219 protein-coding genes, 2 tRNA genes, 2 rRNA genes and 7 pseudogenes (2 of these 230 running past the window's edge) are annotated in these 221903 nt (G+C 64.8%); 125 read left to right on the top strand and 105 right to left on the bottom strand.

Features of this window, described 5'->3' with window-relative positions:
* The 3 genes in view from pcaH to CX676_RS15695 are tightly spaced (at most 10 nt apart) and all read left to right on the top strand, a layout consistent with a single transcriptional unit that may run on beyond the window.
* A protein-coding gene (gene pcaH, locus CX676_RS15705) for a protocatechuate 3,4-dioxygenase subunit beta (protein ID WP_101753453.1) crosses the window boundary here: on the top strand, positions 1 to 137 show its final stretch. Its footprint begins 580 nt before the window's first position; the window shows 137 of its 717 coding nt (coding positions 581–717); its start codon lies off the left edge, out of view; it ends in the stop codon at positions 135 to 137.
* A 2-nt stretch (positions 138 to 139) separates the two neighbouring features.
* On the top strand, positions 140 to 760 hold the full coding sequence (pcaG, locus tag CX676_RS15700; RefSeq protein WP_101753452.1) for a protocatechuate 3,4-dioxygenase subunit alpha: 621 nt from the start codon (positions 140 to 142) through the stop codon (positions 758 to 760).
* A gap of 10 nt (positions 761 to 770) precedes the next feature.
* A complete protein-coding gene (locus tag CX676_RS15695) occupies positions 771 to 1607 on the top strand; it encodes a BKACE family enzyme (protein WP_101753451.1) in 837 nt (278 codons plus the stop codon).
* A gap of 101 nt (positions 1608 to 1708) precedes the next feature.
* Here CX676_RS15695 and CX676_RS15690 read toward each other — a convergent pair whose 3' ends face one another.
* Positions 1709 to 2149 carry a hypothetical protein gene (locus CX676_RS15690; protein ID WP_101753450.1) on the bottom strand — a complete coding sequence of 147 codons (441 nt, stop codon included), beginning with the start codon at positions 2147 to 2149 and terminating at the stop codon, positions 1709 to 1711.
* Between the two features lie 158 nt (positions 2150 to 2307).
* Positions 2308 to 3984: a formate--tetrahydrofolate ligase gene (locus CX676_RS15685; protein ID WP_101753449.1), complete on the bottom strand. Its 1677-nt coding sequence runs from the start codon at positions 3982 to 3984 to the stop codon at positions 2308 to 2310.
* Between the two features lie 212 nt (positions 3985 to 4196).
* Here CX676_RS15685 and CX676_RS15680 point away from each other — a divergent pair, with 212 nt between their 5' ends.
* Entirely contained in the window at positions 4197 to 5096 is a 900-nt protein-coding gene (locus tag CX676_RS15680; protein WP_101753448.1) for a DUF726 domain-containing protein, read from the top strand.
* Between the two features lie 7 nt (positions 5097 to 5103).
* Here CX676_RS15680 and CX676_RS15675 read toward each other — a convergent pair whose 3' ends face one another.
* Genes CX676_RS15675 through CX676_RS15660 form a run of 4 tightly spaced genes read right to left on the bottom strand, consistent with a single transcriptional unit; the run spans position 5104 to position 8539 of the window.
* Complete coding sequence (locus CX676_RS15675; protein ID WP_198590214.1) at positions 5104 to 5964, bottom strand: glycosyltransferase family 25 protein; 861 nt, start codon at positions 5962 to 5964, stop codon at positions 5104 to 5106.
* On the bottom strand, positions 5948 to 6544 hold the full coding sequence (locus tag CX676_RS15670) for an inner membrane-spanning protein YciB (protein ID WP_101754382.1): 597 nt from the start codon (positions 6542 to 6544) through the stop codon (positions 5948 to 5950). The genes CX676_RS15675 and CX676_RS15670 overlap by 17 nt, the downstream gene beginning before the upstream one ends.
* 13 nt (positions 6545 to 6557) lie before the next feature.
* Positions 6558 to 7457, bottom strand: coding sequence for a DMT family transporter (locus CX676_RS15665; RefSeq protein WP_101753446.1), 900 nt, complete (start codon positions 7455 to 7457; stop codon positions 6558 to 6560).
* Between the two features lie 59 nt (positions 7458 to 7516).
* Positions 7517 to 8539, bottom strand: a complete 1023-nt coding sequence (locus CX676_RS15660) for a DUF1223 domain-containing protein (RefSeq protein WP_101753445.1) — start codon at positions 8537 to 8539, stop codon at positions 7517 to 7519.
* A gap of 240 nt (positions 8540 to 8779) precedes the next feature.
* On the opposite strand from CX676_RS15660, the gene acnA (CX676_RS15655) reads away from it, so the two are divergent.
* Complete coding sequence (acnA, locus tag CX676_RS15655; RefSeq protein WP_101753444.1) at positions 8780 to 11548, top strand: aconitate hydratase AcnA; 2769 nt, start codon at positions 8780 to 8782, stop codon at positions 11546 to 11548.
* Between the two features lie 380 nt (positions 11549 to 11928).
* Positions 11929 to 12939: a TIR domain-containing protein gene (locus tag CX676_RS22605; protein WP_157935967.1), complete on the top strand. Its 1011-nt coding sequence runs from the start codon at positions 11929 to 11931 to the stop codon at positions 12937 to 12939.
* A gap of 377 nt (positions 12940 to 13316) precedes the next feature.
* On the opposite strand, the gene CX676_RS15650 is transcribed toward CX676_RS22605, so the two are convergent.
* From CX676_RS15650 to CX676_RS15590, 13 genes and pseudogenes are all read right to left on the bottom strand, one after another.
* Positions 13317 to 14408, bottom strand: coding sequence for a TRAP transporter substrate-binding protein (locus CX676_RS15650; protein ID WP_101753443.1), 1092 nt, complete (start codon positions 14406 to 14408; stop codon positions 13317 to 13319).
* A 27-nt stretch (positions 14409 to 14435) separates the two neighbouring features.
* Complete coding sequence (locus CX676_RS15645) at positions 14436 to 14954, bottom strand: AAA family ATPase (protein ID WP_269801965.1); 519 nt, start codon at positions 14952 to 14954, stop codon at positions 14436 to 14438.
* Positions 14955 to 14969: 15 nt separating this feature from the next.
* Positions 14970 to 16748, bottom strand: a pseudogene (gene ggt / locus CX676_RS15640) (gamma-glutamyltransferase).
* A gap of 146 nt (positions 16749 to 16894) precedes the next feature.
* Positions 16895 to 17434 (bottom strand): DsbE family thiol:disulfide interchange protein, encoded by a 540-nt coding sequence (locus tag CX676_RS15635; RefSeq protein ID WP_232816482.1) that lies wholly within the window; start codon positions 17432 to 17434, stop codon positions 16895 to 16897.
* A complete protein-coding gene (gene ccmD / locus CX676_RS15630) occupies positions 17427 to 17570 on the bottom strand; it encodes a heme exporter protein CcmD (protein ID WP_101753442.1) in 144 nt (47 codons plus the stop codon). The genes CX676_RS15635 and ccmD overlap by 8 nt, the downstream gene beginning before the upstream one ends.
* Positions 17567 to 18292, bottom strand: coding sequence for a heme ABC transporter permease (locus tag CX676_RS15625; RefSeq protein ID WP_101753441.1), 726 nt, complete (start codon positions 18290 to 18292; stop codon positions 17567 to 17569). The genes ccmD and CX676_RS15625 overlap by 4 nt, the downstream gene beginning before the upstream one ends.
* Positions 18293 to 18333: 41 nt before the next feature.
* Entirely contained in the window at positions 18334 to 18990 is a 657-nt protein-coding gene (gene ccmB / locus CX676_RS15620) for a heme exporter protein CcmB (RefSeq protein WP_101753440.1), read from the bottom strand.
* The gene (gene ccmA / locus CX676_RS15615; protein ID WP_101753439.1) at positions 18987 to 19616 is read right to left on the bottom strand and encodes a heme ABC exporter ATP-binding protein CcmA; all 630 of its coding nucleotides are present in this window, start codon (positions 19614 to 19616) and stop codon (positions 18987 to 18989) included. Before ccmA ends, ccmB begins: the two co-directional genes overlap by 4 nt.
* A complete protein-coding gene (locus tag CX676_RS15610; protein ID WP_101753438.1) occupies positions 19613 to 19966 on the bottom strand; it encodes an Mth938-like domain-containing protein in 354 nt (117 codons plus the stop codon). Before CX676_RS15610 ends, ccmA begins: the two co-directional genes overlap by 4 nt.
* Positions 19966 to 20949 (bottom strand): protein translocase subunit SecF, encoded by a 984-nt coding sequence (gene secF / locus CX676_RS15605; protein ID WP_101753437.1) that lies wholly within the window; start codon positions 20947 to 20949, stop codon positions 19966 to 19968. The genes CX676_RS15610 and secF overlap by 1 nt, the downstream gene beginning before the upstream one ends.
* 12 nt (positions 20950 to 20961) lie before the next feature.
* On the bottom strand, positions 20962 to 22629 hold the full coding sequence (secD, locus tag CX676_RS15600; protein ID WP_101753436.1) for a protein translocase subunit SecD: 1668 nt from the start codon (positions 22627 to 22629) through the stop codon (positions 20962 to 20964).
* Positions 22630 to 22658: 29 nt separating this feature from the next.
* Positions 22659 to 22991 carry a preprotein translocase subunit YajC gene (gene yajC, locus CX676_RS15595; protein WP_101753435.1) on the bottom strand — a complete coding sequence of 111 codons (333 nt, stop codon included), beginning with the start codon at positions 22989 to 22991 and terminating at the stop codon, positions 22659 to 22661.
* Positions 22992 to 23151: 160 nt separating this feature from the next.
* The gene (locus tag CX676_RS15590; protein WP_101753434.1) at positions 23152 to 24327 is read right to left on the bottom strand and encodes a M20 aminoacylase family protein; all 1176 of its coding nucleotides are present in this window, start codon (positions 24325 to 24327) and stop codon (positions 23152 to 23154) included.
* Between the two features lie 64 nt (positions 24328 to 24391).
* Between CX676_RS15590 and mazG the strand changes: the two genes are divergently transcribed.
* On the top strand, positions 24392 to 25204 hold the full coding sequence (mazG, locus tag CX676_RS15585; protein WP_101753433.1) for a nucleoside triphosphate pyrophosphohydrolase: 813 nt from the start codon (positions 24392 to 24394) through the stop codon (positions 25202 to 25204).
* 3 nt (positions 25205 to 25207) lie between these two features.
* Here the strand turns inward: mazG and CX676_RS15580 are convergent, their stop codons facing one another.
* Together CX676_RS15580 and dgcA are read right to left on the bottom strand one after the other, a co-directional pair.
* Positions 25208 to 26068, bottom strand: a complete 861-nt coding sequence (locus CX676_RS15580) for a D-amino-acid transaminase (RefSeq protein WP_101754379.1) — start codon at positions 26066 to 26068, stop codon at positions 25208 to 25210.
* A gap of 70 nt (positions 26069 to 26138) precedes the next feature.
* Complete coding sequence (dgcA, locus tag CX676_RS15575) at positions 26139 to 27122, bottom strand: N-acetyl-D-Glu racemase DgcA (protein WP_101753432.1); 984 nt, start codon at positions 27120 to 27122, stop codon at positions 26139 to 26141.
* A gap of 102 nt (positions 27123 to 27224) precedes the next feature.
* Between dgcA and CX676_RS15570 the strand changes: the two genes are divergently transcribed.
* A complete protein-coding gene (locus CX676_RS15570) occupies positions 27225 to 28187 on the top strand; it encodes an L-malyl-CoA/beta-methylmalyl-CoA lyase (protein WP_101753431.1) in 963 nt (320 codons plus the stop codon).
* Positions 28188 to 28283: 96 nt separating this feature from the next.
* Here the strand turns inward: CX676_RS15570 and CX676_RS15565 are convergent, their stop codons facing one another.
* Both CX676_RS15565 and CX676_RS15560 read right to left on the bottom strand, forming a co-directional pair.
* Positions 28284 to 29225 carry a TIGR02186 family protein gene (locus tag CX676_RS15565; RefSeq protein ID WP_232816481.1) on the bottom strand — a complete coding sequence of 314 codons (942 nt, stop codon included), beginning with the start codon at positions 29223 to 29225 and terminating at the stop codon, positions 28284 to 28286.
* Complete coding sequence (locus tag CX676_RS15560; protein WP_101753430.1) at positions 29225 to 30142, bottom strand: sulfite exporter TauE/SafE family protein; 918 nt, start codon at positions 30140 to 30142, stop codon at positions 29225 to 29227. Before CX676_RS15560 ends, CX676_RS15565 begins: the two co-directional genes overlap by 1 nt.
* A gap of 145 nt (positions 30143 to 30287) precedes the next feature.
* Between CX676_RS15560 and surE the strand changes: the two genes are divergently transcribed.
* Genes surE through CX676_RS15545 form a run of 3 tightly spaced genes read left to right on the top strand, consistent with a single transcriptional unit; the run spans position 30288 to position 32938 of the window.
* Positions 30288 to 31082: a 5'/3'-nucleotidase SurE gene (gene surE, locus CX676_RS15555; protein ID WP_101753429.1), complete on the top strand. Its 795-nt coding sequence runs from the start codon at positions 30288 to 30290 to the stop codon at positions 31080 to 31082.
* The gene (locus tag CX676_RS15550; protein ID WP_101753428.1) at positions 31079 to 31732 is read left to right on the top strand and encodes a protein-L-isoaspartate(D-aspartate) O-methyltransferase; all 654 of its coding nucleotides are present in this window, start codon (positions 31079 to 31081) and stop codon (positions 31730 to 31732) included. Before surE ends, CX676_RS15550 begins: the two co-directional genes overlap by 4 nt.
* Before the next feature lie 42 nt (positions 31733 to 31774).
* Complete coding sequence (locus CX676_RS15545; RefSeq protein WP_101753427.1) at positions 31775 to 32938, top strand: LysM peptidoglycan-binding domain-containing protein; 1164 nt, start codon at positions 31775 to 31777, stop codon at positions 32936 to 32938.
* 93 nt (positions 32939 to 33031) lie between these two features.
* On the opposite strand, the gene CX676_RS15540 is transcribed toward CX676_RS15545, so the two are convergent.
* The 3 genes from CX676_RS15540 to CX676_RS15530 are packed head-to-tail and all read right to left on the bottom strand — an operon-like array spanning position 33032 to position 36333.
* Complete coding sequence (locus CX676_RS15540; RefSeq protein WP_157935966.1) at positions 33032 to 34276, bottom strand: hypothetical protein; 1245 nt, start codon at positions 34274 to 34276, stop codon at positions 33032 to 33034.
* A gap of 24 nt (positions 34277 to 34300) precedes the next feature.
* Complete coding sequence (locus tag CX676_RS15535; RefSeq protein WP_232816480.1) at positions 34301 to 35680, bottom strand: TolC family outer membrane protein; 1380 nt, start codon at positions 35678 to 35680, stop codon at positions 34301 to 34303.
* Positions 35677 to 36333 carry a protein-L-isoaspartate O-methyltransferase family protein gene (locus tag CX676_RS15530; protein WP_101753424.1) on the bottom strand — a complete coding sequence of 219 codons (657 nt, stop codon included), beginning with the start codon at positions 36331 to 36333 and terminating at the stop codon, positions 35677 to 35679. The genes CX676_RS15535 and CX676_RS15530 overlap by 4 nt, the downstream gene beginning before the upstream one ends.
* 127 nt (positions 36334 to 36460) lie before the next feature.
* Here CX676_RS15530 and CX676_RS15525 point away from each other — a divergent pair.
* The 7 genes from CX676_RS15525 to CX676_RS15495 all read left to right on the top strand — a co-directional run bounded on the left by CX676_RS15525 (position 36461) and on the right by CX676_RS15495 (position 43907).
* Positions 36461 to 36534, top strand: a tRNA-Cys gene (locus CX676_RS15525).
* Positions 36535 to 36608: 74 nt separating this feature from the next.
* Positions 36609 to 37826: a 3-deoxy-D-manno-octulosonic acid transferase gene (locus CX676_RS15520; RefSeq protein ID WP_101753423.1), complete on the top strand. Its 1218-nt coding sequence runs from the start codon at positions 36609 to 36611 to the stop codon at positions 37824 to 37826.
* A gap of 11 nt (positions 37827 to 37837) precedes the next feature.
* Complete coding sequence (locus tag CX676_RS15515; RefSeq protein ID WP_101753422.1) at positions 37838 to 38266, top strand: DUF1178 family protein; 429 nt, start codon at positions 37838 to 37840, stop codon at positions 38264 to 38266.
* Positions 38267 to 38899, top strand: a complete 633-nt coding sequence (locus CX676_RS15510; protein ID WP_101753421.1) for an SDR family oxidoreductase — start codon at positions 38267 to 38269, stop codon at positions 38897 to 38899.
* Positions 38900 to 39015: 116 nt separating this feature from the next.
* Complete coding sequence (locus tag CX676_RS15505; protein WP_101753420.1) at positions 39016 to 40272, top strand: aspartate kinase; 1257 nt, start codon at positions 39016 to 39018, stop codon at positions 40270 to 40272.
* A gap of 65 nt (positions 40273 to 40337) precedes the next feature.
* Positions 40338 to 42584: a phosphoenolpyruvate--protein phosphotransferase gene (gene ptsP / locus CX676_RS15500; RefSeq protein WP_101754377.1), complete on the top strand. Its 2247-nt coding sequence runs from the start codon at positions 40338 to 40340 to the stop codon at positions 42582 to 42584.
* 81 nt (positions 42585 to 42665) lie between these two features.
* Positions 42666 to 43907, top strand: coding sequence for an AGE family epimerase/isomerase (locus CX676_RS15495; RefSeq protein ID WP_101753419.1), 1242 nt, complete (start codon positions 42666 to 42668; stop codon positions 43905 to 43907).
* A 3-nt stretch (positions 43908 to 43910) separates the two neighbouring features.
* Here the strand turns inward: CX676_RS15495 and CX676_RS15490 are convergent, their stop codons facing one another.
* Genes CX676_RS15490 through CX676_RS15475 form a run of 4 tightly spaced genes read right to left on the bottom strand, consistent with a single transcriptional unit; the run spans position 43911 to position 47518 of the window.
* On the bottom strand, positions 43911 to 45416 hold the full coding sequence (locus CX676_RS15490) for a tripartite tricarboxylate transporter permease (protein WP_101753418.1): 1506 nt from the start codon (positions 45414 to 45416) through the stop codon (positions 43911 to 43913).
* A gap of 1 nt (position 45417) precedes the next feature.
* Positions 45418 to 45849, bottom strand: a complete 432-nt coding sequence (locus CX676_RS15485; RefSeq protein ID WP_157935965.1) for a tripartite tricarboxylate transporter TctB family protein — start codon at positions 45847 to 45849, stop codon at positions 45418 to 45420.
* Entirely contained in the window at positions 45846 to 46811 is a 966-nt protein-coding gene (locus CX676_RS15480; protein WP_101753416.1) for a Bug family tripartite tricarboxylate transporter substrate binding protein, read from the bottom strand. Before CX676_RS15480 ends, CX676_RS15485 begins: the two co-directional genes overlap by 4 nt.
* A gap of 32 nt (positions 46812 to 46843) precedes the next feature.
* Complete coding sequence (locus CX676_RS15475; RefSeq protein WP_101753415.1) at positions 46844 to 47518, bottom strand: GntR family transcriptional regulator; 675 nt, start codon at positions 47516 to 47518, stop codon at positions 46844 to 46846.
* Between the two features lie 81 nt (positions 47519 to 47599).
* Between CX676_RS15475 and CX676_RS15470 the strand changes: the two genes are divergently transcribed.
* From CX676_RS15470 to CX676_RS15460, 3 genes are all read left to right on the top strand, one after another.
* Positions 47600 to 48553, top strand: a complete 954-nt coding sequence (locus CX676_RS15470; RefSeq protein ID WP_101753414.1) for a hydroxymethylglutaryl-CoA lyase — start codon at positions 47600 to 47602, stop codon at positions 48551 to 48553.
* Positions 48546 to 49724 (top strand): CaiB/BaiF CoA transferase family protein, encoded by a 1179-nt coding sequence (locus CX676_RS15465; RefSeq protein WP_101753413.1) that lies wholly within the window; start codon positions 48546 to 48548, stop codon positions 49722 to 49724. Before CX676_RS15470 ends, CX676_RS15465 begins: the two co-directional genes overlap by 8 nt.
* 99 nt (positions 49725 to 49823) lie before the next feature.
* Positions 49824 to 50870, top strand: coding sequence for an AbrB family transcriptional regulator (locus CX676_RS15460; protein WP_101753412.1), 1047 nt, complete (start codon positions 49824 to 49826; stop codon positions 50868 to 50870).
* 17 nt (positions 50871 to 50887) lie between these two features.
* Here the strand turns inward: CX676_RS15460 and CX676_RS15455 are convergent, their stop codons facing one another.
* The 4 genes from CX676_RS15455 to CX676_RS15440 all read right to left on the bottom strand — a co-directional run bounded on the left by CX676_RS15455 (position 50888) and on the right by CX676_RS15440 (position 58539).
* Entirely contained in the window at positions 50888 to 52219 is a 1332-nt protein-coding gene (locus tag CX676_RS15455; RefSeq protein ID WP_101753411.1) for an HlyD family type I secretion periplasmic adaptor subunit, read from the bottom strand.
* Entirely contained in the window at positions 52216 to 54156 is a 1941-nt protein-coding gene (locus CX676_RS15450; protein ID WP_101753410.1) for a type I secretion system permease/ATPase, read from the bottom strand. Before CX676_RS15450 ends, CX676_RS15455 begins: the two co-directional genes overlap by 4 nt.
* Entirely contained in the window at positions 54153 to 56201 is a 2049-nt protein-coding gene (locus CX676_RS15445) for a hypothetical protein (RefSeq protein WP_101753409.1), read from the bottom strand. Before CX676_RS15445 ends, CX676_RS15450 begins: the two co-directional genes overlap by 4 nt.
* 112 nt (positions 56202 to 56313) lie before the next feature.
* Positions 56314 to 58539 (bottom strand): hypothetical protein, encoded by a 2226-nt coding sequence (locus tag CX676_RS15440; protein ID WP_157935964.1) that lies wholly within the window; start codon positions 58537 to 58539, stop codon positions 56314 to 56316.
* A 570-nt stretch (positions 58540 to 59109) separates the two neighbouring features.
* On the opposite strand from CX676_RS15440, the gene CX676_RS15435 reads away from it, so the two are divergent.
* The 7 genes from CX676_RS15435 (at position 59110) to acnA (CX676_RS15405) (ending at position 67230) form a co-directional block, all read left to right on the top strand.
* Positions 59110 to 59802 carry a response regulator transcription factor gene (locus tag CX676_RS15435; protein ID WP_157935963.1) on the top strand — a complete coding sequence of 231 codons (693 nt, stop codon included), beginning with the start codon at positions 59110 to 59112 and terminating at the stop codon, positions 59800 to 59802.
* A gap of 65 nt (positions 59803 to 59867) precedes the next feature.
* A complete protein-coding gene (locus CX676_RS15430; RefSeq protein WP_232816479.1) occupies positions 59868 to 60320 on the top strand; it encodes a hypothetical protein in 453 nt (150 codons plus the stop codon).
* A 455-nt stretch (positions 60321 to 60775) separates the two neighbouring features.
* Positions 60776 to 61741: a Bug family tripartite tricarboxylate transporter substrate binding protein gene (locus tag CX676_RS15425; protein WP_101753406.1), complete on the top strand. Its 966-nt coding sequence runs from the start codon at positions 60776 to 60778 to the stop codon at positions 61739 to 61741.
* Between the two features lie 58 nt (positions 61742 to 61799).
* Complete coding sequence (locus CX676_RS15420; protein ID WP_198590213.1) at positions 61800 to 62270, top strand: tripartite tricarboxylate transporter TctB family protein; 471 nt, start codon at positions 61800 to 61802, stop codon at positions 62268 to 62270.
* Positions 62271 to 62277: 7 nt separating this feature from the next.
* Positions 62278 to 63777: a tripartite tricarboxylate transporter permease gene (locus CX676_RS15415; protein WP_101753405.1), complete on the top strand. Its 1500-nt coding sequence runs from the start codon at positions 62278 to 62280 to the stop codon at positions 63775 to 63777.
* Between the two features lie 11 nt (positions 63778 to 63788).
* Positions 63789 to 64664: a GntR family transcriptional regulator gene (locus CX676_RS15410; protein ID WP_101753404.1), complete on the top strand. Its 876-nt coding sequence runs from the start codon at positions 63789 to 63791 to the stop codon at positions 64662 to 64664.
* 1 nt (position 64665) lies between these two features.
* Positions 64666 to 67230, top strand: a complete 2565-nt coding sequence (gene acnA / locus CX676_RS15405; RefSeq protein WP_101753403.1) for an aconitate hydratase AcnA — start codon at positions 64666 to 64668, stop codon at positions 67228 to 67230.
* A 57-nt stretch (positions 67231 to 67287) separates the two neighbouring features.
* Here the strand turns inward: acnA (CX676_RS15405) and CX676_RS15400 are convergent, their stop codons facing one another.
* The 4 genes from CX676_RS15400 to CX676_RS15385 all read right to left on the bottom strand — a co-directional run bounded on the left by CX676_RS15400 (position 67288) and on the right by CX676_RS15385 (position 71822).
* Positions 67288 to 68367: a DUF475 domain-containing protein gene (locus CX676_RS15400; protein ID WP_101753402.1), complete on the bottom strand. Its 1080-nt coding sequence runs from the start codon at positions 68365 to 68367 to the stop codon at positions 67288 to 67290.
* A 205-nt stretch (positions 68368 to 68572) separates the two neighbouring features.
* Positions 68573 to 69394, bottom strand: a complete 822-nt coding sequence (locus CX676_RS15395) for a universal stress protein (RefSeq protein WP_101753401.1) — start codon at positions 69392 to 69394, stop codon at positions 68573 to 68575.
* A gap of 114 nt (positions 69395 to 69508) precedes the next feature.
* Positions 69509 to 70483, bottom strand: a complete 975-nt coding sequence (locus CX676_RS15390; RefSeq protein ID WP_101753400.1) for a glutathione S-transferase family protein — start codon at positions 70481 to 70483, stop codon at positions 69509 to 69511.
* 16 nt (positions 70484 to 70499) lie between these two features.
* Positions 70500 to 71822, bottom strand: a complete 1323-nt coding sequence (locus tag CX676_RS15385; RefSeq protein WP_101754374.1) for an MFS transporter — start codon at positions 71820 to 71822, stop codon at positions 70500 to 70502.
* A 133-nt stretch (positions 71823 to 71955) separates the two neighbouring features.
* On the opposite strand from CX676_RS15385, the gene CX676_RS15380 reads away from it, so the two are divergent.
* The 12 genes from CX676_RS15380 (at position 71956) to CX676_RS15325 (ending at position 81550) form a co-directional block, all read left to right on the top strand.
* Positions 71956 to 72741: an exodeoxyribonuclease III gene (locus tag CX676_RS15380; RefSeq protein WP_101754373.1), complete on the top strand. Its 786-nt coding sequence runs from the start codon at positions 71956 to 71958 to the stop codon at positions 72739 to 72741.
* A gap of 2 nt (positions 72742 to 72743) precedes the next feature.
* Positions 72744 to 74225 (top strand): FAD-binding protein, encoded by a 1482-nt coding sequence (locus tag CX676_RS15375; protein WP_101753399.1) that lies wholly within the window; start codon positions 72744 to 72746, stop codon positions 74223 to 74225.
* On the top strand, positions 74222 to 74614 hold the full coding sequence (locus tag CX676_RS15370; protein ID WP_101753398.1) for a hypothetical protein: 393 nt from the start codon (positions 74222 to 74224) through the stop codon (positions 74612 to 74614). Before CX676_RS15375 ends, CX676_RS15370 begins: the two co-directional genes overlap by 4 nt.
* Entirely contained in the window at positions 74611 to 75657 is a 1047-nt protein-coding gene (locus CX676_RS15365) for a hypothetical protein (protein WP_101753397.1), read from the top strand. The genes CX676_RS15370 and CX676_RS15365 overlap by 4 nt, the downstream gene beginning before the upstream one ends.
* An 8-nt stretch (positions 75658 to 75665) precedes the next feature.
* Entirely contained in the window at positions 75666 to 75935 is a 270-nt protein-coding gene (locus tag CX676_RS15360; RefSeq protein ID WP_157935962.1) for a hypothetical protein, read from the top strand.
* Between the two features lie 61 nt (positions 75936 to 75996).
* Positions 75997 to 76911 carry a thioredoxin family protein gene (locus CX676_RS15355; protein WP_101753395.1) on the top strand — a complete coding sequence of 305 codons (915 nt, stop codon included), beginning with the start codon at positions 75997 to 75999 and terminating at the stop codon, positions 76909 to 76911.
* Positions 76911 to 77537 (top strand): LON peptidase substrate-binding domain-containing protein, encoded by a 627-nt coding sequence (locus CX676_RS15350; protein ID WP_101753394.1) that lies wholly within the window; start codon positions 76911 to 76913, stop codon positions 77535 to 77537. The genes CX676_RS15355 and CX676_RS15350 overlap by 1 nt, the downstream gene beginning before the upstream one ends.
* Entirely contained in the window at positions 77534 to 77755 is a 222-nt protein-coding gene (locus CX676_RS15345; RefSeq protein WP_101753393.1) for a Trm112 family protein, read from the top strand. Before CX676_RS15350 ends, CX676_RS15345 begins: the two co-directional genes overlap by 4 nt.
* Positions 77733 to 78410: a rhomboid family intramembrane serine protease gene (locus CX676_RS15340; protein ID WP_101753392.1), complete on the top strand. Its 678-nt coding sequence runs from the start codon at positions 77733 to 77735 to the stop codon at positions 78408 to 78410. Before CX676_RS15345 ends, CX676_RS15340 begins: the two co-directional genes overlap by 23 nt.
* Positions 78411 to 78444: 34 nt before the next feature.
* Positions 78445 to 79767 carry a histidine kinase gene (locus tag CX676_RS15335; protein ID WP_198590211.1) on the top strand — a complete coding sequence of 441 codons (1323 nt, stop codon included), beginning with the start codon at positions 78445 to 78447 and terminating at the stop codon, positions 79765 to 79767.
* Positions 79764 to 80384 carry a response regulator transcription factor gene (locus CX676_RS15330; protein WP_101753390.1) on the top strand — a complete coding sequence of 207 codons (621 nt, stop codon included), beginning with the start codon at positions 79764 to 79766 and terminating at the stop codon, positions 80382 to 80384. The genes CX676_RS15335 and CX676_RS15330 overlap by 4 nt, the downstream gene beginning before the upstream one ends.
* Complete coding sequence (locus CX676_RS15325; protein ID WP_101753389.1) at positions 80384 to 81550, top strand: glycosyltransferase family 61 protein; 1167 nt, start codon at positions 80384 to 80386, stop codon at positions 81548 to 81550. Before CX676_RS15330 ends, CX676_RS15325 begins: the two co-directional genes overlap by 1 nt.
* Before the next feature lie 5 nt (positions 81551 to 81555).
* Here the strand turns inward: CX676_RS15325 and CX676_RS15320 are convergent, their stop codons facing one another.
* Both CX676_RS15320 and CX676_RS15315 read right to left on the bottom strand, forming a co-directional pair.
* Positions 81556 to 82824: a hypothetical protein gene (locus CX676_RS15320; protein WP_101753388.1), complete on the bottom strand. Its 1269-nt coding sequence runs from the start codon at positions 82822 to 82824 to the stop codon at positions 81556 to 81558.
* Entirely contained in the window at positions 82821 to 85025 is a 2205-nt protein-coding gene (locus tag CX676_RS15315) for a hypothetical protein (RefSeq protein WP_101753387.1), read from the bottom strand. Before CX676_RS15315 ends, CX676_RS15320 begins: the two co-directional genes overlap by 4 nt.
* Before the next feature lie 130 nt (positions 85026 to 85155).
* Here CX676_RS15315 and CX676_RS15310 point away from each other — a divergent pair, with 130 nt between their 5' ends.
* From CX676_RS15310 to CX676_RS15285, 6 genes are all read left to right on the top strand, one after another.
* A complete protein-coding gene (locus CX676_RS15310; protein ID WP_101753386.1) occupies positions 85156 to 85674 on the top strand; it encodes a DUF2478 domain-containing protein in 519 nt (172 codons plus the stop codon).
* Entirely contained in the window at positions 85671 to 85934 is a 264-nt protein-coding gene (locus tag CX676_RS15305) for a sulfurtransferase TusA family protein (RefSeq protein ID WP_101753385.1), read from the top strand. The genes CX676_RS15310 and CX676_RS15305 overlap by 4 nt, the downstream gene beginning before the upstream one ends.
* 38 nt (positions 85935 to 85972) lie before the next feature.
* Positions 85973 to 86953 (top strand): iron exporter MbfA, encoded by a 981-nt coding sequence (mbfA, locus tag CX676_RS15300; protein WP_101753384.1) that lies wholly within the window; start codon positions 85973 to 85975, stop codon positions 86951 to 86953.
* Between the two features lie 20 nt (positions 86954 to 86973).
* Entirely contained in the window at positions 86974 to 87645 is a 672-nt protein-coding gene (locus CX676_RS15295) for a nitroreductase family protein (RefSeq protein WP_101753383.1), read from the top strand.
* The gene (locus tag CX676_RS15290) at positions 87645 to 88571 is read left to right on the top strand and encodes an AEC family transporter (RefSeq protein WP_101753382.1); all 927 of its coding nucleotides are present in this window, start codon (positions 87645 to 87647) and stop codon (positions 88569 to 88571) included. Before CX676_RS15295 ends, CX676_RS15290 begins: the two co-directional genes overlap by 1 nt.
* A 64-nt stretch (positions 88572 to 88635) precedes the next feature.
* On the top strand, positions 88636 to 89436 hold the full coding sequence (locus tag CX676_RS15285) for a crotonase/enoyl-CoA hydratase family protein (protein ID WP_101753381.1): 801 nt from the start codon (positions 88636 to 88638) through the stop codon (positions 89434 to 89436).
* 162 nt (positions 89437 to 89598) lie between these two features.
* Here CX676_RS15285 and CX676_RS15280 read toward each other — a convergent pair whose 3' ends face one another.
* Both CX676_RS15280 and dapD read right to left on the bottom strand, forming a co-directional pair.
* A complete protein-coding gene (locus CX676_RS15280; protein WP_101753380.1) occupies positions 89599 to 90054 on the bottom strand; it encodes a YaiI/YqxD family protein in 456 nt (151 codons plus the stop codon).
* On the bottom strand, positions 90055 to 90876 hold the full coding sequence (gene dapD, locus CX676_RS15275; protein WP_101753379.1) for a 2,3,4,5-tetrahydropyridine-2,6-dicarboxylate N-succinyltransferase: 822 nt from the start codon (positions 90874 to 90876) through the stop codon (positions 90055 to 90057).
* A gap of 104 nt (positions 90877 to 90980) precedes the next feature.
* Between dapD and CX676_RS15270 the strand changes: the two genes are divergently transcribed.
* Together CX676_RS15270 and CX676_RS15265 are read left to right on the top strand one after the other, a co-directional pair.
* Complete coding sequence (locus CX676_RS15270; protein ID WP_101754372.1) at positions 90981 to 91808, top strand: LOG family protein; 828 nt, start codon at positions 90981 to 90983, stop codon at positions 91806 to 91808.
* A gap of 398 nt (positions 91809 to 92206) precedes the next feature.
* Positions 92207 to 93139 carry a phosphatidylglycerol lysyltransferase domain-containing protein gene (locus CX676_RS15265; protein WP_157935961.1) on the top strand — a complete coding sequence of 311 codons (933 nt, stop codon included), beginning with the start codon at positions 92207 to 92209 and terminating at the stop codon, positions 93137 to 93139.
* A 37-nt stretch (positions 93140 to 93176) separates the two neighbouring features.
* Here the strand turns inward: CX676_RS15265 and CX676_RS15260 are convergent, their stop codons facing one another.
* The gene (locus CX676_RS15260; RefSeq protein WP_101753377.1) at positions 93177 to 94121 is read right to left on the bottom strand and encodes a hypothetical protein; all 945 of its coding nucleotides are present in this window, start codon (positions 94119 to 94121) and stop codon (positions 93177 to 93179) included.
* A gap of 60 nt (positions 94122 to 94181) precedes the next feature.
* Between CX676_RS15260 and CX676_RS15255 the strand changes: the two genes are divergently transcribed.
* The gene (locus tag CX676_RS15255) at positions 94182 to 94685 is read left to right on the top strand and encodes a MarR family winged helix-turn-helix transcriptional regulator (RefSeq protein ID WP_101753376.1); all 504 of its coding nucleotides are present in this window, start codon (positions 94182 to 94184) and stop codon (positions 94683 to 94685) included.
* On the opposite strand, the gene rlmN is transcribed toward CX676_RS15255, so the two are convergent.
* Together rlmN and CX676_RS15245 are read right to left on the bottom strand one after the other, a co-directional pair.
* Complete coding sequence (gene rlmN / locus CX676_RS15250; protein ID WP_101753375.1) at positions 94682 to 95854, bottom strand: 23S rRNA (adenine(2503)-C(2))-methyltransferase RlmN; 1173 nt, start codon at positions 95852 to 95854, stop codon at positions 94682 to 94684. The genes CX676_RS15255 and rlmN overlap by 4 nt on opposite strands.
* A 134-nt stretch (positions 95855 to 95988) precedes the next feature.
* Entirely contained in the window at positions 95989 to 96486 is a 498-nt protein-coding gene (locus tag CX676_RS15245) for an invasion associated locus B family protein (RefSeq protein WP_101753374.1), read from the bottom strand.
* Positions 96487 to 96660: 174 nt separating this feature from the next.
* On the opposite strand from CX676_RS15245, the gene CX676_RS15240 reads away from it, so the two are divergent.
* Entirely contained in the window at positions 96661 to 97647 is a 987-nt protein-coding gene (locus tag CX676_RS15240) for an asparaginase (RefSeq protein WP_101753373.1), read from the top strand.
* A gap of 69 nt (positions 97648 to 97716) precedes the next feature.
* Here CX676_RS15240 and CX676_RS15235 read toward each other — a convergent pair whose 3' ends face one another.
* On the bottom strand, positions 97717 to 97962 hold the full coding sequence (locus CX676_RS15235) for a hypothetical protein (protein ID WP_232816478.1): 246 nt from the start codon (positions 97960 to 97962) through the stop codon (positions 97717 to 97719).
* 332 nt (positions 97963 to 98294) lie between these two features.
* Complete coding sequence (locus CX676_RS15230; protein ID WP_232816477.1) at positions 98295 to 99089, bottom strand: ABC transporter permease; 795 nt, start codon at positions 99087 to 99089, stop codon at positions 98295 to 98297.
* Positions 99090 to 99250: 161 nt separating this feature from the next.
* Here CX676_RS15230 and cysQ point away from each other — a divergent pair, with 161 nt between their 5' ends.
* The 8 genes from cysQ to CX676_RS15190 all read left to right on the top strand — a co-directional run bounded on the left by cysQ (position 99251) and on the right by CX676_RS15190 (position 108126).
* Positions 99251 to 100048, top strand: a complete 798-nt coding sequence (gene cysQ / locus CX676_RS15225) for a 3'(2'),5'-bisphosphate nucleotidase CysQ (RefSeq protein WP_101753370.1) — start codon at positions 99251 to 99253, stop codon at positions 100046 to 100048.
* A gap of 3 nt (positions 100049 to 100051) precedes the next feature.
* Positions 100052 to 100852 (top strand): 3-deoxy-manno-octulosonate cytidylyltransferase, encoded by an 801-nt coding sequence (locus CX676_RS15220; RefSeq protein ID WP_101753369.1) that lies wholly within the window; start codon positions 100052 to 100054, stop codon positions 100850 to 100852.
* Positions 100853 to 101011: 159 nt separating this feature from the next.
* Positions 101012 to 101908, top strand: a complete 897-nt coding sequence (locus CX676_RS15215) for a UTP--glucose-1-phosphate uridylyltransferase (protein WP_101753368.1) — start codon at positions 101012 to 101014, stop codon at positions 101906 to 101908.
* A gap of 3 nt (positions 101909 to 101911) precedes the next feature.
* Positions 101912 to 102898 carry a UDP-glucose 4-epimerase GalE gene (gene galE, locus CX676_RS15210; RefSeq protein ID WP_101753367.1) on the top strand — a complete coding sequence of 329 codons (987 nt, stop codon included), beginning with the start codon at positions 101912 to 101914 and terminating at the stop codon, positions 102896 to 102898.
* Entirely contained in the window at positions 102895 to 103959 is a 1065-nt protein-coding gene (locus CX676_RS15205; protein WP_101753366.1) for a glycosyltransferase family 2 protein, read from the top strand. Before galE ends, CX676_RS15205 begins: the two co-directional genes overlap by 4 nt.
* 128 nt (positions 103960 to 104087) lie before the next feature.
* On the top strand, positions 104088 to 105047 hold the full coding sequence (locus CX676_RS15200) for a glycosyltransferase family 2 protein (protein WP_232816663.1): 960 nt from the start codon (positions 104088 to 104090) through the stop codon (positions 105045 to 105047).
* Positions 105044 to 106732 carry a beta-1,6-N-acetylglucosaminyltransferase gene (locus CX676_RS15195; protein ID WP_232816476.1) on the top strand — a complete coding sequence of 563 codons (1689 nt, stop codon included), beginning with the start codon at positions 105044 to 105046 and terminating at the stop codon, positions 106730 to 106732. The genes CX676_RS15200 and CX676_RS15195 overlap by 4 nt, the downstream gene beginning before the upstream one ends.
* Positions 106729 to 108126, top strand: a complete 1398-nt coding sequence (locus CX676_RS15190) for a hypothetical protein (RefSeq protein WP_101753365.1) — start codon at positions 106729 to 106731, stop codon at positions 108124 to 108126. The genes CX676_RS15195 and CX676_RS15190 overlap by 4 nt, the downstream gene beginning before the upstream one ends.
* Here the strand turns inward: CX676_RS15190 and CX676_RS15185 are convergent.
* Complete coding sequence (locus CX676_RS15185; protein WP_101753364.1) at positions 108093 to 109508, bottom strand: phosphohexomutase domain-containing protein; 1416 nt, start codon at positions 109506 to 109508, stop codon at positions 108093 to 108095. The two genes, CX676_RS15190 and CX676_RS15185, sit on opposite strands and share 34 nt — an antisense overlap.
* Positions 109509 to 109589: 81 nt before the next feature.
* Complete coding sequence (locus CX676_RS15180) at positions 109590 to 111680, bottom strand: ATP-binding protein (protein ID WP_101753363.1); 2091 nt, start codon at positions 111678 to 111680, stop codon at positions 109590 to 109592.
* Between the two features lie 145 nt (positions 111681 to 111825).
* On the opposite strand from CX676_RS15180, the gene CX676_RS15175 reads away from it, so the two are divergent.
* The 6 genes from CX676_RS15175 to CX676_RS15150 all read left to right on the top strand — a co-directional run bounded on the left by CX676_RS15175 (position 111826) and on the right by CX676_RS15150 (position 116069).
* On the top strand, positions 111826 to 112227 hold the full coding sequence (locus tag CX676_RS15175; protein ID WP_101753362.1) for a ketosteroid isomerase-related protein: 402 nt from the start codon (positions 111826 to 111828) through the stop codon (positions 112225 to 112227).
* The gene (locus CX676_RS15170; protein WP_101753361.1) at positions 112224 to 112808 is read left to right on the top strand and encodes a GNAT family N-acetyltransferase; all 585 of its coding nucleotides are present in this window, start codon (positions 112224 to 112226) and stop codon (positions 112806 to 112808) included. The genes CX676_RS15175 and CX676_RS15170 overlap by 4 nt, the downstream gene beginning before the upstream one ends.
* A complete protein-coding gene (locus tag CX676_RS15165; protein ID WP_101753360.1) occupies positions 112805 to 113644 on the top strand; it encodes a carbon-nitrogen hydrolase family protein in 840 nt (279 codons plus the stop codon). The genes CX676_RS15170 and CX676_RS15165 overlap by 4 nt, the downstream gene beginning before the upstream one ends.
* Positions 113645 to 113725: 81 nt before the next feature.
* Positions 113726 to 114148: an alternative ribosome rescue aminoacyl-tRNA hydrolase ArfB gene (arfB, locus tag CX676_RS15160; protein ID WP_101753359.1), complete on the top strand. Its 423-nt coding sequence runs from the start codon at positions 113726 to 113728 to the stop codon at positions 114146 to 114148.
* Positions 114145 to 114594, top strand: a complete 450-nt coding sequence (locus CX676_RS15155; protein WP_101753358.1) for an NUDIX hydrolase — start codon at positions 114145 to 114147, stop codon at positions 114592 to 114594. Before arfB ends, CX676_RS15155 begins: the two co-directional genes overlap by 4 nt.
* A gap of 29 nt (positions 114595 to 114623) precedes the next feature.
* Positions 114624 to 116069 carry an inorganic phosphate transporter gene (locus tag CX676_RS15150; RefSeq protein ID WP_101753357.1) on the top strand — a complete coding sequence of 482 codons (1446 nt, stop codon included), beginning with the start codon at positions 114624 to 114626 and terminating at the stop codon, positions 116067 to 116069.
* On the opposite strand, the gene pncB is transcribed toward CX676_RS15150, so the two are convergent.
* Positions 116066 to 117358, bottom strand: coding sequence for a nicotinate phosphoribosyltransferase (pncB, locus tag CX676_RS15145; RefSeq protein WP_101754369.1), 1293 nt, complete (start codon positions 117356 to 117358; stop codon positions 116066 to 116068). The two genes, CX676_RS15150 and pncB, sit on opposite strands and share 4 nt — an antisense overlap.
* A gap of 11 nt (positions 117359 to 117369) precedes the next feature.
* Positions 117370 to 117966, bottom strand: coding sequence for a bifunctional nicotinamidase/pyrazinamidase (gene pncA, locus CX676_RS15140; RefSeq protein WP_101753356.1), 597 nt, complete (start codon positions 117964 to 117966; stop codon positions 117370 to 117372).
* A gap of 181 nt (positions 117967 to 118147) precedes the next feature.
* Between pncA and CX676_RS15135 the strand changes: the two genes are divergently transcribed.
* Genes CX676_RS15135 through CX676_RS15125 form a run of 3 tightly spaced genes read left to right on the top strand, consistent with a single transcriptional unit; the run spans position 118148 to position 121507 of the window.
* Positions 118148 to 119737: an SLC13 family permease gene (locus CX676_RS15135; protein WP_101753355.1), complete on the top strand. Its 1590-nt coding sequence runs from the start codon at positions 118148 to 118150 to the stop codon at positions 119735 to 119737.
* 43 nt (positions 119738 to 119780) lie between these two features.
* Entirely contained in the window at positions 119781 to 120683 is a 903-nt protein-coding gene (gene trhO / locus CX676_RS15130) for an oxygen-dependent tRNA uridine(34) hydroxylase TrhO (protein WP_101754368.1), read from the top strand.
* Positions 120680 to 121507 (top strand): hypothetical protein, encoded by an 828-nt coding sequence (locus CX676_RS15125; protein WP_101753354.1) that lies wholly within the window; start codon positions 120680 to 120682, stop codon positions 121505 to 121507. The genes trhO and CX676_RS15125 overlap by 4 nt, the downstream gene beginning before the upstream one ends.
* 6 nt (positions 121508 to 121513) lie before the next feature.
* Here the strand turns inward: CX676_RS15125 and CX676_RS15120 are convergent, their stop codons facing one another.
* Together CX676_RS15120 and CX676_RS15115 are read right to left on the bottom strand one after the other, a co-directional pair.
* Positions 121514 to 123793, bottom strand: coding sequence for an NADP-dependent malic enzyme (locus CX676_RS15120; protein WP_101753353.1), 2280 nt, complete (start codon positions 123791 to 123793; stop codon positions 121514 to 121516).
* Positions 123794 to 123821: 28 nt separating this feature from the next.
* Complete coding sequence (locus CX676_RS15115; protein WP_101753352.1) at positions 123822 to 125108, bottom strand: MFS transporter; 1287 nt, start codon at positions 125106 to 125108, stop codon at positions 123822 to 123824.
* Positions 125109 to 125208: 100 nt separating this feature from the next.
* On the opposite strand from CX676_RS15115, the gene CX676_RS15110 reads away from it, so the two are divergent.
* Positions 125209 to 126201, top strand: coding sequence for a purine-nucleoside phosphorylase (locus tag CX676_RS15110; protein WP_198590209.1), 993 nt, complete (start codon positions 125209 to 125211; stop codon positions 126199 to 126201).
* Between the two features lie 34 nt (positions 126202 to 126235).
* On the opposite strand, the gene CX676_RS15105 is transcribed toward CX676_RS15110, so the two are convergent.
* Together CX676_RS15105 and speB are read right to left on the bottom strand one after the other, a co-directional pair.
* Positions 126236 to 126964, bottom strand: a complete 729-nt coding sequence (locus CX676_RS15105; RefSeq protein ID WP_101753351.1) for a peptidase — start codon at positions 126962 to 126964, stop codon at positions 126236 to 126238.
* 107 nt (positions 126965 to 127071) lie between these two features.
* Positions 127072 to 128106 carry an agmatinase gene (speB, locus tag CX676_RS15100; protein WP_198590208.1) on the bottom strand — a complete coding sequence of 345 codons (1035 nt, stop codon included), beginning with the start codon at positions 128104 to 128106 and terminating at the stop codon, positions 127072 to 127074.
* A 47-nt stretch (positions 128107 to 128153) separates the two neighbouring features.
* Here speB and CX676_RS15095 point away from each other — a divergent pair, with 47 nt between their 5' ends.
* The gene (locus CX676_RS15095; RefSeq protein ID WP_101754366.1) at positions 128154 to 130121 is read left to right on the top strand and encodes a bifunctional 2',3'-cyclic-nucleotide 2'-phosphodiesterase/3'-nucleotidase; all 1968 of its coding nucleotides are present in this window, start codon (positions 128154 to 128156) and stop codon (positions 130119 to 130121) included.
* A gap of 9 nt (positions 130122 to 130130) precedes the next feature.
* Here CX676_RS15095 and CX676_RS15090 read toward each other — a convergent pair whose 3' ends face one another.
* From CX676_RS15090 to CX676_RS15070, 5 genes are all read right to left on the bottom strand, one after another.
* Complete coding sequence (locus CX676_RS15090) at positions 130131 to 130613, bottom strand: GNAT family N-acetyltransferase (protein WP_101754365.1); 483 nt, start codon at positions 130611 to 130613, stop codon at positions 130131 to 130133.
* A gap of 5 nt (positions 130614 to 130618) precedes the next feature.
* A complete protein-coding gene (locus tag CX676_RS15085) occupies positions 130619 to 131881 on the bottom strand; it encodes a SulP family inorganic anion transporter (RefSeq protein ID WP_101753349.1) in 1263 nt (420 codons plus the stop codon).
* Positions 131882 to 131965: 84 nt separating this feature from the next.
* Positions 131966 to 132775 (bottom strand): transglutaminase family protein, encoded by an 810-nt coding sequence (locus CX676_RS15080; protein WP_101753348.1) that lies wholly within the window; start codon positions 132773 to 132775, stop codon positions 131966 to 131968.
* 3 nt (positions 132776 to 132778) lie between these two features.
* Positions 132779 to 133735: an alpha-E domain-containing protein gene (locus tag CX676_RS15075; RefSeq protein ID WP_101753347.1), complete on the bottom strand. Its 957-nt coding sequence runs from the start codon at positions 133733 to 133735 to the stop codon at positions 132779 to 132781.
* Between the two features lie 14 nt (positions 133736 to 133749).
* The gene (locus CX676_RS15070) at positions 133750 to 135159 is read right to left on the bottom strand and encodes a circularly permuted type 2 ATP-grasp protein (protein ID WP_101753346.1); all 1410 of its coding nucleotides are present in this window, start codon (positions 135157 to 135159) and stop codon (positions 133750 to 133752) included.
* 310 nt (positions 135160 to 135469) lie between these two features.
* On the opposite strand from CX676_RS15070, the gene CX676_RS15065 reads away from it, so the two are divergent.
* Positions 135470 to 135802 carry an STAS domain-containing protein gene (locus CX676_RS15065; RefSeq protein WP_101753345.1) on the top strand — a complete coding sequence of 111 codons (333 nt, stop codon included), beginning with the start codon at positions 135470 to 135472 and terminating at the stop codon, positions 135800 to 135802.
* Complete coding sequence (locus CX676_RS15060; RefSeq protein WP_101753344.1) at positions 135802 to 136365, top strand: ATP-binding protein; 564 nt, start codon at positions 135802 to 135804, stop codon at positions 136363 to 136365. Before CX676_RS15065 ends, CX676_RS15060 begins: the two co-directional genes overlap by 1 nt.
* Here the strand turns inward: CX676_RS15060 and hspQ are convergent.
* The 6 genes from hspQ to CX676_RS15030 all read right to left on the bottom strand — a co-directional run bounded on the left by hspQ (position 136347) and on the right by CX676_RS15030 (position 141539).
* Complete coding sequence (hspQ, locus tag CX676_RS15055; protein WP_101753343.1) at positions 136347 to 136679, bottom strand: heat shock protein HspQ; 333 nt, start codon at positions 136677 to 136679, stop codon at positions 136347 to 136349. The two genes, CX676_RS15060 and hspQ, sit on opposite strands and share 19 nt — an antisense overlap.
* 165 nt (positions 136680 to 136844) lie before the next feature.
* Positions 136845 to 137312: a CreA family protein gene (locus CX676_RS15050; protein WP_101753342.1), complete on the bottom strand. Its 468-nt coding sequence runs from the start codon at positions 137310 to 137312 to the stop codon at positions 136845 to 136847.
* Positions 137313 to 137333: 21 nt separating this feature from the next.
* Complete coding sequence (locus tag CX676_RS15045) at positions 137334 to 137891, bottom strand: DUF2585 domain-containing protein (RefSeq protein WP_101753341.1); 558 nt, start codon at positions 137889 to 137891, stop codon at positions 137334 to 137336.
* Complete coding sequence (locus CX676_RS15040) at positions 137891 to 138622, bottom strand: metallophosphoesterase (RefSeq protein ID WP_101753340.1); 732 nt, start codon at positions 138620 to 138622, stop codon at positions 137891 to 137893. Before CX676_RS15040 ends, CX676_RS15045 begins: the two co-directional genes overlap by 1 nt.
* A 72-nt stretch (positions 138623 to 138694) precedes the next feature.
* A complete protein-coding gene (serA, locus tag CX676_RS15035; RefSeq protein WP_101753339.1) occupies positions 138695 to 140284 on the bottom strand; it encodes a phosphoglycerate dehydrogenase in 1590 nt (529 codons plus the stop codon).
* A 109-nt stretch (positions 140285 to 140393) separates the two neighbouring features.
* Positions 140394 to 141539 carry a phosphoserine transaminase gene (locus CX676_RS15030; protein ID WP_101753338.1) on the bottom strand — a complete coding sequence of 382 codons (1146 nt, stop codon included), beginning with the start codon at positions 141537 to 141539 and terminating at the stop codon, positions 140394 to 140396.
* A gap of 38 nt (positions 141540 to 141577) precedes the next feature.
* On the opposite strand from CX676_RS15030, the gene CX676_RS15025 reads away from it, so the two are divergent.
* From CX676_RS15025 to CX676_RS14995, 8 genes and pseudogenes are all read left to right on the top strand, one after another.
* Entirely contained in the window at positions 141578 to 142093 is a 516-nt protein-coding gene (locus CX676_RS15025; protein ID WP_101753337.1) for a hypothetical protein, read from the top strand.
* The gene (locus tag CX676_RS15020; protein WP_101753336.1) at positions 142090 to 142359 is read left to right on the top strand and encodes a hypothetical protein; all 270 of its coding nucleotides are present in this window, start codon (positions 142090 to 142092) and stop codon (positions 142357 to 142359) included. The genes CX676_RS15025 and CX676_RS15020 overlap by 4 nt, the downstream gene beginning before the upstream one ends.
* Positions 142360 to 142403: 44 nt before the next feature.
* Positions 142404 to 142654: pseudogene (locus CX676_RS15015) on the top strand (IS3 family transposase); the annotation flags it as partial.
* A gap of 158 nt (positions 142655 to 142812) precedes the next feature.
* Positions 142813 to 143094 carry a metal-sensitive transcriptional regulator gene (locus tag CX676_RS15010; protein WP_101753335.1) on the top strand — a complete coding sequence of 94 codons (282 nt, stop codon included), beginning with the start codon at positions 142813 to 142815 and terminating at the stop codon, positions 143092 to 143094.
* On the top strand, positions 143094 to 143417 hold the full coding sequence (locus tag CX676_RS22600; RefSeq protein WP_157935960.1) for a hypothetical protein: 324 nt from the start codon (positions 143094 to 143096) through the stop codon (positions 143415 to 143417). The genes CX676_RS15010 and CX676_RS22600 overlap by 1 nt, the downstream gene beginning before the upstream one ends.
* A gap of 93 nt (positions 143418 to 143510) precedes the next feature.
* On the top strand, positions 143511 to 143990 hold the full coding sequence (locus CX676_RS15005) for a DUF411 domain-containing protein (protein WP_101753334.1): 480 nt from the start codon (positions 143511 to 143513) through the stop codon (positions 143988 to 143990).
* Between the two features lie 3 nt (positions 143991 to 143993).
* Positions 143994 to 144449, top strand: a complete 456-nt coding sequence (locus CX676_RS15000) for a c-type cytochrome (protein ID WP_101753333.1) — start codon at positions 143994 to 143996, stop codon at positions 144447 to 144449.
* Between the two features lie 48 nt (positions 144450 to 144497).
* A complete protein-coding gene (locus CX676_RS14995; RefSeq protein ID WP_101753332.1) occupies positions 144498 to 144770 on the top strand; it encodes a hypothetical protein in 273 nt (90 codons plus the stop codon).
* A gap of 28 nt (positions 144771 to 144798) precedes the next feature.
* On the opposite strand, the gene CX676_RS14990 is transcribed toward CX676_RS14995, so the two are convergent.
* The 5 genes from CX676_RS14990 to CX676_RS14970 all read right to left on the bottom strand — a co-directional run bounded on the left by CX676_RS14990 (position 144799) and on the right by CX676_RS14970 (position 147688).
* Positions 144799 to 145449, bottom strand: coding sequence for a L,D-transpeptidase (locus CX676_RS14990; RefSeq protein ID WP_101753331.1), 651 nt, complete (start codon positions 145447 to 145449; stop codon positions 144799 to 144801).
* Between the two features lie 190 nt (positions 145450 to 145639).
* Entirely contained in the window at positions 145640 to 145987 is a 348-nt protein-coding gene (locus CX676_RS14985) for a hypothetical protein (protein WP_101753330.1), read from the bottom strand.
* Between the two features lie 83 nt (positions 145988 to 146070).
* Positions 146071 to 146664 (bottom strand): SCO family protein, encoded by a 594-nt coding sequence (locus CX676_RS14980; RefSeq protein WP_101753329.1) that lies wholly within the window; start codon positions 146662 to 146664, stop codon positions 146071 to 146073.
* Positions 146646 to 147119: a copper chaperone PCu(A)C gene (locus tag CX676_RS14975; RefSeq protein ID WP_101753328.1), complete on the bottom strand. Its 474-nt coding sequence runs from the start codon at positions 147117 to 147119 to the stop codon at positions 146646 to 146648. The genes CX676_RS14980 and CX676_RS14975 overlap by 19 nt, the downstream gene beginning before the upstream one ends.
* Positions 147119 to 147688: an SCO family protein gene (locus tag CX676_RS14970; RefSeq protein WP_232816475.1), complete on the bottom strand. Its 570-nt coding sequence runs from the start codon at positions 147686 to 147688 to the stop codon at positions 147119 to 147121. The genes CX676_RS14975 and CX676_RS14970 overlap by 1 nt, the downstream gene beginning before the upstream one ends.
* 886 nt (positions 147689 to 148574) lie before the next feature.
* Between CX676_RS14970 and CX676_RS23320 the strand changes: the two genes are divergently transcribed.
* Positions 148575 to 148712, top strand: coding sequence for an integrase core domain-containing protein (locus CX676_RS23320; protein WP_101753326.1), 138 nt, complete (start codon positions 148575 to 148577; stop codon positions 148710 to 148712).
* A gap of 354 nt (positions 148713 to 149066) precedes the next feature.
* Here the strand turns inward: CX676_RS23320 and CX676_RS14960 are convergent, their stop codons facing one another.
* From CX676_RS14960 to CX676_RS14950, 3 genes are read right to left on the bottom strand one after another with little or no spacing between them, the layout of a single operon-like run.
* A complete protein-coding gene (locus tag CX676_RS14960; RefSeq protein WP_101753325.1) occupies positions 149067 to 151013 on the bottom strand; it encodes a tripartite tricarboxylate transporter permease in 1947 nt (648 codons plus the stop codon).
* A gap of 52 nt (positions 151014 to 151065) precedes the next feature.
* Positions 151066 to 152154 carry a Bug family tripartite tricarboxylate transporter substrate binding protein gene (locus tag CX676_RS14955; protein ID WP_101753324.1) on the bottom strand — a complete coding sequence of 363 codons (1089 nt, stop codon included), beginning with the start codon at positions 152152 to 152154 and terminating at the stop codon, positions 151066 to 151068.
* A gap of 27 nt (positions 152155 to 152181) precedes the next feature.
* Complete coding sequence (locus tag CX676_RS14950; protein ID WP_101754364.1) at positions 152182 to 153261, bottom strand: 4-oxalomesaconate tautomerase; 1080 nt, start codon at positions 153259 to 153261, stop codon at positions 152182 to 152184.
* Positions 153262 to 153366: 105 nt separating this feature from the next.
* Between CX676_RS14950 and CX676_RS14945 the strand changes: the two genes are divergently transcribed.
* Entirely contained in the window at positions 153367 to 154281 is a 915-nt protein-coding gene (locus CX676_RS14945; protein ID WP_232816474.1) for a LysR family transcriptional regulator, read from the top strand.
* A gap of 232 nt (positions 154282 to 154513) precedes the next feature.
* On the opposite strand, the gene CX676_RS14940 is transcribed toward CX676_RS14945, so the two are convergent.
* Entirely contained in the window at positions 154514 to 155311 is a 798-nt protein-coding gene (locus CX676_RS14940) for an SDR family NAD(P)-dependent oxidoreductase (protein WP_101753322.1), read from the bottom strand.
* A gap of 133 nt (positions 155312 to 155444) precedes the next feature.
* Here CX676_RS14940 and CX676_RS14935 point away from each other — a divergent pair, with 133 nt between their 5' ends.
* From CX676_RS14935 to CX676_RS14900, 8 genes are all read left to right on the top strand, one after another.
* A complete protein-coding gene (locus tag CX676_RS14935; RefSeq protein WP_101753321.1) occupies positions 155445 to 156425 on the top strand; it encodes a TRAP transporter substrate-binding protein in 981 nt (326 codons plus the stop codon).
* Positions 156426 to 156496: 71 nt separating this feature from the next.
* Positions 156497 to 157018 carry a TRAP transporter small permease gene (locus CX676_RS14930; protein WP_101753320.1) on the top strand — a complete coding sequence of 174 codons (522 nt, stop codon included), beginning with the start codon at positions 156497 to 156499 and terminating at the stop codon, positions 157016 to 157018.
* A 10-nt stretch (positions 157019 to 157028) separates the two neighbouring features.
* Complete coding sequence (locus tag CX676_RS14925; protein ID WP_101753319.1) at positions 157029 to 158315, top strand: TRAP transporter large permease; 1287 nt, start codon at positions 157029 to 157031, stop codon at positions 158313 to 158315.
* A gap of 12 nt (positions 158316 to 158327) precedes the next feature.
* Positions 158328 to 159572: a ribulose-bisphosphate carboxylase large subunit family protein gene (locus tag CX676_RS14920; protein WP_101753318.1), complete on the top strand. Its 1245-nt coding sequence runs from the start codon at positions 158328 to 158330 to the stop codon at positions 159570 to 159572.
* Positions 159572 to 160909: a four-carbon acid sugar kinase family protein gene (locus tag CX676_RS14915; protein WP_101753317.1), complete on the top strand. Its 1338-nt coding sequence runs from the start codon at positions 159572 to 159574 to the stop codon at positions 160907 to 160909. The genes CX676_RS14920 and CX676_RS14915 overlap by 1 nt, the downstream gene beginning before the upstream one ends.
* Positions 160910 to 161001: 92 nt before the next feature.
* Positions 161002 to 161712 (top strand): GntR family transcriptional regulator, encoded by a 711-nt coding sequence (locus CX676_RS14910; protein ID WP_198590206.1) that lies wholly within the window; start codon positions 161002 to 161004, stop codon positions 161710 to 161712.
* A gap of 178 nt (positions 161713 to 161890) precedes the next feature.
* The gene (locus CX676_RS14905; protein WP_101753315.1) at positions 161891 to 162289 is read left to right on the top strand and encodes a DUF2177 family protein; all 399 of its coding nucleotides are present in this window, start codon (positions 161891 to 161893) and stop codon (positions 162287 to 162289) included.
* Positions 162286 to 162948 (top strand): SDR family NAD(P)-dependent oxidoreductase, encoded by a 663-nt coding sequence (locus tag CX676_RS14900; RefSeq protein ID WP_101753314.1) that lies wholly within the window; start codon positions 162286 to 162288, stop codon positions 162946 to 162948. Before CX676_RS14905 ends, CX676_RS14900 begins: the two co-directional genes overlap by 4 nt.
* A 10-nt stretch (positions 162949 to 162958) precedes the next feature.
* Here CX676_RS14900 and CX676_RS14895 read toward each other — a convergent pair whose 3' ends face one another.
* The 5 genes from CX676_RS14895 to CX676_RS14875 are packed head-to-tail and all read right to left on the bottom strand — an operon-like array spanning position 162959 to position 167628.
* Positions 162959 to 163666: a tryptophan-rich sensory protein gene (locus CX676_RS14895; protein WP_101753313.1), complete on the bottom strand. Its 708-nt coding sequence runs from the start codon at positions 163664 to 163666 to the stop codon at positions 162959 to 162961.
* Positions 163663 to 164394: an SDR family NAD(P)-dependent oxidoreductase gene (locus CX676_RS14890; RefSeq protein ID WP_101753312.1), complete on the bottom strand. Its 732-nt coding sequence runs from the start codon at positions 164392 to 164394 to the stop codon at positions 163663 to 163665. The genes CX676_RS14895 and CX676_RS14890 overlap by 4 nt, the downstream gene beginning before the upstream one ends.
* A gap of 9 nt (positions 164395 to 164403) precedes the next feature.
* Positions 164404 to 165567, bottom strand: coding sequence for a class I SAM-dependent methyltransferase (locus CX676_RS14885; protein ID WP_408634464.1), 1164 nt, complete (start codon positions 165565 to 165567; stop codon positions 164404 to 164406).
* Complete coding sequence (locus tag CX676_RS14880; protein ID WP_101753311.1) at positions 165554 to 166345, bottom strand: DUF1365 domain-containing protein; 792 nt, start codon at positions 166343 to 166345, stop codon at positions 165554 to 165556. Before CX676_RS14880 ends, CX676_RS14885 begins: the two co-directional genes overlap by 14 nt.
* The gene (locus CX676_RS14875) at positions 166342 to 167628 is read right to left on the bottom strand and encodes an NAD(P)/FAD-dependent oxidoreductase (protein ID WP_232816473.1); all 1287 of its coding nucleotides are present in this window, start codon (positions 167626 to 167628) and stop codon (positions 166342 to 166344) included. The genes CX676_RS14880 and CX676_RS14875 overlap by 4 nt, the downstream gene beginning before the upstream one ends.
* Positions 167629 to 167845: 217 nt before the next feature.
* Here CX676_RS14875 and CX676_RS14870 point away from each other — a divergent pair, with 217 nt between their 5' ends.
* Together CX676_RS14870 and CX676_RS14865 are read left to right on the top strand one after the other, a co-directional pair.
* Positions 167846 to 168391: a sigma-70 family RNA polymerase sigma factor gene (locus tag CX676_RS14870; protein WP_101753310.1), complete on the top strand. Its 546-nt coding sequence runs from the start codon at positions 167846 to 167848 to the stop codon at positions 168389 to 168391.
* The gene (locus tag CX676_RS14865) at positions 168388 to 169095 is read left to right on the top strand and encodes an anti-sigma factor (protein ID WP_101753309.1); all 708 of its coding nucleotides are present in this window, start codon (positions 168388 to 168390) and stop codon (positions 169093 to 169095) included. Before CX676_RS14870 ends, CX676_RS14865 begins: the two co-directional genes overlap by 4 nt.
* A gap of 389 nt (positions 169096 to 169484) precedes the next feature.
* On the opposite strand, the gene CX676_RS14860 is transcribed toward CX676_RS14865, so the two are convergent.
* Genes CX676_RS14860 through CX676_RS14850 form a run of 3 tightly spaced genes read right to left on the bottom strand, consistent with a single transcriptional unit; the run spans position 169485 to position 172079 of the window.
* Entirely contained in the window at positions 169485 to 170165 is a 681-nt protein-coding gene (locus tag CX676_RS14860; RefSeq protein WP_101753308.1) for a cupin domain-containing protein, read from the bottom strand.
* A complete protein-coding gene (locus CX676_RS14855) occupies positions 170156 to 171259 on the bottom strand; it encodes a flavin monoamine oxidase family protein (protein ID WP_101753307.1) in 1104 nt (367 codons plus the stop codon). The genes CX676_RS14860 and CX676_RS14855 overlap by 10 nt, the downstream gene beginning before the upstream one ends.
* A gap of 52 nt (positions 171260 to 171311) precedes the next feature.
* Positions 171312 to 172079, bottom strand: coding sequence for an SDR family NAD(P)-dependent oxidoreductase (locus CX676_RS14850; RefSeq protein ID WP_101753306.1), 768 nt, complete (start codon positions 172077 to 172079; stop codon positions 171312 to 171314).
* Between the two features lie 99 nt (positions 172080 to 172178).
* On the opposite strand from CX676_RS14850, the gene CX676_RS14845 reads away from it, so the two are divergent.
* Positions 172179 to 172736 (top strand): TetR/AcrR family transcriptional regulator, encoded by a 558-nt coding sequence (locus CX676_RS14845; RefSeq protein ID WP_101753305.1) that lies wholly within the window; start codon positions 172179 to 172181, stop codon positions 172734 to 172736.
* Between the two features lie 170 nt (positions 172737 to 172906).
* Here CX676_RS14845 and CX676_RS23010 read toward each other — a convergent pair.
* A pseudogene (locus tag CX676_RS23010) lies at positions 172907 to 173385 on the bottom strand (transposase); the annotation flags it as partial.
* Positions 173386 to 173562: 177 nt separating this feature from the next.
* On the opposite strand from CX676_RS23010, the gene CX676_RS14830 reads away from it, so the two are divergent.
* Genes CX676_RS14830 through CX676_RS14800 form a run of 7 tightly spaced genes read left to right on the top strand, consistent with a single transcriptional unit; the run spans position 173563 to position 179821 of the window.
* Positions 173563 to 175626 carry a type VI secretion system Vgr family protein gene (locus CX676_RS14830; RefSeq protein ID WP_101753302.1) on the top strand — a complete coding sequence of 688 codons (2064 nt, stop codon included), beginning with the start codon at positions 173563 to 173565 and terminating at the stop codon, positions 175624 to 175626.
* Positions 175623 to 176591: a hypothetical protein gene (locus CX676_RS14825; protein ID WP_157935957.1), complete on the top strand. Its 969-nt coding sequence runs from the start codon at positions 175623 to 175625 to the stop codon at positions 176589 to 176591. The genes CX676_RS14830 and CX676_RS14825 overlap by 4 nt, the downstream gene beginning before the upstream one ends.
* Positions 176591 to 177280, top strand: coding sequence for a hypothetical protein (locus CX676_RS14820; RefSeq protein ID WP_101753300.1), 690 nt, complete (start codon positions 176591 to 176593; stop codon positions 177278 to 177280). Before CX676_RS14825 ends, CX676_RS14820 begins: the two co-directional genes overlap by 1 nt.
* Before the next feature lie 47 nt (positions 177281 to 177327).
* Positions 177328 to 177723, top strand: a complete 396-nt coding sequence (locus tag CX676_RS14815) for a PAAR domain-containing protein (RefSeq protein ID WP_101753299.1) — start codon at positions 177328 to 177330, stop codon at positions 177721 to 177723.
* The gene (locus CX676_RS14810; protein WP_198590204.1) at positions 177675 to 178874 is read left to right on the top strand and encodes a hypothetical protein; all 1200 of its coding nucleotides are present in this window, start codon (positions 177675 to 177677) and stop codon (positions 178872 to 178874) included. The genes CX676_RS14815 and CX676_RS14810 overlap by 49 nt, the downstream gene beginning before the upstream one ends.
* Positions 178875 to 178876: 2 nt before the next feature.
* Positions 178877 to 179305, top strand: a complete 429-nt coding sequence (locus CX676_RS22595) for a hypothetical protein (protein WP_157935956.1) — start codon at positions 178877 to 178879, stop codon at positions 179303 to 179305.
* 45 nt (positions 179306 to 179350) lie between these two features.
* Positions 179351 to 179821 (top strand): hypothetical protein, encoded by a 471-nt coding sequence (locus CX676_RS14800; protein ID WP_101753296.1) that lies wholly within the window; start codon positions 179351 to 179353, stop codon positions 179819 to 179821.
* Between the two features lie 376 nt (positions 179822 to 180197).
* Here CX676_RS14800 and CX676_RS14795 read toward each other — a convergent pair.
* Positions 180198 to 180507 (bottom strand): annotated as a pseudogene (locus tag CX676_RS14795) (integrase core domain-containing protein); the annotation flags it as partial.
* A gap of 140 nt (positions 180508 to 180647) precedes the next feature.
* Here CX676_RS14795 and dgoD point away from each other — a divergent pair.
* From dgoD to CX676_RS14770, 5 genes are all read left to right on the top strand, one after another.
* Positions 180648 to 181778 (top strand): galactonate dehydratase, encoded by a 1131-nt coding sequence (gene dgoD / locus CX676_RS14790; RefSeq protein WP_232816472.1) that lies wholly within the window; start codon positions 180648 to 180650, stop codon positions 181776 to 181778.
* A 3-nt stretch (positions 181779 to 181781) separates the two neighbouring features.
* Positions 181782 to 182543 (top strand): SDR family oxidoreductase, encoded by a 762-nt coding sequence (locus CX676_RS14785; RefSeq protein ID WP_101753294.1) that lies wholly within the window; start codon positions 181782 to 181784, stop codon positions 182541 to 182543.
* Between the two features lie 110 nt (positions 182544 to 182653).
* Positions 182654 to 183385 (top strand): FadR/GntR family transcriptional regulator, encoded by a 732-nt coding sequence (locus tag CX676_RS14780; RefSeq protein ID WP_101753293.1) that lies wholly within the window; start codon positions 182654 to 182656, stop codon positions 183383 to 183385.
* Positions 183382 to 184251, top strand: coding sequence for an SMP-30/gluconolactonase/LRE family protein (locus tag CX676_RS14775; protein ID WP_101753292.1), 870 nt, complete (start codon positions 183382 to 183384; stop codon positions 184249 to 184251). Before CX676_RS14780 ends, CX676_RS14775 begins: the two co-directional genes overlap by 4 nt.
* Positions 184248 to 185102: an aldose epimerase family protein gene (locus CX676_RS14770; RefSeq protein ID WP_101753291.1), complete on the top strand. Its 855-nt coding sequence runs from the start codon at positions 184248 to 184250 to the stop codon at positions 185100 to 185102. The genes CX676_RS14775 and CX676_RS14770 overlap by 4 nt, the downstream gene beginning before the upstream one ends.
* A gap of 852 nt (positions 185103 to 185954) precedes the next feature.
* On the opposite strand, the gene CX676_RS14765 is transcribed toward CX676_RS14770, so the two are convergent.
* From CX676_RS14765 to CX676_RS14730, 8 genes are read right to left on the bottom strand one after another with little or no spacing between them, the layout of a single operon-like run.
* The gene (locus tag CX676_RS14765; RefSeq protein WP_101753290.1) at positions 185955 to 187244 is read right to left on the bottom strand and encodes a TRAP transporter large permease; all 1290 of its coding nucleotides are present in this window, start codon (positions 187242 to 187244) and stop codon (positions 185955 to 185957) included.
* A gap of 3 nt (positions 187245 to 187247) precedes the next feature.
* A complete protein-coding gene (locus CX676_RS14760; RefSeq protein ID WP_157935955.1) occupies positions 187248 to 187772 on the bottom strand; it encodes a TRAP transporter small permease in 525 nt (174 codons plus the stop codon).
* A gap of 59 nt (positions 187773 to 187831) precedes the next feature.
* Entirely contained in the window at positions 187832 to 188806 is a 975-nt protein-coding gene (locus CX676_RS14755; protein ID WP_157935954.1) for a TRAP transporter substrate-binding protein, read from the bottom strand.
* Positions 188807 to 188834: 28 nt separating this feature from the next.
* A complete protein-coding gene (locus CX676_RS14750) occupies positions 188835 to 189596 on the bottom strand; it encodes a maleate cis-trans isomerase family protein (protein ID WP_101753287.1) in 762 nt (253 codons plus the stop codon).
* On the bottom strand, positions 189596 to 190099 hold the full coding sequence (locus CX676_RS14745) for an acyl-CoA thioesterase (RefSeq protein WP_101753286.1): 504 nt from the start codon (positions 190097 to 190099) through the stop codon (positions 189596 to 189598). Before CX676_RS14745 ends, CX676_RS14750 begins: the two co-directional genes overlap by 1 nt.
* Positions 190099 to 191241: an FAD-dependent monooxygenase gene (locus tag CX676_RS14740; RefSeq protein WP_101753285.1), complete on the bottom strand. Its 1143-nt coding sequence runs from the start codon at positions 191239 to 191241 to the stop codon at positions 190099 to 190101. Before CX676_RS14740 ends, CX676_RS14745 begins: the two co-directional genes overlap by 1 nt.
* Positions 191242 to 191269: 28 nt before the next feature.
* Positions 191270 to 192943, bottom strand: a complete 1674-nt coding sequence (locus tag CX676_RS14735) for an AMP-binding protein (RefSeq protein WP_101753284.1) — start codon at positions 192941 to 192943, stop codon at positions 191270 to 191272.
* 20 nt (positions 192944 to 192963) lie between these two features.
* Complete coding sequence (locus CX676_RS14730; protein ID WP_198590203.1) at positions 192964 to 194208, bottom strand: alpha/beta fold hydrolase; 1245 nt, start codon at positions 194206 to 194208, stop codon at positions 192964 to 192966.
* Between the two features lie 348 nt (positions 194209 to 194556).
* Here CX676_RS14730 and CX676_RS14725 point away from each other — a divergent pair, with 348 nt between their 5' ends.
* Entirely contained in the window at positions 194557 to 195408 is an 852-nt protein-coding gene (locus tag CX676_RS14725) for an alpha/beta hydrolase (protein ID WP_157935953.1), read from the top strand.
* Between the two features lie 5 nt (positions 195409 to 195413).
* Here the strand turns inward: CX676_RS14725 and CX676_RS14720 are convergent, their stop codons facing one another.
* Positions 195414 to 196148, bottom strand: a complete 735-nt coding sequence (locus CX676_RS14720) for a TetR/AcrR family transcriptional regulator (protein WP_101753282.1) — start codon at positions 196146 to 196148, stop codon at positions 195414 to 195416.
* A 114-nt stretch (positions 196149 to 196262) separates the two neighbouring features.
* Here CX676_RS14720 and CX676_RS14715 point away from each other — a divergent pair, with 114 nt between their 5' ends.
* The 10 genes from CX676_RS14715 (at position 196263) to CX676_RS14680 (ending at position 206801) form a co-directional block, all read left to right on the top strand.
* The gene (locus CX676_RS14715) at positions 196263 to 196964 is read left to right on the top strand and encodes a VOC family protein (protein ID WP_198590202.1); all 702 of its coding nucleotides are present in this window, start codon (positions 196263 to 196265) and stop codon (positions 196962 to 196964) included.
* A complete protein-coding gene (locus CX676_RS22795; protein WP_198590201.1) occupies positions 196964 to 197224 on the top strand; it encodes a hypothetical protein in 261 nt (86 codons plus the stop codon). Before CX676_RS14715 ends, CX676_RS22795 begins: the two co-directional genes overlap by 1 nt.
* A gap of 24 nt (positions 197225 to 197248) precedes the next feature.
* Entirely contained in the window at positions 197249 to 197485 is a 237-nt protein-coding gene (locus CX676_RS22590) for a DUF6455 family protein (RefSeq protein ID WP_157935952.1), read from the top strand.
* 549 nt (positions 197486 to 198034) lie between these two features.
* The gene (locus CX676_RS14710; protein ID WP_101754360.1) at positions 198035 to 200110 is read left to right on the top strand and encodes a type VI secretion system Vgr family protein; all 2076 of its coding nucleotides are present in this window, start codon (positions 198035 to 198037) and stop codon (positions 200108 to 200110) included.
* Entirely contained in the window at positions 200085 to 200843 is a 759-nt protein-coding gene (locus CX676_RS14705) for a hypothetical protein (protein ID WP_157935951.1), read from the top strand. The genes CX676_RS14710 and CX676_RS14705 overlap by 26 nt, the downstream gene beginning before the upstream one ends.
* The gene (locus CX676_RS14700; protein ID WP_101753280.1) at positions 200836 to 202374 is read left to right on the top strand and encodes a hypothetical protein; all 1539 of its coding nucleotides are present in this window, start codon (positions 200836 to 200838) and stop codon (positions 202372 to 202374) included. The genes CX676_RS14705 and CX676_RS14700 overlap by 8 nt, the downstream gene beginning before the upstream one ends.
* Positions 202367 to 203377: a hypothetical protein gene (locus tag CX676_RS14695; protein ID WP_101753279.1), complete on the top strand. Its 1011-nt coding sequence runs from the start codon at positions 202367 to 202369 to the stop codon at positions 203375 to 203377. Before CX676_RS14700 ends, CX676_RS14695 begins: the two co-directional genes overlap by 8 nt.
* A gap of 46 nt (positions 203378 to 203423) precedes the next feature.
* Positions 203424 to 204428 carry a hypothetical protein gene (locus CX676_RS14690; RefSeq protein WP_101753278.1) on the top strand — a complete coding sequence of 335 codons (1005 nt, stop codon included), beginning with the start codon at positions 203424 to 203426 and terminating at the stop codon, positions 204426 to 204428.
* Between the two features lie 106 nt (positions 204429 to 204534).
* A complete protein-coding gene (locus CX676_RS14685) occupies positions 204535 to 205515 on the top strand; it encodes a hypothetical protein (protein ID WP_101753277.1) in 981 nt (326 codons plus the stop codon).
* 41 nt (positions 205516 to 205556) lie between these two features.
* Positions 205557 to 206801, top strand: coding sequence for a hypothetical protein (locus CX676_RS14680; RefSeq protein ID WP_101753276.1), 1245 nt, complete (start codon positions 205557 to 205559; stop codon positions 206799 to 206801).
* Between the two features lie 33 nt (positions 206802 to 206834).
* Here CX676_RS14680 and CX676_RS14675 read toward each other — a convergent pair whose 3' ends face one another.
* The 3 genes from CX676_RS14675 to CX676_RS23230 form a co-directional block, all read right to left on the bottom strand.
* Positions 206835 to 207236, bottom strand: a complete 402-nt coding sequence (locus tag CX676_RS14675; protein ID WP_101753275.1) for a DUF4150 domain-containing protein — start codon at positions 207234 to 207236, stop codon at positions 206835 to 206837.
* A gap of 1 nt (position 207237) precedes the next feature.
* Positions 207238 to 208245 (bottom strand): DUF2169 family type VI secretion system accessory protein, encoded by a 1008-nt coding sequence (locus CX676_RS14670; RefSeq protein ID WP_157935950.1) that lies wholly within the window; start codon positions 208243 to 208245, stop codon positions 207238 to 207240.
* A gap of 179 nt (positions 208246 to 208424) precedes the next feature.
* Positions 208425 to 208556: a hypothetical protein gene (locus CX676_RS23230; RefSeq protein WP_269801960.1), complete on the bottom strand. Its 132-nt coding sequence runs from the start codon at positions 208554 to 208556 to the stop codon at positions 208425 to 208427.
* A 412-nt stretch (positions 208557 to 208968) separates the two neighbouring features.
* Here CX676_RS23230 and CX676_RS14660 point away from each other — a divergent pair.
* The 3 genes and pseudogenes from CX676_RS14660 to CX676_RS14650 all read left to right on the top strand — a co-directional run.
* Positions 208969 to 209630, top strand: a pseudogene (locus CX676_RS14660) (hypothetical protein).
* 120 nt (positions 209631 to 209750) lie between these two features.
* Positions 209751 to 209924, top strand: coding sequence for a helix-turn-helix transcriptional regulator (locus tag CX676_RS14655; protein WP_232816471.1), 174 nt, complete (start codon positions 209751 to 209753; stop codon positions 209922 to 209924).
* A 26-nt stretch (positions 209925 to 209950) separates the two neighbouring features.
* A pseudogene (locus CX676_RS14650) lies at positions 209951 to 210321 on the top strand (BPTD_3080 family restriction endonuclease); the annotation flags it as partial.
* Between the two features lie 112 nt (positions 210322 to 210433).
* Here the strand turns inward: CX676_RS14650 and CX676_RS14645 are convergent.
* The 3 genes from CX676_RS14645 to istA all read right to left on the bottom strand — a co-directional run bounded on the left by CX676_RS14645 (position 210434) and on the right by istA (position 213177).
* The gene (locus CX676_RS14645; RefSeq protein ID WP_232816660.1) at positions 210434 to 210763 is read right to left on the bottom strand and encodes an ATP-binding protein; all 330 of its coding nucleotides are present in this window, start codon (positions 210761 to 210763) and stop codon (positions 210434 to 210436) included.
* A 100-nt stretch (positions 210764 to 210863) separates the two neighbouring features.
* A complete protein-coding gene (gene istB / locus CX676_RS14640) occupies positions 210864 to 211658 on the bottom strand; it encodes an IS21-like element helper ATPase IstB (RefSeq protein WP_101751536.1) in 795 nt (264 codons plus the stop codon).
* Positions 211648 to 213177 (bottom strand): IS21 family transposase, encoded by a 1530-nt coding sequence (gene istA / locus CX676_RS14635; protein ID WP_101752186.1) that lies wholly within the window; start codon positions 213175 to 213177, stop codon positions 211648 to 211650. Before istA ends, istB begins: the two co-directional genes overlap by 11 nt.
* 50 nt (positions 213178 to 213227) lie before the next feature.
* Here istA and CX676_RS14630 point away from each other — a divergent pair, with 50 nt between their 5' ends.
* The 7 genes and pseudogenes from CX676_RS14630 (at position 213228) to CX676_RS14610 (ending at position 218618) form a co-directional block, all read left to right on the top strand.
* Positions 213228 to 213896 carry a restriction endonuclease subunit S gene (locus CX676_RS14630; RefSeq protein WP_101753272.1) on the top strand — a complete coding sequence of 223 codons (669 nt, stop codon included), beginning with the start codon at positions 213228 to 213230 and terminating at the stop codon, positions 213894 to 213896.
* Between the two features lie 68 nt (positions 213897 to 213964).
* Complete coding sequence (locus CX676_RS14625) at positions 213965 to 215374, top strand: phage portal protein (RefSeq protein ID WP_101753271.1); 1410 nt, start codon at positions 213965 to 213967, stop codon at positions 215372 to 215374.
* A complete protein-coding gene (locus CX676_RS23005; protein ID WP_232816470.1) occupies positions 215367 to 216194 on the top strand; it encodes an HK97 family phage prohead protease in 828 nt (275 codons plus the stop codon). Before CX676_RS14625 ends, CX676_RS23005 begins: the two co-directional genes overlap by 8 nt.
* Positions 216089 to 216925: pseudogene (locus CX676_RS23365) on the top strand (phage major capsid protein). Before CX676_RS23005 ends, CX676_RS23365 begins: the two are co-directional and overlap by 106 nt.
* A complete protein-coding gene (locus tag CX676_RS22990; RefSeq protein ID WP_232816467.1) occupies positions 216910 to 217125 on the top strand; it encodes a phage major capsid protein in 216 nt (71 codons plus the stop codon). Before CX676_RS23365 ends, CX676_RS22990 begins: the two are co-directional and overlap by 16 nt.
* A complete protein-coding gene (locus CX676_RS14615) occupies positions 217125 to 217334 on the top strand; it encodes a phage head-tail joining protein (protein ID WP_101753270.1) in 210 nt (69 codons plus the stop codon). Before CX676_RS22990 ends, CX676_RS14615 begins: the two co-directional genes overlap by 1 nt.
* A 453-nt stretch (positions 217335 to 217787) precedes the next feature.
* The gene (locus tag CX676_RS14610; protein WP_101753269.1) at positions 217788 to 218618 is read left to right on the top strand and encodes a hypothetical protein; all 831 of its coding nucleotides are present in this window, start codon (positions 217788 to 217790) and stop codon (positions 218616 to 218618) included.
* 20 nt (positions 218619 to 218638) lie between these two features.
* Here the strand turns inward: CX676_RS14610 and CX676_RS14605 are convergent, their stop codons facing one another.
* The 5 genes from CX676_RS14605 to CX676_RS14585 form a co-directional block, all read right to left on the bottom strand.
* The gene (locus tag CX676_RS14605) at positions 218639 to 218860 is read right to left on the bottom strand and encodes a hypothetical protein (RefSeq protein ID WP_101753268.1); all 222 of its coding nucleotides are present in this window, start codon (positions 218858 to 218860) and stop codon (positions 218639 to 218641) included.
* Positions 218861 to 218931: 71 nt separating this feature from the next.
* Entirely contained in the window at positions 218932 to 219996 is a 1065-nt protein-coding gene (locus CX676_RS14600; RefSeq protein WP_101754359.1) for a PDDEXK family nuclease, read from the bottom strand.
* 252 nt (positions 219997 to 220248) lie between these two features.
* Positions 220249 to 220325 (bottom strand) — tRNA-Met (locus CX676_RS14595).
* A gap of 59 nt (positions 220326 to 220384) precedes the next feature.
* Positions 220385 to 220499 (bottom strand): 5S ribosomal RNA (rrf, locus tag CX676_RS14590).
* A 107-nt stretch (positions 220500 to 220606) separates the two neighbouring features.
* A 23S ribosomal RNA gene (locus tag CX676_RS14585) occupies positions 220607 to 221903 on the bottom strand; it runs 1535 nt beyond the window's last position.

The following is a 221903-nucleotide window of genomic DNA, read 5'->3' as shown; positions in this document are numbered from 1 at the left end:
AGGACGCCATCGAGCAACTGACCGCGAAGCTGGATCTGAACGCGACCGTGCCCTTGGACAGCATCGCCTACAAGTTCGACATCGTGCTGCGCGGGCGGCGGTCGACCTATTTCGAGAATCGGCCGGAGGGGAACTGAGCATGGCACAGAAGCTTGATTATCTTCGTGAAAGCGCCTCGCAGACCGCTGGCCCTTATGTCCATATCGGGCTTGCGCCGGGGGCTGCGGGGTTCGACATCTACCGCGAGGAACTGGGCTGGGACATTGCCGGGCCGAATGCCAAGGGCGAGCGGATCCGGGTCGAGGGTCTGGTGATCGACGGCATCGGCAGCCCGGTCAAGGATGTGCTGATCGAGGTCTGGCAGGCCAATGCCGAGGGCCATTACGCGCATCCCGAAGGCGGCGGCGAGGTCGAAGAGGGCTTTCGCGGCTGGGGCCGGGTGATCACCGATTTCGACACCGGCGAATGGGGCTTCGATACGGTGAAGCCCGGCCCGGTCATGGGCCGCAATGGCCGGCTGATGGCGCCGCATCTGAACCTGTGGCTCGTCTCGAGGGGCATCAATATCGGGTTGAACACCCGGATGTATTTCGGCGACGAGACCGAGGCCAATGCCAAGGACCCGGTCATCAACCTGATCGAATGGGAAAAGCGCCGCGCCACGCTGATCGCCACGCGCGAGATGCGCGACGGCATCCCCGTCTATCGCTTCGACATCCGCCTTCAGGGCGATGACGAAACCGTCTTCTTCGACATCTGAGGCCGCACTCATGACCAAACCCTGCATCATCTGCGTGGCCATCACCGGCTCGCTTCCGACCAAAGAGAACAATCCGGCGGTGCCGATCACCATTTCGGAACAGATCGAGAGCACCCAAGAGGCCTTCGAGGCCGGGGCCACCATCGCCCATTGCCATGTCCGGGACGACGAGGGCAAAGCCAGCAGCGATCCGGCGCGATTTGCTGCGCTGAAGGAGGGGCTGGAAAAGCACTGCCCCGGCATGATCGTGCAACTGTCGACCGGCGGGCGCTCGGGCGCGGGTCAGGCGCGGGGCGGAATGCTGCCCTTGTCGCCCGACATGGCCTCGCTGTCGGTCGGGTCGAACAATTTTCCGACGCGGGTCTACGAGAACCCGCCCGACCTGGTGGACTGGCTGGCCAGCGAGATGCTGGCCCATGGCGTGAAGCCCGAGATCGAGGCCTTTGACCTGTCGCACATCCTGCAGGCGGCCAAGATGCACGCTGACGGCCGGATCAAGGACACACCTTATGTGCAGTTCGTCATGGGGGTGAAGAACGCCATGCCGGTCGATCGCGATGTGTTCGACTACTACATCCACACGGTCAAGCGGCTGTTCGGCGAGGATGCGCCATGGTGCGCGGCGGGGATCGGGTCGAACCAGCTGACCATCAATGACTGGGCCATTTCCTCGGGCGGCCATGCCCGCACCGGGCTCGAGGATAACGTGCGGCTCGACCGCGATACCCTCGCCCCGTCCAATGCCGCGCTGGTCGCGCGCACGGTCGAGCTTTGCGGCAAATACGACCGCCCGGTGGCGACCTGGCAGCAGGCGCGGCAGATCCTCGGCCTCGCCATGCCGGCCTGACGGCGGCGCCCAGGACAAGAAAAGGGCGGGTCAGCACATGCTGGCCCGCCCTTCTCTGTCAGTCCGGCTGCGGTCTTGCCCCCGAAGGGTCATTCCGCGGCTCAGGCGTCGTCACGACCATGGTGGACATATTCGACGGTCAGGGATTTGACGCCCGAGGTCGAAACGGTCGCGCCCGATTTCTCGTCGAGGATCTTCTCGATGCGCTCGGCCTTGGCCAGTGCACTCGTCTCGGCGTCGATCTGGGCAAGTTCATTGGTGGTGAAGTTGGCCGGGTCGAGGTTCAGGATCGCGGCCTGCATGTCGCGGCCGGCATTGGTGACGCCGGGGACTTCGGTCTTCTGCGCCTGGATCCGGGCGGCGCGTTCGGCCTTGCGGGTGTCGCCGCGCTCGGCAGCGATCTGGGCCAGCTCGTTGGTGGTGAAGGCCGAGGCGTCCACATTCAGGGTCGCGGCCTGCATCGCCTGCCCGTCATTGGCATTGGCGGCAAAGGGAAGCGCCACGGCAAGGGCGGCGGCGGTAAGGATCGATTTCGTGAACATATCACATCTCCTGTTTCTGGCGGGGGGACGGTTACCTTTCCTCGGTGCCTGGTCCCTTCGCATAGGAGTGGATTAAGGGTCTGGCGGCCCCGCGTTAAACGCACAGGGCCACACAGGTTCTGTGCGGAAATGCATTGTCACTTCCGCGTCAACGAGGGTCAGAACAACCCCTCGATCTGCCCCGCCTCGTTCAGCCGGATCGATTCGGCCGAGGGATGGCGCGGCAGGCCCGGCATGGTCATGATTTCGCCGCAGATCACCACCACGAAGCCCGCCCCTGCCGACAGCCGCACCTCGCGTACCGGGACGGAATGGCCGGTCGGCGCGCCGCGCAGGTTCGGATCGGTCGAGAAGCTGTACTGGGTCTTGGCCATGCAGACCGGCAGATGGCCATAGCCCTGATCCTCCCAGGCGTGCAGCTGGTCGCGGATGCGTTTGTCGGCCAGCACCTCGTCGGCGCGATAGATGCGCGTGGCGATGGTGCGGATCTTCTCGAACAGCGGCATCTCGTCCTCGTAAAGCGGCGCGAATTGCGACCGGCCACTATCGGCGATCTCGGCCACGCGCATCGCCAGGTTGACCGCGCCCTTGCCGCCCTGTTCCCAGTGCCGGCTGACGATCGCCTCGGCGCCCCGGCCCGAGACATAGCTTTGCACCGCCTCGATCTCGGCCTCGCTATCGCCGCTGAAATGGTTGATCGCCACGACCACCGGCACGCCGAAGCCGTGCAGGTTCTCGATATGCCGGCCCAGGTTGGCGCAGCCCTTTTTGACCGCCGCGACGTTCTCGGGGCCGAGATCGGCCTTGGCGACACCACCGTTCATCTTCATCGCCCGAACGGTCGCCACCAGCACGACGCAATCCGGCTTCAGCCCGGCCTTGCGGCACTTGATGTTCATGAACTTCTCGGCCCCCAGATCGGCACCGAAGCCGGCCTCGGTCACAACGTAATCGGCCAGTTTCAGCGCCGTGGTGGTGGCGATGACCGAGTTGCAGCCATGGGCGATATTGGCAAACGGTCCGCCGTGGACGAAGGCCGGGTTATGCTCCAGCGTCTGGACCAGATTGGGCTGCATGGCGTCTTTCAACAGAACCGTCATCGCCCCCTCGGCCTTCAGGTCACGGCAATAGACCGGGCTGTGATCGCGGCGATAGGCGACGATCATGTCCCCCAGCCGCTTTTCGAGGTCCTTCAGGTCGCGCGAGAGGCAGAGGATCGCCATCACCTCCGAGGCGACGGTGATGTCATAGCCGGTCTCGCGCGGGAAACCGTTGGCCACGCCCCCCAGCGCGGCGGTGATCTGCCGCAGCGCCCGGTCATTCATGTCCACTACGCGGCGCCAGACCACGCGGCGCATGTCGATTGCCAGCTCGTTGCCCCAGTAGATATGGTTGTCGATCATCGCGGACAGCAGCGAATGGGCGCTGGTGATGGCGTGGAAATCGCCGGTGAAATGCAGGTTCATGTCTTCCATCGGCACGATCTGGGCATAGCCGCCACCGGCCGCGCCCCCCTTCATTCCGAAATTCGGACCCAGCGAAGCCTCGCGGATGCAGATCGCCGCCTTCTTGCCGATGGCGTTCAGGCCGTCGCCCAGACCCACAGTGGTCGTGGTCTTGCCCTCGCCCGCGGGCGTCGGGTTGATCGCGGTGACAAGGATCAGCTTGCCATTCGGCCGATCCTGGATCGATTCGATGAAGCGTTGGCTGACCTTAGCCTTGTCATGGCCATAGGGCACCAGGTCCTCGGCCCCGATCCCGAGCCTTTCGCCGATCTTCTGGATCGGTAGTTTCTTTGCCGCCCGCGCGATCTCGATATCGGATTTGAAAGCCATCCCGTTCCTCCCGTACCGGTCTGTCCCGGGCAGGTTAGCCGCGATTGCGCCGGCGCGACACCATTTCCGCACCATCGCCTAACCGCCTGCAGTTGAGGCGTATTCGCAGCCGTTGCGCGCGCTGGCTTCACGCAGCTTTAACGCCGCGTTCACGCCACTGTCGCATCATCAGGGCATGGAAACCTTGTGACTGGTAAACGGATGACCGATTCATGGCTGTGCTGCATGTCAACTCCGACGCGCCGGTTTCGACCGGCCAGTTCCGCGATCCGGCGACGACGCTGGCCGCTGATGCGCCAGTCGTCGTCATGGTGCACGGCTATCGCTTCTCTCCCCATCATCCGGGTCACGACCCCCATCGCCACATCCTGGCACTGGACCCCGAAAGCACGGCTGGCCCGGTCCTCTCCTGGCCCCGCGCCCTCGGCTTCCAAGGGGGGCGCGCCGGCGAGGGTCTGGCCGTCGGATTTGGCTGGGAAGCACGCGGCACATTGCGCGGCGCCTATCGCCGGGCCGAGCAGGCTGGTCGATCTCTGGCACGGCTGATCGACCGGCTGGCCGAGGAGGCGAACAGACCGGTGGCCCTGATCGGCCATTCGCTTGGCGCGCGGGTGATGCTGCAGGCGCTGCAGCATGTCAGCCCTGGCGCGGCTGGCCGGCTGTTGCTGCTGGCCGCTGCCGAGTTCCGCTGTGCCGCCGCGGCGGCGCTGGACAGTCCGGCGGGCCAGCGGGCGGAGGTGCTGAACATCACCTCGCGCGAGAATGACCTGTTCGATTTCGGGCTGGAACTGTTCGTCTCGGGTCGCCGCCGGCAGGCGCTCGGCTTTGGGCTGGAAGATCCGCGCCCAAACTGGATCGACATCCAGATCGACGACCGGGACACGCTGGCGATGCTATCGGCGCTTGGCTTTCCGATGGATGGCCGCCCGCGCCGCCTGTCACACTGGACGCCATATCTGCGGGCGGGTGTCTTCGATTTCTACCGCACCGCGCTGTGCCAGCCTTGGGCCCTGCCGCTGAACCTCCTGCGCCGGCAATTGCCCGCGCAGGTCGAGCCGCGCTGGTCGCGGCTGCTGGCCCCGCCCGCCACGCTCGGCGGCTTGCGCGCCTGAGTGCGGATCAGCCTTCCTGCGGCGGGTTCGCCCGTGCATCGCGCCCCGCCGTCCCGGCAGCGGCACGATCGAACAGCTTGGCCCTGAGCAACCGTCCGCCGCGCCAGATCACCCGGTTCAGCTCGAGCCAGAAGCGATAGGGCAGCACGGTGAAATAGCGCCAGCGCGGCAGCTTGTAGATGCTCAGCCCCCGCTGCACCTGCGATTCCTCGTCGGAGATCTGGCTGGCGACCGGCGGCTCGATGAAACTGGCTTTGAGCCCGGCGAAATATTCCAGGTCATAGGCGATGTCCCAGGCCAGCCGCATCGGCACCAGCTTCTGGACGAACCAGCGCGCCGCCGACCGGTCGATGACATAGGCGCCCGAGCCCTTCTCGCGGGTCAACGCGATGGCAATGCTGTGACCATTGCCCAGATCGCGGACGGGGTATTTGCGCCCCTTGCTGACCGTGGTCAGACGCAGCAGGTTCCACCCCTGCCGCTGCGCCGCCGCACGGTCCAGCGTGTCGAGGAATTCGGGCTGGAACGAGGCGTCATCCTCGAGGATCAGCGCCAGATCGGCATCGCTGTCCAGGAAGGCCCGGGTGCAGTCGATATGGCTCAGGTAGCAGCCGACCTCGGTCGGCGTCCGGCGGCGGCCATGCAGATAGCGATAGGACCATTCGCTGAATTCCGGGATCGGGAACTCGATGGCCTTGCCGTTCACGCCGGGGATGCGCTGGAAGCCGATGCCCACTTGCTCCAGCTTGGCACGCATTGCCGCCAGCCGGTCGACTGCCCCGTCCATGTTGATCAGGTAGACGGCCAGCTTCTGGCCGCTTTGGGGCAGCAGGATCACGCCCTCGGCCAGCTCAGTCCTTGCGTTCAATTCCGTACTCCTTGAACAGGCCGGCATTGCCCATCAGGAAGATGAACAGCAAAAGCGGCAGGCCGAAGGTCTTGAAATAAACCCAGCTGGTCTCGGACATGGTGCGCCAGACCACCTCGTTGGCAATGGCGAGGCCCAGAAAGGCCAGCGCCATCCGCGCGGTCAGCTTGCGCCAGCCCTCGGGCCGCATCGGCAGCGCCTCGGACAGCACGGCTTCCAGCCAGTTCTTGCGCCGCCACAGCGCATAGCCAAGGATGCCGGCGAAGAGGAGATAGATGATCGTCGGCTTCATCTTGAAGAAGCGCGGATCGTTGAGCCACACCGACAGCCCGCCGAAGACGAGAACCAGAACCAGCGTCGCCACCTGCATCGGCGACAGTTTCCCGGTCAGCCGCCACAGCCCCAGCGTCGATAGGACGAGCGCCGGGATGAAGATCAGCGTGGCGACGATGAAGCCCGAATAATCCTGTCCGAAGAGGTGCACGGTCCTGTCCCGCAGCAGCAGGAAGGCCACGAAAAACACCACCAGCGGGCCATATTCCAGCGCCGCCTTCCATTTGCCCGTCTGCTTCGCGTCCATCACCTCTCGCCCCTCAAGCGGCATATTCCACGATCAGCGCCCCGGCGGCGATCATCGCCATCAGGCCCGCGCGTCGCGGCCCCACCTTTTCGCCCAGGATGACCCAGCCGACAAGGGCCGCGAACACCGTCGAGGTTTCACGAAGTACGGCGGCGCGGCCAACCTCGTCGATGCGGGTGGCCAGCATGATGGCGCCGAAGCTGCAAAAGGCCACCAGCGCGCCGACCAGCCCGCGCGCGGCAAGGCCCGGCAATTCCGCCACCGGCAGCAGGGCGATGCGCCGCCAGGTGATCAGAGGCATGAACAGCGCATCGAGCAGGAAGAACCAGAAGAGGAAGGTGAAGGGATCAGCGGCCTGACGGATGCCCCAGGCGTCATAGGTGGTATAGGCCGCGACCATGACGCCGGTGATCAGCGCCCAGCCAAGTGCCGGCAGCAGCGTCTCGCGCCCGACGGTCAGCTTGCGCCAATTGTAAAGTGCCAGGCCAAGGATGCCGCTGACCAGCAGAAGGACGCCCGACCATTGCGCCAGGTTGTAATGCTCGTGAAAGATCAGCCCGGCGGCAATGATGGTGATCAGCGGCGCGGTGCCACGCACCACCGGATAGACGACGGTATAAGCCCCCCGTTGGTAGGTCGAGGCCTGCGCCAGCTTGTAGAGGATATGGATCGCCATCGCGCCGCCGAGGATCGGCCACAAATGCGGCTCGGGGAAAGGCACGACGAACAGCACGACGGGCAGCGCGATCAGCCCGTAACAGGCATCGATCGCCGCCCGGCTGACCCAGGGGTCGTGCCGCCCCTTTTGCAGCGCACCGAAGACCGCGTGCAGGAAGGCCGCCCAGATCGCCATCATCGAGGCGATGCGCGCCCCTTCGGGCGTGCCGGAAATGCTGAGGATCCAGTCGGTCATGGCGCGGTGATGGCAGCAGCTTGCAGAAACTGCAAGTCAGCGCGGTGCCCGCGCGGGGATCAGTCCAGCCGCAACGCGGTCAGGATCGGGCCGGGCATCTGCGCCTTGGCACCGGACATGCGCTGGATCAGGATGGCGTGGCGGGTGTCGGGTGGGAAATCCTCGCCGCTTTCCGTCGCCGCGCCGATGGTCAGCCGCAAGGGCGCGCGACCGTTCCAGTTGGCCAGCCGGGCAATGTCTAGGACGACATTGGCATAGGTGATCGACCGGCCTCTGTTCTCGCCGCTGGTCACCTCGACCGTCCGTCGCGGGGCAAAACGCACCAGCAGCACCGCCACCACGCCGCCAAGATCTGACAGCGGCGTCAGCTCGACCACCTTGCGGCCATCGGCGTCGCGCTCGACCACGTTGACCAAGGCTGGCGAGGCGCGATGGGCATCGATCATGCCCATCAGGTCGGTCGGCTGCATCGACGGCGTGGTATCCTGGCCGCCGACGATCAGTTGCGGGGTGTAGACCGCCCGCTCGCCAACGCTGCGGGCATAGTTCTTTTGCCGGCGGGTGAATTCGGGGCTGGCGAACTTGTCGGTCCAGCCCAGGTAATCCCAGTAATCGACGTGATAGGACAGCGGCAGGATATCCGGGTCATCGGCCAGCTCGGCCAGCATGGCATCGGCGGGCGGGCAGGAGTTGCAGCCCTGCGAGGTGAACAACTCGACCACGACCGGCGCGCCGGGCATGTCCGACAGCCCGATCACCGGGGCCGACATCTCGCTGCCGGCGAAGCTGTTGAAGTCGCTGGCCTCGGGCGCCTCGATCACCGGCGCATCGGCATAGGGATCGGTCAACGGCCCTGAATCGGCGCCGAGGTCAGAGCCGGATTCAACGGCAAAACCGTCTGTACCCGGCATCTCGTCGTCGGTGGCGAACTCGGCCTCCATCCCCTGCGACGCTTCGATCCCGCCCATCGATCCGTCCTGCTGCGCCGCAAGCGGCAGCGCCGACAGCAGCAGCAACCCGGCAGTCAGGGTCGCCACGGCAAGGCCATGAAGGCGGAAGTTGGGTCGATCGGTCAGGGGCATCGGGACGATTCTTGCGGCTTTTCTCTCAGTCTGCATAGGCCCGGCTGGCGGCAAAGGCCAAATCACCCCTGTGTTAACTTGCCGTCCCTGCTGGCATAGTGCCCCTTGCGCAACATCGGCAATGTCAGTATACAATCGCATACCGAAGCCGGCCAAAGCCTTGCGCCTCGCCTGCGCTTCATGCACAGAGCAACTTGAATTCGACGCCACACCCATCCATTCGCAGACAGGGAGGCCCCCATGCCTATCGTTACCGGAACCGACACCGCCAAGACCCGCCGCACGCTGAAGGTCGGCGGCCAGGAGGTCGCCTATTACTCGATCCCCGCCGCCACCGAGGCCGGGCTGGGTGATTTCTCCAAGCTGCCCGCCGCGTTGAAGGTGGTGCTGGAAAACATGCTGCGTTTCGAGGATGGCGGCCGCACGGTCAGCACCGATGACATCAAGGCCTTTGCCGAATGGGCGGAAAAGGGCGGCCAGAACCCGCGCGAGATCGCCTATCGCCCGGCCCGCGTGCTGATGCAGGACTTCACCGGCGTTCCGGCCGTGGTCGACCTTGCCGCGATGCGCGACGGGATCAAGGCGCTTGGCGGTGACGCGCAGAAGATCAACCCGCTGAACCCGGTGGATCTGGTCATCGACCACTCGGTGATGATCGACGAGTTCGGCACCCCCCGCGCCTTCCAGTTCAACGTCGAGCGCGAATACGAGCGCAACCTGGAGCGTTACACCTTCCTGAAATGGGGTCAGAAGGCGTTCAACAACTTCCGCGTGGTGCCGCCCGGCACCGGCATCTGCCACCAGGTGAACCTGGAATACCTGGCGCAGACCGTCTGGACCGACAGCGACCAGACCGGCGCGACCGTCGCCTATCCCGACACGCTGGTCGGCACTGACAGCCACACCACCATGGTCAACGGCCTGGCCGTTCTGGGCTGGGGCGTCGGTGGGATCGAGGCCGAGGCGGCGATGCTGGGCCAACCGATCTCGATGCTGATCCCGGAAGTCGTCGGCTTCAAGATCACCGGCGCGCTGCGCGAGGGCGTGACCGCCACCGACCTCGTGCTGAAGGTCGTGCAGATGCTGCGCAAGCATGGCGTGGTCAGCAAGTTCGTCGAATTCTACGGCGAAGGCCTCGACAACATGCCGCTGGCCGACCGCGCGACCATCGCCAACATGGCGCCGGAATATGGCGCCACCTGCGGCTTCTTCCCGGTCGACAACGAGACCCTGCGCTACCTGCGCCAGACCGGCCGCGACGAGGATCGCATCGCGCTGGTCGAAGCCTATGCCAAGGAGAACGGCTTCTGGCGCGGCGCCGACTATGCGCCGGTTTACAGCTCGACGCTGGAACTGGATCAGGGCGATGTCGTCCCGGCCATCTCGGGTCCGAAGCGCCCTCAGGATCACGTGCCGCTGACCGCCTCGGCCTTCGAGTTCCAGAAATACATCTGCGACACCCGCAAGGTTCCGGCACCGGAATCCGTCGGCAAGGCCTGGGCACAGGATGGCGGCGCACCCGCGCCGACCGATCTGCCCGGCCATCACGAGGGCTACAAGTCCGGTTCCGTCGAGGGCGAGGATTACCAGCTGCATGACGGCTCGGTCGTGATCGCCTCGATCACCAGCTGCACCAACACCTCGAACCCCTATGTGCTGATGGCCGCCGGTCTCGTGGCCCGCAAGGCCCGCGCCCTTGGCCTGACCCGCCGCCCCTGGGTGAAAACCTCGCTGGCCCCTGGCTCGCAGGTGGTCGAGGAATACCTGAAGGCCGCGAACCTGCAGGAGGATCTGGACGCGCTCGGCTTCAACCTCGTCGGGTTCGGCTGCACCACCTGCATCGGCAATTCGGGTCCGCTGCAGCCCGAGATCTCGAAATCGATCAATGACAACGATCTGGTCGCGGTCTCGGTCCTCTCGGGCAACCGCAACTTCGAGGGCCGCATTTCGCCCGACGTGCGCGCCAACTACCTGGCCTCGCCGCCGCTGGTCGTCGCCTATGCCATCGCCGGCGACATGAACATCGACCTCTCGAGCGAACCGCTGGCCTTCGACAAGGACGGCAAGCCGGTCTACCTGAAGGACATCTGGCCGACCTCGAAAGAAGTCGCCGACCTGGTTGACAGCATCGTCACCCGCGAGATGTTCCAGTCGAAATATGCCGACGTGTTCAAGGGCGACGAGCGCTGGCAGGCGGTGGAAGTCACCGACAGCGAGACCTATGACTGGCCGGCAGCCTCGACCTATATCCAGAACCCGCCCTATTTCCAGGGCATGTCGAAGGAACCGGGCACGATCAGCAACGTCACCGGCGCGCGCATCCTCGCGCTTCTGGGCGACATGATCACCACCGACCACATCAGCCCTGCCGGCTCGTTCAAGGCCGACAGCCCGGCCGGCAAATACCTGACCGAGCGTCAGGTGGCCCCGCGCGAATTCAACTCCTACGGGTCGCGTCGCGGCAACCACGAGGTGATGATGCGCGGCACCTTCGCCAATATCCGCATCAAGAACGAGATGCTGGATGGGGTCGAGGGCGGCTATTCCAAGGGTCCGGACGGGCAGCAGGCCGCGATCTATGACGCCGCCATGGCCTACGAGGACCAAGGCACGCCGCTGGTCGTCATCGGCGGGGTGGAATATGGCGCGGGCTCCAGCCGTGACTGGGCGGCCAAGGGCACCAACCTCCTGGGCGTCAAGGCGGTCATCGCCGAAAGCTTCGAGCGTATCCACCGCTCGAACCTGGTCGGCATGGGCGTCATCCCCTTCGAGTTCACCGAGGGCGACAACCGCAAGACGCTGAAGCTGACCGGCGACGAGGTGATCTCGATCGACGGGCTGGAAGGCGACTTCAAACCGCTGTCGCTGGTCGATGCCACGATCAAGTATGCCGATGGCAGCGAGAAGGTCATCAAGCTCAAGGCCCGCGTCGATACTGAGGTCGAGATCGAATACCTGAAGAACGGCGGCGTGCTGCACTACGTGCTGCGGAACTTGGCTGCGGCCTGATTGCAGGCCTTCGAGAAAGAAGACCCCCGGCTCGCGCCGGGGGTTTTTGTTTGGGCGTGGTCAGCGCGATCTGACGGGTCGGCAATCGGGACGAAGCCGCCGTTCAAGATGGTCAATCAAACGTCTGCCTGCACAGCCAGCGCGTGAAAACGGTCAGACATCGCATCGAGTGACTAGTTGTCAGCATTTGTTGCATGGGAATTTTGCAAGATTCCCAGTACCCGCATGCAGGGTATGGTTTCGGTCGGCGTCACTGGTTAAAGAACACCACATCGTTGACTAGCCTTCGGCGGTACAGGCGCGGAGCAACTATCTCTCAAAGTAAATGCCAGTTTAACAACACAAGGAAGGGCTGCTGTGATCTGTCCTATTTCAAGATAATGTCAGAGAAATTTAAACCTGTGCGGGTATTCTATTCTTGGCAGAGCGATCTACCGTCAAAGTCAACTCGCTATGCCATCAAAACGTCTTTAGAAAGCGTAAAGAAAAACAGCAGCATCCCCGTCGTTATTGATGAAGCAACGCGTGATGAGACTGGCAGCCCTAACATTCCGCAAACTATTCTGGAGAAGATTGGGAAGGCTGATATTTTTGTAGCTGACGTTTCGACCATAAATAGACAAGATGCGAAATCTAGGAAATCCCCAAATCCAAATGTTGTTTTTGAGCTTGGATACGCAGTTCAGACACTTGGATGGTCGAGAATTGTCTTACTGTTCAACTCTGCGTACGGAACCTTTCCTGATGACCTACCGTTCGATTTTGACCGGCACAGGGCAAGCCCCTTTCAGCTTGCGGATCCAAAGGACCAACAAGGGAATAAGAAACTTCAAGAGCTGGTGGCCCTCGCGGTTGACGCGATTATTACTCAAGACCCAAAGCGTCCTTCCGAACTAGCAGGCCTTACGGAAGAACAATTGCGCTACTCCCGTGATATTCGTTCGCTTGAATGGGTGCTTGAAGAAATGCACCTCCCAACAATTGATGACCATCTCGCGAGATTGCCGCACTCGTTCCCCTACCGAGGGCTGCACTTTTACGAAGGTGTGAACGGTATCGTATTTGGCAGCAGCCTATTTCATCTAAATGACAAAGAATTGGATTCCGCTTTTCGTGCGTTTGCTCAGGCATGGCGCCAGACTGTCTCTCACGATCATCTATACCATCTAAATCACGGAAGCACGCTAGCGATTTTCACCAACCCCGGAGATATGCCACTTTCCCCAGCGAAACAGGCCGAGTGGCAGGAAATTGCGTCTGCAAGGGATACGATGGCACAAAAGCTAGCGGACATCTTGAAGAGAGTTCGAGCCAAATACCCTAGTATCGATCTGCACGAAACAAGTAAAAGAGCTTGGCGAGACTATTTGATGCATCAACCAAGCAGATAAACGGCTTACACGCCTCTCGTCACCGACCGTCCTCTGTTATACCAGAGCGATTTTGAAGATTCTTGGTTCTCCCGCGAAAGCAGCCAATAGCTGCATTGCAAAAAATCAGCAAAGTGGGCTCAAAGTGGTCATTCCCCTACCATGACCATCTGACACCCAGCCGGCCAGAGGCCTTCCACCCCAGCCTTTCCCTAACCCTTTCCTAAGCCGCTATCCGCAAGCGGTGTACGGCCTGCGCACCTGCTGTGCCTCCCCGGTGCACGCGCTGTGCAGCGGGGAGTCCAGCATATGCTGGAGTTTCCCGACCCGTCCCGAAAACCGGCCTCCGACCATTGCGCAACGGCCCTGCCCCCCAACGCGATCGGTCGCGCCTTCGCCTACTTCGCCCCCTGCGACGCCTGCAACAAAAGCGTGTCATAGGCATATTCCGATATCTGCAACCACGGCAGCGTGTCATCGCGGAATTTCATCTGGTGGTCATAGAGCGTCTTGAACGAGGCACTTTTCGCCGAAGTCTCGGCATAGAAGGCATTGGCCGCGTCATAGCTCGCCTGCAGCACATCGCCCGGGAAGACCCGCAGCTGCGCCCCGCCCGCCACCAGCCGCCGCAGCGCCTCGGCATTCTGCGCGTCGTATTTCGCCAGTTGCAGCGCCCCGGCATAGCCCGCCGCCATGGTCAGGATGCTGCGATAACGCTCGGGCAGCTCGTTCCACTTCTCCAGCCCGATGAACAGGCTCAGCGTCGCCGCGCCCTCCCAGAAACCGGGGTAATAGTAATAGGGCGCGATCTTCGAGAGGCCCAGTTTCTCGTCGTCGTAGGGGCCGACGAATTCCGCCGCGTCGATGGTCCCGCGTTCCAGCGAGGGATAGACATCGCCCGCCGCGATCTGGCTGGGGACCAGCCCCAGCCGCTGCAGGATCATCCCCGACAGCCCGCCGATCCGCATCTTCAGCCCCTTCAGATCGGCCAGCGTGTTGATCTCCTTGCGGAACCAGCCGCCCATCTGCGCGCCGGTTCCGCCAAGCGGCAGGTGATGGATGTTGTAGCCCGCCAGGAACTCGTTGAAGAGGTCGTTCCCGCCTGCCTCGTTGAACCAGGCCTGCTGGAAGCGGGTGTTCGGGCCAAAGGGCAGGCTGGTGCCGAACGCAAAGGCCGGGTCGAGACCGATGTAGAAATACGATCCCGTCTGCCCCATCTCGACCGTGCCGCTTTGCACGCCTTCGACAATGGCCAAAGGCGGCACGATCTCGCCCGCCGCGAAAACCTGGATCTGGAAGTTCCCGTCAGAGGCTTCGAGCACCGCCTTGGCAAAGACCTCGGCCGCGCCATAGATCGTGTCGAGCGATTTCGGATAGCTGGATTGCAGCCGCCATTGCAGCACCGGATTGCTTTGGGCGATGGCCGGGCTGGCCAGCGCCGTCGCCGCGCCGCCCACGGCGCCAGTCGTCAGAAAGTCCCGTCGTTTCATGCTCTGTTCCTCCCCAAGAGATTCATCTCATAGCCCGGCTCGCGCCAGCAGCCAGTCGGCGCGCGCCCTGATCCCGATGCGCGGCAACAGCGCCACGTGATAGCCGAGCCTCGGATAGCCTTGCCGCAGCCGCCGATACTCATCCACAGCCGCCTGAAACCCGTGACGCCGTGCATGGTCGCGGACATGGATCGCGGGCCAGGGCGGGGTCAGAAAGACCCGCGCGTCATAGCGCAAGCGCCGCGCCAGTCGGGTCGCCTCGCCGCCCTGCCCGACCGATTGCAAAGCCAGCACCGCATCGACGATGCCGCGATCGAAGAAGACCGGGCCGCGCAGCCTCTGCGCGGCCCGATGATCCGCGACCGCCAGCCGCAAGGCTTCGCGGGCAAAGCCGGCCAGATCGATCCAGGGCAGGTTCGCCCCGTCGCCGGCCAGTTCGGCCTCGACCACCCGGCGGCCCGGCTCGTTGATGGTGGCATGTCCCCGCCGCGCCAGTTCGGCCAGCAGACTTGACTTGCCGCCGCCCGAACAGCCCGAGATCATCACCAGCCGCAATCCGCCTCAGCCCCCCAGCGCGATTCCCTCGCGTCGCGGATCGGCCCCGCCCTCCAGCCCCTCGGGCGTGATGGCAATGCCCTGCAGGCCCGAATTCAGCTCGGTCTCGTTCACCTCGAAGCCGAGATCGGTCAGCGCCTGCGACAGCTCGACCGCCGCGGTGCCGGCCTCGACATCCATGGTGCCGAAGCGATTCACCAGGTGCGGCAGGCCGACCGCCTGCTGCACATCCAGCCCCCAGTCCAGATGGCCGATGATCGCCTGCGCCACATAGCCGATGATGCGGCTGCCACCGGGCGAGCCGATGACCAGCACCGGCTTGCCGTCCTTCATCACGATGCTCGGTGCCATGGACGAACGCGGCCGCTTGCCCGGCTCGACCACATTGGCGATGGGATAGCCGGCCTCGTCATGGGTCTCGAAACTGAAATCGGTCAGCTCGTTGTTCAATAGGAACCCGCCCGCCATGACCCGCGATCCAAAGCCGTTCTCGATGGTGGTGGTCATCGACAGCGCATTGCCGTCCGCGTCGACAATCGAGATATGCGAGGTCGAGGGCAGTTCGAGGGCGGAATCCTGCCCCCAAAGCATCGCATGGCTCCAGCCCGGCGAACCGGCGCTGACCTCGGGCAGGCTGTCATCGCCTTTCAGCAAGCCGCCCCGCTCGGCCAGGTAGTCGGGTGCGATCAGCCCCTCGGTCGGCATCGGCACGAAATCGGCATCGGCCATGTAGCGGCCCCGGTCGGCAAAGGCCAAGCGCGAGGCATCGCCGATCAGCCGCCAACTTTCCGGGTTCTCATGCCCCAAAGCCGCCAGATCATAGCCGCCGAGCATCCCCAGTATCTGCCCCACGGTCAGCCCGCCCGACGAGGGCGGCCCCATGCCGCAAACCTCATGCGCGCGATACTCGACGCAGACCGGCTCGCGCTCGACCACGCGATAGCGGCCAAGGTCGTTCACGGTCATCAGCCCGGGATTGCTCGCATGGCCGCGCACGGCCGCGACGATCCGGTCGGCAAGCGCACCGCCATAGAAGCCATCCGCCCCCTCGCGCGCAAGCACGCGCAGGGTCTCGGCGTAATCGGGGTTCTTCAGCAGATCTCCCGCCGCGACGGCCGTGCCGCCGGGGAAGAAATACTCGGTCGTCACCGGATCGGATTGCAGCGCCTCGCCCTCGCCGGCGACCAGTTCCGCCAGTCGCGGCGAGACGGCAAAGCCCTCCTCCCCCAGACGGATGCCATCGGTGAAAAGGCTGGCCCAATTGGCCTTGCCCCAGCGCCGATGCGCCTCCTCGAGCAATGCCGGCGTGCCCGGCACCCCGACCGAGCGGCCACCGACAACGGCAGCCATGAATTCCAAGGGCTCGCCGTTCTCATCTTGGAACAGCGTCGGTGTCGCAGCTGCCGGCGCCATCTCGCGCGCGTCGAGCGTGGTCATCTCGCCGCTTGCCGCGTCATACCAGACCAGAAACGCGCCACCGCCAAGGCCTGAGCTTTGCGGTTCGACCAGCCCCAGAACGGTCTACACCGCAACCATGGCATCGGCGGCGCTGCCGCCGGCCTCCAGCACCTTCGCCCCGGCCTCGACTGCCAGCGGATGCGCCGCGGTCACCATCCAGTTCTGTGCCACCACCGGCTGACCGGCCTCCTTGGCCGCCATCGCCTCCTTGGCCGGCTGGCTGAGACCCGAGAACGCATCCACCGTCGCGACCTCGGTCGCCGCTTCCGGCGCCACCGCATCAGCTGCCTCCTGCGCGCCGGCCGTTCCGGCCAGCAGCAGTGCCATCACCAGAGAAAATCCGGTCTTCATCGCTTACCTCCCCCTTGACTGAACAGGGGCAGTCTGGCCGCCACAACCCGAAGTGGCAACCCGGCTTCTCTTTCGCTGAGATATCCGCGGGGGGCCGGCACAGCCGGCGGGGCGGCAGCCCCCTATTCGGCCGCCTGTGCCTTCTGAAGCTCGGGGAGGAAGCGGTTGGTGAAATCCTCACGCACCAGCGGCCCGGCAAAGCGGTAAAGCACCTTGCCCTCGCCATCCAGAATGAAGGTCTCGGGCGGCGCTGTCACGCCCCAGTCGATGGCACCGCGCCCGTTCGGGTCGGTGGCAATGGCGTGGAAAGGGTCGCCATGCTCGTTCAGAAAGCGCACCGCCTGCGGCTCGGGGTCCTTCAGATCGACGCCATAGACCGGAATGGTCTTTGACAATTCGGTCAGGGTCGGGTGCTCGGCCCGGCAGGGCGGGCACCAGCTGGCCCAGAAATTCACCAGCTTCACCCCCGGCTGGCGCAACATCTCGTCAGTCAGCTGGGTCTTGCCGGGCAGCGTGGTCACCGGCAGCGCCGGCGCCTCGCGGCCCACGAAGCTCGAAGGCAGCTGCTCGGGATTCTCGCGGCCCATGCCCCAGAGAAACATGCCCGCCAGCGCCGCGAAGATCACCGGCGGCGCAATCATCAGGGGCGAGATCTTAGCCATTCTTTTCCTGCGCCTCCAATGCGCGGCGGGCGCGGGCATTGGCAGCCAAGGTCTGCCAGATCACGCCCACCAGCAGCGCCAGAGACACGCCATAGGCCGCCAGAACCGTGCCCGCATATTTTCCCAATTCGATCATGCCCGCGCCTCCCGCGCCTGCAGGGCCGCCAGACGGCGGCGGCGAATCTCGGTGCGCGTGCGGATCAGCAAAAGCGCCACGAAGAGAAGGAAGAAGCCCAGCATCGAGAGATAAAGCGGATAGCGATAGACCGCGCTCATCCTTTCGCCCTCGGCGACCGACAGCGAGGCCCCCTGATGCAGCCCCTGGTTCCAGAACAGCACCGCATAGCGCGACAGAAGCGCGAAGACCGAACCGACAAGGCACAGCCAGCCGGTCAGGTCGGCGGCGCTGTCGGGATCCTCGACCGCCGACCAGAGCGCAATATAGCCCACATAGAAGAGAAAGAGGATCAGGAAGCTGGTCAGGCGCGGGTCCCATTCCCACCATGTCCCCCACATCGGCTGGCCCCAGATCGCCCCGGTGGCCAGCGCGATCAGCGTCATCACCGCACCGACCGGCGCGGCGGCCTTGGCAGCGAGCGCCGAGACATGGTGGCGGCGGATCAGCCAGATCAGGCTGGCGACCAGCATCATCACCCAGATATTGATCGCCATCATCGCCGCCGGGACATGGATGAAGACGATCTTCACCGTCGATCCCTGCTTGTAATCCTCGGGCGTCAGGAACCCCCAGACCAGCCCACTGACGGTGCAGAGGGCCGCACCCGCCACAGCCCAGGGCAGGATCGCGCCCGAGGTGCGCATGAACTTGACGGGGTTGGCATATTCCCAGATCGACATGTCTTTTCCCTAGCGGCGGCTGGGGCGCGGCTCAAGCCCGCTCACCGCAGATTGACCCGCAGCGCGGCCGCTGCAGCGAATGGCATGAGCGCCAGCACCGCCGCCGTGATCCCGGCCAGAAAGGCCAGCGGCGTGACCGTACTGCCACCCTCGGCACCCCGGCGGATCACCTCGGCCCCGAAGATAAGCGTGGGGATGTAGAGCGGCAGAACCAAGAGCGACAAAAGTAGCCCGCCACGGCGCAGCCCCACGGTGATCGCCGCGCCGAAGGCCCCCAGCATCGACAGCGCTGGCGTGCCGATCAGCATCGACAGGATCAGCCAGGGCGCCGCGGCGGCGGGCAGGTGCAAAAGCAACCCGAACAGCGGCGCGGCGACGACCAGCGGCAGGCCGGTGGTCAGCCAATGCGCGGCGGCCTTCAGGACGACGACGCCCTCCAGCGGGATGGGCGAGGTCGCCAGCAGGTCGAGGCTGCCATCCTCGTGATCGAGCGCGAAGATCCGGTCGAGCGACAGAAGGCAGGCCAGCAGCGCGCCGACCCAGAGGATCCCCGGCGCGATCAGCGCCAGCGTGCCGCCCTGCGGCCCGACGCCGAAGGGGACCAGCGTGCAGAGGATCAGGAAGAAGGCGAGGCCCAAGCCGAAGCCGCCGCCCGCACGGGTGGCGAGGGTCAAATCACGCATCAGCAGCGCGATCACGCGAAGGCCTCGTTGAAGCCGGCTGGCGTCTCGGCCTTGCCGGGCTTGGCACGATAGGGCGTCAGGTCCAGCACCCGCGCCTCATCCAGCGCCAGATCGATATGGGTGGCCATCAGCGCCGCCCCGCCGCCCGCCAGATGCGCCCGAACCACGGCGGCGAAAAGGCCGACCGAATCGGCGTCGAGCGAGACAGTTGGCTCGTCCAGCACCCAGAGCGGCCGGCCCGTGACCAACAGCCGGGCGAGACCAAGCCGGCGCTTCTGCCCGGCCGACAGGCTCGCCGCCGGGCGATCGACCAGCCCGCCAAGGTTCATCGCCGCGATGGCCGCATTGATGTCAGCCCGACCAAAGACCCGCGCCCAGAAGCGCAGGTTCTCGGTCACGCTCAGCGCCGATTTCAGCCCGTCGGCATGGGCGGCATAGGCGACGCTGTCATCCGCCATCACCACCTCGCCCGCGACCGGCGGCTGCAATCCCGCAACCGTGCGCAGCAGCGTGGTCTTGCCGACGCCGTTCGGGCCGCGCAGGATCAGCGCCTCGCCCTTGTCCAGAGTGAAGGAAACGCCCTCGACGGCCCGCATCCCGCCGCGCGCGACGGCGAGATCGCGCACCGCGACGAGGCTCATACCGGCAGCAGCGCGCAGGCGACCCGGCGGCCCTCGGACAGCGTGACATTATAGGTGCGGGCGGCGGTGGGCGAGGCCATCGCCTCGACCATCACGCCGAGGGATTCAAGTTCCGCCACCAGATCGGACGGCGGCCGCGCGATCTCGGCGCCCATGCCGATGAACAGCACGTCCACCTGACCGGCGAGGGCCAGCAGCGCCGCGCGATCCTCGAGACCGCCCCAGCCTTGCGCCCCGCCCTGCCGGACGAGAACCGGGCCGTGATGGATCTTATCGGCCACCCGGAAAAAGCCGGGGCCGTAGCCGTCAACCGGCACGGCCCCGGCGAAATCGGTGGGCTCGATCGCCATCAGGGTTGCTCGGCCCCCTTGAAGGGCGAGGAAGGGTCATCCTTCGGGTCCTTCTTGGACCAGTCGCGCTTGACCCCGATCCACAGCACGATGTTCTTGGCCACGTAGATCGTCGAATAGCAGCCGACGAAGACGCCCCAGAGCATGGCGAAGACAAAGCCGCGGATCACGTCGCCGCCAAGGATCAACAGCGCGGTCAGCGCGATGGCGGTGGTGACGGCGGTCATGATGGTGCGCGACAGCGTTTCGTTCACCGTCAGGTTCATCACGTCGATCAGCGGCATGGATTTGAACTTGATCAGGTTCTCGCGCAATCGGTCGAAGACCACGACGGTATCGTTGACCGAATAGCCGAGGATCGTCAGCAGCGCGGCGATGGTGCTGAGGTCGAACTTGAACTGGAACAGCGCGAAAACGCCGACCGTCAGCAGCACGTCATGGACCAGCGCCACCACGGCACCGATGGCGAACTGCCATTCGAAGCGGATCCAGATATAGAAGAGGATGCCGATGGTCGCCGCGCCCACCGCCTGCACGGCGGTCCAGATCAGCTCGGCCGAGACCTTGGGACCGATCGATTCGACCGCCGGGAAGGTCACCTGCGGGTCGACGGCGCGCAACGCGTCCTCGATCCGGGTCAACTCCTCGGGGGTTACAGAGCCGGTCTCGTTGGTGGCACCGATGCGGATCATCGCCACATGCTTGTCGGCGCCGAAGGTCGGGTCGAAGACCTCCGTGATCGAGACATCGCCCAGGTCCAGCCCGTCCAGCACCTCGCGATACTCGCCGACCTCGAAGGCGGTCGGGCTTTCGGTGCGGATGGTGGTGCCGCCCTTGAAGTCGACGCCGAAGTTCAGCCCCATCACCAGGACCAGCACCAGCGACGCCGCCATGGCCAGCGCCGAGATGCCGAAGGTCAGCCACTGCCAGCGGAAGAAGTTGTAGTTGGTGTTGTCGGGAACAAGCTTGAGCCGGAATGCCATGATCTTATCCCCTTACAGAACCAGTTCTTTCGGCTTGCGCAGATCGATCCACAGGATGATCAGCAGCCGGGTCAGATAGATGGCCGTAAAGACCGAGGTGACGATGCCGATGGTCAGCGTCACGGCGAAGCCCTTGACCGGGCCGGAACCGAGGAAGAACATCACCAGCGCGGCGATGAAGGTGGTGACGTTGGCGTCGATGATGGCCGACATCGCCTCCTTGAAGCCGTTGTCGATGGCGCGCACCACCCGCTTGCCCGCCCGCAATTCCTCGCGGATGCGTTCATAGATGATGACGTTCGCATCGACGGCGGTACCCACGGTCAGCACGATCCCGGCAATGCCCGGCAGGGTCAGCGTCGCCCCCATGATCGACATGACCGCAAGGATCAGGATCACGTTCACCACCACGGCGATCGAGGCGAAGACCCCGAAGAGGCCATAGCTGGCAACGATATAGCAGATGACCGCGATGGTGGCGACGACCGAGGCCAGACGCCCGGCATCGATGCTGTCCTGCCCCAGTTCCGGGCCGATGGTCCGTTCCTCGAGGAAGGTCAGCTCCGCCGGCAGCGCACCGGCGCGCAGCAGAACCGCCAGGCGGTTGGCGCTTTCGAAATCCATCGAGCCCGAGATCTGGCCCGAGCCGGCGGTGATCGCCTGCCGGATCACCGGGGCCGAGATCACCTCGTTGTCCAGCACGATGGCGAAGGGCTGGCCGATATTGGCGGTGGTGTATTCGCCGAACTTCCGCGCGCCCGAGGGGTTAAAGCGGAAATCGACCGAGGGCTGGCCGTTCTGGTCGGTCGAGGGCACCGCATTGGTCAGCTCCTCGCCGGTCACGACCGGGGTTTCCTCGAGCGTGTAGAACAGGCCCGGCTGTTCCTGCGAGGGCAGGATGACATTGCCGATGCCGGGATTGGCGTTCGGATTGGTGCCGGTGCCGATGACCGGGTTGAATGTCAGCTTGGCGGTGGTGCCGATCAGCGCCTTCAACTCGGCGGCCGAACCGATGCCCGGCACCTGGATCAGGATGCGGTCCTGGCCCTGGCGCATGATGGTCGGTTCACGGGTTCCGACCTCGTCCACCCGGCGGCGCACGATCTCGAGGCTCTGCTGGATGGTGCGATCGTCGGTCACGGCCTTTTCGGCATCCGACAGCTGCACCGTCAGCGTATTGCCGCTGGCCGTCACCGTCAGATCGTCCTGCCCGGCCCCGGTCAGCGTGGTGACCGGCACGGACAGGCTGCGCGCGGCCTCGACCGCGACCTGCATCTGGTCGGCATTCTCGATCTCGATGGCCAGCGTCCCATCGGGCGAGGACACCCGGCGAATCGAACCGATGGTGGCGCGCTTGTCGGACAGCGCCTGTCGCAGATCCGGCCACATGCCGTCCATCCGGGCCTTGTAGACCTGATCGACCTGGACCTCGGCAAGAAGATGGGCCCCGCCCCGAAGGTCCAGCCCCAGATTGACCAGCGACGAGGGCAGCCAGTTCGGCCACAGCGCCATCGCCGCCTCTTGCTCGGCCGTGGCGGCACCGCCCGACCTTTCGACCGCTATGACGGCGTCGTTATGGGTCTCGACCCGTTTGTAGAAGAGGTTGGGCATGGCATAGGCCAGCCCGAGCACGCAAAGCCCGATAATCAGGATGCGCTTCCAGCGGTCGATCTGAAGCATCTGGGGGTGACCCCTTAGTTTGTCTGGTCTTAGCTATTGGCGGCGACGGGCGCCGTCGGGTTCAGCACCTGGGTGATCGAGGCGCGGACGACCCGCACTTTCACGCCGGTAGCCACCTCGACCTCGACCTCGTCGTCGCGGACGGTAGAGACTTTGCCGATGATCCCGCCTTGGGTGATGACCTGATCGCCCTTTTTCAGCGCGGCGACCATTTCCCGGTGCAGCTTGGCGCGCTTTTGCTGCGGGCGGATCATCAGGAAATACATGATCGCGAAGATCAGGATCAGCGGGATGAACTGCGCGAAAGCTCCGGCGGCGCCGGCCGATCCGGCGGCCTGGGCATAGGCGGGGGTCACGAACATCGGTTATCCTTCATGTCAGCGGGGCCGCAGAAGCTGCGACCGGGCGGGAATTGGCGCGCACCCTATCCGCGGTGGCGGGGCTTGGCAAGAAATCGCGGGTTGTCCGACGCACACGGAAACGTGGGTTGGTCAGGGATCTGTGCAGCGGTGAGGGGCGAACCTAGCCCGCCGCCGTCTTCAGCGGCTGGCCGCGCTCGACCAGGCGGGCGAAGAAGCTGGCACCGACCGGGGCGATCTCGTCGTTGAAATCATAGCCCGGATTGTGCACGCCCGGCCCCTCGCCCTGACCGATGAACAGATAGCAGCCGGGCCGCTTCTCCAGCATATAGCTGAAATCCTCGGCCCCCATCTCGCGCCCCGACTCGGCGATGACGCGGTTCGCGCCCGACACCTCGCGCGCCACCGCAACGGCGAAATCGGTTTCACGCGGGTCGTTCACCGTCGCCGGATAGCCGCGCTGATAGTCAAGCTCGGCCGTCACATCATAGGCGGCGGCCTGCCCGGCGCAGATCTCGGCCATGCGGCGCTCGACCATTTCGCGGACATGGGGTTCGAAGGTGCGGACGGTGCCGCAGATCCAGGCAGTCTCGGGCACGATATTGTCGGCGCTGCCGGTATGGATCTGGGTGACCGAAACCACCAGCTCGTCCAGCGCGTAGTGGTTGCGACTGACGATGGTCTGGATGGCGTTGACGATGCCCACGGCGGCCACCACCGGATCGGCGGTCAGATGGGGCATGGCGCCATGGCCGCCCCGGCCGCGGATATGAACCTCGAACCGGTCGACCGCAGCCATGATCGGTCCCGGCGTGGTCTGGAAACTGCCCTCGTCCTGACCCGGATTGTTGTGCAGTGCGAAGACGCGGGAAATGCCGAACCGCTCCATCATGCCGTCGCGGACCATGGCGTCGCCGCCACCGCCATCCTCTTCCGCCGGCTGGAAGATCAGCGCCACGCGCCCGGCAAAGTTCCGCGTCTCGGCGAGGTAGCGGGCGGCGCCCAGCAGCATGGTTGTATGCCCGTCATGACCGCAGGCGTGCATCCGCCCCGGCACGGTCGAGGCCCAGTCCGCCCCGGTCTCCTCGGCCATCGGCAGGGCGTCCATATCGGCCCGAAGCCCGATGGTCGGGCCGTCAGCCTGCCCGTTGATGATCGCCACCACCCCGGTCTGGCCGATCCCTTCATGCAGCTCGTCCACGCCGAATTCACGCAGCCGTTCGGCCACGAAAGCGGCGGTTTCATGGCAGTCGAAGCCCAGTTCCGGATGCTGGTGCAGGTGGCGCCGCCATTCGGTCATGTCGGGGCCGAATTCGGCGATGCGGTTCAGGACGGGCATGTAGACTCGGCTTTCGGGCTGTGGCAGTGGACGGACATTGGCGCAGGAAAGCCGGGAGAATGCAATGCGAGACACTGCGGAAGCGCGGGCCCAGATCGACCGGCTGATCGGCATCATGGCCGATCTGCGCGACCCGACCAGCGGCTGTCCCTGGGACATCGAACAGGACTTCGCCAGCATCGCGCCCTATACCATTGAAGAGGCGCATGAAGTCGCCGATGCCATCGACCGCGAGGCCTGGGACGAGTTTCCGGGCGAGCTGGGCGATCTTCTGCTGCAGGTGGTGTTCCATGCGCAGATGGCCGCCGAGAAGGGCATGTTCGACTTTGCCGATGTCGCCCGCCAGATCAGCGACAAGCTGGTTGCCCGGCATCCGCATGTCTATGGCGACGAATCCCGCGACAAGTCGGCCGAGCAGCAGGTGAAGGACTGGGAAGCGATCAAGGCCGCCGAGCGCGCCGGCAAGGCGGAAAAGGGCGTGCTCGACGGTGTGGCGCTTGGCCTGCCGGCGCTCACCCGCGCGATCAAGCTGCAGAACCGCGCCGCCCGCGTCGGCTTTGACTGGCCCGGCCCTGCGGATGTGCTGGCCAAGCTCAACGAGGAAACCGCCGAACTGGTTGAGGCCCGCGACACGCTGGACCACGCGGCGCTGACCGAGGAATTCGGCGACCTGATGTTCGTGATGGCAAACCTTGCCAGGCACCTGAAGATCGACCCGGAACAGGCGTTGCGCGGGGCCAATGCGAAATTCACCCGCCGCTTCCGCTCGATCGAGACCGCGCTGGCCGCCGATGGTCGCCGCCCCGAGGACAGCGACCTGGCCGAAATGGATGCGCTGTGGGATGCCGCCAAGGCGGCCGAGCGCGCCGAGGGCTAAGGGTCAGACCCCGGCCTTCACGCTTTCTTCCAGGTAGATCTCGCGCAGGCGGCGCGCGACCGGGCCGACCGTGCCATCACCGATGGCGGCGCCGTCGATCGAGACCACCGGCATGACGAAGGCCGAGGCCGAGGTGATGAAAGCTTCGTCGGCCTCCTGCGCCTCGGCCACGGTAAAGCTGCGCTCCTCGACCTTCATCTGCGCCTCGCGGGCAAAGCGCAGCACGGCAGCGCGGGTGATGCCGTGCAGGATGTCGCTGGACAGTTCGCGGGTTATAATCGTTCCGCCCTTGACGATATAGGCGTTGTTCGAGGTGCCCTCGGTGACCTTGCCCTCTTCGACAAGCCAGGCGTCATCGGCGCCCTTCGACTTGGCCTCCATCTTGGCGAGGCTGGGGAACAGAAGTTGCACCGTCTTGATGTCGCGCCGCGCCCAACGCAGATCCTCGGTGGTGATGACCTTCCAGCCGGTCTTTGCCGCCGGATTGTCAGCAAGGCCGGGCTTGTTTTGGGTAAACATGACCACGGTCGGCACCGTATCCTCGGGCGGGAAGGCGAAATCGCGGTCGCCCGGATTGCCGCGCGTCACCTGCAGATAGACCATGCCATCGGTCACGCCATTCTCGGCCACCAGCCGCCGATGCGCGGCGAGATAGTCGTCATCCGACAGCGGATTGCGCATCTGCAGCGCCTCGAGCGAGCGTTTCAACCGCGCCAGATGGCCGCCGAAATCGATCAGCTTGCCGCCCAGCACGCTGGTCACCTCATAGACGCCATCCGCCATGACGAAGCCACGGTCAAAGACCGAAACCTTGGCCTGATCCTCGGGCAGGTAGTCTCCGTTGACATAGACGGTGCGGGTCATGGCGTCCTCCGTTGCGTTCTGCCGGTTCTTGTTGCCTGACGCCGCAAAGGTCAAGCGCCGGGGCGCGACCTCAGCCCCAAAGTTCGGCCTTGGGCGGATGGACCCAGCTGCCGTCGTAATGCAGCCCGTGCGGGCGATCCTCGGCCAGCAGCAACGGGCCATCGAGATCGACATAGGTCGAATCCTGCGCCGCGAGGACGGCCGGCGCCATGGCAAGCGAGGACGAGATCATGCTGCCAATCATGGTCTTGATCCCCAGCTCATGCGCCGCATCGCGCAGCGCGAGGGCATGGGTCAGCCCGCCGGTCTTGTCGAGCTTGATGTTGATCATGTCATAGCGCCCCTGCAGCCGTGGCAGGGTGCCGAGATCGTGGCAACTTTCATCGGCGCAGATCGGGATCGGGTGCTTGATCTCGGCCAGCGCCCGGTCCTGGATCGAGGGCAGTGGCTGTTCGATCAGCACCACACCCTCGCGCGCCAGGCGCGGTGCCAGCCGGACATAGTCGTCAACCGTCCAGCTTTCCCCGGCATCGAGGATGATCTTCACATGCGGCGCGGCCTGGCGGACGATCGGGATGAGACGAATGTCATCGGCCGAGGCGGCGCGGAACTTCATCACCCGGTGATTGCGGAACTTGCGTGCATCCTCGGCCAGTTTGACCGGATCATCGATCGACAGGGTGACGACGGTTTCCAGCGGCCGGGGCTGGTTCAGCCCGGCCAGTTGCCAGACCCGGACGCCCTTCTGCTTGGCCTCGAGGTCCCACAGCGCGCAATCGACGGCATTGCGCGCAGGACCGGGGCGCAGCAGTGCGGGCAGGCTCTTGCGGTCGAAATCCAGCGGCAACTGGGTGATCTGGTTGACCACGCTGTCGGGCGATTCGCCGTAACGCGGGTTCGGCACGCATTCCCCGCGTCCGGTGCGTCCGCCCCGGGTTAGCGTTACCTCGATCGCATCGACATGGGTGCGCGTCAGCTTGCCCAGAGTGAACGCCCTGCCGAACGCATAGCGCCGCCGGTGAATGTTGATGATCAGCGGGGTCGTGACTGCCATTCAGGAACTTTCGCTATCCGCAACTCCGATCAATACCGGCTTGATGCAAGCGCAGCAATCCAATAACTACTGCGCGATCAGTTGCATTTGCAGGATAGGCCCATGAGTTTTCGCACGCAGCCACTGCCCGCCGCCCGTCTGAACCGCTGCCAGCTGTTCGGCCCCGGCTCCCGCAGCGAGCTGTTCGAGAAGATGGCCAAATCCGCTGCCGACGTGATCAACCTCGATCTCGAGGATTCGGTCGCCCCCGATGACAAGGACAATGCCCGCCGGCAGATCATCCAGGCCATCGGTGATGTCGACTGGGGCAACAAGACCCTGTCCGTTCGGATCAACGGGCTGGATACGCCCTTCTGGTATCGCGACGTGGTCGATCTGCTGGAAAACGCCTCGGACCGGCTGGACCAGATCATGATCCCCAAGGCCGGGAACGCCAGCGACATCTATGCCGTCGATGCACTGGTCACCGCCGTCGAGAAGGCCAAGGGCCGCAAGAAACCCATCGCCTTCGAGGCGATCATCGAGACCGCCGCCGGCATCTGCCATGTCGAAGAGATCGCCGCCGCCTCGCCGCGGATGCAGGCGATCAGCCTTGGCGCCGCCGATTTCGCCGCCTCGATGGGCATGGCCACCACCGGCATCGGCGGGACGCAGGAAAACTACTACATGCATCACCAGGGCCAGCAATACTGGTCCGATCCCTGGCATTGGGCGCAGGCCAAGATCGTCGCCGCCTGCCGCACCCATGGCGTGCTGCCGGTCGATGGCCCCTTCGGCGATTTTTCGGACAAGGACGGGTTCCGCGCGCAGGCGCTGCGCTCGGCCACGCTTGGCATGGTCGGCAAATGGGCCATCCATCCCAGCCAGGTGGCGCTGTCGAACGAGGTCTTCTCGCCCTCCGAGAAAGCCGTGACCGAAGCGCGCGAGATCCTTGCCGCGATGGACGCTGCCAAGAAGGCCGGGGCCGGGGCCACTGTCTACAAGGGCCGGCTGGTCGATATCGCCTCGATCAAGCAGGCCGAGGTCATCGTGCGCCAGGCCGAGCTGATCGCCGGCAACCAGTAGAGATACCTCGGGGCGCGCCACGGGGAGGTGGCACGCCCGTCCGAGGGAGGAGTGCAGGCCCCGTGGGACACCACGGGGCCTGTCGCATTCTGGGCCTTATCCCCGCCTGAGCAGCCGGAAGGCGGTCGAGGCGCCCCAGCCGGCGATCACCGCCACGGCAAGGGACATCAGCCCGTAGATGAACGGCCAGTCGAAGGCGAGGCGGTAGAGCCAACGTTCCAGCCCGACCTTCCGCACCTCAATGGGCGCGCGATAGACATCGACCACCTGCCCGTCGCGCAGCAGGAAGATGCGGGTCTTGTAATCGCCCTCGATCAGATTGGCCGGAAGCTGGATATTGGCGCGGAACAGGGTCTCCTCGGTCAGCGTGACGCTGCCCTGATCCAGCCGGTAAAGCCCGCTCTGCTCGCGCAGGCGGATCAGCGCCTGGGTGAAGGGCACCGTGTCGCTGACCTCGACCGGACCAGCGAAGGCGCGCATTGCCAGCGGGATCGAGATGCGGAAGCGCTCGTCCCATTCGGGCAGCAGGATCTGGTTCAGCGGTCCGGTGGTCGCCACGGCATAGAAGCCCGGCGCGGCACCGATCCTGACCCGCTCGGCATTGATCCAGATGCCGACCTTGCGCTCCTTGCGCCAGACGGTCAGCGGCTGCGCCGGGCCCTCGACAGTGACGATGACCTGCAGCGGCGCATTCTTGGGGATCGGCGTCTCGCGCTTGACCGCGCCGTAGATCAGGATGTCCGAGCCGTCGAAATTCGTGGTGATCGAGACCGCGTCGCTGGAGAGGCCCGCCACGACCTTCTCGGGCGCCTCGGCCTCGTTCTCGGGCACCACCTCGCGCGGACGGCCCGGATCGGGATAGAGCGGGAAATCGGCAGGCTCGCTGTCCGGCGTCGCGCGGGCCGCATCGCTTTGCGCGCGGGCCTCGGCCGCCTGCTCCTCGGGTGTCGGTCCGGCCATCTGTGCGGCGGCGAGCGTGACCACGGCCAGCAGCGCCAACGCAGCCATGCCGATGGCAATGGGCTTCCACCGCGCCATCACCGAACCCCCGTGGCGATCATGTAGAGGTCATCCGGGGTCAGGAACAGGTCCAGCGCCAGCTTGCCGCAGACGGCCAGCACCAAGAGCGCCAGCAAGATGCGCAATTGCTCGGCCCGCAGCTTCGCCCCAAGCGTGGTGCCGATCTGCGCGCCGACCACGCCGCCAAGGATCAGCAGCAGCGCCAGCATGACATCGACGGTGTTGTAGCTGACCGCGTGCATCAGCGTGGTGAAGGCGGTGACAAAGGTGATCTGAAAGAGCGAGGTGCCGATGACGACCTTGGTGGGCATCCCCAGCAGATAGATCATCGCCGGCACCATGATGAAGCCGCCGCCCACCCCCATGATCGCCGCCAGCACACCCACAGCCAGCCCGACCAGCAGCGGCGGGATGACGCTGATATAGAGGCCAGAGCTGCGGAATTTCATCTTCAGCGGCCAGCGATGCACCCACATATGCTCGTGCAGCCGCCGGCGCGGTGCCGAGACCTGACGTGACCGACGCAGCGCGCGCAGGCTTTCCTGCAGCATCATCAGCCCGATCAGGCCAAGGAAGACGACATAGCAAAGCTGCACCGCCAGATCGACCTGACCTATGCGCTGCAGGATGTTGAAGACCATGACGCCAAGCCAAGAGCCCACCAATCCACCGACCAGCAGCACGAGGCCCATGCGGAAATCGACCGTCTTTCGCTTTACATGCGCCAGAACGCCGCTGACCGAGGAGGCCACGACCTGGTTGGCACCGGTCGCCACTGCGATCGGGGGCGGAATGCCGATGAAGAACAGAAGCGGCGTGATCAGGAAGCCGCCGCCCACGCCGAAGAGGCCGCTCATCAGCCCGACGATCCCGCCCAGGGCGACCAGGGTGAAGGGATTGACCACGACCTCGGCGATGGGAAGGTAGATCGGCATGGGCTGTCCGTGACTTGCCGGCTTATCCTGCCCGTATGTCCGGATGCCGTCAAACCGGGAATAGGCTTTTCTCCAACGGTCATCGCGGGTTGAAGCGCGACGCGTGCACGGCTAATCAGAAAGGGACGGGATCAGCGGAGCGGGTATGCGCATCCTTATCACCAATGATGACGGTATCAACGCGCCGGGGCTTGAGGTTCTGGCCGAGATCGCGGCCGAGATCGCCGGCCCTGACGGCGAGGTCTGGACGGTCGCGCCGGCCTTCGAGCAATCGGGCGTCGGCCATTGCATCAGCTATGCCCATCCGACCATGCTGGCCCAGCTTGGCCCGCGCCGCTTTGCCGCCGAGGGAAGCCCCGCCGATTGCGTGCTGGCTGCGCTGTTCGACGTGATGGTCGACACGCCGCCCGATCTGGTGCTGTCCGGCGTCAACCGCGGCAACAACGCGGGCGAGAACGCGATGTATTCGGGCACCATCGGCGGCGCGATGGAGGCGGCGCTTCAGGGTCTGCCGGCCATCGCCCTGTCGCAATACCTGGGGCCGCGCACCGCCGGGCTGGATGATCCCTTCGACTGCGCCCGGCGTCTGGGCGCAAAGACCGTGCGGCAACTGTTGCAGCACGGCGATTGGACCGCCGGCGATGACTTCCGCCTCTTCTACAACGTCAACTTCCCGCCGGTCGCGGCCTCCGAGGCGCGCGGCCTGCGCGTCGCGCCACAGGGCCGGCGCGGCGGCGAGCGCTTCGGGATGCGGCCCTTCGTGGCACCGAACGGCCGGCGCTACCTGTGGATCTCGGGCGGGGCGCAGGATGCCGAGGCCACGCCCGGCAGCGATGTCGCCGCCAACCTGGACGGCTTCATCACCGTCACGCCGATGCGACCCGATCTCACCTGCCACGCCTCGCTTCAGGGGTTGGCCCAAGCCCTGGACGAGGGATGAGCGACGAACCCGACAGCCCTGCCGAACGGCAGATGCGCTTTCTGTTCCAGCTGCGCTCGCGCGGCGTGACCGACCCGCGGGTGCTGGCCGCGATGGAGCGGATCGACCGGGGGCATTTCGTGCGGGGTCAGTTCTCGGACCGATCTTACGAAGACACACCGCTGCCGATCCCCTGCGGCCAGACCATCAGCCAGCCCTCGGTCGTCGGGCTGATGACCCAGGCGCTGAATCCCGGTCCGCGCGACACCGTGCTGGAGATCGGCACCGGCTCGGGCTACCAGGCAGCGATCCTTTCAGGTCTCTGCCGGCGGGTCTATACCGTCGACCGGCATCGGCGGCTGGTGGTCGAGGCCGAGGCGATGTTCCAGAGGCTGGGCCTTTACAACATCACCGCGCAGGTGGCCGACGGCTCGCGCGGATTGCCCGATCAGGCGCCCTTTGATCGCATACTGGTGACTGCCGCAGCGGAAGACCCGCCCGGCCCGCTCTTGGCCCAGTTGAAGATCGGCGGTATCATGGTCGTGCCTGTCGGGCAGTCGGATGCGGTGCAGACGTTGATCCGCGTAACGCGGTCGGAAAGCGGATTCGCCTATGACGAGCTGCGGCAGGTGCGGTTCGTGCCATTGGTCGAGGGGTTGGGTCAGACATGACCCCCGTGCCGGTGGTCGCCTCAAGGCAGGAAGACAGGCAAGATGACAACGAGCAGATTTTTTCGACCCACATGCGCCGCAGCGGCCGCACTGATCCTCGCCTCCTGCGGGCAGAACGGCACCTTTGATCCCGACCTTCGCGGGTTGATGCGCGGCTCGCTGGATACGGCGCAGGCGGCCTCGGTGGCGCAGCCGCGCCCGCAGCCGGATTCGCGCGGGCTGATCAGCTATCCCGATTACCAGGTCGCGGTCGCGCGGCAGGATGACACCGTGACCACCATCGCGGCGCGGCTGGGGCTGAACGCGGGCGAGTTGGCGCGGCACAATGCCATCGACGCCACGGCGCCGCTGACCGCCGGAGCGATCGTCGCCCTGCCCCGCAAGGTGGCACCCGGCACGCCGGTGGCGGGGCGCGGCATCTTCAGCAATACCGGACAGGTCAGCGATCCCTTTGCCGACCAGGGCACGGCCAAGCCGGAGACACCGGCTGCCGAGGCGACCGCTGCGAAACCTGCAGCACCCGCCGCCGGTCCGCAGCCGAAGCAGCACCAGGTGGCCTCGGGCGAGACGGCCTGGTCGATCGCGCGGAAATACGATGTCTCGGTTGCCGATCTGGCCAAGTGGAACGGCTTGCCCGAGAACATGACCCTGCGCGTCGGCCAGCGCCTGCTGATCCCGGTGGCCGGCCAGAACCCCGCGACGAAGCAGGCGGCGGTCACGGTGCCCGGCGAGGGCAGCCCCACCCCGCGCCCGCCCTCGTCGGCAGAACCCTTGCCGGCCGAGAAGACCGAGCCCGCCTCGAAGCCGGTCGAGAAACCCGCCGCGCCGGATCTGGGCGCGACCCGGACCGCGAGTTCGAATGGCGGCAAGTTCCAGATGCCGGTTTCGGGCTCGATCGTCCGGACCTATCAGAAGGGCCGCAATGACGGGATCGACATTTCGGCCCCGGTCGGCACCTCGGTCAAGGCGGCGGGCGGCGGCTCGGTCGCGGCGATCACCCGCGACACCGACGGCGTGCCCATCGTGGTCGTCCGCCATGACGGCAACCTGATGACCGTCTATGCGGGGCTCGACAATCTGTCCGTGTCGAAGGGCGCCAAGGTCAGCGCCGGGCAATCGCTTGGCACCTCGAACAGCTCGGGCATCTTGCATTTCGAGGTCCGGCGCGGATTTGACAGCGTCGATCCCGAGGACTTCCTGCGCTGAACCCGGGGCGCGCTCATCGCCTCAGGCATGGCCCCGGAATGCCGAACGGCCACCCATGATCGGTGGCCGTTCGCAATTTCGGAGTCCTGACGGTCAGATCCGCTCCAGATGCTCATCAATCGCGGCTGCCACTTCGCGGCGGATCACCGCGCGCAGGTTGCGCGAGAAGCGCTGGCCAAGTTCGCCATGCAGCTCTTCCTGGATCATCTCACGGATCAGGTCCCGCAACTGGTCGTCATCGGTAGGAAGCGCGGAAGGACCAGAGCCGGGAATGTAGTCAGGGCCGCTTGCGCGAACGGTCTCGACCTCGTCGGGCGGCGTGGCGACGGGGTTTTTACTTCCATCAGCAGGTTGGTCCGCCTCAGCCTCAGTCGAAGCCGAAGCAGGATCGTCGAGATCTTCAGCGAATGGATCCGGGCTAATACAGGACGGGATCGCCATTCCGGTCCAGCCGGCTGCGGCTATCGCGGCATCATCCCCGTGATCGATCGGCGGCGTGACTTCCTCGACTTCACGATGCATCGCGACCTCGTCGCCGATTTGCAGATAGGCCGCCCAGAAATCGGTCGGACCGGTCTCGGTCCCGATCACCTCTGCATGCTCGCCGGCTTCGGTCTCAGGCGCTTCGGCCTCCGCCACCGGCGTCGCATCATCGGCAGCAGCGCCCCCACGAACCGGCATCAGGACCTCGGGCCGCATCCTTGACTTGGCCTCGAAGGCCTCGGCAAAATCGTCATCCTCGGTCCGTTGGGTAAAGGTCGCGGGAATTGGGTCGGACGGGATTGGGTCCGGGCCCACCTTATAGAAATCGGCAAAATCGTCCGGCCAGATTTCCGCGGCCTGATCGCCGCTACCCTGATCCGCCACAAGGCGACTGTCCACCCTGTCCGCCCTGTCCAGGCGCAGCGGCGGCAGCGCCCCGGCAGCCGAGCTTTCGCCGCTCTCGTGCCGCAGGGGCGGATCACGCCGCGCGACAAGCTCGGCATGGACTGCACGCGCGGGCGGCACCTGCAGATCGGCGATCAGTCGCGGACGCGGCGCAGTCAGCGGATGCTCGATAAAGTTCGGGCCGGCGGGTGCTGCACCAGCCCGGTCAGCGGCGGCCCTTCCGTCACGGACCAACTGGCGCGCCAGTGCCGCGTTGCCGCCGAAGCGTTCGGCAAGGTCTTCGCCGGCATCTTTGCGCGGTTCTTCGACTGCCGACTGCTGTCGCAGCAGCCTGTCGCGGGCAAAATCCTGGGCTTCATCCTCGGCAATCAGCCGGCGAATGGCGCTGAGCACGTCACCGATATCTTCGGACAGGCGCGCGGCCTCCTGCGGGCAGGTCATGTCGTTCATTGGCCCGCCCCCGCAGGGCGGAGGTCAGTTCCCGCGACCGATCGCGCGCAGCACGCGGTCGAGGTTTTCCCCCTGCCGGCTGGTATAGGGCGCGTCGCGGACCGCGCTGTAATATTCCGATGGATCATAGGTCGGGATTCCTAGCTTCAGGTTTTCTACCGTCAGCAGACCCATAGCAGCCAGAAGTTGATAATGGGCTAATTGGAGATTGGCCTCGGCCGTGATCTTGTCGGTGCGCGCCTCGAGCAGCGACTGCTCGGCGTCCAGAACGTCCAGTGTGGTGCGCGCGCCAAGCGTCGCTTCCTCGCGCACGCCGTCATAGGCTTGCTGGGCCGCCGAGATCTGTTCGTCGATGGCCGAGATCTGCGCGCCCGCCACGTCGATATTGGCCCAGGCCTCGCCCACGGCCAGATCGACCTGCCGTGCCACGTTCAGAAGTCCGGCCCGCGCCTGATCGCGTTGCGCCATGGATTTGCGCAGCACCGAGGACAGCCGGCCGCCGGAATAGATCGTCTGCGACATGGTCAGCCCGATCTGTGCGTCACGGCTGATCTCCTGGTCGCCGCTCAGCACCGAGGGAGAGCGGTTCACGCCGACGCGCGCCTCGGCGTTCAGCGTTGGATTGCGTTCGGCCTTGGCGGCGGCGACGCCGATTTCCGAGGCTGCAGCCTGATGCTGCGCCTGCTTCATCGCCGGATGGTTGCGCTGGCCAATGGCCCGCGCCGCATCCAGCGATTCCGGGCGCTTCGGCAAGGGCGGCGGGGCGCTGAGCGCGCCCGGAAGGGCGCCGGTGGCGGCGCGGTAACCTTCGCGCGCAACCTCGAGCGAACCCTCGGCCGAGGCCAGCGCGGCGCGGGTCGCCGCCAACTGGGCATTGGCCAGCGACACGTCGGTCAGGGTGATCTCGCCCACGTCGAAGCGGTCCTGCGCCGCCTGGCGCTCCTGCCCCAAGAGGCGGACCGAGTTGTTCTGCAGATCCACCTGCTCCAAGGCGCTGCGCACATTGAAGAAGGCCGAGACGGCATCGAACAGCACGTTCTGTTCGACCTGGACCAGGTTCTCGCGCGAGGCCAGGACCAGTTCCTTCTTCAGGTCGATATCCAGCTGGCTGCGGCCCCAGTCGAACAGCGTCATCTGCGCCGTCAGGCTGAGCGAGGTGACGTTGACGCCACCGCTGCTGAGCGTATGCGAGGCGGCCCAGCCCACGACGGGACGCAGCGTCGACACGGCCTGCGCCACGTCCTCGTCGGCGGCGCGCAGCACGGCGCGGTTCTGGTCCATCAAGGGCGATTTGCGATAGGCGGCGACCATGGCATCTGCCAGCGTCTCGGCCGCCACCGGCAGGGCGGTCAGCAGGCTCAGCGCGGTCGCGGTGGCCAGCCGGCGCATCCCCCGCCCGATCATAGCGCGAACCCCCGGGTCAGCGCGAAGCCCGACAGCAGCGGTGCATGAGCGTTGAAGGCATAGCGCCAGTTGATCCGGCCATTGACCTTCAGCCCGCTGCGCACGACGCCCAGATTGCCCTCGCGGAACAGCGCGACGATGCGGCCGCCCTCTTTCAACTGGTCGGCCAGCATCGCGGGCACCTCCTCGACCGAGCCGCCGCTGACCAGGATGGCGTCATAGGGGCCCTGTTTCTCGTATCCGGCGCTCAGCGGATTGCGCAGCACCACGACATTGTCGATGCCGGCGGCGAGAATGCGCCCCTCGGCCTCGCGGACGAATTCCTCGTCCTCCTCGACGGCAACCACGGCCTCGGCCATCTGCGCCAGAACCGCAGCCGAATAGCCAAAGCCGCAACCCAGGTCGAGCACCAGGTCGCTTGGCACGATGTCCAGCGCGTCGATCATCTTGGCCAGCGTCCGCGGCTCGAGCAGCACGCGGTCAGGACCGATGGGCAGGTTCTCGCCGGAATAGGCCACGCTGCGGCGGGCATCGGGCACGAATTCCTCGCGCGGGACGGTCAGCATCGCCTCGATCAGCGGATACTTTGTCACATCGTTCGGCCGAACCTGGGTGTCGACCATCATTGTGCGATGAACAGCGAAATCTGGCATGGCGAAAATTACCTATCGGCCCTAAGTCTGGACACCTTATTGGCATGAAAGGCGCGGGGGGGCAACGCACTCAATCGCGGCTTGCAAGGTGCGCGGCGATCCAGTATCCCCTGCCCGATCGAAGGACGGTGGGTTGGCGGAGAGGTTACGCACCGGATTGCAAATCCGTGAAGACCGGTTCGATTCCGGTACCCACCTCCACCTTCGATGACCTCGGCCTTGCCTCGGGCCAGCGCAACACCGCCTGACCCCGGCCGTTCCATGATCCTGATCCGATGATCCTCGCCGCCACGACCCGCCTTGCCGAGACGGTTCTGCATGGCCGCCTGCTTTTTGGCGGTGCGGCGCGGCTGCGCGCACGGATGATGCTGGACGACTTGCTCGCGCGGGCCGAGATCTGGGTCCATGCGGCCTCGGTGGGCGAGTTGAATTCGGCCTCGGTGCTGATCGAGGCGCTGGCCGCGCGGCATTCGGTACTGGTCACCACGAACAGCGAAACAGGGCTGGAGCGCGCGCGGTCGTGCGGCTGGCCGGCGGTGCTGGCGCCGCTGGACCTGCCGGGAACGCTAGGGCGGTTTCTGGATACGGTGCGGCCAAAGGTGGCGGTGACGGTCGAAGCCGAGCTGTGGCCGACCCGTGCCCGACTGCTGGCCGAACGCTCGATACCCCATGTCATCGTCGGCGCGCGCATGTCGGAGCGTTCGGCCCGGCGCTGGTCGCGCCTGCCGGGGCTGATCGGCCCAGTGCTGAAGAATGTCGCGGCGCTTTCGGCGCAGGATGCGGGCAGCGAGGCACGGCTGCGGACGCTTGGCCTGCCACAGCAGGCCATCCAGCCGCGGCTGGATCTGAAATTGCTGGCGCCCTCGCGGGTGGTGCCGCCTGCCCCCTCGTCCGACCGCGACCGGACGGTGCTGGCCGCCTCGACCCATCCCGGCGAGGATGAGCCAATTCTGGACGCCTGGCTGGCGGCGCGGGAAGGAACGCCCGGCTGCCGGCTCATTTTGGCGCTGCGCCATCCTGACCGGGCCGATCAGGTGACGGCGATGCTGGCCGCGCGCGGGCTGGCCTTCGGTCGGCGCAGCGCGGGGGCAGAGGATCACCCGCTGCTGCTGGCCGATACCCTGGGCGAGATGCCGCTCTGGTATGACCGCGCGGGCATCTGCATCACTGGCGGCTCGCTGGTCGATCATGGCGGCCATACGCCTTGGGAGCCCGCCGCCCACGCGACCGCGATCCTGCACGGGCCGCATGTGGCGAATTTCGCCGATGCCTATGCCACGCTGGACCAGGTCGGTGCGGCGCAACGCATCGATGCGAGGGGCCTACCTGCCGCACTGGCAGGTCTGTTGGCCGATCCCGCTGCCGCGCGGGGCATGGGTCAGGCGGCGCGGCAGGTGCTGGCCGAGCGTGCCGGCGATCCGGCCCCGCTGCTCGATCTCATCGGTAATCTTGTGAACCCCGGCGCGACTTCCGATATATTGGGGGAAGGTTAGGGATTGATCGCATGATCCGCTATGCGCTGCGCTGCAAGGAAGGCCATGACTTCGAGGGCTGGTTCCGCTCGTCCGAGGGGTTCGAGACGCTGCGCGCTGCCAGTCAGGTCAATTGCACCATCTGCGGCGGCAGCGATGTCAGCAAGGCACTGATGGCGCCCGCCGTTCCGGCCGAGCGCAAGGGCGGTGCGACCGCACCGAGCTTGGACCAGCCGCAGGGTGACCGCGAAGCGATGCTGGCGAAGCTGCGCGAGCATGTCGAGACGACCTCGGATTATGTCGGCCTGCGCTTTGCTGACGAGGCCCGCGCTATGCATGAGGGCCGCAGCGAAACCCGTTCGATCCATGGCGAGGCCCGCCCCGAAGAGGCGCGCAAGCTTATCGAGGATGGTGTGCCCATCGCCCCCCTGCCCTTCATCCCGAAACAGAAAGCCAACTGAATGACCGTTCTGATTACCGGCGCCAATCGCGGGATTGGTGCTGCGCTTGTGTCTGCCTATGCCGCCCGCGGCGAGACCGCCATCGGCACCGCCCGCAAATCCGCAAACGGCCTCTGGCCGCTGGATGTCACCCGGCCCGAGGAGTTCGCGGCACTGACCGACCGGCTGGCGACGACCGACCTGTCGCTGCTCGTCTGCAATGCCGGCATCTACAGCGACAAGGGCCGGACGATCGATGACCTGGAGCCCGAGATCTGGGCCGAGGCCTATGCCACCAATGTAACCGGCGCCTTCCTGACCATTCGTGCCTGCCTGCCGGCGCTGAGGCGCGGCAAGGGCAAGATCGCGCTGATCAGTTCGGCCATGGCCTCGGATGCGCGCGCCCCGGGCGGGGCCTATATCTATCGCTCCAGCAAGGCGGCGCTGCTGAACCTGGGCCGCAACCTTGCCAAGGATCTGGAAATTCCGGTGGGCATCTACCATCCGGGCTGGGTGCAGACCGACATGGGCGGAGCGGGCGCGGATATCACCGTGGATCAGGCGGTCGATGGGCTGGTGGCGCGGTTTGACGAGCTTTCGCCGCAGACCACCGGCATCTTCCAGTCCTATGACGGAACGACCATCCCCTTCTGAGTGACCGGGTGAAACAGGGGGCATCGGGTTTTGTCGCACCCTTTGCCCCTTGCCCTTTCCGGCCCCCGCCCATAAAAGCCGCGCGGATGATTTGAACCCTGCGCTGGAGGCATGAAATGCCGCTTCTGGTCATGAAATTCGGCGGCACCTCGGTGGCCGACCTTGCCCGCATCAAGAACGCTGCCGAAAAGGTCAAGCGTGAGGTGGAGCGTGGCTATGACGTGATCGTCATTGTCAGCGCCATGTCGGGCAAGACCAACGAGCTGGTGGGCTGGGTCGAGGCGACCTCGCCCCTGTTCGACGCCCGCGAATATGACGCGGTGGTCAGTTCCGGCGAGAACATCACCGCCGGGCTGATGGCCCTGACGCTGCAGGAGATGGACGTGCCGGCGCGCAGCTGGCAGGGCTGGCAGGTGCCGATCAACACCACGGCACAGCATTCCTCGGCCCGGTTCGTGGACATTCCGCGCAAGAACATCGACCAGAAATTCGCCGAGGGCTTCAAGGTCGCCGTCGTCGCGGGCTTCCAGGGCATCGGCCCCGATGGCCGCGTGACCACGCTTGGCCGTGGCGGCTCGGACACCACCGCCGTCGCCTTCGCCGCCGCCTTTGGCGCCGAGCGTTGCGACATCTATACCGATGTCGACGGCATCTATACCACCGACCCCCGCATCACCTCGAAAGCCCGCAAGCTGGGCAAGATCGCCTTCGAGGAAATGCTGGAACTGGCCAGTCTCGGGGCGAAGGTGCTTCAGACCCGCTCGGTCGAGCTGGCAATGCGCTATAAAGTGCGGCTGAGAGTGCTATCCTCGTTCGAGGATACCGACGAGAACTCTGGCACGCTGGTCTGCGATGAGGATGAGATCATGGAATCGAAAGTCGTCAATGGCGTCGCCTATTCGCGCGACGAAGCCAAGATCACCCTGGTGACGGTCGAGGACCGGCCGGGCATTTCCGCCGCGATCTTCGCGCCGCTGGCCGAGGCGGGGGTGAACGTGGACATGATCGTCCAGAACATCTCGGAAAAGGATTACGAGGATCATCCGGGCTCGGTCACCGACATGACCTTCTCTGTGCCGGTGAACCAGGTCGAGCGCGCCAAGCGCGCGATGGAGCAGGCGCGTCAGTCGGGTATCATCAGCTATGACGAGCTGGTGGTGGATATCGACGTCGCCAAGGTCAGCGTTGTCGGCATCGGCATGCGCAGCCACACCGGCGTTGCCGCCCGCATGTTCAAGGCGCTGGCTGATGAAAATATCAACATCAAGGTCATTTCGACGAGCGAGATCAAGATCTCGGTGCTGATCGATCGCAAATATATGGAACTCGCCGTGCAGGCCCTGCATGATGCGTTCGAGTTGGAGAAAGCCTGACCGAGCGTAACTGAGGCAGGGCCCGCACCTGCCCCCGCGTCAGGCCGGACCGTTCTGGGGGGATGATGCCGCACCGCAAGGACAGTGATTCACGCAAGCTGCTCAGGCGGCTGCGCGATACATTGGGCTCGGCCGGCGGCAGTCAGGACCGCCTGGACAGCATCACCCATGACATCGCCGATTCGATGGGCACGCAGGTCTGCTCGATCTACCTGTTCCGCGATGGCGACACGCTGGAACTGTGCGCGACCGAGGGGCTGAAGCCCGAATCCGTCCACAAGATCCGGCTGCGCCTTGGCGAGGGCCTGGTCGGCCGCGTCGCCCGTACCGGGCGCAACATCAACACCGCCAATGCCCCCGCCGAGCCGGGCTTCCGATTCATGCCGGAAACCGGCGAGGAGATTTTTCCCAGCTTCCTCGGCGTGCCGATCCAGCGCGTCGGCGAAAAGCTGGGCGTGCTGGTGGTGCAGTCGCGCGAGGCGCGGCTGTTTTCTGAAGACGACATCTACGGCCTCGAGGTCGTGGCGATGGTGCTGGCCGAGATGACCGAGTTGGGCGCCTTTCAGGGCAGCCAGACCGATGCCCTTCCGCTGGAACACCGCTTCCCGGTCCTGTTCCGCGGCGCGACCGGGCAGGAGGGCTCGGCCGAGGGCCGGGTCTGGCTGCACGAGCCGCGCGTGGTCATCGCCAACCCGGTCGGCGACGATCCCGAGACCGAATCCGCCCGGCTGAATGACGGGATCGAGAAGCTGCGCGAGCGGGTCGACAAGCTTCTGGCCGAAACCGAGGCCGAGGCAGACAGCGACCATGTGCAGGTGCTGGAGGCCTATCGCCTGTTTGCCCATTCCCGCAGCTGGCTGGCCCGGATGGAAGAGGATATCCGCCGCGGCCTGTCCGCCGAAGCTGCTGTCGAGAAAGAACAGTCGCTGGCCCGCGCCCGGCTGGAACGCGCCGCCGATCCCTATCTGCGCGACCGGCTGCATGATCTGGACGATCTGTCGAACCGGCTGCTGCGCATCCTGACCGGACAGGGCAACGATACCGGGGCCGAACTGCCGGAGAACCCAGTTTTGATTGCCCGCAATATCGGTCCGGCGGAACTCTTGGATTATGGCCGCCGGTTGAAGGGCGTGGTGCTGGAAGAAGGCTCGGTCGGCAGCCATGCCGCCATCGTCGCCCGGGCGCTGGCGATTCCGCTGGTCATCCACGCCGCCCGCATCACCAGCGAGGCGCTGAACGGCGATCCCATTCTGGTCGATGGCGATCAGGGCGTGGTGCATCTGCGGCCCGAGGATACCGTGGCCGCCGCCTTCCGCGACAAGATGGCGATGCAGGCCGAGGCGCAGGGCCGCTATGCCAGCCTGCGCAACCTGCCCGCCACCGGCATCTGCGGGACCACGATCCATCTCTACATGAATGCCGGTCTGATGGCCGACCTGCCCTCGCTGGAAAATTCCGGCGCCGAGGGGGTCGGCCTCTTCCGCACCGAGTTGCAGTTCCTGACCCGCAGCAAGGTGCCACGGCGGGCAGAGCTGGCGGCGATCTATGCGCATGTGCTGGACAGCGCCAAGGGCAAGATCGTCATGTTCCGCACGCTGGACATCGGCTCGGACAAGGTTCTGCCCTATATGAAGCCGCAGGACGAGCCGAACCCGGCCATGGGCTGGCGGGCGATCCGCGTGGGTCTGGACAAGCGTGGCGTGCTGCGGATGCAGCTGCAGGCGTTGATCCGCGCCGCGGTGGGCCGGCCGCTTTACGTGATGTTCCCGTTCATCGCCGACATCACCGAGTACGAGGCCGCCTACAAGATCCTGATGGAGGAACTGGCGCGCGAGAAACGCCTTGGCCACGCCATGCCAAGCGACATCCGCGTGGGCGCCATGCTGGAAACGCCCTCGATGGTCTATGCGCCCAAGCGCTTCTACGAGATGTGCGATTTCATCTCGATCGGCGGCAATGACCTGAAACAGTTCTTCTTTGCCGCCGACCGCGAGAACGAGCGGGTGCGGCGGCGTTACGACACGATGAACACCTCGTTCCTGAATTTCATCGAGCAGATCGTGCAGCGCTGCGACGACGCCCGCGTCGCCCTGTCCTTCTGCGGCGAGGATGCCGGCCGCCCGGTCGAGGCGCTGACCTTTGCCGCGCTTGGCGTGCGGCGTCTGTCGATGCGCCCGGCCTCGATCGGCCCGGTCAAGCATCTGATCCGGCAGGTCTCCATCGCCGATCTGAAATCGGTGATCGATGACGCGCGGAACGCCGGCCAAACCAACCTGCGCCGCACCGTGACCGAGTGGCTGGCCCGGCAATAGGCCGGCGCCATCCGTCTCAAGCCCTATTCAAACGGCGCGCGGCTGCCGGTAGGGTGGCGCCATCGCCCTGGGGGAACCATCATGCCTCAATCGCTTGCCTCGTCTGATACCGGTCCTTGGCTGGATGACCCGGTGCACCGCGCCTATCTGGTCGCCGATGCGCGGCGCCAGCTCGATTTCTTCGATGCGAGCCTTGGGCGCGCGGGCGGTCTGGCGGTGCTGGACTATGCAGGTACCCCCCTGCCCGGCCCGCAGGAATTGCATACGACCACGCGCCTTGTGCACAGCTATGGCCTCGCGCAGATCGCCGGGCGACCGGATCACGCGGGCATCATCGATCGCGGCATGTCCGATCTCTGGACCCGCCACCGCGACAGCCAGCATGGCGGCTATGTCTGGTCGGTCGACGGCGCAGGCGTGGCCGATGGGGTGAAGCTCGCCTATGGCCATGTCTTCGTCCTGCTCGCTGCCTCGACGGCGAAACTCGCCGGGCATCCCGATGCCGACCGGCTGCTGGCCGATGCGTCCGAGGTGCTGGACCGGCACTACTGGGACGATCAGGCGGGCCTCTTCCGCGACGAGTTCACCCGCGACTGGCAGTCCTTCTCGACCTATCGCGGCATGAACGCCAACATGCACGGGGTCGAGGCGCTGCTGGCTGCGTATGAAGCCACCGGCGAGGCGGTGTATCTGGATCGCGCCCGGCGGATCTTCGACTTCTTCCTTGGCCGCATCGCGCCGGAAAACGGCTGGCGCATCCCCGAGCATTACACCGAGGACTGGCAGATCGACCGCGATTACGAGGGCAACCCGATGTTCCGCCCCGCCGGCTCGACCCCCGGCCATTCCTTCGAGATGGGCCGGCTGCAATTGCAGCTCTGGGACCTGTCTGGCCGCCCCGATGACGGCGCGCCGGCACGGGCGCGGAAACTGGTGCAGCGGGCGCTGGATGATGCCTGGGACGAGCGGCGCGGCGGCTTTGTCTACACGCTGGCACCGGATGGCACGGTGGCGCGGCAGGCGCGTTACTGGTGGCCGGTGACCGAGGCGATCGGGGCGCTGGCGGCCTTCCAGAAGCTCGATCCGCAGGCCGGCGACGAGGACTGGTATCGCCGCTGCTGGTCCTTCGCCGACCGGCACCTGATCGACCACGCGCGCGGCGGCTGGATCCCCGAACTGGATGATCAGGACCAGCCGGCCAAGGCGCAATTCGCCGGCAAGCCCGACATCTATCACGCGCTTCAGGCCGATCTGCTGCCGCTGGCGGCGGGCATTTCCCACGCTGCCAAGGCGCTGAAGGACAGCCGCCCGCTGGCTGGCTGAGCCTCAGTCCTTGCTGGCCGGCATCTCCGTTCCCCCGGCCCGGCGGGTCAGCCAGAGCGAGAAGCAGAGGAACAGGCCCGTCACCACGTAAAGCCCGATGGCGATCGGGCTTTGCAGCAGGATCATGAAATCCCCGCCCGAGATCGACAGCGCGCGTCGCAGGTTGTTCTCCATATCCATGCCCAGCAGCAGGCCCAGCACCACTGGCACCAGCGAGAAATCGAGCTTGCGCAGCACGAAGCCGAGGATGCCGAAGCCGACCATGACCAAGAGGTCAAAGGCCGCATGGGTGATGGCATAGACGCCCAGATAGCTGATCGCCACCACCAGCGGCATCAGGATCCATGCCGGCATGCCAAGGACGCGGGTGAAGAGGCCGATCAGCGGCAGGTTCAGGATCAGCAGCACGAAATTCGCCAGATAGAGCGCAGCGACCAGCCCCCAGACCAGATCCGGGCTGCGCTCGAACAGCAGCGGCCCGGGCTGGATGTTCAGCGAGATCAGCATCGCCAGCATCACCGCTGTCGTGCCCGATCCCGGCACGCCAAGCGTCAGCATCGGGATCAGCGCCCCGCCGCTGGCGGCATTGTTGCCGGCCTCGGGCGCGGCCACACCGCGCGGATCGCCGGTGCCGAATGTGCCCTTGTCGCTCAACCTCTTCTCGAAGCTGTAGGACATGACCGCCCCCAACGAGGCCCCCGCCCCCGGCAGGATGCCGGCGATGAAGCCGATCAGCGAGCCGCGCAGGCTGGCCCCCAGCCCCTCCTTCACCCGCGCCAGCCGCGGAAACACCCGGCCCGGCGGCACCAGCCCGCCGCCATGGGCCTTTTCCTCGAGGAAGAACAGGATCTCCGAGATGGCGAACAGACCGACCAGCGCGACGATGGGATCGAAGCCGTCGTAAAGGTTGAAGCTGCCGAAGGTATAGCGCGCCACGCCGGTCGACGGATCAAGCCCCACCGTGCCCAGCATCAGACCCAGCAGCGCCGCCAGAAGCGTCTTCCTCGGGTCCGTGCCGGTGATGCCGCCGATGGTGGCGAAGGCCATGACGTAAAGCGCAAAGTAATCCGCCGGCCCGAAATATATCGCGGCCTTGGCCAGAAGCGGCGCGAAGAGGGTCAGCCCGATGGTGGCCAGCGTCGCGCCGATGAACGAGGCCACACCCGAGATCGCCAGCGCATCTGCCGCCTGCCCCTTCTTCGCCATCGGATAGCCGTCGAGCGTGGTCATGATCGCCGGCTCGTCGCCCGGGATGTTCAGAAGGATGGCCGAAATGCGGCCGCCATACATGCAGCCGTAGTAGACGGCGGAGAGCAGGATCATCGAGGACGTGGCATCAAGCCCGAAGGCAAAGGTCAGCGGGATCAGGATCGCCACGCCATTCACCGGGCCAAGCCCCGGCAGCGCCCCGATCAGCGTGCCGGCAAAGCAGCCGGCGACGATCAGCGCCAGGTTGATCGGCAGCGCGGCGACGGCGAACCCGCCCCAGAGTTGCGAAAGAATGTCCATGTCAGCCAAACCATGTGCCCAGAAGCGGCAGGGGCAAGCCCATCAGCCGGTCGAACAGGATGTAGAGCCCGGGCGCCGCCAGCGCCGCCGTGAGGAACCCGCCGACCGGCGGCGCGCCCATCAGCAGTCCCAACCCAAGGATCGCGGCAAAGCTGGTCGGCACGAAGCCCAGAGGCTCCAGCAGCAGCGCATAGCCCAGAAGTAGCGCGATGGCGGTGCCCTGACGGATCAGCCCGGCGCTTCCCGCCCAGTCCGCACTGTGCTGCGGCCAGATCATCAGCGACAGGCCCAGAAGGATGGCCGGGATGCCGATTACGCGGGGAAAGATCGCAGGCCCCAGCGGATCGCCGAAGCCTGCGGTATATCCTGCCGACAACCAGACATAGCCGGTTGCCAGCAGCAAGAAGAACAGCCCGGCCAGCCGGTCGGTCACTGGATGACGCCGATCTGGCGCGAGATCTCGGCCATCTGCTGTTCCTGCTCGGTGACATAGGCGGCGAATTCGTCACCACCGCGCCAGATCGGCTCCAGCCCGCTGGCCTTCGCCGTCTCCTGCCAGGCGGGGCTGTCATAGAGCGTCTTCAGCTTCTCGACCCAGGCAGCGTAATCCTCGTCGCTGACCCCGCCGCCGGTATAGAAGCCGCGCCAGTTATAGCCGGTCACGTCATAGCCCTGCGACTTGGCGGTGGGCAGGTCGGGGAAGGCCGAGATCGGTTCGTCCGACAGTGCCGCCAGAACCCGGATGTCGCCTGATTCGACGAAGCCCTTGATCTCGCCCAGATCGGTCGAGACCAGCCCGACCTGTCCGCCCATCATCTGCGTCACTGCCGGGCTGCCGCCGTCGAACTGCACCCAGCGGATTTTGTCCAGCCCCTCGACCCCGCCGGCCTGCGCCAAGAGGAGAAGGCGGATGTGATCCCAGCCGCCCGCACCCGACGAGCCCGAGGTGACCACCGAGGTTGGGTCTTCCTTCAGCCGCGCCATCAGGTCGTCGAGGCTCTGGATCTCGCTGTCCTTGGCCACCGCGATCACTCCCACATCGGCGCCGAGCATGGCGAGCCAGCGCATGGCATCGGTGCCTGCCGGGTATTTGCCCTGCGCGATCTGGGTGATGCCGACGGTCGAGGTGGCGACCAGCAATTCGGGATCATCGGCGCGCTTGCCGGCGACATTGGCATAGGCCACCGCCCCCACCCCGCCCGGCATGTTCGTCACCTGCACATTGCCCTCGACCAGCTTCTCCTCGGACAGAAGCCGGCCCACCTCGCGGCAGGTGAAATCCCAGCCGCCGCCGGGATCAGCCGGCGCAATGCACTCGGCGGCACCTGCGGGAACAGCGACCAGCAAAGTCGCCGCCAAGCCTGCCACACGCAGGCCGTTCAATGTCGAGATCATCCTATCCTCCCTTGATGAATCTTGCGTCCAATTCACACCACGCCACGGCGACCGATAAAGCGCCTGGCGTTTTCAATGGCTTGCAGAACCTCGCGCCGAACCGCCGCCGAATGGGCCAGCACCGCTTGCGCCGCCCCCGCAGCATCGCCCGCCTCGATCAGGTCCAGAATTTCTGTGTGCTCGCGATGCGTCGTCTGCCGCCCCTCCTCCGAAGCGAAGGACAGCCAGCGCGCCCGAAGCGTGCGCAGGGTCACGTCCTGCATCGCCGTCACCAGGCAGCGGTTGCGCGACAGCTGCGCGCAGCGGACGTGGAAGTCCAGCCCCATCTCGAGCCAGCGTTCCGGGGTGAATTCGTCATGGCTCAGGTTGATGCTGCTGCGGATGGCGGCGATCTCGTCGGGCCGGGCCAGCTTGGCGGCCAGCCGCACGGCCTCGGGCTCGATGATGTCGCGGAAGGCAAAGACCTCGTTGATCTCGGCAATGTCGAAGGGCGCGATGGCATAGCTGCGCCCGTCCCGCACCACCAGCCCGTCGCGCAGAAGATGCAGCAGCGCCTCGCGGATCGGCGTGCGCGAGACCTCGAACTGCTGTTCCAGCGCGCGTTCGCTGATCGGCTCGCCCGGCACCAGGTCCAGCGACAGGATGGCAAAGCGCAGACGGGACAGCAGGTCCCGCTCCTCGGTCTGATGCGCTGTCTCTGCGATCATTGACGCCTCCCACCACATCGGTATACCAATTCGGCATCCAATTGCAACGCCGATTGCCGCCATCACGATGGGGAGGACAGAATGGGCCAGAGGATCGCGGGCTTTCCCGACACTGTCATCATCACCGAGGTCGGGCCGCGCGACGGGCTGCAATCCGAGGCGGAATTCATCCCGACCGCGCAGAAGATCGCGCTGATCCAGTCGCTGCTGGATGCCGGGCTGCGGCGGTTCGAGATCACCTCTTTCGTCTCGCCCCGCGCCGTGCCGCAGATGCGTGATGCCGCCGAGGTGATGGCCGCCTTTCGCGACCGCGACGACGCCCATCTGACCGCGCTGGTCCCGAACCTGCGCGGCGCGTCGGCGGCGATCGAAGCCGGGGTGGATGCGATGGTGCTGTTCGCCTCGGCCTCGGAAAGCCACAACCGCAAGAACGTGAACCGCAGCCGCGCCGAGTCGCTAGCCGGTTTCGCCGAGATCGCCCGGTTGGCCGAGGGCAGCGGCACCGCCCTGCAGGGCGCCATCGCCACCGCCTTCGGCTGCCCGTTCGAGGGGGATGTGGCGCTGTCTGCCGTTCTGGATCAGGCCAAGGCCTATCGCGATCTGGGCATGACCCATATCACCCTTGGCGACACCACCGGCATGGCAACGCCGGCGCTGGTCATCGACTGGGTTCAGGCGCTGGCCGAGGCGCTGCCGGGCGTCGAGTTCGCGCTGCATTTCCACAACACACGCGGCGTCGGGCTGGCCTGCGCCTATGCCGGGCTGAGCCAAGGCGTGCGGCACTACGAATCGAGCATCGGCGGGCTTGGCGGCTGCCCCTTCGTGCCGCGCGCGACCGGCAATGTCGCGACCGAGGATCTGGCCTATTTCCTTGAGGAAAGCGGGGTCGAGACCGGCACCGATCTGGACCGGCTGATCGAAGCCGCCGCGCTGGCCGAACATCTCGTCGGACGCGAATTGCCGGGGCAGATCATGAAGGCCGGGCCGCGCCTCAAGACCGCATCCATGGACAGCGTGAGGACCGCCAATGGCTGAACTGGTGAAAGGCCCGCTGGACGGGCTGCGCATCATCGACCTGACAAGGGTGCTGTCAGGTCCCTTCTGCACCATGATCCTTGGCGATCTAGGCGCCGATGTGATCAAGATCGAGCCGCCCAAGGGCGACCCGGTGCGCGCGCAGGGTACCATGACCGAAGGTCATTCCGGCTATTTCGCCGGCTTCAACCGCAACAAGCGGTCGGTAGTGCTGGACCTCTACAGCCCGGCGGGCAAGGCGGCGCTGAGCCGGCTGCTGGCGGATGCCGATGTGCTGGTCGAGAATTTCCGCCCCGGCACGCTGGAGAAGCTGGGGCTGAGCGCCGGGGCCTTGAAGGCGCTGAACCCGCGGCTGATCGTGGCCAGCGTGAATGGCTATGGCAGTCAGGGCCCCTATGTCGACCGCCCGGCTTTCGACTTCATTGCCCAAGCGATGAGCGGCTTCATGGGCGTGAACGGCGCGGCGGACGGCCCGCCCATGCGCGCGGCCCCGCCAGTCAGCGATCTGGTGGCGGGCATCTATGCGGCCGTGGGGATCCTTGCCGCCGTGCAGGGACGCGAGCGGACCGGCAAGGGGCAGACGGTCGAGGTGGCGATGGTGAACGGGCTCTTGAGCCTGATGGCCTATCTCTCGTCGGAATATTTCGCCACCAACGAGTTGCCGCAGCGCACCGGCAACGATCATCCGCTAGTCTATCCCTATGGGTTGTTCCGCTGTTCGGACGGGCAGATCGCGGTCGCCAATTCCCATGACCAGATCCTGCGGCGCTTCCTTGATACGCTGGACCTGGGCTGGGTGATGACCGACCCACGCTATGACAGCAATCCCAAGCGCATGGCCGCGCGAGAGGAGCTGCGCAGCCTGATCGACAACCGCATGGCCGGCAATACGCAGGATCACTGGCTGGACGTGCTGAACGCCGCCGGCGTGCCCTGCGGGCTGGTGCAGGATCTGGCGCAGGTCTTCGCCGATCCGCAGGTCACCGCGCAGGAGATGGTGATCGAGACGCCGGTGCAGGACGGCCCAGCGCTGAAGGTGCTGGGCTTCCCGATCAAGCTGGGCAGCACGCCCTGCGCCCTCCATCGCCCGGTTCCCCGGCTTGGCGGCCATACCGGCGAGGTTCTGGCCGAGGCGGGGTTGAGCGAGGCCGAAATCGCCGGGCTGGGCTGAGGGCTGCGCGCCCCCGGGGCAATTGCACCTTTGGCTTGACCCGGCCCGCCGCCCGCCGCACATGCAGTTTGTGCAAGTCGCAGCCGAGTCGCAGCCGTGATGCCTTTTCCAAAGTTCCCGCGCGGCCTTGTCTGGGCCAGCACCACCGCCTTGCTTGCCCTTGCCGGAGGCGCCCTGGCCACGGCCATCGGCCTGCCTGCCGCCTGGTTGATGGGGGCGATGATCGCTGTCGGGCTGGCGGCCATCGCCGATCTGCCAGTCGGACTGCCGAACCGGCTGCGCGAGGTGGCCTTCCTGCTGCTGGGAATCTCGATCGGCTCCAGCGTCACACCTGGTATCATCGGCGAGTTGCGGGCCTGGCCCGGCAGCATCCTGCTGCTGTTCATCTCGATCGCGGCGACGATCCTTGTCTCCAGCACCTATCTGCAGCGGGTTCATGGTTGGGACCGGACGACCGCCCGCTTTGCCTCGATGCCCGGCGCCTTCTCCTCGGTCGCCATCATCGCCGCCGAAAGCGATGCCGACCTGCCACGGGTGATCCTGGCCCAGAGCCTGCGGGTCTTTACGCTGGTCGCGCTGATGCCGCCGATCCTGTCACTGGCCAATGGCGGCGCGGCGCCCGGCAGCCCTGCTGATCTGCCCGAAGTGAACAGTGCCATCGAGGCAATCTCTGTCTTTCTGGCCAGCGCCGTGCTGGCGCTGGTCCTGAACCGGCTGAAGGTTCCCGCCGGCACCTTCCTTGGTGCCATGGTCACCAGTGCCGCGCTACATGCGACCGGGCTGGTTCATGGGCGCTTTCCGCCGGCGCTGGTGATCCTCGGCTTCGTTGCCACCGGCGCGGTCATTGGCGCGCGCTTTCGCGGTACCACCCTGACAACGGTCATGCGGACCCTGCCCGGCGCCTCGGTCAGCATCCTGCTGGCGTTGCTCGTTTCGGCGCTTTTCGCCACACTTGGCACCTGGCTTCTCGGCCTGCCCTTCGGCCAGCTATGGCTGGCCCTCGCCCCCGGCGGGGTCGAGGCCATGGCGGCGATGGCGCTGGTTCTCAATCTCGAACCGGCCTTTGTCGGTGCCCATCACATCCTGCGCATCCTTGCCCTGAACCTCGTCGGCCCGGTCTGGCTGCGCGGCAAAGGGCGGAACTGAGGCGGCCTGGCGACCGCCTAGTTCTCGCGGAAGGCGCGCGACAGGCTGTCCTGAATCGGCTTCACCAGATATTCGGCGAAGGTCCGGGCATTGGTCTCGATCATCACCTCGGCCGGCATCCCCGGGGTCGGCTGGAAGCCGTGCACGCGCTGCAACTCGGAAGCCGGCAGGTCGATCCGGGCAATGTAGATTTCCTTCGGAATCCCGTCAGCCTCTGTCTTCAGCGCATCGGCCGAGACATAGACCAGATGTCCCTGCAAGACCGGCGTGGTGCGCTGGTTCAGCGAGGTCAGCCGCACCGAGGCCGGCAGCCCGACCTTGACGGAATCGATGTCCGTGCGCGAGATCTGGGTCTCGATGACCAGCGGCGCATCAACCGGCAGGATCTCGAGGATCGCCTTGCCCGGTTCAATGACCCCGCCCGCGGTGTGATAGTTCAGCCGGACGATGGTGCCCGAAACCGGCGAGGTGATCTCGGACCGTTTCAGCACGTCCTGCGCCTTCATCGACTGTTCGCGCACGCTGTCCAGATCGGCTTCGATCCCCTGGCTTTCATCCATCGCCGTCTGGCGGTGCTGGTTGCGGGTCTGTTCGATCTGGCGTTCGGCCTTGCGCACGGTCTCTTCGGTCTCGGCGATGATGCCGCGCAGGCTTTCGGCCTCGCCCTCGGCATCGGCCATGGCGCGGGACAGGGCATTCACTTCGCTGCGCCGCACCAGCCCCTTTTCCAGCAGCTGGCTGCGGCTGGCATGGTCTTCGCTGAGCAGGGCGAACTGTCGCTCGACGGCGACAAGCTGGCCCTGATAGCCGGCAATGCGCGATTTTCCGGCAGTGATGTTGCTGTCGAGGATGGCGATCTCGCCCTCGAGCTTGTCGCGGGCGGCGCGGAAGGCGGCCATCTGCTCGGACATGACCAGGGCGACACTGGGGTCATCCGCGCTTTCGGTCAGGAAGTAGGGGAAACTCATGGTGTCGGCACCTTCGGATTCGGCGCGCAGCCGGGTGCTGATCGCCTCGAGCCGGGCCCGGCGCAGGTCAAGCTCGCGCTGGTTGGCGGTGGCGGCGGTGCCATCCAGCTTGATCAGCGGCTGGCCCGCCGTCACGGCGTCGCCCTCGTTGACGAGAATCTCAGCGATGATCCCGCCCTCAAGATGCTGCACGATCTTGTTGCGCCCGGTGGCAACGAAACTGCCCGGCGCCATCACCGCGGCGGCCAGCGGCGCGCGGAAGGCCCAGGCCCCGAAGCCACCGAAGGCAATGACCAGCAACGCAAGCCCGAAGGTCAGGTGCCACCGAACCGAGCGGGGAACGCGGGCGTAAAGTCCGTCATGATCGGGCATCATGGTCATGCGGGTGCTCCACCTTGAGGGGCCATCGGCGGCTGCGGCGGACGCGGTGCCGGAGTGGCGGGCGGACGCTTGCGCTCGGCCAGCTTGTCCAGCATCTGGTCACGCGCGCCGAACATGGCGATCTGCCCGTCGGCCAGCATCATGATGTTGTCGACATCCTGCAGCAGCGAGTATTTCTGCGTGACCACGATGACGGTCATGCCGTCCTCTTTGGCCAGCGCCATCGCCCGCGACAGCGCCCGGTCGCCCGCCGTGTCGAGGTTCGAGTTCGGCTCGTCCAGCACCACCAGCCGGGGGCTGCCGAAGAAGGCGCGGGCCAGGCCGATGCGCTGTTTCTGCCCGCCCGACAGCGGTGCGCCGTCGGCGGCCACGATGGTCTCGTAGCCCTCGGGCAGCTTGGCGATCATGTCATGCACATCGGCCAGCACCGCCGCCTGGTAGATGTCGGCATCCAGCGCGTCAGCGCGCATCCGGGCGATATTGGCCTTGATGGTGCCGGGGAACAGCTGCACATCTTGCGGCAGATAGCCGAGGCATTGCCCCAGCTGACGCTGATCCCAGTTGCGCAGATCCATCAGGTCGAGCCGCACCGAGCCCGAGGTCGGCAGGATCGAACCGACCAGCATCTTGCCAAGCGTGGTCTTGCCCGCCCCCGACTTGCCGACAATGGCCAGCGAGGTACCGGGCATCAGCGAGAAGGTGATCGAGTTCAGCACCACCCGCTTGGTGCCATTGGGGACATAAAGCAGCCGCTCGACATCCAGCCGGCCCTCGGGATGGGGCAGATGCAGCCGCTGCGTGTTCAGCGGCGAGGATTTCAGCAGCGTCGAGATGCGCCCATAGGCGGCGCGGGACAGAAGCACGTTGTTCCAGCCCTCGATGGCGCCCTCGATTGGGGCCAAGGCCCGACCGGCGATGATCGAGGCGGCAATGACCATGCCGCCGGTGATCTCGCCCTGAAGCGCCAGGTAGGCGCCCCAGCCCAGCAGCCCCACCTGCGTCAGCAGGCGGATGGCGCGCGAGATGCCGGCGAACATGATGTTGCGATCCTGCGCGCGCACCTGCGCGGCCATAGAACCGGCGGCGTCGCGGCCCCAGATGGTGACGGCCTCGGGGATCATGGCCAGCGCGTTGATGATCTGCGAGTTCCGCGCCATCGAATCGAGATGCAGGTTCGAGCGGCTGAGATGACGGTTGGCCTCGGCAAACGGCGCGGCGGTGGCGCGCTGGTTGATGAGCGCAACGACCAGCAGCAGCAAAGCCGTTGCCATGACGATCAGGCCCAGATGCGGGTGGACCAGAAAGATTGCGAGAATAAAGAGTGGCGCGAAGGGCAGGTCAAGAAACGACAAGAGCGTCCCCGAGACCAGAAAGCTGCGCACCGTCTGCAGATCGCCAAGTGTCTGGTACTCCTGCCCGTTGCTCTGCAGCGAGGCACGCGCCGCCGCCGACAGGATCGGCGCCCCCAGCCGGGCCGAAAGGTCCACCGAACTGCGCAGCAGCATCCCCCGGCGGATCGCGTCAAAGACCACCTGCAACAGCACCGCGCCGACGATCACCACGGTCAGCATGATCAGCGTGTCGGTCGAGCGGCTGGTCAGCACCCGGTCAGAGATCTGGAACAGGTAGATCGGGATCGCCAGTACCAGCATGTTCGTCACCGCGCTGAACAGCGTCACCCCCAGCACATTGGCCCAGAGCCGCCGCAGGGTGGCGCGCAGGGTGCCGGCAATGTCCGGATCGCTGACGCGCTTGTGGAAGGCGAGACCCCCCGGCCCTTTCGGCGCGGGCAGGTCGGGCAAGCGGCCCGCCTGCTGGTCGATGGTGGGCCCGGTGCCCATCTGCGCCGCTTTCGATGGCGCGCGTCCACCCTCGGGCGGGTCCACGCGCATATCGGGCTCCAGCCGCAGCTGGTCCTTGGTCTTGTCATGGGTCATGCGAGCACGGTTTCCATTGCATCGGCAGAGGGCGCATGGTCGGCGCCGATCGGCCGGAACTCGATATCGTCCATCTCGTCGGTCAACATGCCTTCGGCAAGGAACAGCACCGCCTCGCTGGCCAGCGCCCCGCCCTGCGGCATCAGCGGCGCATCGGTCGAGATCAACTCGGCCTGGTGCAGCAGGGCGTCGGAATAAAGATGTCCGCCGGCATAGATCGTTGAATCAACGCCAAACTCGGTGATGATCGCCGAGTTCAGCAGCACGTTCGAGCCGCTGACCACGCTCATCTCGCCCGGGCCGTCCATGAATTGCTGTCCGTAGACCTCGATCTGGTCGGCGTCGCCCAGCACATTGGTCTGGCGAATGAAGTTCAGCGAGACCAGATCACCCTTCACATGCAGCACCCGCACGAGATCGAGATCGCGGAAGGCCGGGTCGTTCAGCAGGGATTGCGGCAGGGTGAAGGCGCCATCGGCTGCGTCGGCCAGAAGCGCATTCTGCCCGGCTGACGTGGCCTGAAGGCCGGTCTCGCCGATCTGGTTGATGGTCGCGTCATTGACCAGGAGGTTGTCGCCCGAACTGATCGCTGCCTGACCGCCGCTGACCATGATGCGGTCGTCGTCCAGCAAGACGTTGGTCTGCAGAACCGCGTTCAGGTTGATCACATGCCCGTCGATCACCATGAGGTCGAAGGCGGTACCAAGCTCGGTCAGCGAGACCTGGTTCAGCGCGCCGTTCTCGCCCATCATGTAAAGGGTCTTCTCGCCCATGATGGTGATCGCGGTCACATCATTGTCGGATACGAGATTATACTGCTCGATCCAGTTGCAACTGATCAGGCTGCCCTCGAGCGTTGCCGTCACCCAGTATTGCGGCGCTTCTCCGGTTCCGTCCGGGATGGGAATCGGGTTCGAGACATTGGCATAGCTGGAATAGTTCAGCGAAACGGTGGGATCTTCCCCCCCTGCGACGGCGGGGGTCGTGTTGCCGGACACGGAATCCGTATCACTCCAGACATTGGTCTGGCTGATGACGTTGTAGCTGTAGGCGTTGCCACCTGCGACCACGACAGGCGCCGCGAACCAGGCGGCGGTGACATGGGCCTCGTTGACCAGGGTGTTGTTGCCATGGACCATCTCGTGATCCGGGCCGTCGTCATCATCCGCATCGCCGGGACCCGCGACCGCGCCAGAGGCCGTCTGCGGACCATCCGAGCTTCCTGTGTCGGCGGTCTCGTCCTCTTCCTCGTCGTCCTTGTCGCGGTAGTCGGGAAAATACTCGGAGATGTCGGGACGCTCGTCCACCGCGACGCCGTTCAGATACTTGCCCTCGACCGCATCGCCGCGCAGCGTCACACTGATGCTGCCCTCCACATCCACCGGGGCGCCATCGCCCTTCTCGAAGAGGGCCTGAAAGGTCTGGGCGATCTCGTGGTACGAGCCTTCGTTCGCGGGCATGCTCACGTCCAGCGAGACCCCAAGCTGCGCTGCCTGGTCCAGCAGGCCCTCCAGCCTCGCGGCAATCGCCTCGGCACTGACCACGCCACCCTGCATCTGGTCGACATTCACCATGTCATCATCGTCGATCCGGTTCCACTGAACCACGACCACGGCCACGGACTCGGGCGGTTGCAGGATCCAGTGCGGCGTCGTCACGTGAAAATCGACCGGCGGGGGCGGTCCATAGGGCACCATATGCGGGGCAACGGAGAACAACTTCTGCAAGTCCAGTGACGGGACCGCGCCGACCGCATCGGCGGGCATGTCCTGAACAATCGGTGAGGGCGGGAAATAGGGAGCCTCGGTCGATACCTCGGGAGGCTTGACGCTGGGGGGGGTGTAACGAATGCTCGGCGTGAGGTCGCGCAGATCGAGCGGGGCTTTCGTCACCAGGTCCAGCGGCTCGATACCACCCGGATCCACATCGATCTTCAACGCGGCAAAGCGGTCGTAATCGACCCACATCCGCCCGCGTTCCTCGGTAATCTCGAACAGTCCGATGAAATGCCAGATCGCCTCGTCGACGGGGTTGATTGTCAGCATGATGACGACCTTCCTTGACTTGGCGGTCCCGCGACAGTGGCGCAGGGACTTCCTTCAAATTCGATCCTGCGCGAAGGGACTCCGCGCAGGATGTTTTCAGTCAGGCGATCACTCAGCCCAGATCGTCGTCGCCGACGTTGGTCGAGTTCAGATCCCCGCCAACCACGGTCATGTCGACCGAGTTGCCCAGGATGTTCGCGCCCATGACGATGCTCTGGTTGAACGCCGTGGTATCCACCAGCGCGTCGGCCGAAGCGGTCGAGTTGCCGGTGACATAGCCGTCGTCACCATTGCCCGAACCCCAGCTGCCGGCATCGGCATAACCGCCGTCACCCAGCATCACCTGGCCACCAGCACCGCCATTGCCGCTGTCAGTGTTGATGCCATCGCCGCCGTCGGCCATGCCGCCGGTCGACCAGGCGCCGCCACCGGCACCGCCCATGGACCAGGCTTCGCCGCCAGCACCACCTGCGCTGTCGGCCGCACCGCCAGCGCCACCGGCACTGTCAGCCGCACCGCCCGTACCGGCACCGCCGGTATTGGTGCCACCGTCGCCGGCACCGGAGCCATCGGCACTGCCACCAGCGCCACCGGCGCTGTCAGCCGTACCTTCGCCCATGCCACTGGCTGCGCCCGACATGGCCGCACCGGCCGCTGCTGCGGCATCGGCAGCCGAGGCCACGTCAGCCATGCCATCGCCGCCATCGCCGCCATTGCCGCCGAGCCCGCCATAGCCGCTGTCGCCGGCATTGCCACCGGTGCTGCTATTGGCGCCACCATTGCCGCTGTCGCCGCTGGCACCGCCGTTGCCGCTGTCGCCGCTGTCACCGCTGGCACCGCTGCCACCGCTGGCACCGCTGTCACCGCTGAAGCCGCCGGGCGCGCCGTTGCCGCCCTCGGCATCACCGAGGCCGCCGCCCGGTCCACCCGGTCCGCCCGGTCCGCCCGGACCCGTCGGACCCGTGGGACCCGTCGGGCCCGTGGGACCCGTGGGACCGGTAGCGCCCGAGTCGCCCGTCGCACCCGTTCCGCCGCTCGCGCCGCCGTCGCCGGTGTCGCCACCGTCGCCCGTGCCGCCACCGTCGCCACCGTCACCGGCACCGCCCGTGTTGCCACCGACGCCGAGGCCAAGCGCACCGGACAGGCCAAGCGCACCGGCATCGCCGCCCGCGGCATCACCGCTTTGGCCGGCACCGAGGCCCGCCGCCAGCGCGCCCGAGGCACCGCCATCGGCCGAACCACCAAGGCCGACACCCAGGCCAACGCCAAGCGCCGCGCCGCCGTCACCGGCGCCACCGTTCGCGCCCGAGCCGCCACCGGCGCCGCCGTTCGAACCCGAGCCGCCACCGGAACCACCGGTCGCACCCGAGCCGCCACCGGCGCCCGCGTTCGAGGTGCTGCCGGTCGCCGAAGCTTCGGCGCCTTCCGCCATCGCGTCGCCGCTGCCGCCATCGGCCGAGCCGCCGCCGCCGCCAGCGCCGCCGCTATTGGCGGCGTTGATGCCTTCAGCCGAGGTGGCCGTGCCGCCATTGGCGCTGCCATTCTGGTTGAAGTCGGCATTGTTCGAGACGGTCGGATCAGAGAGCGTGTCCTGGTCGTCAAGGTTGGCGGACTGCGCCGCCAGGTAGCTGCTGCCGCCGCCACCGTTGAGGACATTGTCGAAGCTCATGTCGCTCTGGGTGCCGATGCCGACAGAGCCGTCACGGTTGACGATCAGGTCGCCCATCGTACCGGTGCTGTTGTCGAGATCGATATCGGCGAAGTCGTCATCCGACGGCTCCCAACCATCGAGATCGAGGCCAACGCTGACATTGGTTTCAACATTGGTCGCCACGTCGGTGGCCACGTCGGTATAGTTGTTGGCCTCGTTGGTGGCGCTGTTCGAGGCGTCGTTCGACGCATCGTTGGAGGCGTCATTCGATGCGTCGTTCGCGGCGCTGTTCGAGGCGTCATTCGCGGCATTGTTCGCGGAATTGTTGCTCGAGTCGTTCGCGGCCGAATTGGCCGCCTCGTTGCCAGCCGCGTTCATCGCGCCGTTGCTGGCCTCGTTCCCCGCCGCGTTCTGGGCGGCATTGGCCGCCTCGTTGCTGGACGAGGATTCCGAGTTGTTGCTGTTGGAGTTCTCGTTCCCGTTGCTGTTGCTGTTGTCGTTCGCATTGCTCTGGGACTGGTTCTGATCCTGGCCCTGGCCCTGATCTTGGCCTTGCCCCTGGTCCTGACCCTGTCCCTGGTCCTGCATATTGGACTGGCTCTGGGACTGGGACTGATCCTGACTGGGATCGGCGGGGTCGCTTTCCAGCGGGAAGGCGAACAGGTTCATGTTACGGCTGTCAGCCATTTCACTAGCTCCTGTCGGTGGGCAGGTCCGGCCAAGACATTCGCAAGCACGTGTGCCTGCCCAGTTACCGGTGACTGAACAGCAAGCCGATTCCGATCGCCGAGCGCATGCTCACCGTCACGACGGCGCGACCGTCTTCGTCCTGCTGGTAATCCGGATGGCCCGCCTGTCACCTTGAGCGGATCCGGCTGGAGGGTGGCGGACATGCCGCTTCACCGACCACGGACCAAACTACCCCTCTGTCCCCGCCGCGGCCTAGCCGCACGAACAGTCTAGACCGTGACGCCCCGAGTGGGGGATGGAATCACCCTGCCGGGTATAGCCGCCGGTCGCGCAATAGGCCGGGACCGGTCCTGACGAGCTAATTCGATCGGCTAGGCTGGGATAAGCCATTCGCACAGGTCGCTTATTTTCTTCGGAGTTACATTCAAATTTTTGGCGCGCAATCTTCTTTGAATGCTTGCTGGATATGTTATAGTCGACCAATAGATAAAAATTTAATGAGCCAGAGCGGAAGCATTGATGACGTCCCCCCCGCCGTCCGCAGCATGGCCAACAGGGAAAATGACGATGAACTTGGTATCCTATGACGACGAATCCTTCGCTTCGGCCTCGCCTCTTCCGATCAGCGCAGCCGAGGTCATGTTCGTCGGGAATCAGTGCAATTTCTCGGGCAGCCTGATCGCCGCGACTAGCCAGGAGCTGGGGCAAATCACCTCGGCAGTGCTTCATTCCTTTGCAGAATTTCAGAAATTCGTCACGCAGACCGGCTTGGTCCCCACGCTGGTGATTCTTGACGAGCCGACGATTCGGAACCTGTCCGAATCGGATCGCGGCTTTCTTCTGGGCCTCGACGGCCTGTCGCTGGGGATCGCTTTCAGCAGTCTGGTGTATGGCGCAGATTTTTATTCGAATAACAACTTTAAGGCGAATACTGTAAGTATTTTCCCGTTAAATGTGCGACTCGATATCTGGCTATCGATCATCAAGCTGATTGCCCATGGCGGCAGCTATGTCAGCCCCGAGGTTTCGGCTCACCGCGAGGTGGCCGCGCCACCGGCGCCAAGCGGAGAAAGCGGATTGACCCAGCGCCAGCTTGACGTGCTGCAACTGGTTGCGGACGGGCAGTCGAACAAACGGATCGCGGCCAAGCTTGGCCTGTCGATCCACACGGTCAAGTTGCATCTGCACAATGCGAGCCTGCGCCTTGGCGCCCGGAATCGCACCGAAGCCGCGATGCGCTATCGTTCCCTTAAATCGTGACCCCGCCCTCCTCGCCCGAGTCCAGCAGCCCACATGAACCCAGTCTGGACAGCGTTCTGCTGCGCGTGGGGCGATTGAATTATGCCTGGAGCAATACCGAAAGCCTGCTGGTTCATCTCCTGGCCGGACTGACCGGCATGCAGAAGGATGCGGCTGTGGTGGTCTTCCTGTCGGTCAACTCGACGCGCGGCCGGATCGAGATGGTCGAGCGGCTTGGGAAACTCCTGCTGAAGCCCGGCCCCGAGTTGCAGGAATTGCTGGATCTGACCACGCGGTTCTCGAAACTCTCGGCGGTACGCCACCGGTATAATCACAGCATCTGGTCATTTCAGGAGGACGGGTCGATCTCGACCATCCTGATGCGCATCGCCGACCGCCGTGACCGGATTCGCATGGGACAGAAGCAGCTTCTTGACGAGGATCAACTCGCCCGGCTGGATCAAGATCTGGAGATGATGTCAGAGCTTAACCGCAACATCTGGCAATTTCTGAAAAATCGCGGATATTCTGTAACGTGAATGTAAAGATTTTCTGAATCGAATATCTGTGCAACCCAAGGATTATCCCTCGGATATATGCGGACCAATCCGGTTTTGGCTCATATGTGGTATCTCATCACCGCGCGGACTTTCCTGCACGCCCTGTCCGAATGGCTGGGTCGGTCACGAAGTAGCCCGAATTCAGGGCCGCAAGTTTGGATAAGATTAACATAAATCAGTTGCAGTTCTGCACTCTGCGCAAATGCACAATGAATGCAAAGACCAAGCAGCGATCGTGCCGCAGCGCAGCGATAAGATCATTTGCCTGACGGCACCCTGCGGACATAGGGTTGCACCACCGGTCTCGCGGCGCGGCGGTCCCACGGCGGCCTTCCTTCGCGCAGCTGAGCCGAGGGCCTTCCTTCATCATTGCATTTTATCATCACATACTGCAATGTGATTCGCGACAGAGGTCCACAGGGAGGAATAACCAGATGTCGCTTATCTCGCGCCGCTTTGCTGCGGCATGCGTGGCCGTAACCATGGCCATCTCGCCCGTCGCGGCGCAGGAGCTTGAAGACCTGACCCTGACCGCGCCGGCAGGTGCCGGGGGTGGTTGGGATTCGCTCGCGCGGTCGCTACAGGAAACCATGATGAAGATCGGCACGGCGAAAAGCGTGCAGGTGATGAACGTGCCGGGCGCCGGTGGCACCGTCGGTCTGGCGCAATTCTCGCAAAGCGCGGCGGGATCGCCCAACCAGCTCTTGGTCGGCGGGATCACCATGGTCGGCGCCATCATCACCAACAAGGCGCCCGTCAACCTGACCGGTGTCGAGCCGCTGGCACGGATGACCGGCGATCCGCTGGTGGTCGTGGTGCCGAAGGATTCGCCGATCCAGACGCTGGCCGATCTCAGCGCCAAGATCAAAGAGGATGTCGGCGGCACCATCTGGGCCGGCGGTTCGGCCGGTGGCGCGGACCATATCCTCTCGGCGCTGATCACCGAGGCCTCGGGCGGCGATCCGTCCAAGGTGAACTATGTCGCCTATTCCGGCGGCGGCGAGGCGCTGGCGGCCATGCTGGGCGGCCAGGTGACCGCCGGTATCTCGGGCTATGGCGAATGGCAGGGCCAGATCGAATCTGGCGACCTCAGGGCGCTTGCGATCTCTTATCCCGAGCCGATCGAAGGGATCGAGGCGCAGCCGCTGAAAGCGCAGGGCATCGATGTCGAGCTGGTCAACTGGCGCGGCCTCTTCGCCGGTCCGGGCATTGCCGAGGCCGACAAGGCGGCACTGGCAGCAGCCATCGAGACCACGGTGAAATCGCCGGAATGGCAGGAAATCCTCAAGGCGCGCGGCTGGACCGACTATTACGCCCCGGCCGACGAGTTCAAGACCTTCGTCGAATCGGAAAACGAGCGCGTCCATGCCGTGCTGAAATCCATCGGCCTGGCCGAATGATCGCAAGGCGGGCGGAGGGAAAATCCTCCGCCCGCCTTTCTCGATGGGGGACAGATCCATGAACATGACGGAACGCAGCGGGCTGCATCGCCCGACCGCGATCATCGGCCTCGGCCTGTTCGCGCTGGCCGCGATCACCTGGAACGATGCGCGCTCCATGACCATCGCGGCGAATTACGGCGTCGGCGCCGACGCCGCCTCCTATTTCGTCGCCGCCTTCCTCGCCGTGCTGGGTGTCGGCCACCTGATCGCCGCTCTGAAACCCGGGATCGAGGCCGATGAATGCGACTGGGGCGCGGTCGCCTGGATCGGGCTGGCGCTGCTTGGCCTGATGGGTTCGATCGCCTTCGGCTTCGGCTTCATCCTTGGATCGACCCTGCTTTTCGCCTTCACCGCCCGAGCCTTCGGTCGCCGCGCGCTGGTCGTGGACCTGATCATCGGATTCGTCCTCTCGACGCTGATCTTCCTGATGTTCAACAAGCTTCTGCAACTCGCGCTGCCCATGGGGCGGCTGGAAATGATGTTCTGAGGTCGCCATGGATTCCGTTCTTCTGCTGCTCCAAGGCTTCGGCACCGCCATCGAGCCGATGAACCTCGCCTTCGCCGCCATCGGCGTCATGCTGGGCACGGCCGTCGGCGTGCTGCCGGGCATCGGACCGGCGCTGACCGTTGCGCTGCTGCTGCCGGTCACCTTCAAGATGGACCCCGGCGGCTCGCTGATCATGTTCGCCGGCATCTATTACGGCGGCATGTATGGCGGTTCGACCACGGCCATCCTGCTGAACACACCGGGCGAGGCCGCTTCGGTCGTCACCGCGCTCGAGGGCAATCAGATGGCCCGCAAGGGACGTGGCGGGCCGGCGCTGGCCACAGCCGCCATCGGATCCTTCGTCGCCGCGCTGATTGCTACGCTGGGACTGGCCTTCCTCGCCCCGATCCTCGTGAAGATCGCTGTCAAGTTCGGGCCCTGGGATTATTTCGGGCTGATGCTCATCGCCTTCGTCACCGTCTCGGCCACCTTCGGCTCGTCGCCGCTGCGCGGTTTGACCAGCCTTGGTATCGGGCTCTGGCTGGGGCTGATCGGCATCGACCAGCTGACCGGGCAGACCCGGCTGGCCTTTGGTGTGCCGAACCTCTTCGACGGGATCGAGGTCACGACGCTGGCCGTCGGCCTCTTCGCCATCGGCGAGGCGCTCTATGTCGCCTCGCGCCACGCCTATGCGCCGGAAAAACCCATGGCGATCAAGGGCTCGATCTGGATGACCAAGAAGGACTGGTCGCGATCCTGGAAGCCCTGGCTGCGGGGCGCTGGCATCGGTTTTCCCATCGGCGCGCTGCCGGCGGGCGGGGCCGAGATCCCGACCTTCCTCAGCTACACGACCGAGCGCAAGCTGTCGCAGCATCCCGAGGAATTCGGCCATGGCGCCATCGAGGGCGTGGCCGGACCCGAGGCGGCGAACAACGCCTCGGCCGCCGGCTCGCTGGTGCCGCTTCTGACGCTTGGCCTGCCGACCTCGGCCACGGCGGCGGTGATGCTGGCAGGGTTCCAGCAATACAATATCCAGCCCGGGCCGCTGCTCTTCGTACAGCATGCCGATCTGGTTTGGGGCCTGATCGCCTCGCTGTTCATCGCCAACGTGATGCTGCTGGTTCTGAACCTGCCGCTGGTCGGCCTCTGGGTGCAGCTGTTGAAGATCCCGCTGCCTTGGCTTTATGCCGGCATCCTGGTCTTTGCGACCATGGGCACCATTGCCTCGAACCCTTCGGTGGTCGAGCTGATGCTGCTCTCGGGCTTTGGCCTGCTGGGTTTCCTCATGCGACGCTATGATTACCCGGTCGCGCCGGTGATCGTCGGGCTGATCCTTGGCCCGATGGCCGACAGCCAGTTGCGCCGCGCGTTGCAGATGAGCCAGGGCGACCCGATGATCCTGCTGCAGCATCCCGGCTCGGCCATCATGATCGGCATCGCGACCATCGCCCTGATCGCGCCCTTCGTCTTCAAGGGTCTGGCGAAGTTCCGGCAGGACGAGGACTGAGGCCCGTTTCCATGTCGCGCCCCAGCCTCGCCCCAAAGATCATGTCGCGGATCCTGGAGCATGCCCGCGCAGAAGGCATGACCAGCGGTCAGCACCTGCCGGCACAGGCGCTTGCCGATGTCTTTCGCGTCTCGCGCGCGCCGGTCATCAGCGCCCTGCGCCTGCTGGAGAAACGCGGGCTGGTCAGGTCCGAGGACAACCGGGGATTCTTTCTCGATCAGGACGCGGCCAACCTGCCGGTTCTGGCCGAGGAGGACGAGGAGGCGATCTATTTCCGCGTGGCCGACGACCGCCTGGCGGGCAGCACGCCCGACCGTTTCAGCACCACCGAGTTCATGCGGCAGTATCAGCTGTCGCGTGGACGCGCCCAGCAACTGCTGCTGAGGATCGAGGACGAGGGCTGGATCGACCGCCTGCCCGGCAATGGCTGGCAGTTCAGCGAAACGCTGACCTCGCCCATGGCCTATGCCCATGCCTATGACTTCCGCGCTTCCATCGAACGCGAGGCACTGTTGCAGCCGGGGTTTCGGATCGACGCCGAGGCTTTTGCCGAGGCCCGCGCCCGCCAGCAACAGATGCTGGCAAGCTTTGCCAGCGACAGCCGCAGTGCTGTGTTTCGCGCCAATAACGATTTCCACGAGATGCTGATGCGCTGCTCTGGCAATCCCTTCTTCATCGACGCCTTGCAGCGCGCCAACCGGCTGCGGCGGCTGATCGAATACCGCATCACCACCGACCGCTCGCGCCTGCCGCAGCAGGCGGCCGAGCATCTGCAGCTTCTGGACCTGATCGAGGGCGGTTCACTGCCCGAGGCGGCCGATTTCCTGCATCGCCACATCGCCGAGGCCGGCCGCGCCAAGGTCGCGCTGTTCAACCGGGACGACTGACATGACCCACGAGACGACGTTTGAGGCCGGCGGCTCCCGCTGGCAGATCATCGATTTGCCTGCCGCCGCCGGTGACCGGCTGGCGCGGATGCCGCATATTCACCGGATCCTGCTGGAAAACGTGCTGCGCACCGCCGGGCCGGATGCCGATGCCGCCGCCAGGGCGATCCTTGCAGCGAGTGACGGCCCGGTCGATGCCGAGATTCCCTTCCGGCCCTGCCGGGTGCTGATGCATGACACCACCTGCGGCCCGGCGCTGGTCGATATCGCCGGGATGCGCTCGACGCTCGCCGAGGCGGGGTTCGATCCGGCCCTCTTGAATCCGGTGCTGCCGGTCGATGTCTCGACCGACCATTCGCTGGCTGTCGATGCCTTTGGCGGGCGCGACGCAATGGCCCGCAATCTGGCGAATGAATATCGCCGGAATGGCGAACGCTACCGCTTCATGAAATGGGCTGCCGGCGCGCTGGACCGCTTTACCGTCCACCCGCCCGGCACCGGCATCATGCACACGCTGAACCTCGAGCGGCTGTCGAAGGTGGTGCAGGCCGAGGCGGGCTGGCTTTTCCCCGATGCAATGATCGGCACCGACAGCCATACGCCGATGGTCAATGGCATCGGCGTTCTGGCCTGGGGCGTCGGCGGGATCGAGGCGGAAAGCGTGTTCTTCGGCATGCCGGTGACGCTGCGCGTCCCCGATGTGGTGGGCGTGCGGATGACCGGGCAGCTGCCCGAAGGTGTCACCGCCACCGATCTGGCGCTGACGGTGACCGAGCGCCTGCGCCGGATCGATCTGGCGGATCGCTTTGTCGAGTTCTTCGGACCGGGTGTCAGCACCCTCTCGGCCGGGGAACGCGCGGTTATCGCCAATATGACGCCGGAATTTGGCGCCAATACCGGCTTCTTCCCGGTCGATCAGGCGGTTTTGGACTATCTGACAGCCACCGGCCGCGATCCCGGGCATGTGGCGCTGGTCGAGGCCTATTGCCGCCGTCAGGGGCTGTGGTTCGATCCCTCAGAGACCCCGCAATTCAGCGAGGTCGTCGAGATCGACCTGTCGGAAATCGACGTCAGCGTGGCCGGGCCACGCCGTCCGCAGGACCGTCTGCCCGCCTCGGCGACACAGGTTGCCGCGGCCGAGGTCCGGGGCGGTCCGGCGCGTGTGGTGGACGGCGTGCCCGACGGCGCCGTGGCCATCGCCGCCATCACCTCCTGCACCAATACCTCGGACCCCGGGCTGATGGTCGCCGCCGGTCTGGTCGCGCGCAAGGCGCGTGCGCTCGGCCTGACCCCGCCGCCTTGGGTCAAGACCTCGCTCGCCCCCGGCTCGCCCACCGCCCGGCGCTATCTGGAACGTGCCGGGCTGATGGAGGATCTCGAGGCGCTCGGCTTTGGCATCGTCGGCTTCGGCTGCACCACCTGCATCGGCAATTCGGGGCAATTGACCGATGCCTCACAGCAGGCGCTGGCCGAGGGCCGGCTGCAGGTCGCCGTGCTGTCGGGCAATCGCAACTTCCCGGGACGCGTGCATCCGCAGCTGGAGGCCGGTTTTCTCGCCTCGCCGCCGCTGGTCGTGGCCTTCGCGCTGGCGGGCGATGTCGAACGCGACATCCTGACAGACGAGATCGCCCCGGGCGTCACGCTGGCCGATCTCTGGCCCACGGGTACCGAGATCGACGCCGCGCTGGCCCTTGCTGCGCGCAAGGATGATTTCACCGTCGCCTATGACGAGGCCGAGGACAGCCGGATGTGGGCCGAGCTCGACGCCCCCGACAGCGAGCTCTTTCCGTGGGACGAAGCCTCGACCTATATCCGCCGCCCGCCCTTTGCCGGCTTTGGCGAGGGCAGTCGGCTTGGCAGCTATCAGGCGCGGCCGATCCTTGTTCTGGGCGATGACATCACCACCGACCACATCTCGCCCGCCGGTGCGATTCCGGCCAAGGGCGAGGCGGGCGAATACCTGATCGCGCGCGGCGAGAACCCGCGCGACCTGAACGTGTTTTCCTCGCGCCGGGGAAACTGGGAGACGATGCTGCGCGGGCTTTTCACCAACCGGAACGTCAGGAACCTGCTGGCCCCCGACATCCCCCCCGGCTCGACCCGCCTGCCGGATGGTCGCGATCTGCCCTTGTGGCAGGCGGCCGAGGTCTATCGCGCTGAGGAACAGCCCGTGGTGATTGTCGCGGGCGAGCGTTACGGCATGGGATCGTCGCGGGATTGGGCCGCCAAGGGCGCGGCGCTGCTGGGCGCGCGGGCGGTAATGGCGGTCAGTTTTGAGCGCATCCACCGCGCCAACCTGATCGGCATGGGCGTTCTGCCGCTGCGTCTGCCCGCAGGGGTGACGCCCGAAACGCTGGCGCTGAGCGTCGATGACCGGATCGAAATCTCTGCCGACGAAGCCACACTTCATCCCCGCGCGCCGGTGTCGCTTCGCATCCTGCGCGCCGATGGCCGGGTCGAAGCCCTGACCGCCATTGCCGCGATCGAGACCTCGCTGGAGATTGAAACCCTGCGGCAGGGCGGGCTTCTGCCGCTGATCCTGAAGCGGCTGACCGCGCAGGCTTAGCAAAGCAAACGGCCGCAGGGTTTCCCCTGCGGCCGCAATCGGTTCCGGCGGATCAGGTCAGCTTGCGTCCGCCCGCGTGTTCTTGTTCCAGCGCATCGAGGACCACAGCGACACGCCGATCAGCGCCGCGCCGCCAAGGCCGGTGATGACTTCGGGAATGTGTACGAAGCTCTGCAGGAACATGATCACCGACAGCGCGATGATGGCGTAGAAGGCGCCGTGCTCCAGGTAGCGGTACTGGGTCAGCGTGCCCTTCTCGACGAGCATGATGGTCATCGAACGCACATACATCGCGCCGATGCCAAGGCCGATGGCGATGACGAAAAGGTTGTGGGTCAGCGCGAAGGCACCGATCACGCCGTCAAAACTGAACGAGGCATCCAGCACTTCCAGATAGAGGAAGGCGCCCAGACCACCCTTTGCGCCGGCCTGCATCATCTCTTGGCTGCTGTCCAGGAGACCGCCCAGCACCTCGACCAGCAGGAAGGTCAGAAGACCCCAGATGGCCGACTGGAAGAAGACCTGCGATTCCACCGGATCGAGGAAGCGCGAGACGATCAGCACCGCGACCAGCGCGACGGCGACCTCGATGCCGCGGATGGTGGCGTATTTCTGCATCCGGCGTTCCAGCCAGCGGACCCAGTGCACGTCCTTCTCGTGGTCGAAGAAGAAGCTGAGGCCGACCATCATCAGGAAGGTGCCACCGAAGGCGGCGATGGGCAGATGCGCCTCTTTCATGATGCGCGAATATTCGTCGGGCTGGCTCGCGGCCAGAACCATCGCCTGCCAGGGGCCGATCTTGGCGGCCACCACGACGATCAGCAGCGGGAAGACGATCCGCATGCCGAAGACGGCGATGATGATGCCCCAGGTCAGGAAGCGGTGCTGCCATTCCGGGGTCATGTCCTTCAGCTTGTTGGCGTTGACGATGGCGTTGTCGAAGCTGAGCGAGATTTCCAGCACCGCCAGAACGCAGCAGATGAAGAAGATGGTCAGCATCCCGCCCATCGTGCCGGTCATCTGCCAGCCAAGGGCCGCGCCAAGCGCGAGGCCAAGTGCGGTGACGATAAAGGCCCATTTGAAGTAATGCAGCGTCCCGCCCTTGGGTGCTGCGGCGGTCGGGGTTCCGTTTGACATGTCAGAATCGTCCCTGCGGCTTTGTTCAAGAACAGTGCCGACATCACGAACGTGCCGCCACGTCCGTCAGAGGGGCCCGGTCACCTCGGGTCGTTCACGAATGCGCGAACGTGGCCGACATGGAGGGATTCCGGGCGCAGTTCAAGCCCCCGGCACCGGCCTGCGACAAAAAATCTTCGCCTCGGCGGCAGTCAGCCCAAGCGCGTCAGTGCGACATCAGCACCGGCAGCTGCGCCTGTTCCAGGATGTCGCGGGTGACGCCGCCCAGCAGGTCTTCCGAGAACTTGCTGTGCTCATAGGCGCCCATGATCAGCAGGCCCGCCCCGGTCTCGGTGCAAGCGTCGAGAATGGTCGGCCCGATCCCGGCCCCCGCCGCAGGGCGGATCAGCAATTCGGCCTCGATCCCGTGCAGCGCCATCAGCCGCAGCACATCGGCGGCGTAATCCGGGGGCAGCCCCTCGCCGATCCCCAACACGGTGACCTTCTCCTTGGTGCCAAGGATATGCATGGCATCGGCCAGCGCCCGCGCCGCCGCGCGCTTGCCATCCCAGGCCAGTAATGCGGTCTCGAGGATGGCGGGCTTCTGATAGCTTGCCGGCACGATCACCACCGGCCGGCCCGAGCGCAGCGCCACCACGTCGGGGCGCACGGCGAAATCACCGCCCGCGTTGCCCTCGGCCGCGCCGCCCATGGTCAGGATGTCATGGCCCCGCGCGGCCTCGGTGATGCTGTCACCCTTGCCCGAGAGCACGCGGAAATCCGAGCGATCCAGCAGCCCGGCCTCGGTCACGGCGGCGGTGAAGGCGGCGCGGCGTTCCTCGACGAACTCGGCCTCTGCCTGATCGAGGATGCGGTCGATCTCGCGGGTGAAGATGGCGCCAGCGCGGCGGCGCAGCGGGTTCTGCGGCTGCCAGACGGCCCCGGTCAGATGCGCGTCATATTTCTGCGCCATCTGTACCGCCAGCCGCAGGGCCGCAGCCCCACCACCCGAGCCGGTGTAATTCGTCAGGATGCTGCGGATGGCCATCGGGACTGCTCCTTGTGCGAGGAAGGCGGAAACGGGCTGCTAGGGGAATCTAGGTCGAGGCCAGGGGTCGGTCAATCGGGCGAGGCCTCGTGCGTCGCCGTAATGGACCGCCTCCTACCCCCGCGCATGCGGAACGGTCCAGTCCTCGACCGGACCGATCGGGATGATGCGGTTCGGGTTGATGGTCGCGTGGCTGTAGTAATAGTGCCGGATGTAGTGGTCGGGCCGCACCGTCTCGGCCACGCCGGGCCATTGATACAGCTCGCGCGCCCAGCCCCAGAGGTTCGGATAGTCGATGATCCGGCGGCGGTTGCATTTGAAATGGGTGTGATAGACCGAATCGAAGCGACAGATGGTGGTGAAGAGGCGCCAGTCAGCCTCGGTGACCCGCCCGCCGGTCAGATAGCGGTGCTGGCCCAGCAGCCCCTCGATCCAGTCGAGACTGTCGAACAATGGCCGGACGCCCCGGTCATAGGCCGATTGCGAGGTGGCGAAGCCCGCACGATAGACGCCGTTGTTCACCGTGGCATAGACGCGCTCGTTCACCGCCTCGATCTCGGGGCGCAGGCTTTCCGGCCAATAATCGTCCTCGTTGCCGGTCACCCGGTTGAAGGCCCCGTTGAACATACGGATGATGTCGGCGCTTTCGTTCGAGACGATGCGGCCGCGCTCGCGGTCCCAGAGCACCGGCACCGTCACCCGGCCCGAGGCCTTGGGATTGTCGCGCAGGTAGATGTCGCGCAGGAAGGAACTGCCGAACAGCTGGTCCCCATCGGCGCCGGGGAAATCCTGTTCGAAGGTCCAGCCATCGGCCAGCATGTCGGGATGGACGGCCGAGATGTCGATATGTCCGGTCAGGTCCTTCAGCGCGCGGAAGATCAGCGTCCGGTGCGCCCAGGGGCAGGCATAGCAGACATAGAGATGATAGCGCCCGCTTTCGGCCTTGAACTCGCCCTCTCCGGTCGGTCCCGGCGTGCCGTCGGCGGTGATCCAGTTGCGATGCCGCGCGGTGTCGCGGACGAACTCGCCGCCATGCGCGGCGGTGTCATACCATTCGTCCATCCAGACGCCGTTGACCAGTTGACCCATCTCGTCCTCCTGTCGCTCAGCCGATGGCCCGGTCGCGCGTCTCGGTCCTGACCAGAACCGCCAGCGCGATGGCCGCCAGCACAAGCAACAGTGCAAATGTGCCAATGGCAAGACCAAAGCCCTTGGCGATGATCGCGCCGAGCAAGCTGGGCGCGAGAATGCCCCCCAGCCGCGCGATGGCGCTGGCGGTGCCCATGCCGGTGCCGCGGAGCGCGGTCGGGTAGAGTTCGGGGGTGAAGGCGTAAAGCGCGCCCCAGGTGCCCAGAAGCGCGAAGCTCATCAGGATCAGCGCGGCGGCGATCATCGTGGCCGATGTGGCGATGGTGAAGAGGAAACAGCCCGCCGCGCTGGCCAGCAGGAAACCCATCAGCGTCACCCGCCGTCCCAGGTTCTCGACCCCCCAGGCGGCCAGCGCATAGCCCGGCACCTGCGCCAGCGCGAGGATCAGCAGGAAGCCATAGCCCCGCACGAAACCGAAGCCCTCGCCGGCCAATTGCCCCGGCAGCCAGATGAACACGCCGTAATAAGAAAGCGAGACGAGGAACCAGACGATCAGAATCCCCAGCGTCCGCGCCCGCAGCGCCGGGGCGAAGATCGAGGTCTCGGAGGCCGGGTCATGGCTTGCGGTGGTGATGCGGCTACCCTCGGGCAGCGGCGCCTTGCCATTGGTGGTCAGCACCCGGTTCATCACGTGGCGCACCTCGTCCTGCCGGTCGTGGCGCACGAGGAACATCGGCGATTCCGGCAGCCACAGCCGCAGCCAGAAGCCGATCAGCGCCGGGAAGGCCGCCACGGCAAAGATCCAGCGCCAGGCCTCGGCCGCGCCGTTCACGCTGGCAAGCCAGGCGGTCAGGGCGATGACGATGGTGCCGACGGCCCAGAACCCCTCCAGCCAGACGAGCCAGCGGCCCCGGTTCTTCGGCGGCAGGAACTCGGCCATCATCGCGTAATCGACCGGCAGCGTGCCGCCCACCGCCATGCCGGTGATGAAGCGCAGCGCCATCAGCGCGCCGAGGCTGGGGGCAAAGGCGGCGGCAAGGCCGAAGATCGCGTCAGCCGCCACCGTGATCAGCAGCACCCGCCGCCGCCCGATGCGGTCGGCCAGCCGCCCGAAGAGGTATGCGCCGACGAACATGCCCAGAAAGAACAGCGTCCCGGTATACTGGATCGCCTGCGGCACGCTGAGGCCGAAGCTTGCGGCAATCGACGGCGCGGAAAACCCGACCGAGATCACCTGCATCGCATCCGCCGCCCAGACCAGCCCGAAGATGCCCAGCAAGCGCCACTGGAAGCGGCCGATGCCGCCGCGCGTCAGGGCCTCGTCGATGGTGATGGTCATGGCGCCCTCCTTGCTCCGCATGGGCGGCATCCTGACCGCAGGACGGGCGGGGAACAACGGCCTTTTTCCGCGTGAACTCGACACTGCCCAAGCGCGCCGCTAGTCTCCGCCCCGAATGAGAATGAGGATGCCCATGTTCACGATTGCCACCTGGAACATCAACTCGGTCCGCCTGCGCGAGCCGCTGGTCGCGCGCCTGCTGTCGGAAGAGGCACCCGACATCCTCTGCCTGCAGGAAATCAAGTCGCCGGTCGAGAAGATGCCGCTGCAGGGCTTCGCCGACCTGGGTTACCGCCATGTCGTGGCGCGCGGGCAGAAGGGCTATAACGGCGTCGCCATCCTGTCGCGCCTGCCGATCGAGGATGCGGGCGACCGCGACTATGCCAGCCTCGGCCATGCCCGGCACGTCGCCGCGCGGCTGGAAAACGGGGTCACCATCCACAATTTCTATGTCCCGGCGGGCGGCGACATTCCAGACCGCGCGCAGAACGAGAAATTCGGCCAGAAGCTCGACTTCCTGACCGAGATGCGCGACGCCTTCCATGCCGACAAGCCGCAGAAATCTATCATGGTGGGCGATCTGAACATCGCCCCGCGCGAGGATGATGTCTGGTCGCACAAGCAGCTTCTGAAGATCGTCAGCCACACCCCCATCGAGGTAGAGCATCTGGGCGCGGCGCAGGATGCGGGCAAATGGGTCGATATCACCCGGAAGGACATTCCGTCCGGGCTGCTCTATTCGTGGTGGTCCTATCGCGCCAAGGATTGGGATGCCGCCGACAAGGGCCGGCGGCTCGATCACATCTGGGCCACGCCGGATATTGCCGGCGCTGGTCATGGCAGTCGCATCCTTCGTCCGGTCCGGGGCTGGCAGCAGCCGAGCGATCACGTGCCCGTCTTCGCCAGCTTCGATCTCTGAGCATGGGCCGCTTTTCGCGCCGCGCGCTTCTGCTCGGCACCGGGGCGGTCATCGGGGCATGGGCCGCGAACCGGCTGGCGCCCTGGCATGACACGCTGGACGGGGTGCCGCTGACCGGCCCCGCGCCCGAGGGTACGTTGAACGACGCCTCGCTGCTGTCCGAAACACCCATCGCCAAGCATATCATCCTGACCGAGGACCCCGGCGAGGCCCTGGTCGCGCGGCTGCGCGCGGAACTGGCCGAGGCGCAGGCGGCGGGGCGACCGTTGTGCCTTTCGGCGGCGCGGCATTCGATGGGTGGGCAATCCCTGCCCCGCGACGGCACCGCGCTTGGCTGGGAAAATGGCCGGATCGAGATCGACAGCGCCGCCCAGACTTATCTGGCACCCGGCAATGCCCGCTGGTCGCAGGTGATCGCCGCGCTGGATCCGGTGGGTCTCTCGCCCAAGGTGATGCAGTCGAACCATGATTTCGGCCTCGCCGCGACCTTCAGCGTCAACGCCCATGGTTGGCCGGTGCCGCATGGGCCGATGGGCTCGACCGTGCGCAGCCTGACAATGATGCTGCCCGATGGCGAGGTCGTCACCTGCTCGCGCACCGAGAATGCCGAGCTCTTCGGCATGGCGATGGGCGGCTATGGCCTCATTGGCTTGATCCTGACCATGGAGGTCGAGTCGGCGCCGAATGCGCGGGTGACGCCGAGTTTTGAACAGATGCCGGGTACCGGGCTTGCGGATGCCTTCATGGTGGCACTGGACGATCCGGCAGTGGGCATGGCCTATGGCCGGCTGTCGGTGGATCGCGCCGGGTTTCTGGATCAGGGGCTGATGATCGCCTATCGCCCCGATGCCGACCAGACCGACCTGCCGCCCGCCAGCGGTTCGGGTTGGGTGTCGAAGGTAGCGGCCCGGATCTATCGCGCGCAGCTCTATCGCGAGCCGATGAAGCACCTGCGCTGGTGGACCGAGGCCAGCCTGAACCCGCGCCTTGGCGGCAGTTCGACCCGCAACAGCCTGATGAACGAGCCGGTTGCCACCCTGGATGATGGCGATCCGACGCGGACTGACATCTTGCACGAATATTTCGTGCCGCCCGACCGCTGGTCCGATTTCATCGCCGTCTGCAAGCAGGCGATCCCGCCCAGCTATCAGGAGATGCTGAACGTCACCATCCGCTATGTCGCCGCCGATCCCGACAGCTGGCTGGCCTATGCCCCAACCCCGCGGCTTGCCGCCGTCATGTCCTTCAGCCAGGAAATGTCGGCCCGGTCCGAGGCCGACATGGCCCGCCTGACTCGCGAGCTGATCGACGGCATCGCCGCCATCGGCGGCAGCTATTACCTGCCCTATCGCCCCCATGCCACGGTCGAGCAATTCGCCCGCGTCTATCCCCGGGCCGAGCGGCTGGCCGCCGCCAAGCGCCTGCTGGACCCGCAACTGACCCTGCGCAACTCCCTGTGGGACACATATCTGGAGCCGCTATGAGTTTTCATCAAAAGGTTGCCCTGTTCTATGCGCTGGCCCTGCTGGGCGCTGCATCGATCAACTACATCCCCGGCCTGACCGACCCGGACGGGCTGGCCTTCGGCGTCTTCGCGCTGGATATCTTTGACGACCTCCTGCATCTCGGCTCGGCCCTCTGGGCGCTGGCGGCGGCGCTGATCTCGGCCCGGGCGGCGCGGAATTTCCTCTTGATCTTCGGCACGCTCTATCTGGCCGACGGGCTGATGGGGCTGGCGGTCGGCTCGGGCTATCTGGACCTCGGCATCGTCAATAACGGCGTCCTCGACCTGCCATTTACCTTCAAGATCATGGCCAATGCGCCCCATATCCTCTTGGGCGGCTTTGCCCTGCTGGCGGGGGTGCGGAAGTGAGCTTCCTCTGGCGCTGGCTGAAGCGAGGGGTACTGGCGCTGCTGGTCGCCCTTTTGCTGCTGGCCCTGCCGGTCATCCGCAACGAGACCATGTGCCGGGGCACGCCCCAACCGCAGGATCACACGCCCATCGTCAGCCAGACCCGTGACGAGTCGCGCACCTTCACCACCTATCCCGAATGGCACATCGTCCATGCCTATGCCGATTACGCGCGCGTCATCGCCTCGGGCGACCCGGACGATTTCCGCTTCCTGCAGGCCATCGGCGGCTTCTGGTCCTCGCTCTGCCCGCTGACCGAGATGGCGGATGCACATGGCGGTTTCACCAGCGAGTCCAAGGCAACGATCTATACCATCGGGGTCAGTTTCACCCTCGAGCTGATGCTGAAGGCGGCTTACGAGGAAACGCTTGGCCGCGTCGCGACATGGCTGCGCGGGCCGGATCACAGCCCGATCGACCGGCTGTCGGCGCAGCAGGCGGCGGATTATGCCGCCTTCCTGCAGCAGACCCCGTGGTATCGGTGGGATTTCACCACGGACGCACAGGCGCTGGACGATGCTGCGACCGGCGTTTTCCGTGACCGGGAGCGCCAGTTTGCCCTTGGCGTCGAGTATCGCGCCAAGGCCGCCTATGCCCGCGCGATCGCGGGCGCGGTGGCCGCGACCGGGCAGGACGAGCTGACGCTGCGCGCCGTCGTCACCGGCCTGCCCGAGCCGCAGCTGGCCACGATCCCCGGCGTCACCGTGATCCAGCGCCGCCCCGAGGGGTTCGAGATCGAGACCCCGCGCTATCGCGAGCTGACCACCATCCTGCAGCACATCACCGACGAGGGTGGGCAGATCATCGAGATCGCCGGCAATGACGACATCCTCCTGACGGCAATCACCAACGGCCCCGCCGATCTGGGCGCGATCTTCACCTTTCCGCTGCAGGGCAGCCGCGAGATGCGGCACCTGATCGTGGTCAAGGTGCCAGAGCTGGCCAGCCGCCTGCGCGAGCTGGACCTTGCGCACGCGCGGCTTGAACATATCCACGACTACTGATGCGGCGGGTGGCGGCATATGCACTGGCCCTCGCCCTTGGCTGGCTGGCGCTGATGGCCGGCGGCATGTTCATCCCCGGCGCAGCACCCTCGGCGCTGGTCATCGCCCCCGCGCCCGACCTGCTGGCCCGCCTGCCCGAGGCGCGGCTGGTCCATGCCACGCGCCTGACTGCCACCGTCAGCAATGTCAGCGCCGCCGAGGTCTATCGTAAGGGCGCGGGGCTGTTGGTCCTGCCCGCCGGTTTGCCGCTTTGCATGATCCCGCCCGAGCCACGCTGACCTTGTAACCCAAGGGGGCATGGCCCTATCTATGCCCAGACCCTTTGAGATGAGAGACGCGATGCTGACCCTTGGTTCCGAACCCGCCGCCGCCCCTGCCGCCAGCGATTTCATCAAGGATGTGACCGAGGCCAGTTTCATGGCCGAGGTGGTCGACATGTCGATGACCGTGCCGGTCATCGTCGATTTCTGGGCGCCCTGGTGCGGCCCCTGCAAGACGCTTGGCCCCCAGCTCGAGGCCGAGGTCGCCCGCCACAAGGGCCGGGTGCGCATGGCCAAGGTGAATGTCGACGAGAACCAGATGATCGCCGGGCAGCTCAGGGTGCAGTCGATCCCGACCGTCTATGCCTTCTTCCAGGGCCAGCCGGTCGACGCCTTCCAGGGCGCGATCCCGCAAAGCCAGATCAAGCAATTCGTCGACAAGCTCGTCGCGCTTGGCGGCGATGATGGCGGGCTGGCCGATGCGTTGGCCGCCGCCGAGGCGATGCTGGAGGAAGGCGCGGCAGAGGACGCGGCCGAAACCTTCGCCGCCATCGCCGAGGAAGACCCCGAGAACCCGCAGGCCTGGGGCGGACTGATCCGGTCCCATCTGGCCAAGGGTGACGCCGATGCCGCCGCCGCCGCGCTGGACCAAGTGCCCGCCGCGATCACCGGCAGCGGCCCGATCGAGGCCGCCCGCGCGCAGCTGCAACTGGCCCGTCAGGCCGCCGATGCCGGACCGCTGGCCGAACTGCAGGCCAAGGTCGATGCCGACCCCGCCGACCAGCAGGCGCGGCTGGAACTGGCACAGGCGCTGCATGCCGCGGGCGAAGTGGAGCAGGCCACCGAGGTGCTGCTGGAGAGCTTCCGCCGTGACCGCGAGTGGAACGAGGGCGCGGCCAAGGCGCAATTGCTGACCATCTTCGACAGCCTCAAGCCCACTGATCCGCTGGCCCAGAAAGGCCGCCGTCGGCTGTCCTCGCTGATCTTTGCGTGATGCGCACGCCGCATCCCCTTCCTGAGCGTATTCCCCTCTTTCCCTTGCCGGGGGCGCTTCTTCTGCCGCGCGCCCGGTTGCCTTTGCAGATCTTCGAGCCACGCTATCTGCAGATGCTCGAGGATACGCTGAAATCCGGCCACCGGATGATCGGGATGATCCAGCCGCACGAGGACGGGCTGGCCGGGGTTGGCTGCGCCGGCCGCGTCGTCGCCTTCAGCGAGACCGACAACAACCGCATGCTGATCCAGCTACGCGCCGTGTCGCGCTTTCGGCTGATCGAGGCCGAGGAGGGATTTCAGCCCTACCTGACCGGTCGCGCCGACTGGAGCGGATTCGGCATCGATCTGGGCGGCACCGAGACCGACCCCGAATTCCAGCGCGGGCCCTTTCTCGAGCGGCTGAAACGCTTCATGGAAGAACGCGAGCTGTCGACGGACTGGGAAAATGCCAGCGCCGCCGAGACCGAGACGTTGATCAACTCGCTGTCCATGCTGCTGCCCTTGGATGTGGAGGAAAAGCAGGCGCTGCTGGAAGCCCCGACCCTGGCCGAGCGGCGGGCGCTCTTGGACGGGCTGATCGAATATGCGCTGCGCAGCGGCGAGCACGAGGAACGACTGCAATGACTGACGACACCGCCGCACCCGCACCGGGATTTGACCGCCACATGCTCGAGGCGCTGGTCTGCCCGGTCACGCATACGCTGCTGCACTATGACCCCGACCGGCAGGAACTGGTGTCGCGCGCAGCCGGCCTTGCCTTTCCTATCCGGCAGGGGATTCCGATCATGCTGATCGACGAGGCCCGCCAGATCAAGACCGATGACGACCGGCCGCAAGGCTGAGGCGGGCGGAGCGATGGAGGCCGGCACCGGCACATGGCGGCAATTGCCGGGATGGGTGACCGGGCTGATCCTGCTCTGCTGCGGGATAGAACTGCTGATCGTGGCGCTGCAGCTGACCGGCTGGGCCGATGCGCGCGGCATGGCGACCGTCTATGGCGGCTTCTGGTCGCGGCTGTTCCACGATCTCTGGCCGGTCTACCCTGGACAGCAACTGGCGATGTTCTTCAGCTATGGCCTGCTGCATGGCGGCATCCTGCATCTGGCGATGAACATGGTCTCGCTGGCGGTCGTGGCGCGCGAACTGGCCAAGCTGACCGGGCCGGGGGTCATGCTGCTGGTCTACCTGATCTGCCAGATCGCCGCAGCCGGCCTGTTTGCCCTGATGGCCCCGGCCGCCGGACCGATGGTCGGCGCATCGGGCGCGGTCTTCGGCCTTGCCGGGGCGCTGGTCGGCCTGGTCGCCATCCGCCGCCGCCAGCGCGGCCAGCCGATGGGGCCGTTGTGGCGGGCGGTGGCGAACATCGTGGTGCTCAACCTGGGCCTGACGCTGCTGGTCCCGGCCATCGCCTGGCAGGCGCATCTGGGCGGCGCGGTGACGGGTCTGGCGCTGGGTCTGTGGATCGGTCGCGCACAGCCTGCGTCAACCCGACGATAGACGAAGCCACCGGCTTCGGCCAAACATGGCGGCCATGACACGGTTGACCCTGACCCAACGCATCCTGAGCGTGATTTTCGCCATCCAGCTGATGCTGCTGGTGGTCTTGACGCTGTTCAGCCTGCAGAACCTGCGCCAGACCGTCACCAGCGAGTTGCGCACCGGGGTCGAAACCGCCCGCTCGCTGGTGCTGGCGACCATCGGCACGATGCAGGACGCGGTGCCGTTGGACCGCCTGATGGCCACGCTGCCCGAGCGGCTGGTCTCGCCGCGCAATGCCGCCATCACCATTCTCGACGCGCGCGACGGGGCCCTGCACCAGGTCACGCCCGCCGCCGGCGTCACCACAGCGGCACCACTGTGGTTCGCCCGCCTGATCGCGCCTGAGCCGCAGGAAACCCGCCTGCCGGTGGTGATCGAGCGGCGGATGCTGGGCTATGTCTCGATCACCGCCGACCCGACGGCGCAGATTGTCACGGCCTGGCAGGACATGCGCCGGATCCTCGGGCTGACGGCGCTGGCCGCGCTTCTGCAGGGGGCGCTGATCGTCTGGCTGACCCGGCGGGCGCTGCGCCCGGTGGGCGATATCGCCGCGCGGCTGACCGACCTGACGCAGGGCCGGCTGGAAGCGCGCGTTGGCCCGCTGCCGCAGCCCGACCTCGCCCCGATCGGGCGTGGAGTCGATCTTCTGGGCGCGGCGCTGGAACAGGCCCGAGCCGAGCGCGAGCACCTGCAGCGCCAAGTGGTGACCCGCACCGATGACGAGCGCAAGGCCATCGCCCGCGACCTGCATGACGAGATGGGCCCCTGCCTCTTTGGCCTCAGGGTCGAGGCCGATGCCCTGCGCCAGCGCAGCGACGACCCGGCGATCCGCGACCATGCCGAGGCCATCACCGCCATCGCCGACGAGATCAGCCGGGTGAACCGGGCGCTCTTGGACGACCTGCGCCCCGCGCCGCTGGGGCAATTGCCGCTGGCGACCGTTCTCAAGGGCCATGTCCAGGACCTTGCCGGCCGTTTTCCCGACACCGGGATCCGCATCAGCATCCCGCCCGACCTGCCCGAACCAGACGAGGCCACCGCCCTGACCCTGTTCCGCATCCTGCAGGAGGGCACGACCAACGCCCTTCGCCACGCCGGCGCAGGCCGGATCACCGCCACCTTGGGATCCGATCCCACCCATTGGACCATGACCGTCCGCGATGATGGCAAGGGCATCGCCCCCGGCACCCCGCGCGGCACCGGCCTCTCGGGCATGGCCGAGCGGATCGCGCTTCTGGCTGGCAGGCTGGACATCAGTTCGGATAGAACGGGGACGACACTGACCGCCGCATTGCCGAGGGGCCGTAACCGATGAAATCCGCGCTGGTTGTCGATGACCACCCGATCACCCATCTGGGGGCCGGCCGGCTGCTGCGCGAGCTGGGCTATGACGACATCCACCAGGCGATGAATGCGCGCGAAGCCATGCAGCAGGCCCGCGATCGGCAGCCCGGGCTGATCGTCCTGGACATCACCCTGCCCGATGGCGACGGGCTGTCGATGATCGGCGATCTGCTGGTGGCGGTTCCCGGCACCCGCATTCTCGTCTTCTCCATGAATGACCAGACCGGCTTTGCCGCCCGCGCCATCGAGGCAGGGGCACATGGTTTCCTGTCGAAAAACGCCCCGCCCGAGGAATTCCGGCAGGCCATCCGGGCGCAGGAAGCGGGCGAATTCTACCTGAACCCGAAACATGCCATCGCGCTTGCCACCATGCGCGCGGGCGCGGGCGCCGATCCGCTGGCGCAACTGAGCCAGCGCGAGACCGAGGTGCTGCGCCAGATCGGTCAGGGGCAGAGCCTGCAGGCCATCGCCGATGAGTTGGGGGTCAGCTACAAGACCGTCGCGAATACCTCGTCTGCCCTGAAGAAGAAGCTGGCGGTAGATGGCATGAACGGGCTGATGCGCATCGCCCTTGAACGGGGCGTCTGATGGGTCTGGATCTCGATGATACGAAACGGTCGATTGTCATCGTCGACAATGCCATCATCGTGCCGCCCCCGCGCGGCATGGGTGGCAACAACAACCGCTTCCAGTCCTCGGGCGTGCTGACCGCCGAGGGCGAGATGGTCGAGAACTCGATCACCTGGGGCGAGGGACGGCAGGTCAACCTGGCGCCCGAGATGCCCGATCCGGCCACCATCGAGCACCTGCCCGGCCAGCATATGTTCGGCGGTATGCTGTTCGGCCATTTCGGGCATTTCCTCGTCGAATCCACCACCCGCCTCTGGGCGCTGGACGAGCTGCGCCCGGCGATCCAGAGCATCGTCTATACCCCCAAGATCAATGCCCGCCCGATGCAGTTCGTCCGCCAGTTCCGGCCGCTGTTCAACGTGCTGGGCGCGACCGTGCCGATCCGGTCGACGCCGGTTCCCCTGCGGGTCGACCGGCTGTTCGTCCCACGGCAGGGCTTTGGCCAGTTCGAGTTGATGCGCGGGTCCGAGGCATTTCGCAGCTATATGCGCCGCTTTGCCGGCCGGACCGTCCCTGCCAAGGGAGCTGAAAAGATCTATATCTCGCGCTCGGGCCTCGCACGGGACCGGGGCGGGATCATCGGCGAATGGCTGTTGGAAGAACAGCTGAAGGCCGAGGGCTTCGAGATCTATCACCCGCAGAACCACCCGCTGCTGGACCAGGTGGCGCAATACAAGGCGGCGAAGATGATCGTGGCCTGCGACTGCTCGCCGCTGCACCTGGTGGGCTTTGTCGGCAATGCCGAGCAGAAGGTCGCCATCATCAAGCGCCGCAGCATGGACCTGATCCCGCATTTCGTCGACCAGCTGCGCCTGTTCCAGAACATCGACGCCTTCGAGGTGGACGTGCTGGTCGAGGACTGGCTGCCCTATCCCGACAAGCGCCCCGGCCGCCGCTCTTGCGGCGAGATCAGCTTTGCCCGGCTTGGCGCGGCGCTGGCAGAGAAGGGCATGATCTCGGGCCGTACAACCTGGCGCGACATTTCGGATGCCGAACGCGAGGACGAGCGCGAGCGCCTGCGAGTGCTGCATGACGGCACCCCGTTCCACCGGATGCTGAACCGCGAGAAATACCTGGCCGGCCAGCAGGAGGGCACGGTCCGGGGCGACAACAAGTTCGCCTGACCGGATCAGCCCTGTTCCATCTCGGCAAAGGGAATGCTGAAACCCGGCACCCATTGGTGAATCCGCCGCCCCGGCAGAACCATCGAGTCAAGCGCCCGCACGCTGCGCCAGCCGCCGCGACCTGCGGGCAGGGGGGAGTCGCTGCGGCGATCATCCCTGCGCACAATCTGAAAGGCATAATCCAGACTCGCGCACGCAGACATGGAGGGAGGCTGGTCAAGTTGCACCCGGACGCTGCGTGGGCCGGACTGCACCACCCCGATCACCCGGCAGCGCGCGGCATGAGAGGCGCTGAACCCCTCGACCGTAAGTTCGGCGTCCGAAATGCCTGCGATCAGCTCGAAATCTGTACTGCCGGGAAGGTGAAGCTCGACCGTTGAATCCCTCAGAAAAGCCTGAGGGGGACCGGGGGCGTCAAGCATCCAGCCCAGATCGCCTTTCGCGCCCGCGTCGCGCGCCAGCAGATGCGCCGCCGCAGTGCCAAAATGCTCTCCGAACAGCACCCGTGCCTCGCTGGTGTAATGGATCAGATCATCCAGTGGATAGGCATAACCCGCGCCGATCAGATGGGCATTGGAACGGCTGCTGGCCACCTCGCGCATCGCCAACCGGCAATGCCAGTTGTTACCGCTTCCCATGCTGGAGGTTCCCGCAGGATCGAGGATCAACCAATGCACCGGCAGATCAAACTCGGCAGCGAATCCTGCCACACGGTCGATCAGTCGCTCGAGATTCTGGCGGTAGATCTCCTTTGGGGTACCTCGATCCGCCTCGCCATGGACAAAATTGACAATGATCCGGCTGAGCGGCGCACCTGCTTGCAGCGCCAGGGTCGCGGAGATGCGGATCGCGCTCGACAGATTCAGCAATATCTGTGAATCGGTGCCGTCCACATTGCTCAGAATGCCTTCGACGTGGAGGCCGTTCTTCGCAACAGTCCCATGAAAGCGACGCCCCCCGCGGCCCTCCGCGCGCACGATGACATGACGAGGCGCTCCAATGCCAGTTTCATGCAACAGTCGGGCTGCCGCCGCGATCTGAAAGGACTGGTAGTTGCGACATTTCACGGTTTCATAGGACGCCGCTCCGGCCGGTACCAGCGCCGTTGCCTCCTGTAAGGGGCTTGCGCCAAGCAGACCCCGAAAGGCATGGCCATCATTGAAGGTCACGATCCGCGGATCGCCAAACGCCTCACAGGGCAGAGCCGGTGCCGCCGGATAGAGATCGGCATTCGACTGGCCATAGGCCAGAAGCAGCACGGAATGATCGGTCATTTGGGCTCTGTTCCCTCGGGCTCGACCGCCACGATCCCCAAGACCGCCTGTACCGCCTTCAGATCACCGGCGGGCACGCCGCCGCCATCCAGCGCCGCCTGAGCGCGGGCGCGGGCCTCGTCGGTCCGGCCCTCGCGGTAGAGAAGCTGCGCCGCAAGGGCACCGGCGGCGCGATGCGGGCCGGCCTCGTCGGCAAGTCGGGTCAACCGATCCAGATGCGGGAAGGGACGACCCTGGCGCAGGGCACGACGCACCACGGCGGTCAGGTGCATCTCGGCCCAGCCGGTCTCATCGAGCAGCCGGTCATAAAGCGCCTCGGCCTCGTCCTCGCGCTTCAGCCGGTCCAGCAATTGCACATGCTTGGGAATGAAGACCGGATAGGGCGTCGTGCCTGCCGGATTGGCGCGCTCGAAATGGGTCAGCGCAACCTCGTTCTCGCCCTCGCGCATGATGGTGATGGCCAGCAGTCCGGCATAGACGGGTTCGTCGGGCCATTGCTTGGCCAGTCGTGCGAACCAATACCGCGCGCGTTGATACTTCCGCAGGTGCAGCAGGTTCAGCGCGAAACGCTGTGTCGCCCAACGGTTCTCTTCCAAGGGCGCGTCATGGGCCATCTCGGCTGCGAGCGACAGCGCCGATTCCGGGTCGGGACCCTCCATCTCGATCTGGCTGCGGAAACTCTTCAGCGCCCGTTCGGCGGCCGTTCCCCTGATCTCGTCCTGCGCCTCGACTGCCAGCACCTTCTCGCGCAGCTCGGCATCGGCACTGGCGGCGGTCAGCGGGCCGCGAAAGGTGTTCGACAGGAAATGTCGCGTTTCCCAGACAAGGCTGCGCATCTCGACCCGCTTCTGCGGCTCGCCGCGCGACAGGCTGATCAGGTCCAGCACCAGCGGATCGAAGGGATAAAGCGGCGCGGACGGACGCGGATCAGCCAGCAGCCACAGACGCACCGCCTCGGCTGCAAAAGCCTGCATCGGCCAAGTATAAAGCGCGCGGCGCAAAAGCGGCGTCGCGGCTTCGGCCTCGCCCACGCGCAGATGCAGCAGCGCCTGCATGGTGTCGATCTCGCTCAGCACATGTGGCAAGGGGATCATCGCGTCGCGGGCCTGCCGACCGGTCTCGGCCAGCGCCGCCATGTCGCCGGCGCGAAAGGCATCCTCACCGCGCATCCGGTACAGCAGCGGCACGGTATTGCCCTGGTCCAGCTGCCGGTCCAGCATCTCGGACAAATCCCCTGCGCGGTCCTGAAGGTCCAGCCAGCGGCGCAGATGCACCGTAGCCTGGGCGATCTCGCCATCATTGAGGAAACTCTCGGGCTGGCCCTCCAGCCGCGCCTGCATCGCGACCATCGCCTGTTCCATCGCCTGGTCGGTCAGCGACTGGCCGACATCGGCGATCGGCACCGCGCCGATGGCGGCGGCCACGCGAGAAAAGCCGCTCATCTCGGGCGCGACGATCAGGGCGGCGCGCGACATGGCGTAAAGTTCGAGGAAATCGAATTGCAGCGATTCCAGATCCTCAAGCCGGATCAGGTCGCTCAGCCGCATCGCCCCGGGCTGGCGCTCGACCAGCCAGTCAATCGAGGCCGGCGTGTCCGAAATCAGCAGCGCCGGGCGATCCGGCCCGACGCCCGATTGACGCATGTGCTCCAGGTAGATCTCGGGCGGGACATACTTGTTCGGCCAGGCCTTGCCGCGGGCGCGATAGCTGCTGGTCACGTCACCGTGGCGGATGTGATAGGCCGTCACCTGCCGCCCGGCAAAGGCGGCATCGATCCGCGCCATGACATCCTTCACCCGGTCGGTGAAGGTGATTATCCCCATCGCCTCGCGATAGTCGCGCGCCACCTCGCCCGGGTCTTCGCCCATCAGCGCGACCGGTCCGGTGGCCTCTTCGATGAAATAGTCGGAGGCCGGATCGGCCTGCTGAACGAACTCTTCCGGCGTCAGGTGCTGGAAGCGGTGGGCCGGGATGATCGAGACGCGGCGGGGACGAAACTCGGCCTCGGGGATGAAATAGGCCTCGGAAAATTCCGGCGCGAAGAGGCAGGCAAACTGCGAAACATTGGTGCGCTGATCCTGCGAGGGCCAAAAGACGCGCAGCTTCGCGCCGGTCAACTGTGCGAGCCGCAGGGCGCTGAGCAGTGGAATCAGCCGCGCACCCAGCCCGTCATTGCGCGACATCAGGATATTCGGGACCATTGCACCTTGTGTCTGATTTCTTCCCATTCTGCTCTCGCATAGCCTGTATCCCCGGCCCTGTCACGCCGGGCGGCGGCTTGCGCTTTCGGCCCGCTGGCCTATCCTGCGGCGGAAGAATGGAGATATTGCCATGCTCGGATGCTTTACCTTGCCCGATGCCGAACCGGGCGCGGCCGATCAGCTGCTGACCGATCTGGCCGAGAACCTGTCGCGGCAGGGCCTGCGGGTGGTCGGGGCGCTTCAGGTCAATTCCGGCGGCAGCGCCGATTGCGCCTGCGACATGGACCTGCGCGTCCTTGGCGATACGGGGCCGATGATCCGCATTTCGCAATCCCTGGGGCCGGGCGCGGTGGCCTGCAGGCTGGATTCCGGCGCGCTACAGACCGCTGCCGGGCGCGTCTCGGCCCGGCTGACCGAGGGCGCAGACATCTGTATTCTCCCGAAATTCGGCAAGCAGGAGGCGCTGGGGCTGGGGTTTCGCGACGTGATCGCAGAGGCGCTGCACGAAGGCGTGCCGGTTCTGATCCATGTGCCGATCGAACAGCGCGCGCCCTTCGACGCCTTCGCCGGCGAGCTCGCCGAATGGGTCGATCCCGCGGGTCTGGCCGAGTGGAGCCAGCGCGCGGTGCGTCAGGGCAAGGCTGCATGATCGAGACCGAGCCCGGCGACGAGGTCGATGCGCGCGGCCTGCTGTGCCCGCTGCCGGTCCTGCGGCTGCGCAAACGGCTCATGTCCGCGCCACCGGGAACACGTCTGCGGCTGATCGCCACGGACCCGGCGGCGGTGGTCGATGTGCCTCATTTCTGTGCAGAAGGCGGGCATGTCATGGTCGAGATGCGCGATCTCGGCGATGGCGCGCGTGAATTCACCGTCGAACGCGGACAGGTTTCCCGACCCGCCACTCGCTGAACGCACTCCCAAATCGAATTTCACCCCGGGAGGGGGACATGACGAGCTTTTCCTTTTCCGGCCGCAAGAAATTCTCGGAACTGTCCGAGCAGGAGGTGCTGGCGCTGGCGATTTCCTCGGAAGAGGATGACGCCCGCATCTATCGCAACTGGGCCTCCTTCCTGCGCACGGATTACGCCGCCACCGCCGCGATTTTCGACGGCATGGCCGAGGAAGAGGATGGCCACCGCCAGCAGTTGATCGCGGCGCATCTCGCCCGCTTTGGCGAGGCGATCCCGCTGATCCGGCGCGAGCATGTGGCGGGTTATTACCACCGCCGCCCGGCCTGGATGATGCAGAACCTGTCGCTGGACACGATTCGCGCCGAGTCGGCGGTGATGGAGCGCGCGGCGGCCGAGTTCTATACCCATGCCGCCCAACGCAGCAGCGATGCCGCGACGCGCAAGCTGCTGGGTGACCTCGCAGCAGCCGAGCAGGGCCACGAGACCCGCGCCGAAGAGCTGAGCGACGAACACCTGACCCGTGAGGCACGCGAGACCGAGGCCAAGACCGCGCATCGGGATTTCGTGCTGACCTGGGTGCAGCCGGGGCTGGCCGGGCTGATGGACGGCTCGGTCTCGACCCTCGCCCCGATCTTCGCCACCGCCTTCGCCACGCAGGACACCGGCACGACCTTCCTCGTGGGCTTGGCCGCCAGCCTTGGCGCCGGCATCAGCATGGGCTTTACCGAGGCCGCCTCCGATGACGGCGTCGTCTCGGGGCGCGGTTCGCCGATCAAACGCGGCATCTCCTCGGGCGTGATGACCGCGCTTGGCGGTTTGGGTCACGCCCTGCCCTATCTGATCCCGCATTTCTGGACCGCCACGATCATCGCCATGATCGTCGTCTTCGTCGAGCTTTGGGCCATCGCCTGGATCCAGAACCGCTATATGCAGACGCCATTCTGGCGTGCCGCCTTGCAAGTGGTGGTCGGCGGTGGTTTGGTCTTTGCAACCGGGGTGCTGATCGGATCGGGCTGACCCCAGATCGAGGGGTCGAGATGAGCTATGTGCCGCTGCCGCTGCCGGACCGCCTGCAGCTTTCGCCCGAGGACTCGCTGGCCTCGGCCCGCGCTTTCCGCGACCATATGCGCCGGCGGCATTCGGTGCGCGACTTCGCCCCCGACCCGGTGGACCGCGCGGTGATCGAAGCCTGCATCGAGGCCGCCGGCACCGCCCCCTCGGGCGCGAACCAGCAGCCCTGGCATTTCGTCGCCATCTCGGACCCCGCCATGAAGGCCCGCATCCGCGACGCGGCGGAAGAGGAGGAGCGCGCCTTCTATGCCGGCGGTGGCGGCGATGAATGGCTGGCGGCGCTGGAGCCGGTGGGCACCGGGCCGGAAAAGCCGCATCTGACCATCGCGCCCTGGCTGATCGTGGTCTTCGCGCAGCGCTGGGGCACGGATGCCGAGGGTCAGCGGCACAAGCATTACTATGTTCCCGAAAGCGTCGGCATCGCCTGCGGCATGCTGATCACGGCGATCCACCATGCCGGGCTGGTGACGCTGGAACATACGCCCAATCCGATGAAGTTCCTGAACGAGCTGTGCCTGCGGCCCGAGAACGAGAAGGCGCTGATGATCCTACCGGTGGGCCTGCCCTCGGCCGCGGCGACCGTGCCGGCTGCCGCCAAGCGCAAGAAGCCGCTGGCCGAGATCATGTCGGTCTTCTGATGCTGGCGATCTTCCTGAAGACGCTGCCCTTCTTCGGCCTGATCGGGCTGGGCTGGCTGGCCGCGCGCACCCGGTTCTTCCCGGAAGCAGGCGCGGTCTGGCTGACCAAGTTCGTCTTCTTCTTCGCCCTCTCGGCCATGCTGTTCCGCTTTGCGGCCAATCTCGACCTCGCCGCGCTCTTCGATCTGCGCTTCGTGCTGGCCTATCTGATCGGCTCATCGCTGGTCTGGGTCATCGGCATGGCCGCCGCGCTGTGGCGCAAGCTGCCCTTGCCCGAGGCGGCGATGGAGGCGCAATGCTGCATGACCGGCAATACCGGCTTTCTGGGCGTGCCGATGCTGGTGGTGCTCTTGGGCGAACGCGCCGCCGGGCCGGTGCTGATGGTCCTGACCATCGACATGCTGGTTTTCTCGACGCTCATCACGCTGATCATCCATGCCTCGCGCAGCGGCGGGCTGCGGCTGGCGACGCTGAGGCCGATCCTGATGGGCATTGTCGGCAATCCGATGATCCTGTCGATGGTGGCGGGGTTGCTCTGGTCGCAGTTCCACCTGCCCATGCCCGGCCCGCTGGACGAGTTCCTGTCGATCCTCGGCGCCGCCGCCACGCCCGGGGCCCTCTTCGCCATCGGCGCCAGCCTCGCCGGACGCAAGGCCGCGCGGCTGCTGGCCTCGGGCTGGCTCAGCGCGGCCAAGCTGGTCCTGCACCCGGCTGCCGTGGGCATTGCCGCGATCCTGCTGGCGGTCGAGCCCTTTGCCGCCGGCGTCATGGTCGCCGCCGCCGCCCTGCCGGTGGCCGGCAATGTCTATATCCTTGCCCAGTATTTCGGCGTGGCGCAGCAGCGGGTGTCGACCGCGATCCTGATCTCGACCGCCGCCAGCATTGTCACCGTGCCGCTGGTCATGCTGCTGATCGGACAGGCCTGACCCCTTCACCCGGCGGGCGAAGCGGGTTACGGCTGGGGCCGGTTTCAGCGTGACGGGGGAAAAGATGCGCAAGATCGAAGACCTGCAATTGCAGAACATCCTGCTCGAGGTGGACGCCGACGGCATCGCCACGGTCACCCTGAACCGCCCGACCAAGCGCAATGCGCTGGATCTGGCGACCATCGACGAGCTGGTGGACATCTTCACCACCCTGCCCCGCGCCGGCATCCGCGCCGCGATCCTGCGCGCCAATGGCGATCATTTCAGCGCCGGGCTGGATCTGGTGGAGCATCACCGCGAGGAACGTTCGGCCAGCGATTTCATGCATGTCTGCCTGCGCTGGCACGAGGCCTTCAACAAGATGGAATATGGCGGCGTCCCGATCATCGCCGTGCTGAAGGGTGCGGTCGTGGGCGGCGGGCTGGAACTGGCCTCGGCCGCGCATATCCGCGTGGCCTCGCAGGATAGCTATTTCGGCCTGCCCGAGGGCCAGCGCGGCTTGTTCACCGGCGGCGGCGCGACGATCCGCGTGGCCGACCTGATCGGCAAGGCGCGGATGATCGACATGATGCTGTCGGGCCGCCTCTATCGCGGCCAGGAGGCGGTGGATGTCGGCCTCTGCCAGTATCTCGTCGACGATGCCGAGGCCAAGGCCTGGGAGATCGCCCGCAACGCCGCCAAGAACCCGCCTTTGTCGAACTTCGCCATCTGCTCGGCCATCAGCCACATGCAGAACATGTCGGCGCTGGATGCCGCCTATGCCGAGGCGGTGGTGGCGGGCGTGGTGAACACGCAAGAGGCGGCAAAGGAACGGCTGGCGGCGTTTGCCGGGGGCACGGCGCAGAAGATCAAGCCGCAGGGGTAATAGTCGAACAGAGGGCCAGCGCCGACCCGTGGGGTGGCATCGCGGCGGTGGGCCGACGCGGTTTATGGTGCCAAGGCCCTCGTCTGGCTGAACTCGGGGCTGACGCACCCAAGCGCCGACCCGGGGGACGGGCCGGCGCTGGCCCGGCGGGAATGAGCGAGTTCAGCTTTGGCGCAGGGCAGCGCCCAGCACCCGATCCAGCCCCTGCAGGAACCGCGCCCGTTCGGACTTGCCGAACCCCTTGCCGCCGCCCTGATGGAAGGGATCGGCTGACCGGATATCGGCCATCAGGTCGCGCGTGGCGAGGCGCGGGCCGATATTGGCGACACTCAGCACCTCGCCGTCATGCTGGATGACCTGCGCCCCGGCCTTCAAACAGCGGTCGGCCAGCGGCAGGTCGCTGGTCACCAGCACGTCGCCGGGACCGCATGCTTCGGCGATCCACTTGTCGGCCTCGTCCGGGCCCTCGGCCACGATCTTCAGCGTCACCAGCGGGTTCTGTGGCGGACGCAGCCCGCCATTGCAGACCAGCACCATCGGAACGCGCAGCCGCGTGGCCACGCGCTCGGCCTCGGCCTTCACCGGGCAGGCATCGGCGTCGATGTAGAGCGTCGTCACTTAGTCGCGCAGCAATTCGTTGATCGAGGTCTTGCTGCGGGTCTTGGCGTCCACCCGCTTCACGATCACCGCGCAATAGAGGTTGATGCCGTTCTTCGAGGGCATCGAGCCGGCGACGACCACCGAACCCGCCGGCACCTCGCCATACATGACCGCACCGGTCTCGCGGTCTACGATCTTGGTCGACTGGCCGATGAAGACGCCCATGCCCAGCACCGAGCCCTCGCGGACGATGCAGCCCTCGACCACTTCCGAGCGCGCACCGATGAAGCAGTCATCCTCGATGATGGTCGGGCCGGCCTGCAGCGGCTCCAGCACGCCGCCGATACCGACACCGCCGGACAGGTGGACGTTCTTGCCGATCTGCGCGCAGGAACCGACGGTGGCCCAGGTGTCGACCATGGTGCCCTCGCCCACATGCGCGCCGAGGTTCACGAAGGACGGCATCAGCACCGCGCCCTTGGCGATGAAGGCCGAGCGGCGCACGATGGCGCCCGGCACGGCGCGGAAGCCGGCCGCCCGCCACTGGTTGTCGCCCCAGCCCTCGAACTTGGTCGGCACCTTGTCCCACCAGTTCGACCCCTGCGGCGCGCCCGACATCTCGGCCATGTCGTTCAGGCGGAAGCCCAGAAGCACCGCCTTTTTCGCCCATTGGTTCACATGCCAGTCATTGCCGCGCTTTTCCGCCACGCGCAGCGTGCCATTGTCCAGCCGGTTCAGCGCCTCTTCCACCGCTTCGCGCAACTCGCCCTTGGTGGCCGGGGTGATCTCGGCACGGTGTTCCCAGGCAGCTTCGATGGCGTTTTCCAGTGCGGCGGTCATGGCAGGCCTCTCTTCGGGTGGTGTTAGGGTTTCATCGGCTATAAGCGTGGAAGCCACGGCGCGCAATCGCCGCGCCCCCAATGCCCGAGGATCACGAGGATCAGATGAGCAAGGACGAAGACCGCGCCCACCCCTTCCGCGCCAGCCACCAGGACGCCGCCGCGGCGAAGGAGACGCCCGACACGCCGCAGACCCGGGCCCCGGCCTATCGCCTTGCTTTCAGTGACCCCGAATTCCTGCTGCGCGAAGAACTGCGGCCGGTTCGCTTCCAGCTGGAACTGCTGAAGCCGCAGATGATCATGGACGAGCGCGGCATCGAATCGACCGTGGTGATGTTCGGCGGCGCGCGCATCCCCTCGCCGCAGAATGCCGACAAGGCCCGGACCAAGACGCTGCGGGAGCTGTCGAAATATTACGAGGAGGCGCGGCGCTTTGCCTATCTGATGACCGAGCGCAGCCAGGCCACCTATGGCCGCGAATTCGTCATCTGCACCGGCGGCGGCCCCGGGGTGATGGAGGCCGGCAATCAGGGCGCCGACGAGGCCGGGGGTCAGTCCATCGGACTGAACATCGTCCTGCCGCATGAACAGGCGCCGAACCCGTTTGTGACGCCCGATCTCAGCTTCAACTTCCACTATTTCGCCATCCGCAAGATGCATTTCCTGATGCGCGCGGCGGCGATCACCGTCTTCCCCGGCGGCTTCGGGACGATGGACGAGTTGTTCGAAACGCTGACCCTGATCCAGACCGGTCGGATGACGCCGATCCCGATCCTGCTGTTCGGGCGTGAATTCTGGGACAAGGTGATCAACTGGCAGGCCCTGGCCGAGGCCGGGACGATCAGCGAAAGCGACCTGAAGCTGTTCCACTATGTCGAGACAGCAGATGAAGCGGTCGAGATCATCGACAATTGGCGCAAGAGCAAGGACTGATGTTCCTGTAGGGACCGCGCGCCCTGTCCTGCCCTTGCGACCAGCGGAAGGATGGACAGCATTTGCGTCGGCCAGATCGTCCGAAATTAGCCCGCAGCCATGGAAAAGAGGTTCGAAGAACGGTAGAATTATCGTTGTAATTGGTCATTAACTGGGTCGATTTTGCGATGGCTATCGAAACCCGCGGAATTCAAAGTGCATTTCACTGCGAAAATCGGCGAACTGAATTAGCCGGCCGCCCGCTTGGGAATCGCGGAACTGCCTGAAAATTCCACTGTCGCGGGCGTGATGCTTGACCTGGCATCAGACCTGGAAGCCTTGCAAGACCGGATCCTGCCATTCGGCGGGGTACCGCCCCGCCGCGCCTCGCTATCCCTGCTTCCCGCATGGAGGTGCAGATGAGCCTCGCTGAACCAATTTCCCGAGACCCGGCGCTCGACGGGCTCTCCCCGATCCTGGTCGCAGATGCCGATCTCATCCGCGACGCGGTGACGGAGGCGGGCGTTTCGGGATGGTCCTATTTCTTTCCTTACCTGCATTTCTTCAGCCATCTGACCGGCAGGGACCGGATCCTGTTTGAAACCGTGGGGGGATCGATCCTGGTCTACCGGCTGACGCGGAAGGCCGGGAAGCCGCGGATGTCGCTGCTGGTACCGCCTTTTCCCTTCTCGGCCGAGGCGCTCAGCCACGCCGGCGCACGGATGGCCGCGATGAACGGTGATCGCCGTCTGCGCATCCAGCGCGTTCCTGAGAAGGTCGCCCCGCAGATCGCGCGCGAGGGATTCCGGCTGCGCCTCAACGCGACCGAGTACATCTATGATGCCGAGGCGGTCACCCGGATGGCCGGCGGGCCCTATGCCTCGCTCCGCCGCAAGGTCGGTCACTACAACGGTGCGGACCTGACGGTTCGACCCTATGGCCCCGAGGATCGTGACGAGTGCAAGGCGCTGCTTGCCGCCTGGCGCAAGCGGCTCGGCGAGCGGGGAGTTAAGATCGGCCCCTACCGGACCTATACCAGACGTTGCCTCGAGGGTTCCGGAATCAGCCCGGAAATCCTGCGGGGCGAGGTCATCCGGGTCGATGGCGCCGTCGCCGCATTTACTTTTGGCGGGCCGATCAATGCCACCATGTCCAGCATGTTCATCACCGTATCCGACCACGATCAGCCGGGTCTTGCCTATCTGCAGCGCCAGCGCTTCATTGCCGGCAACGAGGGGGCGACGCCGCTGTTCAACGACTTCTGCGACAGCAAGCGGCCGGGGATCGCGCAGATGAAGCGCAGCTTCCGGCCGGTCTCGATGCACCCGCTGTTCAATGCAGTTCGCGGCTGATCCGGCTGCCTCGCTACCACCGGCAAGGCGGCGGAGATCATCGGCAGTCGGAAGCGACCGAAGTGCGCCGGGTCCTGAGCCGCAGTGGCCCGCGCCACAGCATCAGCACCACGGCAGCGGCGACGAGAAGCCCCGCCAGCAGGAAGCCACGCGGCAGCGCCTCGCCAAAGAGGATCGGAGCCGCACTGGCCCCGGTGACGGCGGCGACCGAGCCAAGAAGCGACAGGATGACCGGCCCACCGACCTTCTGCAGGATGAAATAGGCGATGTACTGCACGACAAACAGCAGGATATCGGCGATGAGCAGCAGTCGGACCCAGCCGTCCTCCCACAGTTGCGCCGGACTGCCCTCGAAAGCCAGCGCGAAGGGTAGGGTCATCGCGGCGCCCAGAAGCAGCAGCAGCGCAGCCAGTCCGACGGAGCCCGCCCCCTTGGGCCAGTAGCGGGTGCGATAGATATTGCCCACCGCCAGGATGAAAGGAATGGCGCTGGCCAGCAGCACCCAGCCCGCACCGCCCCGCCCGGCCAGACCCTCCAGCTTGCCGGTCGCGAGGATGAGGCCACCGGTAAGGCCCAGCAAAACCGCCAGAAAGCGGCGGGCGCTGCGCCCCTCCATCCCCAGCAGCCGCGCCAGAACCCATGTGAGCAGCGGCGGGAAGGCGAAGGTCAGCGCCACATAGCCCGCGCCCACATGCGCCACCGACAGATAGCCAAGCGCCGAGGGCAGCGCGGCAAAGACCCCTGCCCCGGCGGAATAGGGCAGAAGCTTCCGCCAGCCGTGCAATTGCCCCAAGGCCCCGGCGATGCCCAGTTGCACCACCCCGGCCAGCGCCATGACTACGGTCAGGAACCACAGCATCGGCGCCCCGGCCTCGGCCACGGACTTCGAGATCAGGATGATGGCGGCCATCGAGATGCCGGAGATCATCAGGCAGATCAGGATCAGCCCCGTGCTGCCTTGGGCCTGGGTAGGATTGCGCATTGCAGAAACCTCCGAGTCGATGATATTATCTTATCGGAAAGTAACTTGATGGCAAGATAAATGTCCGAACCCGATCGTGCTGCCCGTGCTGTCGCCCAATGGCGGCGGGAAATGCCGCAGATGGATGTCTCCGCCATGGAGGTGATCGGGCGGCTGAACGACCTTTCCGCCGTGATCGGCCGCGACCATCTGGAACCGCTTTTCGCCGGCTTCGGGCTGCAGCGTGGGGAATTCGACGTGCTGGCCACCCTGCGCCGCGCCGGCACGCCCTTCACCCTCACCCCCACCGATCTTTACGAGGCGACGATGATGACCTCGGGCGGGATGACGGCGCGGCTGGACCGGCTGGAAAAGCGCGGGCTGATCGCACGGCGACCCAACCCCGGGGACCGGCGCGGCACGCTGGTCAGCCTGACCGACGAGGGTCGAGAACTGGTCGAGGCGGCGGTCGTGCCCCATGCGGCGAACGAGAGGCGGATTCTCTCGGCGCTGACTCCCGAAGAACAGGCGCAGTTGAATGCGCTGCTGCGAAAGCTGCGGGCCGGTTTGCCAGACCCGGCTTAACCCGCCGCCTCCGCCGCGATCTGCGCCTTGGATTTCCGGCCGCGCTCGGTCGCGGATTTCAGCTGGCCGCAGGCGGCCATGATGTCCTCGCCGCGGGGCGTGCGGATCGGGCTGGCATAGCCGGCCTTGTGGACGATATCGGCAAAGGCCTCGATCCGCTCCCAGCTCGAGCGCTTGTAGGGCGCGCCGGGCCATTCGTTGAAGGGGATCAGGTTGATCTTGGCCGGAATGCCCTGGATCAGCTTGACCAGCCGGCGCGCGTCGGCGTCGCTGTCATTCACCCCGTCCAGCATCACATATTCAAAGGTGATCCGCTCGCTGTTCGACAGGCGGGGATACTCGCGCAGTGCATCCAGCAGCGTGGCGATGTTCCAGCGCTTGTTGATCGGCACCAGCTTGTCGCGCACCTCGTCGGTGGTGGCGTGGAAGCTGACGGCCAGCAGGCAGCCGATTTCCTCTGCGGTGCGGGCGATCTCGGGCACGACGCCACTGGTCGAGAGCGTGATCCGGCGGCGCGAGAGGCTCAGCCCCTCGTTATCCATCACCACCTTCATCGCGTCGCGCACGCCCTCGAAATTGTACAAGGGCTCGCCCATGCCCATCAGCACGACATTGCTGATCAGCCGGGTCTCGTCCTTGGGCGCGCCCTGAACCGGCCATTCCTCCAGATCGTCGCGCGCCACCATCAGCTGGCCGACGATCTCGCCGGGGGTCAGGTTGCGCACCAGCTTCTGCGTGCCGGTATGGCAGAAGGAGCAGGTCAGCGTGCAGCCGACCTGCGACGACACGCACAGCGTGCCGCGATTCTCTTCGGGAATGTAAACCGCCTCGACCTCGTGGCCGCCGGCGATGCGCAGCAGATACTTGCGGGTGCCGTCGGCGCTGACCTGCCGGGTCACCACCTCGGGCAGCGCGATCTCGAACTTTTCGGCCAACAGCGCGCGGTAATCCTTGGCCAGGTTGGTCATCAGCGCGAAATCGCGGACGCCCCAGTGATAGATCCACTGCCAGACCTGCCCCACCCGCATCTTCGCCTGCTTTTCCGGTGTGCCGGCGGCGATAAGCGCCTCGCGCAGCTGGTCGCGGGTCAGGCCCACGATATTCGTGCGACCGCCCTCGGGCAGCTTGCGGGGAATGGTCAGGACATCCTGCGTGATCGGGGCGGACATGGGGTTACCGGCAATTGGGAAAGACCTGCAGATAAGGGAAAAGGGCCGGCAATTCAACCGACCCTTTCATCCGTGCCGAAATAACCCGACGGAGTCGCCGAAAGGCGACGGGCGCAGCGCCCCGAACCCGCCGGTTACTTGCAGCGTTCCTTCGCCGTATTGGTCGCGGCGGTGATGCCCGACAGGCTGAACGTGTCCTGCGTCTGGGTGCCGCGCGACGAACGGCCGGTGATCGTCGCCGACGAGCCCGCGCGCAGCGCACCGATTAGCTTGCCGTCTTCCGACGGGCTGCCGGTCCAGGCGCTTTCGCCCTCGGTGAACAGGTTGAACTTCTGCCCGCCGATATCGACCTCGACGGTCGAGTCGGGCGCGAAGGGATAACCGCCGGTGAACGAGACCTCGCCATCCTGCCCCGGGCGATAGGCGATATACAGCCGGATGTCGCTGCGCGTCACCTCGACTGCCTGGCCGTCGCGGGTGTTGACCGTCGACTTCGGCGGCGACACCGCCCAGCATTCCTTGGGGCTGTCAGCGGCGAAGACGGTCCAGTCGCCCTCGGTCGCCACGACGTTGTTGGATTCCTGTGCCTGCGCGGCGGTCAGACCGCCGGCGGCTACTGCAATGGCCAACATGCCGCGCAGCGTAAATGGTTTCATGCTCTGGCCTCCTGCCAAATCGCCTGTTTGCCGGCGTTGTTTCCGATTGCGATGGTGTTTTCAACCGACTGCCGGCAGGATAGCCCAAAATCGACGGCGCGAAAAAGGCCCATTGGCGGGAAATCGCGCAATTGTCAGGGGAAATTTGGAATGTCGGCTGTTGATCTGATCGAGTTGTGGCGCGGCGGGATGCTGGAAAGCGTGCATCGCGGTCACGCGGTGATCTGCGACCCCTCGGGCGTGGTCGAGGCCTGGGGCGATCCCGGGGCGGTGATCTTTCCGCGCTCGTCCTGCAAGATGATCCAGGCCCTGCCCCTGCTGGAGAGCGGCGCGGCAGCGGCGGCCGGGTTGCGCCCCGAACAGCTGGCCCTGTCCTGCGCCAGCCATAACGGTGCCGCCATCCATGTCGAGCGGGTGGATAGCTGGCTGAAGAACCGCGGGCTGTCGGAACGCGACCTGCGCTGCGGCTCGCATATGCCGGGCGACCGGATCGAGGCGGCGCGGCTGACCTGCGCAGGGGCCAGCCCCTGCCAATTGCACAACAACTGCTCGGGCAAGCATGCGGGCTTCCTCACGCTGAACCAGCATCTCGGCGGCAATTCGGAATATGTCGAGCTTGATCATCCGGTGCAGCTGGCCTGCAAGGCCGCCTTCGAAGAGGTGACGGGCGAGACCAGCCCCGGTTTCGGCATCGATGGATGCTCGGCCCCGAACCATGCCGGCACGATCACCGGGCTTGCCCGCGCCATGGCCGCCTTTGCCGCCCCCGGCGGCGGGGCGCGGGGCGAGGCAATGGCCTCGCTGGTCCAGGCGATGTGCGCCTTTCCCGAACTCGTCGCCGGCGAGGGCCGCGCCTGCACGGCGCTGATGCGGGCGATGCAGGGCCGTGTCGCGGTGAAGACCGGGGCCGAGGCGGTCTTTGTCGCCATCATTCCCGAGAAGAAGCTGGGCGTGGCACTGAAGATCCTCGACGGCGGCACCCGGGCCAGCGAGGCGGCGATCACCGCCCTGCTGGTGCATCTGGGTGTGCTCGACGCGGGTCATCCGGTGGTCGAGACCTATCTGACCGGCGACCAGAAGAACTGGCGCGGCATCGTCACCGGCCAGCTGCGGCGGGCCAAGGGCTTTCCGGCCTGAGACGGGCTGCTTCGGATCGGCACGCCGACCAATTCCCTGCAGGAGGAGAATGGCCGGCCCTCTAGCCTCCTAGCCGCCGGATTTGACGCGGACACCCTCTTGGCGGCACAGATTGTCGGCGGTTTCGACATCCATGCTGTTGGGACGACTGGTCGCCCGATCCCAGATGACCTGCTCATGAGTGTAAAGCTGGCAGGTGACCGGCCCCGCCTCGGTCTGGACGACAACCGGCGTCGTTTCATATTCGCGCGGATCGAGCGAACAGGCGGCAAGCGAAAGGATCGCCGAAGCGATCAGAACTGGTTTAACAAACATCCTCATTGTCCTTCATGACTGCCCTTCGGGCCAGAACGATGCCCGGCGCAATGGGCAGCGTCGCGAATCGCCACGCGCCGTCGCACCGGGACGGGATCAGTCAAACACCTCAGACTACTGGCACATAAGAGAAAATGGCTGAAATTGTCGAAACCTGTCCTTCTGGATCAGTCGGACAGCGCTCGAGAGCCCGCGATACGCGGATTAGATGACTCCAGCTTATTTGATTCAACCGCTCACCCTCAGTCAGCCGTGGCGAGTCGCCCCCTGATTCCACCGCAAGCCCTGGCCGCCTCCCGGCTCGGAAGCGACAATCCGGCAAGCTCGCGCCGTTACTTGCCCGCGCTCCAGCTGGCCGAGACGCTGTTGCGGGTGGTGAATTCGGCCATCAGACCGATCATCGTCACCGCGATGGTGAAGTAGATCGGATATTCCAGATTGGTCTTGTGCGGGACATAGTTGATGAAGGCGAAGCCGCGCATCTGGTCGATGATGTGGAACAGCGGGTTCCACTCGAAATAGGGCAGCATGAAGTTGGGCAGGGTATTGGCGACGAACATCTTGCCCGAGGCGATCATGTTCAGCCGCGAATAGATGGTGGTCAAAAGCCCCGCAGCCTTGGGCGCCCAGGGCCGGATCGACAGGAAAACCAGACCCACAGCGCAGCCCGACAGCCAGGCCAGCACCAGCAGCGCCAGGCAGGCGACCCAGTCATTGACGACGACGGGCGTCACGATGGCATGATAGGCCCACAGGATGACGATGCAGCTGAGCACCTGCTTGTAGAGCACCGCGATGGCGGCACCGGCGATCATGACGGCAGAACTCATCGGCCCGTGCTTGGTCATTCCCGAGGTCAGCGCGCCCGAGCTCGACACCGCAGCGGTGCCCTGGACATGGGTGACGAACACAAAGATCCCGGTCATGATGAAGACCATGAAATCGCCGCGGATGGGCGAGGTCCGGACGCCGATGACGTAGTAGAGCAGGAAGAACGCCACCACCATCAGCGAGGATTGGATGATGGTCAGCAGCAGGCCGATCAGCGGATTGGTGTGTTCCTTGCGCAGGTTGTAGACGATCTGGAAATAGATCAGCAGCAGCGTGTTATACGCCGCCTCGAGCATGTTCCGGTTGCGATGCTGAACGAACAACGGCGAGTAAACCCGGGCTAAGGCCAATGCGCCGGGGGCGCTTGCTCATCCCCGGTCGCGCGATCATAAGTGGGGAAAGGTGAAGATTCAATCAGCGGCGGCTGTGGTCGCCCTGGCAGAAAAGGCAGGACTTTATGGAATTCGACCGATTGTCAGCCGAGATGCGCCGGCTTGCGCTGGCGGCAGGCGCGAAGATCATGGACATCTATGACGCCGAGGATTTCGAGGTACGTTCCAAGTCCGATGCCTCGCCCGTCACCGAGGCGGACGAGGCAGCAGACGCGCTGATCTCGGCCGGGCTGCGCGCGGCCTTTCCCGACATCGCGCTGGTGACCGAGGAACAGGCCGCGACGCATGAGGTGACGGCAACCAGCTTCCTGATCGTCGACCCGCTGGACGGCACCAAGGAATTCGTCCAGCGTCGCGGCGATTTCACCGTCAACATCGCCTATGTCGAGAACGGCGTACCGCTGCGCGGGGTGGTCTATGCCCCGGCCAAGGGGCGGCTTTTCTATACCACCGCTGACGGCCGATCGATCGAGGAGATGGGGCCCTTCGGCGAGACGCCGGGCGAGACCCATCCGATCGGGGTCAACCCGATGCCCGACAATCGCGGGCTGATGGTGGTGGCGTCGAAATCGCACCGCGACGCGGCGACCGATGACTACATCGCCCGCTACGGCGTGCGCGACATGACCAGCGCCGGATCGTCGCTGAAGTTCTGCCTTGTGGCCACGGGCGAGGCCGACCTGTATCCACGGCTTGGCCGGACGATGGAATGGGACACGGCAGCCGGCGATGCGGTGCTGCGCGGTGCCGGCGGCGAGGTGGTGCGTTTCGACGACCATACGCCGCTGACCTATGGCAAGCCGGCCTTCGAAAACCCCTTCTTCATCGCCTTCGCGCCGGGCGTGCTGCTGGTCAAGGACTGAGCCATGTCCGTGGTCATCATCATCCCCGCCCGCCACGCCTCGACCCGCTATCCGGGCAAGCCGCTGGTCCCGCTGAAGGGGGCGGGCGGGCAGGCCCGGACGCTGATCCGGCGCAGCTGGGATGCGGCAATGGCGGTGCCGGGCATCGACCGGGTGGTTGTCGCCACCGATGACGACCGCATTCGTGATCACGCCGAGGGCTTCGGCGCCGAGGTGGTGATGACCGCGACCACATGTCGCAACGGCACCGAGCGCTGCGCCGAGGCAGTCGCCAACCTGGGCATCTCGCCCGAGATCGTGGTGAACCTGCAGGGCGACGCGCCGCTGACGCCGGCGTGGTTCATCGAGGATCTGGTGCGCGGCCTGCGCGCCGCACCCGAGGCCGATCTGGCTACGCCGGTGCTGAACTGCGACGGAAGGATGCGCGCCGACCTGATCGCCGATCGCCGTGCCGGGCGGGTCGGTGGCACCACGGCGGTCTTTGGCCCCGACATGCACGCGCTCTATTTCACCAAGGAAGTCGTGCCCTTTGCAGCCGGCCCCTTTGCCGATGACGAGGAAACCCCGGTTCATCACCATGTCGGCGTCTATGCCTATCGCCCCGATGCGCTGGCCGCCTATGCCACCTGGCCCGAGGGCAAGCTGGAAAAGCTGGAAGGGCTGGAGCAGCTGCGCTTTCTGGAACAGGGGCGGCGGGTGCAGTGTGTCAGGGTCGAATCGCAGGGCCGTGAATTCTGGGAACTGAACAACCCCGAAGACGTTGCCAAGCTCGAGGCAATGATGGCCCGCATGGGCATCGACTAGGCAAGACCGTAGCGAGACAGCAGAATAACGCCGCAAACGCATTGCATTAAGCAGTAACCCCTTGGTGTATTGATGCCATTGGGTCGATATAAGATAAGGTTGCCGCGCGCGTCGCGGCCAGGCCGACGGCTGTTGGCAGCGATTGGCAGGAGACATGTGATGAGCCGCAAGGTTACCAAGGCGATCTTTCCGGTGGCGGGTCTGGGCACCCGATTCCTTCCGGCGACAAAGAGCATCCCGAAAGAGATCATGACCCTGGTTGACCGGCCGCTGATCCAGTACGCGATCGACGAGGCGCGGGCGGCCGGGATCAAGGAATTCATCTTCGTCACCTCGCGCGGCAAGGGCGCGCTGGAGGATTACTTCGACCACGCGCACGAGCTGGAAGCCAGCCTGAAGAAATCCGGCAAGACCGAGCTGCTGGAAACCCTGCGCGCCACCAACATGGAATCCGGCGCCATCGCCTATATCCGCCAGCACAAGGCGCTTGGCCTTGGCCATGCGGTCTGGTGCGCGCGGCGGCTTCTGTCCGAGGACGAACCCTTTGCTGTCATCCTGACCGATGACGTGATCATGGGCGAGCCGCCCTGCCTGCAGCAGATGATCGAGGCCTATCGCGAGACCGGCGGCAGCATGGTTGCCACGATGGAGGTCGCCCCCGAGAAGGCGTCAGCCTATGGCGTGCTGGACATTGCCGAGGACATGGGTGCCATCGTCAAGGCCAAGGGCATGGTCGAGAAGCCGGCACCGGGCACCGCGCCCTCGAACCTCGCCGTGATCGGCCGCTATATCCTGGCGCCGACGGTGATGCAGAACCTGAACAAGCTGAAGCAGGGTTCGGGCGGCGAGATCCAGCTGACCGATGCCATTGCCGACGAGATCGCCGAGGGGCGTGGCGTCTATGGCCTGCGCTTCCGTGGCCAGCGTTTCGACTGCGGCTCGAAGGCCGGCTTCCTGCAGGCGACCGTGGCCTTCGGCCTCGCCCGCGACGAGCTGAAGGACGAACTGGCCGAGTTCCTGACCGATGTCGTCTCGATGCGGCGCGCGGCCGAATAGGCGATGGGCGATCATGTCCTGGTGACGGGCGGCGCGGGCTATATCGGCTCGCACGCCTGCAAGCAGCTGCGGGCGGCGGGCTATGTGCCGGTCACCTTCGACAATCTCGGCACCGGCTGGCGCGACGCGGTGAAGTTCGGCCCCTTCGTTCAGGGCGATCTCATGGACCCCGAGGCGCTGGCCGGGGCCTTTGCCCAGTATCGCCCCGTGGCGGTGATGCATTTCGCCGCGCTGAGCCAGGTCGGCGAGTCGATGACCGATCCCGGCCGCTACTGGCGCGAGAACGTCACCGGCGCGCTGAACCTCGTGCAGGCGGCGCTGGCCGCAGGCTGCAAGCGGCTGGTCTTTTCGTCGACCTGCGCCACCTACGGCGATCACGACGGTGTGCTGCTGGATGAGGCGACGGTGCAGCAACCGCTGAACGCCTATGGTGGCAGCAAGCTGGCGATCGAGCAGATGCTGCGTGATTTCGGCGCCTCGGACGCGCTGGAGACGGTGATCTTCCGCTATTTCAACGTCGCTGGCGCCGACCCCGAGGCCGAGATCGGCGAGTTCCACCGCCCCGAGACCCATCTGATCCCGCTGGTTCTGGATGCGGCTACCGGCAAACGCGAGGCGCTGACCGTCAACGGCACCGATTATCCGACCCGCGACGGCACCTGCCTGCGCGACTATGTGCATGTGATGGACCTTGTTGACGCCCATGTGCTGGGCCTTCGCTGGCTCGAGGCCGGCAAGGGCAGCGCGGTGTTCTGCCTTGGCAGCGGCGCAGGCTTTACCGTGCGCGAGGTCATGGCCCGTTCGGCCGCGATCACCGGTCGCGAGATTCCCCTGCGCGAAGGGCCGCGTCGTGCCGGCGATGCGGTCAGCCTCGTCTCGGGCAGCCAGCGTGCCATCGACACGCTCGGCTGGCGGCCTGAGCGCTCGACGCTGGACCAGATGATCGGGGATGCCTGGCGCTGGCATCAGGTGGGCGACTACCAGAAGTGAGCCGCAGCCCGACACCGCTACCGCGTCACAAGGACCTGTGGTGGGCCTATCGGTTGCGGTGGAAACGGCGGGACTATCTGTGGCGGGCCTTCCGGGCGCGGCGGTCACTGACTCGCCTCGCCTACCGCACCGCCGAGATCGCACCGGGTGACATCCTCTGTGTCGCCACCCTGCGCAACGAGGCGATCCGACTGCCCGGTTTCCTCGACCATTACCGCGCGCTTGGCGTCAGCCATTTTCTGATGGTCGTGAATGACAGCGATGATGGCAGCGCCGAGATGCTGGCCGATCAGCCCGATGTCTCGGTCTGGACCACCCGGGCCTCCTATCGCGACAGCCGCTTTGGCCTCGACTGGTCGAACTGGTTGCTGGCGCGTTACGGTAGGGACCACTGGTGCCTGACCGTCGATGCCGACGAGTTGCTGATCTATCCGCATTGGCAGGACAGGGGCCTGCCCGTGCTGACCGCCCATCTGGACCGGATCGGCCAGCCCGCGATGGGCGCGCTGATGCTGGACCTCTATCCCAAGGGATCGATGGATCAGGCCGAGACCGATGATCCGCTGGCCGGGCTCGACTGGTTCGACCCCGGGCCCTATCGCACGCAGATCCAGCATCCGAAGTGGAACCGATGGGTACAGGGCGGCCCGCGCGACCGGATGTTCTTTGCCGACCGGCCCGAGAAGGCGCCAACGCTGAACAAGCTGCCGCTGGTCCGCTGGCAACGGCACTATGCCTATTCGAACTCGACACATGCGATCCTGCCGCGCGACCTGAATACCGTCTATGACGGGCCGGGCGATCCGCGGCTGTCGGGCGTGCTGCTGCACACGAAATTCATGCCCGGCGCTGCCGCGCGCGCCGCAGAGGAAAAGCGGCGGGGCCAGCATTTCAGCGAGGCGGCGAGTTATGACGCCTATTACGACGCGCTGAGCCTTGCGCCCGACCTGTGGCATCCGGGCTCGGTCCGGCTGACCGGCTGGCAGCAACTGGTCGATCTGGGGCTGATGTCGGATGGCGGCTGGTCGGCCGGATCGTCGCAGGGCGGCGAAAGTAACTGAACCGGCGGTTGAATGATGCTATGGATGGGCAAAAGAACCATCGGCAAATGGCCCCCTCGCCCGTGAGCAGTGCTTTCCGAACCACCTATGACCGCCTCAAGCGCCGGGGCGAGCGGCAATATGCGCTGATGCGCGCGCTGCGCCGTGGCCGGCGGCTGCGGGCGCTGAGGGATCGCAGCGACCAGATTGCCCCCGCCGACATCCTTGTCTTCACCACCCTGCGCAACGAACGCCCGCGCCTGCCGTATTTCCTCGACTATTACCGCCGCATGGGCGTCGGTCACTTCCTCATGGTCGACAATGACGGCCAGGATGGCAGTGCCGACTATCTGGCCCAGCAGCCCGATGTCTCGGTCTGGCGAACCGGCGACAGCTACAAGGCCTCGCGTTTCGGCATGGACTGGATCAACGACCTCCTGCGCCGCCACGGCAGCGGCCATTGGTGCCTGACGGTCGATCCCGATGAATTCCTGATCTATCCGCATCACGATACCCGCCCGCTGCGCGCCCTTACCGATTGGCTCGATGCCAGCGGCGCGCGCAGCTTTCCGGCGATGCTGCTCGATACCTATCCGCGGGGGCCGATCGAAGAGGCCATCTGCGCCGAGGGTCAGGACCCGCTGGAACTGGCCAACTGGTTCGATCCGGCCAATTACACCATCCGCAAGAACAGCTATTACGGCAATCTCTGGATTCAAGGCGGCCCGCGCGCCCGCTGCTTCTTTGCCGACAGCCCAAAGAACAGCCCTGCGCTGAACAAGATCCCGCTGGTGAAATGGCACTGGCGCCAGGCCTATGTCAGCTCGACCCACACGCTGCTGCCGCGCGGGTTGAACATGGTCTATGCGCAGGATGGTGGCGAGATGGCCTCGGGCTGCCTGCTTCATGCCAAGTTCCTGTCGAGCCTGACCGGGAAATCCGCCGAGGAACTGGACCGCCGCCAGCACTACGCCGGCAGCAAGGAATACCGCGCCTATCACGCCCGGCTTGGCGAAGGCTCGAGCCTCTGGTGCGAGGAATCGCGCCAGTACACCGATTGGCGGCAACTGGCCGATCTGGGGCTGATCTCGCCGGGGAACTGGGCATGAGCGCGGACGGGGTGCAGTTGGGCGTCGTTCTTCTGTGCCATGACCGGCTGGACATGGCGGCGCGGATGGCGCAGATCTGGGCCGAGGGCGGCGCGGCGGTCATGGTCCATGTCGATGCGCGGGTCGCGGCCAGCGATCATGAGGCGATGGTGCAGGCGCTGAAGGACCAGCCACTGATCGCCTTCTCGCCGCGCCGCGCCTGCAACTGGGGCCGGTTCGATCTGGTGCAGGCGACGCAGGATGCCAGCCGGCAGTTGCTGGACCAGCAGCCAGCGGTCAGCCATGTCTACCTTGCTTCCGGTTCCTGCCTGCCGCTCAGGCCGGTGGCGGAACTGACCGACTATCTGCGCCGCCATCCGACACGCGACCATATCGAAAGCGTCGCGGTCGCGGATGCCTTCTGGGCCATGGGCGGGCTGAACGAGGAACGCTTCACCCGCTATTTCCCCTTCGACTGGAGGCATCAGCGCTGGCGGTTCGACCGCTTTCTGGATCTGCAGCGCTGGCTTGGCGTCCGGCGGCAGCTGCCGGCCGGTCTGGTGCCGCATCTCGGATCGCAATGGTGGTGCCTGACCCGAACCACGCTGGAGGCCATCCTGACCGATCCGCAGCGCGCAGACTATGACCGCTTCTTCCGCCTCGCCTGGATCCCCGACGAGTCCTATTTCCAGACGCTGGCGCGGAAGCACTCGCCCGAGATCGAAAGCCGCTCGCTGACGCTGGCGCGCTTTGACCTGAAGGGCAAACCCTACCTGCTTTACGACGACCACCGGCAGTTGCTGGAAGCTTCCGGCGCCTTCGTCGCCCGCAAGGTCTGGCCCGGAGCCACCGGGCTAATGGACCATTTCCCGCAGGCCTCGGCGGCGGGGACCTCCGACCGGCATCCCGACCCGCGCGGCATCGATCAGCTGTTCGCACAGGCTGCCGCGCGGCGGGCGCGGGGGCGCCCCGGTCTGCGGTCGCAGGGGCGCTTTCCAAGCAAGGGCAGCGAAAACCAGCGGACGGCTGCGCCCTATGCCCTGTTCCAAGGCTTCGACGCGGTGATCCCCGGTTTCGAAGACTGGCTCGCCGGCCAACTCGATGCCGATGTGCACGGGCATCTGTTCCATCCCGACCGCGCCGAATTCGCCGGTCGTCCAGATGTCGGCCCCGGTGCCCTGTCCAGCAACCCGACGCTGCGGGATTACCACCCCGAGGCGTTTCTGGCCTCGCTGATCCGCTCGGGCAGCCGGATGCAGGTCTTCCAGCACGGGCCGGGGGATGATCCCGGTCCGAACGGGTTCATCGCCAGCGATGCCAACGCCCGGTTGTCTGTCATCACCGGCGCATGGGTCGTCCCCCTGTTCCGCGCCGCCCTGCCGCTGGTCGAGATCCGCCGAACCGCCGCGCTGCTTCAACGCGCCGAGATCGAACAGGTCACCATCCTCAGTTCACCCTCGGTCCGCGCGCAGGTGCAGATCTGGGACCTGGCCGATTTCGTCGCCCGCCCCGAGGTCATTCTTGCCGAGGCATTGGGGCCGATCGATCCGGTCCTCTCCCGGACACAGCGCCCCCTGCCGCCGATCCCTGACCTGTCGGGCCTCGGCGATTTCCTGCAACGCCTGCGCAATGCCGGGCTGCGTCCGGCATTGACCGGGTCATTCCCGCCGACCGATGCCTCGACCGAAGAAGGGCCGACACCATGAGCCAGGATTTCCGCAGCTTTGTCATCTTCGCCGAGATGCGCACCGGCTCGAACCTGCTCGAGGCGACGATGAACGCGGTCAAGGGCGTCACCTGCTTTGGCGAGGCCTTCAACCCCTATATGCTGGGCTGGCCCGATGTCGACAAGCTGCGCGGGCTGACCATGGCCGAACGCGAGGCCGATCCGCTGAAGCTTCTGGCACTGCTGATGGAGAAGCCCGGCCACCTGCCCGGTTTTCGCTATTTCCACGATCACGACCCGCGCGTGTTCGACGCGATCATGGCCGAGCGCAGCTGTGCCAAGATCATCCTGACCCGCAACCCGCTGGACAGCTATGTCTCGACCCGGCTGGCCTGGGAAACGAACCAGTGGAAGCTGAACCAGACAGAGACCCCGATTCCCGCCAGGATCCGCTTTGCCGGCGACGAGTTCCGCCGGATGCTGGGCGAGATCGAGGACTTCCTCGCCCGCGTCCAGCGCGGCTTGCAGGTGACCGGCCAGACCGCCTTCTGGCTGACCTATGACGACCTGCGGGATGCCGAGGTGATGACGGGAATGATGCACTGGCTGGGCCGCGACGATCTGGACAAGCTCCAGCCGGCGAATGACCAGGTGCCGCAGAACCCGCGCGAGATGGCCGAGAAGGTCGAAAACATCGACGAGATGCAGGCGGCGCTGGCGGCGATGGACCCGTTCGGCCTGTCGCGTATCCCGACCTTCGAGCCGCGTCGCGGCCCGGCCGTCCCCTCCTTCCTCGCGGCCGAGGCCGGGGCGGGGCTGGTCTTCATGCCGGTGCGGGGCGGGCCAAGCGATGCGCTGCGCGACTGGCTGGCCGGGCTTGGCCCGATGGCCGGGGATTTCACCCAGAACAGCCTGCGCCAGTGGAAGCGCGCCCATCCCGGCCATCGCAGCTTTACCGTGCTGCGCCACCCGCTGCGCCGGGCCTGGACCGCCTTCCGCGCGCTGACCCAGGGCGAGAATGCCGAGCTGCGGCAGCTGATGCGCGATCTGCATCGCGTGCCGCTGCCCGAGGATGCAGCGCTGGCTGACATGGGCGCCGACCAGTCGGCGGCGCTGTTTGCCGATTTCCTGAACTTCCTCAAACGCAACCTGAACGGCCAGACCACGCTCAGCACCCATCCGGGCTGGGCCAGCCAGACCGAGGTGCTGGCCGGCTTTGCCCGATTTGCCACGCCCGACCTGCTGTTGCGCGAGGATCGGCTGGCCGAGGAAATCCCGTGGCTCGCGGCTTCGGTGGGGCTCGACGCTACAAAGGCCGGTCCGCCCGCAGCCGCGAGCTTCCCCGATTTCCTTGCCGATCCGGCGCTGCAGAAGGCCGCCAAGGCAGCCTATCTGCGCGATTACGTGTCCTTCGGCTTCGACGATCCGGCCTGAAGCAGCGCCGCGATCTCGGCCTGCCGGCGCTGGACCAGCGCCGGGTCGCCGGCGGATTCGACGTTCAGCCGCACCAGCGGCTCGGTGTTCGAGCGGCGCAGGTTGAAGCGCCAGTCCCGAAATTCCAGCGATAGCCCGTCCTGATCCTCGCGCCGCAGGGCCTTGGGGCCAAACTCCGCGACCACCAGGTCAATCGCCGCAGCCGGATCGTCGAGAACGAAATTGATCTCGCCCGAGGAGGGGAACATCCGCATCCGCTCGGCCAGCAGATCCGCCAGCGACACTCCCTTGCGCGACAGCAGCTCGACCACCAGAAGCCAGGGGATCATTCCGCTGTCGCAGAAGAAGAAGTCGCGGAAATAGTGATGCGCCGACATCTCGCCGCCATAGATCGCGCCTTCTTCGCGCATGGTCTGCTTGATGAAGGCATGACCGGTCTTGGACTGCACCGCACTCCCGCCAGCCCCGGCGATGACGGCGCGGGTGTTCAGGACCACGCGCGGGTCATGGACGATCTTCTCGCCCGGCATCTTCTCCAGAAAGGCCGCCGCCAAAAGACCGACGATATACTCGCCGGGGATGAAATTCCCGTCAGCGTCGAAGAAGAAGCAGCGGTCGAAATCGCCATCCCAGGCCACGCCCAGATCGGCGCCGGCCGCCCGCACCGCCTCGGCGGTCATCGGCTGGTTCTCGGGCAAAAGCGGGTTCGGGATGCCGTTCGGGAAGCCCGGATCGACCTGATGGTTCACCCGGACAAAGGTCAGCGGCGCGCCGCGCGCGGCCAGTTCCGCAGCAATCGCATCGAAGGTCGGGCCGGCAGTGCCATTGCCGGCATTGACGAGGATGGTCATCGGACGCAGCGCCGCGACATCGACGAAATCGACCACCGCGCGGGCATAGTCGGTGCGCAGCGCGCGGCCGTCCAGCACATCGCCCTGCCGCGCCGCGGCGGTGAAATCGCCCAAGCGCGCCAGCGCCGCGAGCGCCGGCAATTCGGTTTCCGGGTCCAGCGGCGCGGAACCGGGGCCGACCAGCTTCATGCCGTTATAGTCGATGGGGTTATGCGAGGCGGTCACCTCGATCCCGCCATCGGCGCCGGTCTCGCCGGTGGCGAAATAGACCTCTTCGGTGCCGGCAAGGCCAAGGTCCAGCACATCTGCCCCGCCCTCGGTCAGACCTCGGATCAGCGCCGCCGCGAGTTCGGGTGACGAGGCACGGCTGTCGCGGCCGACCACCACCCGCCGGGCCTCGCGGCCCTGGGCGAAGGCGCGGCCGACGCGCCAGGCGATATCGGCATCCAGATCGACGCCCAGCCGGCCGCGCATGTCATAGGCCTTGAAACAGGTGATCTCGCGATAGCCCTGCGGCTGTGTCTGATCCATCTTCACCCTCTTCCCGTTTCGCTGTCCTGCCAGATCGCAGCTAACGCTTCAGGCCGGGAATGCAAGCACCGTCGCTGCCGGTCAAACCAGATGATCGGGGATCGGCGGCAGGACCAGATCGGGGCGAAAGCGGCGGATCAGCGACAAGAGCACGCTGCGGCGGATCGGCTTGACCACCACCTCGTTGATGCCGAATTCGGCCACGCCATTGCCGTCCTGCCGCACCGCGTCGGCGGTGACCGCGACGATGCTGGTCCGGGGCAGATGCTCGCGCGCCTCGATCTCGCGGATGGTGCGGCTGGCTTCGCGCCCGTCCATGATCGGCATCGAGATGTCCATCAGGATCAGGTCGGGCCGATACCGGCTCCACAATTCCACGGTTTCCTTGCCGTCCTGCGCGCTGACCAGGTCGATGTTGCAGTCGCGCAGCATCTTTTCGATGATCAGCCGGTTCGTGGCATTGTCATCGGCGATCAGCACCCGCATCCGGCGCATCGGGCCGGGCATCGCCTGCAATTCGCTGGCCAGCGCCTCGCGGATCTCGACGCCGACCGCCTGCCGGGTGAAGGGCAGACGCAGGATCTTGGTGAAGCGGCCGGGGTCGATCGAGGGCCGAAGCGCGCCGACCACCAGCCAGAACTCGACCGCCCGGCCAAGGACCTCTAGCCGCTCCATCGCCAGAGCCGGGGGCTCTCCGGGATTGTCGTCATAGATCAAGACCCAGCGCGCCCGGCCATAGCGGCGGATCGATTCCACCGCCGCCGCCGCATCGGCAACGATCCGAGCCCTCAGCCCGGCCGCGCCAAGCGTGCGGTGCAGCCGGCGACGGGTTCCCGGGTCAGGCTGGATCATCACCAGAAGCTTGCCCCCGGGAATGTCGCCCGGAACGCGACGCGGCAGCTTGGTTGCCGGTGGCAAGGGCAGACTGACACCGAAGCAAGACCCACCATCGGGCAGGTTCGTCTGCCACAGCTGGCCATCCATGGCCTGCACAAGCTGGGCTGTGATGGCCAGGCCCAGCCCGCTGCCATTGCGCTCGGCAATCGCCGGCTCGCCCAACTGGCTGAACTTCTCGAAGATGGTGTCGACCTTGTCCTCGGGGATGCCCGGCCCGCTATCCTCGACGGTCAGCACGACCTGATTGCGCTGCTGCAGGATGCGCAGTTGCACTGCCCCTTCGGGCGTATACTTGATGCCATTCCCGAGCAGGTTCAGCATGATCTGCCGGATGCGCCCGGCATCGCCGTGAAAGCTGGCCGGTGTCAGCGGGTCATAAGACATCGTGAGCCGCAACCCCTTGGCCGCAGCATTGGGATGCAGCAGGGTCACCACCTCGGCCGCCAGCCATTCCAGATCGAAGACGTTGTGGTTGACCTGGATGCCGTGATGCTGGCCACGGGTGAATTCCAGCACATCGTTGATCAGGTGTAACAGCGCCTCGGCCGAACTGCGGATGGTTTCGGCGAAGACCTTGCACTCGCCGGCCAGATCGCTGTCGCACAGCAATTCGGCCATCCCGAGGATGCCGTTCATCGGCGTGCGCAATTCGTGGCTCATATGGGTCAGGAACTTGGTCTTGGCCTCGGCCGCCTGTTCGGCCGCCTTCTGCGCGGCCGCCAGCGCCTGCTGGCGGTCGATCTCGACCGTCACATTGCTCGCCAGGTAGATCAGGTTGCCGTGGCTGTCGCGCTTGGTGTACCAGCGATACTTGCGCCCATCGGCGATCGAGGCGACCGAGGCGCGCCCATCATTCCGGGCCACCTGCTCGCCCCATGCCTCCAACGTCGCGGCATCGAGATCGATCAGGTGATGCCGCGCCGCCTCTTGCACCAGATGCAGCAAACTGACGCCGGGATCGCAGGTAATCACCGGCTCGAAAAAGCTGCGGAACGACCGGTTGCTGAAGGTCAGCGCAAGATCCGGGTCGAAGATCGCGAATCCGTCGCGGATCGTATCGACCGCCTCGCGGAAGCCCTGCAGGCGCCGCTGGCTGGCAGCGATCTCTTCAACAAGCCGCTGGATCAACCAAGCCGAGGCGGGCGGCAGGTCCTGCAGGCCGGGCATGGCCGGCTGTTCCTGGCGCAGCGCCAGGACACAATCCCTCAGCGCGGCCTGCAGCGCCGCAACCTCGCCCTCGCCCCCCTCCTCGCCTGTCTCCGACTCTCCGCGCAACGAGGCCCCCGATTTCCGCGCCTGACCGTTGACCTTCTAGCGCAGGCGCATGAACAGCCGGTTAACCGAGGCTCTGGTCCCAAGGGGTGAGGTGACTTCCGCGCCCCTGCGGGCTAGACCCGGTCAACGGCAAATTGAGGTTCCGATGGACGCGAAAACCCTGATCCAGAGCTATTTCACCGCCTTCAACGAGGGCCGCACCGATGACATGCTGGCGCTGCTGCATGACGAGGTCGAGCATCACGTGAACGAGGGCCAGATCCGCCGCGGCAAGGCGCTGTTCGCGGAATTCAACGCCCATATGACAGAAAGCTATCGCGAGAACCTGACCGATCTGGTGGTGTTCGCCAATGAATCGGGCGACCGGGCGGCGGCAGAATTCATCGTGAACGGCACCTATCTGAAGACCGACGAGGGCTTGCCGCCGGCGCGCGGCCAGACCTATCGCCTGCCGGCCGGGTCCTTCTTCACCCTGCGCGACGGCAAGATCGCCCGCGTCACCACCTATTACAACGTTGCCGACTGGACCCGGCAGGTCAGCGCATGAGCGTCGCCGCCCGCGTCCTGACAGGTGCGGCGCTGGCCGACGCGCTGGAGGACGTGGCGCGGCTGCGCATCGCGGTGTTCCGCGACTGGCCTTATCTCTATGACGGCGATCTCGACTACGAGCGTGACTACCTGAAGGCCTACCAGTCGCCCGGTGCGGTGGTGGTGGTGGCCGAGGATCAGGGGCGGATCGTCGGCGCCTCGACCGGTGCGCCGATGCGCGACCATGCGGCGGATTTCGCCCTGGCCTTCCGCGACCGGCCCGAGCCGCTGGACGACATCTTCTATTGCGCCGAATCGGTGCTGCTGCCCGAATATCGCGGGCACGGGCTGGGCCATGCCTTCTTCGACGCGCGCGAGGCCCATGCGCGTTCGCTCGGCGCGCGCTACAGCGCCTTCTGCAGCGTGATCCGGCCCGAGGACCATCCCGACCGTCCCGCCGATTACCGACCCCTGAGCAGCTTCTGGCAGAAACGCGGCTATGCCCCGCTGCCCGGCGTGGTGGCCCGGTTTTCGTGGAAGGATCGCGGACAGTCCGGGGTGACCGAGAAGCCGCTGCAATTCTGGATGCGCGCCCTATGAAGATCGCCGCCGCCGCATATCCGTTCGACTGGTTCGACAGCTTTGCCGATTACGAGGCCAAGCTGACCCGCTGGGTCGAGGAGGCCGATGGCGCCGATCTGCTGGTCTTTCCCGAATATGGCGCGATGGAACTGGCGAGCCTCGGCGGGCGCGAGGTGGCGGGCGCGCTGGAAAGCTCGCTCCACGAGGTCGCGCGGCATGCGGAGGCGGTGGCTGATCTGCACGCGCAACTGGCGCGGCGGTTCGACTGCCACATCCTTGCCGCCTCGGGTCCGCATTTCGCTGGCGCGCGACCGGTGAATCGCGCGGTGCTCTACGGTCCCGATGGCCGGATCGGGCATCAGGACAAGCAGGTGATGACCCGGTTCGAGCGCGAGGACTGGCATGTCACCGGCGGGCCGGGCCTGCAGGTGTTTGACACCAGCCTCGGGCGCATCGGCATCCTGATCTGCTATGACAGCGAGTTCCCGCTGCTGGGCCGGCGGCTGGTCGAGGCCGGGGCGGAACTGCTGCTGGTGCCCAGCTGCACCGATACCGTCGCGGGCTTCAACCGGGTGCGCATCGGCGCCATGGCCCGCGCGCTCGAGGGGCAATGCGTGGTGGTGCAGGCGCCGACGGTTGGCGATTGCGACTGGAACCCTGCCATCGACGAGAATCGCGGCCGCGCGGCGATCTATGCTCCGCCGGACGGGTTCTGGCCCGAAAGCGGGGTCATCGCCGAAGGCGGCATGGACCAGCCGGGCTGGGTCATGGCCGAGGTCGACCTGTCGCGCGTGGCGGAAAGCCGGCGGAACGGCGCGGTGCTGCCCTTCGCGCATTGGCCGGAAAGCGAATAGTAGATAAATTTCTGCACAAATTTACGCCAGCTTAAACATTCTCGCTTTGAATGGGGCGTGAACCGGCCATATCTTGTGGCCATGCTTCAGATAACCGACAACATCTCCATCGAGGAATGGGAGCTGACAGAACAATTCACCCGGTCGCAGGGACCGGGCGGGCAGAACGTGAACAAGGTGGAAACCGCGGTCGAACTTCGCTTCGAGGCCGCGCGCTCTCCGAACCTGCCCGATCCGGTGAAGCGCCGGCTCGAGCGGCTGGCCGGGCGGCGCTGGACCACTGACGGCGCGCTGGTGATCCTGTCGCAGGAGACCCGCAGTCAGGCGCGCAACCGCGAACTGGCGCGCGAAAGGCTGGCCGAACTGATCCGCCGCGCGACCGAAGCACCCAAGCGCCGCATTGCCACGCGACCCACCCTTGGCAGCCAGAAGCGGCGGTTGAAGGCCAAGGCGGTGCGTGGCGAGGTGAAATCGATGCGTGGCAGGGTGGAGGCCGAGGAATGAACATGCTGAGCCGCTCGCTGCGCATGATTCTCGGCCGCCGTCCCCCGGCGCTGCAGGTCGGCGCGATCTGCCGGAAGGCCGAAACGGGCGAGATGCTGCTGATCACCAGCCGCGACACCGGGCGGTGGGTCATCCCCAAGGGCTGGCCGATGGAGGGACGCAGCCTTGCCCATGCCGCGCTGCAGGAGGCTTGGGAAGAGGCCGGGGTGCGCGGCAAGGTCGGCATGACAGAACTCGGCCGGTTCCGCTACGACAAGCGGCAGGACAAGGGCTTTGCCGTGCCGGTCGAGGTTGCGCTTTACCCGGTCGAGGTGCTGGAACTGGCCGACGACTATCCCGAATACGAGGAACGCCACCGCGAATGGTTCGCCCCCGGGCAGGCCGCCGAACTGGTGAACGAAGCCGGGCTGAAGCAGATCCTGCAGGGTCTGGCCCGGGCCGCATGACCCGCCCTGCGCGCCCGAGGGCCTGAGCCATGGCGCGCCCGGGCACCGACTTCCGCATTCTCGACAAGGATCTGGACCGCATCTCGAATGCCGAGATCGCGCAGCTTCAGGCGGCGCGACCGGTGCTGGCCATCGGCGCGGCGCTGATCTTCATCGCGGCAGTCGTGCTCTTGACCCTCGGCGCATATGGCGGCCGGCCCGATCTGGCAATGATCGCGGCGGCGATGGCGGTCGCGGCCTACCTGGCGCTCTCCATCGGCTCGAACGATGTGGCCAACGCCCTTGGCCCGGCAGTGGGCGCGGGCGCGGTGCCGCTGGTCACCGGGCTGATCATCGTGGGCGCAGCCGAGGTGTTGGGCGCGCTCCTGGCCGGCGGCGCGGTGTCCGAGCGCATTTCGGGCGGGATCATCCATGCCTCGGCCGAGACCGGCGGCGCGCTGCAGGGGGCCGACCAGGTGATGCTCTCGGCCCTGCTGGGCGCAGCGATCTGGATCAGCTTTGCCAGCTGGCGCGGGTTGCCGGTCAGCACCACCCATTCCATTGTCGGTGCCATCGGCGGGGCCGGGCTCCTGGCCTATGGGCCGGGCGCGCTGGTCTGGTCGGGCGTGGCCTCGATCGCCATCGGCTGGGTCGCTGCCCCGCTGGTCGCCGCCGCCATTGCCGCCGGACTTCTCGCGCTGATCCGGGCCAAGGTAAACGACGCCCCCGATCGCATCGCCGCCGCCCGGCGCTGGTTGCCGGGGCTGATCGCCGCGCTGGCCGCGCTGTTCGTTTTGTATCTCGGCCTGCTGCTTCTGCGCCTGCCGCTGCTGCCGGTGCTGATCGCCACCGCCGCCGCCACCGTCGCCGTGCAATACTGGGCGGTGGCGCGGCTCTCCGAAGGCATTGCCCGCGCGGGGCGCGAAAAGCTGGCGCTGAAGCAGCTGTTCAGCCTGCCGCTGCTCTGTTCGGCGGCGCTGATGGGCTTTGCCCACGGCGCCAATGACGCGGCCAATGTCGCCGGGCCGCTGACCGTCATCCTGAACGGCGCGCGTCTCTCGGGTCAGGCGGGCGATCTGCCCGTGGTGGCGCTGCTGGCGGCCGGGGCGGGGATCGCGCTAGGCACGGTTCTCTTCGGCGGCAAGCTGGTCGAGATGGTGGGCAGCGGCATCACAAGGCTGAACCCGGTCCGGGCCTTCTGCGTCTCGTCGGGGACGGCGATCACGGTGCTGGCCGCGTCGCTGGCCGGGTTGCCGGTCAGCACCACCCATATCGCTGTGGGCGGGGTGTTCGGGGTCGGCTTCTTCCGCGAATGGCACGACCGCCGCCGCCGGAAAAGCCGCGAGGCCCTGCCTGCGGCCGAGGTGCGCCGCCGCGTGCTGGTGCGCCGCAGCCACCTGACCTCGATCATCGCCGCATGGCTGGTCACGGTCCCCGCCGCCGCGCTGCTGTCGGCAGCGATCCAGTGGCTGAGCCAGGGCCTGATCGGCGGCTAGACCACCACCTCCTGAACCTGCTGCCGGCCCACGCCAAAGACCCGCTTGTAACGCTCGATCTCGTCCGCCGGTCCCATGGCCTTGGCCGGATTGTCCGACAGCTTGACCGTGGGGCGCCCTTCCGCCGAGACCGCCTTGCAGACCAGGCTGAATGGCGCCAGCCCGTCGCCCGGCACCAGCCCGCGGAAATCATTGGTCAGAAGCGTGCCCCAGCCAAAGCTGACCTTCACCCGGCCGTGGAACTGGTGGTGCAGTTCGAAGATCTTGTCCACGTCCAGCCCGTCCGAGAAGATCACCAGCTTCTCGCGCGGGTCCTCGCCCCGCGATGTCCACCAGGCGATGGCGGTCTCGGCCCCCTCGGCCGGGTCGCCGCTGTCGATGCGGATGCCGGTCCAGCCGGCCAGCCAGTCGGGCGCGTGGTCAAGAAAGCCCTTGGTGCCATAGGTATCGGGCAGGATGATGCGCAGGTTGCCCTCGTGCTCCTCGTGCCAGTCGGCCAGAACCTCGTAGGGGGCGCGGCGCAGTTCCTCGTCGCTATCGGCCAGCGCGGCGCGCACCATGGGCAGTTCATGGGCATTGGTGCCGATCGCCTCGATGTCGCGGCGCATGGCGATCAGGCAGTTCGAGGTGCCGATGAAGCTGTCGCCCAAGCCCTCGATCATCGCCTGCACCGCCCAGTCCTGCCACAGGAAGCTGTGGCGGCGGCGGGTGCCGAAATCGGCGATCTTCAGGTCTGGCAACTCCCGCAGCTTCTGGATCTTCTCCCACAGCCGGGCCATCGCTCGGGCATAGAGCACCTGAAGCTCGAACCGGCCCATATCCTTCAGCACGGCGCGCGAGCGCAGCTCCATCAGGATCGCCAGCGCCGGGATTTCCCAGAGCATCACCTCGGGCCAACGGCCCTCGAAGGTCAGCTCGTACTGGCCGTCGCGCTTTTCGAGATGATAGGCGGGCAGTCGCAGACCCTCCAGAAACTCCATGAAATCGGGCCGGAACATCTGACGCTTGCCGTAAAAGGTATTGCCGCGCAGCCAGGTGCTTTCGCCCCGCGCCAGCGACAACCCGCGCACATGGTCCAGCTGCTCGCGCAGTTCGCCCTCGTCGATCAGCTCGGCAAGGCGGATGGACTTGGTGCGGTTGATCAGGCTGAAGGTGACGTTGGTATCGGGCCGATTGCGAAACACCGACTGGCACATCAAGAGCTTGTAGAAATCATCATCGATCAGCGAGCGGACGATCGGGTCGATCTTCCATTTGTGGTTATAGACCCGCGCGGCAATGTCGACGATCGGTCCGTTGTTCATACCAGTTCCACCCCTGCCGCCTTCATGTCCGACCGCGCCTTGTCACGGCTGCCTTCCAGATCGATGGCGCGCGTCGCCGCCTCGATCACCCGCACCGAGAAACCCAGCTTCGCCGCGTCGATGGCGCTCCACGCGACGCAGAAGTCATGGGCGAGGCCGACGAAGGTCAAGCGCGTCAGCCCCCGCTCGTTCAGATAACCGGCAAGCCCGGTCGGGGTTTCATGGTCATTCTCGAAAAAGGCCGAATAGCTGTCGATCGCGGGCCGGAAGCCCTTGCGGAGGATCAGGTCGGCCCGGTCCACCACAAGTTCAGCATGAAACTCCGCCCCGGTGCTGCCCTGCACGCAATGGCGCGGCCATAGCACCTGCGGGCCATAGGGCATCTGGGTCAGGCTGAAGGGTGCCGCGCCCGGGTGGTTGTCGGCAAAGCTCGTGTGATCCGCGGGATGCCAGTCCTGGGTCAGCACCACGGCGTCGAAATCGCCCATCATCGCATTTACCGGACCAACGATCTCATCGCCCCCAGCCACCGCCAGCGCGCCGCCGGGGCAGAAATCGTTCTGCAGGTCGATCACGATCAGCGCATCCGCCATGGCTGGCCTCCCTCTGCTAACTCAATGGGTATGGGCTGGATTTGGCCCCGTCAATGCCGCCCCGCCCTGAGGCGGCGCCCGCCCTGCGCAAGCCTCGCGCGATAATCGATAGACCGATTCAACTCGCCGCGTTAGCGTAACCAGATGAGAAGGGGAGTTTTTAGCAGAAGGAACGGGGGGAATGAGTTTGAACGAACAGTTTCATCAACAGGGCGAGTTCGACGATCACGACAATGATCCGAACACGCCATCGGGTACCTTCATCTGGAGGGCACGCATCGGCGGGCTGATCGCGGCCTTCGCGGTCTGGCTGCTTCTGGGCACATCCGAGGGACTGGCGCCCGACGCGCGCTTTGTTGCCGCCATCGGCACACTGATGGCGATCTGGTGGATGACCGAGGCGATCCCGCTGGCCGCCACCTCGCTTCTGCCCATCGTGCTGATCCCGATGCTGACCGAGCGCACGGTCTCGGAATCCACTGCGCCCTATGCCAGCTCCATCGTCTTCCTGTTCGTCGGCGGCTTCCTGATCGCCATCGCCATGGAGAAATGGAACCTGCACCGCCGCATCGCGCTGTTGACGCTGCGCAAGGTCGGGGTGAAGCCGCGCCAGATCGTGCTGGGGATGATGCTGGCCACGGGCTTCCTGTCGATGTGGGTGTCGAACACCGCCACCACGTTGATGATGCTGCCCATCGCTCTGTCGATCCTCGCGCTGGTGATCGAGCGCGGCCATACCAGCCAGGGGGCCGAGGTGGCCGATCAGCTGCAGGCCGGCAACAAGATCTCGGATATCGTCGACGACCCGAACACCCGCACCTTCGGCGTCTGCCTGGTGCTGTCGATCGCTTGGTCGGCCAGCATCGGCGGACTGGGGACGCTCTTGGGCAGCCCGCCCAATGCCATCGTCGCGGGCTATGCGGCGGATGAGCTGGGCCGCGAGATCGGCTTTCTGGAATGGATGATGGTCGGCGTGCCACTGGCTCTGACCTTCATCCTGATCGCCTGGGTGCTGATGACCCAGATCCTCTATCGCTTCAACCTGCCCGAGGTTCAGGGCGGCCGGGCGATGATCGATGACGAGATCGCCAAGCTTGGCCCGCTGAGCCAGGGCGAAAAGATGGTGCTTGTGGTCTTCTGCGGCGCGGCCTTCCTGTGGATCGTGCCGGGCCTCTTGGCGAATATCCCCGGCCTCGGCTTCCTTGGCGGGCTGGACGATACCGCCATCGCCATCGCCGCGGGCATTGCGCTGTTCATCCTGCCGGGTCAGGGCCGCAACCGCATGGTGCTGGACTGGAAGGATGCCGAGAACGGGCTACCCTGGGGCGTGCTTCTGCTGTTCGGCGGTGGTCTCAGCCTCGCCTCGGCAGTGGCCGCGACCGGTCTGGACAGCTGGTTCGGCGAGCAGGTGCAGGGACTCGAGGCGCTGACGACCATCGCGCTGGTGGCGGCCGTGGTGACGATCATCCTGTTCCTGACCGAGATCACCTCGAACACCGCCACGGCGGCGACCTTCATCCCGATCCTCGGCGGGGTCGCGGTGGGCATCGGGGCGGACCCGATGACGCTTCTGATCCCCGCCGCCTTCGCCGCCACCTGCGCCTTCATGCTGCCGGTGGGCACGCCGCCCAATGCCATCGTCTTCGGCTCGGGCGTGGTGAAGATCAGCCAGATGGCGCGGGGCGGCTTTGTGCTGAACCTGACCGGGATCATCCTGATCACCATGTTCTGCTACCTGATCGGCAGCTGGGCGATGGGTCTGGTGTTCTGACTCTGCTTGCCGGGCGGGGCCTTCTCGCGCTATGGCCCCGCCCATGTTTACCGTCGCCGCCCTCTATCACTTCACCCGATTTGACGACCCGTCCGCGCTGCGCGGGCCGTTGCTTGACGCCTGCACGGCGGCGGGCATCAAGGGCACGCTGCTTCTGGCCCGCGAAGGGATCAACGGCACCATCGCCGGCACCCGCGAGGGCATCGATGCAGCGCTGGCACAGATCCGCTCCCTGCCCGGCTGCGCCGCGCTGGAGTGGAAGGAAAGCACCGCAGCCGAGATGCCCTTCGGCCGGATGAAGGTGCGGCTGAAATCCGAGATCGTCACCATGGGCCAGGCACAGGTCGATCCGTTGGCCGGCACCGGACACTATGTCGAGGCCGCCGACTGGAATGCCCTCATCTCCGCGCCCGACGTGGCGGTGATCGACACGCGCAACGATTACGAGGTCCAGATCGGCACCTTTCAGGGCGCCGTCGATCCCGGCACCAGAAGCTTCCGCGATTTCCCCGACTGGTGGGCCGCGAACGCGGACCGCTTTGCCGGCAAGCGCATCGCCATGTTCTGCACGGGCGGTATCCGCTGCGAGAAATCCACCAATTTCCTGCGCGGACAGGGCGTCGAGGAGGTGTTTCACCTCAAGGGCGGCATCCTGAAATACCTGGAAGAGGTGCCCGAGGCCGAGAGCCTCTGGCAGGGCGAGTGTTTCGTCTTCGACCAGCGCGTCAGCCTTGGCCACGGGCTGCGGCAGGGTCCGCATGTGCTCTGCCATGCCTGCCGCCGCCCGCTGGCCCCCGAGGACCTGGCCCGCCCGGATTACGAGGAAGGCGTGGCCTGCCACCGCTGCGCCGGCGAATACTCCGAGGACGACCGCGCCCGCTTCCGCGAGCGGCAGAAGCAGGTGGACCTCGCACGGTCGCGCGGGATGGCGCATTTCGGCGAATGAGCCACTGGTCCCACCCCGTCGCAGGCTTCTGGGCGGGCGAAGACCTGTCCTTCGTCGAGCAGATGGTGATCCGCTCCTATCTGGAGCAGGGCTGCGACTTCACGCTCTATCTGGGCCATTCGGTCGGCGGCATTCCCGAGGGCACGCCAGTCCGCGAGGCGACCGAGATCCTGCCGCGCCCCGGTTTCCTGTCGCCCGAACCGACCCGCAAGCAACTGGCGGTCTGGTCCGACCTGTTCCGCATCCGCCTGCTGCAAAGCCAGCAGGTGATCTGGGCCGATCTCGATGCCTATTGCGTCCGGCCCTATGACCTGCCCTCGGATCACGGCTTTGGCCATAACGGCACCGGCGGCATTCTGTCCGGGGTGCTCGCCCTGCCGCAGGATTCTGCCGCGCTGCGCTGGATGAGCGATTTTCTGGATCAGGACGAGATCGCGCCGCCCTGGTCCGATCCGGCCTGGGTCGAGCGGCGGCGCAAGCAGGGCACGCTTGGCGTGGCGGACCTGCCCTGGGGCGATACCGGGCCGCGAATGCTGGCCCATGCGCTGCGAATCAGCGGCGAGGACCGCTTTGCCCTGCCGCCCGAGGTCTTCTACCCGCTCTTGCCCAACACCCTGCAGCGCCTGTGGCGACCCGGCGGTTCCGACGCCTTCATTCGCCCGGAAACCCTGTCGGTCCACATTTTCGGCTATACCAAGCGGGTGCTGGCGACCCATTGGCAGGGGCTGCCCCCACCCGGCAGCTGGCTGGCACGGATGGCCGAACGGCACGGGATCGACCCGCGGGCAGCGCCGGCAACGGGATTGCCGCTGCCGCCGCGCTGAGCCGGGCTACTTCACCTGCCCCAGCCCGCCCGCCGCGATGGCGGCCATGTTCAGGATGTCGTTCACGGTCGAGCTGGTCGAGCAGATCTGGATCGGCTGCGGCACACCGGTCAGGATCGGGCCGATCACCGTGGCCCCGGCCATTTCCTGCATCAGCTTGACCGAGATCGAGGCCGAATGCCGCGCCGGGACGACCAGAACATTGGCGGGCGCGGTCAGGCGGCTGAAGGGATAGCGGGCGGCGGCCTCGGGGTTCAGGGCCACGTCCACGGTCATCTCGCCCTCGTATTCGAAATCGACTTTGCGGGCGTCCAGCACCTTGGGTGCCTCGGCCATCTTGATGGCGCGCTCGCTCAGCGGATAGCCGAAATTCGAGAAGGACAGGAAGGCCACGCGCGGCTCGAGCCCCAAGCCCCGCGCGACGTGTGCGCCACGGGTGGCGATATCGGCCAGATCCTCGGCCTCGGGCCATTCATGGACCAGCGTATCGCCGATCAGCACGATGCGGCCCTTGTGCAGCACAGCCGTCACACCGACCGCGCCATCCTGAGGACGCGCGTCGAACACATGGTTGATCTGGGCCAGCACATGCGCCGATTTCCGCGTTGCCCCCGTCACCAGCCCGTCACCGTGACCATGGGCCAGCATCAGCGCGGCAAAGACATGGCGGTCGCGGTTGGCCATCTTGTGGGCATCCTCGCGGTCCACGCCCTGCCGCTGCAACCGGCCATAGAGATGCGCGTGATAGGCGTCGAGATGCTTGGTGTTGCTGGCATTCACCACGGCGATCTCGCGCACGGCATCACCAAGCCCGGCGGTTTCGAGCTTTTCCTTCACATCGGTCTCGCGCCCCACAACCAGCGCCTGCCCCATGCCGCCCCGCTGCCAGGCCACGGCGGCGCGGAGCACGCGCGGATCATCGCCCTCGGCAAAGATCATCCGCGCCTGCTTCGAGCGCGCCCGGGCGTGGATGCCCTGCAGGATCGATGCGGTTGGGTCCATCCGGTTCTTCAGCGACTGGACATAGCCCGCCATGTCGATGATCGGCCTCCGGGCCACCCCGGTCTCCATCCCGGCCTGCGCTACGGCGGGCGGGACGACATGGATCAGCCGGGGATCGAAGGGCGTCGGGATGATGTAATCGCGGCCAAAGCGCAGCTTGCGGCCATAGGCCACGGCGACCTCGTCGGGCACGTCCTCGCGCGCGAGTTCGGCCAGCGCGCGGGCGCAGGCGATCTTCATCTCGTCATTGATGGCGCGGGCATGGATGTCCAGCGCGCCCCGGAACAGGTAGGGAAAGCCCAGAACGTTATTCACTTGATTGGGGTAATCGCTGCGGCCGGTGGCGACGATGGCGTCGGGGCGGACGGCATGGGCATCCTCGGGGGTGATCTCGGGATCGGGGTTCGCCATGGCGAAAATCACCGGGTTGTCGGCCATGGCTTCCACCATGGCCTGCGTCACCGCGCCCTTGGCCGAGACGCCAAGGAACACATCCGCCCCGCGCATGGCCTCCTCCAGCGTGCGCAGGTCAGTGGCGACGGCATGGGCCGACTTCCACTGGTTCATGCCCTCGCTGCGGCCCTGGTAGATCACGCCCTTGGTGTCGCACATGATGCAGTTGTCATGCCGCGCACCCATCGATTTCAACAGTTCCAGACAGGCGATGCCGGCGGCCCCGGCGCCGTTCAGGACGATCCGCACATCCTCGATCTTCTTGCCGGACATCTCCAGCGCGTTGATGAGGCCCGCCGCGCAGATCACCGCCGTGCCGTGCTGGTCGTCATGGAAGACCGGGATATCCATGATCTCTTTCAGGCGCTGCTCGATGATGAAGCATTCGGGCGCCTTGATGTCTTCCAGATTGATCCCGCCAAAGGTCGGGCCCATCAGCCGGACGGCATTGATGATCTCTTCGGGGTCCTCGCTGTCCAGTTCGATATCGATGGCGTTCACATCGGCAAAGCGCTTGAACAGTACCGCCTTGCCCTCCATCACCGGCTTCGAGGCCAGCGCCCCCAGATTGCCCATGCCCAGAATGGCGGTGCCGTTCGAGATGACGGCGACCATGTTGCCCTTGACGGTATAGTCATAGGCGGTCTCGGGCCGGTCGGCGATGGCCTGCACCGGCACCGCGACGCCGGGCGAATAGGCAAGGCTCAGGTCGCGCTGCGTGGTCATGGGCGTCGAGGCGACGATGTCGTATTTCCCCGGTCGCGGCTCCATGTGATAGGCCAGCGCCTCTTCCGGCGTGATGCGCGCCCGGACGGATTTCTTCTCGCTCATGTCAGTGGTCCCCTTGCCTGAGGTCTGACTAGCGCGGCTGATCGTCTGGCTCAACGGGAAAGGCGCGGCCAAGGAAGCGCCAGAAGACAATCGTCGTCAGGGCAAAGATCAACAATCCCAATATGTAAGGCGCTAACAGTGCCGGCTGGCGACCCACCGATTCGCTGACCCCGCGGGTCAGTAAGCCTGCGGAAAACATGCCCAAAGGCGCCATGCCGATGGCGAAGAGGCGATAGGCGGAATTGACCCGGCCCAGCAGCCGGCGCGGGATGTGACGCTGGCGATAGCTGACCGAGACGGTATTCCACAATACTCCGCCGAACTCGCTGATGAAGAAGCCCGCGCAGATCAGGATGAGGCCGGGCACGCCGCTTGCCGCGAACAGCACGGTCAGCGGAAAGACCATCGCGGCCGCCATGGTGATCTGCAAGACGCGGGATCGGCCTAGCCAATCGACGACGCGGTGATTGATCAGCCCGGCCAGCACCCCGCCCGCACCGCCCGCCGCCATGATGGCCGAGATCGCCAGCGGGCCAAGTTGCAGCCGTTCCTGCACCAGGAGGACCAGCGTGACCATCATCGCCTCGAAGGAAAAATTGAACAGACCGGTCAGGATCGCCAGATTGCGCAGGATCGGCTGGCCCAGAAGATAGGCCACGCCCTCGCGCAGTTCCGCCCGCCAGTTGCGCGTCGCGGGCGCCTTTGCCTCAGTTTCAGCGCGAAAATCGCCCTTCAGCCCGGCTACCAGCGCCACCGACAGGGCCAGCGCGGCCGCATTGACACCAAAGGGCAGGGCCAGCGACAGGCCCAGCAACAGCCCCGCCGCCGCCGTGCCGACGAAATTGTTCATCACGAACTCGACCGACCACAGCCGGCCATTGGCGCGTTCGAGGTCGTGTTCGGGGACCAGCGCGGGCAGCATGGTCTGGGCGGCATTGTCGCGCAGCACCTCGGCAATGCCCACGGTGATCGCCGCCCCGGCCACCAGCGCGAAGATCAACGGCCGGTCGGTGCCGCGCAATGGCGGTTCGTCAAAGGGCAGCGCCGCCCAGATCGCCAGCCCCGCCCCGGCATAGGCCAGGGCGCGCAGCGTATCGGCGGCAAGGATCAGCCGGCGGCGGTCAAAGCGGTCGACGATGATCCCGGCGGGCAGCGAAAAGACGAACCACGGCGCCTTCAGCGCCACCGGCACCAGCGCGATCAACAGCGGGTCGCGGGTCAGCTGTGTGGCGATCCAGCCCCAGGCGACGATGGCGATGCCATCGCCAAAATTGGCAAGTCCGGTGGCGGCGATGAAACGGGCAAGCGCGGTCATGCCGCGACCTTGGCCCAGCGCGCCGGCACAGGCAAGCACCTGCGGCAACTGGACAATCCGCCGCACCCCGCCCTATCTGGGGCAAATCAAGGAGAGAACCATGCCCGTCCTGCGCGCCGCCCTGCTGACCACGCTTGCAACCCTGCCCGCCCTTGCCCAAGCCGAGCCGGTGAAGGTCAAGGTCTTCGTCGGCTCGATGTTCGAGATCGGCGAGATGACCGGCGACCGCGCGGGCGAGTTCCAGTACTGGTTCGACGATTACTGGTCCGACGCCACGCCGATCGAGGTCGCGGGCGCGGCGCAGCCGGTCTATTGCAACGATGATGGCGTCTGCGGTGCGGTGCTGGGCATGGGCAAGGTCGCCTCATCGGCCTCGATGATGGCGATCCTGCTGAACCCGGCCTTCGACTTCTCGCAAAGCTATTACCTGCTGACCGGGGTGGCCGGCACGCCGCCCTCGCGCGGGACCATCGGCTCGGTCTTCTGGGGAAGCTGGCTGGTCGATTACGATCTGGGCCATCGGTGGGCCGAGGGCGAGGTGCCCGAGGGCGATCCGCTGTTCATGCCGCGCAAGGGCTATGAGGCGGTGCGGCTGTTCCAGCTGGACCCGGCGCTGACCGCACGCGCGATGGAGCTGAGCGGCGGCGTCACGCTGGTCGATTCCGAGGACGCCAAAGCCTATCGCCTGCGCTATCCCGACGAAGCCGCGCTGGCCGCGCCGAGTGTCGGGGTCGGCACGCATATGACCGGCGATACCTTCTTCCACGGGCCGGGCCTGTCGGAAGAGGCACAGTATATCGCCAAACTTTACGAGGCGGATGATTACGTCATCACCGAGATGGAGGCGGCGGCGCTGGCGCAGGTGATCGGCCGGCTGCATGGCACCGATCGCATCCTCAGCCTGCGCGGGGCGGTGAATTTCGATCAGGGCAACCCGAACGAGACCACGCTGGCGCATCTGGACCCGGCGCCGGGCGAAACGGCGGGCGGCTTTGACGAGACTCTGCAGAACATCCATGCCGTCGGCGCGGCGGTGGTCGATGACATGGTAGTGCATTGGGATGAGTGGGCGGCGGGCGTCCCGGCCAAGTGATCCTGCGGGTGGGCGCGGTTCCGGCCGCGCCCTCTTAAATCGAGACCTTGACGAAACTGTCGCGCAGGGCGTTCGACCATTCGACGCTCATCCGGGCGAAATCGGGATCGCCGTCGAGGATGCGGCGTTTCGCGCTGACGGCGCAGGCATCCTTTTCGATGATCGCCAGATCCAGCGGCATCCCCACCGACAGGTTCGACCGAAGGGTCGAATCCATCGACAGCAGCACCGCCTTCTGCGCATCGGCAAGGCTGGTCGCCGGCGTCACCACCCGGTCGAGGATCGGCTTGCCGTATTTATGCTCGCCGATCTGCAGGAAGGGCGTGTCCTCGGTCGCCTCGATGAAATTGCCTTCCGGGTAGATCAGGAACATCCGCATGTCGCCGCCGGCACGCTGGCCGGCCACTATGAAGCTGGCCGAGGCCTGATGCTGGCTCAGATCGCGCAGCTGGTCCGAGATCTCGCGCCGGGTCCGGGCGAGGCAGTCGCCGATCATCGAGGCCACCTGCAGCATCGTCGGGGCCTTCAGGATCGAGGTGGTCTCGTCGGCCATCTCGTCATCGATGGCCTCGTGCAGCCGCGCCAGCGTGGTCTGTGTCACCGACAGCGAACCGGCGGTCATGATGGCGATGACGCGCTCGCCGGGGTTTTCGAAGAAGAACATCTTGCGATAGATGGCGATGTTGTCGAGCCCGGCATTGGTGCGCGTATCCGACAAGAGCACCAGCCCCGCATTCAGTTTCAGCCCCACGCAATAGGTCATTCGTCCATCGTCCAGTCCAAGTGTCGCCGGGCATCATATGTTCACGGGACGCGCGCCGCAATCATTGCGAGGAACGCCCGTTCCAGCCGTGACCAAATGTCTAGGACTCACCCCTTCAGCGCCGGGCTGAACTGCATCAGCGACAGGATCTCGAACAGCATCTGCGCCCCGGCATGGGCGGTGTTGTTGGTGGCGTCATAGGCGGGCGCGACCTCGACCACGTCGCCGCCGACGATGTTCAGCCCCTTCAGACCGCGCAGGATCGCCAGTGCCTCGCGGGTCGAAAGCCCGCCGATCTCGGGCGTGCCGGTTCCCGGTGCATAGGCCGGATCGAGGCTGTCGATGTCGAAGCTGACATAAACCGGCCCGTCACCCGCCACCGCGCGGGCCTGCGCGATGATCTCGGGGATGCGATCCTCGGAGACCTCGCGGCCATGCACCACGGTCATGCCCGAGGCATAAGAAAACTCCCACACATAGCCCGAGGCGCCGCGGATGCCGATCTGGATGGTGCGCTCGGGGTCCAGAACGCCGTCCAGCACCGCATTGCGGAAGGGGCCGCCATGATGGAACTTCTCGCCCTCATAGCTGCCGCCGGTGTCGCAATGGGCGTCGATATGGATCATGCCCACCGGCCGGTCGCGCCCCACCGCGCGCAGGACCGCATGGCTGACCGAATGATCGCCCCCGACGCCAAGCGGCAAGGCCCCGGCGGCAAGGATGCGGTCGACGAAAGCGGTGATGTCGTCGAGGCTCTGGTGCAGGTCGAAACGCGAGCGGAAGGGCACGTCGCCGATATCGGCCACCGCCATCTCGTGCACCGGCGCGGTGCCAAGCGCGTCATTATAAGGGCCGACCCGCTCGATGGCGCGCAGAGCACGCGGGCCGAAGCGCGCGCCGTTGCGGTTCGTCACCGCCAGATCCATCGGCATGCCGTAGATCGCCACCTGCAGGCCCGAGGGATCGCCGTCCTGAACCGGGGCATCCAGAAAGGTCGGCAGCCCGGCATAGGGCGCGCGTCGCCGGTCGCCATCCTTGAAGATCAGTTTGGCGATGCGGGCGAAATCCGGGTCGGCGATGTCACCGCCCGCGCCCTCGGCAAATTGCGCCCTGAGGGCCTTCAGCTTGTCTTCGGACCACATGATGCTAGCCTTCCCTCATCCCCAATGCGCAGGAGCAGACGATGCCCATGACCCCCACCATCACCCGTCGCGGCTTCCTGTCAACCTCGGTCGCCGCCGCCGGTCTTGTCGTGCTGCACCCCTTCTCGGTGCGGGCGCAGGCGGGGCAGGCACATCTGCGGATCATGGAGACGACCGACCTGCATGTGCATGTCTGGCCCTATGACTATTACGCCGACAAGCCGGTCGATACCGTCGGCCTTGCCCGAACGGCGGCGCTGGTGGGCGCAGTCCGGGCCGAGGCGACGAATTCGATCCTGCTGGACAATGGCGATTTCCTGCAGGGCAACCCGCTTGGCGATTACATCGCCTATGAACGCGGCATGGCGCAGGGCGAGATGCACCCGATCGTCACCGCGATGAACACCGTCGGCGTCGAGGGCGGCACGCTGGGGAACCACGAGTTCAACTATGGCCTGACTTTCCTCAAGAACACCCTGTCGGGCGCCAATTTCCCGATCATCTGCTGCAATGTGGCGACGGTCGCGGGCGAGACCGCCGATCAGGATGCCACGCTGGTCCCGCCCTATGCGGTGCTGGAGCGCGAGTTGACCGATGGCGCGGGCGCGACCCATCCGATCCGCATCGGTCTGATCGGCTTCGTGCCGCCGCAGATCATGCAATGGGACCGCAAGCATCTGGAGGGCAACGTCACCGCGCGCGGCATGGTCGAGGCGGCCGAGGCTTGGGTGCCGAAGCTCAAGGCCGAGGGCGTGGATCTGGTCATCGCGCTGGCCCATACCGGCATCGACCCGCTGCCGCTTGAGCCTGATGCCGAGAATGCGGCGCTGGCGCTGGCCGGGGTCGAGGGCATCGACGTGGTGCTGACCGGGCATCAGCATCTGGTCTTCCCCGGCCCGGATTACGAGGGCATCGAGGGCGCCGATATTCAGGCCGGCACGCTGGCCGGCAAGCCGGCGGTGATGGCAGGCTTCTGGGGCAGCCATATGGGGCTGATCGACCTCATGCTGGAGCGCGAGGGCGATGCCTGGAAAATCGCCGGTCACACGGTCGAGGCGCGGCCGATCTTCGAACGCAAGGAGGATCGCAGCATCGTGCCGCTGGTCGAAAGTGTCGTCGCGGTCGAGGACAGCGTGAAAGCCGAGCACGAGGCGACGCTGGATTACATCCGCCGCGCGGTCGGCAAGACCACGGCGCCGCTTTACAGCTATTTCGCGCTGGTGGCCGATGATCCGAGCGTCCAGATCGTCACCAATGCCCAGACCTGGTATATCGCCCAGATGATGGAGGGCACGCCGAATGCCGGCCTGCCGATCCTTTCGGCTGGGGCGCCCTTCAAGGCCGGCGGGCGAGGTGGTCCCGAGTATTATACTGATGTGCCGACGGGTGACATCGCCATCAAGAATGTCGCCGATCTCTATCTCTATCCGAACACCATCCGCGCGGTGAAGATCACCGGCGCAGAGGTCAAGGACTGGCTGGAACGCAGCGCCGGCATGTTCAACCAGATCACCCCGGGCGAGGCCGACCAGATCCTGCTGAACCCGGATTTCCCCAGCTACAATTTCGACGTGATCGACGGGGTCAGCTATCAGATCGACCTGTCGCAGCCGTCTAAATTCGACAGCGAGGGGGTGCTGGTGGATGATGGGGCGAACCGGATCGTCGGTCTGACCTTCGACGGGAAGCCCATCGATCCGGCGGCGGAATTCATCGTGGCGACGAACAATTATCGCGCCGGCGGGGGCGGCACCTTCCCCGGCAATGACGGCAGCACCATCGTCTTCGAGGGGCCGGACACCAACCGCGACATCATCGTGCGCTATATCGTCGATCAGGGGACCATCGACCCGGCGGCGGATGGCAACTGGAGCTTTGCGCCGCTGAATGGCGCAACCGTGCTGTTCGACACCGGCCCGAAGGCGGCGGATTATCTGGATCAGGTGAAGGGCCTGACCATCAAGGCGGCGGGCGATGGCGCGGACGGATTCGCGCGGTATCGGATCACGCTCTGACGCGGCGGGTTACAGGGGCTTCATCATCCGGTGAACCCTGTCGCCCTGATCGGTGACACGGCTGATGCCCGTTGCCACAAAGCCTTCGCGCTGCCAGAAGGCCCGCCCACGCGGATTGCGGCCCAGCACGCCCAGATAGAGGCGCGGGCAGCCGGCCTGCCGCGCCAAAGCCTCGACATGGGCCAGCGCCCGCGCGCCATGCCCGCCGCCCTGCGCCCAGGGACCGAGGATCATCAGACCCAGATAGGCGTCCTCGGGCTCGGGGAAACCGAAGGAGAGTTCCACCAACCCCGACAGGCGATCATCCAGAAACAGCCCCAGCCGATGCGCGGCAGCCGGATCGGAGCCGGGCGGGCAGTCGGTGAAGAAGTCGCGCGCCTTTTCGGGGCCGGGCAGCACACCCTCGGCCAAGAGCCAGTAATCCGGGGCATCGGCATAGAAAGCCGCGACCAGCGGCAGGTCGGCTGCCGGGTCCAGCGGTCGGATCAGCATCGGGGTCACCTTTCGGGCGGCTGCCAGTCGGCAGGGGGAACATCGCGCCTCAGCATACGCAAGGCGAGGCCGACGCCAACCCCGACACCGATGGCCAGCGCCAGATCGGTCAAGACCGTCAGCACCAGCGTCAGCGCCATCAGAAAGCGGTCCGAGGGCGGGGCGCGCAGATATTCGCCCCAGCGATGCGGTTCGCTCATGTTCCACGCGGTCAGAATGAGAAGCCCAGCCAGCGCCGGCATCGCGAGGTAGCCGGCCAGCGGGGCGGCAACCAGCATCACCACGAGGATCGTGAGCGCATGGACCATCCCCGCCACCGGCGTGCGCCCGCCCGCGCGCACATTGGTTGCCGTCCGCGCGATGGCCCCGGTGGCCGGCAGGCCGCCGAACAGCGCCGAGCCCAGATTGGCCGCGCCCTGCGCCACCAGCTCGGCATTGGGCCGATGCGCTCCGCCGATCATCCGGTCGGCGACGATGGCCGAGAGGAGCGACTCCACCCCCGCCAGAAAGGCGATGACCAGCGCCGAGGGCAACAGTTCGATCATCCGGTGATAGCCGAGATCGGGCAGCGCCGGCATCGGCAGGCCCGAGGGCAAGGCGCCGAAGCGCGAGCCAATGCTGTCCACCGGCAGATTCAGCACCGCGACCAACGCCGAAGCCGCGCCGACCGCAAGGATCAGCCCCGGCAGGCGCGGAAAGGCGCGGCGCAGGGCAATGACCCCCGCCATGGTCGCCAGCCCGATGGCAAGGCTGGCCGGGCTGATCGTCTCGCGTGCCTGCCACAGCGCCGGGATCTTCTCGATGAAATCCGCCGGCTCATGGGCGATCTGCATTCCCAGCAGATCCTTGACCTGGCTGGTGGCGATGATGATGGCGATGCCGATGGTGAAACCGTTGATCACCGGCTCGGGCACCAGCGCGATCAGCCGCCCGGCGCGCAGGCGCCCGGCGATCAAGAGGATGATCCCGGCCATGAAGGTGGCGATGACCAGCCCGTCCCGACCATGCTCGGCAATGACGCCATAGACCACGACGATGAAAGCCCCTGTCGGGCCGCCGATCTGCACCCGGCTGCCGCCAAGGGCCGAGACCAGGAAGCCCGCCACGATCGCGGTTACCAGCCCGGTTGCCGGCTCGGCGCCCGAGGCGATGGCAATGGCGATGCTCAGCGGCATGGCGACCATCGCCACGGTAATCCCGGCGGCGAGATCGGCCAGAAACCCCGCGCGCGTATAGCCGGGCAAGGTGGTCAGGATCTTGGGCTTCATGGCCCTATTGATCGCGCCGCGACGGGCCGCAACTCAAGCAGAGATTTCGGACATCTCGTCGCAGCGGCCGTGCCCGGGGCTGCTTTATTGCTCGATCTCCTCGACCCGCACCGCCACGGCCAGCTTCTCGGTCGCCATGCCCATGGCCACACCCCGGATCGGCGCGGCATCCTGCGCGTCCAGCCCCGAGGCCAGCCGCACATAACGCTCGTCCGGGCAGCAATGGTTGGCGGCGTCGAAGCCGACCCAGCCCAGACCCTCGACAAAGACCTCGGCCCAGGCATGGGCGGCGTCATGGCTCTGCCCGTCCTCGGTCGAATGCAGGTAGCCCGAGACATAGCGCGCCGGCAGGTCACGCTCGCGCGCCACGGCGATCAGTGCATGGGCGTGGTCCTGGCAGACCCCCTCGCCCAGGGCCAGCGCCTCGGCGGCGGTGGTCAGGGACTCGGTGACGCCGTTGGTATAGCGGATCGCCGCGCCGACAGCCGCAGACAGCTGATGCGCAAGATCGAGGTGATCGGCGGCCGAGGTGACCGACCCGGCCAGCGCGCGCAGCCCGTCATCGACACGGGTGGGCTTGGTGTCGCGCAGATAGGCCAGCGGGTGGATCTGCTCGCGATGGCCGCGCAAGACCCCCGCCGTGTCGCGCGTGTCGATTCGGCCCGAGACCCGCACGGCGATCTCCTCGACCGGGCCGCGCACCGTCCAGCCCTCGATCCAGTCGCCGGCGCCGTCGCGAAAGCCGGGGCCGCGCATCCCGCCGGTCACGTCGATCGACCATTCGTGGGTCTTCTGCCCCTCGAAGACCGTGGGCGTCAGCCGCAGGCTCTGCACCAGGTTGCGGATCGGCTGATCATAGCCATAGACGGTTTCATGCAGAATTTGCAGTCTCATGGCCTAGACCCCCCCTTGCAGATAGTCCTGATGCACCAGCGAGGCGACCTTGCCGATATCGGTGATGAACCAGGTCAGAAACTCGTGCAGCCCGTCGTCGAAGATGGTGTCGATCTCTTGGTTCTGCAGGCGTTCCAAGACCTCGCGCGCCTTGTCGCGCGCGGTGGTCGGCACCTTGTCGCCATAGCGACGGGCCAGCCCTTCTAGATGCCAGACGGCCTCGTAAAGCGAGGTGATCAGCGAGCGCGGGCTTTCCCCGTTCAGGATCAGGAAATCGGCCACCCGTCCCGCCGTCACATCGCCGCCATAGGCCCAGTGAAAGGCCCGGTGCGCCGACAGGGCGCGCAGGATCACCTGCCATTGATAGGTGTCGAGTCCTGACCCAACGAACTCGATGCGCGGCAGTAGCACGAAGTATTTCACGTCAAGCAGCCTCGCGGTCGCATCCGCACGCTCGAGGCAATAGCCGAGATTCATGAAATGCCAGCCGTCATTACGCAGCTGCGTCGCGTTGATCGCACCGCGCACGGTCGAGGCGTGGCGCGTGGTGAAATCGGTCAGTTCTGCCATGTCGATCTTGTCACGCGGCGTCTTCTCGATCTTGCGTAGATCCTGGTAGGCGACATTGAGCGCGTCCCAGACCTGCCCGGTCAGCGCGGTGCGCACGATCCGCCCGCCCTCGCGGGCCTGCTGCAGGCAGGACACCACCGACGAGGGGTTGTCGCGGTCGAAGAACAGGAATTCCTCGATTTTCTCCTGCGTCACGGCGCCGTATTTCGCGGCAAAGGCATCCGATGTTCCTGAGGCCTGCAACAGCGAGGCCCATTCACTCTGATAACCCTCGTCGGTATTGGGCATCAGCGTGATGCGCTGGCCCACATCCAGAAGGCGGGCGGCGGTTTCGGCGCGTTCCAGATGGCGGCCCATCCAGAACAGGTTCGAGGCGGTGCGGCTGAGCATGTCCTGTCCCTCCCTTATTCCGTCAGAACCCAGGTGTCCTTGACCCCGCCGCCCTGCGACGAGTTCACCACCAGCGATCCCTCGCGCAGCGCCACGCGGGTCAAACCGCCCGGCACCAGTTCGATCCGGTCACCGCAGAGGCAATAGGGCCTGAGGTCCACATGCCGGGGCGCGATTCCCTCCTCGACGAAGGTCGGACAGGTCGACAGGGCCAGCGTGGGCTGTGCGATGTAATTGGACGGATCGGCCTCGATCTTCTTGCGGAACTCCTCGATCTCGGCCTTGGTCGATTTCGGCCCGACCAGCATCCCGTATCCACCCGAGCCGTGAACCTCCTTCACCACCAGGTCCGGCAGGTTCTCCATGACATACTTGTAGTCGTCGGGTTTCCACAGCGTCCAGGTCTGCACGTTCTTCAGCAGCGGTTCCTCGCCCAGGTAGAAGCGCACCATCTCGGGGACGAAGGTATAGATGGCCTTGTCATCGGCCACGCCGGCGCCGGGGGCCGAACAGATCGTCACCCCGCCCGAGCGATAGACGTCCATCAGCCCCGGCACGCCCAGCATGGAATCGGGGCGGAAGCACAGCGGGTCAAGATAGGGGTCGTCGAGCCGGCGATAGATCACGTCGACGCGCTTGGGACCCTGCGTGGTGCGCATGTAGACGAATTCGCCATCGACAAAGAGGTCCTGCCCCTCGACCAGTTCCACCCCCATGAGGTTCGCAAGGAAACTGTGCTCGTAATAGGCGCTGTTGAAATGGCCCGGCGTCAGGATCACGCAGGTCGGCCGGTCCTGGCACTTGGCAGGCGCCACCGATTCCAGCGTCCGGCGCAAGAGTTCGGGATACTGGTCCACCGGCTCGATCCGGTTGTTGCGGAAAAGCTGCGGGAACATGCGCATCATGATCTCGCGGTTTTCCAGCATGTAGCTGACGCCCGACGGCGTGCGGCAATTGTCCTCGAGCACGAAGAAATCATCCTTGCCGGTGCGCACAAGGTCGATGCCGATGATGTGGGAATAGACCCCGCGCGGCGGCACCACACCGACCACGGATTTCTCGTAGGCCTCGTTCTGATATACCAGCCTTGCCGGAATGCGCCCCGCACGCACGATCTCGGCCCGGCCATAGACATCGCGCAGAAAGGCGTTCAGCGCCCGCGCCCGCTGCTTGATGCCGCGTTCCAGCCTGCGCCATTCGGCCTGTTCGAAGACCCGGGGCATCATGTCGAAGGGGATCAGCCGGTCGGGATCGCCGCCCTCGCCATAGACGGCGAAGGTAATGCCGATGCGGCGGAACAGGTCCTCGGCCTCGGCCTGCTTCATCTGGCGGAAATCGTCGGGCATGGTCTCGACCCAGCTGCGCAGGCGCGCATAGGGTTCGCGGACGTTCTCGCCCTCGTACATCTCGTTATAGAAATTCATGTCCCCCCCTTCCGCGGCTGGCCCTGTTCACGAGCCGTTGCGTTCCGCGATGATCAGCAAGCGCAGCGCCAAAGTCTAGAAGCCAAGCGCGAAACTTTGCGGAAAGTTCCGCCGGATCAGCGCATTGCCCGCCTCTTGCCACGATTTCGGGCGTGAAGTGAGGCTGCCGGGCCTCTCCGAGATCGCCGGCGGCAGGCAAGGTGGTTCGAATTGTCGGAATCGGACCACGCCGACCCGTGCCGCGCTTACCGGATGGTAACGTCTTGGCCCTATTCAGGATCCCGGAACCGAATCTGCAAGGGATGCGCCGATGAACCTGATCGTTGTGCCGGATCTGCACCAGATCCTCGTCACGATTGCAGAGCCGCGACTGGATGCCGCCGTGGCAACCAGCTTCAAGGACCGGATGCGCGAGATCGTGTCGACCAGCCGCAAGACCGTGCTTCTGGACCTGCAGCGGGTCGATTTCATGGACAGTTCCGGCCTTGGCGCGATGATCGCCATCCACAAGGCCATGCCTGACGGCATCCCGCTGGTCCTGCGCGGCCTGACGCCGAATGTCGAACGGGTCTTCCGGCTGACCCGGATGGACAGCGTGTTCAACATCTCGGCCGCGCCCGATCAGGCAAGGGAGGCCGGCTGATGAATACCGCGAAGAACCTCGATTCCGAGAAGACCGGCGAAATGAGCCGGCCGGCCCAGACCATGTTTCACCGCGTCCTGCGCGCCGAGGCCCGGATCGTCCGCGACACGCTGACCGACATCCGCCGCCGGTTTGCCGCCGAGATCGATGAGGATGCGCTTGGCCGGCTGGAGCTTGTGCTGGCCGAGGTGCTGAACAACGTGGCCGAACACGGCCCCGGCGCAGCGGATAGCAGCGAGGATTCCGGGTCGGAAGCCGGCCATCGCGCCGCGCCGCTGATCCATCTCTGCATCGTCCGCCTTGCCGGCATGCTGTCCTGCGCGGTGACCGATGACGGTATCTCGCTGCCGGCCGGCTGCCTGCTGCCCCCCGATGCCCCCGCGATCAGCGAGATCGACCTGCCCGAAGGCGGCTTCGGCTGGTTCCTGATCCACGACCTGACGCAGGAGTTGTATTACTACCGCGAGGAACGTCGCAACTTCCTGGCCTTCCGCGTGCCGGTCTCGGACGAAACGGCCCCTGCGTCGCCCGACAGCCAGGGCGATCAGTTCAGCAAGGACTGAAGCGGATAGCGGCCATCCTTGAACTCGCCGAACATCTCGACCACCTCGGGATGATCGACCGGTTCACCCGAACGGTCGGGCACAAGGTTCTGCTCGGAGACATAGGCGACGTAATAGGTGGCCTCGGTCTCTGCAAAGAGATGATAGAACGGCTGGTCCTTGGCCGGACGCACATCCTCGGGGATCGATTCATACCATTCTTCGGTATTGGCGAATTCCGGATCGATGTCGAAAACCACCCCCCTGAAATCGCGGCTGCGATGGCGGACGACCTGGCCAAGGTTGTATTTCGCGACTCTGCGGTGTGGTGTCATAAGTTCTTCCCGAAAGAGAGTCCCTAATCCAAAGCCGCCGCTCTGTCCACCGGAACGGGCCTGTTCAACCGGCTTTTGCCGCAATGCAGCAATCGGCTGCGCCGGAAACCGGCAGCGCGGCCTTTCGCAAGGCAACCGCAGCGGAAGGTCGAACGGCAAGCCGGCTCAGTTCGGCCCTGCCGCGGCCTTTTCCTCGGGCGTCAGCGCCACGGTCGAGATCGCCATCTTGGCCGAGCCCTCGGTCAACTCATTGGCATGGGCGAGGTAGACGAGCACGCCATTCGTCGCATCATAGACGCGCTTCACCCGCAGCGATTTGAAGATCAGCGAGCGGCCTTCGGAAAACACATCCTCGCCCGTCTTGCCGCGGGCGATGTCGCCCACCGTGATCGGCCCGGTCCGGGCGCATTCGATGGCCGAGTTCGACGGATCCTCGAACCAGTTGCCCTGGCTCAGCCGGTCGATCACCGAGCGGTCGAAATAGGCCAGGTGGCAGGTCACGCCCGGCACCTCGGGATCGGCGATGGCCTCGATGATGATGTCATTGCCGACCCAGTCGACGCCGATCTCGCCCACTTCCTCGGCCATTGCGGGGAAGGCGGCCAGCATCGCCAGCCCAATCAGTCGTTTCATCGCATCCTCCTGTCCGGGCCGTCAGCCCGCCGCCTGCCACTGACGCAGCGCCTCGATGGGCCAGAGCAGCATCAGCACGTTCAAGATCAACCCGTCGCGGATGAACCAGATCGTCACCGCCTCGGTTCCCAGAAATAACGCCACGGAAAGCCAGACCGGCAGCACCCGCGCCAGCCAGAAGCCAAGCATCATCGCCAGCATGTCGCCGACCGAGTTCACCACCGCATCGCCGTAATAGTCGAGCGAGATGGTCACAGCGCGATAGCGTTCGATCACCATGCTGGTGTTCTCGGCGATCTCCCACCCGGCCTCGACCAGCGTGGCAAGGACCAGCCGCCAACCGATCGCCACACGCGGCAGCAGGACATGCAGCATGGCAAAGAACAGCAGCCCGTGCAGCACATGCGAAGGGGTGTACCAGTCGGTCAGATGCTGCGAATTGCCCGAGCTGTTGGTGACTCCGTGCCACAGCTTCACATAGCCACAGTCGCAGATCGGCACCCGCCCGAGGAACAGCAGGAAACCCGCGGTGGCCAGAACGATCAGCGCAACCAGATGCCAGGGCGAGAGCCGGCCCATCAGCCGCCTGGCGCCGGGTGCAGCAGTTCGGGCGCTCCGTCGCCCAACAGCCAGGCGCCCTGATCGTCAAAGCGCACCGCCGACAGCGGCCCGCCATAGGCCGCGCCGCTGTCGAGATCGATCCGGTTGCCGAAATGCGTGGCGCGGTCCAGCGCGGTATGGCCGTGCACGACCAAGGGACCGTGATGGGCCGGGCTGTCCAGGAACCCCTTGCGGATCCAGACCAGGTCCTGCTCGGTCTGCGCCTGCAGGTCGATGCCGGGCCGGATACCGGCATGGACGAACAAAAGGCCATCCTGCAGATACCACAGCGGCAGCCCGGCCAGGTATTCGGCATGGGCCATCGGCACCGCCGCCCGCGCCGCCGCCTGCAGGTCCGATCGCGGCTGGTTCACATCGACCCCGTAGGATGCCAGCGTCGCCGCCGCCCCCAGCCCCGGATGCTCGGTCCAGACCGCCCCCGAGGACATGGCCGGATCGATCCAGTCGGCATCCTTCAGGAAGGTCGGCAGGAAGCGGTCATGATTGCCCTTGAGCACGATCCAGTCGCGCCCCTGCGCCTGACCGCTCATCAGATGGTCGATCACGCCACGCGAATCGGGGCCGCGGTCGATCAGATCGCCCAGGTGCACGATCCGGGCATCAGACCCGCCATCGGCCTCGATCAGCCGATGGGCGCGGTGCAACAGCTCCAGCTGGCCGTGAATGTCGCCAATGGCATAGATCGGCATCGCGCCCCCCGAAAAAGCAAAGGATCCCGGCCTGTCTGGCCGGGATCGCATCGCTTGGCAAGGCTTCGGGGGTCAGATCTCGAAATGCAGCGGGCGGGCCTGCAGGAACTTCCCGGTCTTCTCCAGCGCGGCCAGAGCACTCGCCGGGATCGGCTCGTCGAGATAAAGGATGGCGATGGCATCGCCATTCGCGGCCGAACGACCAAGGGTGAAGTTGGCGATGTTCACCCCCTGCTCGCCCAAAGTCATCCCCAGGGCACCGATCACCCCTGGAATGTCCTTGTTGCGGGTATACAGCATGTGCTCGCCCACCTCGGCATCGATATTGATGCCGCGGATCTGGATTAAGCGCGGCTTGCCGTCGCTGAAGACGGTCCCGGCGATCGAGCGCTCGCGATCCGCCGTCACCACAGTCAGCTTGATATAGCCCTCGAAAACGCCGCTCTTGTCCTGCCGGGTGGTCGCCACCTGCACGCCGCGCTCCTTGGCCATGACCGGGGCCGAGACCATGTTCACGTCCGGGTTGGTGGCCTTCATCACGCCCGAGATCACCGCCGCGTTCAGCGCGTTCAGGTTCATGGTCGAGACGACACCGTCATAGAGGACGTTGATCGCCTTGATCGGCTCGCCGGTCATCTGCCCGACAAAGGCGCCCAGATGCCCCGCCAGCTTGATCCAGGGCCCCATGACGGCGGCTTCCTCGGCGGTGACCGAGGGCATGTTCAGCGCGTTCTGCACCGCGCCGGTCAAGAGGTAATCGGCCATCTGCTCGGCCACCTGCAGGGCCACGTTCTCCTGCGCCTCGGTGGTCGAGGCGCCCAGATGCGGCGTCACCACGACATTCGGCAGGTTGAACAGCGGCGAGGCCGTTGCCGGCTCCTCGGCAAAAACATCAAAGGCCGCGCCGGCCACGCGACCATCCGTCAGCGCCTCGGCCAGTGCCGCCTCGTCGACCAGCCCGCCGCGGGCGCAGTTGATGATCCGCACACCCGGCTTCAGCTTGGCGATCGCCTCGCGCGACAGGATATTGCGGGTCTTGTCGGTCAGCGGCACATGGAAGGTGATGAAATCGGCCTTGGCCAGCAGCTCGTCCAGCTCGACCTTCTTCACTCCCAGCTCGACCGCGCGCTCTTCCGACAGGAAGGGATCATAGGCCAGCACCTTCATGTGCAGCCCCAGCGCCCGGTCGATGACGATCGAGCCGATATTGCCCGCGCCGATGACGCCAAGGGTCTTGTTGAACAGCTCGACCCCCATGAAGCGGTTCTTCTCCCACTTGCCGGCATGGGTCGAGGCCGAAGCCTCGGGCAATTGCCGTGCCACGGCGAACATCATGGCGATGGCGTGCTCGGCGGTGGTGACCGAATTGCCGAAGGGCGTGTTCATCACGATGACGCCCTTCTTCGAGGCCGCCGGGATGTCGACATTGTCGACCCCGATCCCGGCCCGGCCCACGACCTTCAGGTTGGGCGCGCTTTCCAAGAGCTTCTCGGTGACCTTGGTGGCCGAGCGGATCGCCAGCCCGTCATATTGCCCGATCACCTCGGCCAGCTTGTCCTTGTCCTTGCCCAGATCGGGCAGGTAATCGACATCGACCCCGCGGTCGCGGAAGATCTGGACGGCGGTTTCCGACAGTTTGTCCGATACGAGAACCTTCGGCATCTCTGTTATCCCTATGCTCGCGTCCGGGCCTCTGCCACGCTGACGCTGTTTCATCTTGGTAAAAATATCCCGGGGGTCCGGGGGCTGGCCCCCGGTCCGTGCGTTCGGCTTATTGCGCAGCCAGTTCGGCGCGATAGGCGTATTCGATCCAGGGCATCAGCGCCTGAACGTCGCTCGCCTCGACCGTCGCCCCGCACCAGATCCTGAGACCAGCCGGCGCATCGCGGTAAGCGCCAGCATCCAGCGCCACGCCATCCTTCTCCAGCCGCTTGGCGACGGCCTTGGCAAAGGCGGCACCGTCCTTGATCGCCGGATCGGTGAATTTCACGCAGACCGACGTGGTCGAGGCCGTCGCCGGATCGACCGCCAGATCGGCGATCCAGTCCTTGCCCGCGATGAAATCGCGCACCGCGCCGGAATTGGCGTCGCAACGGGCGATCAGGCCCTTCAGCCCGCCGATGGATTGCGCCCATTTCAGCGAAACGAGGTAATCCTCGACCGCCAGCATCGAGGGCGTGTTGATCGTCTCGCCCTTGAAGATGCCCTCGATCAGCTTGCCGCCCTTGGTCATGCGGAAGATCTTCGGCAGCGGCCAGGCCGGGGTATAGGTCTCCAGCCGCTCGACCGCGCGCGGCGACAGGATCAGCATCCCATGTGCACCCTCGCCGCCCAGCACCTTCTGCCAGCTGAAGGTGACCACATCCAGCTTGTCCCAGGGCAGGTCCATGGCAAAAGCGGCGCTGGTGGCGTCGCAGATGGTCAGCCCGTCGCGGTCCGCCGGGATGGCATCGCCATTCGGCACCCGCACGCCCGAGGTGGTGCCGTTCCAGGTAAAGACCACGTCCTTGTCGAAATCGACCTCTGCCAGGTCGACGATCTGGCCGTAATCAGCCTTGCGCACCGTGGCGTCCAGCTTCAGCTGCTTCACCGCATCGGTGACCCAGCCTTCGCCAAAGCTTTCCCAGGCCAGCATCTCGACCGGGCGCTGGCCCAGCAGCGACCACATGGCCATCTCGACCGCGCCAGTATCCGAACCGGGCACGATGCCGATACGGTAATCGGCGGGCACGCGCAGGACCTCGCGGGTCAGCTCGATCGCCTCGGCCAGCTTCGCCTTGCCGACGGCGGCACGATGCGAGCGACCAAGCGGAGCGTCCGACAAGAGGTCCAGATTGTAATGGGGGATCTTGGCGCAAGGGCCAGAGGAGAAGCGCGGATTCACCGGGCGCGCAACCGGAATCGTCAGATCAGTCATGGCTAGCCTTCCAGCTAAAAGCCCCTCGTTGGGGAGGGGTGTCCCACGGACGCCTCTACGCGAACCCCGAAATTTACGCAATAGACAAAGAGTCTTGCGAAGTCGTCCATGCAGCTTCCGGCAACTTCGCGCAGAACGAGACAAGAACGCCCCAGCTGGGTTGGCACGCTATTGACACGCGGTGTTCCGGGGACGTTCTCACCGAAAACGAAAACCCCGACGCGCAGGCGGGCGCAATCGGGGCTGATCTGCATTCGTGGTTCGAATGGATCGAGAATAACACGCGGCGGGAATCGGCGGCAAGGGTGTTGGCCCGCGCTGTGGCCGATTGCGACCCGTCCAACCGGCTGCCCTTTCTGGAGATCATGATCGAGGCCCTGCGCCCCGGTCAGCCGCTGCCGATCTTCAACGCCATCATGACCGAGGCGCGGGAATGGGCGGCTTGGGCCAGCCGGGCCGAGCTGAAAGCGTACTGCACCACCAGTTTTGCGCGACTTACGCCTGACGATCGGGCGGCGTTCCTGTCCTTCGCAGAAGTGCGGGAGGTGGAATGATTATCGAACGCCTGAACCGCTTTACCGCATACCCTGTCACACTCAAGGATTTGCGCGCCCATGCCCGCCTTGATGGCGATGCGCATGACAACGCCCAAATCCTTCGCATTGCCCGCGCGGGCGCACGTAAGGCCGAGGAACATGGTGACCTGCCACTGTTCTTTCCTCTTGTCGCGACCGGTGTCCGGTGGTCATTGCTCTGCCTACCGATTTTGGACCGCCTGAAGCCGGAGTTTTCGGCCTTGGTCATGGCAGCGGGCTGGTGACGCCGCCATGAAAGTGCAGTGCGCTCAGAAGGTGAGGAGCCTGCTGCTTCACGCCGATCCAGAACCCGTAGAGCAACGGCATCTCGGGGGCCTTCGTGACGATGCTGAAGCGCGACTACTTCCAGTGACCTTTCTGCCGGATACCCAAACCGTTCTCGGATTGATCTGAGATTGAATCGAGGACTACAATGACGAACACCCACAATTTGGACAGAAAATGCGCTCGCCTCGCGAGTTCATCGCAGCTCAAACCGCAACCGCCTGTGCGCCCGCCGAAACGGGTATAAGACCATAGCTTTAGCACCAAGACCCGTCATGCGCTAAGACTGAAACCCTTCACTCGAGCGGGCGGGTCAATATACCAAGCTTGTCACATACCCCTATACCAAGCTTGCCGCATACCCCTGCCGGGTATAGAGAAGCGGACAGAATATCGCCAACCGGAGCCCGCCCTTGACGCATGACAAGCAGAACCGGGATGCGATCCTGATGCGCCTGTCGCGGCTTGCCGGGCAGGTGCAGGGCGTGTCGCGCATGGTCGAGGATGGGCGCTATTGCGTCGACGTCCTGAACCAGACCGCTGCCATCCGTTCGGCCCTTCGCGCCGTCGAGCGCCTGTTGATCGAGGATCACGCGAGAGTCTGCATGGAAACCGCGATCCAGTCCGGCGATCAAGACCGCCAGCGCGTGATGTTCCGAGAAGTCGTCGAATTGCTGGAAAAGGTGCGGGATTGATGCGTTTCCTGCTGTCCGGGCTGCTGGTCCTTCTTCTGGCAATCAACATGACCCTGGTTCCGTCGGGCACTGAATCAGCGGGGCAACAGCTTACGACAGCAACCATGGGGCCGGGGGTCGTGCAGACCACTCATGAATGCTGCCCCGAGTCGCAGAAACCCCGGCACGGCGCCTGCGCAATGTGCGTCGCCGTTCATCCCGCCGGCGCAATGCCGCTTGATGCCTGCTTGCCAAGGAAGGTCGAGCATTTCCCCTCGCAGTGGCTCGCAGAAACAACCGAGCTCGGCCTTCCACTGCGCCCTCCTCAATGCGCTTCTGCCTGACTTCGCTTGGCCCGACGGGCCGAGCCACTCAAGGTTGCGCCATTTCGCGGGTCTCAGGCTCCATGGTGCGAAAATCCCGATAGGAGACCAGGTATGAACAAATCTTGCCTCTCGCGCCGCGGGGCGATGCTTGCCATGGCGGCGGCACTCGCCACCAGCTCAACGCTTGCAAGGGCGGCGACAGGTTCGGGCGAAAGGCCTAACCTTCTCAGCATCACCAAGGACCCGGGCTGCGACTGCTGCGGCGCATGGGCGGATCTGGCCATCGAGGCCGGGTTCGAGGTCGAGATCACCGAGACCGCCGATTACGAAGGCATGAAGCGCGCGGCCAAGGTCCCAGAGAAGCTGTGGTCCTGCCACACCGCCCGGATCGACGGCTATGTCGTCGAAGGCCACGTACCCTTCGCGGCCATCCGGCAGCTTCTGCAGCAGCGTCCCGACCTAATCGGGATCGCGGTGCCGGGGATGCCGGCCGGCTCTCCGGGCATGGGTGGCGGGGTCGATGCGACCGCAGACGTCATCGCCTGGGGCGGCTCGGCCGGCGTTTGGCGGCCCTTCCCATCGGACGAGTAGCGGATGACGCGCGGATCACTTTCCCTTGTTGCAGCGGCCGCTCTGGCCGCTGCGGTCTTGACCATGTGGCGCGTAAACGGGACGTCCGGAATGGTTGTCGCGGACACGGCCGTCATCGCACTTGGTCAGGAGCTCTACGATGAAAACTGCGCCTCTTGCCATGGAGCGAACCTGCAGGGCCAACCGGACTGGAAGATCCCGCTTGAAAACGGTCGCTACCCCGCGCCGCCCCATGATGAAACCGGACACACATGGCACCATGCCGACGCGCTGCTGGAACAGATCATCCGCGACGGCTCGGCTGCGGTTGTGGGTAACGGCTATGAAAGCGACATGCCGGGCTTCGGCGAGGTCTTGGGCGACGATCAGATCTCGGCCATCCTGGCCTATATCAAATCCACCTGGCCCGAGCGTGAGCGGGCAATCCAGGCCCGCGTGACACGAGACAGGACACTGTAACCTTGGGCGCCGAACAAGAACCTGCCCGACCAACTGAAGGACGAACTGATGCAGAAACGAACCGCAGCGATCACCATGACACTTCTGCTGGCCGCAGGTTGTACCGCGCGCACCGCCGAGACTGCGGTCGAGAACGCCTCGCCCTACCCCATCCCGCCGGAAGTCGTGGCCATCGCCGGTCCCAACCAGGACCTGACCACGGCGACACTGGTCGCCGCGGACAATTGCTATTGGTATTCCCATGCCGGGCAGGTCGAGACGACGCTGGTGCCGCTGCGCGCGGCGAACGGCAACCAGATCTGCAAAGCACTCCCGTCCTGACACTGCCGGCCGCCGAAGCCGTGACGGCTCAGCTCAGGGCCGTCACGCTGCCTTCCGGCGAATAGAGATGGGCCGTCGATCCGATCTGCACCAGCGGATAGAGCTCATTGATATGGGACATCACCATGCGGACGCAGCCGGAACTGGCCCGGCTGCCGATCGAGGTCGGAAACGGCGTACCGTGGATCCGCAGGTAGGTATCGCGGTCCCCGACATAGAGATACAGCGCCCGCGAACCGAGCGCATTCTGCGGGCCGGGCTCCATGCCACCCGCGAACTGTGCATAGATCTCGGGTTCGCGCTTGATCATGTTCTGGGTCGGCGTCCAGTGCGGCCACTGCACCTTGCGTTTGATCTCATAGGTGCCGGGCTCGTAGAGATCCCCCCGACCGATGGCGACGCCGTAGCGCATCGCCGTGCCGCCCTCCTCGATGTGATAGAGGTAGCGAGCGACCGCATCGACATGGATATCCCCCGGCACCAGGCCCGGATTCGCGACAATGCGCTGCGGCAGGAAACGCGGATGAAGTCCCCATGGATTGGGGCCCGGGGGCGTCACCTCGGCATCCCATGCGGCCTTCTGCGCGGCATCGGGCCAGGACGAGGCGAGAACCGGGCTGGCGGCAGCGGCCGAGAAGAGCGCGGTCGTCGTTTGAATGAAATGCCGTCGTGTCAGCATCTTGGTGCTCCTGTTTGGATTTGGTTCCTGGTTGAGAAGGCCGGTGCGCCGGATGGGCCCGTTGCCGCTGGGGCAAACCGCGCTGCGGCCAGAAAGCTGCGGCCCGTCGGTAGGAGTGTCATGTGAACATTCCGTCCGGGCCCATGGGGTGAACGTGATCGGGCACCCCGGCAGGTGCAGCGCGCAGCATTCAGACGGGTCTTGGTGGGCGGTATCCGGGGCTGACGAGACGCCCTTCCTGCCTGGCGGTCCTGAACTGCCGCTTCATCGTCGTCGCGCTGTCCATCGGCGAGACCTGCAGGGCGATGTCCCAAGGCAAAGGTGCAACAGTACATGTGTTTGGGCAGCCGTCGGACATCCCGGCCGCCGATGCGCGGTAGCTCGGGTCATCTGGCCAAGCGGCATCGTTTGCAGCTGCAGCCATCAATGCGGCAATGTCGTGAACGGGCATGTCCGCGGCGCGCACCGATTGTCCATGCTGCATCATGACGCCCAGGGCGAACAGACCAACAAGCAATGAACACATCCAGCGGCGCATCTTCAATCAGGGTTACGAACGAGTTTCGTGTGACAAACTAAATACGCCTACCCCGTGATTCAATTCACGGATTGCTCATCACATCAGGCCAGGATGCGCCTGATCTTTGGGACGGCAAAGCGGCGATCCTCGTGGAAATCGATGATATTGGCAAAGCGCCCGTCACGGTGGAACAGAAAGACCCCGGCGGTGTGGTTCATCGTGTAATCATCGCCCTGCGCGATCTTTTCGTAACGGGCGCGAAATTCGGTGGCGACCAGCGCAAGGTCATCGGCGCTGCCGGTATATCCAGCGATGCGCGGATCGAAATAGGCCAGGTAGTCGGCAAGCACCTCGGGCCTGTCCCGCTCTGGATCGACGGTGATCAGGGCGACGGTCAGCCGGTCGGCATCCGCACCCAGGGCCTCGAGCCAGCCCGAAATATCGATCAGCGTGGTCGGACAGACATCGGGACAGGAGGTGAAGCCGAAGAACACCATGGCCGGACGACCGATCCAGTCCCTTGGCGTCACCTCGGTCCCGCGATGATCGGTCAGACGCCAGGTCATCGCGGTCAGGGGAAAGGGCACCCCACTGACAGGCTGGTCACGATTGCTGCGCCACGCGCCAAGCGCCAGCGTGCCGGCGGCGGCCGCAGCGACGCCTGCAACGGACAGGATCAGCTGGCGTCGTCGCATGTCGGCCCCTCAGAGCGCAGCGACAGAACGTCGACATTCACCGTCACCTCGCCGGCCTTCTCGAAGGTCAAGGTAACAGGAAAGCTGTCACCCTCGTTCAACGCCGAGGCCAGCTGCATCAGCATGCCGTGATAGCCTCCGGGTGCCAGTTCGGTGGTCTGCCCGGCCGGAACCTGTACACGCATCGCATGGGGCATCGAGGCCACGCCGTCCTTGACCACGGTTTCGTGCAGCATCGCCATCGCGGCCGCCGGTGTGGTGATCCCAGTCAGCGCATCGTCCTGCGCACCCGCATTGGTAATCGCGACGTAGAACACCGCCGGTCGGGTCGCGCCGATCGTGGCGCGCGACCACGCGTCGCCGATGGCCAGATCGCCAAGCGCAGCGGTTTCGCAAGCCTGCGCCGCGCTGGCAAACAGCACCATTGCCAGACTGCCCAGAAAGATATTCCGCATCAGAGCCTCGATTTCAGATCGGCAAGAATTTCACTGGCCGGGGTTCCATAGGTGTATTGGCGAAGCCAGTCCCCGTGGGGTCCAATCAGGTAAAGCGCGGGGCTGTGCGACATCGAGTAACCGTCCGGCGCGGCCGGGTCTTCCTCGCGCTCGAAGAAGATCTTGAAGCTGTCGGCTGCGGCCCTTGTCGCGACGTCGTCGCCAGCCAGTCCAATGATCGACGGGTGGAATGCCGCCGTGAATTCATCAAGGCCCATCTGCCGGTCACGTTCGGGGTCAATCGAGATGAACACCGGCTGCACCTTTGCAGCGTCAGGTCCAAGATCGTCCATGACCTGCGCCACCTCTGAAAGCGTGGTCGGGCAGACATCAGGGCAATTGGTGAAGCCGAAGAAGACCAGCTGATAGCGCCCGCGAAATTCTTCACTTTGCCGGATATTGCCATCTGCATCGGTAAGCGCGAATTCAGGCTGGAAGGCTTCGACAGTCTCGATCTGCCGGGCCGGTTGGCGCTGATAGAGGAACACCGATCCGGCAGCTGCCAGAACGACCGCCCCCCACAGAACCATTCGCAATGCCGTTAGCCGTCTCATGTCTCACCTTGACCTCTTTGCGGTGCTTCTAAGACCTCCAGCCCCTTGAGGTACAAGTCACAGAGGAGTGTGTTCGGGGAAAAGCGGCAGACCTCGGATCTTGTGATCTCAACCGTCCCATACATGAAGGCAACACCTCCCAGAAAGCCAGACACCACGGTTGGCGAATAGAGGGTGACTGGCCGATGGCGAAGCCGATGTAGAAAGCTAGTGCAATGCCTTCCGATGTACCGCGCCATAGACCGACGGCCATCAGTAATAGGAAGCTGGCCAGCGCAGTCAACTGGACCAAGGCCAGGCCATGGAACAGCGCCGGGGACTCGGCGGCCAGTTTCAGCGCATCGGCTATCGCAGTCTGCGCCTCCTGATTGAGCGGAAGGCTTGGGCATGAACTGAAACATGCCTACCGCATTTACCGGGAGGAGCGGCTGATAGTGCGAAAGCGTGGCGGCCGCAAACGGTCGCTCGACACCCGTGCGCCGATGGCGATCCCGCAGGAATCGGACCAGCGCTAGTACGTAGATCCTCGCCATGGTCACTCGGACCAGTGACATTCTCATGGCTCGATGTCTGGCAGCTTGGTCTGGGGCCGCCGGTTCCGGGTCCTCTATCATCGACGGCTTCAGCCGGGAGTGACTCGCGGCTGTCGTCGCCCCCTCGTGCTCCGGCGATCCTGTGGCGCGAGAACTGCATCGGAACCCGGAGTTGCGGGCTATCCCTGCAAGGTGGCCAGCGATAATGGCACCGAACTGAGGCCGGACGCGATCATGACCTGTTAGCAGGACCGGAAGGTCGAGTGGCATTCCATCGAGCCCGGGTAACCGATGCGAAACGCGGCTTCGTCGAGAGCTTCAACGGCCCTATGCGCAACGAGTGCCTGAAAGATCACCTGTTCTGCGGCCTGTCCCAAACCCTTCGCTTGATCGCGGCATGGCACGACGGCTGCAATCACCGCCGCCCGCAAACGAACTTCGAAGGGCCTACCTGCGGGAATTCCTAAGCCGCTCGATGAGGGACCACACCCTGAACAGAGCCAACTTCTGAATGAGGACAAGACGGGAGCAGGCCATGAGCCGAAAAGCGAACGCTTCAAATGAGGTACGCCAACCGGGGCATCCGGAAAACAAGCCCATGTTTCATCCGAATTTTCGCCTCTGCAAACCGTCGCGTTCACAGACATTCGCATGCGCATGCGAAGCGAGTTTAAGACCCCAACCTCGGTTACCGAGAAATAGACCTCATGCCCGGCAGAGACACCCGCCTTGAAGGTGACACCAGTCATCAATCAAACTGCACCGCTTGCCTTTGACGCTCCTGCGGCCGCGCGTCGTTGCGGCCGCAGGATAAGCCTGGGTCAGAACAGCGTGAGGCCAAGCAGCCCCTCGGGCAGGCGCAGGGTCATGGCCCAGGTGATCAGGCTGATGAAGCCCACTGCGCCGGCCGTCATCATTGCCGCAGTCAGCGGTCTTGCCTTGCCGGCGATGATCAGGAACGCAGGGAAGAACACGACCATCGCCGGGATGAAGCCGATCAGCCAGATCAGCGCGACCAGCCCGGCGAAGATCGCCAGGTACCTCTCGCGTCCCGAGGACTCGCCCGCAAGCGTCAGGCTGGCATCGTCGTCGTGGATCTCGGCCGCGCGTCCCGACCTGATCCGCAGGACCACCGCCAGCGAGGCGATCAGCGCAAGGATGCCGATGATCAGCGGGAAGACCATCCCCAGGAAGCTGAGTTGTGCTGCCTCGAAGACGCAATAGGCGGCGACCAGAAGCAACAGGCCGGCGAAGGCGACCTGGCGGCCACGGGTCTGTTGGTCGGCGCTATCGCTTTCACCCTCGCTGGAGATCTCGGCGCCGAAGCGCAGGCCAAGGAAGACCGAGACGACCGTGATCAGCGCGATGATGATGACACCCGGCCGGGTGATCCAGCCCCAGTCATAGAACTGGACCGCCTGATACAGATAGTTCTCGGCCCCCGGAGCCAGCACGAAGCCGATCAGCAGCGCCGGACGCGGCCAGCCGAAGCGGCGCATGTAGATGCCCACAGCGCCCATGACGATCAGCGCGACAAGGTCGGCCATCGAGCGCGAGGCCTGGAAGGCTGCAAACATGGCGATCATCACCATGAAGGGCGCCAGATAGACGAAGGGCACCTGCGTCAGACGGGCCACGGGCCGCGCCAGCATGACACAAAGCCCGGCGCCGACGACATTGGCCAGCGCAAGCGACCAGATGATCGTATAGGTCAGGTCCAGCCGGGTCTCGACCATGGTCACGCCGGGCTGGATGCCCAAGAGCACCATGCCGCCCAGAAACACCGCCATCGAGCCCGAGCCGGGCACGCCGAACAGCAGCGTCGGGATCAGCGCACCGCCCTGACAGGCGTTATTGGCCGATTCCGGCGCGATCACGCCGCGCACATCGCCCTTGCCGAATTGCGATTTGTCGCGGCTGGTCTGGACGACGTGGCTATAGGCGATCCAGTCCACGACCGCGCCGCCAAGACCCGGCAGCGCACCGATGACGCAGCCAAGGCTGGCGCAGCGGGCGACCAGCCAGGGATGGCGCAGCACGTCGCGCATGCCCTTGCCCCAGCCACCGCCAAGACCCGTGGTTTCCGAAATCGCAGTACCACGCTTCAACAGGTCGATGACCTCGGGAATGGCGAAGAGGCCCATCGCGACGACAACCAGCGGCACCCCGTCATAGAGATAGTCGATACCAAAGGTCATCCGCGCCTCGCCGGTGGCCGGCGCCGTACCGATCGAGCCGATAACAAGGCCGATGCCGGCGGCGGCAATACCCTTGGTCAGGCTGCGCCCAGAAAGCACCGCCACCATCGACAGGCCGAATATGGTCAGCATGAACAGCTCGGCCGAGGAAAAGGACAGGACCAGCGGGCGCGCCATGACGATGGCAAAGGACAGGACCAGCGCCCCGATGATCCCCCCAAGAAGCGAGCTCGTAAAGGCGGCGGACAGCGCCCTCGCGGCCTCGCCGCGCTTGGCCATGGGAAAGCCGTCCAGAACGGTTGCCTGGCTGGCGCTCGAGCCGGGTATCCCCATCATCACCGAGGTGAAGGTGTCGCCGGTCGGAATTACGGCGACCATGCCGATCAGCATACCAAGGGCCGAGACCGGGTCCATCCCGTAGAGAAACGGCAGCAGGATCGACATGCCGGCGATGCCGCCGAGACCGGGCAGGATCCCGACGATCAGGCCAACGCAGACACCGAGAACAAGGAAGGCAAGGTGCCCGCCGGACATGACCTGACCCAGCGCGGACAGCGCGATATCAAACATTTTATTTTCCTCCCAAGAGCTTATGGCGGGACAGATCGTCCCGCCGGTGAGGTCACATCCGCACGTTGTAGTCTTCCGACAGCCAGTTCGTCAGGAACTGCTGGATGCCGGGATCGAGGGTGAGTGCCTCTTTCAGGGCCGCGTCGGCATCGGGTCCGACAAGCTGCTCGTAATCGCCAAGTTCATCCCCGGCGCGCTGGCGGAAATCCGGCGCTTCGACGATCGCCTTCGCCGCATCGCCATAGGCCGCGATCACTTCGGCCGGGGCATCTTTCGGCAGCACCACCATCTTCTGCAGCGAGAAGCCCGCCAGCATCAGTGCCTTCCAGGCCTCGAAGGCCTCGCCCTCGGGCTTGGCACCCGTGGCCTGTTCGTAGAATTCGACGAAGGTGGGCATATCAGGGAAGGATGGATCGCGGGCGACATTGCCGTCTGCGTCCACCACGCCAAGCGTGAACAGCGGAACCGCCTTGCCGCCATCGACCAGCGGCTGCACGCTGCTGATGAAGGCCGAGCTGGTCTGGAAGTCGATACCCGCTTCGCCACGTTCGAAGGCCAGACGACCGGCGCCGCGGCTCTCCATGCCGAAGACCGGCTTGATGTTCAGGCCCAGCATCTTGAAGCCCAGGAGCACCGGCATTTCCAGCGCGGTCGCCCCCTGGCTGGCGAAACGGATCTCTTCGCCGCGCAGCTTGTCGATGTCCTGCGGGCCGGTCACGCCATATTTCGGATCGACATAGACCACACCGCCGGTGGGCGACGCGAGCACCGCGGTCCAGTCGGCAAAGTCATAGCGGACCCGCGGATCGCCCAAAAGCGCAGGGTACTGGGTGGAGGCCGAGGTTCCCAGGATCGACAACCCATCATCGCTGGCGCGCATGGCGAACTGGTTCGCCCCCGAGATCGAACCGCCGCCCGGCACGTTCAGCACCACCACCGTGGGCTTCCCCGGCAGGGCATCGGACAGTTGCGGCGCAAAGAACCGCGCCCAGACATCGGTGCCGCCACCGACGCCGAAGGGGATTGTCCACTCGATGGTTTCGCCGGAAAAGTCCTGCGCGCTCAGCGAGATCGGCATGGCAAGGATCGCAGCCGCGCCCAGAAACATCGACCGCATGCCAGATTTGTTCAGCAGCTTCATAAGGTATTCCTCCTCCTTGGGGATCTTTTATGCGACTTTGTCGCGGATATGCACGAAGCCATCGAAAAGCCTGCGTGCCGTTCGGATGACCGAGACACGGCGGATTTCCCCGGTCTCTTGGTCCTGTTCGATCTCGACGGGTGTACGGCCCGATGGGTGTTCGATGATCAGCAGCCTGCGGCCCTGCGCATCCGGCTCGGGCAGGACGGCCAGTTCATTCGCAACTGTTCCTGCCGTGCAGCAGGCTGCCGCGATACAGACGGCACCGGTAATGGCCACGGCGGTATGGCAGGCGTGCGGCATGAAATAGCGCGCCGTGATGGTTGCGCCAGCCGTCGGCAGGGCTAGCAGGATGGGCTTGGGAATGACCATGGCGCTGACATCACCAAGCCCCATCATCTGCCCCGATTGCAGGCGCCGCGCCTCGAGGCGGGTCATGAAATCCCGATCGGCGTCCAGTTCGGCCGGGCTTTCGCGGCCGGTCTTGCCAAGGCTGGTGGCGGCGACCAGTACGGCCGCAACCGCCATATCGAAATGGGTTACGCTGACGCCCTGCACATCGTCCTGCAATGCGCCCGTGGGCAAGAGCTTGCCCGTTTTCGAGCCCGCCGCATCCAGGAAGGCCAGTCGCACCGGCGCCGCGGTGCCCGGAACGCCGGCGATGGCCGTGTCGCCCTCGTAGCTGACAGCACCGCCGGGCGTCTGGACCGTTGCCTCGATCCGCTTGCCGGTATTGACGTTCAGGATCGTCAATCGCGTCTCTGGGTCGCTCGCCGGGACCAGCCCCTGTTCAATGGCGAAGGGACCGACAGCCGCCAGCATGTTGCCGCAATTCGGCGCCGTATCGACCAGGGCCTTTTCGACATTCACCTGGGCAAAGAGATAGTCGATATCGGCGCCCGGCTGTTCGCCGGGGCCAATGATGGCCACCTTGCTGGTCAGGGGATTGCCGCCGCCGATCCCGTCGATCTGCAAAGGGTGGCCCGAACCCATCGCCGCAATCAGGATCGCGTCGCGCTCGTCCCGGTTCTCGGGCAGATCGGAGGCCAAAAAGAAGGGGCCGCGTGACGTACCGCCACGCATCAACACGCAGGGAATTCTGGACATGATCTTGGCTTTCCTCTGGCGGGTCGTCACTCACCCGCGATGGAAAACTCTTGCCACGAAGCTCGTGCTTGTGTGAAATGCAATGAAGTCAACGATTATTGCGACATGCGCATGAATGTCGATCTGGAAGACCTTAAAGCCTTCGTCGCCACCGCCGAGATGCAAAGCTTTCGTGCAGCTTCGGAAAGCATCCACCTGTCGCAACCGGCCCTGACCCGGCGCATCCAGAAACTCGAGGCGGTGCTTGGCGTGCCGTTGCTGGAACGCACCACGCGGCGTGTCTCGCTGACCGCTGTCGGGCGCGATTTCCTGCCGCGCGCCCGTAGGCTGCTTGACGATCTGGAAACCTCACTTCTGTCGGTGCGCGAGATCGCAGAGCGGCGCTCGGGACTGGTCAGCATCGCCTGCATCCCGACCGCCGCCTATTACTTCCTGCCGGATGTGATAGCCGAGTTCACCAAGGAATACCCGTCGATACGCTTCCGCATCGTCGATGCCGGCGCGAACGAGGTGCTGCAAAGCGTGATCAACCGCGAGGTCGATTTCGGCATTACCCTGCTGGGCGCCGACGACCCCGAGGTCCATTTTGAACCCCTGATCGAGGAGCCCTTCTATCTGGCCTGCCGCCGCGATCATCCACTGGCCAGCCGTGACGAGGTGACGTGGGCCGAGTTGTCGGATCACCGGTTTATCACCGTTGGCCGGGCCAGCGGCAACCGGCTGATCATGGATCTGGCGCTTTCGGGCGCTCCTGTCCGGCCCCGGCCCTATTACGAGGTCCAGCATCTCTCGACCTCATTGGGTCTCGTGGAGGCCGGCCTCGGCATCGCCGCCTTGCCGCGAATGTCCTTGCCGGCGGACTCGCACCCCTTGATCGCCGCAATCCCGTTGAAAGCGCCAACCGTCAATCGCACCGTCGGCATCGTCCGGGTGCCACAAGCCAAGGCCTCCCCGGGGGCAGAGCAATTCCTTCAGATGCTGCTGACGAGGTGGCAGTCAGAGGCTGTTCCGGAAACCTGAACAGTCGAGCCAAGTGGATTTCCCGAGCCATAGCGGCAGAATGCTGCGAGCGGGGGACGACAGCCTAGCGATGAATTCGGTCGTTGGGTGGTGCGGTGTTCGTTCCGGCTCTCGATGACGATCCTCGCTTCGACCGGGACCAGTTGAAAGGGCCAGTTGATCGACGTCTGATCCGCAAGCGCTTGCATCTCTAAAGCGAGGTCAGATGCCATCTGTCTCGCTTTGATCGATGTCAGTCGCCCCGCGGAGTTGGCGGAACATCGACGCCGTCCCGCTGGAACATCAGGCCGGCGGTCAGGAAACCCCCATCGACGTTGATCGTCGTGCCGCTGACATGCGATGCCTCGTCGGACGCCAGAAACGCAACCATATTGGCGATTTCTTCCGGCGTGCCGTAGCGGCGCTGCGGGATCAGGTAGTGATAGGCATCGCGGGTCTTCTGGTCGTGCTGCTCGACCGCCATCTGGGTCGCAATCGCCCCCGGGGCCACATTATTCACCAGAATGCCCTTCGAGGCGAGTTCCACCGACATCACCTTCGTCAGCAGCTCCAGCCCGGCCTTCGACGACCCGTAAGCCGATCGTCCAACCCCGCCACGTTGACCTGAAAGCGAAGCGATGTTGATGATTCGGCCATACCCCTTTGGCAGCATCCTGCGAACGGCAGCCTGCGCGCAGAGGAACGAGCCAATCAGGTTGACGCCGATGATGCGTTCCATGTCGGCCTTGGTCGTTTCGGTGAACAGCTTGGTCGTCGAGATCCCGGCATTATTGACCAGGATGTCAAGACCGCCAAACTCATCGACCGCCAGCTGAGCCATCCGCTCGGCATCATCCTCGTTCGACACGTCGATGGCCACACCCAAGGCTTTGCCACCCAAGCTCTTGATTTTCTGGGCAACCCGCTCCGCTGCCGCCCCGTCGATATCCGACACGACCACCGCAGCGCCCCTTTCGGCAAGCTTCATGGCAATCGCATCGCCCATTCCGCGGCCTGCCCCGGTCACAGCCGCGATCCTATCTTTCAGCATGGCTTTCTCCTCTTCGCGCTTGCTGGCTCAAACACCCTCTGAAGAAACGAGGCGTTGACATGTCATAAATAAAATGTCAGTGACATGTCAATAGGCGTGTGAGGAGAGTAGCGCCTGCAAACCGGAGGAAATCATGAAGAGACTTGGTCTTACGATGCTGTCGGCTGCCGTTGCGGGGGCCATGATGGTGATTCCCGCCGCCGCCGAGACCACATTCAAACTGGGCGCGGTCGGATCACCCGGCACGCCCGAGGTCGACGCGGCCATGCGCTTTGCCGAACTGGTCGAAGAGAAGAGTGCCGGGAATTACCGCATTGACGTGCTGCATTCCGGGCAGGCGGGCGGTGAACGCGAGATCGCCGAAGGGCTGCAATTCGGCACGTCCGATTTCGCGGTGATCGGCGGGATCGTGCAGAATTTCGACCCGGCGCTGATGATCGTCGAATGGGACCTGCTGTTCAAGAATAACGACCATGTGCGGGATGTCATGAACGGGCCCATCGGCGACGATATCTCGGCACGGCTTCAGCAGAACCTTGGTGCACGCAAGATTGCCACCTTCATGCGCTCGCCTCGTCTGCTGACCACCAATGCCGAGGTCGTTGAGCTGAACGACATCGCTGGCATGAAGATCCGGGTTCCGGAAATGCCGGCACGGATTGCGCTGTGGAAAGCCTTGGGCGCACAGCCCACACCGATGGCCTTCCCCGAGGTCGTACCCGCGCTGGAACTGGGAACCATCGACGGACAGGAAAATCCGATCGGTCTGATCACCTCGACCGGAATCGACGAGGCGGTTGATTACCTGGCCGATACCAAGCACCTTTACGGCTTCATGCTGCTTCTGGCCTCGGAAAATGCTTGGGGACGCATCCCCGAGGAAGATCAGGCCCTGTTCGAGCAAGCCGCTGCGGAAGCCGCCGTCTATAATGACGAGTTGGTCGAGGCATCGGTCAAAACCGGCATGGATGAAGCGGCCTCCAAGATGACGGTCACTGAACCCGTTATGGACGACTGGCGCGCCGCGACCGCCAATGTCTACGAACAGTTCAGCGATGCCGAGGGGTTCACCGAACTCTACACGCGGATCGTCGAAGCAGGCGAGAGATACTGAATAGCGCCGCCGCCGGGTCGTGATGCACGGCCCGGTCGCCAAGGTCTCAAACCCTACACCGGAGCTGTCTCATGTCCCTGATTAACAGGATCGACCGGCTGTTCGTCCATGGACTTGCTGCCCTCTGCGCCGTCCTCTTCGTCGTGATGATCGTCGCTGTCTTCGGGCAGGTGGTCATGCGCTATGTCTTCTCAACCCCCTTGTCATGGTCTGAGGAGCTGGCGCGCTATTCGATGATCTGGCAGGCGATGTTCGCAGCAGCCCTCTGTTCGCGTGCCGGGCAGCATCTGGCCCTGCTGAGCACCGACGCGCTACCCGAGACCATCCGCGGATTTGCCCGCCCAGCCAGCGCCATCGCAATTTGTGTCCTGCTGCTAGTCCTTCTTTGGCACTCTTACGACCTGGCCAGCCGGGCGCTTCGCCAGACGACGCCGGGCCTCGGTCTCTCGATGGGCTGGGTCTATGCCTCGTTGCCGGTGGGCTTTGCCCTGATGATCGTGGGGCAATTTCTGGGCATCTTCGCCGGCCCCATGCCGATGCAGCAAGAGCCCGACAATTCTGACCTGCAAGACATCTTGGACCTTCATTCCTGAGGAACTTGACATGCCAATCGCCCTTTCATCCATCACAGGCTTGCTTTTGCTGCTGATCGGGGTGCCGGTCGGTCTTGCCCTTGTCGCCATTCCGATGATCTACATGTTCGCCGATCCGGCGATCACGACACCGATGCTGGTTCTGCCCCAGCGCATGTTCGGAGCGATGGACAGCTTTCCGCTGATGGCGGTACCGTTCTTCGTGCTGGTCGGTCAGGTCATGAATACTGGCGGTATCACCACCCGCATCTTTGAGTTCGCGAACGCGCTGGTCGGGCATTTCCGCGGCGGTCTGGCGCAGGTCAATATCGTCGCCAGCCTGCTGATGTCGGGCATGTCCGGCTCTGCCGTGGCAGATGCCTCTGGGCTGGGTCAGGTCGAAATCGAGGTCATGACGCGGGAGGGTTATGATCCGGGCTTCTCGGCCGCCGTCACGGCCGCCTCGGCCACGGTCGGCCCCATCGTCCCGCCTAGCATCCCACTGGTCATCGTCGGCGCCATCACCAATACCTCGATCTCGCAATTGCTGGTCGCCGGCCTGTTGCCCGGGATCCTGATGACGGTTGCCATGTGCCTGCTGGTCGCCTGGATCGGGCGCCGCGACAACCTGCCCACCCGACCGCGCGCCTCGCTGCGACATCTTGCCGTTACCTTCGGGCGGTCGGCGCCGGCGCTGTTCGCGCCCGTTCTGCTGATCGGCGGCATCTTGTTCGGCGTCTTTACCCCGACCGAGGCATCCGCGGTCGCCGCCATCTATGCGATCCTGATCGCGATGTTCTGGTATCGCGACCTGACGCTGACCCAGCTTTACCGCGTTCTTTGGTCCAGTGCGATGGCCGTCGGGGCGATCTTCTTCATCATCGCCTGTGCGGCCACCGTGTCCTGGCTGCTGACCTGGCTGGGCGTCCCCCAGAACCTGGCGCAGAGCCTGTCAGGTGTGGCCGAGTCCCCGACCTTGCTGATGCTGGCCATCATCGGCTTTCTGATGATCGTCGGCTGCTTCCTGGAAAGCAACGCCGCGCTGATCCTGGTGGCGCCGCTGCTGATGCCCATCGGGCTGAGTGCCGGGTTCGATCCGGTGCATCTGGGCACGGTCATGGTGCTGACGCTGATGCTGGGACTGATAACGCCGCCTGTCGGCATGAACATGTTCATCGTCATGGGCATCGCCAAGATTTCGCTGTCGACCTACATCCGCGCGACCATCCCGTTCTTCCTGATCCTCGTGCTGGCAACGCTGATCGTCGCCTTTGTGCCGTGGTTCTCGCTGGCCGTCCCGCAAGCCCTGCTGCGCTAGAAAGGTGCCCCGATGTCAGAACGTTTTTCCGCAAACTATGTCCTGAGAACGCTGGATGATGCCGATCGTGCGGCCGGCATCATTGCGGGCGAGCAATCATCCGGCACCTTCGTCAGCACACCAGGCGAGGATGAGGCGTTGAAGGCGCGCTCGGCTGCCCGGGTCGAGATGCTGGAAGAGATCGAGGATGCCGGCGGACCCGCCCTGCCGGGCAGCGCAGGCAATGGCCCGATCCGTAGCTGGCGGCTGCGCTTGTCCTGGCCGCTGGAAAATATCGGTCCCTCGATCCCCAACCTGATCGCGACGGTCGCGGGAAATCTTGGCGAGTTGAAACAGGTGGCCGGGCTGAAGATCACCGATCTCGACCTGCCGCCATCCTTCTTCGGGACCTATCCGGGGCCAGCCTTCGGCATCGAGGGCACGCGGCGCCTGTCGGGGGTGACGAAAGGCCCGCTGATCGGCACCATCATCAAGCCATCGGTCGGGTTGACCCCGGCAGGCACGGCAGAGCTTGTCGAGGAACTCTGCGCCGGCGGGATCGATTTCATCAAGGATGACGAGCTTCAGGCCGATGGTCCGCGCTGCCCGTTCGAGGAACGCCTCGCCGCGGTCATGGATGTCATCGACCGCCATGCCGACCGGACCGGGCGCAAGGTGATGTATGCGGCCAATATCACCGGCGAGATCGACGAGATGCAGCGGCGTCACGATCTGGTGGCCAATCGCGGCGGCACCTGCGTGATGGTCAGCCTCAACTGTGTCGGCCCGGCCGGTGTGACTGCGCTGCGCCGGGCCTCGCATCTGCCGATTCACGCGCATCGCAATGGCTGGGGCATACTGGGGCGCGCGCCGGACAATGGCTGGTCCTACCCGGCATGGGCGACTCTGTGGCGGTTGGCCGGGGTAGACCACATGCATGTCAACGGGCTGACCAACAAGTTCTGGGAACCGGACGATAGCGTCATCCGCTCGGCCCGCCACTGCCTGTCGCCACTGCATCCTGATCACCCCTACACGGTGATGCCGGTCTTCTCGTCAGGGCAAACCGTACTGCAGGCCGCACCAACTTTCGCACAGCTCGGATCAGCGGATCTCATCTTCTGCGCGGGAGGGGGCGTAGTCGCCCATCCGGCCGGCGTCGCCGCAGGGGTCACGTCCTTGCGGCAGGCGTGGGAAGCGGCCGAAGCGGGCGTGCCCTTGGCCGAGGCGGCATCCCGTTCCGCTTTGCTGCAACAGGCGGTGGAGAAATTCTCGTGATGGAAAGAGACAGCGGCATCCTGCTGGGCTTCTACGGCGATGATTTCACCGGCTCGACCGACGCGATGGAGGTCACGGCCTTCGCGGGATTGCGCACGGTGCTGTTCACCCGCGTACCTAACCCAGACACGCTGGCACGCTTCGACGGATATGATGTTGTCGGGATCGCCGGCACCTCTCGGGCGCGCAGCCCCGAGTGGATGGAACAGCATCTGCCCGACGCCTTCCGGGCGCTGATGCGCCTTGATCCGAGGATCGTGCAGTACAAGGTCTGCTCGACCTTCGATTCCGCGCCAGAGACCGGCTCGATCGGAAAGGCCATTGATATCGGTACCACCATGGTCGGTGGCAGCTGGTCACCGATCATTGTCGGTGCACCGCATCTTGGCCGCTGGCAGGCCTTCGGCAATCTGTTTGCCAGCGGCGGCGGCGCGAACCACCGCATCGACCGGCACCCGACCATGTCCCGCCATCCGGTGACGCCGATGCACGAGGCCGATCTGCGCCGGCATCTTGCGGCACAGACCGACCGACCCATCGCGAATGTGGATCTTGTCGCGCTGGAGGATTTCGACCTCGCTACGCTGCCGGACGGCTGCCCTGCTGTGCTTATCGACGTGATCGATCCGAAAACCGTGGCGCAGGCCGGCAAGATCGTCTGGACCGCGCCCGATGAGCGGCTGTTCTCTGCCTCGTCATCGGGTCTGCAAAGCGCGTTGGTCGCCCATTGGCGCGACAGCGGCCAGTTGCCGGCAACGCCGCCAGAGCTTCCGCCGGCAGCGCAGGTCGAAGCGATGCTGGTGTTGTCGGGAAGCTGCTCGCCCGTGACGGCCGAGCAGATCACCTCTGCCGAAGCGAATGGCTTTGTGACGATCCGCATGGATGTGGTCGCGGCCACCTCGACCGACGGTGCGGACCAAGAGCAACAGCGTCTGCTTGACCAGATCGGCGCCGGTTTCGCCCGGGCCAGCGGCGTTCTGGTCTATGCCGCACGCACCGTGGATGACCCGGCCTATGGCGCACTGAGCGCCATCGCAGCCGAGCGCCACGTGCCCTTTGCCGAATCGCAGGATCGGCTTGGGCGCTTTCTTGGCGAGCTTGCCCTTGCGGCGGTGCCGCAATTCGACCTGCGCCGCCTCGTCGTTGCCGGGGGCGACACCTCGGGCCGGGTGATCGAGGCATTGCCGGTCGACGCACTGGAAGTCGCCCACCCCTTTACCAAGGGCGCTCCGCTGTGCCGATGCCATTCGACTGTCGTTGCCTTTGACGGGTTGCAGGTCGCGTTGAAGGGCGGCCAAATGGGGGAACCCGACGTGTTCGTCAAAGCCCTCGGATGATTGCGCGGGCGGGCTGTGGAGCTTATGCCGGGGGCAGCGTGCTTTTGAATGATCGCCAGAGACAGCGTGGCAGCAGCCGAAAAGAGACCAGCATGACCGCAACCAAGGCAAGAAACACGGTCGGCACGGATACCGCCGCGCCATCGGCCAAGCTGCTGCAGAAGGATCAGGCCTATACCGCGATCAAGCAGTTCCTGTTTCGGGAAGAGGACACGAGGAGCTATTTTTCCGAGCGGTTTCTGGCGGCTGAACTGGATATGGGTCTGGCCTCCGTCCGCTCCGCCGTCGAGCGCCTGCGCTCGGAAGGGATCGTCGAGTCCATCCCCAAGGCCGGGATCAGGCTGCCGCAGATCACCCATGAAGAGATCATGGATTTCTTCGAGGTGCGTCTGGTCATCGAACCCTATATCGCGCAGCAGGTCGCCCATCAGGTCACAGCCGAGCAGTGCAAGGAGCTGAAGGAACTGATCGAGGCCCAGAAACTCGCGGCCCGTGAACGCGATACACTGACTTACCACAAGCTGGATTTGGCCTTCCACGACTGCATGGCACGAATCCATGGCAACCAGGAAATGGTGCGAACGCTCCAGCAGCTGGGTGACAAGATGTACCGCCTGTCTCGGCGCATCCACCAACGGCAGGTCGAACACCTCAGCGTCAATGCCCTGCAGCATGAAAAAGTCGTGCTGGCCATCTGTAACGGGCGCCCTGAAGAGGCCAGCGATGCGATGCGCACCCATCTGGTCTGGGGCCGGAACCACACGCTGGATCCAGAGGGGCGTCTGGAACGGTCCGTGCTCTGAACCGGGTGACCTTGATATTGCCCCCGGCAGGACGAAGGTCACCCGACCGAGCTTGAACAGATACGCCTTCGACCAGCAAAGATCATCCCGGCATGCTGACGGCAACCGGGTAGCGCCAGGCAACTTTCGACGCCTCGCAAGCGTAGTGGGAATGACACCCTTGCTACTGGAGTGACCTATGCAGATCACCGTGCTCTATGCCTCGACCCTGCTCGTTTTCCTGGCCCTCGACATCGTCGGCATCACCCAGATCATCCGGCCCGTTTTCGAGCGTCATGTCGGCGATCTGCTGGCCGATCCGTTCCGGATGGTGCCAGCTGCAGCCTTCTATGCGGCCTATATTGCCGGGCTACTCTATTTCGTCTCGATCCCGGCGCTGGCCGAGGACCGGCCGGTCAAGGCGCTGATCGGCGGGGCGCTGCTGGGGTTGATGTGCTATGGCACCTACGAATTCACCAATTACGCCACCCTGCGCGACTGGTCGATGCAGCAGGTCGTTACCGACACGCTCTGGGGCGGCTTCTTGACCGGATTCTCGGCCTGGGTGGGCATCACCGTCACCCGCTGGCTGGCATGAGAGCGCTGGTCATTGGCGACAGTGGCGGCATCGGCGCGGCAATGACCGAGGCGCTGCGGCAGGACGGTGTGGAGGTGACAGGGCTGTCGCGCCGCGATAGTCTGGATCTGACCGATCAGGCCAGCGTGGCAAGCGCGGCCGCGATGCTGGCGGATCGCCGCTTTGATCTGATATTCAATGCCACCGGCGCGCTGGTGATCGACGGTCATGCGCCCGAAACGACCATCGCCGCGATCGATGCCCATGCCATGGCGCAGCACTTCGCGCTGAACGCGACGGGGGTGGCCCTGCTGCTGCGCCATTTCAGCCCTCTGATGGCTAGAGGCCAGCGCGCGGTCTTCGCCTCGCTTTCCGCGCGCGTGGGGTCGATCGGCGACAACGGCCTTGGCGGCTGGATCAGCTATCGGGCCGCCAAGACGGCGCAGAACCAGATCATCCGCACCGCGGCCATCGAGATTGCCCGCAAGCAGAAACAGCATATCGTCGTCGCCCTGCATCCCGGAACGGTGGCCACGCGGCTGTCCGCAGCCTATGCCGACCGCCATCCGACGATCTCGCCAGACGAGTCCGCCAAGGCCCTTCTAGCGGTGATGGACCGGCTTACACCCGATGACACCGGGACGTTCTGGGACTGGAAGGGCAAGCGGATCGCGTGGTGAGGCGGGCGGATCAGCCCCGGCGCGCGTTTAGCAGGCCCTGCGCCGCCAGCAGTCCGATCCCGACGCCGGCCAGCAGGGCGATATTGCGCGTTTCGGTCCCCCAATTGGACGCGACGATGCCGACCAGCGCCCAGCCAACGGCCACAGCATAGCTTGGCGCCGCGGGCCGTCGCGCCTGCACCCAGAGCGCCACGGCAAGCACCGCGAGGATCAGCACGACCGCCGCCGGCCCCGCCGACAGGAGTCCATAGCCGCTGAGCAGCACGGCAATCGCCACGCCCGTCGCCGCCGTCAGCCAGCCCGCGTAGAGCCCAACCGGACCTACCTGCCAGACCGGATCAGACGGCCCCGCACGCAGGAAGGCCATGACCCCTGCCACGGCCATGACCACGATCATCACCGTGGCCAGAACCGGCGCGGCATTGGCGGCGGCGATCCAGAACGTTCCGACGACCAGGCTTATGAGCAGCGGCGAGCGCATCGCCTGCCAACCCGCATCCGCCGGTGCCTTCCACAGGCCCCAGGCACTGGCCGCGATCAGCCACAGGTAGATCACTCCCCAGATCGAGAAGGCCCAGCCAGCAGGCTGCACCGGCCAGCGGTCCTGAACCACGGGAAACTGGTCCGGGGTAAAGCCATTGAAGCCGTCACTGGCCAAGGGCGACAGGGCGAAGAGGATGGCGAAGAGCAGCGTCAGATGGGGCAGGTATCGGGTCATTCTCTCACCAGTCTCTTGGTCAGACGCAGCGCCAACCCATAGGGCAAGGCGCGCAGCAGTTTCAGCGGCAGGGTCAGCCGGCGCGGGAAATGCGCCTCGAAGCCGCGCCGGTCGAGGCCGTGGAGGATTGCCTGCGCGGCCTCCTCGGGCTGCATCAGCGCGGGCATGTCGAACTCGTTCTTCTCGGTCAGCCGGGTGGCGACGAAGCCGGGGCTGATCAGCCTGACATCCACACCGGGCACCAGTTCGGACCGCAGGCTTTCGGCCAGATTGATGACCCCCGCCTTGGTTGCAGAATAGATCTGGCCCTGCGGAAGCCCGACATAGCCCGCGACCGAGCCGGTCAAGGCCAGCTGGCCACCCGGTCGCAGCAAGGGGACCGCCGCGCGGGCGAAATTGAAACAGCCGGTCAGGTTGACCGTCACGATCTGACCGGCGCGATCCGGGTCGATCTGCATCACCTTGCCCGGATCATAAAGCGCGGCGAGCGTCACCGCCCTGTCGAGCGGCCCGCCCGCGGCGATCTGGCTGGCCGCTCGCGCCAGGCTTTCGCGGTCGGTCACGTCGCAGGGCAGGACCTCGGCCCCGCCCAAGGCTGCAGCCAGTTCCGCCAGCCGGTCATCCGAGCGTGCCGACAGGATCAGCCGCGCCCCGCGCGTAGCCCATGCTCGGGCCAGCGCCGCACCGATGCCCTCGGATGCGCCCATGATCCAGATGCGCTCGCTCATCAGACGGCCTCACGCATGGGCCAGCCGGTATTGCAGCACATCCGTCCGCCCGACGGAGAAAGAGGCGATGCAGGCTGACAGGTAGAACCGCCAGACGCGGATGAAGGCCTCGTCGAATCCCATCGCCCGCACCTCGGTATAACGCGCCTCGAAGCGGTCCAGCCAATGGGCAAGCGTGCGGGCATAGTCGCGGCCAAAGCCGAAGGCATCATCGACGCGCAGCCCGGCGCGTTCGGCCTCGGACTGGAACCGCAGGGGCGAGGGCAACATGCCGCCGGGAAAGATGAAGCTGCGGATCATGTCGCCGCCGCTGCGGTAGCGGTCGAAATAGGGATCGGCGACGGTGATGGTCTGGATCATCGCGCGGCCCTGCCGGGTCAGCGCATCGGCCAGCTTGCCAAAATAGACCGGCCAGAACCTCTCACCCACCGCCTCGAACATCTCGATCGAGACGATGTGTTCAAAGCGGCACTTCTCGTCGCGGTAATCCTGCAGAGCGATCTCGGCCCCCTGCCCCAGCCGCGCGCGGGCATAGGCGGCCTGTTCGGCCGAGAGCGTCAGCCCCTTGGGCGCGAAATCACCGCGCTCCAGCGCGCGCTCGGCAAAGCCGCCCCAGCCGCAGCCGATTTCCAGCAGCCGTCCGGACCGGCCCGACAAGCCGTCGATGATCCGGTCATATTTGCGATGCTGCGCCGCCGCCAGGTCGTCGCCTGCGGCAAAGAGCGCCGAGGAATAGGTCATCGTCTCATCGAGCCACAGCCCATAGAACTCATTGCCCAGATCGTAATGGGCCGCGATATTGCGCCGTGATCCCGACCTCGTGTTGCGGTTCAGCAGGTAAAGCAAGCGCAAGGCCAGCGCCTGCAGGGGCTTGCCGTAGATGTAATGCTCCAGCGCGTCTTCGTTCATCAGGCCGAAGGTCAGCAGCGCGGTCAGGTCGGGCGTGTCGCACCAGCCGTCTCGATAGGCCTCGGTCAGCCCGATATCGCCCTTGGCCGCCAGCGCCGGCACCATGCGCCAGTCATGGATGGTCAGGGCTGCAGCCGGCCCCTGCACTGCGCCGGCAAAGACCCGCTCGGCACCGTCGGGCGTGGTCAGGCGCAGCTGGCCGGCGCGGATGCCGTCGAGGCTGCGCAGGAACTGCGACCGGATGCGCTGGTCAAACATCGTCATTCTCCGGGGTGCTGGCCTGCGACGCGCGCAGGGCAAGTTGCGGTGGCTTCTGGCGATAACGGATGCCGCGCGACGCCATCTTCGCCGCCTGCCAATGGATCAGCCCGCTGACGCGCAGCGGCTGCAGGGGATGCGACAGCGCAGCGCGGCGCAGGCTGGCGCGTGTCAGGGCGCGCGCAGGCCCCACCATCGAGGTCTGCAGCCGCAGCCCCCCGCCCGCGCCGAACCAGTCGACCCAGGCCCCGAACCGCCCCGGCCCGGCATCGAAGCGAAAGACATAGCACCCCTCGCGCGGCAAGAAGGGCGAGACATGGAACAGCTTCTCGCCGGTTAGCCGGTCGCTGCGGGTGATAACCCGGTTGTCGGCATGGCGGCAGAGGTAAAGGTGGCTTTCACCGAAGGTATTCGAGACCTCGGCCAGCACCGCGCGCAGGCCGGCCTCGTCGCGCGCCAGCCAAAAGCTGACCGGGTTGAAGCCATGGATAAGCCCGCGCGGCATCGTCACCAGCGTGCTCATGCAATGGCCCAAGCCCACCGGCGCCAGTTGCGCCCGGATGAACGCCGACAGCGCGCTGCCGTCGCGCGCCCCGTAGTCCCGCCGCCGGAGCCGCCACAGACCCGGACGGTCGGGGCACAGCGGCAGGCGGCCATCCTCCAGCGCATCGACCGGCAACGCCGCATAAAGCGCGTGATAGCTGAACTGACGCGCCACATCGCCCGCACGGGCGTGCCAGATCGCGGCATCGATCAATGCACCTTCCCACAGATCGACGCTCATGCGGCGACCTGTTTCGGCAGGGCCCAGGGATCGGGTCCCAGGGGCCAGTCGATCCCCAGCGCCTGCGCCACGCGCAGGGCTGACAGCAAGCCATCCTCGTGAAAGCCATAGCGGGTCCATGCGCCGGCGTAATGCACTCCGCCGCGCCCCTGGATGCTGTCCAGCCGCCCCTGCGCGGCAATCGCGGCGGCGTCGAATTGCGGATGCGCGAAACTGGCCTCGTCATGGACCCGCATCGGCTCGATCTCGGGGTTCAGCGTCACGATCAGCGGGCGCGGCGTGGTCAGGTTCTGCAGCCGGTTCATCCAGTAGGACAGGCTGATCGGCCGATCCGTGGCCGGGATCGCGCCACGGGTGACATAGTTCCACGAGGCCCAGGCCGCGCGCCGCCGCGGCATAAGCCGGGGATCAGAATGCAGCACCATCCGGTTGGCCTGCGTGCGCAGCGCGCCAAGGATGGCGACCTCCTCCGGGTCCGGGCGTTCCAGCATCGCCAGCGCCTGTGGCGCATGGGTGGCAAAGATCACCCGGTCGAAGCGCTCGTCCCCCTGCGGGCTGGTCACGGTGACGCCCTCGGCCTCGCGTCGCACCGAACGGACCGGACAGAACAGCCGCAGATCGCCCCTGAGGCGCGACAGGATCGCGCTGACATAGGATTGCGAGCCGCCGCTGACCGTCAGCCATTGCGGCTGTCCGTTCACCGATAACAGCCCGTGATTGTCAAAGAACCGGACGAAGGCGCTGGCCGGGAACTGCATCATGTCGGCGGTCGGCGTCGACCAGATCGCCCCCGAGATCGGCAGCAGGAAGCGGTCGCGGAACTCGCTACCCAGCCGCAGGGACCCGATCAGGTCGCCGATGCTGCCCTGATGCGCGTGATGGCCGGGTGCATGGCGGAAAAAGCGCAGGATATCCCGGATCAACCGCCAATGCCCCGCATCCACCAGGCACAAGGGCTGCGCGAACATCGCCCGTGTCGAGAAGGTGCCATATTCATAGCGCCCGCCGTCGAAGCTGGCCGAGAAGGACATGTCGCTAGGTTCCAGCGCCACGCCCAGATGCTGCATCAGCGGCACGAACAGTGGATAGGTCCGCCGGTTGCAAACGATAAAGCCGGTATCGACCTCCACCCCTTCGGCCCGGACGGTGCGTGCGTGCCCACCGACGCGCGGCTCGCGCTCGAACAGGGTGATATCGTGATGCGGATCCAGAAGCCATGCGGCCCCCAGACCCGAAATGCCGCTGCCAATGATCGCGATGCGGTGTCGTTCCGGCGCGTGCACGCATTACCCCCGCACTTCGGGTTTCGGACAGGATGCAGGGGCGCACTCTGCCGTCGCGCCGTTCGGATCGTCCATCTCGTCCCTTTCCAAGCCTTTGATGAGATACGCCGGAACCGGCCCGGTTGGTTGCAGTGATCACGCTTTCGTGAAGCACCGCGACGGCTTGCGGCCTGATCCGCGCTGCGGCATCTTACCCTCGATCAGACCGGAGCGATGGATGACCGCCGATACAGCAGAGCTGGAGCACCTGCTGGCGCGGATCGCCCTGAGGGACCGGGCAGCGTTCCGGCAGCTTTATCGGCAGGTCTCCCCGAAACTCTTCGGCCTCTGCCTGCGTATCCTCAAGGATCAACAAGAGGCGGAAGATGCCTTGCAGGAGGTGTTCGTCAAGATCTGGCACAATGCCGACCGCTACACCCCGCAGGTGGCGAGCCCCCATGCCTGGCTGAACGCGGTGACGCGCAACATGGCCATCGACATGCTGCGCAGGCGCAAGCCAGGCGGCGGCGATCTGGACGCGGCAAAGCACATCGCCGACGACCGCCCCGGCCCCGAGGCGACGGCCGTGATGCGCGCCGAGGGCCAGCGGATCGAGGCCTGCCTTGCCGAGCTTGATCCCGACAAGGCCCGCGCCGTCCGCCTCGCCTATGTCGAGGGCGAAAGCTATCTCGAGCTGGCCGAACGGTTCGATCTGCCCCTCAACAGCATGCGCAGCTGGCTCAGACGCAGCCTGATCAAACTGAGGGAGTGTCTGACGCGATGACCGACGATACCCCCCATTCCGTTGATCCCGATCCCCGCGACATCGCCACCGCCGGCGAATATGTGGTGGGTACCCTGCCGCTGGCCGAACGCGAAGCCTTCCGCCTGCGTCTGCTGACGGAACCCGCGCTGGCCCGCGAGGTCCTGCGGTGGGAGACGCATTTCGATCCGATGGCCGAAGAGGTCCGGCCGGTCAGCCCCCCCGCCCATGTCTGGGAGCGGATCGAAAGACGCAGCTTACCGCAGGCCGGCGAGGCACGGCCATCGGCAGCGCTGCGGCTGTGGCAATGGCTTGCCCTCGGCTCGGCCTGCGCCTCGGCGCTGCTTCTGGTCCTGCTCTGGGCGGGTCAGCCGGGCGAGCCCCCGGATCGCCGGCTCTGGGTCTCGGACATGGTCTCGGCCGACAGCAGCGTCCGCCTGACCGCGCTTTACGACGAAACCGATGGCGAGATGCGCGTCTCGGTCGCGGGCCAGCCCCCGGCAGCGGGCCGCGATTTCGAATTGTGGCTGATCCAGGGCGATGCCGCGCCCATCTCGCTCGGGGTCATGCCGCATGCGGGTCATGCGGCGATGCCGATCCCCGAAGAGCTGCGGATGCTGGTCGCCAATGCCACCCTGGCCATCACCGACGAACCCGCCGGCGGCGCACCGGGTGGGGTTGCTACCGGGCCAGTGGTGGCCCAGGCAACACTGCGCCGAATTTAGGAAGGGGTGTCTGGTCGGGAGCAGAGACGATGAGCCGCGGCTATCGGCCCCTCGAAATGACTAACGATGAGCCACGTTTGAAGGCCGTGACGGTGTGTCGATCACGCTTTGCGGCGCAGCTGCTGCAAGGTCCCCAAGCCTCTGGCGGACAACAAAAAGCGCCCTGATGGGTGCTGCTTTGTCCGGTATTCAGATTTCGTTGGTTGCGGGGACAGGATTTGACCACTGTTCTGCTTGGAAGCTACCTTTCCAATCACACCAACTTTATCGCCACCTTTCCACCAGCCGGTTGATAGTAACCGCAAAGGCGATAGCAGAATCGAACACGCCCAGACTCACATTCATTTCGCGTGCCGGGCCCACATTGTGATCTGTCCCCGTCGCAGCGCCTAACCCGGCATCTTGAGGATATCCGCATGTTGCAGCGGTGCCGCCTTCAGCCAGACCTGCGCACCCGCCTGGCCGACCGTCGCCTCGAGCACCTGGCCGGCAGGCAGTCGGCCCCAGCTCTGGGCGACGCAATTCTCGCCATTGATCAGCGCATTGCCGTCGGTGACAAGGAACTCCAACCCTTGCTGGTTCTCGATGGTCAGGCTGGTGCCCGGCGACCACTCCTCGATCCAGACACGCTCGGCGGCATCCTCGAACAAGAGACGCGCGGCCTTGGCGCCGGGGCGGGGTGAGAGGGCCGTGCCCTCGCCGGGCTGGCAGTTCACCTGCACGTCATCGCCGCTGCGATACTGCCAAAGGCGCACGAAAATGGTGCAGCCCTCAGCGGCAGCGGGGCTATGTGCTGTGCCGGGCGGGTTGCGGAAATACGAACCGGCGGGATAGTCGCCATGCTCATCCTGGAAGGTGCCGTCCAGAACCAGGATTTCTTCACCGCCGCTGTGAACATGCTCGGGGAAGGCGCTGTTCGGCGCATAGCGCACGATCGAGGTGGCGCGGGCAACCTCGGCCCCCTCGCGATAGAGCATCCGGCGGTCTACCCCGGCTGCGGGGCTGGGGACCCAATTGAGCTTTGCGGCATGGACAATGACAGGCTCATTCAGATCGGCATTCAGGCGCATGGCGTTTCCTTTCGGACGAATTGGGATACACGGCGGGCCAACAGGGTGGCGACCCCGCCTTCGGCGGCTTCATGGGCGCCGGCCAGATAGCCGGGCGCGCTGCGGCTGGTCTCGGACCCGATCAGGGTCAGGCGATGCTGCCAGTCGCCCTCGACCCATGGGCGCAGGATCGGCGATGGATGGTCGCCTGCGGTCAGATCGTCGGGCGTCGCCGTCAAGGGATCGGCGGCCCAGTGCTTGTAATGCGTGGCGCTGACCTCGGCCGCCTTGGGACCAAAGAGTTGCCCAAGCTGCCGCAGGCAGGCCGCGATGACTGCAGCCTCGCCTGCGCGTGCCCGGACCTCGGCGGGAAGACCGACAAATCCGAAAAGGGCCGCCTGCCCCGCGGCGGTGGTCGCATCATGGATTTCGGCCAGCGGGCCGGTCTGGCTGCGGGCCGCGCCCGACAGCCCGGCATCGCGCCAGAATGCCCGATCATAGACCGCCACAAACTTGGCATGTGGGGCCATCCAGGTGGGCGTGGTTTGCCAAAGTCGGGTGACAGGCACGGGCATCGGTGGATCAAAGGTAACCTGCGCCGCCAACAGGCGCGGGGGTAAGGCCAGCAGCACCTGCGGGGCCGACAGGACCTGGCCGCCGTCGATGGTGACATCGACGCCTGTTGCGGTCAGCGTCAGATGCGTAACCTGGGCGTTCAGTCGGACCGTGCCGGGTGGAAGATCGCGCGCCAGAGCAGAGATGAGCGAGGCCGTGCCCCCCACCATCCGCATCGAGGCAGGCTCCTGATACATGCCCGGATAGCGTTGCACGGCGCCCGGACCCCGCTGGAACATGAGATCGCCCGCATCTGCCTGCGGGAAGCAGGCCACGCCCAACGCTTGCACGAAGCGCGCGAAGTCTGGCTGCAAGTCCGGCCAGAACCAGGACGGACCAAGGTCGAACGGACCTTCGCCGGTTTCAGCGACCGACAGGATGCGCCCGCCAAGCCGCCCCCGCGCCTCGATCAGCTGAACGCCGATCCCGGCCCGATGCAGGGCCCGCGCGGCGGTCAGGCCCGCAAGCCCGCCACCAATGACCAATACCTGTGCCGACATGTCGCCTCCGGTGGGTTGCGGGCGGCAGCGCCTTCGCCGCCGCCCTATTCGTTTACTGCCGTCCGGCGGTGACGCCGCCATCGACGGGCAGCACCGTGCCGGTGATCCACGACGCCTGATCCGAGGCAAGGAAAAGGATCGCCTCGGCCACATCGCGCGGCTGACCGTTGCGGCCAAGCGGATGGAACGCATCGAAGCTCGGCAAGACGTCGGCCACCTGCGCATCGGTCAGGAAGGTATTGTAGACCGGCGTCTCGACCACAGCCGGGGCGACGGCGTTGATGCGGATTTTCAGCGGTGCGAGTTCGATGGCCAGGTTGCGCACCATGGCATGGACCCCGGCATTCGCCGCCGAATAGGCCGCCGATGGCGTGGCCCCGATCGCCTGAATCGCCCACATCGATCCGGTCTGCACGATGGCGCCACCCTTGTCCTTCATCGCCTTGGCCGCCGCCTGTGCAGTGAAAAACTTGCCCTTCAGGATCGTGTCCAGATACCAGTCGTAATCCGCCTCGGTCAGCTCGAGGAAGGGTTTGGGATTGAACACGCCCGCATTGTTGACCAACACATCCAGTCCGCCAAAGCGCGCGACCGCGAGGTCGACCAGCGCCGTACCTGTTGCCGGGTCGGCGATATCGCCCGCCGACACCGCCACCTTCGCGCCGCTCGGGTCGATCTCTCTTGCGGCAGCCTTAAGCTTGGCCAGATCGCGGCCGTTGATGACGACCGAGGCCCCTTCGGCCACAAAGCGCGCAGCCGTTTCCTTGCCGATACCCGAGCCGCCGCCGGTGATTGCGACGACTTTACCCGCGAAGCGCATGCTGATTCTCCATCTATCTATCAGTAGGTAGATATCTCATAGCCATTGCGGATCGATGACGCAAGCCCTATCTATCAGGTGATAGAGAGAGGGCCGATCATGAGCGATACCACCGAAGCCATCATGGATGCCGCCGAAGCGCGGATCCGCGCAGGCGGCTATACCGGCTTCAGCTTTCGTGAACTGGCTACAGATGTGGGGGTCAAAAGCGCCAGCGTGCATTATCACTTTCCGACCAAGGAGAACCTCGCCGCGGCCGTCGCCCGTCGCTACAAGGATCGATTCCTTGTAGCGGTCGAAGGCGATATCGACGCAGGAAACGATGTGGTGACGGCGTGGAAGGCGGGCTTTCGCCGGGCGCTGGAGGGCGATGGCGGGATGTGCCTCTGCGGCATACTCGGCGCGGCTGCCTGTGCCTTGCCGGACGAGGTCTTGAGCGAGGCGCGGGGCTTCTTCGAGGCCGGGCTGGCACAGATGACCGCACGGGGACTGACGACCGAAAAGGCGGCGCAGGTAATTGCAACGCTGGAAGGCGCCATGCTGCTGGCCAATGTCCTGCATAGCCCTGCAGCATTTGACGAGGCGACGGCGGCGCTAGGTGAAAGCCATATGGCCTCAAGGGACGCGCTCTGGCCGGAAAATCCGCCGGCGGCCTGACCTATGTCTACAAGGCCGTCGTCAAGCTCAACGCCGCTGGCGAACCCATCCGGGATGACCAGCAGATCGACCCGACACAGGCTGCTATCGTGCGCCGGAACTTCACGAATTACGCAAAGGGGTTTCCCCGAGGTAGACCGCCGGGCAGCTAAGCCTAGAGAAGGTTCCTACAGATCGTCCGCCAGCTTGCGATAGCCATAGATCCTGCCGCTCTCGGTCCAAGCCTGCCGGATCAACGCAGTTTGGTGCATATCCTCCTCCGCGCGGCGGCTTAACGGCTCCTTAAGCCCTACAGAGAAGCTGGAGAAATGGACCGGCAACACTCGGCACTTGGCGCGAATACGAAACTGGTCGCGATGCGCTCTGATGAACGTGCACTTCACTTTGCATGCTGCGCGAAGTACGCGGCCCCCTTCCTTAGTATGTCACGCTGCTCAGTCACCCGAACCAGCGCGCGCTTCAGCCGACAGTTCTCGGCATCCTTCTCCGTGTCACCCGACACTGCCTTCGCGAGCTTGCGCTTCCAAGCATAGAGCAAATGCGTGCTCACCCCGAGCCGCTCCAAAACCCACTTGGCCGGGTAGCGCCGCTCCGTGATCTGTACCATAGCATCGCGCTTGAACTCATCCGTGAAATTGCCTGTGCCCATCATGGCCTCCTTGTCTCAAAGTTAGCGAAGAAGGCGACCATGAATCACGGGCTATTCACTTCGACCCAGCCGGGATGTGCTGTTGAAAGAGGATCGCGGACAGGTCGTCTGTTCATTGACGCTTGTGCAAGCTATAGTTTGATTCACCTGTTGTTTTCAGTTCCCCGGAGGCCCTTTTTGAACGCCCCCTTCAAGCAATCCGAGCGCCTTGGCCGCCTGACCACCGCGCTTGGTGCCGATACGCTCAGCCTGCTGCGCTTTGACGGCTCCGACCATCTGAACGATCTCTTCGACTACCGCGTCGAGGCGCTGGCCATTCGCGACGACCTGGATTTCGACGCCCTCATCGGCACCCATGCGAGCGTCGAGATCGAGGCGCATGACCAGATGCGCGCCTTCGATGGCATCGTCACCTCGGCCCGGTGGGCCGGCGTCGGCGAGAACGGGCATCGCTATGACCTGACTCTGCGCCCGTGGTTCTGGCTGGCCGGGCGGCGGCGGAACCAGCGCATTTTCCACGACAAGACCGCGGTCCAGATTCTGCAGGAACTCTTTGGGGAATATGCGGGGCTGGGCGATCCGGCGCTGGAGATGAAGCTGACGCGTGACTACCCGGTGCTGGAATACACCGTCCAATACCGCGAGAGCGACCTCGATTTTGCCCGCCGCCAGATGGAGCGTGCCGGCATCAGTTTCCATTTCCGCCATGCGGTGGGCAGCCATACGCTGGTCCTGACCGATGACGCGCTGAGCCATGAGACCATCGGCGATCGCCCGTTCAAGCGCTATGACGGTCACCACCACTATGAGCAGGAGCATTTCTGGGACTGGGCGCCCGAGCGCAACCTGACCACCGGGGCGATCCGGCTGACCGATTACAATTTCAAGACCCCGACCGCCGCGATGGAGACGGACCGGACCGGCGATGCCACCCATCCGCAGGGCCGGATCGAAAGCTTCGACTATCCGGGTGACTACCTGGCGCAGCCGGTGGGCAAGCTGGTTGCTGGCCTCCGGACCGAGCAGGAGCGCGGGGCGGACCGCAGGAACCGGGCGGTCGGGGATTGCGTCGCGCTTGGCGCGGGGATGCGGCTGACGCTCTCGGGCGACACCGTGCCGGGGACCGGGGAAAGCTATCTCTGCCTCTCGGCCAGCCATCATTTCGTCAGCGAGGCCTATGGCTCGGGCGGGCCGGGCAGCGATGGCTATGCCTTTACCGGCAGCTACACATTGATGCCCGACACCGCGCCGATGGTCCCGCCCCGGCGCACGCCGCCCGCCATCGTGCAGGGCCCGCAGACGGCGATGGTGGTGGGCGAGGGCGAGATCGATTGCGACGAATACGGGCGAATATTGGTGCGGTTCCACTGGGATCTGACCGGGACATATTCGATGCGCTGCCGGGTGTCACAAAACTGGGCCGGTGCGGGCTGGGGCGGCATGGTCATTCCCCGCATTGGCATGGAGGTGGTGGTCGAGTTCCTCGAGGGTGATCCTGACAAGCCGCTGGTGACAGGCAATGTCTTCAACGGCAAGAACGATGCGCCCTATCCGCTGCCGGTGCACAAGACCAAGGCGGTCTGGCGCTCGAAGACCCATCGGGGCGAGGGCTTCAACGAGCTGAGCTTCGAGGATGAGCTTGGGCAGGAAAAGATCTATCTCCATGCCGAACGCGATCAGGAAGTACATGTCGAGAATGATCTGCTGCAGCGCGTGGACGAGGTCGCCATCTTCTCGACCGGCAAGAACAAATTTTCCGAGGTCGGAGGGCGGTTCGAGGAGTATATCGGGAACAGCTATACGCTGCGGGTTGGAACCGACAGCTTGCAGACAAATCTGGCAAAGCAGAAGCGGGTGAAGTTCCAAAGAAATCTTGCCGGCCAGATGACCATGAACCAATCAGCGATTCATCACATGCAGTCCGGCAACGACGGCGATCTGACCTTCGACATCGGTGGCCGTAAAAGCGAAGCTGTGGCAACAACCAGCAGCGAGATCGTGGGTGCCAGCAAGTCGACGCAAACGGGACAAGATCTTATGCTGGGAGTCGGCCGAAACCGGGTTGACGTGACCCGAGGTGACCACTCTGAGCGAACCGATGGCTCCCGTCTGATCTATGCTCGCAAAGGGTTTGAAATTCGGTGCGGAAAATCTCGATTCACGATGCAGCCGGACGGCACGGTCTCTATCGATGGAGTTCATGTCATCGTTAACGGAAAGAAGCGGATTGATTTAAATTGAACAAGCAGAAAAACCGAATGAAAATCAGGATAGTCCTGTTTGCAACAACCCTGCTTCTTCCGACAGCGTCTATTGCCGGGTCAACCGAAGATTGCCCGGACTTCTTCCAAGAGCTTTCGGAAGAAGCCATGCTGGGCGAGAACTCCCGCGCGGTGGACTTCCTGACGACGCTGGATGAGCACTGCGCAACTGAAAATCTCGATAAACATGGGGACATGTTTGCTGATATTCTGATTGAAAACAGCATATTGGAGTATTTCAGGGATTCCAGGTCAACCTATCTGTCGCGGGCCATCGGGACCTATCACGCGGCAGGGTTGCGCCCGCTCTATCTGGATCATCGCATCTTCCAGCGCGTATTGGATCAGGTCGATCAGACTTTCGACGAACAATCTGCTGAGGGCCAATTGCAGCTGCAGCAAGCGGTGCATTTTCTTGGCGTTGGGTATGACGACACTCTGCCCTTGCTACAGTCGTGGCAGCATTACGTTCCCGGTCTTGCATCCCGGTATCAGCCGATCTTTGGGATAGCTGATGCGGCGGCCTGCGATGACGGCGAATGCGGCGCAGTTCCTTCAACTCTGTGTATGCCCGATGAGGTGCAGGCGGCGAAAAGCGCCTTTCACACCTCCCCGGACAAAATCGAGGCCTGGATGAAAGAGTGTCGGCTCGGTGTCGGCAAGCCCGAAACACCGGCAGTTCTTCAAACGATGCGCGAGTCGGGAATACTGGATGCCCGCTGCTCGGAAACCGTCCAGTATAATGCAATCTTCTCCGTGGGGTTCGCTGCTGCACAGAATTGCGATAGCCTGCTTGCGCAGTTGCCGGGACTGTCGGCGGTAAGTTCGACCGATCTTGTGGCTATCCGAAGATATGGTGACAGACTGGTTCAATTGGGGCGCATGTCGGAAGGTGATTATCAACGGATCTTGGGAGATTCCGGTGCTAGCCAGGAGAATGAGTGATGCAGGATGGCTGGGCGACTCTTCCTGAGAACGTATCCGATCTGACCGAGCAGCTGCAGGGCGCCGCGAAAGAGTACTACTCGAAGAGTGACTATGATTTTTCGACACCAGAAGGCTGGGACGAGTATCTGAACGATAAGGTTCACAATCCTCCAACCGCAGATGGGGCACATAGGCGCGACTTTGTTTACAAGCCTATTGGTGGCATGTTCGCTGGAATCAACAGCACACGTGAAATCCAACTGGCAGTCAGGGGACCGGTCGTTGGGCTGCCCTATCCTGCTGGTGTACTGCACGTTTACTATCCAAATGCGTCGTACGAGATGACCGTCAGCAGCTTCTTTGTCGGGGCATCAAGAACGGGCTTACCTAGCTACTTCAGAGTATCGGCATTCGGACCAACCGAGAACGACGAGATCCAGGTCTGGATGTGCTATTGGCTCGCCGAAAGACCGGAGGCCCCGGATCCTATAGGCGCGCTTATGGACAAGATTCCGCCTGGAACCGAGGCATATGGGGAGATTCTGAAGGCCCTGAAAGACGCCGCGGACAGCGCAAACAAGGCGGCCCGCTTTCTAAAGCCGGGACCCTATGTCGTCGAAGCTCGTATCGTCGCGCCGGGAACGGGATTTGATGAGGGCAGCAGCGAGTGGCAGGTGCCGGCACCGGTCACGCATCAGTTCGGTTAGGTCTCGTATCGATTGCCTGCCACCATCATTTAAGAGGGCCTCCAACCATGCCTGCAGCGCATCGGAAAGGTGACATCGGCTCGGGCCATGCCTGCCATTTTCCACCGACTCCGGCGACGGGCGGCAGCCCGGATGTGAATGTGAACGGGCGCGCGGCGATGCGTGTGGGCGATAGCTACGCGCCCCATGCCTGCGTTGCCGGCCATGCGCCGCCGCATACCCGCGCCATGTCCGCAGGCTCTCCGACGGTGTTCATCAACGGCAAGCCCGCCGGGCGCCGCGGAGACAGCATCGGCTGCGGTGGCGCGGCGCAAAGCGGATCGGGCGATGTGTTCATCGACGATCGCGGCGTCAACCTGGCTGCCGGATTGGGGGTCGCGATCGGAGGCACCGAATGCCAGGTCGCGCAAGCCCGGCAAGCGTCGCCTGCCATGCGCGGATGAGCGTGGGAGCGGATGATCTGGCCAGGACGCCGCGCCGCGACCTGTTGGTTCACCTGACCCAGCTGGTGCTGGCACCCGATACCCGCGTCTTCGCGGTGATCGACGGGGCCTTTCAGGTCGACCTGCCGGCGCGTTGCCGGGCGGCGGGGCTGAGCCATCGCCCGCTCTACCGCCATGACGGCGACCCGACGATCGTGCTGGGCGGCCCATGGATCATCAATCCCTATCGCGACGGCTTTGCGATGACGGACGACACGGCACCCGATTGGACCACCGGGGCAGGCGACGGCAATCTGACCGCGGAAGCGCTGGCCAGCCGGATGCAGGCTGCCCTCGAGGCGGGCGATCCGACCGGGGGCGGGATGCTGCCAGTGGACGATGTGACCGACCGGCGTGCGATCATCGCCCGGCTGGATGCGATTTTGCGGCTGGTCGGGGACTGTCCGGGACTGGTCTTCTGGGTCGGGACCGAGACTCTGACCGAGGATCTGCTGTACGGTCACCTCCGCCGGCTGAACAAGATGCTGGTGCCGGCGGGGGAGGACGGCGCCGATGGCCGCTCGGACCTGTCGGATGCTGCTGCGGGTGCAGACGAGATCCCCCTGCCCGCGCCGGACGAGCAGTTCGAACTGGTGATCTTTCGCCATGCCGATGCCAATGCGCTGGCGCAGGTCATACCGGCACTGGAGCCACCGCAACTGTCAAGGCTGTTCGGTCCCTGCCTGCAAATCGTCCACGCCCCGGATTGGGAATGGGCGGCCACGCGCCGGATCATCGACAGGCCGTCAGCTCTTCCGCAGGCACCCAAAGGGCCGCTGCGGCTGACACCCGCGACGATCAGGAAGATGGAGGCGCTGCGGATGGCCGGATCGCGCCGGAAGGTCATGACCTACCTGCGCGAGGTCGATCCGGGCGGCACCGGAGACTTGCCCGATGAGTTCCTGTATCGGCAGGTGCTGGACTACGAGGCCTCGGGCGACAGCATCGGCCTGCAATCCGAGAGAGCGCATATGAAATGGGCCTACCTGATGTCGATCACGGGCGGCGAGGCGGGAAACGGCGACGTGGCGCGGCGCGCGTTCCGCGGCAGCGGCAAACACCCGGACGACGCGATCGACGATCTCATTGATGATCTGGAAAAGGCGGTCTGACCGTGGGGCGGCTGATCAAGCTCATCCTGCAGCGCCTGCTGAGAGGCAAGAAGCCGCCGGCAAGGCCAGGATCGGCTGGAAACCGGGCGAACCAGTCCGGCAACGGCAATCGCAATCGCAGCCAATGCGTCGGGAGTTGCCGCAGGACACGCCAGGAACTTGAAGACGAGGCCAATGTTTCACAGCAAACCAAGGGTCGAACACGACATGGCCGGAAGACCGGCGGCATGGGACAGGCCGACCGCGACTTCGACTCGCTTGGCCCCGAAAACGTGCGCAATATCAACACGCAATACGGTGCGGGCCGCACCGGCACACTATCCGACGGAACGCGCGTCACCGTTCGCCCGGGCAGCTCGGACGGGCGCCCGACCTTGGAAATGCGCAATCCTACCAGCAATAGAGGCACCGAGATCCGCTATGATCCTTGATATGATGATCCCTGAATTGCAGGTCGCCATGGAAAGGCAAAGCAGGTGGTGAAGTTGCTCGAGCAGGCGCTGGATGCGAAACGGATGCTGCGGCCGGAATTCGTGACCGCCCAAGGATTCGGCGCCCGGATCTTTGCAGACTATATCGGGCGCGAGGAGTTCCAGCGCGCCGTCGATCTGGCCTGGGCCACAGGTCCCACCGACATCACCATCTACCATGCCGAATTTGGCGCCGAGGAGCAGATATCGGTCCTGAAGAATGCCGATACAGCCTGGGCGGCCATATTTGATCAGTCCTATGAAGATCAGATCGTCGAGTTCAAGGACCGCGATCTGTTCCTGTGGCTGCCTTCGGGCGAGCATCTGTTCGTGGCCTTCGGTGACAGGCGTCTGCTGGCCAGCCTGGGCGATCCTGAAGACGCAGCGGCGGAGTTCGAGGACTATGTCGAAAATGCCGGGCTGACCGAACAGGGCAAGGCATTTCTGCGAGACTGCGCCCGGAGTTACCAGATCTGATCCCCAGGGCCTGCGAGGCTTGCATTAGACTCAGACCCGGATGGGCTTCAATTGCATCCGAATGACGGTCCGGCCGGCGTGAAAGCTGCGTGGGATCGGGGCTCAGCCTATTCCTGGTCCGTGGGTCATCCGACCTTTCGGGTTGGTTGAAACTCATTAGTAAAGGCATTTTTATCGACCCACAGGATTTCCGCTCATACGACAAAGAAGCAGATCACAATGAGGCCTTGGGCACTCCTGCCTGACGCCCCTGTTGAACACCTCGAAATAGGTGTTGCCGCTTGGATCTTCCCGACAGAGGGAAATCGAGATCGGCCTTGTACAGACAGTCCCATCTGAGTGGTCCATTTGGAATGGTTGGTGCATGACCGGTCTTTGGTCGGGCGATGGCTTCTGGGACTGGTGGGCGATAGCCCAATCCGCTGTGTGGTCGTTTTGTGTTGTAGTGTTTCCTCCATTCCTCGATCAGGATCTGCACCCCGCGCAGGCTATGGAAGACCTCCCCGTTCAGCAGCTCGTCGCGAAAGCGCGCGTTGAAGCTCTTGCGATACCCGTTCTCCCAGGGCGATCCCGGTTCGATATAGGCCGTCTGCGCCCCGACGGCGACGATCCAGTCGCGGACAGCCAGGACCCACAAGCTCGGGGCCATTGTCGGAGCGAATGAACGCAGGGATGCCGCGCAAGATGGTGACGCGCGGACGATAGGCCGAAGAGCAGGCCCATCAGAGCGCCATTGACATCACATGATTCATTTTTTAAATACTACAAATCAGGAGGAATCATCGTGCGCATAACCCGGATCAGTTCGCTTGTGTGTAACGCCGCCATGCGGAACTGGGTTTTCGTGCGGGTCGAGACGGATGTGCCGGGCCTGATCGGCTGGGGCGAAGCGACGCTGGAATGGAAAACTCGCGCCATCGTCGGGGCGATTGACGACCTTTCGCCGCTTATCCTGGGCCGCGACCCGCGGGATATCGAGCAGTGCTTCCAGATCCTGACCCGGCACGGCTTCTGGCGCATGGGCGTCATCGGCATGTCGGCGATCAGCGGCATCGAGATGGCGCTGTGGGATATCTTCGGCAAGTCACTGGGCCAGCCGGTCTGGCGGCTTCTGGGCGGCAAGGTCCGCGACCATGTGCGCACCTATACGCATCTCGGCATGGGCGACATGGGATCGGTCTACGAGACCTCGGGGCGCAGCGCCTTGTCCGAGCGTGGTCAGGCGGTGGTCGAGGCGGGCTATGACGCGGTCAAGGTCGTCTCGATCCCCTATGCGCATTACGTCGCCTCGAACCGGGATATCGACGGCGTGGCCGATGCGATGATGGGCCTGCGCGAGGCGGTCGGTCCGGATGTCGATATCATGGTCGATTGTCACGGGCGTCCGGCCTCTGTCGCGCTGGCAAAGGATTTCATCCGCGCGCTTGAACCCTGCCGGCCGATGTTCGTCGAGGAACCGCTGCCGCCCGAGGACATGGACGGGCTGGCGCATCTGACCGCGACACAGAGCGTTCATATCGCCGCAGGCGAGCGACTGGTCGGGCGGCGCGACTTTGTCGAGGCGCTGAAGAAGCGCGCCTTCCATATCGCGCAGCCCGATATCTGCCATGCCGGTGGGCTGTCCGAGACCAAGAAGATCGCGGCCCTGTGCGAAAGCTACGGGATAGGGGTCGCGCCGCATAATCCGCTGGGGCCGATCGCGGGCGTGGCCGCGCTGCATTTCGGCATCTCCACCCCGAACCTGATCATTCAGGAAGAAATGGTGGGTGCGGTTCCGTGGTATGGCGCGGTGGTCGAATGGCCGATCGAACGTCAGCCGGGCCGCTGGGGTCCGCCCGAAAAACCGGGGCTCGGGATCGAGGTGAACGAGGCCGAGATCGCGAAGCACCCGTTCGAGCAGGAAATCCTGCACGCCACAAACGCTGTCCTTCCGGACGGCACCATCGTGGATTGGTAAGCCATGACGGATCGTCTGAAGGACAAGGTTGCCATCGTCACCGGCGCCGGCCAGGGGATCGGTGAGGCGATTGCCCGCGCCTTCGTGGCGGAGGGCGCGAAAGTGGTGATTGCCGAGCGCAATCCCGAGACCGGCCAACAGGTGGCCGATGAGATCGGGGCCGTCTTCAGTCCCTGTGATGTGACGGTTCCGGCGGATGTCCATCGAGCGGTGCGAGACACCGTGGGGGAATTCGGACGGGTGGACGTTCTGGTGAACAATGCCGGTGCGAATGTGTTTCACCGCCCGCTGGACATGCCGCGCTCGGAATGGGCGCGCTGCATGGCGCTGGATCTGGAGGCCGCGTGGTCGATGGCCGAGGCGGTCCTGCCCGGGATGCGCCAGCAAGGGTCCGGGGTGATCCTGAACATCGCCTCGACCCACGGTTTCAAGATCATTCCCCACACCTTTCCCTATCCCGTCGCCAAGCACGGGCTGATCGGGCTGACGCGCGCGCTTGGGATCGAGTATGCCGCCGAGGGCATCCGGGTGAACGCCATCGCGCCGGGCTATATCGAGACCGAGATCGCCCGCACCTATTGGGCCGGTTTCCCCGATCCCGAGGCCGAGCGTCAGCGGGCGATGGCGATCCATCCGCCCGGTCGCATCGGCCGGCCCGAGGAGATTGCCATGACGGCGGTCTTCCTCGCCTCGGATGAAGCGCCCTTCATCAACGCCGAGACCATTGTGATCGATGGAGGACGTTCGGCGCTCTACCACGACTGACACGCCATAAGGGAGGAAACCATGCGTGACTTCAAGAGCCTGACGGCACTGGCACTGGTGCTGATCCTCGCCGTGCTTCTGGCCGAGTATCGCCTGAACAGGAGCTGACGATGACCAAGCCGAACAGCCCCCTCCGCGAGCGGCCGCGCAATCTGGTCACCTCGACACTGGCCAAGCAGATCCTGTCGGGCGTCTTCCCGCCGGGGGCCAAGCTGCCGACGGAAACCGAACTGGGCGAACAGCTTGGCGTCAGCCGCACGGCGCTGCGGGAATCGATCCGCACCCTTGCGGGCAAGGGGCTGATCGAAAGCAAGACCCGTTCGGGCACGGTCGTCCTGTCGCCGGCGCAGTGGAACCATCTCGACCCCGAATTGCTGGGCTGGCGTGAGGAGCTGGCGCCCGATCTCGACTTCGCCCGCAGTCTGACCGAGGCGCGGCAGGTGATCGAGCCTGCCGCCGCCCGCTTTGCCGCCGAGCGTGCCACCGGGCAGGATCTGGGGCGGATGCAGGACAGTTTCGACGCCATGTGCAGGGCCGATGCGCAGGACATCGAGGCCAGCGTCAGCGCCGATGAATCCTTCCATCTCGCCGTGCTTGCCGCCAGCCATAACCCGGTCTTCATCAATTTCGGCGCGATGGTCGGGACGGCGCTGCGCAATGCCTTTCGCCTGACCACCTCGGCATCGGAGAACTTTGCCGCGACCCTCGACATGCATGGCGAGGTGCTGGAAGCCATCCGCATGCGCCGCCCCGACGAGGCGGGACAGCGCATGGCGGAGCTGCTGGGCATCGCCAGCCGCGATCTGGCGCGGGTCATCGCGCAGGAGGCCAGCGGGAGATGAAAGTTTCCGTGGCCGCCAGCACGCGGGATGTTCTTGGCGAGGGTCCGGTGCACGACGTTGCCGACGGCTCGCTGCGTTGGGTCGATATCGGCCGCGCGCTGTGGCACCGGCTGGATCTGGCGACGGGAGAGGTGACGACGCAAGCCGTCGAACCGGCACTGACCGGCTTTGCCCCGACCGACAGCGGCGACTACATCGGGGCCTATGTCACGGGTATCGCTCGGCTCGATGCTCAAGGACGACGCGGCGACTGGCTGGCCCAGCCCGAGGCCGGGATCACCACCAACCGCTTCAACGACGCCGGAACCGACCCCGCCGGGCGGTTCATCGCTGGCACCATGAACATGGCCGAGGGCGCACCGACCGGGGCTCTTTACAGTTTCGCGGGCGGCGATCTGTCGGTGCTGCGAAGCGGGATCGGAATCGCCAATACCATCGCCTTCAGCTCCGACGGCGACCGGCTCTATACCGCCGACAGTGCCACCGGCGATCTGGCCGCCTATGCCTATGACCCGAGAACAGGGCGGATGGGAGAGCGGATCGACAGCTTTCGCCCCGACCTCGATCTGCCCGGCACACCCGATGGCTCGGCGATGGATGCCGAAGGTTGCCTGTGGAATGCGCGTTGGGATGGCGGCTGCGTGGTGCGGCTTGCGCCCGATGGCCGCACGCTTGCGGTGATCGATCTGCCCCTGCGCCTGCCGACCTCCTGCTGCTTCGTCGACCGCTCGCTTTACGTCACCACATCGACCTGGGACTATTCCGAGGCCGATCTGCTGGCGCAGCCCATGGCAGGAAATCTGCTGCGCATTGATGTCGACGTCGCGGGCCATCCCCGCACAGCGTTCGCCTCCGGCCGGGAATGATTCATCTCGAGAACGAGACGCTGCGGCTTGGCCTGATGCCGGACCATGGTGCCGCGATCTGGCAGATGGAGTTTCGGACCGCGTCGGGATGGCAGCCGGTCCTGGTCCCTGGCGCTGCAGAACCAAGGGGGGCACTCTCCTCGGGCCTGTTCTGGATGCTGCCCTTCGCCAATCGCGCACGGGGGAACCGGCTTCACGACATTCGGCTGCAGCCCAACACGGCCGAACCGCTGGCCCTGCACGGCTGCGCCTGGCAGCGCCGCTGGCAGGCCGAGATGCAGGGCGCCGGGTCGGTTCGACTTCATCTCGCCGCCGCGGATGCCGGCAGCCCTTTCCCCTTCTCGGCAAAGCTGGACCTGCGCGTCGACGGCTCGAGCTTCCTGGCCCTTCTTGTCTTGCGCAACGAGGGGGCCCAAAGCATCCCGGCAGGCCTGGGCGCGCATCCGTGGTTTCCGAACCTGCCCGGAACCGAGCTGCAATTCGACGCGAGCCATGTCTACCTCGAGGGCCCTGATCATCTGCCAACCGATCCCATCACGCCGCCGCCAGAACTGGATTTCTCGGCGGGCGCGCCGGTGCCAAAGTCATGGCGGAACAATGCCTATGCGGGTTGGCGCGGGCAGGCCGTGATCCGACAGCCAGAGCTCGGCTACCAGCTGACGATGCACACGGCCCCAGTCACGCGCGAGCTGATGTTTCACACTGCGCCAGACCTGCCGCGTTTTGCCCTGGAGCCACAGACCCATACCAGCGGCGCAACGCTTGCCGACCCGCCCGCGCCGCAGGTGGGTCTGGTCTGCCTGGAACCCGGCGAGGTGTTGGCCTGTGGCCTGACACTGACCATGCTCTAACGCTGATTATTTCCAGCGAGCAGGATATTGGGGCAAGTCGGTTGATCGAGCGTGGAGGCAGGTCCGAGGTAAAGTCCGTTTTGTCGAGTCAGAATTGCAAAACCGTTTGGTTTGCGACAATCCCAATGTTGGCGCGATCCGGCACTACAAGCGCATTGCGTCAGCCGTTTCACGCCTGCGCCTCATGGAGATCCGGTAGATTTGCGCGCATGCGACACACGGAAAAGTAGATCATCGGCATTTGCCTAGATGTTCCAGATTTCGGCTTTGAAGGCCGTGACGGTGTGTCGATCACGCTCTGCAGCGCGGCTGCGCAGTTGTTGCAGGGCCCCAAGCCTTACTCGGCCAACAAAAAGTGCCCGATTGCGCGCTGTTTTGAGTGGCATTCAGAGTTCGGTGGTAGCGGGGACAGGATTTGGATTACAGCGAACGAAATTCGCTCTGCCATGGAGACGGCAACGAAACATGCAATGAGAGTGCTAACTTCAATCTGTGCCGCCAAACGATTTACCTTACTATTACAATATCTCAACAAATCCCTCGTCCGCCGACCAGCGAGGCGCCTTCGGTATCAGGGCATCCGAAAGATCCTTCCAAACATCCAGCGCTCTCGAGCACCAACGTTGCACTCAGTAAGAAACTGATGGATCGTGGTCTCCGTGCTCTATCATCCTGATTGAACAAGCTCGCGCCAACTACCTGCGCCCGCGACGCTGAGAGACAGTACCCAGTTTGGCTGGATCTTCCTGCAAGGCTGGACGTGAATTGCTAAATTACGCCTCAATATCATGTCATCGCGGGCCAACCATGCGGGGCCCGTGATGCTGCTTGTCGGCCTTCCGGTCCTCCTACTCACAGCCGCGACGGCAGCCAGGTCGCAAGCGGCGGGAAGGCCCAGACCAGGATCAGCGTCAGCACGATCAGCCCGATGAAGGGCCAGGAGGCGGCATAGATCTCGCGCAGGCTGACATCCTTCGGGCTCGAGGCGCTCAGCGCGAAAAGCGCGTAACCGAAGGGCGGCGTGATCGAGCCGAGGGTCAGGTTCAACAGGAACAGCGTCCAGACGACCAGCGGATCGAAGCCGAAGGTCGCCAGCAGCGGCACATAGATCGGGATCAGGACCAGCATCAGCGCGATCTGGTCGAGGAACATGCAAAGGACGAAGGGGATCAGCATCAGGATCGCCAGCACCACGACCGGCGGCAGATCGAGCCCGGTCAGCAGCGCGACCAGATCAGCGGTCAGCCCGGAAAAGGCCATGAGCTGGGTCAGGATCTTCGAGGCCGCCATGATCAGGAGGATCATCGAGGACATGAGCACCGTGCCTTTCAGCGCCTCGATCACCATGGACAGCGACAGCCTCCGATAGATGGCGGCGACGACCAGCGCGCCGAACACCCCACAGGCGGCGGATTCGTTCGGCGTGGCGATACCCAGAAGGATCAGCCCCAGCACGGCGAAGATGACGATGGAAAAGGGCAGAAGCGACAGGATGGCGCGCAGCATCGAGCCGCGCGGGGCGTCGCTGGGCCGTTCGATATCGCGCGAGGGATCGCGCCACAGAAGGACCTGGACATAGAGGAAGAACAGAACACCGGCGACGATGCCGGGCAGTACGCCCGCTGCCAAAAGGGACGAGATCGAGGTGCCCGACAGCATGCCGATCAGCACGATCAGGAAGCTGGGCGGGATGATCGGCGCAAGGCAGGCGCCGCCCAGAACCAAACCGGCCAGCAGCTGCTTGTCGCCGCCGCGCTGGATGCCCTCTGCCATCACCGTTCGGCCGAGCATCGCGGCAACGGCAATCGCGGAACCCGAGAGCGCGCCCAGAAGCACCGAGATGACCACCACGATCACATATTGCCGCCCGCGAATGCCGCCGATGATGTCATCCACCGCGTCGAACAGGATGGTGATGCAGCCCGAGCGGAACAGCAGTTCCCCCAAGAGGATGAACAGCGGCACCGTCACCAGCTCGGAGGTCATCGAGGTGTCGAGGATCGAGGCCGGGAAGATCGACAGCATCTGCGGCCCCATCAGCAGCAGCGCGGCGAAGATGTTGAAGCCGAAAAAGGCGGCAAAGACCGGGACGCCCAGCAGGAACAGCAGCGCGAGCACGGCGAAACTGGCATAGATCGGCATGATTCAGACCCTTTCGGTTTCGACGAGCGGCTGGGGAAGCCCGGCCTTTTGGGGACAGAAGGCCAGCATCCGCAGCACGTGCAGGGCAGATGAGGCGAAGCCGTAGAAGACCACGGCCAGAAGCCACCAGCGCGGAACGGGATAGCCGGCGGCGGTCATGGTTCCGGCACCGAGCGCGGACAGAAGCGACCGCCAGACGATCCAGCTCATGGTGACAAGGATGGCGAAGGTGGCCAGCAGCGCGCCAAGGCTCAGCAGCCGGAGCAGCCACGGCGCGGTGAAGACCGAGGCGAGGATATCCATGGCGACATGCTGGCCGTGCCGGGTCACCGCCGGGGCGGTCACGAAGATCGAGAAGGCCAGCAGATAGCCGCTCCAATCCGGCACCCAGGCGATGGGCGCCCCCAGAAGATAGCGCGACATGGTGGCCGCGAACGAGATCGCCGCGATCGCCGCCAGCGCGCCCATGCCCAGCCAGAGGCCGGTTTCGGACAGCCTGTCGTGAACTCGGCCGATGGTCCTGAACATGTGTTTCTCCTCCCGCAAAAGAGGCGGCGGGCCGCCTTGCCGGCCCGCCACCATCGCGCTCAGTTGGTCAAGAGACCGGCCTCGGTGACCCGCTCTTCAAGCCGTGCGGCGGCCTCGGGGTCGCGGCTTTGCGCGAAGGTCCAGGCCCCGCTGGCCACGCCCTCCTCCAGTCGCGCGGCGGTGGCCGCGTCCAGTTCCAGCTTCTGCATCCCCGCCGCTGCTAGCTTCTCGGCCTCCTCGGCATTCAGCCTGTCGTAGACGCCGGGGATCTCGGTCTCGAGAACCTCGGCCTGCGCGTCGAAGACCGTACGCAGATCCTCGGGCAGCCCGTCCCAGAAGGCCTGGTTGGCCAGGATCACATGGGGCGAGGAAATGTTGGTGGTCAGATAGCTGTCGGCCACCTCGGCAAAGCCGTAGCCCGAGGCCCCCGCTGCCGGGAACAGCGCCCCGTCGATGACCCCGCGCTCCAGCGCGCTGAACATCTCGGCCGGAGGCAGCACGACGGGGGTGCCGCCGATGGCGGTAATGTAGGGGTGCTGCGGCGGCAGGGCGCGGATCTGCCGGCCGGTCAGATCACCCTGCTCGGACAGACCCTTGTTCATAAAGATCCAGTAACCATGGGCCAGCGGCACCGAAACGACATGCAGGCCCAGCTTGCCATAGCTGTCGCGGATCTCGTCCATCGCCCCCGAGGCACGGAAGGCCTCGGGATCGGGCCGGATGCTTTCCAGCCCGGTCAGCAGCGTCGAGGTGCCGGTGTGGAACCCCGGATAGGTGCAGAGGATCTGGAACAGCCCCGCCTGCGTCGGCTCGAGCTGTTCCAGCGGCGGAATGGTTTCCGGCCCCGAGATTTGAACGGTGATCTCGCCGCCCGAGGCCTCGGTCAGAAGCTGGGCATAGCGTTCGCAGATCACCGTCGAACCGGGGTAGCGGTCATCCCAGGTGTTCAGCATCCGCACCGTGGTTTCCGCCGCCGCACTGCCGGCAATCGCCATGAATGCGCCGGCGAGGGCCAGCGTTTTCGCGTTTGTCATTGTCATTCCTCCCATTGATGTCGTGATTTCAGGCGGCTGGCCGCAGCCCGGGCGCCAGCATGGCCCCCGCGGCGGGTACCACCGGCTCAAGCCGCATCTGCTGCAGCATCGAGCGCACCGTGCAGGCCGCCGCCGAGGTCACCGGGATCCCCAGTGCCGCCTCGACCGGCGCCAGCGCCGGCAGCGAGGGCATCTGCACGCAGCAGGACAGCACCACGGCATCGACGCCCTTGGTGTCCAGCCGCTTCACATCCTCGATCAGCGTCAGCGGATCGCGGGCGGCGACGGCCAGATTGTCTTCGATCTCCAGCGCCAGACTGTCCTGAATCTCGAAGCCTTCATTGGCGACGTAATCGGTCACCCTTTGCGCCAGAGGCTTCATGTAGGGCATCAGCAGGCTGACTCGCTTCGCGCCCATTTCCTTCAGCCCCTCGATCAGCGCACCGGCCGAGGACACGACCGGGATCGACTTGCCCTCGTCCGTGATCGCGCCTTCCAGGTTAGTCTTGGATTTGCGGTGATAGCCGAGGCCCTGGCTCATGATCGCCACAAGGCAGGCATAGCCCATCACGTCGACATCGGCATCCGAGAGCTCGCGGGCACAGCGCAGCGAGTCGCGGTCCATCGCCGTCAGCTCTTCCTGCGTCACCTTCTTCATCCGCATCCGGCTGGAATGAAAGGTAAAGCGCTCGGGCCGGATGGTTTCGCGCGAGCGCAGCATGGCCGGGATCTCGGTTTCCATGGTGATGTTCGACGAGGGCACGATCTGCCCGATGCGATAGGCGCGCATTAGCTGGTCTCCTTGACGGGATGCGCGGCGGCATAGGCGGCAACGCGCGATTTCAGTTGCTCAGGCAGGGCGACGGCGGCGCGGCTGTGGCGGTCGACCGTGACCGGGGTGATCCGGGCGGTGAAGGCCAGCGGCCCCCGGCGCTTGCCCCCGCTTTCAACCCTGTGGGCGCGGATCAGCAGGTCGAAGGTGCGGCTGCGGATCTCGCCCACGCGCACATCCATCTCGAACTGCGCATCCAGCGGCAGGGTCGCGCGAAAGTCGATCTCGACCCCGCGCACCGGGAAATCGACCGACAGCCCGTCCTTCAGCAGATGGATCGGGCCGCCCAACATCATGCTGATGAAGACCTCATGCGCGGTCACCACATAGTCGAGAAAGCGCGGCGTATAGGCGACACCCGCCGGGTCGCAATCGCCCCAGCGGACGACACGGCGGATGACCAGCGGTTCGTCCGAGACGATCTCTTCGGTCGCGGGGAAGAAGGTATAGGGAATGGTCATCACGCCGCCCCTGCCCGTTCGGACTGGTAGGCCGCCATGAAGCCCGGGTAATCGGCGGCGACGCGGGCGGCATCGACGCGGCCGGTGCGGGTCAGGTAGTCGAAGGCGAAGGCATGGGGGCTGGCCGCATCGGCCATGTGCTCGCCCATCTCCTCGTACCAGCCATAGCTTTCGCGGGCCGCGCCGATCAGGATATCGGCGGCGGGCTTGCGGGCGGCGACATAGGCGGCCAGTGCCGAGACGACATCGGCCTCGGTCTCCAGCGCCTTCACCAGCGCGATGGAATCCTCCATCGCAATCCGCGTGCCCGATCCGATCGAGAAATGCGCACGGCGCACGGCATCGCCGATCAGCACCCGGTTGCCATGGGTCCAGCTGTCATTCCAGACCGGCTGGAAATTCCGCCATTCCGACTTGTTCGAGATCAGCGGCTGGCCCTGCAGGTCATCGCGGAACAGGTCCTCGACAAAGTCTTGGCGTTGGTCATTGGTCATCGCCTCGAAGCCGCAACCCTCCCAGGCCGCGCGGTCGCATTCCATCACGAAGGTGCACATCCGGTCGGTATAGGGATAGTAATGCGCGCAGAAGGCCCCGCCCCCGGCATTGCGGAAGCTCAGCGTCGGGCGGTCATGCAGCCGCTCGGCTCCATACCAGGCGAAGGCGTTCGAGAGCTGGCTGCCATGGGTGCCGAACTGGGTCTCGAAGCTGCGGCGCATGGTCGAATTGGCACCATCGGCCCCGACCACCAGGTCGGCATCGTCGAGCAGTCGCGGATCATCGACCTGGGCGTGATAAGTCACGTTGACGCCCACCTCGGCACAAAGATCCTGCAGCGTCTTCAGCAGGGTCAGCCGTTCGACCGCGCCGCCATAGGCCTCGCCCTCGACCTGGACCGCCTGACCGTTCAGGATGATCTCCTGATTGCCCAAACGCTTGGTGATGGCATCGAGCCGGGCGAAGCTGTCCGCATCCGCGGCCTGAAGCCGCGCCAGGCCGGCGCCGGCCAGCACCACGCCAAAGCCGAAGGTCGCGTCGGGGGCATTGCGCTCGTGCACATTCACCTCGACATCGCCAAGGCGCTTGCGCGCGAGATAGGCGAAATAGAGACCCGAGGGGCCACCGCCCAGAACATTGATCTTCATGATCCTCTCCTTTCGTTTCCCTGCGGGATCAGTGCGTGGCGGCGGGTTCTTCCGCCTTCAGCGTCTCGGCGATGCGCTGTCTCAGAACCGCCTTGTCCAGCTTGCCCACCTTGGTCAGCGGCAGGGCGTCGATGGGTTCGATCCGCTCGGGCCATTTGAACACCGCCAGACCGGCCTGTTTTAGAAAGGCCCCCAGCTCGCGCACATCCGGCAGAGCACTGTTCGGCGCGGCGACGGCGTAAAGGCAGATGCGTTCGCCATGGGTCGGCGAGGGCATGCCCACCACCGCCACATCGGTAAAGGCGGGATGGGCCATCACCGCGCGCTCGACCTCTTCGCAATTCACCTTCTCGCCGGCGCGGTCGACCACGTCCTTAATGCGGCCCTCGAAGGAGTAATAGGTCACGCCATCGATGCGATGGGCCTTCATCAGATCGCCGGAACGATAGAAGCCATCCCGGGTGAAGGTCTCGGCGTTGCGATCAGGCGCGTTGTAATAGCCGCGGATCGTATAGGGGCCGAACACTGCCAGCTCGCCGATCTGGCCGGTCTCGACCTCGTCCTCGGTGCCCGGGGCGAGAAGCCGCACCTGGTCGAATTCGGACACCGGCGTGCCGCAGGTCTGGAAGCGGACAAACTCGCTGTCGCCCGCGCGGGTGAACATGATAGTGCCCTCGGTCATGCCGAAGATATGATGGCCGGGCACCTTCATCTCGGTGCTGACGATCTCGGCCGCATCGGTCGAGAAGATCTCGCGCAGATTGCCGGTGGTGATCCGGCCCTCGGCGATCTCGGCCTTCATCCGCATGACGATGGGCTTGGCGGCGCCCATGACCGTGGGGGACAGCGCATTGTGGATCTCGCGCATCGCCTGCTGATCGACGCGCGGGGTGGCGATCACCGTGCCGCCCGACATCAGGAACGGCCCCCAGCCGCAGCCCATGTTCAGGTTGTGGGCGAAGGGCATCGGCACGAACAGCCGGTCCTCGGCGGTCCAGCCCTTGAATGCCATGACCGCGCGCATGTTGTAGAGATATTCCGAATGCATGCGCGGGATGATCTTGGGGACCCCGGTGGTGCCGCCCGAGAGCTGGAAGGCCGCGACCTGCCAGGGGTCCTGCGGCACATCGGCCAGAACCCGAAGCGCCTCGGCCAGATCACCGGCGAGGAATTCCTGCATGTCGACAACGCCCTCGCCGGCTTCGCCACGGGTCGAGACGATCATCTGAAGGCTGTCGATCTCGCCCTGCATCTTGTGGGCAAAAGCGTTGAAATCGAACTTCTCCGCATCGCTTTCGATGAAATGCGCCCGGGCGCCGGCAAAGCGGGCCAGAAAACCGATTTCGGCCTCGCGATGGGCGGCCAGCGTGCAGATCGGGATGATCGCGGCCTTCCAGCAGGCCAGAAAGGCGATCAGCGCCTCGGGCGTGTTGGTCAGCTGGAACACCACCCGGTCGCGCGGCTTCAAACCCAGCGACAGAAGCCCGGCGGCTACCTTGTCGGTCGCGGCGTCGAGATCGGCATAGCTCATCCGGCCGCCCTGCCAGATCACCGCATCGCGGGTCGCATGGCGGGCTGCAGCGGCGCGAAAGCCATCGGCCAGGGTTTCCAAGGTCAGCGCTCCGGCCTCGGTCCAGCGCTTCAGATCGGCCGCGTCGGGATAGACAACGCCCTCGATCGGCTCTTCGGGTTCAAATGACATGGTTTCCTCCCTTGTCGCGGTCAGGTCAGCAGCCGGTTCTTCAACCAGCCTCGGATGGCCTCACCCGCGAGGATCTGGCCGCTCGGCTCGCCAGCCGCGAGGGGCTGGCCGTGATGGGTGCCGCGCAGGGCGACACAGGATTTGTCCGTAGTTCCCAAGGCATCGACGATGCTGTCCAGTTCCTCGGGGAAGACGCAGGCATCGGCGGTATAGCGGAGGACAAAGCTCGGCTGGTCGATGGCCGGGGCGCAGCGCAGCACACTGGCCTTCGAGGTCAGCCCCGACCAGGTCGAAAGCCAGCTTTCGGGCGTGCAGACCTTGCCGAAGCCGACGCCGTTCATGTTGGTCTTGAACGGATCGCGTCCCCAGAGCGAGCCGAGGCTGCGGTCGGTCGGATCGATGCTCAGGTCCCAGTTGCGCAGATCGGCATCGGTGCGCGGCACCTCGAAGATATGCTGCCAGCCCGCGGCCAGCTGCGCTGCCGGGTCACTGGCGCCGGCCTTGACGGATTTGCGCGCCTCCATCCTGAGACGAACCATCTGCCGCGCCGTCTCGTCAATCCGCGCCACCCGGGCCTTTTGTGCGGCGCGATAAGCGGCGATGAAGTCCGGCGCATAGCGCGCGCCGTCAGAGGCATAGCCGTTACTTGCCGAAAACGGGAACAGCGCCGGATCGATCGACAGCGGGTCGCGCTCATCGGTAACCGAGGGATCGAGCGAATTCATCAAGAGGATCCCCTGCCCCGGATGCGGCGCGACGAAGACCATCAGGTCGGGGCGCACCATCGGCGCTTCGGCCAGCTTGACCCGGCGACCGGCCGGTGTGCTGGTCTCGCGCGCTTCGGAGGCGAGATTGGCCTGCTCGGCGTAATAGGCGAACAGGCCGCCACCGCCGGAATTGCCAACCAGCACGATCTGGTCATAGCCGCAATCGCGCAGGAAGGCGGTGCCGGCATCGACATCCAGCACGGCCAGTTCATGTTCCAGCCGCAGATCGTTGCCAGCGGCGCGCGAGCCCTGAACCCAGACCGCCGCGCCCGCCTCCAGAAGTTCCGGAACCAGGTAATGCGTGGCCAGAATCTCGCGCGGATGCATCAGGCAGCAGACCGCCTTCTCGCCACCGCGGCGATAGAGATAGCCGGTGACATTGGCACCGTCCGCCGTGGTCAGCGTATGCACGGTGGACACCAGATCGCCCGGCAGACGGCTCGGGTCCCATTGCGCGCCCCGCAGTCCCGCCAGTGGCATGAAATCCTGTACCGACATTGGTTCCTCCTTGATCTGCCTCTTACAATGCCTCATTATTGATAGTATGTCAATATTTATTGACTGCGTGGCAATTAATGGCACATCCAACTGTTTTACAATGAATTTGCCAAGATATGCCGCAGGATGAAGTGGCTGTCCCTCATCCCAATCCGGCCAGCAATCCGAATCGACATTCAGGGGCGACAGGTCAGCCGGATGACCGGACTGGCGCCTCATCCGGTGGCGAAATCTTAATTGACGCTATATCAAATAATGGCTAACAACGTGGGACCCGACGCTGGCGGCAATCGGTCGTCACGCCCGGTCACATCGGAACGGCACGTCAATGGGAGGAGACCAGGGACGATGAAACGAAGCTTCGAAATCACCACCAGTCAAGGACCGGTCTCCGGTATTTTCGGGCGAGCAGCGGAGAGCGCCGGCAAACAGCCGACCCTGCTGGTCGCCATCCACGGCGGCACCTATTCCAGCCGCTATTTCGACATCCCCGGCCATTCGCTGATCGACCGGGCCATGGCCGCCGGATTCGACATCATCGCACCGGATCGCCCCGGATACGGTGGCAGCGAGCCGCTGGCGGATGGCCCCGAGATGCTGGACCGCAATGCCGCGCGGCTGGCGGACCTGATGGGCGAGATCACCGGGGCGCTGGAGCTGCAGCCCGAGGGCATCGCGCTGATCGGGCATTCCATGGGCGGGGTGATCGCCGCCTCCATCGCCGCGCGGCGACCAGACTGGCCCCTGCGCGGCATCATGGTGACCGGCTTCGCCCAGACCCTGCCCGCCCATCTGGCCGAGGATTTCGCCAAATTGCCGCCGGGCTATTTCGTCGAAATGCCGACGGCGCTGAAGGATCAGGTCATGTTCGGCCCGCCTGACACCCTGCCCGAGACCATGCCGGCAGCCAGCCACCCGGCCAACACGCTGATGCCCCGGGCCGAGGCCATCGACATCGCCGGCGACTGGGGCCACCGCGCCCCCGGCCTCCTGGGACGGGTCACCGTCCCGGTCTATTACAAGCTGGCCCAGCACGAGCAGCTTTGGCACATCGCCGATCAGGCCACCGTCGCCGCCATGCTCACCCGCGCACCGAAGATCGAAACCGGCATCTTCGCCGGGGCCGGCCATTGCATCGATTTCCACAAACGCAGCGCCGATTTCCACGACGAGATGCTGCGCTTCGCGGCGGCGCTTTAGCCCGGCTATCCGTCGGCGCGCCGCATGGTCGCGAAACGGTCCAACAGCGCCTCGAGCCCGATCTGGAAGGCATCATCGGCCCTGACCCGCGCGAAGGGGCGCAGCGCGAATTCCAGCCCCGGCATCTCGCCGGGGTCATAGGCCTCGGCCCGTGCGGTCAGGAACGTCTCATGCGCCGAGGGTTCCAGCCGTGAACTGGCCGAGGTTGCCGCCGACAGGCAATGCAGCGCCAGCACGTGATAGCAGAGCGCCGCCGTTTCCGCGTCGAAACCAGCCCCGCGCAGCAGGGAAAAGGCGTGGTCCAGGTAGGCCGCGCCATAATCCGTTTCGCCATCGCGCACCCGCTGGAACACCCGGAACTTGGCATGGGTCTGGATATGCTCGGCGGCCCCGCGATGATCACGTTCGGTGGTCATCAGGGTCTGGGCGAAATGCGACAGGCGCCGGCGCCAGTCCGATTCCTCGGGCATCGCGGTCAGCTTGGCCAGAAGCTCGCGATAGAAGCGGTTCAGGATGGCCGAGGTCAGGTCATCCTTGGTGCCGATGTGGTAATGCAGCGCCCCGGGCTTAACCTCGAAGGCCTTGGCCAGCTGCACGAAGGACACCTGGTCGATCGACTGGCTGCGCGCCAGATCATAGGCTAGGTCGATGATCTTCTCGCGGTCGACCAGACCATCCTCGCCATCACCGCTGCGACGGGGGCGGCCACGGCCGCGCTTTTCATGTGTGTCACTGCTCATGCCACCCTAATTGCCATGGCAACAATTTCCTTGGCAAATGCTATTTATTGAGATAGTGTCAATTAATAGGAAGCGACACAGAGACAGACCGATTCGCAAGAGGAGCCGATCACCATGACTGATAGCCTTGAAAAGCGCGACGACGCATCCTCCGCCACGAATTTCAACGATGCCATGGGCGTCGGCAATGGTAGCCTTGCCGGCACCCGCCATGCCGCGCTGGACAGCATCCAACTGGCGCTGAACGGCGTCGACCACACCGCCCGCCCGACTTGGAAGCTGAACGAGACCATCGAATTCTACCGCGACATCCTGGGCCTGCCGCTGGTCCACGCCATCAGCGCGCGCGGATGGGGCCCTCCGGGTCACCATGATTTCCTGCATTTCTTCTTCGATGCCGGCAAGGGCGCGACCATCGCCTTCTTCTATTACATCGGCAGCAAGCAGCCCGCGCGCTATGTGCCGGAAGAGCATCATTTCTACTTCGCCACTCATACCGCTTGGGCCGTCGATACCGAGCAACAGCTGATCCAGTGGAAGGAAACACTGGAGGCTCGCGGCATCAAGATCTCGCCCTACACCAAGCACGAGATCCTCGAGTCGATCTATTTCACCGATCCGAACGGCTATCCGGTCGAGATCACCCGCCGCCTGCGTGAGACCGAGCTGATCGACGAGGTCGATGCAAGGCTGACCATCCAGGCCGCGATGGAGGTCGAAACCGAATGCCGCGAGGCGGGCGACCTGATGCCGGACATCGACATGGTCTGGCGCCGCAAGGCCAAGCTGGTCGATGCATACAAGGGAGCCGCGTGATGATCGAGGTTCATGTCATCGACGTGCCCGAATTCCGGCCCATGGTCGAAACCCAGCGCGACAATCCCGAAGTCACCATCTCGGGGCCGGTCAAGGGTTACTGGACCATCACCGCCCCGGTCGAGCTGATCTTCTCGCGCAAGGCGATGAAGATGAAGCCCGCCGTCTGGTACGGCATCTTCACTGGCGGGCTGAACGGCGAGATCGCGGCCTGGGGCCGCGACGAGGTGCGGGTGATCGGCACCAACCGCCCATTGTGACAAGGCCGCAAGAGGAGCAGCAACATGTTTGGACAACCTGCCGACCAAAGCGAAGCGATCGCGCTGATGGCCGCCCGTATGTGCATAAATCTCGGGCAGGTGGCGTCGCGGCGGCAGATCAGCCCCATCGACCAGCGCACCAGACTGAATCGCTGCGGGACTTGCAAAAATGCCAGCACCTGCTACAGCTTTCTCAGGACAAGGCCCGAAAAGATCGAGGCCGCAGCTATTGCACGAACCGCGATCTCTTCGACCACGTGAAAACCGCAATGCAGGACGACTCGCCGCTGGTCTATGAGTCGGGCAGTCTCGATCTCCGGGCTGTCCGGCGGCGGCGGAACATCTGCAATCTCTTGCCAGCTTGATCCGAGTTGGCCCTGCCTATTGGTCGCATCACAGCAACCATCATAATCTGGCTATACCTCAAGAACGAGGCTTTGGAATGCAAGGACGGTCTATGAGTTGAACGCGGCCTTGGGCAGTTCATACCCTTTACGTCTCGCAGCTCGGAATGACATGTCAATTTGACAAATAGTTCATTTGATCAACCGGCCCGTACCGGCCACACACCGGCGTTCAACATCGATGATCAACATGCCGCAGCGCTGTCGCTTGCGCGATGGTCAAAGAATGGTTGCGGGGACAGGATCTGGACACTGTTTTCTCATCAGTTTGGCCCCAGCGCACCCTCTCCATGACCGGCGCCGCATCGCTTGACGGTGCCCGCGCGCAGGCGGTCTGTTCATTGTTCTTCGAGACAGCTACTCTCCCATCAATAAATTGTTTATCACGATTCCCCTGGAGGCCCTTTTGAACGCCCCCTTCAAGCAGACCGAGCGCCTTGGCCGCCTGACCACCGCGCTTGGTGCCGATACGCTCAGCCTGCTGCGCTTTGACGGCTCCGACCATCTGAACGATCTCTTCGACTACCGCGTCGAGGCGCTGGCCATTCGCGACGACCTGGATTTCGACGCCCTCATCGGCACCCATGCGAGCGTCGAGATCGAGGCGCATGACCAGATGCGCGCCTTCGATGGCATCGTCACCTCGGCCCGGTGGGCCGGCGTCGGCGAGAACGGGCATCGCTATGACCTGACTCTGCGCCCGTGGTTCTGGCTGGCCGGGCGGCGGCGGAACCAGCGCATTTTCCACGACAAGACCGCGGTCCAGATTCTGCAGGAACTCTTTGGGGAATATGCGGGGCTGGGCGATCCGGCGCTGGAGATGAAGCTGACGCGTGACTACCCGGTGCTGGAATACACCGTCCAATACCGCGAGAGCGACCTCGATTTTGCCCGCCGCCAGATGGAGCGTGCCGGCATCAGTTTCCATTTCCGCCATGCGGTGGGCAGCCATACGCTGGTCCTGACCGATGACGCGCTGAGCCATGAGACCATCGGCGATCGCCCGTTCAAGCGCTATGACGGTCACCACCACTATGAGCAGGAGCATTTCTGGGACTGGGCGCCCGAGCGCAACCTGACCACCGGGGCGATCCGGCTGACCGATTACAATTTCAAGACCCCGACCGCCGCGATGGAGACGGACCGGACCGGCGATGCCACCCATCCGCAGGGCCGGATCGAAAGCTTCGACTATCCGGGTGACTACCTGGCGCAGCCGGTGGGCAAGCTGGTTGCTGGCCTCCGGACCGAGCAGGAGCGCGGGGCGGACCGCAGGAACCGGGCGGTCGGGGATTGCGTCGCGCTTGGCGCGGGGATGCGGCTGACGCTCTCGGGCGACACCGTGCCGGGGACCGGGGAAAGCTATCTCTGCCTCTCGGCCAGCCATCATTTCGTCAGCGAGGCCTATGGCTCGGGCGGGCCGGGCAGCGATGGCTATGCCTTTACCGGCAGCTACACATTGATGCCCGACACCGCGCCGATGGTCCCGCCCCGGCGCACGCCGCCCGCCATCGTGCAGGGCCCGCAGACGGCGATGGTGGTGGGCGAGGGCGAGATCGACTGCGACGAATACGGCCGCATCCTGGTGCGGTTCCACTGGGACCTGACCGGCGCCCATTCGATGCGCTGCCGGGTGTCGCAGAACTGGGCTGGAGCGGGCTGGGGCGGCATGGTCATTCCCCGCATTGGCATGGAGGTCGTGGTCGAGTTCCTGGAGGGCGATCCTGACAAGCCGCTGGTCACAGGCTGCGTCTATAACGGCAAGAACGGCGTGCCCTACGAGTTGCCCAAGCACAAGACCGTCAGCACATTCAAGACCGACACCCATCAGGGCGCGGGCTATAACGAGCTGCGCTTCGAGGACGAGAGAGGCGAAGAGGAAATCTTCGTCCACGCCCAGAAGGACATGAATATCCAAGTCCTGAACAACCGAGAAAAGCGCGTCGACGTGAACGAATTCGAAAGCATCGGCGCAAACAAATCCGCAGAGATAGGCAACAACCTATCGGTGAAAGTTGGCGGGAACTACTCAATCGTCGTCGGCGCCAACAAGGCACTGGATTTCATCAGCAACGTCCATCAAAGCTTCACTGGGTTTCTGGGCGAAAAGGCAAAGAAGCTGGGCGTCCCCGGCTTCATAAACCTCGGCAAGGGGAACTACAACGAACTGATCGGAATGAACAAGTCAGAGGTCGTGGCGCTTGCCAAGCAAGAGGCGGTGGGACTGACCAAGACCACGACGATCGGCCGGAATTCGCAGCAGTTCGTCGGACATAACAAGCACACCTTTGTCGCAGGAAGCGCCATGCACGAGGCGGCGAAAACCTCGACGATGGTTGCCGGTGAAACATGGCAGGTCGCCTGCGGCTCTGGCGCGATCGTCATCCATTCCAGCGGCAAGATCGAAATCAAGGGAAGTGCCATCGACATTGTGGCTGACACGACGGTGCGGGTGAATGGCAAGGACGTCAAAATCAACTGAACCGGATCAGCATCAGGGCGTCGAGACGGTCTCGTCAAAGGGGATCGCGACCCCGTATTTCATGCTGATCCAGATGAACAATGCGGCCTTGCTCGAGGCCTATGCGACGCTTGGCATTTCGCCCCGCCCCGCCAAAATCGACGAACAGGCTTATCCCGACGGCTTCTCGCTGGCCAAGGCACTGACTGGCCTGCCGTTCGGGCAGGAGGACAAATCCGAACATCCGGGCAAGATCCATGATGGCGGTTCAGATCCCATCCTGGAGGCAGAGCGCGGCACCTCGGGTCAGGCGGATGATACACTGTCCCTGGCGGCCGCAATCAGCGCGCGGTTCAAGGACCAGATTGGCGATGGTGGCGAACTGGGTGCTCTGGTCAAGACGGCAATGGCGGCCTCGGGCCTGCATGAACTGGACTTCGACCCCGATACCTTCGCAACCGGCGCGTCGGTTCTGGCGAGTATGAAGGAGATGACATCCTCGGTCCCGGATTTCGCCGGCACAGCGCCCTTCTCGGGGATGCGCATGGACTACCGACCCGAAACCGCCCCGATGGGCCCGAAAAAGGATACTGCCAACCGCCATTCCTACGAATCCACCCATACCGGCCAACTGAACATTCCCGGTACGCTGGATGCTGTGTTCTCCGCGATCCTGAAATCGCGCAAACGCGGCGCCGGGACCGGCAAGACGCGCCGGCGCGGCGGCACCCATCTGGATCGTGGCAATGGATGACGGCCCTACGGCCCCGGCAAGCTGGCGCCTGACCCCGGCCGATATCCAGCAGATGGCGCAGGATGCCGTGGGAACGCCAGCGCCACAGGACAACAGCTGGCGGCCTGCCGGTGGCAGCCTTCTGTCCGGCGTAGGGCAATGCCTCTATGACGAGCTGAAGGCGATACTCGAGCTGACCCAACTGCTGATCCAGCTGGATGCTGACCTTGATATTGCCTCTGATGGCCAGGACAACTGGTTCTTCTGGCGCAGCGTCACGGGTGATGCGGCCCGCGTTGGCCAGCTGTTCATGGCGCTTGAGGCTGGCACACAGACGTTTTCCGTGCTGCCAAAAGAACAGCAGATGGCCCTGTTCCGCCTCTATGCCAAGCTCGAAGCGCTGAAGGCAACGCTCCGCGACATTAGCAAGGCCGGCGTGAACCTGCTGGCCGCCTATGATGTCTATTGGAGCGAATACGAAGTTCTCACCATGAACCAGGCCGAGAACGCGCTGAAGGGGCTGGCGGACGCGGTTTCATTATTGTTCACCGAACAGGAATGGGCCTCGCTGGCACGCGGCGGCAAGGACCTTGCCGACCAAGTCACCAAGCTGATCCAGCAGCAGGTCGAGTCGGACCCCTGGGGCAGCGCCGGATATGCTGCCTGTCTGGTCGCCCTGTTCCTCAGCCCGACCAAGGTATTGCGCGCGCTGAGGGGCGTCATGGGCGCACTTGGGCGACTGGGTGGCGCGGCCACGACGGCCGAGCTAGCGGCGATTTTGCGGGCCAACAGGGTAAGGGTTCCGGCCTGGCTTGGCGGCGGCAATGAGGTGGCAGCCGCAGCGGGCGATGCGACCCGGGTCGCGGACAAGGTCGAGCCACCGGTTCCCCCTGCCCGCACGGGTGATGAGATTGTCGTCGAGGGCCGAAAGCCGGTCGAGGCCGCAGACGATGCCAACCCCGTCCGGCCACATGAGCCAACCGAGCGTGTCACGCCCGAGCCTGACGCGAATACCACCCATGTTGCGGCTAGGACTAAGCGTATCGGTGATATGGCCGAAGCCGATGCCCGCAAACGCCTTGAGGCCGAGGGGTTCAAGACTTTTGAGCTGAAGAATGGCTCTGGCCATGGCCCGGACATTATCGCGGTCAAACCCGGCAGCCCGCCACGGATCACGATCATCGAGGTCAAGGCAAATGGATCGGCGTTGAACGAGTTGCAGCAGAAGGGAGGGCCGGCCTATCTGCAGAATGTATTTTCGCGCGTAGACGCCTCGCCAGGAGGCGGATCGTGGAATACGAGAGCATTTGATGATTTTCTCGAAGAGCTTGGAATAGAGAATCGTTCCGAACTTATGGGCGGAGAGTTCGAGATATGGCGATATAAAGGCGTCGATCCCGACAACCCTGCTTCCGTAGCGAATGGCCCAGAGAAGGCCCCTTGGACACCAGGCACAACGGCACGAGAATTTCGTCTGGATGCTCAGGGAAATATCGAATCCAGAGTTGGCCCAAATCGGCCCTGGACCAAATTCATTGAACTGGATGAATGAAATCTACCGGCTGGACATGCTGAACAAACCCTGCGTTGATCGAACCCGCGCCGCGCTCCAAAGGCAGTTTCCGAATGAAAACTCCCGAAAAGGGGTGAGCTTCGCGCTTGAAGACATCGCGGATTACATGGCGGGGGCCATAGACCTGCATAACGCCAGTGGTATCCTCGAAGGATTTGCGAGCAGCGCGCAGGTTTCGGGTTTCAATGCCGCAAAATCGATCGAAGCCAAGCAGCAATTTCTTGGCCTGATCGTCAGTCTTGATCTTTGCGCCTTCGATCTTCACACGCAAGCCATGCGAAAGGGTGTCCGCAGCTTCTTCAACCCGCAATTCGGCCTGTTCGCGGGCATACGGGTTCCCATGCTTCAGTCCATTGGGTGGATCGCGGAAGCGCAGCGAGTCGCGACATGGCTCTGGGCCGACTATCGAGTCGCGAAGGCCGACAAGGCCAATATTCTGTTTGGCAATCCCAGCCCGCGAAGCTGGATCAATGATCACGATAATCCCTACCTGGTGCAGAAGGCCGCCTGGTTCACCACCATGACGACAGTCGATCCTGCGCTTTGGCGGCAATATGGCTATGACCCCGATGCTGACAGCCTTGGGCCCTACTGGATGCTGGCGCAGGTCTGGGACGAGCCCGACCCACACAAGGTGCGCAACGCCTTGCAGGCAGTTCGCGACATGAACCTGGGCAGCACCTTCATCAAGGACGAACCTGAAGGGCGGCGGGTCTATCTTGTCGACGAATTCCTGCTGCTGGACGATTACGACGTCCGGTCGGTCAATATGCGGCGCATTGCCAAGGGCCTGGCACCAGTCGAGGTCGAAAGCTATCTGCCCGACCCGCTGCCCAACGCCCTCCTGCCCTTTGTGCAGGATGATATCTTCTGGCCGGTCTATCTGAAGATGTGCGACGAATTGGGTGCCGCACCGATCAAACCCGACAACCCATTGCAGGTCCGGCTTGATCCTGAAACCCTGCAGATCGAGAACCGCTAACGTTAATCATCTTTGACGAACCCAAAATGGCAGCGGGAAAATAGATATGCTGCAGCAAGAGCGCGTGTACGCGAAACGAGATGCTCTGATCAAGAGCCTCAAGCCGCAACAGGCAGTGCAACGCGTAACGACGGCGATAGAGGACCTCGTTGGCTATGTCAGCGGTGAGGAAACGCTGGAGTTCGCGAGTGGAGCTTACGCCTCGGTTTCGCATGCGCCCCGCTTTGACATCTTCATGGCGCAGAGCGATGTCCACGGGCGGCAGTTGGCGCTTTCTTTCATCGCCGCAATGAAACTGCTGACCTTCGACCTGGACGGGAAGATGCGCAAGGCCGGGTTGAAGCCCTGGAACGAGATCGGCTTTGCGAGAGTGTCCGGGATGGACAGTCCACTTTTTCAATCGATCGGGTGGCAAAAGGAGGCCGATCGTTACCTTGAACATATCTGGACTGCTTATCTGTCCGCGAACGCCGACAAGACCAATATTCTGTTCGGCGATCCTAGCCCGGGAAGCTGGATCAACCAGCACAGCAATCCCTATCTGGTGCAGAAGGCCGCCTGGTTCACCACCATGACCACGGTTGATCCCACGCTTTGGCGGCAATACGGCTATGATCCCGATGCCGAAAGCCTCGGGCCCTACTTGAGGCTGGCGCAGGTCTGGGACGACTCCGACCCCGCCAAGGTGCGCAATGCCCTGCAGGCGGTGCGCGACATGAATCTGGGCAGCACCTTCATAAAAGATGAACCCAAAGGTCGGCGGGTCTACATCGTGGATGAATTCCTGCTACTGGATGATTACGACATCCGCTCGGTCAACATGCGGCGCATCGCCAAGGGTCTGGCGCCGGTCGAGGTCGAAAGCTATCTGCCTGACCCGCTGCCCAACGCCGTTCTGCCTTTTGTGCAGGACGATATCTTCTGGCCGATCTATCTGAAGATGTGCGCCGAACTGGGTGCCGCACCGATCCGGCCGGAGAGCCCATTGCAGGTCCGGCTTGAACCCGAAACACTGAGGTTGCAGGTCGTCGACCCAGGCAGCATGAGGTGAGCAGATGGAGCAAGAGCGAAACAGCTGTGCAAATACAAAGGCTTGAGGTATCCGAGGATGCGCGGAGAAAATGTGTTCCCATTTGAAATAGAAAGGAATGCCGCCTATGCTTAGTCAGGAACGCGTCAATCAGCAGATCGCGGAGCTGCGTAAGCGGTGCGACGCGCCGAAAGCCAAGGACGAAGTTTCCCACCGCTTCGAGAAAATTCGCCGCTATCTGCATGGCGAGGCACCGAATGCGATCGGGGCGGGCCAGGCCTTCGATGCTGTGTCACAGGCTCTGCGGTTTGATCTGGCACTCGCGGCGACTGATCTTTCGCTGACAATTGCCTATATCGACACATTGGCCCTGATGATCTCGGACCTTGTCATCAAGAAGCGCGGTGGGGCGCTGAAGATTGGCAACAACTACGGAATGTCACGCGTTCTAGGCATGTCTGTGCCAAGTTGGCAGGCCGCCGGTTGGGAAGATATGGCGCGTCGATTTGCCTTCGATATCTGGACCGGCTATCGCGCAGAGAACACCGAACAGGCCACAGTCCTCTTCGGCAGCCCCGATCGCACGAGTTGGGTGAATGACCACGACAATCCCTATCTGGTGCAGAAGGCCGCCTGGTTCACCACCATGACGACAGTCGATCCCGAGATCTGGCGCCATTACGGCTATGATCCCGATGCCGACAGCCTCGGGCCTTACTGGATGCTGGCGCAGGTCTGGGACGATCCCGAACCGGCCAAGGTACGCAATGCCCTCCAGGCGGTACGTGACATGAATCTGGGTACAACCTTCATCAAGGACAACCCCGAGGGCCAGCGGGTCTATCTTGTCGACGAATTCCTGCTGCTGGACGATTACGACATCCGCTCGGTCAACATGCGGCGCATCGCCAAGGGTCTGGCGCCGGTCGAGGTCGAAAGCTATTTGTCCGATCCTTTGCCCAACGCCGTGCTGCCCTTCACACGAGACGATATCTTCTGGCCGGCCTATCTGAAGATGTGCGACGAACTGGCCGCAGCACCAATTCGGCCGGACAGCACCGTGGAGGTAAGGCTTGATCCCGAGACGCTGCGGGTAGAAAGGGTCTAGATCGATGAACAAGCGGCTCGCGTGATCCGGAACAGAAACGAATGTTGAAGCTGTCGGGACAGAATGGCGACGGGATCGGAGCGTTGGGCCTCAAGCCGCACGCCGATGGAACCTACGAAATCGCCGTCGTCGATACGGTGATGTCGGACGAAGAGCAGGCGCTGCGAAAGGCCGGCCTTGGCGGCGCAAGATATCTGCGCCATTGCCTTGAAGCGATCGTCCTCGAGCGTGGTGGACTTTGGCCGCCAGAGGTGCTGGACACAAGTCTGGACTTGCTGGAACTGATCGATGGCGGGCGGATATCGACCGAGCGTTACGAGGTCTGGTCCTATGGCGAAACCGCGGGCGACCTGACCCGGCAGGAGATCAGAGCGTTCACCTCGTCGTCTGCCAGCCCCTTGCAGAAACATGAATTTCCTGAAAAGCACATTGATTTCGATGCGCTACTTTCTCGCATGGCCGGTCGCTATGAGGACGAACTGGGCCGGGCATCGCTACGGCATCTTTGGATTGATCGCTATCGTTCGACGCTCAAGGAGTATGTCTTGCACAAGGCAGGTCCGGGGCCGCTTCTTGCAGCGCTTCTGACACGTCAAGCCCTGGCAGAGCGGAATTTCGTCATCAACAGTGCTCGAACCGGCCAGTTCGACGCCGGCAACTATCTTGAGCTTGTCAGCCTTCGATATGTTCGAACGCTGTGCCAGTTCGAGTTGTCGAAGGGCTCGATGTTGCGCAGGCCGGACCTGATCGAGGTGGGGCGCACAATCCTGCTTCTCGCAGCCGTCGGACTTTTGCAGGAGGCGCGCGAACTGGGCACGAGGGCGGTATCCGGCGAGATAGAAAAGCCGTTTCTTCCTGCTCTGTCGCGTCTGGCTCTGGCCTGGGCATCTGGGCGACTTGACCTGATGATTGACCTCGGGAGACCCGATTTCAAGCCGCATACCGATGAACTTGCGCGAGGATTTCTGGACTCACTCTCGGCGAAGGACGTCGAGGGGTGCGCTGCCGCGGTGGCCGGAATCCTCGCGGCGCGCAATCATCAGCTTGCCTCTTTCAGCGACGACTATGTCACCGATTTTGATGATGATCTGTCCTGGTCCGTTCCTTACGACGCAGGCGCATTACTGCGCATCGCCGCCGCGCATGGCCTCGTCATTGGCCGCGGTGCCATCGACCATGGCGCACTTGACCTGCCAACCGCCACCTTCCCTGATCTTCAATCTGATCAGTTACGATATCTCGATCTGTACGGACTCTTGGTCAAGCGATCCGCAGAGGGCCTCTAGCCTGGTTCCCGCAGCAGGATTCAGCGGACAGAATTATTCGTAATAGACCAGCCTGCCGACGGTGTTGCCCGGCCCATCCGGCCCATCGCAGTTCATATCGTAAAGATTGTCATTCTGGATCAGCTCGGAGCCGTCAACGAATATGCTGGTCTTTTTCGAGATCGGCCGACACCAGCCTTTGTTGACGCCCGATTTAACGCCGCCCTTCACACCAGGCTCATCCCCAGTGACTTTGTTTGTACGGCTTTCCATGTTGAATGCCTGCATGCCGGTCAATTGCGTGTTCGAGATTGTGCGTTCGGACCAGTCGAGTTGAGAGACTATCATGTAAGGGATCGGCACGACCGAGCCGCCGATCGGCGTCAGGCAAACATCTGGTGCCAGGCAGACGATACGCGCATTTTTCCCAGAATGGCGGGCAGCAGATTGCGGCATATCAGGTCTCCAATCGTTGCGAGATTACGTCAGCCGCATCAAACCGATCCGGTGCTTCGACCCGGGCGCGCCAGATCATAGTCGCACTGTGACTTTGAGGGTCATCGGCCTCAAGATCAAGCATGACGGTATCAAGCGTCATTGGGAGCTGGACATGCTCGGTGCCAGACAGATCCAGATGGCAGCGAAACCGAGGCAAGCAGACGCGCACGTCATCGGGGCGACGCGATATACCCGCCACAACAATTTCCTCATCCCCTTGCAGGGGCGGCTCCAGCACCATTTCCGCCTGTGCCGCATTCCAAAACCGCAGACTATGATCCTCAGGCATGCGCGGATGACGCTCGTTCAACCATCGCTGGTCAAATGTTCCCGCCATGCGTCGTCGAGGCAGCCAGGGCTTTGCGATCGGTCCGAAGCCATGCACCGGCATCTCGGCCAGAGGGTCGGTCGTGAGAAAGCCGGCATCATCGCCGATCTGCGGAATCCGAATATCGTGGCGGGCCGCCAATCGCTCGCGCGTGACAAAGCCGAGTCCCGCCGGATTATGCTCATACACCATGATAGCCCCATCCGGGCCGGGCGCATGCCCACCGAAGGCCAGATCGTAGGAAATGGGTACCTGACTGACGGGAATGGGCAATGAGCGTCGCCACCCGCGCCAGCGACGATAGGTCCAGACGGTCGGCCCGCGCACCAAAAACCGGTATCTCAAACGGTTCGCGATGAAGACGGACACCGGCCAGGACGTCAGCGACCGGTCACCCTGGGGACGTGCAACAGCGCGAATGATCAGGTCTGTACCGGCCTTTCCCGGAGCAATTTCCTGTTCTTGCTGCAATGGCGTCCAGGCCGGATCACCCCGGAAGATATCTTCAAGGCACAAGGGCGGCGCAACCGTGGCAAAGAGCTGCGCTGTGCCAGCCCGCCGCCGAAAAAGTGCCTTTGCAATCACGATCCCCACCTCGTCGGAATCGCCGGTCCAATGCTTGAAGAACAGGAGCCTCATCGGCAAAGAGCTTCCAAGCCTCAAACCCGATCTCCCGCAGGCCACCCCTACTCCGAACAAGTGACACAGCATCCGGCATGACACAACCACGGTCACCTGCCAGGCTGGCGGGAGCGGATAGCGTTGCGCCGTCCGTCTAGTCGAGCCGGAGATAGGCTCTTCGTCGGTGTCACCGTCAGCTACAGCCCGGCCGAGAACAGCGACTTCACGCGGAAGGCCGAAGCATTGGCGCCAGGCATCGCGAAAGCCCTGCCGAACCACCGGCCCATACCGGCCGCCCAGAACTGGAAGGGCAGTTCGGAGGCCAGCATCACCCTCACCCACGGCAAGTCCCGGATGGACCTGCTTGCACTACCGGGCGGAACAGGGCTTCACCTGCCCGGCCCCGGCAACCTTGCCGAATGGGATGGGGCCCTGGCCGCACACCCCGATCTCGCGCCCGCTCTAAGCTTGGATGATTGCCTCGCATGGGCGCGCCGTCTCGCGGCGGATCCTGAAGGGCCGGTCGCGGCGGCGGCTGAACCCGCTCGTCGTCGGATGGCTGATGGGATGGCCCATTGGGCACGCGCTCTGCGCCTGCTCGGCAACGGAGTTCACCCGCTGGCAGCAGTACATGCGTGGCGCGCTCTCGCGGCTACCCATGACCTCGGGCCCGTTGATCTGACGGCCGACGGATGCAGCCCAGCCCCCGGCGCAGATGGATTTCCTTGAATGATTGCAGCCATGAGTTTCCACGGCGGCGTCGGTGGCACCAAAGTCAAGCGCGCGCTGGGTGTGCAGGTCGCGCTGGAATGGGCGTTCCGGGTGGAACAGGCGCAGCTGGAATTGCCGCTGCCCTCGGACGTTACCGCGGAAGGGTTCGGCTTCGGCCTGGAATACGTTCTGCTGCAGCGTGCCGCGCTGGGCTGCAGGATCGACAGCGACCAGCACAAGATGGGCGGCTACACCCAAGAGGACGCCGAGGTGATCGCCGCCACCGTCGCCGGGATGATCGACAGCTTCGGCGGCAAGCGCATGGCGATCCGCATCGCCGAACTGGCGCGCGCGGGCCTGACCCCGGACTGGATGCCGGCGGTGTCCCCCGCTGCGTACCGACTATCGTCAAACAGAACCAGCAAGGCACGCACACAGGCACCATAATCGTCGGCACCGAACGCATCCGCATGCGGGGCCCGGGCGCGCGCGGCACCTGGAAAACCATCGAAGTCCCGGCCTGCCCGGTCATCTTCTCACCACACCCGAAGCAGATCGAGGCCGCCCGGCGGGGCTACAACGATTGGCGGCAGGCGCTGGTCTGGGCCAGGGAGGGGCTGATCGCGGGCGGGATGCTGCGCGAGGTGGAGGTCACGGCGGCAATGCCAAAAGCGCGGCTTCGGCTGAGGTAAGGGGCTCTTGGGCTCGAAGAAACCGATTGGCCTGCGCGCAACCTGTAGTAATCATGTCCTAGCAATGCCTGGCAAAGTCTGGCGCCCTCCCCCTCATCGCATTCGAGAAAGAGCAGGTCCATGACGGACCCCATTCTCACTTTGCCAGAGGTCTCCATTTTGTTGAAGGTCGCAGAGAGTACTGTCTACACGATGGCACAAACAGGCCAGATCCCGGCGTTCAAGGTTCGGGCCAATGGCGATTCAAGCACGACGATATCGATCGGTGGATCGACGAACAGAAGGCAGTGGTGAGGGGGACGCCGCAAAGGACTCCCCCAATGTCTGAACAGTTCTTCGAAAAGCCGATTCTGAAATCCCCCTACGAATATCCTGGCCGCCATTCGGAACTGGATGCAGATGGCCAGCCGACGAACCGCATCATTGAGGCCAGGCGCCGCTCAGACCTGATTACGCCGGTCCGCAGAACGAAGAAGCAGCGGCAAAGCCAGAGGCAGGGCGCGCTGCTGCTCGGCGCGGATGACGATCTTTCCACCGCTGATCAGGAATTCAATACCACTCCGATCATCAACGAGGTCCGGGGCTACATCGAAACGTGGCCAATCTTCCAAACCCTGACCAATGGCTAGTGACCCCGGAAACGGCCCGCCTGTTGCAGCATTGGCGTCACCACAAGTTCGAGGGCGTCCGCCTGCATACACTCGCGCAATTCAGCGCCCGATATTGTTCGTATTCAGCAGCCGTTCTGATACACGCCAGCGCTACAGCTACAGAGCTGCTGCCTGCGGCGCTGGCGCGGAGGCTCAGAGGCTGTCGAAGGTCGCGTCACTCCGTCTCATGGATTCGTCGCGAAGCTTGATGTGGTATCTCTTGCGCGAAAGTCGGTCGAGGATCGCATCCGCGATAATGGGGTCATCGATGAAAGCGTGCCAATCGTTACAGGGACGCTGCCCGACAACAATGGTTGAGAGCGTTCCTACACGATCATCGATGAGGTCGAACAGAATGGACTTTTCCTGTTCGTTCATTGTCACTTTTCCAAAGTCGTCGAGGATCAGCAGCTTGTAGCGGCTCAGCTTCCCGCGTTCGCGAATGTAGGTACCATCACCATCGGCAAGTGAAAGCTCGTACAGGAGATCGGACAGCTTATAGTACCTAGCTGTTGATTTCCACCCAGAACTGACCCGGGTTTTCCATCGAGAATTGACCCACCTTGAGATTATGTTGGTCGGGTCATGACCGGGTCAAGACATCAGAGGTCTCCTTCTTTTTTCTGGTCGCAGCAGCCGAGCTTGCCTTGAAGCGGAAGCTGTCATTGCCGGTTTCCAGGATGTGACAGCGGTGGGTCAGGCGATCGAGTAGCGCGGTGGTCATCTTGGCATCGCCAAAGACCGTCGCCCATTCGCTGAAGCTGAGATTGGTGGTGATGATGACGCTTGTGCGTTCGTAAAGCTTGCTCAGCAGGTGAAAGAGCAATGCGCCGCCTGATGCGCTGAACGGCAGGTATCCCAACTCGTCCAGGATCACGAGATCCAGCCGCATCAGGGTTTCAGCCAGTTGGCCGGTCCTGCCTCTCGCTTTCTCCTGCTCGAGCGTGTTGACCAGTTCTATGGTCGAGAAGAACCGGACCTTACGGCGATGATGCTCGATGGCCTGAATGCCAATGGCGGTTGCGACATGGGTCTTCCCGGTGCCTGGGCCGCCGATCAGGACAATGTTCTCGGCGCCGCCCATGAACTCGCAGCGATGCAGCTGGCGCACAGTCGCCTCATTGACTTCGCTGGCCGAGAAGTCGAAGCCTGACAGGTCCTTATAGGCGGGAAAGCGGGCGATCTTCATGTGATAGGCGACTGAGCGAACTTCTCGCTCGGCCATTTCGGCCTTCAGCAGTTGGGTGAGGATCGGCACGGCGCTTTCGAAGGCTGGTGCGCCTTGCTCGATCAGATCGGTGACGGCTTGCGACATGCCATGCATCTTGAGGCTGCGGAGCATGATCACGATGGCGCCGCTGGCAGGATCATGACGCATGGCGGCCTCCGGTCATGTGCGCGCGCAAGCCATCATAGCGTTCGACATTGGCCTTGGGCTCTCGGCGCAGATGCAGAGCCTGGGGCGTGTCGATGGGTGGTCCGTCGGTCTTTCCGTCGATCAGGCGGTGCAAAATGTTCAGCACATGGGTCTTGGTCGCGACGCCCTCGGACAGGGCAAGTTCGACCGCGGTCAGCACCGCTTGCTCGTCGTGATGCAGGACCAAGGCCAGGATATCGACCATCTCGCGATCACCGCCAATCCGCCGTAGCATCTGCTCCTGCAGCCGTTTGAAGGCAGCGGGCAACTCGGCAAACGGGGCTCCGTTGCGCAGGGCACCGGGTTTGCGCTGGATGACGGCGAGGTAATGCCGCCAGTCGTAGATGGTGCGCGGCGGCAGGTGGTGCGAGCGCTCGATCACCCGCTCATGCTCGCACAAAATCTGCCCTTCGGCGGCAATGACCAGGCGCTCGGGATAGATCCTGAGGCTCACAGGGCGATTGGCAAAAGACGCCGGCACGCTGTAGCGATTGCGCTCGAAGCTGATCAGGCAGGTCGGTGAGACGCGCTTGCTTTGCTCGACAAAGCCATCGAAGGCAGGCGGCAGGGCCATCAGCGCGGCCTGCTCCTCGGTCCAGGCATCGGCGATGCTGCCGGCACGGGTTCCATGTGGGATCTCCCGCCACAGTTCCATGCAGCGCTGCTCCAGCCAGGCGTTCAGGGCTGCCAGGTCCGGGAAGTTGGGCATTGGCTGCCACAGCCGCGGGCGCGCATCCTGGACGTTCTTCTCGACCTGTCCCTTCTCCCAGCCCGACGCCGGATTGCAGAATTCCGGCTCGAAGACATAGTGATTGGCCATGGCGAGGAAGCGCATATTGACCTGACGCTCCTTGCCGCGGCCAACGCGATCCACAGCGGTCCTCATGTTGTCGTAGATTCCCCGCCCAGGAACGCCGCCGAAGACGCGAAAGCCATGCCAATGGGCGTCGAACAGCATCTCGTGGGTTTGCAGCAGATAGGCGCGAACCAGGAAAGCCCGGCTGTGTGACAGCTTGATATGGGCGACTTGCAGCTTGGTGCGTTCTCCGCCCAACACCGCGTAATCCTCGCTCCAGTCGAACTGGAAGGCCTCCCCCGGGCGGAAGGCCAGCGGCACGAAGGTACCGCGTCCCGTGGTCTGCTGCTCGCGTTGCCGGTCGGCGCGCCAGTCACGAGCAAAGGCGGCGACGCGATTGTAGGAACCGGTATAGCCGAGCGCGACCAGATCGGCGTAGAGTTGCTTCAATGTCCGGCGCTGCTTGCGCGACTTCGTCGTCTCAGTCTTCAGCCAAGCCGCGAGCTTCTCGGCGAACGGATCGATCTTGCTCGGGCGCTCAGGCACCGAGAACTTCGGCTCGATCGTGCCCGCGTTCAGATACTTCTTGATGGTGTTCCGAGATAGCCCGGTCCGGCGGGCTATCTCGCGGATCGGCAGCTTCTCACGCAGCGCCATCCGCCGGATGATATTCAAAAGTCCCATGTGGATCACTCCGTTGCTCCCCGCCGCTGATCGCGTTGGGGAAGGGTCACATGGGTCAAATCTCAATGGAAATTACGCGCCAACCCGGGTCAGTTCTGGGTGGAAATCAACAATCTGAGATATCTGGAGAACTGAAGGCCGCGCAAGACGAGCTCGACAATCTTACGCATGCGCCCATGCAGGACTTTGGGCTCTCAGATAAGAGGCTGTTCAATGTGAGGTCTGGCACGCGTGTGCGGGGGCAGGACATTCGGGAAAATTCTGGAGACATTCCGATCTACAGCTGCTTTCGGGACGCGCGCATCGAGAAGGGACGGGCATCGCGGAAGTGGCTCGAAAGTGTCGGCATGACCATCGAGGAGAAGCCCATCGTTACGGTGAATGCCAATGGTGCCTCCGTGGGCAAGGTTTACGTGCGGGACCAGGTCTGTGCAATCACCGACGATGTCATCATAATCGACGTGCTGAACGACTCGATCGACTTGGACTTCTTGGCAATCCAGTTGAGGAGTGCAGTTGCAGCCGGCGGTTATCTCTACGAGGCAAAATTGTTCGTTGCCCGCGTTAAGGAACTCACCGTGTCGCTTCCGATAAAGCAAGATGGCACGTTGGATATCGAACATCAGCGAAAGATCGCTGCCGCCGTAAAGCGATTCGACAACATTAGGCTAAAGCTTTCGGAACTTGGAAAATGGAGTGCGGACGCACGGATTGCGTAGGTCGACTCTTGCCCATTACCAAACATTCCCAATAGATTGAGGGTCTATTTCGGGCGACTCTGTCGTCCATGCGGACGCTCATCCATCGCCTTTTCGGCTTCACGCGCACGCGCGGCTTCGACGCCGCGAGTGGCGGGCGGCGTTGGGAGGGGGCGCGGACAGTCGATGGGCTGAACACGGCGATCATTGCTGGGGCTACGACGGCAGCGCGGCGAGCCGGGTGGTATGCGCGCAACAACCCTTGGGTCGCGGCAGCGGTGGTCAGCCTGGTGGGCAATGTCGTCGGCGCAGGGATCAAGCCTCAGTCGACGCATCCCGACCGGGCCGTGCGCGAACGGCTGCAGGTGCTGTGGCGGCGTTGGACCGATCATGCCGATCCGGGTGGGCTGGCGGATTTCTACGGACTGCAGGCCATGGCTGTTCGCGCAATGGTCGAGGGGGGCGAGAGTTTCGCCCGGCTGCGCGTCGTGCCCGATGCCCCGGCCATCCCCCTGCACATCGATCTGCTGGACCGCGATCAGGTGCCGCTGGACCTGCACCGCGACATCGGCGGTGGCGCGCGCATCCGGGCAGGCATCGAGTTCAACGCCATGGGGCAGCGCACCGCTTACTGGGTGATGCGCGACCGCCCCGGTGATCCGCTGACCTCGCTGCGGCTAGAACCGCTGCGCCTGCCAGCAACCGACTGTCTCCATCTGTTCAAGCCACTGGCGGCTGGCCAGTTGCGCGGCGTCACCTGGCTGGCCCCTGTCCTGCTGCGCCTGCAAGAGTTGGACCAGTTCGAGGATGCGGCGCTGGCGAAGGCCAAGGTCGCGGCGCTGTTCACTGGCTTCATCACCGATCCGGATGGCACCGCATGCGGGCTTTCCGGCACGAACACCAACGGCGCGCTGACCGTCGGCACGGAGCCCGGCAGCTTGATCCCGCTGCCGCCCGGCACAGACATCCGGTTTTCCAACCCGACCGAGCACGATGCCTATGCGCGATTCGTGAAGAACCACCTCCGCGCCGTGGCCTCTGGCATGGGCCTGCCCTATGAACTGGTCTTTGGCGACCTGGAGGGCGTCACCTATTCCTCGATCCGCGCGGGGCTGATCGAGTTCTGCCGCCGCGTCGAACAGTTGCAGCACAACGTGGTCGTGCACCTGTTCTGCCGCGCGGTCTGGGAACGCTTCGTGCGGCTGGCTGTGCTGACCGGCGATCCGCCCGCCCGAGATTTCGACCGCGATCCGGCCGCCTATCTCGGCTGCGAATGGCTCCCGCCCAAGTTCGACTACGTCGATCCGAAGAAGGACGTCGAGGCCGAGATCCTCGCGATCAACGCCGGGCTCAAGAGCAGGACGCAGGCGATTTCCGAACGGGGCTACGACGCCGAACAGGTCGATGCCGAGATCGCTGCAGACAAGGCACGGTCGGACGCGCTGGGCCTGAACTTCAGCGCGCCGCCCGCCGCCAAGGAGGACACCGCTGATGACTGACCCCATCACCCTGCTGACCCGCCGCGCCGACCTGGCCCCAGCCAGCGCCGATCGTGACGCACGCACTGTCGAGGTGATCTGGTCCACCGGCGCGCCGGTGCGCCGCCGCGACATGGCAGGCGCCTATGCCGAACGCCTAAGCCTTGCGCCCGAGGCGGTGGACCTGTCGCGCCTTCAGGGTGCCAGTGTGCTGGACGCCCATCGGCAATCCGCCGTCCGCGATGTGCTTGGGAGCGTCCAATCGGCCAGCGTCGATGGCCAACACGGCACGGCGCTGATCCGCTTCTCGGCCCGACCAGAGGTGGAACCGCTCTGGCAGGACGTGCTGTCCGGGATCCTGCGCCATGTCTCGGTCGGCTATTCGGTCGAGCAATGGGCCGAGACCACCGAGAACGGCGCACGCGTGCTGACCGCGGTACGCTGGACGCCCCACGAGATTTCCCTGGTGCCGACACCCGCCGACCCCGGCGCCCACATCCGCATGGAGACCAATATGCCCGACACCATCACCCCTGCCCCGCCCGAGGCGCAGACCCGCGCCACGATCAACACGGAGATCCGCTCCATTGCCCGCATCGCCGGGCTGGACCAGTCCTGGATCGACGGTCAGATCGACGCTGCGGCAGATGCCGAAGCGCGCCGACGATCCGCACCGAACAGGTCCGCGTCGAGATGGGCGAAAGCCAGGACGAGCCCCCCCTGCGCGCACGCCAGATGTGCGAAGCCCTCTATGCACGCATCAATCCGCTCCACCAACTCTCCGAACCGGCCCGCCGCTATGCCTATGCCACGCCGGTGGATATGGCCAAGGAACTGCTGACCCTGCGCGGCGAATCCACCATGGCCCTGTCTCCTGCCAGCTTGGTCACGCGCGCCCTGCACACGACCTCCGATTTCCCGATCATCCTCGGCAACACCGTGGGCCGCGTGCTGCGCGATGCCCACCAGGCCGCGCCCTCGGGCATCCGCCGCCTCGGCCGCCAGACCTCGGCGCGGGATTTCCGGGCGGTAAACAAGATCATGCTCGGGGAAGCCCCGCTCCTGGAGAAGCTGAACGAGCACGGCGAGATCAAGGCCGGGACGATGGCCGAGGCGCGCGAGGCCTACAAGATCGAGACTTGAGCGCGAAAGATCGGCATCACCCGGCAGGTTCTGGTGAACGAAGATCTTGGCGCCTTCGCGGACCTTGCCCGCCGCATGGGTCAGGGCGCAGCCGAGACGGAGGCAAGGATCCTCGTGACCCTGCTCGAGGCGAACAGCGGCAACGGCGCGACGCTGTCGGACAAGAAGGCACTGTTCCATGTCGATCACGGCAACAAAGCAGCGAGTGGCGCAGCGATCTCCGACACCACCCTGTCGGCCGCCCGGCTGGCGCTGCGGACGCAAAAGGGAATCGAGGGTCGCGTGATCCGCGTGACGCCGAAGAACCTGCTGGTGCTGCCCGCGCTGGAGACGGTCGCGGAGAAGTGGCTCGCCACCATCGCGCCCGCTACCGCCGCTGACGTGAACCCGTTCTCAGGCGCCATGTCGCTGTTGTGGAACCGCGCCTGACCAGCGCGACCCGCTGGTATGTCACCGCAGACCCGGGTGAGATCGATGGCCTTGAGTTCGCCTACCTCTCGGGCAACGAGGGACCCCAGGTGGAAAGCCGGTTGGGTTGGGACGTGGACGGCGTGGAAATCCGGGTGATCCTCGATTTCGGCGCGGGCTTCATCGACCTTCGCGGCTGGTTCCAGAACGCAGGCGCGTGATGGCCGACCTCGCCCAACTGACCGCGTGGCGCGACGCCCTGATGGCCGCCCGCTATCAGGGCATCCGAACCGTCGAGTACGACGGCGAGCGGGTGACCTACGCCAGAGACGCGGAAATGGCAGCGGCGCTGGGCGACCTCAACCGCCAGATCACCGGCACCACGGCGCACGTCGCCGTGGTCCGCATCCAATCCTCGAAGGGGCTTTGATCCGTCGATGAGCGGCATTGCCAGTTTCGGCAGTGGCGAACGCGAAGTAACCTGTTCCAAAGGGCGATTCTTTCGGGCGCTTTCATGGACGGTGGGACAACACGGCAGGCAGCAGACCTGTCACACGAAGAAATCTATGCGCTAGTATGGGAGCAGCCTCTCAATCGGGTCGGGCCCGACCTCGGGCTCGATGGTCCGCGCCTGGCCAAACTTTGTGACAAGAGGCAGATTCCCTATCCACCTCCTGGCTATTGGTCTAAGAAGGCCGTCGGTCGGGCACCAGCTGCGCCACCGTTGCCGCCTGACTCTGGTCCGCTCGCCAAGCCGACAGCAGGACCCGGCGCGGGCGTCCCACAGCGAAGGGAACCGGGCCTTACTTTGACACCGCCTGCCAGTGCCAAAGAGGCTGCACCACCAGCTGCTGCCGAACCGGTTGCACCAGTTGATGACGGCTTGGACCCGCTGGACAAGTTGCACCCGAAGATCCGTGCGTGGATCGTCGAGCATACTCGGGAGCAAAAGGAACGCGTTCACGAGAACAAGCGGCGCCGAAGCGATCCTTTGTCTTGGTCGAAGTCGCTCCTGGATGATCTGACAGAACGAGATCTCTATCGCCTTCGTGCCAGCAGTACGCTTTGCCACGCGATTGAGAAGGCGGGAGCAAGGGTCAAGACGGCCGACATTCACGGGAAGCTCACGTTCACGTCCCAGGGGCGCGACCTCGAGTGTACGGTTAAGGAGAAGATGTCCCGTCCGATTAAGCGGCCTGAAGGCGATTCCGTAAAATGGACGGCCTACCCACAGCACCATAACTCTGGACTTGCATCGTCCGGATTTCTTCGGGCGCAGATCACCACCTGGCTGCCTGGAGAGCAGCCGCTGTGGATCGAGGCGCTGAAGAAGCCGTTCGCGACGCTGATCCCGGGCATCGTAGATGCGGTGATTGCCTGCGTGCCCCGACTGATCGAATGGGAACGGCAGCGTGAAGAGGATCAGCGGCGACACCAGGAAGAGGAAAGGCGTCGGTGGGAACGGCGGCGCTTGCAGGAAATCGATGACGGTCGTTGGGCCCGTTTTCGGTCGGCCGCGACGAATTGGCGAGAGAAGCAGCTCCTGGACTCGTTCATCGCGGAACTTGAGGCGCGATTGCTGTCCGAAGGGGATCAGCCGATTGGCGACAGGACAACCGCCGAATGGCTGGGGTGGGCAAAGGAGCGGGCGGCTGATCTGGACCCTTTGACCGAGGGCATCACCGGACTGTTCAACGAGGTTTTGCGGCCCTGACCCAGCGGCGCAAGCCTGTGTCAGGTCGTCAGCGCGTGCTCGCCTTCGCGGAAGGCCATGTTGCTGATCTCGCGGAGGCGGGCGCGGTAGTGGTTCAGCGTGCCGACATGGCCCCAGTTCACCTCGCCCGGGGTGTAGGCGAAGTGGTCGGCGCTGTGCGCCGCTAGCCGCGCAACCACGGCGTCGATCTCCATCTTGGCTGCAATGAAGGCGTCCAGCGCGGCGTCGTTGGTCTTGGGCATGACAATCCCCGAGTTGGATTAGGGGACATGACGGCTCTGACTGAACAGAAAGACAAGGCTGATCAGAGGGTTCAGCCAGCGGGCGTGAAGACGATCCCACGATCTGGGAAGGCGTCGCGCAGATTGGTCATCGCCTCAAGCCAGTCGTCCCCGCCCCACTGACTGGAGAAGGCATAGGTGCGACCGCCGACACGCAGCAGTTCGTCGTCGCCACAAAACCAACGGATCGGGTCGAAGCGCTTGCCCAGTTCGGCACGGGACTCGGTCGCGAGGCGCACGAAGTCGTCGTGCCCCACTTCCCCCTCCACCGCACGAAGGGCCCGGTTGGCGCGGGGGCCGCAGTGCTTGGCGACCTCCTCGGGCGCGATGCCGCTCTCGACGAGGTATCGGAATGTCCGCAGGATCGCCCAACGTTTCGACTCTCGCGGGAACTCCTGCTGGCCAAGCCGCAGGTCGTACTTCGTGTGATCGGCACCGCTGGTCCGCGCCTCGCGTTCCTTGCGGACCTTCTCGCGCACGCGAACCTGGTATTCTGCGGCCTCGGGGGGCGGGATGATCTGCTGGACATCGATCAACACACGTCCCGACAGGTTGTAGGGCTGCAGACGAACGCAGCGGATGTCGAGATCGCGCTGGTTCAGCCAGAGAACGGCAGTCGTCAGTTCCAGAGAGAACTCGGCCGAGGCTAGGACGATCTTCACCTCCTGCGCGAACTGGTCGTGGTCGGGCTCATCCCACCCCAGGAAGGCCAGAAGCTCGCCCCGCGCGTCCGCATCTTCACGGCCGATCTGGCGCAGGTAGCGGTCGAACGAGGACACCGCCTGATCGAAGGTCATGGTCGAGACCATCGCCGCATAGCGGATGGCCTGCAATTCCATGTGGCCGCCGTCCTCAGTGCGCTTCAATTCGATGACAACGAGATTGGCATCACGGTCGATCCCGAGCAGATCGATGCGGCGGCGCGAGTCGTCCCATTCGCCGTATTCCTCGGCGATCACCAATGTGTCGGCTGCTATGACTGCAATGTTCTCTCGGAGCAGCCGCTGCAGGTCGCGACGCTCGTGCAGCTGCATCGCGGTGAAGGTGGTCTTTGTCAGGGGCTGGATACGATCCGGCGCAAGTTCGTAAATCGGCATGAAGGGCACAACCTTGGGGACATCCACTTCACTGTCGCAGACCGGATGGCTGGCTGGCAACCAGGATCACCGGAGGAACGTCCCGCGAACATCTGGCCATTTCCGTGTCGCAGGGGTGTTGCACGGAAGAAATCTGAGCGGCTGTAAGCCTTTGGAATCGCGCGGAAAGATGTTGCGCGACGTTGTAACGCAAAAAGCGCCCCGTGGGGCGCTCTGCTTCTGCCTAAGCCATTGATATCTTGCAAGTAAAGATGGTTGCGGGGACAGGATTTGAACCTGTGACCTTCAGGTTATGAGCCTGACGAGCTACCGGGCTGCTCTACCCCGCGACAGGGTATGTCTTGTTCGGAGGTTATCCATCGTTTCAGAGAGTTCCGTTTCTTTCCAGGTCTGGCGGTGACCTACTCTCCCACGTCTTGAGACGCAGTACCATTGGCGCGACGGCGCTTAACGGCCGAGTTCGGGATGGGATCGGGTGTTTCGCTCGTGCTATGGCCACCAGACCGGGAAAGAAACGGATCAGCGTTGCGCCCTTTTTACCGGGCAGGTGTTGTCCAAGTTGCATGTCTGCATGCTTGTGATCGGTTTGGAAGTCTGTCTTCCACCGGATCAAATCAAGCCAATCGAGCCATTAGTACCGGTCAACTGAACGCATTGCTGCGCTTACATCTCCGGCCTATCGACGTGGTGGTCTTCCACGGCTCTCAAGGGATACCTTGTTTTGAGGGGGGCTTCCCGCTTAGATGCCTTCAGCGGTTATCCTGTCCGTTCATAGCTACCCAGCACTGCCGTTGGCACGACAACTGGTCCACCAGTGGAACGTTCACCCCGGTCCTCTCGTACTAGGGGCAACTCCTCTCAAGTATCCTACACCCACGGCAGATAGGGACCGAACTGTCTCACGACGTTCTAAACCCAGCTCACGTACCTCTTTAAACGGCGAACAGCCGTACCCTTGGGACCTGCTCCAGCCCCAGGATGAGATGAGCCGACATCGAGGTGCCAAACGATGCCGTCGATATGGACTCTTGGGCATCATCAGCCTGTTATCCCCAGCGTACCTTTTATCCGTTGAGCGATGGCCCTTCCACTCGGGACCACCGGATCACTATGGCCGTCTTTCGACTCTGCTCGACTTGTCAGTCTCGCAGTCAGGCTGGCTTCTGCCATTGCACTCAACGAGCGATTTCCGACCGCTCTGAGCCAACCTTCGCGCGCCTCCGTTACTGTTTGGGAGGCGACCGCCCCAGTCAAACTACCCGCCACGCAGGGTCCCGGATCCGGATAACGGACCGCGGTTAGACATCAAGAGTGCGAAGGGCGGTATCTCAAGGATGGCTCCACGAGGACTAGCGTCCCCGCTTCAAAGCCTACCGCCTATCCTGCACATCGCAATCCTGATGCCAGTGCGAAGCTGTAGTAAAGGTGCATGGGGTCTTTCCGTCTAACCGCGGGAAGTCTGCATCTTCACAGACAATTCAATTTCGCTGAGTCCACATTTGAGACAGCGGGGAAGTCGTTACGCCATTCGTGCAGGTCGGAACTTACCCGACAAGGAATTTCGCTACCTTAGGACCGTTATAGTTACGGCCGCCGTTTACCGGGGCTTCAATTCAATGCTTGCACATCTCCTTTTAACCTTCCGGCACCGGGCAGGCGTCAGACCCTATACGTCGTCTTGCGACTTCGCAGAGCCCTGTGTTTTTAGTAAACAGTCGCCACCCCCTGGTTTGTGCCCCCCGCCCATAGTTGCCTACGAACGGGGCCTCCTTCTCGCGAACTTACGGAGGTATTTTGCCGAGTTCCTTAAATGTGGTTCTCTCAAGCGCCTTGGTATTCTCTACCAGTCCACCTGTGTCGGTTTAGGGTACGGTCTCATGGAGGGCTATTTCCAGGAACCACTCAGC

The organism is Paracoccus zhejiangensis, from assembly GCF_002847445.1.
GTDB classification, from domain to species: Bacteria; Pseudomonadota; Alphaproteobacteria; order Rhodobacterales; family Rhodobacteraceae; genus Paracoccus; species Paracoccus zhejiangensis.
This window is presented reverse-complemented; position numbering and strand designations above follow the sequence as displayed.

What these genes read in the sequence shown, in the direction of transcription:
- pcaG (WP_101753452.1), top strand. Translation starts at nt 140, where the DNA reads ATGGCACAGAAGCTTGATTATCTTCGTGAAAGCGCCTCGCAGACCGCT.
- CX676_RS15695 (WP_101753451.1), top strand. Translation starts at nt 771, where the DNA reads ATGACCAAACCCTGCATCATCTGCGTGGCCATCACCGGCTCGCTTCCG.
- CX676_RS15690 (WP_101753450.1), bottom strand. Translation starts at nt 2,149, where the DNA reads ATGTTCACGAAATCGATCCTTACCGCCGCCGCCCTTGCCGTGGCGCTT.
- CX676_RS15685 (WP_101753449.1), bottom strand. Translation starts at nt 3,984, where the DNA reads ATGGCTTTCAAATCCGATATCGAGATCGCGCGGGCGGCAAAGAAACTA.
- CX676_RS15680 (WP_101753448.1), top strand. Translation starts at nt 4,197, where the DNA reads ATGGCTGTGCTGCATGTCAACTCCGACGCGCCGGTTTCGACCGGCCAG.
- CX676_RS15670 (WP_101754382.1), bottom strand. Translation starts at nt 6,544, where the DNA reads ATGGACGCGAAGCAGACGGGCAAATGGAAGGCGGCGCTGGAATATGGC.
- CX676_RS15665 (WP_101753446.1), bottom strand. Translation starts at nt 7,457, where the DNA reads ATGACCGACTGGATCCTCAGCATTTCCGGCACGCCCGAAGGGGCGCGC.
- CX676_RS15660 (WP_101753445.1), bottom strand. Translation starts at nt 8,539, where the DNA reads ATGCCCCTGACCGATCGACCCAACTTCCGCCTTCATGGCCTTGCCGTG.
- acnA (WP_101753444.1), top strand. Translation starts at nt 8,780, where the DNA reads ATGCCTATCGTTACCGGAACCGACACCGCCAAGACCCGCCGCACGCTG.
- CX676_RS22605 (WP_157935967.1), top strand. Translation starts at nt 11,929, where the DNA reads ATGTCAGAGAAATTTAAACCTGTGCGGGTATTCTATTCTTGGCAGAGC.
- CX676_RS15650 (WP_101753443.1), bottom strand. Translation starts at nt 14,408, where the DNA reads ATGAAACGACGGGACTTTCTGACGACTGGCGCCGTGGGCGGCGCGGCG.
- CX676_RS15635 (WP_232816482.1), bottom strand. Translation starts at nt 17,434, where the DNA reads ATGGCTAAGATCTCGCCCCTGATGATTGCGCCGCCGGTGATCTTCGCG.
- ccmD (WP_101753442.1), bottom strand. Translation starts at nt 17,570, where the DNA reads ATGATCGAATTGGGAAAATATGCGGGCACGGTTCTGGCGGCCTATGGC.
- CX676_RS15625 (WP_101753441.1), bottom strand. Translation starts at nt 18,292, where the DNA reads ATGTCGATCTGGGAATATGCCAACCCCGTCAAGTTCATGCGCACCTCG.
- ccmA (WP_101753439.1), bottom strand. Translation starts at nt 19,616, where the DNA reads ATGAGCCTCGTCGCGGTGCGCGATCTCGCCGTCGCGCGCGGCGGGATG.
- CX676_RS15610 (WP_101753438.1), bottom strand. Translation starts at nt 19,966, where the DNA reads ATGGCGATCGAGCCCACCGATTTCGCCGGGGCCGTGCCGGTTGACGGC.
- secF (WP_101753437.1), bottom strand. Translation starts at nt 20,949, where the DNA reads ATGGCATTCCGGCTCAAGCTTGTTCCCGACAACACCAACTACAACTTC.
- secD (WP_101753436.1), bottom strand. Translation starts at nt 22,629, where the DNA reads ATGCTTCAGATCGACCGCTGGAAGCGCATCCTGATTATCGGGCTTTGC.
- yajC (WP_101753435.1), bottom strand. Translation starts at nt 22,991, where the DNA reads ATGTTCGTGACCCCCGCCTATGCCCAGGCCGCCGGATCGGCCGGCGCC.
- CX676_RS15590 (WP_101753434.1), bottom strand. Translation starts at nt 24,327, where the DNA reads ATGCCCGTCCTGAACCGCATCGCCGAATTCGGCCCCGACATGACCGAA.
- mazG (WP_101753433.1), top strand. Translation starts at nt 24,392, where the DNA reads ATGCGAGACACTGCGGAAGCGCGGGCCCAGATCGACCGGCTGATCGGC.
- CX676_RS15580 (WP_101754379.1), bottom strand. Translation starts at nt 26,068, where the DNA reads ATGACCCGCACCGTCTATGTCAACGGAGACTACCTGCCCGAGGATCAG.
- dgcA (WP_101753432.1), bottom strand. Translation starts at nt 27,122, where the DNA reads ATGGCAGTCACGACCCCGCTGATCATCAACATTCACCGGCGGCGCTAT.
- CX676_RS15570 (WP_101753431.1), top strand. Translation starts at nt 27,225, where the DNA reads ATGAGTTTTCGCACGCAGCCACTGCCCGCCGCCCGTCTGAACCGCTGC.
- CX676_RS15565 (WP_232816481.1), bottom strand. Translation starts at nt 29,225, where the DNA reads ATGGCGCGGTGGAAGCCCATTGCCATCGGCATGGCTGCGTTGGCGCTG.
- CX676_RS15560 (WP_101753430.1), bottom strand. Translation starts at nt 30,142, where the DNA reads ATGCCGATCTACCTTCCCATCGCCGAGGTCGTGGTCAATCCCTTCACC.
- surE (WP_101753429.1), top strand. Translation starts at nt 30,288, where the DNA reads ATGCGCATCCTTATCACCAATGATGACGGTATCAACGCGCCGGGGCTT.
- CX676_RS15550 (WP_101753428.1), top strand. Translation starts at nt 31,079, where the DNA reads ATGAGCGACGAACCCGACAGCCCTGCCGAACGGCAGATGCGCTTTCTG.
- CX676_RS15545 (WP_101753427.1), top strand. Translation starts at nt 31,775, where the DNA reads ATGACAACGAGCAGATTTTTTCGACCCACATGCGCCGCAGCGGCCGCA.
- CX676_RS15540 (WP_157935966.1), bottom strand. Translation starts at nt 34,276, where the DNA reads ATGAACGACATGACCTGCCCGCAGGAGGCCGCGCGCCTGTCCGAAGAT.
- CX676_RS15535 (WP_232816480.1), bottom strand. Translation starts at nt 35,680, where the DNA reads ATGATCGGGCGGGGGATGCGCCGGCTGGCCACCGCGACCGCGCTGAGC.
- CX676_RS15530 (WP_101753424.1), bottom strand. Translation starts at nt 36,333, where the DNA reads ATGCCAGATTTCGCTGTTCATCGCACAATGATGGTCGACACCCAGGTT.
- CX676_RS15520 (WP_101753423.1), top strand. Translation starts at nt 36,609, where the DNA reads ATGATCCTCGCCGCCACGACCCGCCTTGCCGAGACGGTTCTGCATGGC.
- CX676_RS15515 (WP_101753422.1), top strand. Translation starts at nt 37,838, where the DNA reads ATGATCCGCTATGCGCTGCGCTGCAAGGAAGGCCATGACTTCGAGGGC.
- CX676_RS15510 (WP_101753421.1), top strand. Translation starts at nt 38,267, where the DNA reads ATGACCGTTCTGATTACCGGCGCCAATCGCGGGATTGGTGCTGCGCTT.
- CX676_RS15505 (WP_101753420.1), top strand. Translation starts at nt 39,016, where the DNA reads ATGCCGCTTCTGGTCATGAAATTCGGCGGCACCTCGGTGGCCGACCTT.
- ptsP (WP_101754377.1), top strand. Translation starts at nt 40,338, where the DNA reads ATGCCGCACCGCAAGGACAGTGATTCACGCAAGCTGCTCAGGCGGCTG.
- CX676_RS15495 (WP_101753419.1), top strand. Translation starts at nt 42,666, where the DNA reads ATGCCTCAATCGCTTGCCTCGTCTGATACCGGTCCTTGGCTGGATGAC.
- CX676_RS15490 (WP_101753418.1), bottom strand. Translation starts at nt 45,416, where the DNA reads ATGGACATTCTTTCGCAACTCTGGGGCGGGTTCGCCGTCGCCGCGCTG.
- CX676_RS15480 (WP_101753416.1), bottom strand. Translation starts at nt 46,811, where the DNA reads ATGATCTCGACATTGAACGGCCTGCGTGTGGCAGGCTTGGCGGCGACT.
- CX676_RS15475 (WP_101753415.1), bottom strand. Translation starts at nt 47,518, where the DNA reads ATGATCGCAGAGACAGCGCATCAGACCGAGGAGCGGGACCTGCTGTCC.
- CX676_RS15470 (WP_101753414.1), top strand. Translation starts at nt 47,600, where the DNA reads ATGGGCCAGAGGATCGCGGGCTTTCCCGACACTGTCATCATCACCGAG.
- CX676_RS15465 (WP_101753413.1), top strand. Translation starts at nt 48,546, where the DNA reads ATGGCTGAACTGGTGAAAGGCCCGCTGGACGGGCTGCGCATCATCGAC.
- CX676_RS15460 (WP_101753412.1), top strand. Translation starts at nt 49,824, where the DNA reads ATGCCTTTTCCAAAGTTCCCGCGCGGCCTTGTCTGGGCCAGCACCACC.
- CX676_RS15455 (WP_101753411.1), bottom strand. Translation starts at nt 52,219, where the DNA reads ATGACCATGATGCCCGATCATGACGGACTTTACGCCCGCGTTCCCCGC.
- CX676_RS15450 (WP_101753410.1), bottom strand. Translation starts at nt 54,156, where the DNA reads ATGACCCATGACAAGACCAAGGACCAGCTGCGGCTGGAGCCCGATATG.
- CX676_RS15445 (WP_101753409.1), bottom strand. Translation starts at nt 56,201, where the DNA reads ATGCTGACAATCAACCCCGTCGACGAGGCGATCTGGCATTTCATCGGA.
- CX676_RS15440 (WP_157935964.1), bottom strand. Translation starts at nt 58,539, where the DNA reads ATGGCTGACAGCCGTAACATGAACCTGTTCGCCTTCCCGCTGGAAAGC.
- CX676_RS15435 (WP_157935963.1), top strand. Translation starts at nt 59,110, where the DNA reads ATGAACTTGGTATCCTATGACGACGAATCCTTCGCTTCGGCCTCGCCT.
- CX676_RS15425 (WP_101753406.1), top strand. Translation starts at nt 60,776, where the DNA reads ATGTCGCTTATCTCGCGCCGCTTTGCTGCGGCATGCGTGGCCGTAACC.
- CX676_RS15420 (WP_198590213.1), top strand. Translation starts at nt 61,800, where the DNA reads ATGAACATGACGGAACGCAGCGGGCTGCATCGCCCGACCGCGATCATC.
- CX676_RS15415 (WP_101753405.1), top strand. Translation starts at nt 62,278, where the DNA reads ATGGATTCCGTTCTTCTGCTGCTCCAAGGCTTCGGCACCGCCATCGAG.
- CX676_RS15410 (WP_101753404.1), top strand. Translation starts at nt 63,789, where the DNA reads ATGTCGCGCCCCAGCCTCGCCCCAAAGATCATGTCGCGGATCCTGGAG.
- acnA (WP_101753403.1), top strand. Translation starts at nt 64,666, where the DNA reads ATGACCCACGAGACGACGTTTGAGGCCGGCGGCTCCCGCTGGCAGATC.
- CX676_RS15400 (WP_101753402.1), bottom strand. Translation starts at nt 68,367, where the DNA reads ATGTCAAACGGAACCCCGACCGCCGCAGCACCCAAGGGCGGGACGCTG.
- CX676_RS15395 (WP_101753401.1), bottom strand. Translation starts at nt 69,394, where the DNA reads ATGGCCATCCGCAGCATCCTGACGAATTACACCGGCTCGGGTGGTGGG.
- CX676_RS15390 (WP_101753400.1), bottom strand. Translation starts at nt 70,483, where the DNA reads ATGGGTCAACTGGTCAACGGCGTCTGGATGGACGAATGGTATGACACC.
- CX676_RS15385 (WP_101754374.1), bottom strand. Translation starts at nt 71,822, where the DNA reads ATGACCATCACCATCGACGAGGCCCTGACGCGCGGCGGCATCGGCCGC.
- CX676_RS15380 (WP_101754373.1), top strand. Translation starts at nt 71,956, where the DNA reads ATGTTCACGATTGCCACCTGGAACATCAACTCGGTCCGCCTGCGCGAG.
- CX676_RS15375 (WP_101753399.1), top strand. Translation starts at nt 72,744, where the DNA reads ATGGGCCGCTTTTCGCGCCGCGCGCTTCTGCTCGGCACCGGGGCGGTC.
- CX676_RS15370 (WP_101753398.1), top strand. Translation starts at nt 74,222, where the DNA reads ATGAGTTTTCATCAAAAGGTTGCCCTGTTCTATGCGCTGGCCCTGCTG.
- CX676_RS15355 (WP_101753395.1), top strand. Translation starts at nt 75,997, where the DNA reads ATGCTGACCCTTGGTTCCGAACCCGCCGCCGCCCCTGCCGCCAGCGAT.
- CX676_RS15350 (WP_101753394.1), top strand. Translation starts at nt 76,911, where the DNA reads ATGCGCACGCCGCATCCCCTTCCTGAGCGTATTCCCCTCTTTCCCTTG.
- CX676_RS15345 (WP_101753393.1), top strand. Translation starts at nt 77,534, where the DNA reads ATGACTGACGACACCGCCGCACCCGCACCGGGATTTGACCGCCACATG.
- CX676_RS15340 (WP_101753392.1), top strand. Translation starts at nt 77,733, where the DNA reads ATGACGACCGGCCGCAAGGCTGAGGCGGGCGGAGCGATGGAGGCCGGC.
- CX676_RS15335 (WP_198590211.1), top strand. Translation starts at nt 78,445, where the DNA reads ATGACACGGTTGACCCTGACCCAACGCATCCTGAGCGTGATTTTCGCC.
- CX676_RS15330 (WP_101753390.1), top strand. Translation starts at nt 79,764, where the DNA reads ATGAAATCCGCGCTGGTTGTCGATGACCACCCGATCACCCATCTGGGG.
- CX676_RS15325 (WP_101753389.1), top strand. Translation starts at nt 80,384, where the DNA reads ATGGGTCTGGATCTCGATGATACGAAACGGTCGATTGTCATCGTCGAC.
- CX676_RS15320 (WP_101753388.1), bottom strand. Translation starts at nt 82,824, where the DNA reads ATGACCGATCATTCCGTGCTGCTTCTGGCCTATGGCCAGTCGAATGCC.
- CX676_RS15315 (WP_101753387.1), bottom strand. Translation starts at nt 85,025, where the DNA reads ATGGTCCCGAATATCCTGATGTCGCGCAATGACGGGCTGGGTGCGCGG.
- CX676_RS15310 (WP_101753386.1), top strand. Translation starts at nt 85,156, where the DNA reads ATGCTCGGATGCTTTACCTTGCCCGATGCCGAACCGGGCGCGGCCGAT.
- CX676_RS15305 (WP_101753385.1), top strand. Translation starts at nt 85,671, where the DNA reads ATGATCGAGACCGAGCCCGGCGACGAGGTCGATGCGCGCGGCCTGCTG.
- mbfA (WP_101753384.1), top strand. Translation starts at nt 85,973, where the DNA reads ATGACGAGCTTTTCCTTTTCCGGCCGCAAGAAATTCTCGGAACTGTCC.
- CX676_RS15295 (WP_101753383.1), top strand. Translation starts at nt 86,974, where the DNA reads ATGAGCTATGTGCCGCTGCCGCTGCCGGACCGCCTGCAGCTTTCGCCC.
- CX676_RS15290 (WP_101753382.1), top strand. Translation starts at nt 87,645, where the DNA reads ATGCTGGCGATCTTCCTGAAGACGCTGCCCTTCTTCGGCCTGATCGGG.
- CX676_RS15285 (WP_101753381.1), top strand. Translation starts at nt 88,636, where the DNA reads ATGCGCAAGATCGAAGACCTGCAATTGCAGAACATCCTGCTCGAGGTG.
- dapD (WP_101753379.1), bottom strand. Translation starts at nt 90,876, where the DNA reads ATGACCGCCGCACTGGAAAACGCCATCGAAGCTGCCTGGGAACACCGT.
- CX676_RS15270 (WP_101754372.1), top strand. Translation starts at nt 90,981, where the DNA reads ATGAGCAAGGACGAAGACCGCGCCCACCCCTTCCGCGCCAGCCACCAG.
- CX676_RS15265 (WP_157935961.1), top strand. Translation starts at nt 92,207, where the DNA reads ATGAGCCTCGCTGAACCAATTTCCCGAGACCCGGCGCTCGACGGGCTC.
- CX676_RS15260 (WP_101753377.1), bottom strand. Translation starts at nt 94,121, where the DNA reads ATGCGCAATCCTACCCAGGCCCAAGGCAGCACGGGGCTGATCCTGATC.
- CX676_RS15255 (WP_101753376.1), top strand. Translation starts at nt 94,182, where the DNA reads ATGTCCGAACCCGATCGTGCTGCCCGTGCTGTCGCCCAATGGCGGCGG.
- rlmN (WP_101753375.1), bottom strand. Translation starts at nt 95,854, where the DNA reads ATGTCCGCCCCGATCACGCAGGATGTCCTGACCATTCCCCGCAAGCTG.
- CX676_RS15245 (WP_101753374.1), bottom strand. Translation starts at nt 96,486, where the DNA reads ATGTTGGCCATTGCAGTAGCCGCCGGCGGTCTGACCGCCGCGCAGGCA.
- CX676_RS15240 (WP_101753373.1), top strand. Translation starts at nt 96,661, where the DNA reads ATGTCGGCTGTTGATCTGATCGAGTTGTGGCGCGGCGGGATGCTGGAA.
- CX676_RS15235 (WP_232816478.1), bottom strand. Translation starts at nt 97,962, where the DNA reads ATGTTTGTTAAACCAGTTCTGATCGCTTCGGCGATCCTTTCGCTTGCC.
- CX676_RS15230 (WP_232816477.1), bottom strand. Translation starts at nt 99,089, where the DNA reads ATGCTCGAGGCGGCGTATAACACGCTGCTGCTGATCTATTTCCAGATC.
- cysQ (WP_101753370.1), top strand. Translation starts at nt 99,251, where the DNA reads ATGGAATTCGACCGATTGTCAGCCGAGATGCGCCGGCTTGCGCTGGCG.
- CX676_RS15220 (WP_101753369.1), top strand. Translation starts at nt 100,052, where the DNA reads ATGTCCGTGGTCATCATCATCCCCGCCCGCCACGCCTCGACCCGCTAT.
- CX676_RS15215 (WP_101753368.1), top strand. Translation starts at nt 101,012, where the DNA reads ATGAGCCGCAAGGTTACCAAGGCGATCTTTCCGGTGGCGGGTCTGGGC.
- galE (WP_101753367.1), top strand. Translation starts at nt 101,912, where the DNA reads ATGGGCGATCATGTCCTGGTGACGGGCGGCGCGGGCTATATCGGCTCG.
- CX676_RS15200 (WP_232816663.1), top strand. Translation starts at nt 104,088, where the DNA reads ATGCGCGCGCTGCGCCGTGGCCGGCGGCTGCGGGCGCTGAGGGATCGC.
- CX676_RS15195 (WP_232816476.1), top strand. Translation starts at nt 105,044, where the DNA reads ATGAGCGCGGACGGGGTGCAGTTGGGCGTCGTTCTTCTGTGCCATGAC.
- CX676_RS15190 (WP_101753365.1), top strand. Translation starts at nt 106,729, where the DNA reads ATGAGCCAGGATTTCCGCAGCTTTGTCATCTTCGCCGAGATGCGCACC.
- CX676_RS15185 (WP_101753364.1), bottom strand. Translation starts at nt 109,508, where the DNA reads ATGGATCAGACACAGCCGCAGGGCTATCGCGAGATCACCTGTTTCAAG.
- CX676_RS15175 (WP_101753362.1), top strand. Translation starts at nt 111,826, where the DNA reads ATGGACGCGAAAACCCTGATCCAGAGCTATTTCACCGCCTTCAACGAG.
- CX676_RS15170 (WP_101753361.1), top strand. Translation starts at nt 112,224, where the DNA reads ATGAGCGTCGCCGCCCGCGTCCTGACAGGTGCGGCGCTGGCCGACGCG.
- CX676_RS15165 (WP_101753360.1), top strand. Translation starts at nt 112,805, where the DNA reads ATGAAGATCGCCGCCGCCGCATATCCGTTCGACTGGTTCGACAGCTTT.
- arfB (WP_101753359.1), top strand. Translation starts at nt 113,726, where the DNA reads ATGCTTCAGATAACCGACAACATCTCCATCGAGGAATGGGAGCTGACA.
- CX676_RS15155 (WP_101753358.1), top strand. Translation starts at nt 114,145, where the DNA reads ATGAACATGCTGAGCCGCTCGCTGCGCATGATTCTCGGCCGCCGTCCC.
- CX676_RS15150 (WP_101753357.1), top strand. Translation starts at nt 114,624, where the DNA reads ATGGCGCGCCCGGGCACCGACTTCCGCATTCTCGACAAGGATCTGGAC.
- pncA (WP_101753356.1), bottom strand. Translation starts at nt 117,966, where the DNA reads ATGGCGGATGCGCTGATCGTGATCGACCTGCAGAACGATTTCTGCCCC.
- CX676_RS15135 (WP_101753355.1), top strand. Translation starts at nt 118,148, where the DNA reads ATGAGTTTGAACGAACAGTTTCATCAACAGGGCGAGTTCGACGATCAC.
- trhO (WP_101754368.1), top strand. Translation starts at nt 119,781, where the DNA reads ATGTTTACCGTCGCCGCCCTCTATCACTTCACCCGATTTGACGACCCG.
- CX676_RS15125 (WP_101753354.1), top strand. Translation starts at nt 120,680, where the DNA reads ATGAGCCACTGGTCCCACCCCGTCGCAGGCTTCTGGGCGGGCGAAGAC.
- CX676_RS15120 (WP_101753353.1), bottom strand. Translation starts at nt 123,793, where the DNA reads ATGAGCGAGAAGAAATCCGTCCGGGCGCGCATCACGCCGGAAGAGGCG.
- CX676_RS15115 (WP_101753352.1), bottom strand. Translation starts at nt 125,108, where the DNA reads ATGACCGCGCTTGCCCGTTTCATCGCCGCCACCGGACTTGCCAATTTT.
- CX676_RS15110 (WP_198590209.1), top strand. Translation starts at nt 125,209, where the DNA reads ATGCCCGTCCTGCGCGCCGCCCTGCTGACCACGCTTGCAACCCTGCCC.
- CX676_RS15105 (WP_101753351.1), bottom strand. Translation starts at nt 126,964, where the DNA reads ATGACCTATTGCGTGGGGCTGAAACTGAATGCGGGGCTGGTGCTCTTG.
- speB (WP_198590208.1), bottom strand. Translation starts at nt 128,106, where the DNA reads ATGTGGTCCGAAGACAAGCTGAAGGCCCTCAGGGCGCAATTTGCCGAG.
- CX676_RS15095 (WP_101754366.1), top strand. Translation starts at nt 128,154, where the DNA reads ATGACCCCCACCATCACCCGTCGCGGCTTCCTGTCAACCTCGGTCGCC.
- CX676_RS15090 (WP_101754365.1), bottom strand. Translation starts at nt 130,613, where the DNA reads ATGCTGATCCGACCGCTGGACCCGGCAGCCGACCTGCCGCTGGTCGCG.
- CX676_RS15085 (WP_101753349.1), bottom strand. Translation starts at nt 131,881, where the DNA reads ATGAAGCCCAAGATCCTGACCACCTTGCCCGGCTATACGCGCGCGGGG.
- CX676_RS15080 (WP_101753348.1), bottom strand. Translation starts at nt 132,775, where the DNA reads ATGAGACTGCAAATTCTGCATGAAACCGTCTATGGCTATGATCAGCCG.
- CX676_RS15075 (WP_101753347.1), bottom strand. Translation starts at nt 133,735, where the DNA reads ATGCTCAGCCGCACCGCCTCGAACCTGTTCTGGATGGGCCGCCATCTG.
- CX676_RS15070 (WP_101753346.1), bottom strand. Translation starts at nt 135,159, where the DNA reads ATGAATTTCTATAACGAGATGTACGAGGGCGAGAACGTCCGCGAACCC.
- CX676_RS15065 (WP_101753345.1), top strand. Translation starts at nt 135,470, where the DNA reads ATGAACCTGATCGTTGTGCCGGATCTGCACCAGATCCTCGTCACGATT.
- CX676_RS15060 (WP_101753344.1), top strand. Translation starts at nt 135,802, where the DNA reads ATGAATACCGCGAAGAACCTCGATTCCGAGAAGACCGGCGAAATGAGC.
- hspQ (WP_101753343.1), bottom strand. Translation starts at nt 136,679, where the DNA reads ATGACACCACACCGCAGAGTCGCGAAATACAACCTTGGCCAGGTCGTC.
- CX676_RS15050 (WP_101753342.1), bottom strand. Translation starts at nt 137,312, where the DNA reads ATGAAACGACTGATTGGGCTGGCGATGCTGGCCGCCTTCCCCGCAATG.
- CX676_RS15045 (WP_101753341.1), bottom strand. Translation starts at nt 137,891, where the DNA reads ATGGGCCGGCTCTCGCCCTGGCATCTGGTTGCGCTGATCGTTCTGGCC.
- CX676_RS15040 (WP_101753340.1), bottom strand. Translation starts at nt 138,622, where the DNA reads ATGCCGATCTATGCCATTGGCGACATTCACGGCCAGCTGGAGCTGTTG.
- serA (WP_101753339.1), bottom strand. Translation starts at nt 140,284, where the DNA reads ATGCCGAAGGTTCTCGTATCGGACAAACTGTCGGAAACCGCCGTCCAG.
- CX676_RS15030 (WP_101753338.1), bottom strand. Translation starts at nt 141,539, where the DNA reads ATGACTGATCTGACGATTCCGGTTGCGCGCCCGGTGAATCCGCGCTTC.
- CX676_RS15020 (WP_101753336.1), top strand. Translation starts at nt 142,090, where the DNA reads ATGATTATCGAACGCCTGAACCGCTTTACCGCATACCCTGTCACACTC.
- CX676_RS22600 (WP_157935960.1), top strand. Translation starts at nt 143,094, where the DNA reads ATGCGTTTCCTGCTGTCCGGGCTGCTGGTCCTTCTTCTGGCAATCAAC.
- CX676_RS15005 (WP_101753334.1), top strand. Translation starts at nt 143,511, where the DNA reads ATGAACAAATCTTGCCTCTCGCGCCGCGGGGCGATGCTTGCCATGGCG.
- CX676_RS15000 (WP_101753333.1), top strand. Translation starts at nt 143,994, where the DNA reads ATGACGCGCGGATCACTTTCCCTTGTTGCAGCGGCCGCTCTGGCCGCT.
- CX676_RS14995 (WP_101753332.1), top strand. Translation starts at nt 144,498, where the DNA reads ATGCAGAAACGAACCGCAGCGATCACCATGACACTTCTGCTGGCCGCA.
- CX676_RS14990 (WP_101753331.1), bottom strand. Translation starts at nt 145,449, where the DNA reads ATGCTGACACGACGGCATTTCATTCAAACGACGACCGCGCTCTTCTCG.
- CX676_RS14985 (WP_101753330.1), bottom strand. Translation starts at nt 145,987, where the DNA reads ATGCGCCGCTGGATGTGTTCATTGCTTGTTGGTCTGTTCGCCCTGGGC.
- CX676_RS14980 (WP_101753329.1), bottom strand. Translation starts at nt 146,664, where the DNA reads ATGCGACGACGCCAGCTGATCCTGTCCGTTGCAGGCGTCGCTGCGGCC.
- CX676_RS14975 (WP_101753328.1), bottom strand. Translation starts at nt 147,119, where the DNA reads ATGCGGAATATCTTTCTGGGCAGTCTGGCAATGGTGCTGTTTGCCAGC.
- CX676_RS14970 (WP_232816475.1), bottom strand. Translation starts at nt 147,688, where the DNA reads ATGGTTCTGTGGGGGGCGGTCGTTCTGGCAGCTGCCGGATCGGTGTTC.
- CX676_RS23320 (WP_101753326.1), top strand. Translation starts at nt 148,575, where the DNA reads ATGCGCAACGAGTGCCTGAAAGATCACCTGTTCTGCGGCCTGTCCCAA.
- CX676_RS14960 (WP_101753325.1), bottom strand. Translation starts at nt 151,013, where the DNA reads ATGTTTGATATCGCGCTGTCCGCGCTGGGTCAGGTCATGTCCGGCGGG.
- CX676_RS14955 (WP_101753324.1), bottom strand. Translation starts at nt 152,154, where the DNA reads ATGAAGCTGCTGAACAAATCTGGCATGCGGTCGATGTTTCTGGGCGCG.
- CX676_RS14950 (WP_101754364.1), bottom strand. Translation starts at nt 153,261, where the DNA reads ATGTCCAGAATTCCCTGCGTGTTGATGCGTGGCGGTACGTCACGCGGC.
- CX676_RS14945 (WP_232816474.1), top strand. Translation starts at nt 153,367, where the DNA reads ATGCGCATGAATGTCGATCTGGAAGACCTTAAAGCCTTCGTCGCCACC.
- CX676_RS14940 (WP_101753322.1), bottom strand. Translation starts at nt 155,311, where the DNA reads ATGCTGAAAGATAGGATCGCGGCTGTGACCGGGGCAGGCCGCGGAATG.
- CX676_RS14935 (WP_101753321.1), top strand. Translation starts at nt 155,445, where the DNA reads ATGAAGAGACTTGGTCTTACGATGCTGTCGGCTGCCGTTGCGGGGGCC.
- CX676_RS14930 (WP_101753320.1), top strand. Translation starts at nt 156,497, where the DNA reads ATGTCCCTGATTAACAGGATCGACCGGCTGTTCGTCCATGGACTTGCT.
- CX676_RS14925 (WP_101753319.1), top strand. Translation starts at nt 157,029, where the DNA reads ATGCCAATCGCCCTTTCATCCATCACAGGCTTGCTTTTGCTGCTGATC.
- CX676_RS14920 (WP_101753318.1), top strand. Translation starts at nt 158,328, where the DNA reads ATGTCAGAACGTTTTTCCGCAAACTATGTCCTGAGAACGCTGGATGAT.
- CX676_RS14915 (WP_101753317.1), top strand. Translation starts at nt 159,572, where the DNA reads ATGGAAAGAGACAGCGGCATCCTGCTGGGCTTCTACGGCGATGATTTC.
- CX676_RS14910 (WP_198590206.1), top strand. Translation starts at nt 161,002, where the DNA reads ATGACCGCAACCAAGGCAAGAAACACGGTCGGCACGGATACCGCCGCG.
- CX676_RS14905 (WP_101753315.1), top strand. Translation starts at nt 161,891, where the DNA reads ATGCAGATCACCGTGCTCTATGCCTCGACCCTGCTCGTTTTCCTGGCC.
- CX676_RS14900 (WP_101753314.1), top strand. Translation starts at nt 162,286, where the DNA reads ATGAGAGCGCTGGTCATTGGCGACAGTGGCGGCATCGGCGCGGCAATG.
- CX676_RS14895 (WP_101753313.1), bottom strand. Translation starts at nt 163,666, where the DNA reads ATGACCCGATACCTGCCCCATCTGACGCTGCTCTTCGCCATCCTCTTC.
- CX676_RS14890 (WP_101753312.1), bottom strand. Translation starts at nt 164,394, where the DNA reads ATGAGCGAGCGCATCTGGATCATGGGCGCATCCGAGGGCATCGGTGCG.
- CX676_RS14885 (WP_408634464.1), bottom strand. Translation starts at nt 165,567, where the DNA reads ATGACGATGTTTGACCAGCGCATCCGGTCGCAGTTCCTGCGCAGCCTC.
- CX676_RS14880 (WP_101753311.1), bottom strand. Translation starts at nt 166,345, where the DNA reads ATGAGCGTCGATCTGTGGGAAGGTGCATTGATCGATGCCGCGATCTGG.
- CX676_RS14870 (WP_101753310.1), top strand. Translation starts at nt 167,846, where the DNA reads ATGACCGCCGATACAGCAGAGCTGGAGCACCTGCTGGCGCGGATCGCC.
- CX676_RS14865 (WP_101753309.1), top strand. Translation starts at nt 168,388, where the DNA reads ATGACCGACGATACCCCCCATTCCGTTGATCCCGATCCCCGCGACATC.
- CX676_RS14860 (WP_101753308.1), bottom strand. Translation starts at nt 170,165, where the DNA reads ATGCGCCTGAATGCCGATCTGAATGAGCCTGTCATTGTCCATGCCGCA.
- CX676_RS14855 (WP_101753307.1), bottom strand. Translation starts at nt 171,259, where the DNA reads ATGTCGGCACAGGTATTGGTCATTGGTGGCGGGCTTGCGGGCCTGACC.
- CX676_RS14850 (WP_101753306.1), bottom strand. Translation starts at nt 172,079, where the DNA reads ATGCGCTTCGCGGGTAAAGTCGTCGCAATCACCGGCGGCGGCTCGGGT.
- CX676_RS14845 (WP_101753305.1), top strand. Translation starts at nt 172,179, where the DNA reads ATGAGCGATACCACCGAAGCCATCATGGATGCCGCCGAAGCGCGGATC.
- CX676_RS14820 (WP_101753300.1), top strand. Translation starts at nt 176,591, where the DNA reads ATGCAGGATGGCTGGGCGACTCTTCCTGAGAACGTATCCGATCTGACC.
- CX676_RS14815 (WP_101753299.1), top strand. Translation starts at nt 177,328, where the DNA reads ATGCCTGCAGCGCATCGGAAAGGTGACATCGGCTCGGGCCATGCCTGC.
- CX676_RS14810 (WP_198590204.1), top strand. Translation starts at nt 177,675, where the DNA reads ATGCCAGGTCGCGCAAGCCCGGCAAGCGTCGCCTGCCATGCGCGGATG.
- dgoD (WP_232816472.1), top strand. Translation starts at nt 180,648, where the DNA reads ATGCGGAACTGGGTTTTCGTGCGGGTCGAGACGGATGTGCCGGGCCTG.
- CX676_RS14785 (WP_101753294.1), top strand. Translation starts at nt 181,782, where the DNA reads ATGACGGATCGTCTGAAGGACAAGGTTGCCATCGTCACCGGCGCCGGC.
- CX676_RS14780 (WP_101753293.1), top strand. Translation starts at nt 182,654, where the DNA reads ATGACCAAGCCGAACAGCCCCCTCCGCGAGCGGCCGCGCAATCTGGTC.
- CX676_RS14775 (WP_101753292.1), top strand. Translation starts at nt 183,382, where the DNA reads ATGAAAGTTTCCGTGGCCGCCAGCACGCGGGATGTTCTTGGCGAGGGT.
- CX676_RS14770 (WP_101753291.1), top strand. Translation starts at nt 184,248, where the DNA reads ATGATTCATCTCGAGAACGAGACGCTGCGGCTTGGCCTGATGCCGGAC.
- CX676_RS14765 (WP_101753290.1), bottom strand. Translation starts at nt 187,244, where the DNA reads ATGCCGATCTATGCCAGTTTCGCCGTGCTCGCGCTGCTGTTCCTGCTG.
- CX676_RS14760 (WP_157935955.1), bottom strand. Translation starts at nt 187,772, where the DNA reads ATGTTCAGGACCATCGGCCGAGTTCACGACAGGCTGTCCGAAACCGGC.
- CX676_RS14755 (WP_157935954.1), bottom strand. Translation starts at nt 188,806, where the DNA reads ATGACAAACGCGAAAACGCTGGCCCTCGCCGGCGCATTCATGGCGATT.
- CX676_RS14750 (WP_101753287.1), bottom strand. Translation starts at nt 189,596, where the DNA reads ATGCGCGCCTATCGCATCGGGCAGATCGTGCCCTCGTCGAACATCACC.
- CX676_RS14745 (WP_101753286.1), bottom strand. Translation starts at nt 190,099, where the DNA reads ATGACCATTCCCTATACCTTCTTCCCCGCGACCGAAGAGATCGTCTCG.
- CX676_RS14740 (WP_101753285.1), bottom strand. Translation starts at nt 191,241, where the DNA reads ATGAAGATCAATGTTCTGGGCGGTGGCCCCTCGGGTCTCTATTTCGCC.
- CX676_RS14735 (WP_101753284.1), bottom strand. Translation starts at nt 192,943, where the DNA reads ATGTCATTTGAACCCGAAGAGCCGATCGAGGGCGTTGTCTATCCCGAC.
- CX676_RS14730 (WP_198590203.1), bottom strand. Translation starts at nt 194,208, where the DNA reads ATGTCGGTACAGGATTTCATGCCACTGGCGGGACTGCGGGGCGCGCAA.
- CX676_RS14725 (WP_157935953.1), top strand. Translation starts at nt 194,557, where the DNA reads ATGAAACGAAGCTTCGAAATCACCACCAGTCAAGGACCGGTCTCCGGT.
- CX676_RS14720 (WP_101753282.1), bottom strand. Translation starts at nt 196,148, where the DNA reads ATGAGCAGTGACACACATGAAAAGCGCGGCCGTGGCCGCCCCCGTCGC.
- CX676_RS14715 (WP_198590202.1), top strand. Translation starts at nt 196,263, where the DNA reads ATGACTGATAGCCTTGAAAAGCGCGACGACGCATCCTCCGCCACGAAT.
- CX676_RS22795 (WP_198590201.1), top strand. Translation starts at nt 196,964, where the DNA reads ATGATCGAGGTTCATGTCATCGACGTGCCCGAATTCCGGCCCATGGTC.
- CX676_RS22590 (WP_157935952.1), top strand. Translation starts at nt 197,249, where the DNA reads ATGTTTGGACAACCTGCCGACCAAAGCGAAGCGATCGCGCTGATGGCC.
- CX676_RS14705 (WP_157935951.1), top strand. Translation starts at nt 200,085, where the DNA reads ATGGCAAGGACGTCAAAATCAACTGAACCGGATCAGCATCAGGGCGTC.
- CX676_RS14700 (WP_101753280.1), top strand. Translation starts at nt 200,836, where the DNA reads ATGGATGACGGCCCTACGGCCCCGGCAAGCTGGCGCCTGACCCCGGCC.
- CX676_RS14695 (WP_101753279.1), top strand. Translation starts at nt 202,367, where the DNA reads ATGAATGAAATCTACCGGCTGGACATGCTGAACAAACCCTGCGTTGAT.
- CX676_RS14690 (WP_101753278.1), top strand. Translation starts at nt 203,424, where the DNA reads ATGCTGCAGCAAGAGCGCGTGTACGCGAAACGAGATGCTCTGATCAAG.
- CX676_RS14685 (WP_101753277.1), top strand. Translation starts at nt 204,535, where the DNA reads ATGCTTAGTCAGGAACGCGTCAATCAGCAGATCGCGGAGCTGCGTAAG.
- CX676_RS14680 (WP_101753276.1), top strand. Translation starts at nt 205,557, where the DNA reads ATGTTGAAGCTGTCGGGACAGAATGGCGACGGGATCGGAGCGTTGGGC.
- CX676_RS14675 (WP_101753275.1), bottom strand. Translation starts at nt 207,236, where the DNA reads ATGCCGCAATCTGCTGCCCGCCATTCTGGGAAAAATGCGCGTATCGTC.
- CX676_RS14670 (WP_157935950.1), bottom strand. Translation starts at nt 208,245, where the DNA reads ATGAGGCTCCTGTTCTTCAAGCATTGGACCGGCGATTCCGACGAGGTG.
- CX676_RS23230 (WP_269801960.1), bottom strand. Translation starts at nt 208,556, where the DNA reads ATGCTGGCCTCCGAACTGCCCTTCCAGTTCTGGGCGGCCGGTATGGGC.
- CX676_RS14655 (WP_232816471.1), top strand. Translation starts at nt 209,751, where the DNA reads ATGACGGACCCCATTCTCACTTTGCCAGAGGTCTCCATTTTGTTGAAG.
- istB (WP_101751536.1), bottom strand. Translation starts at nt 211,658, where the DNA reads ATGCGTCATGATCCTGCCAGCGGCGCCATCGTGATCATGCTCCGCAGC.
- istA (WP_101752186.1), bottom strand. Translation starts at nt 213,177, where the DNA reads ATGGGACTTTTGAATATCATCCGGCGGATGGCGCTGCGTGAGAAGCTG.
- CX676_RS14630 (WP_101753272.1), top strand. Translation starts at nt 213,228, where the DNA reads ATGGGTCAAATCTCAATGGAAATTACGCGCCAACCCGGGTCAGTTCTG.
- CX676_RS14625 (WP_101753271.1), top strand. Translation starts at nt 213,965, where the DNA reads ATGCGGACGCTCATCCATCGCCTTTTCGGCTTCACGCGCACGCGCGGC.
- CX676_RS23005 (WP_232816470.1), top strand. Translation starts at nt 215,367, where the DNA reads ATGACTGACCCCATCACCCTGCTGACCCGCCGCGCCGACCTGGCCCCA.
- CX676_RS14615 (WP_101753270.1), top strand. Translation starts at nt 217,125, where the DNA reads ATGGCCGACCTCGCCCAACTGACCGCGTGGCGCGACGCCCTGATGGCC.
- CX676_RS14605 (WP_101753268.1), bottom strand. Translation starts at nt 218,860, where the DNA reads ATGCCCAAGACCAACGACGCCGCGCTGGACGCCTTCATTGCAGCCAAG.
- CX676_RS14600 (WP_101754359.1), bottom strand. Translation starts at nt 219,996, where the DNA reads ATGCCGATTTACGAACTTGCGCCGGATCGTATCCAGCCCCTGACAAAG.